The 222,325-nt window shown below is 73.1% G+C and carries 224 protein-coding genes, 5 tRNA genes, 1 other RNA gene and 1 riboswitch (2 of these 231 only partly in view); of the genes, 114 read left to right on the top strand and 116 right to left on the bottom strand.

From position 1 onward, the window contains the following. On the bottom strand, positions 1-1,150 hold the 5' portion of the coding sequence (locus BMY04_RS02755) for an ABC transporter substrate-binding protein (RefSeq protein WP_091177902.1). It extends 134 nt beyond the left edge of the window; only the first 1,150 of its 1,284 coding nucleotides appear in the window; its start codon is at positions 1,148-1,150; its stop codon lies beyond the left edge, outside the window. A gap of 164 nt (positions 1,151-1,314) precedes the next feature. Between BMY04_RS02755 and BMY04_RS02750 the strand changes: the two genes are divergently transcribed. Beyond that, positions 1,315-2,331, top strand: a complete 1,017-nt coding sequence (locus tag BMY04_RS02750) for a LacI family DNA-binding transcriptional regulator (RefSeq protein WP_091177556.1) — start codon at positions 1,315-1,317, stop codon at positions 2,329-2,331. 27 nt (positions 2,332-2,358) lie between these two features. Further along, entirely contained in the window at positions 2,359-2,871 is a 513-nt protein-coding gene (locus BMY04_RS02745) for a gluconokinase (RefSeq protein ID WP_232506057.1), read from the top strand. A 142-nt stretch (positions 2,872-3,013) separates the two neighbouring features. Here BMY04_RS02745 and BMY04_RS02740 read toward each other — a convergent pair whose 3' ends face one another. Beyond that, positions 3,014-3,991, bottom strand: a complete 978-nt coding sequence (locus BMY04_RS02740; RefSeq protein ID WP_091177555.1) for an NAD(P)H-quinone oxidoreductase — start codon at positions 3,989-3,991, stop codon at positions 3,014-3,016. Positions 3,992-4,076: 85 nt separating this feature from the next. On the opposite strand from BMY04_RS02740, the gene BMY04_RS02735 reads away from it, so the two are divergent. Both BMY04_RS02735 and BMY04_RS02730 read left to right on the top strand, forming a co-directional pair. Continuing rightward, positions 4,077-4,163, top strand: a tRNA-Ser gene (locus BMY04_RS02735). Positions 4,164-4,329: 166 nt separating this feature from the next. Continuing rightward, on the top strand, positions 4,330-4,779 hold the full coding sequence (locus BMY04_RS02730; protein ID WP_139209719.1) for a hypothetical protein: 450 nt from the start codon (positions 4,330-4,332) through the stop codon (positions 4,777-4,779). Positions 4,780-4,883: 104 nt separating this feature from the next. Here BMY04_RS02730 and BMY04_RS02725 read toward each other — a convergent pair whose 3' ends face one another. From BMY04_RS02725 to BMY04_RS02715, 3 genes are all read right to left on the bottom strand, one after another. After that, a complete protein-coding gene (locus tag BMY04_RS02725) occupies positions 4,884-5,795 on the bottom strand; it encodes a PRC-barrel domain-containing protein (protein ID WP_091177553.1) in 912 nt (303 codons plus the stop codon). A 16-nt stretch (positions 5,796-5,811) separates the two neighbouring features. Next, on the bottom strand, positions 5,812-6,006 hold the full coding sequence (locus tag BMY04_RS02720) for an antitoxin (protein WP_091177552.1): 195 nt from the start codon (positions 6,004-6,006) through the stop codon (positions 5,812-5,814). A gap of 144 nt (positions 6,007-6,150) precedes the next feature. Further along, positions 6,151-6,912, bottom strand: coding sequence for a DeoR/GlpR family DNA-binding transcription regulator (locus BMY04_RS02715; protein ID WP_198409935.1), 762 nt, complete (start codon positions 6,910-6,912; stop codon positions 6,151-6,153). Between the two features lie 171 nt (positions 6,913-7,083). Here BMY04_RS02715 and melA point away from each other — a divergent pair, with 171 nt between their 5' ends. Then, complete coding sequence (gene melA / locus BMY04_RS02710; RefSeq protein ID WP_091177550.1) at positions 7,084-8,415, top strand: alpha-galactosidase; 1,332 nt, start codon at positions 7,084-7,086, stop codon at positions 8,413-8,415. Between the two features lie 86 nt (positions 8,416-8,501). Here the strand turns inward: melA and BMY04_RS02705 are convergent, their stop codons facing one another. Further along, positions 8,502-9,587: an amidohydrolase family protein gene (locus BMY04_RS02705; RefSeq protein ID WP_198409897.1), complete on the bottom strand. Its 1,086-nt coding sequence runs from the start codon at positions 9,585-9,587 to the stop codon at positions 8,502-8,504. 176 nt (positions 9,588-9,763) lie between these two features. On the opposite strand from BMY04_RS02705, the gene BMY04_RS02700 reads away from it, so the two are divergent. Then, positions 9,764-10,684, top strand: a complete 921-nt coding sequence (locus BMY04_RS02700; protein ID WP_170853958.1) for a 1-phosphofructokinase family hexose kinase — start codon at positions 9,764-9,766, stop codon at positions 10,682-10,684. Positions 10,685-10,878: 194 nt separating this feature from the next. Then, a complete protein-coding gene (locus BMY04_RS02695; protein ID WP_091177548.1) occupies positions 10,879-11,349 on the top strand; it encodes a YqeB family protein in 471 nt (156 codons plus the stop codon). 22 nt (positions 11,350-11,371) lie between these two features. On the opposite strand, the gene BMY04_RS02690 is transcribed toward BMY04_RS02695, so the two are convergent. Continuing rightward, positions 11,372-12,964 (bottom strand): LCP family protein, encoded by a 1,593-nt coding sequence (locus BMY04_RS02690; RefSeq protein WP_139209718.1) that lies wholly within the window; start codon positions 12,962-12,964, stop codon positions 11,372-11,374. A 210-nt stretch (positions 12,965-13,174) separates the two neighbouring features. Here BMY04_RS02690 and BMY04_RS02685 point away from each other — a divergent pair, with 210 nt between their 5' ends. Next, positions 13,175-13,879 carry an ANTAR domain-containing protein gene (locus tag BMY04_RS02685; RefSeq protein ID WP_139209717.1) on the top strand — a complete coding sequence of 235 codons (705 nt, stop codon included), beginning with the start codon at positions 13,175-13,177 and terminating at the stop codon, positions 13,877-13,879. A 21-nt stretch (positions 13,880-13,900) separates the two neighbouring features. On the opposite strand, the gene BMY04_RS02680 is transcribed toward BMY04_RS02685, so the two are convergent. Then, positions 13,901-14,287, bottom strand: coding sequence for an MmcQ/YjbR family DNA-binding protein (locus BMY04_RS02680; RefSeq protein ID WP_091177546.1), 387 nt, complete (start codon positions 14,285-14,287; stop codon positions 13,901-13,903). A gap of 115 nt (positions 14,288-14,402) precedes the next feature. Here BMY04_RS02680 and BMY04_RS02675 point away from each other — a divergent pair. The 3 genes from BMY04_RS02675 (at position 14,403) to BMY04_RS02665 (ending at position 15,976) form a co-directional block, all read left to right on the top strand. Continuing rightward, positions 14,403-14,493 (top strand) — tRNA-Ser (locus BMY04_RS02675). Positions 14,494-14,680: 187 nt separating this feature from the next. Next, on the top strand, positions 14,681-15,403 hold the full coding sequence (locus tag BMY04_RS02670; RefSeq protein WP_091177545.1) for an acyl-CoA thioesterase/BAAT N-terminal domain-containing protein: 723 nt from the start codon (positions 14,681-14,683) through the stop codon (positions 15,401-15,403). Beyond that, positions 15,404-15,976, top strand: a complete 573-nt coding sequence (locus BMY04_RS02665) for an acyl-CoA thioester hydrolase/BAAT C-terminal domain-containing protein (RefSeq protein WP_091177544.1) — start codon at positions 15,404-15,406, stop codon at positions 15,974-15,976. Between the two features lie 46 nt (positions 15,977-16,022). Here BMY04_RS02665 and BMY04_RS02660 read toward each other — a convergent pair whose 3' ends face one another. From BMY04_RS02660 to BMY04_RS02645, 4 genes are all read right to left on the bottom strand, one after another. Further along, positions 16,023-18,026 carry an APC family permease gene (locus tag BMY04_RS02660; protein ID WP_232506056.1) on the bottom strand — a complete coding sequence of 668 codons (2,004 nt, stop codon included), beginning with the start codon at positions 18,024-18,026 and terminating at the stop codon, positions 16,023-16,025. A 109-nt stretch (positions 18,027-18,135) separates the two neighbouring features. Next, positions 18,136-18,366 carry a hypothetical protein gene (locus tag BMY04_RS02655; RefSeq protein WP_091177543.1) on the bottom strand — a complete coding sequence of 77 codons (231 nt, stop codon included), beginning with the start codon at positions 18,364-18,366 and terminating at the stop codon, positions 18,136-18,138. 9 nt (positions 18,367-18,375) lie between these two features. Next, positions 18,376-19,605 (bottom strand): inorganic phosphate transporter, encoded by a 1,230-nt coding sequence (locus tag BMY04_RS02650; RefSeq protein ID WP_091177542.1) that lies wholly within the window; start codon positions 19,603-19,605, stop codon positions 18,376-18,378. A 163-nt stretch (positions 19,606-19,768) separates the two neighbouring features. Further along, complete coding sequence (locus tag BMY04_RS02645; protein ID WP_091177541.1) at positions 19,769-21,022, bottom strand: arylsulfotransferase family protein; 1,254 nt, start codon at positions 21,020-21,022, stop codon at positions 19,769-19,771. Between the two features lie 65 nt (positions 21,023-21,087). On the opposite strand from BMY04_RS02645, the gene BMY04_RS02640 reads away from it, so the two are divergent. Beyond that, on the top strand, positions 21,088-22,173 hold the full coding sequence (locus tag BMY04_RS02640) for an alcohol dehydrogenase catalytic domain-containing protein (RefSeq protein ID WP_091177540.1): 1,086 nt from the start codon (positions 21,088-21,090) through the stop codon (positions 22,171-22,173). A gap of 136 nt (positions 22,174-22,309) precedes the next feature. Continuing rightward, a tRNA-Arg gene (locus tag BMY04_RS02635) sits at positions 22,310-22,382 on the top strand. A 239-nt stretch (positions 22,383-22,621) separates the two neighbouring features. Here BMY04_RS02635 and BMY04_RS02630 read toward each other — a convergent pair. After that, positions 22,622-23,092 carry a MarR family winged helix-turn-helix transcriptional regulator gene (locus BMY04_RS02630; protein WP_091177539.1) on the bottom strand — a complete coding sequence of 157 codons (471 nt, stop codon included), beginning with the start codon at positions 23,090-23,092 and terminating at the stop codon, positions 22,622-22,624. Positions 23,093-23,154: 62 nt separating this feature from the next. On the opposite strand from BMY04_RS02630, the gene BMY04_RS02625 reads away from it, so the two are divergent. Continuing rightward, positions 23,155-24,057, top strand: coding sequence for an alpha/beta hydrolase (locus tag BMY04_RS02625; RefSeq protein ID WP_091177538.1), 903 nt, complete (start codon positions 23,155-23,157; stop codon positions 24,055-24,057). 329 nt (positions 24,058-24,386) lie between these two features. On the opposite strand, the gene BMY04_RS02620 is transcribed toward BMY04_RS02625, so the two are convergent. Next, on the bottom strand, positions 24,387-26,210 hold the full coding sequence (locus tag BMY04_RS02620; RefSeq protein ID WP_091177537.1) for a hypothetical protein: 1,824 nt from the start codon (positions 26,208-26,210) through the stop codon (positions 24,387-24,389). A 509-nt stretch (positions 26,211-26,719) separates the two neighbouring features. Between BMY04_RS02620 and BMY04_RS23500 the strand changes: the two genes are divergently transcribed. Then, positions 26,720-26,848 (top strand): hypothetical protein, encoded by a 129-nt coding sequence (locus BMY04_RS23500; protein ID WP_269766185.1) that lies wholly within the window; start codon positions 26,720-26,722, stop codon positions 26,846-26,848. 159 nt (positions 26,849-27,007) lie between these two features. Here the strand turns inward: BMY04_RS23500 and BMY04_RS02615 are convergent, their stop codons facing one another. Further along, on the bottom strand, positions 27,008-27,775 hold the full coding sequence (locus BMY04_RS02615; protein WP_232506055.1) for a GntR family transcriptional regulator: 768 nt from the start codon (positions 27,773-27,775) through the stop codon (positions 27,008-27,010). Between the two features lie 290 nt (positions 27,776-28,065). Between BMY04_RS02615 and BMY04_RS02610 the strand changes: the two genes are divergently transcribed. The 5 genes from BMY04_RS02610 (at position 28,066) to BMY04_RS02590 (ending at position 35,175) form a co-directional block, all read left to right on the top strand. Next, positions 28,066-29,190 carry a TolB-like translocation protein gene (locus BMY04_RS02610; RefSeq protein WP_139209716.1) on the top strand — a complete coding sequence of 375 codons (1,125 nt, stop codon included), beginning with the start codon at positions 28,066-28,068 and terminating at the stop codon, positions 29,188-29,190. A gap of 1 nt (position 29,191) precedes the next feature. Next, positions 29,192-30,196, top strand: a complete 1,005-nt coding sequence (locus BMY04_RS02605; protein WP_232506054.1) for a carbohydrate ABC transporter permease — start codon at positions 29,192-29,194, stop codon at positions 30,194-30,196. A gap of 5 nt (positions 30,197-30,201) precedes the next feature. After that, positions 30,202-31,092, top strand: a complete 891-nt coding sequence (locus tag BMY04_RS02600; RefSeq protein ID WP_091177896.1) for a carbohydrate ABC transporter permease — start codon at positions 30,202-30,204, stop codon at positions 31,090-31,092. A 109-nt stretch (positions 31,093-31,201) separates the two neighbouring features. Beyond that, complete coding sequence (locus BMY04_RS02595; RefSeq protein ID WP_091177534.1) at positions 31,202-32,515, top strand: ABC transporter substrate-binding protein; 1,314 nt, start codon at positions 31,202-31,204, stop codon at positions 32,513-32,515. Positions 32,516-32,586: 71 nt separating this feature from the next. Then, positions 32,587-35,175 (top strand): hypothetical protein, encoded by a 2,589-nt coding sequence (locus BMY04_RS02590; protein ID WP_091177533.1) that lies wholly within the window; start codon positions 32,587-32,589, stop codon positions 35,173-35,175. A gap of 109 nt (positions 35,176-35,284) precedes the next feature. On the opposite strand, the gene BMY04_RS02585 is transcribed toward BMY04_RS02590, so the two are convergent. Genes BMY04_RS02585 through BMY04_RS02575 form a run of 3 tightly spaced genes read right to left on the bottom strand, consistent with a single transcriptional unit; the run spans position 35,285 to position 39,031 of the window. Beyond that, the gene (locus BMY04_RS02585) at positions 35,285-36,391 is read right to left on the bottom strand and encodes a zinc-binding dehydrogenase (RefSeq protein WP_091177532.1); all 1,107 of its coding nucleotides are present in this window, start codon (positions 36,389-36,391) and stop codon (positions 35,285-35,287) included. Between the two features lie 34 nt (positions 36,392-36,425). Next, entirely contained in the window at positions 36,426-36,875 is a 450-nt protein-coding gene (locus BMY04_RS02580) for a GlcG/HbpS family heme-binding protein (protein WP_091177531.1), read from the bottom strand. Next, a complete protein-coding gene (locus BMY04_RS02575) occupies positions 36,872-39,031 on the bottom strand; it encodes a malate synthase G (protein ID WP_232506053.1) in 2,160 nt (719 codons plus the stop codon). The genes BMY04_RS02580 and BMY04_RS02575 overlap by 4 nt, the downstream gene beginning before the upstream one ends. 217 nt (positions 39,032-39,248) lie before the next feature. Between BMY04_RS02575 and BMY04_RS02570 the strand changes: the two genes are divergently transcribed. The 9 genes from BMY04_RS02570 (at position 39,249) to BMY04_RS02530 (ending at position 51,231) form a co-directional block, all read left to right on the top strand. Continuing rightward, positions 39,249-40,349: a mandelate racemase/muconate lactonizing enzyme family protein gene (locus tag BMY04_RS02570; protein WP_091177529.1), complete on the top strand. Its 1,101-nt coding sequence runs from the start codon at positions 39,249-39,251 to the stop codon at positions 40,347-40,349. A 73-nt stretch (positions 40,350-40,422) separates the two neighbouring features. Continuing rightward, on the top strand, positions 40,423-42,999 hold the full coding sequence (locus BMY04_RS02565; protein ID WP_091177528.1) for a hypothetical protein: 2,577 nt from the start codon (positions 40,423-40,425) through the stop codon (positions 42,997-42,999). Positions 43,000-43,089: 90 nt separating this feature from the next. Further along, positions 43,090-44,427 carry an ABC transporter substrate-binding protein gene (locus BMY04_RS02560; protein ID WP_091177527.1) on the top strand — a complete coding sequence of 446 codons (1,338 nt, stop codon included), beginning with the start codon at positions 43,090-43,092 and terminating at the stop codon, positions 44,425-44,427. A 31-nt stretch (positions 44,428-44,458) separates the two neighbouring features. Then, complete coding sequence (locus BMY04_RS02555) at positions 44,459-45,376, top strand: carbohydrate ABC transporter permease (protein WP_091177526.1); 918 nt, start codon at positions 44,459-44,461, stop codon at positions 45,374-45,376. Beyond that, the gene (locus tag BMY04_RS02550) at positions 45,376-46,200 is read left to right on the top strand and encodes a carbohydrate ABC transporter permease (RefSeq protein WP_091177525.1); all 825 of its coding nucleotides are present in this window, start codon (positions 45,376-45,378) and stop codon (positions 46,198-46,200) included. Before BMY04_RS02555 ends, BMY04_RS02550 begins: the two co-directional genes overlap by 1 nt. 53 nt (positions 46,201-46,253) lie before the next feature. Then, the gene (locus BMY04_RS02545; RefSeq protein ID WP_198409895.1) at positions 46,254-47,048 is read left to right on the top strand and encodes an IclR family transcriptional regulator; all 795 of its coding nucleotides are present in this window, start codon (positions 46,254-46,256) and stop codon (positions 47,046-47,048) included. Positions 47,049-47,053: 5 nt separating this feature from the next. Next, positions 47,054-48,541, top strand: a complete 1,488-nt coding sequence (locus BMY04_RS02540) for an FAD-binding oxidoreductase (protein ID WP_232506052.1) — start codon at positions 47,054-47,056, stop codon at positions 48,539-48,541. A 28-nt stretch (positions 48,542-48,569) separates the two neighbouring features. Further along, positions 48,570-49,778 (top strand): FAD-binding oxidoreductase, encoded by a 1,209-nt coding sequence (locus BMY04_RS02535; protein WP_091177524.1) that lies wholly within the window; start codon positions 48,570-48,572, stop codon positions 49,776-49,778. A gap of 25 nt (positions 49,779-49,803) precedes the next feature. Further along, on the top strand, positions 49,804-51,231 hold the full coding sequence (locus BMY04_RS02530; RefSeq protein WP_232506051.1) for a (Fe-S)-binding protein: 1,428 nt from the start codon (positions 49,804-49,806) through the stop codon (positions 51,229-51,231). Here the strand turns inward: BMY04_RS02530 and BMY04_RS02525 are convergent. Continuing rightward, complete coding sequence (locus BMY04_RS02525; RefSeq protein WP_091177523.1) at positions 51,219-52,214, bottom strand: D-2-hydroxyacid dehydrogenase; 996 nt, start codon at positions 52,212-52,214, stop codon at positions 51,219-51,221. The genes BMY04_RS02530 and BMY04_RS02525 overlap by 13 nt on opposite strands. Positions 52,215-52,556: 342 nt before the next feature. Here BMY04_RS02525 and BMY04_RS02520 point away from each other — a divergent pair, with 342 nt between their 5' ends. The 9 genes from BMY04_RS02520 to BMY04_RS02485 all read left to right on the top strand — a co-directional run bounded on the left by BMY04_RS02520 (position 52,557) and on the right by BMY04_RS02485 (position 61,820). Continuing rightward, entirely contained in the window at positions 52,557-54,074 is a 1,518-nt protein-coding gene (locus BMY04_RS02520) for an ABC transporter substrate-binding protein (protein WP_170853957.1), read from the top strand. 15 nt (positions 54,075-54,089) lie between these two features. After that, complete coding sequence (locus BMY04_RS02515; protein WP_091177521.1) at positions 54,090-55,031, top strand: ABC transporter permease; 942 nt, start codon at positions 54,090-54,092, stop codon at positions 55,029-55,031. Next, complete coding sequence (locus BMY04_RS23000; RefSeq protein ID WP_198409894.1) at positions 55,028-55,363, top strand: hypothetical protein; 336 nt, start codon at positions 55,028-55,030, stop codon at positions 55,361-55,363. Before BMY04_RS02515 ends, BMY04_RS23000 begins: the two co-directional genes overlap by 4 nt. After that, a complete protein-coding gene (locus tag BMY04_RS02510; protein ID WP_198409893.1) occupies positions 55,342-56,847 on the top strand; it encodes a dipeptide/oligopeptide/nickel ABC transporter permease/ATP-binding protein in 1,506 nt (501 codons plus the stop codon). Before BMY04_RS23000 ends, BMY04_RS02510 begins: the two co-directional genes overlap by 22 nt. Then, entirely contained in the window at positions 56,844-57,689 is an 846-nt protein-coding gene (locus BMY04_RS02505) for an ATP-binding cassette domain-containing protein (RefSeq protein WP_091177520.1), read from the top strand. The genes BMY04_RS02510 and BMY04_RS02505 overlap by 4 nt, the downstream gene beginning before the upstream one ends. Before the next feature lie 2 nt (positions 57,690-57,691). Next, positions 57,692-58,684: a lactonase family protein gene (locus BMY04_RS02500; protein ID WP_170853956.1), complete on the top strand. Its 993-nt coding sequence runs from the start codon at positions 57,692-57,694 to the stop codon at positions 58,682-58,684. A gap of 95 nt (positions 58,685-58,779) precedes the next feature. Further along, positions 58,780-59,820 carry an aldo/keto reductase gene (locus tag BMY04_RS02495; RefSeq protein ID WP_091177518.1) on the top strand — a complete coding sequence of 347 codons (1,041 nt, stop codon included), beginning with the start codon at positions 58,780-58,782 and terminating at the stop codon, positions 59,818-59,820. A gap of 4 nt (positions 59,821-59,824) precedes the next feature. Then, on the top strand, positions 59,825-60,706 hold the full coding sequence (locus BMY04_RS02490) for an aldose epimerase family protein (RefSeq protein ID WP_091177517.1): 882 nt from the start codon (positions 59,825-59,827) through the stop codon (positions 60,704-60,706). Positions 60,707-60,779: 73 nt separating this feature from the next. Next, positions 60,780-61,820: an aldo/keto reductase gene (locus BMY04_RS02485; RefSeq protein WP_091177516.1), complete on the top strand. Its 1,041-nt coding sequence runs from the start codon at positions 60,780-60,782 to the stop codon at positions 61,818-61,820. 194 nt (positions 61,821-62,014) lie between these two features. Here BMY04_RS02485 and BMY04_RS02480 read toward each other — a convergent pair whose 3' ends face one another. Beyond that, entirely contained in the window at positions 62,015-62,527 is a 513-nt protein-coding gene (locus BMY04_RS02480) for a TetR/AcrR family transcriptional regulator (RefSeq protein ID WP_198409892.1), read from the bottom strand. A gap of 156 nt (positions 62,528-62,683) precedes the next feature. Between BMY04_RS02480 and BMY04_RS02475 the strand changes: the two genes are divergently transcribed. Further along, entirely contained in the window at positions 62,684-63,586 is a 903-nt protein-coding gene (locus BMY04_RS02475; protein ID WP_091177514.1) for an aldo/keto reductase, read from the top strand. 98 nt (positions 63,587-63,684) lie between these two features. Here BMY04_RS02475 and BMY04_RS02470 read toward each other — a convergent pair whose 3' ends face one another. Genes BMY04_RS02470 through BMY04_RS02460 form a run of 3 tightly spaced genes read right to left on the bottom strand, consistent with a single transcriptional unit; the run spans position 63,685 to position 65,107 of the window. Further along, positions 63,685-64,122 (bottom strand): DUF4259 domain-containing protein, encoded by a 438-nt coding sequence (locus BMY04_RS02470; RefSeq protein ID WP_091177513.1) that lies wholly within the window; start codon positions 64,120-64,122, stop codon positions 63,685-63,687. Next, the gene (locus BMY04_RS02465) at positions 64,122-64,520 is read right to left on the bottom strand and encodes a cupin domain-containing protein (protein ID WP_091177512.1); all 399 of its coding nucleotides are present in this window, start codon (positions 64,518-64,520) and stop codon (positions 64,122-64,124) included. The genes BMY04_RS02470 and BMY04_RS02465 overlap by 1 nt, the downstream gene beginning before the upstream one ends. Continuing rightward, positions 64,517-65,107: a TetR/AcrR family transcriptional regulator gene (locus BMY04_RS02460; RefSeq protein ID WP_091177511.1), complete on the bottom strand. Its 591-nt coding sequence runs from the start codon at positions 65,105-65,107 to the stop codon at positions 64,517-64,519. Before BMY04_RS02460 ends, BMY04_RS02465 begins: the two co-directional genes overlap by 4 nt. Positions 65,108-65,217: 110 nt before the next feature. Here BMY04_RS02460 and BMY04_RS02455 point away from each other — a divergent pair, with 110 nt between their 5' ends. The 6 genes from BMY04_RS02455 to BMY04_RS02430 all read left to right on the top strand — a co-directional run bounded on the left by BMY04_RS02455 (position 65,218) and on the right by BMY04_RS02430 (position 69,900). Beyond that, on the top strand, positions 65,218-66,105 hold the full coding sequence (locus BMY04_RS02455) for an aldo/keto reductase (RefSeq protein WP_091177510.1): 888 nt from the start codon (positions 65,218-65,220) through the stop codon (positions 66,103-66,105). Positions 66,106-66,113: 8 nt separating this feature from the next. Next, positions 66,114-66,566, top strand: coding sequence for a DUF6196 family protein (locus BMY04_RS02450; RefSeq protein WP_091177509.1), 453 nt, complete (start codon positions 66,114-66,116; stop codon positions 66,564-66,566). A gap of 35 nt (positions 66,567-66,601) precedes the next feature. Further along, positions 66,602-66,784 carry a hypothetical protein gene (locus BMY04_RS02445; protein ID WP_091177508.1) on the top strand — a complete coding sequence of 61 codons (183 nt, stop codon included), beginning with the start codon at positions 66,602-66,604 and terminating at the stop codon, positions 66,782-66,784. Between the two features lie 2 nt (positions 66,785-66,786). After that, the gene (locus tag BMY04_RS02440; protein ID WP_139209715.1) at positions 66,787-67,857 is read left to right on the top strand and encodes a Gfo/Idh/MocA family protein; all 1,071 of its coding nucleotides are present in this window, start codon (positions 66,787-66,789) and stop codon (positions 67,855-67,857) included. Between the two features lie 374 nt (positions 67,858-68,231). Then, entirely contained in the window at positions 68,232-68,885 is a 654-nt protein-coding gene (locus BMY04_RS02435; protein ID WP_091177506.1) for a hypothetical protein, read from the top strand. Between the two features lie 247 nt (positions 68,886-69,132). Then, entirely contained in the window at positions 69,133-69,900 is a 768-nt protein-coding gene (locus BMY04_RS02430) for an SDR family oxidoreductase (protein WP_091177505.1), read from the top strand. A 10-nt stretch (positions 69,901-69,910) separates the two neighbouring features. On the opposite strand, the gene BMY04_RS02425 is transcribed toward BMY04_RS02430, so the two are convergent. Both BMY04_RS02425 and BMY04_RS02420 read right to left on the bottom strand, forming a co-directional pair. Further along, positions 69,911-71,392 (bottom strand): glycoside hydrolase family 32 protein, encoded by a 1,482-nt coding sequence (locus BMY04_RS02425; RefSeq protein ID WP_091177504.1) that lies wholly within the window; start codon positions 71,390-71,392, stop codon positions 69,911-69,913. Next, complete coding sequence (locus BMY04_RS02420; RefSeq protein WP_091177503.1) at positions 71,389-72,468, bottom strand: LacI family DNA-binding transcriptional regulator; 1,080 nt, start codon at positions 72,466-72,468, stop codon at positions 71,389-71,391. Before BMY04_RS02420 ends, BMY04_RS02425 begins: the two co-directional genes overlap by 4 nt. A gap of 167 nt (positions 72,469-72,635) precedes the next feature. On the opposite strand from BMY04_RS02420, the gene BMY04_RS02415 reads away from it, so the two are divergent. From BMY04_RS02415 to BMY04_RS02400, 4 genes are read left to right on the top strand one after another with little or no spacing between them, the layout of a single operon-like run. Next, entirely contained in the window at positions 72,636-74,039 is a 1,404-nt protein-coding gene (locus BMY04_RS02415; RefSeq protein ID WP_091177502.1) for an ABC transporter substrate-binding protein, read from the top strand. Then, positions 74,040-74,984 carry a carbohydrate ABC transporter permease gene (locus BMY04_RS02410; RefSeq protein ID WP_232506050.1) on the top strand — a complete coding sequence of 315 codons (945 nt, stop codon included), beginning with the start codon at positions 74,040-74,042 and terminating at the stop codon, positions 74,982-74,984. Then, positions 74,981-75,904, top strand: a complete 924-nt coding sequence (locus tag BMY04_RS02405; protein ID WP_232506049.1) for a carbohydrate ABC transporter permease — start codon at positions 74,981-74,983, stop codon at positions 75,902-75,904. The genes BMY04_RS02410 and BMY04_RS02405 overlap by 4 nt, the downstream gene beginning before the upstream one ends. After that, positions 75,901-77,265, top strand: a complete 1,365-nt coding sequence (locus BMY04_RS02400) for a glycoside hydrolase family 32 protein (RefSeq protein WP_091177501.1) — start codon at positions 75,901-75,903, stop codon at positions 77,263-77,265. Before BMY04_RS02405 ends, BMY04_RS02400 begins: the two co-directional genes overlap by 4 nt. Positions 77,266-77,299: 34 nt before the next feature. Here the strand turns inward: BMY04_RS02400 and BMY04_RS02395 are convergent, their stop codons facing one another. From BMY04_RS02395 to BMY04_RS02385, 3 genes are read right to left on the bottom strand one after another with little or no spacing between them, the layout of a single operon-like run. Then, positions 77,300-78,061: a DUF5995 family protein gene (locus BMY04_RS02395; protein WP_091177500.1), complete on the bottom strand. Its 762-nt coding sequence runs from the start codon at positions 78,059-78,061 to the stop codon at positions 77,300-77,302. After that, positions 78,058-80,688 (bottom strand): DUF4062 domain-containing protein, encoded by a 2,631-nt coding sequence (locus BMY04_RS02390; protein WP_091177499.1) that lies wholly within the window; start codon positions 80,686-80,688, stop codon positions 78,058-78,060. Before BMY04_RS02390 ends, BMY04_RS02395 begins: the two co-directional genes overlap by 4 nt. Further along, positions 80,685-81,563 (bottom strand): hypothetical protein, encoded by an 879-nt coding sequence (locus BMY04_RS02385; protein WP_139209714.1) that lies wholly within the window; start codon positions 81,561-81,563, stop codon positions 80,685-80,687. Before BMY04_RS02385 ends, BMY04_RS02390 begins: the two co-directional genes overlap by 4 nt. A gap of 236 nt (positions 81,564-81,799) precedes the next feature. On the opposite strand from BMY04_RS02385, the gene BMY04_RS02380 reads away from it, so the two are divergent. Continuing rightward, positions 81,800-82,750: an alpha/beta hydrolase gene (locus tag BMY04_RS02380; protein ID WP_091177497.1), complete on the top strand. Its 951-nt coding sequence runs from the start codon at positions 81,800-81,802 to the stop codon at positions 82,748-82,750. A gap of 154 nt (positions 82,751-82,904) precedes the next feature. Here the strand turns inward: BMY04_RS02380 and BMY04_RS02375 are convergent, their stop codons facing one another. Then, a complete protein-coding gene (locus tag BMY04_RS02375; RefSeq protein ID WP_091177496.1) occupies positions 82,905-83,426 on the bottom strand; it encodes an Lrp/AsnC family transcriptional regulator in 522 nt (173 codons plus the stop codon). A gap of 69 nt (positions 83,427-83,495) precedes the next feature. Here BMY04_RS02375 and BMY04_RS02370 point away from each other — a divergent pair, with 69 nt between their 5' ends. After that, complete coding sequence (locus BMY04_RS02370) at positions 83,496-83,972, top strand: DUF2000 domain-containing protein (protein ID WP_170853955.1); 477 nt, start codon at positions 83,496-83,498, stop codon at positions 83,970-83,972. 11 nt (positions 83,973-83,983) lie between these two features. Here the strand turns inward: BMY04_RS02370 and BMY04_RS02365 are convergent, their stop codons facing one another. From BMY04_RS02365 to BMY04_RS02320, 10 genes are all read right to left on the bottom strand, one after another. Continuing rightward, positions 83,984-84,748, bottom strand: coding sequence for an energy-coupling factor transporter transmembrane component T family protein (locus BMY04_RS02365; RefSeq protein WP_091177495.1), 765 nt, complete (start codon positions 84,746-84,748; stop codon positions 83,984-83,986). Next, a complete protein-coding gene (locus tag BMY04_RS02360) occupies positions 84,745-86,415 on the bottom strand; it encodes an ABC transporter ATP-binding protein (protein ID WP_170853954.1) in 1,671 nt (556 codons plus the stop codon). Before BMY04_RS02360 ends, BMY04_RS02365 begins: the two co-directional genes overlap by 4 nt. Further along, complete coding sequence (locus tag BMY04_RS02355) at positions 86,405-87,064, bottom strand: ECF transporter S component (protein WP_198409891.1); 660 nt, start codon at positions 87,062-87,064, stop codon at positions 86,405-86,407. The genes BMY04_RS02360 and BMY04_RS02355 overlap by 11 nt, the downstream gene beginning before the upstream one ends. Beyond that, positions 87,061-87,732: a YkoF family thiamine/hydroxymethylpyrimidine-binding protein gene (locus BMY04_RS02350; protein ID WP_198409890.1), complete on the bottom strand. Its 672-nt coding sequence runs from the start codon at positions 87,730-87,732 to the stop codon at positions 87,061-87,063. The genes BMY04_RS02355 and BMY04_RS02350 overlap by 4 nt, the downstream gene beginning before the upstream one ends. 39 nt (positions 87,733-87,771) lie before the next feature. After that, a riboswitch (TPP riboswitch) is annotated at positions 87,772-87,880 on the bottom strand. A gap of 82 nt (positions 87,881-87,962) precedes the next feature. Next, the gene (locus BMY04_RS02345) at positions 87,963-88,631 is read right to left on the bottom strand and encodes a hypothetical protein (RefSeq protein ID WP_198409889.1); all 669 of its coding nucleotides are present in this window, start codon (positions 88,629-88,631) and stop codon (positions 87,963-87,965) included. A gap of 118 nt (positions 88,632-88,749) precedes the next feature. Continuing rightward, positions 88,750-89,412 (bottom strand): DUF3618 domain-containing protein, encoded by a 663-nt coding sequence (locus tag BMY04_RS02340; RefSeq protein ID WP_091177493.1) that lies wholly within the window; start codon positions 89,410-89,412, stop codon positions 88,750-88,752. Beyond that, positions 89,409-89,813, bottom strand: coding sequence for a phage holin family protein (locus tag BMY04_RS02335; protein ID WP_198409888.1), 405 nt, complete (start codon positions 89,811-89,813; stop codon positions 89,409-89,411). The genes BMY04_RS02340 and BMY04_RS02335 overlap by 4 nt, the downstream gene beginning before the upstream one ends. Positions 89,814-89,824: 11 nt before the next feature. Next, positions 89,825-90,745 (bottom strand): hypothetical protein, encoded by a 921-nt coding sequence (locus BMY04_RS02330; RefSeq protein ID WP_091177491.1) that lies wholly within the window; start codon positions 90,743-90,745, stop codon positions 89,825-89,827. Continuing rightward, positions 90,742-91,257 carry a DUF2382 domain-containing protein gene (locus tag BMY04_RS02325; RefSeq protein ID WP_170853953.1) on the bottom strand — a complete coding sequence of 172 codons (516 nt, stop codon included), beginning with the start codon at positions 91,255-91,257 and terminating at the stop codon, positions 90,742-90,744. Before BMY04_RS02325 ends, BMY04_RS02330 begins: the two co-directional genes overlap by 4 nt. Positions 91,258-91,262: 5 nt before the next feature. Next, the gene (locus BMY04_RS02320) at positions 91,263-92,162 is read right to left on the bottom strand and encodes a DUF2382 domain-containing protein (RefSeq protein ID WP_091177489.1); all 900 of its coding nucleotides are present in this window, start codon (positions 92,160-92,162) and stop codon (positions 91,263-91,265) included. On the opposite strand from BMY04_RS02320, the gene BMY04_RS02315 reads away from it, so the two are divergent. Continuing rightward, entirely contained in the window at positions 92,155-93,084 is a 930-nt protein-coding gene (locus BMY04_RS02315; RefSeq protein WP_332452305.1) for a TetR/AcrR family transcriptional regulator C-terminal domain-containing protein, read from the top strand. The genes BMY04_RS02320 and BMY04_RS02315 overlap by 8 nt on opposite strands. Positions 93,085-93,291: 207 nt before the next feature. Continuing rightward, positions 93,292-93,693, top strand: a complete 402-nt coding sequence (locus BMY04_RS02310) for a YybH family protein (protein ID WP_091177487.1) — start codon at positions 93,292-93,294, stop codon at positions 93,691-93,693. Positions 93,694-93,703: 10 nt separating this feature from the next. On the opposite strand, the gene BMY04_RS02305 is transcribed toward BMY04_RS02310, so the two are convergent. Both BMY04_RS02305 and BMY04_RS02300 read right to left on the bottom strand, forming a co-directional pair. Then, a complete protein-coding gene (locus tag BMY04_RS02305; RefSeq protein WP_091177486.1) occupies positions 93,704-94,174 on the bottom strand; it encodes a hypothetical protein in 471 nt (156 codons plus the stop codon). 15 nt (positions 94,175-94,189) lie between these two features. Further along, positions 94,190-94,411, bottom strand: coding sequence for a hypothetical protein (locus BMY04_RS02300; protein WP_091177485.1), 222 nt, complete (start codon positions 94,409-94,411; stop codon positions 94,190-94,192). Positions 94,412-94,620: 209 nt separating this feature from the next. On the opposite strand from BMY04_RS02300, the gene BMY04_RS02295 reads away from it, so the two are divergent. From BMY04_RS02295 to BMY04_RS02285, 3 genes are all read left to right on the top strand, one after another. Further along, positions 94,621-95,388 carry a DUF805 domain-containing protein gene (locus BMY04_RS02295; RefSeq protein ID WP_232506047.1) on the top strand — a complete coding sequence of 256 codons (768 nt, stop codon included), beginning with the start codon at positions 94,621-94,623 and terminating at the stop codon, positions 95,386-95,388. 86 nt (positions 95,389-95,474) lie between these two features. Next, entirely contained in the window at positions 95,475-95,693 is a 219-nt protein-coding gene (locus tag BMY04_RS02290) for a DUF2630 family protein (protein ID WP_091177483.1), read from the top strand. A 20-nt stretch (positions 95,694-95,713) separates the two neighbouring features. Next, positions 95,714-96,922, top strand: coding sequence for a cysteine desulfurase-like protein (locus BMY04_RS02285; RefSeq protein WP_091177482.1), 1,209 nt, complete (start codon positions 95,714-95,716; stop codon positions 96,920-96,922). Here the strand turns inward: BMY04_RS02285 and BMY04_RS02280 are convergent. Continuing rightward, on the bottom strand, positions 96,862-98,538 hold the full coding sequence (locus BMY04_RS02280) for an FAD-dependent oxidoreductase (RefSeq protein ID WP_091177481.1): 1,677 nt from the start codon (positions 98,536-98,538) through the stop codon (positions 96,862-96,864). The genes BMY04_RS02285 and BMY04_RS02280 overlap by 61 nt on opposite strands. Before the next feature lie 66 nt (positions 98,539-98,604). On the opposite strand from BMY04_RS02280, the gene BMY04_RS02275 reads away from it, so the two are divergent. After that, positions 98,605-99,222, top strand: a complete 618-nt coding sequence (locus tag BMY04_RS02275; RefSeq protein WP_170853952.1) for a helix-turn-helix domain-containing protein — start codon at positions 98,605-98,607, stop codon at positions 99,220-99,222. 135 nt (positions 99,223-99,357) lie between these two features. Here BMY04_RS02275 and BMY04_RS02270 read toward each other — a convergent pair whose 3' ends face one another. Beyond that, positions 99,358-99,936, bottom strand: coding sequence for a TetR/AcrR family transcriptional regulator (locus BMY04_RS02270; protein WP_170853951.1), 579 nt, complete (start codon positions 99,934-99,936; stop codon positions 99,358-99,360). 67 nt (positions 99,937-100,003) lie between these two features. Here BMY04_RS02270 and BMY04_RS02265 point away from each other — a divergent pair, with 67 nt between their 5' ends. The 3 genes from BMY04_RS02265 to BMY04_RS02255 all read left to right on the top strand — a co-directional run bounded on the left by BMY04_RS02265 (position 100,004) and on the right by BMY04_RS02255 (position 104,141). After that, positions 100,004-101,626, top strand: a complete 1,623-nt coding sequence (locus BMY04_RS02265) for an HlyD family efflux transporter periplasmic adaptor subunit (RefSeq protein WP_170853950.1) — start codon at positions 100,004-100,006, stop codon at positions 101,624-101,626. Between the two features lie 99 nt (positions 101,627-101,725). Beyond that, the gene (locus BMY04_RS02260; protein WP_232506046.1) at positions 101,726-102,505 is read left to right on the top strand and encodes an HlyD family secretion protein; all 780 of its coding nucleotides are present in this window, start codon (positions 101,726-101,728) and stop codon (positions 102,503-102,505) included. Positions 102,506-102,524: 19 nt separating this feature from the next. Continuing rightward, positions 102,525-104,141 (top strand): DHA2 family efflux MFS transporter permease subunit, encoded by a 1,617-nt coding sequence (locus BMY04_RS02255; RefSeq protein ID WP_091177478.1) that lies wholly within the window; start codon positions 102,525-102,527, stop codon positions 104,139-104,141. A 16-nt stretch (positions 104,142-104,157) separates the two neighbouring features. Here BMY04_RS02255 and BMY04_RS02250 read toward each other — a convergent pair whose 3' ends face one another. Continuing rightward, positions 104,158-104,808 (bottom strand): SDR family oxidoreductase, encoded by a 651-nt coding sequence (locus BMY04_RS02250; RefSeq protein WP_091177477.1) that lies wholly within the window; start codon positions 104,806-104,808, stop codon positions 104,158-104,160. A 180-nt stretch (positions 104,809-104,988) separates the two neighbouring features. Here BMY04_RS02250 and BMY04_RS02245 point away from each other — a divergent pair, with 180 nt between their 5' ends. The 5 genes from BMY04_RS02245 to BMY04_RS02225 all read left to right on the top strand — a co-directional run bounded on the left by BMY04_RS02245 (position 104,989) and on the right by BMY04_RS02225 (position 109,275). Further along, on the top strand, positions 104,989-105,726 hold the full coding sequence (locus BMY04_RS02245; protein ID WP_232506045.1) for a dienelactone hydrolase family protein: 738 nt from the start codon (positions 104,989-104,991) through the stop codon (positions 105,724-105,726). A gap of 55 nt (positions 105,727-105,781) precedes the next feature. After that, complete coding sequence (locus BMY04_RS02240; protein WP_091177475.1) at positions 105,782-106,885, top strand: NADH:flavin oxidoreductase/NADH oxidase; 1,104 nt, start codon at positions 105,782-105,784, stop codon at positions 106,883-106,885. Positions 106,886-106,997: 112 nt separating this feature from the next. Then, entirely contained in the window at positions 106,998-108,296 is a 1,299-nt protein-coding gene (locus BMY04_RS02235; RefSeq protein ID WP_139209713.1) for a hypothetical protein, read from the top strand. Further along, on the top strand, positions 108,293-108,835 hold the full coding sequence (locus BMY04_RS02230; RefSeq protein WP_139209712.1) for a hypothetical protein: 543 nt from the start codon (positions 108,293-108,295) through the stop codon (positions 108,833-108,835). Before BMY04_RS02235 ends, BMY04_RS02230 begins: the two co-directional genes overlap by 4 nt. Further along, on the top strand, positions 108,832-109,275 hold the full coding sequence (locus BMY04_RS02225) for a hypothetical protein (protein ID WP_139209711.1): 444 nt from the start codon (positions 108,832-108,834) through the stop codon (positions 109,273-109,275). The genes BMY04_RS02230 and BMY04_RS02225 overlap by 4 nt, the downstream gene beginning before the upstream one ends. Here the strand turns inward: BMY04_RS02225 and BMY04_RS02220 are convergent. From BMY04_RS02220 to BMY04_RS02160, 13 genes are all read right to left on the bottom strand, one after another. Next, on the bottom strand, positions 109,265-109,942 hold the full coding sequence (locus BMY04_RS02220; RefSeq protein WP_091177471.1) for a hypothetical protein: 678 nt from the start codon (positions 109,940-109,942) through the stop codon (positions 109,265-109,267). The genes BMY04_RS02225 and BMY04_RS02220 overlap by 11 nt on opposite strands. A 117-nt stretch (positions 109,943-110,059) precedes the next feature. After that, positions 110,060-110,284: a hypothetical protein gene (locus tag BMY04_RS02215; RefSeq protein WP_091177470.1), complete on the bottom strand. Its 225-nt coding sequence runs from the start codon at positions 110,282-110,284 to the stop codon at positions 110,060-110,062. A 198-nt stretch (positions 110,285-110,482) separates the two neighbouring features. Beyond that, positions 110,483-111,133, bottom strand: coding sequence for a response regulator (locus BMY04_RS02210; RefSeq protein ID WP_232506044.1), 651 nt, complete (start codon positions 111,131-111,133; stop codon positions 110,483-110,485). After that, positions 111,130-112,386 (bottom strand): sensor histidine kinase, encoded by a 1,257-nt coding sequence (locus BMY04_RS02205; RefSeq protein ID WP_091177468.1) that lies wholly within the window; start codon positions 112,384-112,386, stop codon positions 111,130-111,132. The genes BMY04_RS02210 and BMY04_RS02205 overlap by 4 nt, the downstream gene beginning before the upstream one ends. Continuing rightward, positions 112,383-113,297: a type II secretion system F family protein gene (locus BMY04_RS02200; protein WP_091177467.1), complete on the bottom strand. Its 915-nt coding sequence runs from the start codon at positions 113,295-113,297 to the stop codon at positions 112,383-112,385. Before BMY04_RS02200 ends, BMY04_RS02205 begins: the two co-directional genes overlap by 4 nt. Beyond that, positions 113,297-114,220 carry a type II secretion system F family protein gene (locus tag BMY04_RS02195; protein WP_139209710.1) on the bottom strand — a complete coding sequence of 308 codons (924 nt, stop codon included), beginning with the start codon at positions 114,218-114,220 and terminating at the stop codon, positions 113,297-113,299. Before BMY04_RS02195 ends, BMY04_RS02200 begins: the two co-directional genes overlap by 1 nt. Beyond that, complete coding sequence (locus BMY04_RS02190; RefSeq protein ID WP_232506043.1) at positions 114,217-115,527, bottom strand: TadA family conjugal transfer-associated ATPase; 1,311 nt, start codon at positions 115,525-115,527, stop codon at positions 114,217-114,219. The genes BMY04_RS02195 and BMY04_RS02190 overlap by 4 nt, the downstream gene beginning before the upstream one ends. Beyond that, on the bottom strand, positions 115,524-115,889 hold the full coding sequence (locus BMY04_RS02185; protein ID WP_139209709.1) for a TadE/TadG family type IV pilus assembly protein: 366 nt from the start codon (positions 115,887-115,889) through the stop codon (positions 115,524-115,526). Before BMY04_RS02185 ends, BMY04_RS02190 begins: the two co-directional genes overlap by 4 nt. After that, positions 115,886-117,487: a CpaE/TadZ family protein gene (locus BMY04_RS02180; protein ID WP_091177465.1), complete on the bottom strand. Its 1,602-nt coding sequence runs from the start codon at positions 117,485-117,487 to the stop codon at positions 115,886-115,888. Before BMY04_RS02180 ends, BMY04_RS02185 begins: the two co-directional genes overlap by 4 nt. Beyond that, positions 117,484-118,206: a Flp pilus assembly protein CpaB gene (gene cpaB, locus BMY04_RS02175; RefSeq protein WP_091177464.1), complete on the bottom strand. Its 723-nt coding sequence runs from the start codon at positions 118,204-118,206 to the stop codon at positions 117,484-117,486. The genes BMY04_RS02180 and cpaB overlap by 4 nt, the downstream gene beginning before the upstream one ends. Then, positions 118,203-119,099, bottom strand: coding sequence for a hypothetical protein (locus tag BMY04_RS02170; RefSeq protein WP_232506042.1), 897 nt, complete (start codon positions 119,097-119,099; stop codon positions 118,203-118,205). The genes cpaB and BMY04_RS02170 overlap by 4 nt, the downstream gene beginning before the upstream one ends. A gap of 128 nt (positions 119,100-119,227) precedes the next feature. Continuing rightward, positions 119,228-121,147 (bottom strand): vWA domain-containing protein, encoded by a 1,920-nt coding sequence (locus BMY04_RS02165; RefSeq protein ID WP_139209708.1) that lies wholly within the window; start codon positions 121,145-121,147, stop codon positions 119,228-119,230. A gap of 88 nt (positions 121,148-121,235) precedes the next feature. After that, positions 121,236-121,892 (bottom strand): prepilin peptidase, encoded by a 657-nt coding sequence (locus tag BMY04_RS02160; RefSeq protein WP_091177461.1) that lies wholly within the window; start codon positions 121,890-121,892, stop codon positions 121,236-121,238. Positions 121,893-122,126: 234 nt separating this feature from the next. Between BMY04_RS02160 and BMY04_RS02155 the strand changes: the two genes are divergently transcribed. From BMY04_RS02155 to BMY04_RS02135, 5 genes are all read left to right on the top strand, one after another. Further along, a complete protein-coding gene (locus tag BMY04_RS02155) occupies positions 122,127-123,614 on the top strand; it encodes a hypothetical protein (RefSeq protein ID WP_091177460.1) in 1,488 nt (495 codons plus the stop codon). A gap of 19 nt (positions 123,615-123,633) precedes the next feature. Beyond that, positions 123,634-124,107, top strand: coding sequence for a hypothetical protein (locus tag BMY04_RS02150; RefSeq protein ID WP_091177459.1), 474 nt, complete (start codon positions 123,634-123,636; stop codon positions 124,105-124,107). Then, complete coding sequence (locus tag BMY04_RS02145; protein WP_139209707.1) at positions 124,104-124,634, top strand: hypothetical protein; 531 nt, start codon at positions 124,104-124,106, stop codon at positions 124,632-124,634. Before BMY04_RS02150 ends, BMY04_RS02145 begins: the two co-directional genes overlap by 4 nt. Before the next feature lie 123 nt (positions 124,635-124,757). Next, entirely contained in the window at positions 124,758-126,230 is a 1,473-nt protein-coding gene (locus BMY04_RS02140; protein WP_091177457.1) for a hypothetical protein, read from the top strand. Positions 126,231-126,237: 7 nt separating this feature from the next. Then, positions 126,238-126,633 (top strand): DUF192 domain-containing protein, encoded by a 396-nt coding sequence (locus BMY04_RS02135; RefSeq protein WP_091177456.1) that lies wholly within the window; start codon positions 126,238-126,240, stop codon positions 126,631-126,633. On the opposite strand, the gene BMY04_RS02130 is transcribed toward BMY04_RS02135, so the two are convergent. After that, positions 126,630-127,574: an NAD(P)/FAD-dependent oxidoreductase gene (locus BMY04_RS02130; RefSeq protein WP_091177455.1), complete on the bottom strand. Its 945-nt coding sequence runs from the start codon at positions 127,572-127,574 to the stop codon at positions 126,630-126,632. The two genes, BMY04_RS02135 and BMY04_RS02130, sit on opposite strands and share 4 nt — an antisense overlap. Positions 127,575-127,656: 82 nt before the next feature. Beyond that, on the bottom strand, positions 127,657-128,457 hold the full coding sequence (locus BMY04_RS02125; protein WP_091177454.1) for an SDR family NAD(P)-dependent oxidoreductase: 801 nt from the start codon (positions 128,455-128,457) through the stop codon (positions 127,657-127,659). A 101-nt stretch (positions 128,458-128,558) separates the two neighbouring features. Here BMY04_RS02125 and BMY04_RS02120 point away from each other — a divergent pair, with 101 nt between their 5' ends. After that, positions 128,559-129,407, top strand: coding sequence for a helix-turn-helix transcriptional regulator (locus BMY04_RS02120; RefSeq protein WP_091177453.1), 849 nt, complete (start codon positions 128,559-128,561; stop codon positions 129,405-129,407). Positions 129,408-129,433: 26 nt separating this feature from the next. Continuing rightward, complete coding sequence (locus tag BMY04_RS02115; RefSeq protein ID WP_198409886.1) at positions 129,434-130,207, top strand: meso-2,3-butanediol dehydrogenase; 774 nt, start codon at positions 129,434-129,436, stop codon at positions 130,205-130,207. A 20-nt stretch (positions 130,208-130,227) separates the two neighbouring features. Here BMY04_RS02115 and BMY04_RS02110 read toward each other — a convergent pair whose 3' ends face one another. The 13 genes from BMY04_RS02110 to BMY04_RS02055 form a co-directional block, all read right to left on the bottom strand. Next, positions 130,228-132,102: a vWA domain-containing protein gene (locus tag BMY04_RS02110; protein ID WP_232506099.1), complete on the bottom strand. Its 1,875-nt coding sequence runs from the start codon at positions 132,100-132,102 to the stop codon at positions 130,228-130,230. A gap of 51 nt (positions 132,103-132,153) precedes the next feature. Beyond that, on the bottom strand, positions 132,154-132,606 hold the full coding sequence (locus tag BMY04_RS02105; RefSeq protein ID WP_091177451.1) for a nucleoside deaminase: 453 nt from the start codon (positions 132,604-132,606) through the stop codon (positions 132,154-132,156). Beyond that, positions 132,603-133,994 (bottom strand): purine-cytosine permease family protein, encoded by a 1,392-nt coding sequence (locus BMY04_RS02100; protein WP_091177881.1) that lies wholly within the window; start codon positions 133,992-133,994, stop codon positions 132,603-132,605. The genes BMY04_RS02105 and BMY04_RS02100 overlap by 4 nt, the downstream gene beginning before the upstream one ends. A 79-nt stretch (positions 133,995-134,073) precedes the next feature. Beyond that, positions 134,074-134,823, bottom strand: a complete 750-nt coding sequence (locus tag BMY04_RS02095; protein ID WP_091177450.1) for an SDR family NAD(P)-dependent oxidoreductase — start codon at positions 134,821-134,823, stop codon at positions 134,074-134,076. 14 nt (positions 134,824-134,837) lie between these two features. Beyond that, a complete protein-coding gene (locus tag BMY04_RS02090; RefSeq protein WP_091177449.1) occupies positions 134,838-135,485 on the bottom strand; it encodes a uracil-DNA glycosylase in 648 nt (215 codons plus the stop codon). A 76-nt stretch (positions 135,486-135,561) separates the two neighbouring features. Further along, positions 135,562-136,737: an ABC transporter substrate-binding protein gene (locus BMY04_RS02085; RefSeq protein WP_232506041.1), complete on the bottom strand. Its 1,176-nt coding sequence runs from the start codon at positions 136,735-136,737 to the stop codon at positions 135,562-135,564. Positions 136,738-136,785: 48 nt separating this feature from the next. Beyond that, a complete protein-coding gene (locus tag BMY04_RS02080) occupies positions 136,786-137,634 on the bottom strand; it encodes an ABC transporter permease (protein WP_091177448.1) in 849 nt (282 codons plus the stop codon). Continuing rightward, positions 137,631-138,482, bottom strand: a complete 852-nt coding sequence (locus tag BMY04_RS02075) for an ABC transporter ATP-binding protein (RefSeq protein ID WP_091177447.1) — start codon at positions 138,480-138,482, stop codon at positions 137,631-137,633. The genes BMY04_RS02080 and BMY04_RS02075 overlap by 4 nt, the downstream gene beginning before the upstream one ends. Further along, positions 138,479-139,345 carry an ABC transporter permease gene (locus BMY04_RS02070; RefSeq protein ID WP_091177446.1) on the bottom strand — a complete coding sequence of 289 codons (867 nt, stop codon included), beginning with the start codon at positions 139,343-139,345 and terminating at the stop codon, positions 138,479-138,481. The genes BMY04_RS02075 and BMY04_RS02070 overlap by 4 nt, the downstream gene beginning before the upstream one ends. Positions 139,346-139,352: 7 nt before the next feature. Further along, on the bottom strand, positions 139,353-140,357 hold the full coding sequence (locus tag BMY04_RS02065) for a TIGR03842 family LLM class F420-dependent oxidoreductase (RefSeq protein WP_232506040.1): 1,005 nt from the start codon (positions 140,355-140,357) through the stop codon (positions 139,353-139,355). Between the two features lie 283 nt (positions 140,358-140,640). Continuing rightward, entirely contained in the window at positions 140,641-142,077 is a 1,437-nt protein-coding gene (hydA, locus tag BMY04_RS02060; protein WP_091177444.1) for a dihydropyrimidinase, read from the bottom strand. After that, positions 142,074-142,322 carry a hypothetical protein gene (locus tag BMY04_RS22225; RefSeq protein ID WP_139209705.1) on the bottom strand — a complete coding sequence of 83 codons (249 nt, stop codon included), beginning with the start codon at positions 142,320-142,322 and terminating at the stop codon, positions 142,074-142,076. The genes hydA and BMY04_RS22225 overlap by 4 nt, the downstream gene beginning before the upstream one ends. Next, positions 142,319-143,167, bottom strand: a complete 849-nt coding sequence (locus BMY04_RS02055) for a nitrilase-related carbon-nitrogen hydrolase (protein ID WP_091177443.1) — start codon at positions 143,165-143,167, stop codon at positions 142,319-142,321. Before BMY04_RS02055 ends, BMY04_RS22225 begins: the two co-directional genes overlap by 4 nt. 140 nt (positions 143,168-143,307) lie before the next feature. Between BMY04_RS02055 and BMY04_RS02050 the strand changes: the two genes are divergently transcribed. After that, positions 143,308-144,147 (top strand): phosphotransferase, encoded by an 840-nt coding sequence (locus BMY04_RS02050; RefSeq protein WP_091177442.1) that lies wholly within the window; start codon positions 143,308-143,310, stop codon positions 144,145-144,147. A gap of 74 nt (positions 144,148-144,221) precedes the next feature. Here the strand turns inward: BMY04_RS02050 and iolG are convergent, their stop codons facing one another. Beyond that, positions 144,222-145,220, bottom strand: a complete 999-nt coding sequence (iolG, locus tag BMY04_RS02045; protein WP_091177441.1) for an inositol 2-dehydrogenase — start codon at positions 145,218-145,220, stop codon at positions 144,222-144,224. Positions 145,221-145,304: 84 nt separating this feature from the next. On the opposite strand from iolG, the gene BMY04_RS02040 reads away from it, so the two are divergent. Next, positions 145,305-145,625 carry a hypothetical protein gene (locus BMY04_RS02040; RefSeq protein ID WP_091177440.1) on the top strand — a complete coding sequence of 107 codons (321 nt, stop codon included), beginning with the start codon at positions 145,305-145,307 and terminating at the stop codon, positions 145,623-145,625. A gap of 39 nt (positions 145,626-145,664) precedes the next feature. On the opposite strand, the gene BMY04_RS02035 is transcribed toward BMY04_RS02040, so the two are convergent. From BMY04_RS02035 to ilvA, 4 genes are all read right to left on the bottom strand, one after another. Then, positions 145,665-146,564 (bottom strand): carbohydrate ABC transporter permease, encoded by a 900-nt coding sequence (locus BMY04_RS02035; protein ID WP_198409885.1) that lies wholly within the window; start codon positions 146,562-146,564, stop codon positions 145,665-145,667. Positions 146,565-146,622: 58 nt separating this feature from the next. Then, positions 146,623-147,579: a carbohydrate ABC transporter permease gene (locus BMY04_RS02030; RefSeq protein WP_091177439.1), complete on the bottom strand. Its 957-nt coding sequence runs from the start codon at positions 147,577-147,579 to the stop codon at positions 146,623-146,625. Further along, entirely contained in the window at positions 147,576-148,895 is a 1,320-nt protein-coding gene (locus tag BMY04_RS02025) for an ABC transporter substrate-binding protein (RefSeq protein ID WP_091177438.1), read from the bottom strand. The genes BMY04_RS02030 and BMY04_RS02025 overlap by 4 nt, the downstream gene beginning before the upstream one ends. 136 nt (positions 148,896-149,031) lie before the next feature. Then, entirely contained in the window at positions 149,032-150,342 is a 1,311-nt protein-coding gene (gene ilvA / locus BMY04_RS02020; RefSeq protein WP_232506098.1) for a threonine ammonia-lyase IlvA, read from the bottom strand. Positions 150,343-150,535: 193 nt separating this feature from the next. Between ilvA and BMY04_RS02015 the strand changes: the two genes are divergently transcribed. Then, positions 150,536-151,534, top strand: coding sequence for a GH25 family lysozyme (locus tag BMY04_RS02015; RefSeq protein WP_198409884.1), 999 nt, complete (start codon positions 150,536-150,538; stop codon positions 151,532-151,534). Between the two features lie 36 nt (positions 151,535-151,570). On the opposite strand, the gene BMY04_RS22615 is transcribed toward BMY04_RS02015, so the two are convergent. Further along, entirely contained in the window at positions 151,571-151,747 is a 177-nt protein-coding gene (locus BMY04_RS22615) for a hypothetical protein (RefSeq protein WP_170853947.1), read from the bottom strand. Between the two features lie 204 nt (positions 151,748-151,951). Here BMY04_RS22615 and BMY04_RS02010 point away from each other — a divergent pair, with 204 nt between their 5' ends. Next, a complete protein-coding gene (locus BMY04_RS02010) occupies positions 151,952-153,274 on the top strand; it encodes an alpha-amylase family glycosyl hydrolase (RefSeq protein ID WP_091177437.1) in 1,323 nt (440 codons plus the stop codon). Positions 153,275-153,358: 84 nt separating this feature from the next. On the opposite strand, the gene BMY04_RS02005 is transcribed toward BMY04_RS02010, so the two are convergent. From BMY04_RS02005 to BMY04_RS01995, 3 genes are all read right to left on the bottom strand, one after another. Next, positions 153,359-154,345 carry a sugar-binding transcriptional regulator gene (locus tag BMY04_RS02005; protein ID WP_091177436.1) on the bottom strand — a complete coding sequence of 329 codons (987 nt, stop codon included), beginning with the start codon at positions 154,343-154,345 and terminating at the stop codon, positions 153,359-153,361. A 75-nt stretch (positions 154,346-154,420) separates the two neighbouring features. Then, positions 154,421-155,989 carry a glycoside hydrolase family 140 protein gene (locus BMY04_RS02000; protein ID WP_091177435.1) on the bottom strand — a complete coding sequence of 523 codons (1,569 nt, stop codon included), beginning with the start codon at positions 155,987-155,989 and terminating at the stop codon, positions 154,421-154,423. Continuing rightward, positions 155,986-157,473: an FGGY family carbohydrate kinase gene (locus tag BMY04_RS01995; protein ID WP_170853946.1), complete on the bottom strand. Its 1,488-nt coding sequence runs from the start codon at positions 157,471-157,473 to the stop codon at positions 155,986-155,988. Before BMY04_RS01995 ends, BMY04_RS02000 begins: the two co-directional genes overlap by 4 nt. A gap of 130 nt (positions 157,474-157,603) precedes the next feature. Between BMY04_RS01995 and BMY04_RS01990 the strand changes: the two genes are divergently transcribed. The 7 genes from BMY04_RS01990 to BMY04_RS01960 all read left to right on the top strand — a co-directional run bounded on the left by BMY04_RS01990 (position 157,604) and on the right by BMY04_RS01960 (position 164,768). Next, complete coding sequence (locus BMY04_RS01990; RefSeq protein WP_091177433.1) at positions 157,604-158,500, top strand: nucleoside hydrolase; 897 nt, start codon at positions 157,604-157,606, stop codon at positions 158,498-158,500. Positions 158,501-158,578: 78 nt separating this feature from the next. Next, on the top strand, positions 158,579-159,883 hold the full coding sequence (locus BMY04_RS01985; RefSeq protein ID WP_091177432.1) for an ABC transporter substrate-binding protein: 1,305 nt from the start codon (positions 158,579-158,581) through the stop codon (positions 159,881-159,883). A 4-nt stretch (positions 159,884-159,887) separates the two neighbouring features. Further along, positions 159,888-160,820, top strand: a complete 933-nt coding sequence (locus BMY04_RS01980) for a carbohydrate ABC transporter permease (protein WP_091177431.1) — start codon at positions 159,888-159,890, stop codon at positions 160,818-160,820. After that, positions 160,817-161,725, top strand: coding sequence for a carbohydrate ABC transporter permease (locus BMY04_RS01975; RefSeq protein WP_091177430.1), 909 nt, complete (start codon positions 160,817-160,819; stop codon positions 161,723-161,725). The genes BMY04_RS01980 and BMY04_RS01975 overlap by 4 nt, the downstream gene beginning before the upstream one ends. Before the next feature lie 114 nt (positions 161,726-161,839). Continuing rightward, positions 161,840-162,853, top strand: a complete 1,014-nt coding sequence (locus BMY04_RS01970; RefSeq protein WP_091177429.1) for a sugar phosphate isomerase/epimerase family protein — start codon at positions 161,840-161,842, stop codon at positions 162,851-162,853. Further along, complete coding sequence (locus BMY04_RS01965; RefSeq protein WP_198409883.1) at positions 162,850-163,794, top strand: transketolase; 945 nt, start codon at positions 162,850-162,852, stop codon at positions 163,792-163,794. The genes BMY04_RS01970 and BMY04_RS01965 overlap by 4 nt, the downstream gene beginning before the upstream one ends. After that, the gene (locus BMY04_RS01960) at positions 163,791-164,768 is read left to right on the top strand and encodes a transketolase family protein (protein WP_091177428.1); all 978 of its coding nucleotides are present in this window, start codon (positions 163,791-163,793) and stop codon (positions 164,766-164,768) included. Before BMY04_RS01965 ends, BMY04_RS01960 begins: the two co-directional genes overlap by 4 nt. Positions 164,769-164,849: 81 nt before the next feature. Here the strand turns inward: BMY04_RS01960 and BMY04_RS01955 are convergent, their stop codons facing one another. Continuing rightward, the gene (locus BMY04_RS01955; protein ID WP_091177427.1) at positions 164,850-165,950 is read right to left on the bottom strand and encodes an alpha/beta hydrolase family protein; all 1,101 of its coding nucleotides are present in this window, start codon (positions 165,948-165,950) and stop codon (positions 164,850-164,852) included. Further along, positions 165,947-166,405 (bottom strand): NUDIX domain-containing protein, encoded by a 459-nt coding sequence (locus tag BMY04_RS01950; RefSeq protein WP_198409882.1) that lies wholly within the window; start codon positions 166,403-166,405, stop codon positions 165,947-165,949. The genes BMY04_RS01955 and BMY04_RS01950 overlap by 4 nt, the downstream gene beginning before the upstream one ends. A gap of 297 nt (positions 166,406-166,702) precedes the next feature. Between BMY04_RS01950 and BMY04_RS01945 the strand changes: the two genes are divergently transcribed. From BMY04_RS01945 to BMY04_RS01930, 4 genes are all read left to right on the top strand, one after another. Next, positions 166,703-168,190, top strand: coding sequence for an MDR family MFS transporter (locus tag BMY04_RS01945; RefSeq protein WP_232506039.1), 1,488 nt, complete (start codon positions 166,703-166,705; stop codon positions 168,188-168,190). Positions 168,191-168,255: 65 nt separating this feature from the next. Next, a complete protein-coding gene (locus tag BMY04_RS01940) occupies positions 168,256-169,011 on the top strand; it encodes an SDR family oxidoreductase (protein WP_232506038.1) in 756 nt (251 codons plus the stop codon). Positions 169,012-169,047: 36 nt separating this feature from the next. Continuing rightward, positions 169,048-169,557, top strand: coding sequence for a pyridoxamine 5'-phosphate oxidase family protein (locus BMY04_RS01935; protein ID WP_091177424.1), 510 nt, complete (start codon positions 169,048-169,050; stop codon positions 169,555-169,557). A 115-nt stretch (positions 169,558-169,672) separates the two neighbouring features. Continuing rightward, on the top strand, positions 169,673-170,227 hold the full coding sequence (locus tag BMY04_RS01930; protein WP_091177423.1) for a CAP domain-containing protein: 555 nt from the start codon (positions 169,673-169,675) through the stop codon (positions 170,225-170,227). Positions 170,228-170,246: 19 nt separating this feature from the next. On the opposite strand, the gene BMY04_RS01925 is transcribed toward BMY04_RS01930, so the two are convergent. Next, complete coding sequence (locus BMY04_RS01925; protein WP_139209704.1) at positions 170,247-170,849, bottom strand: hypothetical protein; 603 nt, start codon at positions 170,847-170,849, stop codon at positions 170,247-170,249. Positions 170,850-170,917: 68 nt separating this feature from the next. Here BMY04_RS01925 and BMY04_RS01920 point away from each other — a divergent pair, with 68 nt between their 5' ends. The 3 genes from BMY04_RS01920 to BMY04_RS01910 all read left to right on the top strand — a co-directional run bounded on the left by BMY04_RS01920 (position 170,918) and on the right by BMY04_RS01910 (position 173,777). Further along, on the top strand, positions 170,918-171,838 hold the full coding sequence (locus tag BMY04_RS01920; protein ID WP_091177421.1) for a 1,4-dihydroxy-2-naphthoyl-CoA synthase: 921 nt from the start codon (positions 170,918-170,920) through the stop codon (positions 171,836-171,838). Positions 171,839-172,003: 165 nt separating this feature from the next. Continuing rightward, positions 172,004-172,822 carry a hypothetical protein gene (locus tag BMY04_RS01915; RefSeq protein ID WP_091177420.1) on the top strand — a complete coding sequence of 273 codons (819 nt, stop codon included), beginning with the start codon at positions 172,004-172,006 and terminating at the stop codon, positions 172,820-172,822. 79 nt (positions 172,823-172,901) lie between these two features. After that, positions 172,902-173,777, top strand: a complete 876-nt coding sequence (locus BMY04_RS01910; protein ID WP_091177874.1) for a DNA/RNA non-specific endonuclease — start codon at positions 172,902-172,904, stop codon at positions 173,775-173,777. 10 nt (positions 173,778-173,787) lie between these two features. Here the strand turns inward: BMY04_RS01910 and upp are convergent, their stop codons facing one another. Continuing rightward, complete coding sequence (upp, locus tag BMY04_RS01905) at positions 173,788-174,426, bottom strand: uracil phosphoribosyltransferase (protein ID WP_091177419.1); 639 nt, start codon at positions 174,424-174,426, stop codon at positions 173,788-173,790. Positions 174,427-174,579: 153 nt separating this feature from the next. Here upp and BMY04_RS01900 point away from each other — a divergent pair, with 153 nt between their 5' ends. The 3 genes from BMY04_RS01900 to BMY04_RS01890 all read left to right on the top strand — a co-directional run bounded on the left by BMY04_RS01900 (position 174,580) and on the right by BMY04_RS01890 (position 175,820). Continuing rightward, positions 174,580-175,188 carry a tRNA adenosine deaminase-associated protein gene (locus BMY04_RS01900; protein WP_091177418.1) on the top strand — a complete coding sequence of 203 codons (609 nt, stop codon included), beginning with the start codon at positions 174,580-174,582 and terminating at the stop codon, positions 175,186-175,188. 52 nt (positions 175,189-175,240) lie between these two features. After that, positions 175,241-175,699 (top strand): tRNA adenosine(34) deaminase TadA, encoded by a 459-nt coding sequence (gene tadA, locus BMY04_RS01895; protein ID WP_091177873.1) that lies wholly within the window; start codon positions 175,241-175,243, stop codon positions 175,697-175,699. 33 nt (positions 175,700-175,732) lie between these two features. After that, a tRNA-Ser gene (locus tag BMY04_RS01890) sits at positions 175,733-175,820 on the top strand. A 92-nt stretch (positions 175,821-175,912) separates the two neighbouring features. On the opposite strand, the gene BMY04_RS01885 is transcribed toward BMY04_RS01890, so the two are convergent. The 5 genes from BMY04_RS01885 to BMY04_RS01865 all read right to left on the bottom strand — a co-directional run bounded on the left by BMY04_RS01885 (position 175,913) and on the right by BMY04_RS01865 (position 181,480). Then, positions 175,913-176,929: a zinc-dependent alcohol dehydrogenase gene (locus tag BMY04_RS01885; protein ID WP_091177417.1), complete on the bottom strand. Its 1,017-nt coding sequence runs from the start codon at positions 176,927-176,929 to the stop codon at positions 175,913-175,915. A gap of 36 nt (positions 176,930-176,965) precedes the next feature. Further along, entirely contained in the window at positions 176,966-178,015 is a 1,050-nt protein-coding gene (gene pdxA, locus BMY04_RS01880; RefSeq protein WP_091177416.1) for a 4-hydroxythreonine-4-phosphate dehydrogenase PdxA, read from the bottom strand. After that, positions 178,012-179,205, bottom strand: coding sequence for a four-carbon acid sugar kinase family protein (locus tag BMY04_RS01875; protein ID WP_198409881.1), 1,194 nt, complete (start codon positions 179,203-179,205; stop codon positions 178,012-178,014). The genes pdxA and BMY04_RS01875 overlap by 4 nt, the downstream gene beginning before the upstream one ends. 131 nt (positions 179,206-179,336) lie before the next feature. After that, a complete protein-coding gene (locus tag BMY04_RS01870; RefSeq protein WP_091177414.1) occupies positions 179,337-180,242 on the bottom strand; it encodes a serine hydrolase in 906 nt (301 codons plus the stop codon). A 56-nt stretch (positions 180,243-180,298) separates the two neighbouring features. Then, positions 180,299-181,480, bottom strand: coding sequence for an ATP-binding protein (locus tag BMY04_RS01865; protein WP_091177413.1), 1,182 nt, complete (start codon positions 181,478-181,480; stop codon positions 180,299-180,301). Positions 181,481-181,618: 138 nt separating this feature from the next. Here BMY04_RS01865 and BMY04_RS01860 point away from each other — a divergent pair, with 138 nt between their 5' ends. Beyond that, positions 181,619-183,121, top strand: a complete 1,503-nt coding sequence (locus BMY04_RS01860) for a potassium/proton antiporter (protein ID WP_091177412.1) — start codon at positions 181,619-181,621, stop codon at positions 183,119-183,121. A gap of 114 nt (positions 183,122-183,235) precedes the next feature. Here the strand turns inward: BMY04_RS01860 and BMY04_RS01855 are convergent, their stop codons facing one another. Both BMY04_RS01855 and BMY04_RS01850 read right to left on the bottom strand, forming a co-directional pair. After that, positions 183,236-183,766: a LytR C-terminal domain-containing protein gene (locus tag BMY04_RS01855; RefSeq protein WP_170853945.1), complete on the bottom strand. Its 531-nt coding sequence runs from the start codon at positions 183,764-183,766 to the stop codon at positions 183,236-183,238. Between the two features lie 159 nt (positions 183,767-183,925). Then, positions 183,926-184,219 carry a type II toxin-antitoxin system VapB family antitoxin gene (locus BMY04_RS01850; RefSeq protein ID WP_091078065.1) on the bottom strand — a complete coding sequence of 98 codons (294 nt, stop codon included), beginning with the start codon at positions 184,217-184,219 and terminating at the stop codon, positions 183,926-183,928. 60 nt (positions 184,220-184,279) lie between these two features. Between BMY04_RS01850 and BMY04_RS01845 the strand changes: the two genes are divergently transcribed. Then, complete coding sequence (locus tag BMY04_RS01845; RefSeq protein WP_091177410.1) at positions 184,280-185,998, top strand: helicase HerA-like domain-containing protein; 1,719 nt, start codon at positions 184,280-184,282, stop codon at positions 185,996-185,998. Between the two features lie 66 nt (positions 185,999-186,064). Here BMY04_RS01845 and BMY04_RS01840 read toward each other — a convergent pair whose 3' ends face one another. The 6 genes from BMY04_RS01840 to BMY04_RS01815 all read right to left on the bottom strand — a co-directional run bounded on the left by BMY04_RS01840 (position 186,065) and on the right by BMY04_RS01815 (position 191,593). Beyond that, the gene (locus BMY04_RS01840) at positions 186,065-186,259 is read right to left on the bottom strand and encodes a hypothetical protein (protein ID WP_091177409.1); all 195 of its coding nucleotides are present in this window, start codon (positions 186,257-186,259) and stop codon (positions 186,065-186,067) included. 431 nt (positions 186,260-186,690) lie between these two features. Next, the gene (locus BMY04_RS01835) at positions 186,691-187,434 is read right to left on the bottom strand and encodes a vitamin K epoxide reductase family protein (protein WP_198409880.1); all 744 of its coding nucleotides are present in this window, start codon (positions 187,432-187,434) and stop codon (positions 186,691-186,693) included. Continuing rightward, complete coding sequence (locus BMY04_RS01830) at positions 187,427-188,251, bottom strand: DsbA family protein (RefSeq protein ID WP_091177408.1); 825 nt, start codon at positions 188,249-188,251, stop codon at positions 187,427-187,429. The genes BMY04_RS01835 and BMY04_RS01830 overlap by 8 nt, the downstream gene beginning before the upstream one ends. A gap of 3 nt (positions 188,252-188,254) precedes the next feature. After that, entirely contained in the window at positions 188,255-188,851 is a 597-nt protein-coding gene (locus BMY04_RS01825) for a copper resistance CopC family protein (protein WP_091177407.1), read from the bottom strand. Between the two features lie 82 nt (positions 188,852-188,933). Beyond that, positions 188,934-189,548 (bottom strand): hypothetical protein, encoded by a 615-nt coding sequence (locus BMY04_RS01820; protein WP_091177406.1) that lies wholly within the window; start codon positions 189,546-189,548, stop codon positions 188,934-188,936. Then, complete coding sequence (locus BMY04_RS01815; protein ID WP_091177405.1) at positions 189,545-191,593, bottom strand: bifunctional copper resistance protein CopD/cytochrome c oxidase assembly protein; 2,049 nt, start codon at positions 191,591-191,593, stop codon at positions 189,545-189,547. Before BMY04_RS01815 ends, BMY04_RS01820 begins: the two co-directional genes overlap by 4 nt. 170 nt (positions 191,594-191,763) lie before the next feature. Here BMY04_RS01815 and BMY04_RS23495 point away from each other — a divergent pair, with 170 nt between their 5' ends. Both BMY04_RS23495 and BMY04_RS01805 read left to right on the top strand, forming a co-directional pair. After that, on the top strand, positions 191,764-192,261 hold the full coding sequence (locus tag BMY04_RS23495) for an OsmC family protein (protein WP_091177404.1): 498 nt from the start codon (positions 191,764-191,766) through the stop codon (positions 192,259-192,261). Next, a complete protein-coding gene (locus BMY04_RS01805; protein WP_091177403.1) occupies positions 192,258-192,881 on the top strand; it encodes a maleylpyruvate isomerase N-terminal domain-containing protein in 624 nt (207 codons plus the stop codon). The genes BMY04_RS23495 and BMY04_RS01805 overlap by 4 nt, the downstream gene beginning before the upstream one ends. Before the next feature lie 70 nt (positions 192,882-192,951). Here BMY04_RS01805 and BMY04_RS01800 read toward each other — a convergent pair whose 3' ends face one another. The 6 genes from BMY04_RS01800 to trpS all read right to left on the bottom strand — a co-directional run bounded on the left by BMY04_RS01800 (position 192,952) and on the right by trpS (position 197,512). Beyond that, positions 192,952-194,397 (bottom strand): deoxyribodipyrimidine photo-lyase, encoded by a 1,446-nt coding sequence (locus BMY04_RS01800; protein WP_198409879.1) that lies wholly within the window; start codon positions 194,395-194,397, stop codon positions 192,952-192,954. A gap of 33 nt (positions 194,398-194,430) precedes the next feature. Next, complete coding sequence (locus BMY04_RS01795; protein ID WP_091177402.1) at positions 194,431-194,766, bottom strand: winged helix-turn-helix domain-containing protein; 336 nt, start codon at positions 194,764-194,766, stop codon at positions 194,431-194,433. After that, positions 194,759-195,322, bottom strand: a complete 564-nt coding sequence (locus BMY04_RS01790) for a hypothetical protein (protein WP_139209703.1) — start codon at positions 195,320-195,322, stop codon at positions 194,759-194,761. The genes BMY04_RS01795 and BMY04_RS01790 overlap by 8 nt, the downstream gene beginning before the upstream one ends. Positions 195,323-195,480: 158 nt before the next feature. Continuing rightward, positions 195,481-195,717, bottom strand: a complete 237-nt coding sequence (locus BMY04_RS01785; protein WP_091177400.1) for a TraR/DksA family transcriptional regulator — start codon at positions 195,715-195,717, stop codon at positions 195,481-195,483. 107 nt (positions 195,718-195,824) lie between these two features. Continuing rightward, positions 195,825-196,259, bottom strand: a complete 435-nt coding sequence (locus tag BMY04_RS01780) for a hypothetical protein (protein WP_139209702.1) — start codon at positions 196,257-196,259, stop codon at positions 195,825-195,827. Between the two features lie 155 nt (positions 196,260-196,414). Next, a complete protein-coding gene (gene trpS / locus BMY04_RS01775; protein WP_232506097.1) occupies positions 196,415-197,512 on the bottom strand; it encodes a tryptophan--tRNA ligase in 1,098 nt (365 codons plus the stop codon). Between the two features lie 167 nt (positions 197,513-197,679). Here trpS and BMY04_RS01770 point away from each other — a divergent pair, with 167 nt between their 5' ends. Next, positions 197,680-198,447: a dienelactone hydrolase family protein gene (locus BMY04_RS01770; protein ID WP_091177398.1), complete on the top strand. Its 768-nt coding sequence runs from the start codon at positions 197,680-197,682 to the stop codon at positions 198,445-198,447. A 111-nt stretch (positions 198,448-198,558) separates the two neighbouring features. Here the strand turns inward: BMY04_RS01770 and BMY04_RS01765 are convergent, their stop codons facing one another. After that, a complete protein-coding gene (locus tag BMY04_RS01765) occupies positions 198,559-199,473 on the bottom strand; it encodes a sigma-70 family RNA polymerase sigma factor (protein WP_091177397.1) in 915 nt (304 codons plus the stop codon). A gap of 154 nt (positions 199,474-199,627) precedes the next feature. On the opposite strand from BMY04_RS01765, the gene BMY04_RS01760 reads away from it, so the two are divergent. Beyond that, positions 199,628-200,275 carry a response regulator transcription factor gene (locus tag BMY04_RS01760; protein WP_091177396.1) on the top strand — a complete coding sequence of 216 codons (648 nt, stop codon included), beginning with the start codon at positions 199,628-199,630 and terminating at the stop codon, positions 200,273-200,275. 39 nt (positions 200,276-200,314) lie between these two features. Here BMY04_RS01760 and cls read toward each other — a convergent pair whose 3' ends face one another. Next, positions 200,315-201,778, bottom strand: coding sequence for a cardiolipin synthase (cls, locus tag BMY04_RS01755; protein WP_091177395.1), 1,464 nt, complete (start codon positions 201,776-201,778; stop codon positions 200,315-200,317). Between the two features lie 347 nt (positions 201,779-202,125). On the opposite strand from cls, the gene BMY04_RS01750 reads away from it, so the two are divergent. From BMY04_RS01750 to BMY04_RS01735, 4 genes are all read left to right on the top strand, one after another. Further along, a complete protein-coding gene (locus BMY04_RS01750; protein ID WP_232506037.1) occupies positions 202,126-203,031 on the top strand; it encodes a fatty acid desaturase family protein in 906 nt (301 codons plus the stop codon). 111 nt (positions 203,032-203,142) lie between these two features. After that, positions 203,143-203,724: a DUF1349 domain-containing protein gene (locus BMY04_RS01745; RefSeq protein WP_091177393.1), complete on the top strand. Its 582-nt coding sequence runs from the start codon at positions 203,143-203,145 to the stop codon at positions 203,722-203,724. Positions 203,725-203,805: 81 nt separating this feature from the next. Next, positions 203,806-204,342: a mismatch-specific DNA-glycosylase gene (locus tag BMY04_RS01740; protein ID WP_091177392.1), complete on the top strand. Its 537-nt coding sequence runs from the start codon at positions 203,806-203,808 to the stop codon at positions 204,340-204,342. A gap of 115 nt (positions 204,343-204,457) precedes the next feature. Then, entirely contained in the window at positions 204,458-204,814 is a 357-nt protein-coding gene (locus BMY04_RS01735; RefSeq protein ID WP_091177391.1) for a hypothetical protein, read from the top strand. Here BMY04_RS01735 and BMY04_RS01730 read toward each other — a convergent pair. Beyond that, positions 204,785-204,872, bottom strand: a tRNA-Ser gene (locus BMY04_RS01730). The genes BMY04_RS01735 and BMY04_RS01730 overlap by 30 nt on opposite strands. Before the next feature lie 105 nt (positions 204,873-204,977). Here BMY04_RS01730 and ffs point away from each other — a divergent pair. After that, an RNA gene (gene ffs / locus BMY04_RS01725) (signal recognition particle sRNA small type) lies at positions 204,978-205,074 on the top strand. A 208-nt stretch (positions 205,075-205,282) separates the two neighbouring features. Here ffs and BMY04_RS01720 read toward each other — a convergent pair. Both BMY04_RS01720 and BMY04_RS01715 read right to left on the bottom strand, forming a co-directional pair. Further along, positions 205,283-205,915 (bottom strand): HAD family hydrolase, encoded by a 633-nt coding sequence (locus tag BMY04_RS01720; protein ID WP_170853944.1) that lies wholly within the window; start codon positions 205,913-205,915, stop codon positions 205,283-205,285. 54 nt (positions 205,916-205,969) lie between these two features. Continuing rightward, positions 205,970-206,809: a DUF72 domain-containing protein gene (locus BMY04_RS01715; RefSeq protein WP_091177389.1), complete on the bottom strand. Its 840-nt coding sequence runs from the start codon at positions 206,807-206,809 to the stop codon at positions 205,970-205,972. Between the two features lie 119 nt (positions 206,810-206,928). Between BMY04_RS01715 and BMY04_RS01710 the strand changes: the two genes are divergently transcribed. From BMY04_RS01710 to recR, 6 genes are all read left to right on the top strand, one after another. Continuing rightward, complete coding sequence (locus tag BMY04_RS01710) at positions 206,929-207,456, top strand: hypothetical protein (protein ID WP_139209701.1); 528 nt, start codon at positions 206,929-206,931, stop codon at positions 207,454-207,456. A 4-nt stretch (positions 207,457-207,460) separates the two neighbouring features. Then, positions 207,461-208,636, top strand: a complete 1,176-nt coding sequence (locus BMY04_RS01705; protein WP_091177387.1) for a sensor histidine kinase — start codon at positions 207,461-207,463, stop codon at positions 208,634-208,636. Beyond that, the gene (locus BMY04_RS01700) at positions 208,629-209,288 is read left to right on the top strand and encodes a response regulator (protein ID WP_198409878.1); all 660 of its coding nucleotides are present in this window, start codon (positions 208,629-208,631) and stop codon (positions 209,286-209,288) included. Before BMY04_RS01705 ends, BMY04_RS01700 begins: the two co-directional genes overlap by 8 nt. Positions 209,289-209,450: 162 nt before the next feature. Then, complete coding sequence (locus BMY04_RS01695) at positions 209,451-211,793, top strand: DNA polymerase III subunit gamma and tau (RefSeq protein WP_408630430.1); 2,343 nt, start codon at positions 209,451-209,453, stop codon at positions 211,791-211,793. 210 nt (positions 211,794-212,003) lie between these two features. Next, positions 212,004-212,327: a YbaB/EbfC family nucleoid-associated protein gene (locus BMY04_RS01690; protein WP_091177385.1), complete on the top strand. Its 324-nt coding sequence runs from the start codon at positions 212,004-212,006 to the stop codon at positions 212,325-212,327. 10 nt (positions 212,328-212,337) lie between these two features. After that, a complete protein-coding gene (gene recR / locus BMY04_RS01685; protein ID WP_091177384.1) occupies positions 212,338-212,940 on the top strand; it encodes a recombination mediator RecR in 603 nt (200 codons plus the stop codon). 171 nt (positions 212,941-213,111) lie between these two features. Here recR and BMY04_RS01680 read toward each other — a convergent pair whose 3' ends face one another. The 3 genes from BMY04_RS01680 to BMY04_RS22220 are packed head-to-tail and all read right to left on the bottom strand — an operon-like array spanning position 213,112 to position 215,258. Further along, entirely contained in the window at positions 213,112-213,669 is a 558-nt protein-coding gene (locus BMY04_RS01680) for a hypothetical protein (RefSeq protein ID WP_091177383.1), read from the bottom strand. Then, on the bottom strand, positions 213,669-214,682 hold the full coding sequence (locus BMY04_RS01675) for a Gfo/Idh/MocA family protein (RefSeq protein ID WP_091177869.1): 1,014 nt from the start codon (positions 214,680-214,682) through the stop codon (positions 213,669-213,671). The genes BMY04_RS01680 and BMY04_RS01675 overlap by 1 nt, the downstream gene beginning before the upstream one ends. Positions 214,683-214,715: 33 nt before the next feature. After that, positions 214,716-215,258, bottom strand: coding sequence for a DUF1707 SHOCT-like domain-containing protein (locus tag BMY04_RS22220; protein ID WP_198409877.1), 543 nt, complete (start codon positions 215,256-215,258; stop codon positions 214,716-214,718). Between the two features lie 196 nt (positions 215,259-215,454). Here BMY04_RS22220 and BMY04_RS01665 point away from each other — a divergent pair, with 196 nt between their 5' ends. The 3 genes from BMY04_RS01665 to BMY04_RS01655 all read left to right on the top strand — a co-directional run bounded on the left by BMY04_RS01665 (position 215,455) and on the right by BMY04_RS01655 (position 218,221). Next, positions 215,455-215,745 carry a hypothetical protein gene (locus BMY04_RS01665; protein ID WP_091177382.1) on the top strand — a complete coding sequence of 97 codons (291 nt, stop codon included), beginning with the start codon at positions 215,455-215,457 and terminating at the stop codon, positions 215,743-215,745. 99 nt (positions 215,746-215,844) lie between these two features. Then, entirely contained in the window at positions 215,845-217,140 is a 1,296-nt protein-coding gene (locus BMY04_RS01660) for an aspartate kinase (protein WP_091177381.1), read from the top strand. Positions 217,141-217,168: 28 nt separating this feature from the next. Next, entirely contained in the window at positions 217,169-218,221 is a 1,053-nt protein-coding gene (locus BMY04_RS01655) for an N-acetylmuramoyl-L-alanine amidase (protein ID WP_091177380.1), read from the top strand. Here the strand turns inward: BMY04_RS01655 and BMY04_RS01650 are convergent. The 3 genes from BMY04_RS01650 to BMY04_RS01640 are packed head-to-tail and all read right to left on the bottom strand — an operon-like array spanning position 218,200 to position 220,794. Next, entirely contained in the window at positions 218,200-218,994 is a 795-nt protein-coding gene (locus BMY04_RS01650) for an amino acid ABC transporter ATP-binding protein (RefSeq protein ID WP_170853943.1), read from the bottom strand. The genes BMY04_RS01655 and BMY04_RS01650 overlap by 22 nt on opposite strands. Further along, positions 218,991-219,884 carry an amino acid ABC transporter permease gene (locus tag BMY04_RS01645; RefSeq protein ID WP_091177379.1) on the bottom strand — a complete coding sequence of 298 codons (894 nt, stop codon included), beginning with the start codon at positions 219,882-219,884 and terminating at the stop codon, positions 218,991-218,993. Before BMY04_RS01645 ends, BMY04_RS01650 begins: the two co-directional genes overlap by 4 nt. Positions 219,885-219,912: 28 nt before the next feature. Beyond that, positions 219,913-220,794 (bottom strand): ABC transporter substrate-binding protein, encoded by an 882-nt coding sequence (locus tag BMY04_RS01640; RefSeq protein WP_091177378.1) that lies wholly within the window; start codon positions 220,792-220,794, stop codon positions 219,913-219,915. A 189-nt stretch (positions 220,795-220,983) separates the two neighbouring features. Here BMY04_RS01640 and BMY04_RS01635 point away from each other — a divergent pair, with 189 nt between their 5' ends. Beyond that, entirely contained in the window at positions 220,984-221,814 is an 831-nt protein-coding gene (locus tag BMY04_RS01635; RefSeq protein ID WP_091177377.1) for a PHP domain-containing protein, read from the top strand. Between the two features lie 6 nt (positions 221,815-221,820). Here BMY04_RS01635 and BMY04_RS01630 read toward each other — a convergent pair whose 3' ends face one another. Next, positions 221,821-222,325 carry the 3' portion of a glycoside hydrolase family 16 protein gene (locus tag BMY04_RS01630; protein WP_091177376.1) on the bottom strand. It continues 302 nt past the right edge of the window, so only the last 505 of its 807 coding nucleotides appear in the window; its start codon lies off the right edge, out of view; the stop codon is at positions 221,821-221,823.

Here is a 222,325-nt window from a genome sequence, read left to right as displayed (position 1 = left end):
CCGTGCTGTACGGGGTCTTGCCCTCGCCCATCAGCTTCCCGAACACCGCGTACGCCGGACCCTGGGTGGCGTAGATCTTGGGCACGAGGTCGGTGCGGACCGGCACGCTGCCGTTCTTGGCCAGGAAGGTCTGGGCCTGCTCGTCGGTCGCCCACTTCACGAAGTCCTCGGCGCCCGCCTCGTTCTTCGTGCCGCTGATCACCGAGATGACGTCGCCGCCGGCGAAGGAGGCGGTGCCGCCGTCCTTGCCCGGGATCGGCGTCACGCCGTAGTTGATCTTGGCCTTCTCGACCGTCGGGATGGCGAACGCGCCGAGCGTGATCATGCCGACCTTGCCGCTGTCGAAGAGCGGGAGCTGCTGGGTGCCGGCGTCGTTCTTCGACGCGCTGGAGACCGAGCCGTCCTCCCACATGTCGCGGTAGAGCTGCAGCGCGTCGCTGACCTGCGGGCTGTCCAGGGTGGCCTGCTTGCCGTCCTCGCTCAGCACGTCGCCGCCGCTGGCCCAGATGTGCGGGGCGAACTCGAAGACGTTGCAGCCGCCGCAGGCCCCGGCGAAGGTGAAGCCGTAGTAGTCGCTGCCGAGCGCCCGGATCTTCTTGGCGTCGGCGCGCATCTCCGCGTACGTCGTGGGCGGGCCGTCGATCCCGGCCTTCTTGAACAGGTCCTTGTTGTAGTAGATCGCCGACGCCTCCGCGGTGAACGGCAGCGCGTACGTCTTGCCCTCGAAGGTCGCGAGGCGCTGGTGCGAGGGGCTCAGCGAACCCTTGTAGGGCAGCGAGTCCGCCATCTCCGTGATGTCCTCGAGCGCGCCCGCCGAGGCGAAGTACGGCGCGTAGACGAGGTCGATCGACGACACGTCGGGGCCGGAGCCGGCCGCGGCGGCGGTGCCGAGCTTCTGCACGAAGTTCGCCGCCGGGATGATCGTCACCTTGGCCTTGACCGCGTGGCTGGAGTTGTAGAGGTCGACCAGCTGGGGCATGAAGCCCTGCTCCGAGTCGCGGGCCCAGATCGTGATCTCGCCGCTGGGTGCTCCGCCGCTGCTGCCACTCCCACCGTCGGAGCCGCCGCCGCTGTCACCCCCGCCGCCGCAGGCGGTCGCCAGCAGGCTGACGGTGGCCACCGTCACGGCCAGCCCTCGTGCTCGTCTCATGGTCATCGGGTCTCCTGGCGTCGTCGTCGTCGCGGCCCGCGCGGGCACTGCGGAAACAAAGGAAATCGGTTTCCGCGGACGCTAGCCGTTTCTGGCCTTGCCGGTCAAGGGTGTGGTAGGCATTGCCTCTCCCGGCGTGTCGCCGGCGGCGGACGGAGGACCGGGTGGCCAGCGCGCGCAACGAGTCGGCGGTGACCGTGCGCGACGTGGCGCAGCTGGCGGGGGTCTCGCCCGGGACGGTGTCCAAGGCGCTCAACGGCCAGGGCCAGCTGCGCGAGGAGACGCGCCAGCGCGTGCAGGAGGCGGCCGACAAACTGCGTTTCCGGCCGAACCAGGTGGCCCGCAGCCTGGCCGAGGGGCGGACGTACACGGTCGGGATGCTGACGTCCGACAGCTTCGGTCGGTTCACGCTGCCGCTGATGGAGGGCATCGAGGACAGCCTCGGCGCGGGCAAGGTGTCGACGCTGCTCTGCGACGGCCGCGGCGACCCGCTGCGCGAGCGCCACTACCTCGCCGAGCTGCTGAACCGGCGCGTCGACGGCATCGTCGTGACGGGCCGGCGCCCGGACGCGCGGCGCAGCGTCGGCCAGCTGCCCATCCCCGTGGTCTACGTCCTCGGCCGCTCCGACGACCCCGGCGACCTGAGCGTGACGAACGACGACGAGCAGGGCGCCCGGCTGGCGGTCGAGCACCTCGTCGCCCACGGGCGTACGCGGCTCGCCTACGTCAGCGGTCCGGCGCACCACCTGTCGACGCAACTGCGGCAGCAGGGCTTCGAGGCGGCGGCCGCGGCGGCCGGCGTGGAGGTCGCCGATGTGTTGCTCGGGCGCTGGAGCGAGGCCTGGGGCCGCACGGCCGCGCAGATGCTGGCCCGGCGGACGGGTGGCGCGGTCGACGCGGTGTTCTGCGGCAGCGACCAGATCGCGCGCGGGCTCACCGACGGGCTGCGGGAGGCGGGGGTGAGGGTTCCGGTGGAGGTGTCGGTCGTCGGGTTCGACAACTGGGACGTGATGGCGGAGGCCGCCCGGCCGCCGCTGACCACCATCGACCCCCGGCTCGTCCGCCTCGGACGCGAGTCCGCGAGCCGGCTGCTGGCCGCGATCGACGGGGCCGAGCTGGGCCAGGGCGTGGTCGCGCAGCCCTGCGAGCTCGTCATCCGGGAGTCCTCCGTCCCGACCTGACCGGGTCGGCCCCGTAGGGTCCGACCCGTGGAGCACACCGACGCCAGCGCCCCGCCGACCGTGCTCGTCGTGATGGGGGTTTCCGGCACCGGCAAGTCGACCGTCGCCGGGCTGCTGTCCGAGCGCCTGGGCTGGCCGATGGAGGAGGGCGACGACCTGCACCCCGCCGCGAACGTGGCGAAGATGGAGCAGGGCGTCCCGCTGACCGACGAGGACCGCTGGCCCTGGCTCGACCGGGTCGCGGCCTGGATCGACGACCGGAGCCGGACGGGCGAGCCCGGCATCATCACCTGCTCGGCGCTGCGGCGGGCCTACCGCGACCGGCTGCGGCGCCCGAACGTCACGTTCGTCTTCCTGTCCGGCACCCGCGAGGTCATCTCGCGCCGCATGGCCGCCCGGTCCGGCCACTTCATGCCGCTGAGCCTGCTCGACTCCCAGCTCGCCACGCTCGAGCCGCCGGGCCCCGACGAGCAGGTCATCACCGTCCACCTCGGCGCCACCCCGGACGAGGAGGTCGCCCAGGTCCTCCGCGCCCTCTGAAGTTCCCCCGCCTGTGTCGTGAGGGGTCCGTGCATTTCACGTTGTCGTGAAATGCACGTGCTCAGCCACACCTGCAGGGTGGGAAGAGGTCCTGGAACCTGGGACAAGCGGAGCAGGTGGTGGCGTTCGCCGGGGTCCTCGGCTACCCCTGGACCGTCAGGACGATCTTGCCCACGTTGTCGCCCGACTCGAGGCGGCGGTGGGCCTCGACGACGTCGTCGAGGGCGTACGTGGTCAGCGGCGACGGCTTGATCGTGCCGTCGGCCAGCAGCGGCCAGACCTCGTCGGCGACGTGCCGGCAGATGTCGGCCTTCTGCTCGACCGGGCGGCCGCGCAGCGAGATCGCCGCGATCGACGCGCGCTTGGGCAGGAGCGCACCGAGGTCCACGGTCGCGCGGCGCCCGCCCTGGAAGCCGATGACGACCAGCCGCCCGTCCGGCGCGAGCAGGTCGACGTGCGCCTCGAGGTACTTCGCGCCCATGTTGTCGAGCACGACGTCCACCCCGCGCCCGCCGGTCGCCTCGCGGGTCTGGCCCGCCCAGTCGCCGGTGTAGGAGAAGGCGTGGTCCGCGCCGAGGTCGCGGCAGTGCTGCAGCTTGGCCTCGCTACCGGCCGTCGCGACGACCGTGGCGCCGAGCGCCTTGGCGTACTGGATCGCGAACGACCCGATGCCCCCGGCGCCGCCGTGCACCAGGTAGGTCTCGCCCGCCGACAGGTGCGCGTACGCCGCGGTCGACCAGACCGTCGCGGCCACCTCGATCACCCCGGCGGCGTCGACGAGGTCGTAGCCGGGTGGGGGCGGGACGACCTGGCCCGCCGGCACGACCACGCGCTCGGCGTAGCCGCCGCCGGCCAGCAGGGCCACGCAGGGCTGCCCGACGTCCCAGCCCTCGACCCCGGCCCCGAGGCCCGCGACGTGACCGGACACCTCGAGCCCGATGGTCTCGCTCGCGCCGGGGGGCGGCGGGTAGTGGCCCTCGCGCTGCATGAGGTCGGCCCGGTTCACGCCGGCCGCGACGACCTCGACCAGCACCTCGCCGGGACCCGGGTCCGGGTCGGCGACCTCGGCCACCCGCAGGACCTCGGGACCGCCCGGCTCGTCCACCACCACTGCACGCACGAGGTCAGCGTGCCACGGTCGCCGAAGCCCGCCTCGGCTAGGCTCGGCCCGCTCCCGCGGCGCCTGAAGGTGCGCGGCGGGGCCGGGCGGGGTCGCATAGTGGACTAGTGCAGACGCCTTGAAAGCGTCCGAGCGGGAGACCGTTCCGTGGGTTCGAATCCCACCCTCGCCGCTCGCTCGGGGGCTCCGACAGAATTGCGCTTCGTCGATCGGTTGATCCCCTAACCGGGGTGAGCGGAGCCCGGAGCCGAACCGTCCTCGGCAGGACGGCGCCGTCGCTGTGACGCGGAGCAGCGCCCACCGGTGGCGAGGTGTCCTCCCGTACCTTCGAGGTCGCCATGCCTGACCTGTTGCCCCTCGCGGCCGAGGGTTTCCTCGACCGCCTGCAGTCGGACTGGTGGCGCCTGGCCATCGTCGCTGCCGTCGCCGTGACCGTGCTCGTCGTCATGGTCCAGGCCGTGAGGTCGAAGCTCGCCGTCGCCGTCGCGACGTTCGGTGCCGCCTGGGTGACCTGGCAGCTCTGGAACCTCGTCTCCGGGAGCCGTACGCCCCTCATCAGCGGCGAACCGAGCCTCGGCCAGCTGCCGGAGGTCTACCGGGGCCAGGGGTGGCCGCTGGTCTGCGCCGTGGTCGCCATCCCGGTCTCGATCGGGATCTACGTGGCCACCGCGAAGACCCGGGAGAACGAGGCCGTCCCGGTGTGGATGCGCATCGTGGCCACGCTCAGCGTCTGGTTCGGGCTCCTGCTCGTCCTCAGCTTCGTCGTCGGCGCCACCCGCTCCTTCTGAGCCGGTCGGCCCGACACGGTGGGTCGCAGGACGGTGCGGACCGGGCGAGAGGTGCTCAGCTGCTGGGGAGTGGCGCGACCCCTCCCCAGCAGCTGGAACAGCGCTCAGCGCGACGAGTCGTCCTCGTCGGGCAGCTCCTCGACCGTCTGGACCACGCGCTCGGTGACCACGTAGCGGCGCAGGCGCGTCGTGCGCTCGCCCGGCCGTACGGCCTCCTGGTCGCCCTGCCCGGTGCCGGTGCCGGTGCCCGTCCCGGACGTGTCCGCGTGCTCCGGACCGTTCTCCGCCGCGACGCTCCGGTCGTCGGTGTCGAGGTCGGTCCCGGCCGTGCCCGAGGTGTCCGCGTGCCGCGGGGTCACGTCGGTGTCGTCGTCCGTACGGTCCCGGCCGACACCCCCGCCGAGGGCAGCACCCGCCGCCCCGCCGGCGCCGGCCGCGGCGGCACCGTGGCCCTGGTCGTGGCCCTGGTCCCGGTCAGGGTCGTGCCCGAGGTCGTCGTCCCCCGCGCGAGCCGTCCGGTCGTCGTCGGTGGCGTCGAACTCCCCGGCCCGGTCGTCCCGGTCGTGGTGCCCGACGGCGCCCAGGCCTGCGCCCGCGGCGCCCGCCGTACCGGCAGCGGCCGCGTCGTGACCGCGGTCGTCCCGGTCCGTCCCGAACCGGTCGCCGTCCTGGTCGTTCCCCACGCCGCCTCGGTCGGGGTTGTGGAGGCCGTAGTGCCGGTAGAGCTCGTCCTCCTCCTCGGGGGTCAGGTGCCCGTCGGTGTCCACCCGCGGCGCGCCGTGCACGGCGTCCTTGGTGACGCCGACCCGGATGTCGTCGCCGTCGAAGGCGGCGTCGCCCAGGGGCACGAAGGACTCCTGCGTGCCGAAGAGACCGGTCTTCACCGTCACCCACGCCGGGTCGCCCGTGGTGTCGGACGTGTAGACCTGGTGGACCGACCCGAGCCTGTCGCCGTCGGCCGTGCGCACGTCGGTCTGCTCCGTGATGCGGCCGAGATCGTCGGTGCTGATGCTCATCGCCCGACCTGCTGGGTCAGGCCGGAGGCTGCTGGTCGCCGCCGGCGAGGCGGTCGCGCACGGCGTCCTGGGCCTTGTCGACCTGCTCGGCGTGCTGCGCGCCGGTGCGCTGGTCGACGGCGTCGCCCGCCTTCTCGATGCCCTGGTCGACCTGGTCCGGGTGCTGCCCCGCGAGGTCCTTGGCCTTGTCCACGAAGTCGCCGATGCCCATGCTCGTCCTTTCGCCACGGGCCGCTCCGCGCACCGACGGGTGTCGTGCCGGACGGCCCTGTCCTTCGACGTCCGGTCTACCACCGGGGAGGACGAGGTCGACGGGCGGATCCGGCCGTTCACCGGAAGCTCGTCGGCGGCCGCCTCAGCCGCGCGCGCCCGCCTCGGCGACGACGACCTCGACGCCGGCCGCGCGGATCCGCTCCACCTCCTCGGGGTCGGCGCCGTCGTCGGTGATCAGGGTGGAGACGCGGTCGAGCCCGGCCATCTGGGCGAGGGCCACGCGCCCGACCTTGGAGGAGTCGGCGACGACGACCGTGCGCTGCGCCGCGCCGACCATGGCGCGGTTGGTGCGCGCCTCGGTCTCGTCGTGGGTGGTCACGCCGGCGCCCGCGCTGATCCCGTCGGCCCCGAGCACCGCTGTGCCGACGTTGACGGCAGTGAACGTGTTCTCGGCCAGCGCGCCGACCAGCTCCCACGACTCGGGGCGTACGAACCCGCCCGTCATCACCACCCGTACGCGACCGCGCGCGGTCAGCAGCGTGGCGATGGAGAGCGAGTTCGTCACCACCGTGAGGTCCTGGCGCCACTCGAGCGCCCGGGCCACCTCGCCGGTCGTCGTCCCGCCGCTGAGCGCGACGACGTGGCGCCCGGACGGCAGCCGGGCCGCCATGGCCCGGGCGATCGCCCGTTTGGCCTCGGCGTACTGGGTGCCGCGCAGGGCGACCGGCAGCTCCGTACGCCCCTCCGCGAGCGTCGCCCCGCCGTGGGTGCGGGTCACCAGGCGCTGGTCGGCGAGCTCGGTCAGGTCGCGCCGCGCGGTGGCCGGGGAGATTCCGAGGCCCTCGGTCAGCTCGGCCAGCGTGACCGTGTGCTGGTGGGCCAGCAGGTCGAGGATCGCGGTCAGGCGGCGGGCCCGCTGGGTCGAGGACGCCCGCAGCCGTGACTCCACCGCCGACGTGCCCACGGCACCTCCCGCGCCCGCGTCGAGCCGGATCGCTCGCCCAGGATGAGCACTTTAGCGTCCGGAACGCTCAGCTCGTTGCACGAAGCGCTCGCCCGCCGCAGGATCGACGGCATGAGCCCCACCGTCGTGTTCCTCGGAGCGGGAAGCGTCGTCTTCACGCGCCAGCTGCTCGCCGACCTCTTCCGCTTCGACGACCTGCCGCCGCTGCGCGTCGTCCTGCACGACATCGACCCGGAGCGGCTCGCCGTCGCCCGCGGCACGGCCGAGCAGGTCGCCGAGCGCTTCGACCGGCACCCGGAGCTGGTCGCGACGCTCGACCGTCGCGAGGCGCTCGACGGGGCGGACTTCGTGGTCAACATGGTGCAGATCGGCGGGATCGACGGGACGCGCGTCGACCTGCAGCTGCCGGCGGAGGTCGGGCTGCGCCAGACGATCGGCGACACCACGGGCGTCGGGGGCGTGTTCCGCGCGCTGCGGACCTTTCCGTTCCTGAGCGCCGTGGCGAAGGACATGACCGAGCTCTGCCCGGACGCGCTGTTCCTCAACTACACCAACCCGATGGCCATGAACGTCTGGTGGATGTCGGTCGTGGCCCCGAAGATCACCACGGTCGGGCTCTGCCACAGCGTGCACTGGACGGTCCACGGGCTGTGCGCGCTCGTCGGCGTACCCATGGAGGGGACCCACTTCCGCGCCGCCGGGGTCAACCACCAGGCGTGGCTGACCGAGTGGAGCCGCGACGGCCAGGACCTCTACCCGCGCCTGCGCGAGGTCATCGCCGCCGACCCCGAGCTGGACCGCCGGGTGCGCGTCGAGATCTTCAAGCGGATCGGCTACTACCCGACCGAGACCAGCGAGCACTCCGCCGAGTACCTGTCGTGGTTCCTGCGCTCCGACGCGCAGGTCGAGCGCTACCGCCTGCAGCCGCTGGAGTACCTCGGCATCTCCGAGGCCAACGTCGCCGAGTTCGAGGACGCGCGGGCGGCCCTGGCCGAGGGGCGGGCGCTGGAGCTCGAGGAGGGGGCCGCCGAGTACGCGCCGCAGGTCATCCACTCCGTCCTCACCGGCACCGAGCGCGAGATCCACGCGAACGTCGTCAACCCGGTCGGCGCCCCGCTGATCGACAACCTCCCCGAGGGCGCGGCCGTCGAGGTGCCGACGCGCCTCGACGCCGACGGCGTGCACCCGGTCGCGTACGGGTCGGTGCCGGAGGCCGGGGCCGCGCTCAACCGCGACTACCTCTCGGTCGCCGCGCTGACCGTGCAGGCCGCTCGCACGGGCGACCCCGAGCTCGTCCGCCGCGCCGTCCTGGTCGACCCCAACGCCAGCTCGACCCTGACGCCCGAGCAGATCTGGGCCCTCTGCGACCGCATGACGCAGGCCCACGCCGACCTCCTGCCGCGCACCCTCGGCGGGCGGCTGGACGTCGACCTGTCGGCCTGAGCGGTACGCGACCGCGCCGAGCGGCACCTCCTCCCGCCCCGGGCACGTCATGGTGCGGGAAGGGGTACCGCTCGTCGGTACGTGCGCTAGTCCAGCCCGAGGAACCGTCGCGCGTTGTCGCGGTAGAGGGCGGGCAGCAGCGCGGGGTCGAGGTCGAGGCCGCTGACCGTCCAGCGGCCCTGGCTGGGAACGGCGCCGGCCGGGTCGTACGCGAACGCCTCGTCCGCGGTCTCGAGGAACCGCACGTGCAGCCGGAACGCCGCGGCGCTCGTCGGGAAGATGTCGGTGCCGAAGAGCACCTGGTCGGGGTGCTCGTGCACGAAGCGGGCCGTGCGGCGCGGCTGGCGCCCGAGCTCGGCCATGCGTCCCGCGATGTCGACCGCGTAGTGCGGTGCCGCGTCGAGCAGCCGTCCGACGCGGTCGAGGTCCTCGGCCGCCCCGCCGACGTGCGCCCCGACGAACCGCGTCTGCGGGCAGGCGAGCACGAGGGCGGCGTGGGCGTCGAGCAGCGCATCGAAGGTGGGGAAGCGGGCGGGGTCGCCGAACCACCAGTCCCGGTGCTGCGCGAGCTCCTCGACGCGCTCGTTGTGCTCGTCGACGGGGGTGAAGAAGGCGACCGGGTCGGCGGTGTGGATGAGCACGGGCAGGCCCAGGTCGCCCGCGTGCCGCAGCACCTCGACGACGCGGGCGTCGTCCGGGCTGATCAGCGAACCGTCGGCGTCCCGCACGCCGAGGCCGAGGTCCTTCCACACCTTGACCCCGCGGGCGCCGCGCTCACGGCTCTCCTCCAGCGAGCGCCGCAGGACCGCGACGCCGTCCGGCTCGGCGAGACGGTTCCAGTCGAGCTGGCAGAAGGTGAGGAACCGGCCCGGGTACGCGGCGTCGTAGCGCTCGACGTTCGCCGTGACCTCCTCGCCCCACATCCCGTCGAGGTTGACCACCGTGTCGATGCCGCAGGCGTCCAGGTCGGCGACGAGCGCCCCGGGGTCGGGGACCATCCAGGGCCCGTCCGGCCACCGGCCCTCGGTCAGCCAGCGGCCCAGGTGGTTGTGGACGTCGATCGCGGGGACGGCGGTCCGCTCCACCGGCGTCCGGGGCGCGCGCAGCTGCGAGCGCGGGTGCCACGCGGTCAGCGGCATCCGCTGCAGCGCGTCCCAGTCGGGCTCCTCCACGGGTCCTCCGTCCTGGACCGCTCATGCGAGGTGAGCGAATCGAGCGAGATGGTTGGCGAGCGCTCAGCCGGAACCAATCATGCTGCCATGGCGAGCGGAATGCGGCAGGGGGTGCGGCGGGCGTCGCGGCGCAGGTCGCGCAAGGGCCGGGGCCCGCGCGTGGTAGGTGTCTCGTCGTGATCCACGCGCTCGGCCTCGCCCCGTCCCTCGACGTCGTGCACACCGTCGACAAGGTCGTGCCGGGGGCGATCCACCGCCCGCGGCAGGTGGTCCGGCTGGCCGGCGGCAAGTCGCTGAACGTCGCCCGGGCCCTCGACCGGCTCGGCCACCGCGTCCGGGCGGTGGCTCCACTGGGCGGCCCCCTGGGCGACCTCGTCGCCGAGCTCCTCGAACCCACCGGCGTACGCCTCGTCCGGCTCACGACGCGCGCAAAGACCCGGCTCTGCCTGACGGTGGCCGACGAGTCGGCGGGCGCGCTGACCGAGTTCTACGAGCGCGCGCCGCAGGCCGACGGCGGCGAGCTGGACCAGCTGGAGCAGGCGCTCGACGCCGTCGAGACGGGCGACTGGCTGGCGCTGTCCGGGAGCGTCCCGGAGGGCACGGACCTCGACCGGCTCGTGGGCCTGCTCGCCGGCCTCCGCGGCCGGGGCGCGCGGCTCGCGGTCGACACGCACGGTGCCGTCCTGCCGCTGCTCGTGGAGCGCGCGACGCCCGACGTCGTCAAGATCAACCGGGCCGAGGCGGCCGAGCTGGTCGGTGGGGAACCGGAGGACCTGCTCGAGCTCGGGGCCGCGGTCCGCGACCTCGGGGTCGGGGTCCTCGTCCTCACCGACGGGGCCGACGGCGCGGTCGGCTGGGACGGCAGCGGCCGCTGGCGGGTGCGCACCGGCGCCGCCCCCGGCGGCTACCCGGTGGGCAGCGGCGACTGCTTCCTCGCCGGGCTGGTGGGCGACCTCTCCTCCGGCGCGTCCCTGCCCGACGCGCTCGTCACCGCGGCCGCCGTCGGCGCCGCGAACGCGGCCGTCCCCGGCGGCGCCCTCTTCGACGACGACACCCTCGCCCGCCTGCGCGCGGCCACCCGCGCCGTCGCGGTCTGACGCGTCCGCCCAGCCCGCGCGCCCTGACCGAGGCAGATCGGCCACGGCCACGGGTGGTCCGCCACGTCGACGTGGCCACCCGACGGCAACCCTGACGCGGCCGTCAGGACGGCGCGGGGCGGTGGGGGAGCGGGCCGTTAGGGTGCAGCCGTGACGTGCACCGGGGGAACCTTCGACTTGGCGCCGGCGGCCCGGTGAGCACCCCGTTGCCGGCGCGCGAGGCGCGCTTCGTCCTGTCCGCGCCGCCCCCGGTGCGGGCGCTGGCCATCGCGGCCGGTCTGGTCGTGGTGGGCGTCGGGCTGCTCGTGCTGACGAGCGCGTACGGCTGGCCCGTCGGGGTGCTCGTGCTCGCCGTGGTCCTGGCCGTCCTCGGCGTCGCGCTCGGGCTCACCGCCCTGCTGCTGACCCGCCGCATCCGCAGCACGGTGCTCACCACGGCCGAGCGCATCAGCGTGGAGCACCAGGGCACGACGCGGACCCTGCCGTGGTCGGAGGTCGGCGGTGTCCGCGTGGTCGGGCACCGGCTCGTGCTCGACGCCCGCGAGGGTGAGGGCAGCGTCAGCGTCCTCAACCCGCGCCGCCGGGCCAACCCGACGTTCCTCGCGCTCATGACCGAGGTGCAGCAGCGCCTCGACGCCGACCGGGGCTACTCGCCCTTCTCGTGAGCCGAGGTCCCGCCCTGCGGACCTAGCCGGTGTAGGGGCGGGCGGTCGCCGCGATCTTCGGGTCGTACTTGCAGCTGCTGTCGACGTCCTCGCTGGTCGGCGCCTTGCCGGAGCCGCTGCTCGACGTCGTCTTCTTCGGGGTGCTGTCGTCCTTCGCCTCACCGATCGCCTTCTTGACGCGCGAGCGCATCTGGGAGAAGTCCGGGTTGGCGGAGACGAAGCCGTTGACGCCGTTCTTGAACACGACGCTGCGGACGTTGCCGTCCTTGACCCGCAGGCTCAGGTCGACCATGGCCGGCAGGACCTCCTGCGGCAGGTCGGTCTTGACCAGCGACTTGCTGGCGTTGGCGACGTCCTCGTAGCGGGTCAGCACGTTGGCCGGGTTGGCCTGCTTGATCATCGCGTTGATGACGCAGCGCTGCCGGTCCATGCGCGCGAAGTCGTCGGAACCGTAGCGGCCGCGGGCGTACCAGAGGGCGCTGCGGCCGTCCATCTTCTGGTTCGGGCCCGGCTTGATGAACTCCTTCGGCGGGATGTGCAGGTCGGTGTTCCCGCCGATCGGGATGTAGGTGTTGACGTTGAGCCGGATGCCGCCGAGGGCGTCGATCATGGTCGAGAAACCCTGCAGGTTGATCAGGACGTAGTAGTCGACCTTGAGCCCGAGCGCCTGCCCGACGCTCAGCTTCATGACGTCGGCGCCGAGGTTGTCGGTATCGCCGATGACGTTCTTCGGCACGTTCGCCGGTACGTCGCGGTACATCGCGTTGAGGAAGAACTCGGCGTTCTCGCCGTTGCCGTCGGTGAAGCCGTTCGGGTAGTACTTCTTCAGCGGCGAGTCCGACGGGAAGGGCATCCGGGCCGTGTTGCGCGGCAGGCTGAAGAGCGTCGTGTCGCCGGTCTTGGTGTCGATGCTCGCCAGGATCACCGTGTCCGTACGGGTGCCGACGCGGCCCTTGCCGTCGTCGCCGCCGAGCAGCAGCACGTTGAGCCGCGGCTTGTCCGCCCACGGGTCGGACTGCTTCTCCTTGTCGCCCGGGTGGGTGGCGCCCGGCTCGTCGGTCGGCCGCGTCGCGCTCTTGGTCTGGTCCGAGCTCTTGAACAGCGTGCCCACGAGCCCGGCCTGCACGTACGCGGTCCGCGCGGCGACCGCCATGGGTGCGGCGACGGCGAAGGCCAGCACGCCGACCAGCACGCCGCCCACGATGCGCTGCGGACGGGTCGGGCGGCTCCGCAGCGCGAGGTGCGTGGCGACGACCACGACGACCCAGAGGGCGGCGACGACGGCCAGCACGATCGCGATCCGGCGCAGCGAGGTGGGGTCGACGCCCATCGAGATCAGGGCGTCGCGGTCGACGGCCGCGGCGACGCCGAGGGCGGCGAGGACGAGCACGAAGACGGCCAGCACGATCGATCCGACGACCTTGCGGCCGGCGGCGATGAGGCCCACGCCCGGCACGACGGTGCCGAGGACGGTGAAGCCGACGGTCCGGCGGAAGTCCTCGCCCCGGGGCAGCGCACGGCGCGCGCCGGTTGTGTCGTCACCGCGGTCGGGTCGCGACCACGACCAGTCGGAGGAGCCCTCGCCGGGCTCGGCGGGAGGTTGGTCCTCCGGCATGCACACGTCCTTCAGGGATCGGCGGGCGGGGCTGCCCGTCGCGTTCAGGTCCACGTCAGGGTACGTGGCAACCGGCCACCATGCCATTTCACGCGCTGTTCGCGCAGGGGACGCGCCGTGGACACCTTCTCCAGGGGTACCCGTCCCGGACGGCGTCACGTGGTTAGCCTGTCGAGCCAGATCAGCAGGGCGGCAGGGCGGGAGGTGCACATGGACGTGTCCGACGTCCTCGGGCTCGTCGAGGGGATGAGCCGCCTCGACGACCAGCACCGCGTGGCCGCGTACGCCGTGGACCACGTGCGTGACGCCACCGGCGCGCGGTACGCGGAGGTCGTGACGGCCGAGGGGCCGGGCCGGGCGCTGACGGTGCTCGCGACGTCCGACGCCGGGCTGACCGGCGAGCTCATGCGCACCCGTGCCGAGACCGCGGGCTCGTCGGCCCCGCCGGACCCGGAGCGGGGGCTGGCCGGTTCGGTCGTCGTCATCGAGGACCTCGCGCTGGCCTCGCTCTGGGACGAGTTCGCCGCGCTGGCGGTGGAGCGGACGCCGGTGCACAGCGCCGTCCTGCCCTACCTGGTGGCCGACGAACGGACAGCCGTGGTCATGCCGGTGTCGGACGACCGGCCCGGCTGGTTCACCGCCGAGCACGAGGCCTACCTGCGCCTCGCCGGCGGTCTCACCGCGCAGGCACTGCGCGGGCTGGCCGACGCCCGGTCCCTGGCGAACCTGCGTAGCGGGCTCGAGAGCCGGGCCCGCGTCGGCACCGCCGTCGGTGTGCTCGTCAGCCGGCGCGGCCTGTCGCCGGACGCGGCCTTCGAGCTGCTGCGGCGGCGCAGCATGCGGTCGGGGGAGAAGGTGAGCGTCCTCGCCGAGCAGGTCCTCGCCGACGGCGACCTTCCCGACGACGCGGGCTGACCCCGTGGTCGGCCGCTCGGGTCAGCGCCCGTCCAGGAACGCCTGGCGCAGCGCCCTGGGTGCCCGGTCGAGCCAGGCGTCGGTGATCACCTCGGTCAGCTCGTCGAGCCCGATCGCCTCCAGCCGGACGAGGACGGCCGGCCAGCCGTCGAGGTGGGGGATCGTGAAGAACACGTCGGGCTCGGCCGCGACCAGGCTCTCCTTCTCCTCCAGGTCGGCCACGCGGACGCCGAGGATCTCGCCCGTCGGCGCGTCGTCGCCGAGCGCCGCGAGATCGGTCTTGCGCAGCGGCCGCTCCCAGGCGAACCCCTTGTCGCGCACCCGCCAGTGCAGCGACCCCCACGACACCTTCTCGCTCGTCGCGGGCAGCCCCAGCGCGATCCGGCGGGCGTCCTCGAGCGTGGCCACCCGCTGACTGTCCCACGGCGACGGGACGACTTGGACGCGAACCGGCGGCACGTTAGGGTGACCGGGCGCTTCGAGGGGCCCTGTGCGGTCGGCAGGTCTCCGAGCCGCGCACCTTGGAGGTGTCGCCTAGTCCGGTCTATGGCGCCCGCCTGCTAAGCGGGTTTGGGGCAAAAACCCCATCGCGAGTTCAAATCTCGCCACCTCCGCCGTCACGGGCCGACGGTCCTCGGCCCAGCCGCCGACGTCGGCCCCGGCGCACGCCGGTTCGAGCGGCCCTCACCGTCACGGTGGGGGCCGCTCGTGCGTCCTGGCGCAACCGTGTTCACCGGCTCCCGGCCTGCGCGTCGGGGAACCTGCTGGCCGCCTCCGGGGACCCCGACGTACCGTGCGGCCATGGGTCCTGCGGCGCGCCTGAGGGGGCGCGCCCGGCTGCTGACCCTCGCGCTGGTGTCCCTCCTGGTCGCGGTCGGCGGGTGCGATGGTGCCTCGTCCGACGTGCGGCTCGTGGTGTCGCCCGCGGCGACCCGGATGGACGAGCCGGTCGAGCTGGTGGTGACCGGCCTCGCACCGGGCTCGGCCACCGAGGTCTCCGTCCGCTCGGTCGACGCCGGCGGCACCGTCTGGACCTCGTCGGCGACCTTCGCGGCCGACGCCTCGGGGAGGGTCGACCCGAGCACCATGGCCCCGACCTCGGGCGGCTACGCGGGGGCGTGGGCCATGGGCCTGTTCGGCCTCATGACGACCTCGGCGCCCGGTCCGAGCTACCGGTGGCCGACGACGGGACCGGCGACGTTCGACGTCGAGGCGGTGCAGAACGGCCGGACGGTGGCCTCCACCTCCGTGGCGCGGACCTTCTGGACGGCACCGCCGAAGATCACGTCCTTCACCAGGGCGGCGGACGGCTTCGTCGGCACCTCCGTCGTCCCGGCCGGCGCCCAGCGGGGCCCCGCGGCCCTCCTGCTCGGAGGTTCCGAGGGCGGTGATCCCGCCATCGGCGCGTACCTGCTCGCGGCCCGCGGCATCCCGACGCTGTCGGTGGCCTACTTCGAGGCGCCGGGACTGCCCTCCGCCCTGCGCAACATACCGCTGGAGTACTTCGACACCCCGCTGCGCTGATTGAGCCGCCAGCCCGAGGTCGACCCGGGCCGCGTGTGGATCGTCGGCGCGTCGCGCGGCAGCGAGGCGGCAGCCCTCGTCGCCGTCCGGCGTCACGACCTCGTCCACGGCCTGGTCGACCTGTCGCCCTCGGCGACCGTCGGCTGCGCGTACGTCCCCGCGGGCGGGGGCGGCTGCGCGGACTCGGCCTGGAGCGCCGGCGGGAAGCCGCTCCCGTTCACCGTGATGTTCGACGACCCCGTGCCCACCGACGAACCTCGCGCGATCATCCCCGTGGAGGAGGTCGACGGACCGGTGCTGACGCTCTGCGGCGGCTCCGACCTCGTGTGGGCCTCGTGCGCCTCGAGCGACGCGATCCAGCAGCGGCTGCGTCGGCACGGGTCGCGCTTCGCGCACCTCGCGCTCGCCTACCCCGACGCCGGGCACGGCATCGACCTGCCCATGCCCTACCTGCCCGCGGCTCCGGCCGCGCTCGGGGCGCTCCCCACCTACGGCAGCACACCGGGAGCGAACGACGTCGCCCGCGCCGACGCCTGGCCGAAGGTCCTCGACTTCATCCGCCAGGCCCGCTGACGCCCGCCGTCCTCCAGCGGCTCCCGGCCCGACCGGGCCCGGCCGCTCAGGCCGTGTGCACGTACGGCCGCTGGCTGCGGTCCGGCTCGGCCCGGCGCAGCACCTCGCGTGTGGTCGGCGCGACCTCCCCGACGCCCAGGAACAGGAAGCGCGCCAGGTTGGCCACCGGGTTGCCCTCGGTCCACTCGACGTAGAGGTGCGGGCGCCGCTTGGTCACGTCGCGCACGTGCAGCAGCAGCGCGCCGAGGGCGTTCGGGACGTTCGTGCCCTCCATGGTCAGCACCCGGTAGTGGCCGTGCATGACGTGGCCCTGCACGTCGAGGCGGCTGGCGAAGCCCGACGGGTCGGTGACGGTGATCTCGACGAAGATGATGTCGTCGGTCTCGTCGAGGCCGTAGTCGCGGATCGAGTCGCGCCGCTTCTCCTGGTACTCGGCGGCGTCGCGCTCGTTCGGCTCGTTGGCCACGAGCCGGATGGTGCGGCGCGCGGCGTCGCGCAGGAACAGCTGGGCGGTGCGGTCGAGGACCACCTCCGTCGCGCGCAGCTCGAAGGAGCGCCGGACCCGGCTGACCACCGACACCGCGACGATGCCGAGGATGAAGAGCCCGGAGATGACGATGCCGTCGGGCTTCTCCACGACGTTCGCGACCAGGGCGTAGAGCAGGACGACGGTCAGCACCGCGAAGCCCACGGTCGCCTTCCGGGCCCGGCGCCGCCGTGCGCTGATGGTCACCGCGAACGCGCCGGAGAACATCATCACGAGGATCCCCGTCGCGTACGCGCCCGCCTGCGCGTTGACGTCGGCCCGGAACGCGAGCGTGACGATGATCGACACCGTCGTGTAGACGATGACGACCGGCCGCACCGCCCGGCCCCACTCCGGCGCCATGCCGTACGCGGGCAGGTAGCGCGGCACGATGTTGATCAACCCGGCCATCGCCGAGGCGCCGGCGAACCACAGGATGAGCACGCTGCTGAGGTCGTAGACGGTGCCGAAGCCCTCGCCCAGCAGGCCGTGCGCGAGGTAGGCCAGCGCACGCCCGTTGGCCTGCCCGCCCTCGGCGAAGGCGTCCGGCGGGATGAGCAGCGTGGTGATGAGGCTGGTCGCGACGAGGTAGACCGACATGATCGCGGCAGCGGTGGTGAGGAGCAGCCGGGTGTTGCGTACCCGGTGGCGCAGGCGCTGCTCCTTGGTCGCGCCGTCGGCCCTGATCAACGGCATCATGCTCACGCCGGTCTCGAAGCCCGACAGGCCCAGCACCAGCAGCGGGAAGGCGATCACCGCCGTGGTGAGGATCCCGCCGGCGCCGGACGTCTGCGCCGTGAGCGCGTTCTCCCAGCTCCCGACCACCTCGGGCTGCTGGGCGATCCGGATGACGCCGGCGACGACGACCGCCGCGTTGAGCGCGAGGAAGATCCCGACCAGGGGGATGGCCACGACGACGGCCTCGTTGAAGCCGAGCAGGAAGACGAAGCCGAGGATCAGCAGCAGGACGACCGTGATCAGGACGTTCTTGCCGTGGAACGCCTCCGGCGTGTACGGGTTCTCGATCAGGTGCACCGAGGCGTCGGCCGCCGACAGGGTGATGGTGACCAGCCACGACGTGACCACGAAGCCGAGCAGGACCAGCACGAAGACCTTGCCGCGCCAGAAGGGCAGCAGCCGCTCGAGCATGGCCACCGAACCCTGCCCGTGCGGGCTCTCGGCGGCGACGCGGCGGTACATCGGCAGCATCCCCAGCAGGGTCAGCGCCACGATCAGCAGCGTCGCCACCGGCGACAGGGCGCCCGCGGCCAGGGCCGCGATGCCCGGCAGGTAGGACAGCGTGGAGAAGTAGTCGACGCCCGTGAGGCACATGACCTTCCACCACGACTGGGTGGCGTGCTCCTTGGTCTCCGGTGCCCCGGGTCCCGCCGGCTGCACCTGGTTGGCCATCAGCCAGCGCGCGAGGCCGCTGCGCAGCAGCGGACCCAGCGGCGGCTGGTCCTCGGCGGTGGGGGCGGCGCTCGAGCCCGTCGGCGGACGGCCCGGAGTCCGGGTCTCACTCATCGAGGTGCTGCCTCCGCGCTCGTCGTCACGCTCGGTCCGGCGGCGGCCGACCCGCAGGCAGCATACGAGCCGTGCGGCTCCGCTCCGGGCCGCTCGGAGGCGACGCGGATCAGTGGAACTGCGGGACGATCAGCCAGAGGCCGAACAGCACGAGCAGCCCGGCCAGACCGAGCAGGGAGTAGCCGCCGGCGAGCACGGCGGTGGCGCTGCCGCCCTGGTTCTGGCGCACGCGAGCTGCCGAGACGGCGCGGATGCCGGCGGCCAGCAGCACGGTGAAGACCACCGACATGGCGATGGAGACGACGGCGACGATGCCGAGGGCGGCCCAGTCGATCTTCATGGTCGCTCCTCAGACCCCGCTCTTGATCTTCTTCTTCTTCTTGCTCTTCTTCCCCCCGGCGCGGCCGGCCGGCTTGCTCGGCGTCAGCCGCGGGTCCTGGGGGTAGGTGCTCGGCGTCGCGCTGGCCAGCACCATCACCTCGCGGCTGTCGGTCACGTTGGTGCTGGTCACCTGGTTGCGGCGCGACACGACCCAGATGACCACGCACACCGCCGCCAGGACGACCAGGAGCACGACGGAACCGACCACGCCGGTGCCGCTGAGGAGGGCGGCGAGGCCCCCGATGACGGCGGCACCGGGCAGCGTCAGGAGCCAGGCGACGACGAGCTTGCGGGCCAGGCCCCAGCGGACCTCGGCCCCGTCGCGCCCGACGCCCGAACCGAGGATCGCGCCCGTCGCCACGTGGGTGGTCGACAGGCCGAAGCCGAGGTGGGAGGAGGCGAGGATGGTCGCGGCCGTCGCGGCTCCGGACGTGGCGCCCTGCGGGGTGTCGATGTCGACGATGCCCTTGCCGAGCGTGCGCATGATCCGCCACCCGCCGGAGTACGTGCCGAGCCCGATCGCCAGGCCGGCCGCCAGGATCACCCACAGGTGCGGCCCGGTCCCGGCGGCCTGGAAGCCGGCCGCGATCAGCACGAGGGTGATCACGCCCATCGTCTTCTGGCCGTCGGAGGTGCCGTGCGCCAGGGCGACCAGGGAGGCCGTGAAGGCCTGCGCGTACTTGAACCCGGTGCTCGTGCGCCCGCTGGGCGTACGCCGTGTGATGCGGTAGGCGATCTTGGTCGACAGTGCGGCGGCGAGGCCGGCCACGAGCGGCGCGACGACGGCCGGCAGCAGCACCTTCGAGACGACGACCCAGCCGTGCACCGAGGTCAGGCCGGCCCCGACCACGACCGCGCCGATCAGGCCGCCGAAGAGGGCGTGCGACGAGCTGGAGGGGATGCCGAGGAGCCAGGTGAGCAGGTTCCACACGATGGCGCCGACCAGGCCGGCGAGGACCATGCTCGGGTTGACGAGCTTCTCGTCGAAGAAGCCGCCGGAGATCGTCTTGGCCACCTCGGTCGACAGGCAGGCGCCCACGACGTTGAGGACGGCGGCCAGGACCACGGCCTTCCGCGCGGTCAGCGCGCCGGTGGCGATCGGGCCGGCCATGGCGTTGGCGCTGTCGTGGAAGCCGTTGGTGAAGTCGAAGATCAACGCCACGAGGACGACGGCGATCACGATGAACAGCAGCGACACGTCGCTCCTCGTGGGCAGGGCCAGGTGAGGTGCGGTGGCCACCCCGTGCCGGCGACCCGCAGGAGGCGGATGCCGTCACGTGAACGATAGGTGAACGCCAGGTGTTGTCAATGAGCGCGGCGTGTCGCGGGACGGCCCGCCGAACCTGAGAATCAGGTGAAGATCATTTCCAGACCTGGCGGAACGCCCGGTAGCTGACGTCGGGCAGCGTCGCGTCGAAGAGCAGCGTCCCGTCGTCGGAGAACTCCGAGATCCGCTGCGCGGTGCCCCAGCCGACGAAGAGGTTGCCGTTGTCGAGACGCTGGACGTTGCCCATCGCGTGCGCGCTGATCTTGGCCGGGTGGACGAGGCGGCGCTTCAGGCGGGCCTTCCGTCCGGCCTCGTCGATCGAGAACCAGAGCACCTGGCTCTCGTCGGTCACCGTCACCTCGCCGTCGCTGCCGTTGTCGAACATCCGCAGCGTCCTCGGGTCCTCGAACTGCGCGTCGTGCTGCCACGCGAAGGTCGCCGACCCCGGCAGCTCGAAGTCGCTCTTCTTGCCGCCGAAGCGCCAGCGGACGTCGCCGGTGGCGAGGTCGACCTTGTAGACCGCCCAGGTGTGCCGCGCGGAGATGATCACGTTCCCGTCGGGGGTCGGCGCCACCGAGTTGATGTGGAAGTAGTCGTACGGCTCGGTGGGGTCCTTGGGGACGCCGGCGTGGCTCTCGGTGATGGCGACGTGGTCGAGGGACTCCCAGTGGTGCAGCACCTTGCCGGTGGCGATGTCCACCTCCTCGAAGATCCCGTTCATGATCAGACCGTCCTTCGGGCCCTTGACGGGACGCAGGTCCGCCCGGGTCCGCACGTAGCTGACGATGTAGGCCGTCCCGCGCGGGGTGATCACGAACTCGTGCTCGTCGGGGCTCACGTCGCCGTGCTTCTGCACGCGGGCGACCACGTTGTGCGCGACGTCCTCGATGACGGTCTGGCCGTCGGCGTACGCGGCCAGGCCGGTGGAGTGCGACTCCCACCAGGTGATCACGGGCCGGCCCTGGTAGGTCTGCAGCCGCATGTTCGCGTACGACTTCGCGCCGGCCGAGGTCCACAGCGCGGTGCCCCGGTTGTCGGCGATCAGGGTGGCGGCCGTGTCACCCATGTCGGTGAGGAAGACGTCGCCGGCCGCCTGCCCGGGCTGGTCGACGACGACGCTGAAGACCGGCGGCGTGCTCGGGGCCGAGGTCGCCGACGCCGCGACGGCCTGCACCCGGCGCCGCTCGTGCGTGCGTCCCACGGCGTAGCCCGCCGTGCTGCTGCCCGCCACGACGGCGACCGCGCCGGCCCCGGCCAGGCCGAGGGCGCGCCGTCGGCTCACCCGCCCTCGCGCCGCGTGGGGCTGCTCCTCGGCCGTGCCGAGGTCGGTCTGCTGGTCGCTGCTCATCGTCGTCCACCCTGGTGCGTGCCTCTGTGCGCGGCCTGTGCTCAGGCCGTGCGTAGGTTCCTCGTGTGAGCACTGGATACCCCGATCGCCCGAGCGGCACCGCGAGCGTCCGGGCGGTGGTCTACGACGCCGTCGGCGGACCGCTCGAGGTGCGCACGGTCCCCGCGCCGGTGTGCCCGCCGGCCGGGGTCGTCGTCGACGTCGCCGCGACCGGCGTGTGCCGCTCCGACTGGCACGCCTGGCGCGGCCACGACCCCGTGCCGCTCCCGCACACCCCGGGTCACGAGTGGGCCGGCGTGATCGCCGAGGTCGGCGCTGACGTTCCCCGAGGCGTCACCGGCTTCGCCGTGGGGGACCGGGTGACGGCCCCCTTCGTGCTCGGGTGCGGGCGGTGCGAGTGGTGCCGCGCCGGAGCCGCGAACGTCTGCCCCGACCAGGAGCAGCCCGGCTTCACGTACGCGGGGTCGTTCGCCGAGCAGGTCGTCGTCCACGCCGCGGCCACCAACCTCGTACGCCTGCCCGAGTCCGTGGACCTCGTCGCCGCGGCGGCCCTCGGCTGCCGCTTCGCGACCGCCTTCCGCGCGCTGACCGGCGTGGCCGGTGTGCAGCCGGGGGAGTGGGTGGCGGTGGTCGGCTGCGGCGGCGTCGGGCTGTCGGCGGTGATGATCGCCGCCGCCCTCGGCGCACGGGTCGTCGCGGTCGACGTCTCGCCGGTCGCGCGCGACCGGGCGCTCGAGCTCGGCGCCACGGAGGCCGTGCCCGCCGAGGGCGCCGCCGAGGCGATCCAGGCGCTGACCAGGGGCGGCGCCCACGTCGGCCTCGATGCGCTCGGCGCGCCCTCCACCCTCGACACCTCGGTCCGGAGCCTGCGCCGGCACGGCCGCCACGTCCAGGTCGGGCTGCTCCTCGGCGAGGCTGCCGGAGCACCCGTTCCGTGGGACCTGGTCGTCGGGCGCGAGCTGCGGCTGCTGGGCTCGCACGGCATGGCGGCGGTCGACTACCCGGCGATGCTCGCCATGGTCGCCGACGGGCGCCTCGACCCGGCCCGTCTCGTCGGCGACCGGATCGGGCTCGACGAGGCCGGCGCCGCGCTCGCCGCCATGGACGACCCCACCGTCGCGCGCGGGGGCATGACGATCGTCGTGCCCTGAGGTCCGGTCCCGGCTCGGTCTGCTCCAGCGGTCGTCGCGGTCGCCTCCCGAGGTCGGGCGCGGCTGCCCGTGGTCACGGTTTCGGTGTGGTGCCGGTGGTCCTGTACGATCTTCCAGTTCCCTTTCGAGGGGACCGGCACCCGTAGCTCAACGGATAGAGCATCTGACTACGGATCAGAAGGTTGGGAGTTCGAGTCTCTCCGGGTGCGCATCAGAAGGCCGGGTCTCGGGTGGCGGTCTTCCTCATTCGCCGCCGGACCGATCCATGTGACAGCAACGCGGTCTGGTTGCTTCGCATGGTCCTGGACGTCCAAGGACGCTGAACCTCGCCACACCTCGACCGGTACACGGCAGGTCAGGTGTGGGGGCGGGACCACGACGACGTTCGGCCCGACCTGATCGGACTTCTTCGACGCTCGCTCTTGGTCGTCCTCGTCCGCCGTCCGGTTCAGCCGACGGGCACCCCGAGCCGGTTCTCCTCCAGGCTGACCCGGAGAGCCTGCAACGCCTCGCCCACCTCTTTCACGCGATCGCTCGCGAGCGAGGGCGACACGAGCTCGGCCAGTCGACGTCGGAAGGTGTCCTCGGCCGCCTTCAGGAGCGCCTCCCCCGCTGCGGTGAGGGTGACCAGCGACGAACGTCCGTCAGTCGGGTTCGGGCGCCGCTTCACCCACCCGCGAGCCTCGAGCCGATCCGTGCCTTTGCTGATCGCCCCGACTCCCGCAGCGAAGTTCGTCGCCACCTCCGCGACGCGCGAGCCCGGGTGGTCGCGGAGGTAGCGCAGAAACTCGTACTGCGTGGTGACGATGCCGTGCTCCTCGCGGAGGGTGTCGCCGATCGCGTTGTAGAGCCGCGTCTCGCACCGGACGAGATCGTCGAAGAGCTTCACCAGGTCGCCACTTGCCCGATTGGTTGCCACGGCATACAGTCTGCGATATATGCCACGGCAAGTAACGGCCGGGCGAGAGGGGCGAGAGCACGATGACCTGGAACCAGCGACGGGCGCTGCACGCCGAGCTGCAGGCGGCACCAACCCCGAGCGGGCCGGTGCCGGTCGAGATGATGCGCAAGGGGTTCGCGCACTTCATGAGCCGCTTTCCGGTTCCCGACGGCGTCCGGCGGACGCCGACCGAGCTCGGCTCGCGACGGGCTGTACGGGTCGATCCCCCGAGAGGCGCACGAGATGGCGTGCTGCTCTACTTCCACGGAGGGTCGTTCTCGCTCGGCTCGCCGGAGACCGCGATGGCGCTCACTGCTCACCTCGTGGAGCGGACCAGGGTGCCGGCGCTGTCGCTCGACTACCGGCTCGCGCCCGAGCACCCGTTCCCGGCGGCCATCGACGACTGCCTGGCCGCGTACCGCGACCTGCTCGACCGCGGGGTCGATCCCGCGAGCGTGGTGCTCGCGGGTGACTCCGCCGGCGGCGGGCTCGCGGTCACGACGACGCTGGCGGCTAGAGACGCGGGGCTGCCCCTGCCGGCGGCGATCGTGGCGTTCTCACCGGGGCTGGACCACACCCGCTCCGGGGCGTCGATGGTCTCGAAGGAGGGCGTCGACCCGCTCTTCACGCGGGCGGGGATGGGACGCACCGGCGAGCTCTACCTCGCCGGCCAGGACCCGGCCCAGCCGCTCCTGGCTCCGGCGGTGCTCGCCGACCTGACGGGGTTCCCACCGATGCTCCTGCAGGTCGGCACGGACGAGCTGCTGCTCGACGACGCCGTGCGACTTGCCGACCGGGCACGCGAGGCTGACGTCGACGTGATCCTCGATGTCGTCGCCGGAGTTCCGCACGTGTTCCCGGCCTTCGTCGGGTTGATCGACGAAGCTGACGAAGCCATCGATCGAGCCGCCCTGTTCATCACCCAACGGCTCCGGGCACGCTGAGGCAGCCCGGACCCGCGCTCACCGAGGTGCACGAGCAGGTGTCGCGCGCGGATGAGATGACTTTCGTGTTCGAGACGCCTTCCGGAAGCGGCCCTTGCTCGCACAGGACCGCAGCCGGCTGTACTGCCGAGCGACAGTCCCCGATCCTCCAGCACGGGCGTCCAGGTCTACGCCGACGGCGGGATCGCACGCCTCGTCCAGGCCAAGGTCTCCACCAGAGGTGACAGCGACGCTGACCGCCGGCGGTGAGCACCCCGTTCAGGCAGGGCACGAAGGGCGTCATCGGCTCTCGGCGAACCCAGCCAGCCGCGACCGCCGCGCCGCGGGGCTCAGCGCCGTGCGGCCCTGGGGGCCGGCTTCGTCTCCAGCCGGTAGCTGCGGGTGTCGGTCTGCGCGCCGGTCGCGGAGTTGGTGGCGCTGAGGTCCAGGAACCGGACGGCGGTGTGGTCCTTGGGCGGGGCGAACGTGCAGTCCGAGACGGTCGCGCCGGCGGCGAGGCGGCGACGCTCGCACGACCATCCGCGTGGCGGCGACTTGACCGGGGTGCCGTCGGCGGTGCGCCAGCGGAAGTACGGGTTCACCGGGGTGCCCTGCAGGTCGAAGGCCTGGAGGACGACGTGGACCTGCTGGCCCACCTCGACGGTGAACGCCGTGCCCGTCGAGGGTGCGGCGGAGCTCCAGCGCGGCTTGTCGTCGACGTCCGGCACGGGCGTGGGGTCGACCAGCAGCAGCTCGTCGACCCCCGCGGACGTCGGCTGGCGGATCGCCAGGAGCTCGGAGCCGGCGGGCGCGAAGTCCTCGCCGTGCCCCTTGACCGGGCCGAGCAGGACGTGCCGGCGCAGGTCGGCGACGTACTCGGTCGACGCGCTGTTCCGGGGGCCCTTGTAGACGACTCCGAAGCGCCCCGACGCCGAGGACGGCAGCGGGTCGTGCTCGAACCTCTGCGGGACGTAGTAGCAGGCCTCCGGGCTGGGCGGCCCGAACAGGCTCACCGTGTTGGTCGCGGGCGACCACTGGCGCAGCGAGGAGCACCCGCCCGGTCCGATGCCGAGGTGGGACGAGCCGTCCTTGGTCCAGTAGCCGTCGATCGCGCCGGGGTCGCGGGTGCCGCGGTAGGTGGCGAGCGCGTCGGCCCCGGTCGCGACGTCGCGGTAGTGGTAGTCGTACGGCGCGCTGCGGTAGAGCAGGTACTTCCCGTCGGGGGAGGCCCAGACCGCGTCCAGGGCGGGGATCCTGACCGCCTTGCCGGTCCGGCGGTCCCACAGCACGGAAGCGAGCGGATTCAGGTTCAGGTAACCCACCACCCGCCGGGCATCCCTGCCCACGAAGAAGGTGAAGAAGGGGAAGCCGTAGGTGGTCGGGATGGGGACCACGGAGTCGTCACCGAAGTCGTACACCGCGGGCGTGGAGTCCGACGAGGCGCTCACGACCGCGGCGGTGCCGTCGTCCGACCACGCGCTGAGGCCGTCGACGTGCGGGTCGGGCACGACCTGGCAGGACGTGCCGGTGCCGAAGCAGTCCTCCGCGTCGTACTCGGGGGCGCCGTGGCGGACCTCGCCGACGAAGTGGTGACCCGCGGGGCTCCAGGAGAGGAACCTGACGTCCTCGCCGGTGGTCGACAGGGGAAGGCTCCTGCGCGCCCCGCGGTCGTAGGTGAACGCCGCCGACTGCGTGGAGGACCCGGGCGGCGCCGGGTGGAGGTCGGACCGACCGACGAACGACAGGTACGCACCGTCGGCGGAGAGACCGGTGACGCGTTCGACGTGGGCGTCGGGCGCCAGCACCGACACCTGGCGGTCGGCGGCATCCCAGGCGTAGGCGGTGACCTCCCCGACGCCGGCGTCCACCTGCCACTGCAACGTGTCGCTCTGCGCGGCCCAGCGGATCACGTACCTGTCGCACACGACGTGCGCGTGGACGAGGCCGACGTCCTGCCGGGCCGCGACGTCGTAGAGGTGCAGGTCGCACCGGTCGCCCGACGGAACGAGGTGGCTGAAGTAGGCCCCGTCGTGGCTGAAGCCCGGTCCGCCGTCCTGGCTGTCCGGACCCAGGTCGGCAACGACGGTGCCGATGCCGGCGTCCGTCTTGGGCGCGGCCGCAGCCGTCGGGACCGGGCCCAGCCCTGCAGCGGCCCCGCAAAGCAGCAGAGCCACCGACCAACTCCGCCATCGGGTCAAGGTCAGCCGCCTCGGGGGAGATCACGGACACGGACGCGTACGCGTGCGGTGGCCACATCCTGCGCCCGGACTCCGACAGCGTCAACGGGCCGGGGCAGCTGCCGCTCCGCGCGGTACAGGAGATGCGAGAGGGGCCGGAGGTCAGACCTGGCCGCGCACAACCCCAGAGGCGAACGGCCCGGAGTCGGGCCGCGCTGGCCCCTGCACACTCGGCCATCATCGGGCCGCCAGGTCCCGTACGACGGTCGGCTTGCGGAACCCCCGTGCGAGAACCTCAGGTCGGAACCATCCCGGCTGTGCAGACCTCAGCTCCACCGTTCCAGGGAGTCCCGTGCTCCCGTGCCCGACGCGGAGTTGCTCGATCTGACTGGATCTATCGCGGTCAGGCGCAGGTTGGCTGGGAGACCGCATTCGGCCCTCGACGGCGCCGCGATCGCATCGGGCTCGCGGCCGAAGCGCTGAGCGGTCCATGCACGGGGGCGACGGTGGTGGACTGCACCCTGGCCCCGCCGAAGGACTACACCGCCGTACGGTTCCTCGACGTCAGTGTCACGAACTGCGTGACGGGCGCGCAGAGCGACACCCGCAGCTACCGCGTCGGCACGGGCAGCTGAGCGGCTACCCGACGGCTCCGGCCCGGTGACGTCCACGGCGTGGTCGGCCTCCGGCGATGGCCGGTACGCGAAGGACGGGTGGTCGGCGTGCCCCGTACGAGGGTCAGGCTGGCGCCGGCTCGTCGTCGTCCGGTGACGCCGATGCCGTCTGATGGCTGCTCAGGCCAGAGGGGCGGCCGGACCCACGCTCGTGACTGGTGAAGACCCAGCCGGACCGACGGAGGCAGCGGAGAGGCGTCCGGCTCCAGGTGTGCGCTCGTCGAGAGACGCGAAGCGCGCGAGCAGGCGGTTGCGGGCGCTGAGGATGTGCGCCCGGACAAGGGCGGCGGTGAGCTCGACGTCGCCGATCGCGACCGCGTCCAGGATGCCCTGGTGCTCGTCGGCCACCGTTCTGGCCGACATCAGGTGATGGTGCTGGAGCTGCCCCATGCACAGCTCGATCTCTCCCATGATCAGCTCGTGCATCCTGCGGAGGCGGGAGCTGCCGCTGGCCACGACCAGCGCGCGGTGGAACGCGATGTCGTCCTTGACGAACGGTGCCTGGTCGACGCTGAAGGCGGACGAGCTGAACCGGGCGTGGATCTCCAGCGCCTGCGCGTGCGGGGCGCCGCTCGACGCGATCGCTCGTAGCGCGGCCTCCTCGATGCCGACCCGGACGCCGTAGAGGTCGTGGACGTCGACGCTCGTGAGCTCCGGCACGCGCGCCGACCGGTGCGCGTCGCGCCGCAGGAGCCCGTCGTCGACCAGGCGCTGGATCGCGACGCGAGCCGTTGGGCGCGCCACCTGGTACGTGCTGCAGACGGAGAGCTCCGTGAGCGTGGACCCCGGCAGGTGGTGGAGACCGATGATCGCCTCGCGGAGAGCGGCGTACACCGCGTCGGGCCGGAGCGCAGGGCGTTCGTCAGTCGTGCTGCCGAGGATTGTCACACAACCATGATCCCCGAGGGCTTGAGGGCGGTGAGAGTTTTCCGATTCATGATGCTGAAGCCGGCTCGTTGAACGCTCGAGGGGCCGAATGGTGGCTCGCGAAGGCGTATACGTGGAAACTGACATCCGCACAGAGGAAAAAAGTGTCAGACAAGTTCTTGACAGTCGCCGCCGGCGGGGCGAAAACTGTGAGCCAGAGCACGAGGGGTTCGGGCGCACGGACCCGCCGGCTCCGGACCGGCCGACGACCTGGCCGGCCCGCTCGGACGGGCTCCTGCGAGCCCGCGCTCATGACCACGCGACTCGCTCTCGAGCCCGCGCCACCGCACTCGTCACCGGAGCACTTCTTGATCAACGACGTCGTTGAAGAGCCGCTCGAGCAGGCCCACGTGCTGGACCGGCCGCCCGCCCACCATCGCAAGCTGCTCGACCATGGCGAACGGCCCTACTGGACGCGCGACGGCAAGCGCCTCGCCTTCATCGCCTCGAACTACGGCGACGCCGCCGAGCTCGACCTGGAGACGGGGGTCGTCCGGCCACTGACCGAAGGGCTCGGGGAGCACCACTCGTTCCTGCGGGTCCTCGTGCTGTCCAACGACGACTACCTGCTCATCGGTCCGGCGGAGTTCAAGGACCGGGACGTGAGCCGGCACGTCGAGTCGGAGCTCTGGGTCCTGCCCGCCGATCTGAGCACGCCGCCGAAGCCGCTGGGTCGACGCGTCTTCGAGGGCTGCGGCGTCTCGACGTCGACGCCCCGGATCACGTACGCCGTGAGCGGCCGCAACGACCCCTCGATCGGGGACCCGGACGTCTTCGAGTGCCACGTGACCGACATCGAGTACGGCCCGGACGGACCTCGGCTCGGGCGTGACGAGGTCTTCTACCGCACGAGGGGGACCGCACCCGAGCCGCAGGACTTCCGCCACAGCGACACGGAGGTGATCTTCGCGGAGTACCACCCCGGCGTCTCGATCGAGGCCGCGACCGAACCCCTGTGCACGGTGCGGGGCTACGACCTCACGACCGGTGAGTTCCGGACCTACGTCGAGGAGGCCGGGGTCCACAACGAGTGCGAGGGCGTCTTCCCCGACGGGGCGGCGACCTGCCTCGAGTCGGCCTGCGACGCCGAGGGCTACCCGCCGCGCAACCTGTGGAAGCTCAAGCTCGACGGCAGCCAGCAGCGGGCCCGGATGACCGCGATCCCGCCCGAGAGCGGCTGGAAGGCCACCAACTCCAACGTCAGCCCGGACGGACGGTGGCTCGCGTACATGGTGGCCCACAAGGACGACGAGGCGGGCAGCGGACGGGGCCTCGGGCTGCTCGACCTGGACGCCTGGGCCGCCGACGGCGTCGAGTGGGAGACGCCGACGAGCCGGCGCCTCGACGGGCTGCCGTTCTACCCCTACCCGGGCTGACGTGACGACGCAGGCGCGCAGCGGGCAGCCCTACACCGCCCGCAGCCGCCGGGCCGCGGGCGTCCCCGGCGGGGCCGACGGCTCGGCGGCGACGACGGGTGGCGGTTCCCCGCTGCGCAAGCCCCGACGGTTCGCCGACAACAAGGTCGCCTACCTCTTCATGGCGCCGTGGTTCGTGGGCCTGGTCGTGCTGACGGCCGGACCCCTCATGGGCTCGCTCTACCTCTCGTTCACCCGCTTCAACCTGCTGCAGCCGCCGCGCTGGGTGGGCCTCGCGAACTACGTCTCGCTGCTGACCGACGACCCGCGCTTCTGGCAGTCCCTCAAGGTGACGCTGATCTACGTCGCCCTCACCGTCCCGCTGCAGCTCTCCTTCGCCCTCGGCGTGGCCGTCCTCCTGAACCGCAGGGTCCGGGGCATCGCCTGGTACCGGTCTGTCTACTACCTGCCCTCGCTGCTCGGCGGCAGCGTCGCGATCGCGGTGGTGTGGAGCCAGCTCTTCGGCGGCGACGGGGTGGTCAACACGCTCCTCGGGCTGGTCGGCATCGACGGCATCAGCTGGATCTCCAACCCGAGCACCGCTCTCTACACGCTCGTGCTGCTGAACATCTGGCAGTTCGGCTCGCCGATGGTGATCTTCCTGGCCGGGCTCAAGCAGATCCCGCAGGACCTGTACGACGCGGCCGCGGTCGACGGCGCGAGCCCCTGGCGCCGATTCACCTCGGTGACGCTGCCGATGCTGACGCCGATCATCTTCTTCAACGTCGTCCTGCAGATCATCCAAGCCTTCCAGGCCTTCACCCCGGCGTACGTGATCAGCAACGGCACGGGTGGCCCGTCGGACTCCACCCTCTTCTACACGCTCTACCTCTACCAGCAGGGCTTCTCGAACCTGAGCATGGGTTACGCGTCCGCGATGGCGTGGATCCTGCTGATCATCATCGGGTTCTTCACCCTGGCGAACTTCGTCCTGGCCCGGCGCTGGGTCTACTACGAGGACCGGTGACGCAGATGGCTGTGCCGATTCAGAACCAGACCCTGCCCGGCGCGAGCGAGGCGCCCACCCATCTGGTCCGCGGCAAGCGCCGCTGGGTGATCCACCTGGTGCTGCTGCTGGGCTCGATCGTGATGGTCTATCCGTTGATCTGGATGGTCGGCGGCTCCTTCAAGGAGGACCGCTCGATCTTCTCCGAGCTGAACCCGTTCCCCTCCAGCCTCGACCTGCGCAACTACGTCAGCGGGTGGAACGCCACGACGCCGACCTTCACGCAGTTCTACCTGAACTCGACGATCATCGCGCTCTTCGCGGTGATCGGGAACGTCGTCGCCTGCACCCTGACCGCGTACGCGTTCGCCCGGCTCGACTTCCGCCTGAAGAGGCTCTGGTTCGCCCTCATGCTCGGGTCGATCATGCTGCCGGCGCACGCGCTGCTCATCCCGCAGTACGTCGTCTACTTCAACCTCGGCTGGGTCAACACCTACCTGCCGCTGATCGTGCCGAAGTTCCTCGCGACCGACGCGTTCTTCATCTTCCTGATGGTCCAGTTCATCCGCACCATCCCGCGGACGCTGGACGAGGCGGCCATGATCGACGGCTGCGGCAAGATCAGGATCTTCACCAAGATCCTGCTGCCGCTGATGGGCCCGGCTCTCGTGACGACGGTGATCTTCACCTTCATCTGGACCTACAACGACTTCTTCAGCCAGCTGATCTACCTCACCTCGCCCTACGCCGAGACCGTGCCCGTGGCGCTGCGTCGCTTCGTCGACGCCACCGGCACCTCCTCCTACGGCCAGCTGCTCGCCATGTCGGCGCTCTCGCTCGTCCCCACCTTCGTCGTCTTCCTCGTCGCGCAGAAGCGGATCGTCGACGGCATCGCCACCACCGGCCTCAAGGGCTGAACGGTACGTGCGGCGGGCTCCCCGGCGACCGCACCCACCCCCACCACACCGCTCCGTCCCCACCCGCTCCATCCCCACCCGCTCGCCCGCAGACAAAGGAGTTCTCACCATGGGCCGACCGATCAGCCGCCGCACCCTCCTCGGGGCCGGTCTCGCCGCCGCCGTCTCGGCGCCGTTCGTCAGCGCCTGCTCCGCCATCCGACCTGGTGGGGCGGAGGCCGACGCCATCCGCTTCAGCAGCTACGGCGACCCGACCAAGCTCAAGATCCGCGGAAGCCTGGCGGACACCTACATGAAGCTGAACCCCGACGCCAAGATCGCGTTCGAGGGCACGGCGACCGCCGGCTACTGGGACAAGCTCGCCACCCAGATGGCCGGCGGCAACGCCCCCGACGTGATCAACATCGACTCCCCCCGGATGGCGCAGTACGGCCGGGCCGGCGCGCTGCAGGCGCTCGACGGCTACGTGCCGGGCACCGTGCAGAGCGACCAGTTCGACCAGAGCCTCCTCGTGCAGGGCCAGGTCGACGGCAAGCAGCTGGGCCTGCCCGTCGCCACCGCGACGAACGGCATCGGCTACGACCAGACGGTGCTCGAGGAGATCGGGCTCAAGGCGCCGGACGGCACCTGGACCTGGGACGACTACGCCGACTACGCCACCGAGGTGCACGACGCGTCGAAGGGCAAGTACTTCGGCGCCGAGGACCCCAGCGGCGACCCGGCCTTCCTCGAGCTCTTCGTCCGGTCCCGGGGCGAGCAGCTCTACTCGGGCGCGACCGACTTCGGCTTCAGCCGCGACACCCTGCAGGACTGGTTCGCCTACTGGAGCAAGCTGCGCGCCGCGGGCGGCTGCGTCACAGCGGAGATCGCAGCCCAGGCCGAGTACGGCGACTGGCCGAACTCGCCCCTGGTCACCAAGAAGGCGCCGCTCGGCCGGATCTCGACGCCGAACCTCTCCGGCGGCTTCCAGAGCCTGACCGACGACGTCGTCCAGATCACGCTCGTCCCGCGAGCGTCCAAGAGCGGTGACTACCCGCACTACCCGGCCGCCAGCAGCTACCTCTCGCTCAACGCCCGCAGCGCCAAGGCCGACGAGGCAGCCAAGTTCCTCAACTGGTTCGTCAACAGCAAGGAGGCCGCGCTCACGCTGCGGCTGATCAGCGGGCCGCCCGCGTCCACGGCCGGTCGCGAGGCGCTCGCCGGTTCCGGCGACCTGACGCCCGACGAGAAGAAGGTCCTTGACTTCACCGAGATGGCGCTGACGAAGTCGACGCCGGCACCCGGCACCGCGCCCGCCGCCAACACCGCGGTCGCCGACCTGCTGCTCAAGGCGAGCCAGGACATCGCCTTCGAGCGGGCGTCCGCCGCCAAGGCGATCGACACCTTCCTCGCCGACGGCAAGAAGGCTCTCGCCAGCTCCTGACCGGCGAGCCCGACCGCTCGTCCTCCACCCGCTCCACGACCGCTCCTCCTCCTCCTACCGAAGGACCACCCATGCCTGCCCCGACCTCGTCGGACCACCTCCACCTCCCCGCGCCGCTCGCCGCCGACCCCGTCGTCGCCTGGGCCGCGGGGCAGCTCACCGACGCCGTCGCCGCCCGCGGCGGACGGCTCGGGTCCGGGACCGAGCCGGGGCCCGAGGACCTGCTCCGCCTCGAGCTCGACGAGAGCCCGGACGAGGCGTACCGGGTCGAGGCCGACGGGGGAGCGGCGGTCCTGCGAGCGGGCGGCGGGCGCGGCTTCGCCTACGCCCTGACCGAGCTCGCCGCCCAGGTGCGGGCGGGCGCCGACCTCCGCACGGCCGTCCGCGACACGGTCGGCACGGCGGAGGAACCCGCGGTTCCCGTTCGCGGCATCGTCCGGTCGTTCTCGAGCGTCGACGAGGACCTCGGATGGTTCCACGACCGGGGCTTCTGGGCCGAGTACCTCGACTGGCTGGCCGTGTCGCGCTTCAACCGCTTCCACCTCGCGCTCGGGATGCAGTACAACTACGGCGCCGACCCGCACGGGGCCACCGACAACTACCTCTGCTTCGCCTACCCCTTCCTGCTGGAGGTGCCGGGCTGGGACGTCCGGGCCGAGGGGGTGGACGCGGGCGAGCGGGCGCGCAACCTGGCGTCGTTGCAGCACATCGCCGCCGAGACGCGGCGTCGAGGCATGAGCTTCCAACTCGGCCTGTGGAACCACGCGTACGACTACGGCCGCGACTCCGTCCACCGCTACCCGATCACGGGCCTGACGCCCGAGACCCACGCCGACTACTCCGCGGCGGCGCTCGGACAGCTGCTGGAGGCCGTTCCCGAGGTCGAGGGCCTGACCTTCCGCGTGCACTACGAGGGCGGCATCCACGACTTCCAGCACGAGGTGTTCTGGGACAAGGTCTTCGCCGCCGCGTCGTCCTCGGGCCGGCCGCTGGAGATCGACATGCACGCGAAGGGTGTCGACCAGGCGCTGCTGGACGCGGTCGCCAAGCCCGGCCTGCGCCCCGTGCTGTCGGCCAAGTACTGGGCGGAGCACATGGGCCTGCCCTACCACCAGACCTCGATCCGGCCGCAGGAGGCCGCGAAGCCCATCCCGCCGGGGCACGAGATGCGCGGCATCACCGAGTTCTCGCGCCGCTTCACCCGCTACGGCTACGGCGACTTCCTCGCCGAGGACCGCAGCGTCGACCTCATGTTCCGGGTGTGGCCCGGGACCCAGAAGCTGCTGCTGTGGGGAGACCCGGCCATCGCGTCGGGCTACGGGCGGCTCTCCACCTTCGCCGGCTCGCGCGGCGTCGACTTCTGCGAGCCGCTCTTCTTCAAGGGCCGCAAGGGCAGCGGGCGCAAGGGCGGCCGGGACCCGTACGCCGACCCGGCCCTGCAGCTCGGCGGCCGGGAGTGGCGCAAGCACGCCTACACGTACCTGCTGTGGGGTCGGATGCTGCACAACCCGGACACGCGTCCCGAGGTGTGGCAGCGCTTCCTGCGCGCGGAGTACGGCGACCTGGCCACCTCGGTCGAGGAGGCGCTGTCGCCGCTGAGCCGCGTGCTGCCGCTCGTCACCGTGGTCCACGGCGTCGGCGGTTCCAACAACGGCAACTGGCCCGAGATGTACGTGAACCTGCCGCTGTCGCAGGACGTCGACCCCGCGCACTACGCCCACGACACCGTCGCGCCGCCGGTCTGGGGCACCGTCAGCCCCTTCGACCCGACGATGTTCTACGGCATCGACGAGTTCGTGGCCGACCTCGCCGGCGGCACGCAGTCCGGCCGGTACACCCCGCTCGAGGTGGCTGGCTGGCTGCAGCGGATGGTCGACGACGCCGCACCGGCGCTCGGCGCGGTCCGCACCGCCGCCGAGGGCTCGCCGGACGACGTGACGCTGCGGCGCACGCTCGTCGACCTCGAGGTGCTCAGCCGCCTGGGCGCGTTCTTCGCCGGCAAGTTCCGCGCGGCCACCGCGTACGCGGCGTGGCAGGAGAGCCGCGATCCCGGCCACCTCGTGCAGGCCCTCGACGACTACGCGCTGGCGCGCGAGGCGTACGCCGGGATCCCGACCGTGGTCGCCGGCGTCTACGTCGACGACCTGCGCTTCGGTCCGGAGAGCAGCGAGCACGGCCACTGGTCCACGCGCGTCGCCGGCATCGACGCGGACGTCGCGGCGCTGCGGGCCGAGCTCGAGGCCGCGGGCGGCGGCGACGTCGACGCCCGGCCGGTCGCCGCACCCGCCCGCTTCGTGGGCGGGTCGCTGCGCCACGAGGCTCCCGCCGCCTTCGTGCGCGGGGAGGACCTGGTGCTCCGGCTCGACGCCGCGGCGGAGGAGGGGCTCGCCGACGTGACGCTGCACTACCGTCACGTCGACCAGTCGCAGGCCTTCCGCTCGGCCAAGGCGAGCCAGGACGAGCGGGGCTTCTCGGCCAGCGTCCCGGCGGACTACACGGCCACGACCTACCCGCTCATGTACTTCTTCGAGACCGTCCACCGCGACGGGCGCCGCGGCGTCCACCCAGGCTTCGGGCCCGAGCTGTCCGAGCAGCCGTACGTGGTGGTGCACAGCACCGCGCACGGCGACCGGGGGATCCCGGACGCACCGGCGGCCTGAGCGCCAGCGGGAGCGCGTCGCACCGAGTGGTGCGGCGCGCTCCTGACGGATGCGTCCCCTCCTCCGCGCCGCATCGTGCGGCATCTCGAGAAGGAGGGAGGGCCGGCTCTCAGCCGGGTCGATCCATCTCGACCAACGCCCGACCGACGATCCGACCCTCCGCGAGGAGGCGGTACGCCTCGTCGGCCTCGCCCAGGGCGAAGCGCCGGCTGATGAGCGCGCCCGGGTCGAGCCGGCCGTCGGCCACGAGCCGCCCGAGGTGCGCGAGATCCGTCCGCGGCCTGCCGCCGAAGGAGCCGCAGACCTGGATCTTGCGGCGCACGAGACGCGTGATCTCGACCTCGGCCGTCCGGCCGACCGGAGCGATGCCGATCATCACGCAGCGCCCGCCGTCGGCGACCACCTCGGTCGCCTGACGGAACGTCGCCGGCTGGCCGATGGCCTCGACCACGACGTCCGCGCCACCCCCGGTGAGGTCGCGGACGGTCGCGACCACGTCCTGCGTACGCCCGTTGACGGTGGCGGTCGCCCCCAGCTCGGTCGCGGCCCGCAGCCGGTCGTCGGCCAGGTCGACGGCGACCACCTGCGCGGCGCCCAGCGCCTTCGCGACGGCGACCAGGCTCAGCCCCACGCCGCCCGCGCCGATGACGGCGACCGAGGCACCCGGCTGGACGTCGCCGACGTGGACCAGCGCGCCGTACGCGGTCAGGAAGGCGCAGCCGAGGATGGCCGAGTCGGCGAGGGGTGCCCCCGCTGGGATCGGTGCGGCGGCGAGCGCCGGCATCACCGCGTGCTCGGCGAGGCCGCCCATCGAGTACATCGCCACGGGTGCGCCGTCGGCGTCGAAGAGCCGCGTCGTCCCGTCGTACAGGGTCCCGTTGAGCCGGTTCTGCGCGAAGAACGGCTCGCACAGCTCCTCGCGCCCGCGCGTGCACATGCGGCAGCGGCCGCACGGCATGATGAACGCGCCCACGACGGCGTCGCCCTCGGACAGGTGCTCGACCCCGCGCCCCACCGCCCGCACGGTCCCGGACACCTCGTGGCCGAGGACGGCGGGCAGCGGGAAGGCGACCGAGCCGTCGTGGACGTGGAGATCGGTGTGGCAGACCCCGCACGCCGCGACCTCGACGAGGACCTCGCCGTCCCGCGGCTCGGGCCGGCGCAGCTCCTCGACCCGGAAGGGGCCGGACCGCTCGCGCACGACGGCTGCTCTCACGGTGCTGTCCCCGTGCTCGACGGGCGGAAGGGCCTCACGACGCGCGCCGAGCCGGCCCGGGCTCGGCCAGGCCGACGGCGGCCAGGGCGGTGCGGGCGATGTTCGCGTCGACCGCCGGGGCGCCGCCCGCGACCCCGAAGCCCCCCAGGAACCGTTCCCCCACGACGAGCGGGAACCCGCCGAGGACGTTGGTCAGCAGGTTGCCGGAGGCCGGCGGCAGCGCCAGCGCCAGGTCACCCTCCATCCAGCCGGTGGGCCGGCGGGTCGACGCCGCGGTCTGGGCCTTGCGCCGGCAGGTCTCGGCGCTGTGCGGCGTGGTGCCGTCCGCGCGGCCGTAGGCGACCAGGGCCATCGCGGGGTCGACGACGGCGACGGCCACGGGCAGCCCCGCAGCGGCGCCGGCCTCGATCCCGGCCTGCACGAGCTGCAGGGCGAGCTCGTGGCTGACCGCGGCGAGCTCGACGAAGAAGTGGTCGGTGCTCATGCGGCCACCGCCGTCCGCGCGGCCTTGGCCTCGCGCCGCCGCCGGTGCAGGATCGGTTCGGTGTAGCCGTTGGGCTGCCGCGCACCCTCGAAGACCAGGTCGCAGGCCGCCCGGAAGGCGATGCTCCCGTCGAGGTCGGTGGCCATGGGGCGGTAGTCCGGGTCCGCGGCGTTCTGCCCGTCCACGACGGCGGCCATCCTCTGCAGCGAGGCCCGGACGACCGCCTCGTCGACGACCCCGTGGTGGAGCCAGTTCGCGAGGAGCTGGCTCGAGATGCGCAGCGTCGCCCGGTCCTCCATCAGCGCGACGTCGTGCACGTCGGGGACCTTCGAGCAGCCCACGCCGGCGTCGACCCAGCGCACGACGTAGCCGAGGAGCGACTGGACGTTCTCGTCGACCTCCTCGAGCCGGGCCCGCTCGTCCCACGCCGACGGGTCGGCGAGCGGCGGGGTCAGGAGCTCCTCGAGCGGGGCCGGCGCGCGCCCGGCGAGCTCACGCTGCCGCGCGTGGACGTCGACCCGGGCGTAGTGCAGGGCGTGGAGCACCGCCGCCGTGGGCGACGGGACCCAGGCGGTCGACGCACCGGCCAGGGGCTGGGCGACCTTCTGCTCGAGCATCTCGGCCATCCGGTCGGGCATGGCCCACATGCCCTTGCCGATCTGGCCGTGGCCGGCCAGGCCCGCCCGGAGGCCGAGGTCGACGTTGCGGTCCTCGTACGCCGCCATCCACGGCCGGCGGCGCAGCTCGGCCTTGCGGACGACCGGGCCGGCCTCCAGCGCGGTGTGGATCTCGTCGCCGGAGCGGTCGAGGAAGCCGGTGTTGATGAACACGAGCCGCGTCGACGCCTCGGCGATGCAGGCGCCCAGGTTCGCCGACGTGCGCCGCTCCTCGTCCATGAGGCCGAGCTTGATCGTCTCCGGCGCCAGCCCGAGCAGCCGCTCGACCCGCTCGAAGAGCCTGACCGTGTACGCCACCTCGGCCGGCCCGTGCATCTTCGGCTTGACGACGTAGAGCGAGCCGGCGGAGCCGTTGCGCGTCGTGGACGCCGGGTCGAGGCCGGGCACCGCGCAGAGGGCGGTCACGACGGCGTCGAGGATCCCCTCGCCGATCTCGTCGCCGTCGGCGTCGAGCACGGCGTCGCTCGTCATCAGGTGCCCGACGTTCCTCACGAGCAGCACGGCCCGCCCGGGCAGGACGAGCTCGCCGTCCGGGGTGCGGTACGTCCGGTCCGGCTCGAGCCGACGCACCACCTGCCGGCCCCTCTTGTCGAAGGTGGCCTGCAGGTCGCCGCGATTCAGTCCGAGCCAGTTGCGGTAGGCGGCAACCTTGTCGGCGGCGTCGACCACGGCGACGGAGTCCTCGAAGTCGACGATCGCCGTGGTCGCCGCCTCGACGACCACGTCGCTGACCCCAGCCGGGTCGTCGGCCCCGACCGTCGAGGACGGGTCCAGCCGGATCTCCCAGTGCAGGCCGTGACGGCGCAGCAGCACGACCTCCGGCTGGGAGGGGTCGCCCTGCCAGCCGCGGAAGGCGTCGGGGTCGGCCAGGGTCGTCGTGCCGGAGGCCGTCGACACCACCAGGGCACCGTCCTCCACGGTGTAGCCACGGGCGGCGCGGTGACTGTCCTCGGCGAGCGGGAAGAGCTCGTCGAGGAGGCCGCGCACGGCGTCCACCACCTGCGCCCCCCGCGCCCGGTCGTACCCGCCCGGCCGGGCCGCACCTGGCAGGGCGTCGGTGCCGTAGAGCGCGTCGTAGAGCGATCCCCACCGGGCGTTCGCCGCGTTCAGCAGGTAGCGCGCGTTGGTGACGGGGACGACGAGCTGCGGGCCGGCCACGCTCGCGAGCTCCGGGTCGACGTCGCGCGTCGTGACCTCCGCGTCGGACGTCTCGGGCACGAGGTAGCCGATCTGCTCGAGGTGCGCCCGGTAGGCCGCAGCGTCCCAGGGCGCGCCGCGGTGCTCCGCGTGCCAGACGTCGAGCGCGGTCTGCAGCCGGTCCCGCTCGGCCAGCAGCGCCCGGCCGGGGCCGCGGAGGTCGGCGACGAGCTCGGCGAAGCCCGCCCAGAAGGTGCGGGGGTCGAGGTCGACGCCGGCCAGGGCCTCGGTCTCCACGAAGTCGTGCAGCTCGCGGGCGACGCTCAGTCCTCCGACGTCCACGTGGTCATGTCCTGGTCGCATCTCGCCTCTCGGGGGTGTGCGTCGATCCGGCGAGCCGGTGGTTTCGCTCTACGGAAGAGTAGTTCCGTTCTTAGCGGAGACTAGGACCGGGGCGGGCGGAGGTCAACCGTCGACAGCCCCGAGACGCTCTCTCGTATGGTGGAGAGGTGATTCCACGAACTATGCATCCCGACCTCTCCGACCCGAGGTCTGGGCGATGATCGTCGACCGGATCGAGACGTTCCGGCGCGGCCCCCTGCTGGTCGTGCGCGTCACCACCGAGGACGGCGACGTGGGCGTCGGGCAGGCCGCCCCGTACGAGGCCGGGCTGACCGCAGCGGTGCTGCACGGCTTCGTCGCCCGCGGGTTCCTGGGTCGGGAGGCCTGGGACGCGGAGGCGCTGGTCGACGCGTTCCTGCTCCAGAGCTACAAGTTCCCCTCGAGCTTCGTGCTGCGGGCGGTGGGCGGCATCGAGACCGCGCTGTGGGACCTGATGGCGCGCCGGGCGGGCCAGCCGGTCTGGCGCCTCCTCGGCGGGGCGGCCCGCGACCGGGTGCCCGTGTACGCGTCGAGCATGCTGCGCTCGATCACGCCGGAGGCCGAGGCCGAGCGGATCGCGGCGCTCGCCGCGGAGCAGGGCTTCCGCGCGGCGAAGATCCGGGTCGGCGAGGCGATGGGCCGCGACACCGACGCCGCTCCGGGGCGCACGGCGGCGATCATCCCGCTGATGCGCCGCGAGCTCGGCGACGACTTCGCCCTCTCCGCGGACGCCAACGGCGGGTACACGGCCGCCGAGGCCATCCGGGTCGGCCGTCGGCTGGAGGAGCACGGGTACTTCCACTTCGAAGAACCCTGCCCGTTCCCCGACCTGGACGCGACGGCCGCCGTCGCCCACGCGCTCGACATCCCCGTGTCGGGCGGCGAGCAGGACACGGTGCTGCCGCAGTTCGTGCGCATGGTCACCACCCGGGCCGTCGACATCGTGCAGCCCGACATCGGCTACCTGGGCGGTGTGTCCCGCGCGCGCAAGGTCGCCGTGCTCGCCGAGGCGGCGGGCATCCCCTGCACGCCGCACTGCGCGAACGCCTCGCTGCTGCGCGTCTTCACCCTGCACCTCGCGCTCGCCATGCCGGCCTGCTTCCAGCCCCAGGAGTGGAGCATCGAGGACGAGCCGTGGGCCCGCGGCGTGTGCTCGACGATGCCTCAGGTGGTCGACGGCGAGGTGGCCGCGCCCCTGGAGCCGGGCTGGGGCATCGAGCTGGAGCCTGCCTTCCTCGCCGCGGCGGAGCGCGAGGAGTCGCGTCGCCGAGTTGCTTGACGAGGCTAAGCAACCGGGGTTAGCGTCGAGAACGAGTGGAAGAACACTTCCGTCAATCGGAAAAAGGAGTCGCATGGTCGACACGGTCGTCCTCCGCACCACCCAGGCCGAGAGCGCGGGCGCACCGGTGCCCTGGGCCGTCGACCAGCTCGAGCGGGCGCTCGCCGGTCGCGGTGTCGCCGTGGTCCGCGACGGAGGTGCGACCGAGGACCTCGCGGTCGAGGCGACCCTCTCCGACGCGGCCGGGTCGGTGGCCGAGGAGACCGACCCCGAGTCGTTCGAGCTCGTCAGCACGGGCTCCGGAGTCCGCGTCCGCGCCGCTCACCCGCGGGGGCTGGCGTACGGCCTGACCGAGCTGGCCGACCGCGTGCGCCTCGCGGCTGCGACCGACGACGTCCTCTCCGGGTCGTGGAGCACCAGCGGCACCCCGGCGACGCCGGTCCGCAGCGTGCTGCGGTCGTTCTCCAGCGACGTGCTCGACCTGTCCTGGTTCCGCGACCCGGACTTCTGGACGGGCTACCTGGACGAGCTCGCGACGCAGCGCGTCAACCGCGTCCAGCTGGCGCTGGGGATGCAGTACAACTACTCCCACGACCCCGGGGTGGTGGACAACTACCTCTGCTTCGCGTACCCCTTCCTCGTCGACGTCCCCGGCTGGGACGTCGAGGTGGAGGGTGTCGACGCGACCGAGCGCGCGGCCAACCTCGCGGCCCTCCGGCTGGCCAGCGACGAGGCGACCCGCCGCGGGATCCACTTCCAGCTCGGCCTGTGGAACCACGCCGTGCACCCCGAGCTCGGCGAGAGCCCGGACCTGCGCTACCCGGTCCGTGGCCTCACCGACCCGGAGGTGGCCGCGTACTCGGCGGCGGGCCTCGAGATCCTCCTGCGCGAGTGCCCGGGCATCGCCGGCCTGACGTTCCGCGTGCACTACGAGGGCGGTGTGCCGGAGAACGGGCGCAACGAGTTCTGGGCGGGCGTCCTCGCCGGCGTCGCCGCCGCCGACCGCCCGCTCGACATCGACCTCCACGCCAAGGGCGTCGACGCCGCGCTGATGGACGCCGCGGCCGGGGCCAGCGGGCGGCGCATCACGCTGTCCGCGAAGTACTGGGCCGAGCACCAGGGGCTGCCTTACCACCAGGCACGGGTCCGCGACCTCGAGCGTGCGCGTCCCGACAACGGTGACGACCTCGCCGGCGTCACGACCAACGCGCGGCGCTTCACGCGCTACGGCTACGGCGACTTCCTCGCGACCGACCGCGACCACGACCTGCTCTTCCGCGTGTGGCCCGGGTCCCAGCGGTTCCTGCTCTGGGCCGACCCGCAGGTGTTCGCGGGCTACGGGCGCCTGGGGACGCTCGGCGGCGCGGTCGGGGTGGAGCTGTGCGAACCGCTCACGTTCCGCGGCCGCAAGGGGACCGGTGAGGGCCCACGCGACCTCTACCGCGACGAGCGGCTGCACCTCTCGGCCAGCGACGACTGGCAGAAGTACCGCTACGAGTACCGGCTCTGGGGCCGTCTGCTCTACGACCCCGAGGCGGACCCGGCCGACTGGCGACGGTTCCTCGTCGCCGAGCACGGCCCGGCCGCGGACGCCGTCGAGCGGGCGCTCGCCGCGGCGGGCCGGGTGCTGCCCCTGGTGACGGTGGCCGAGGGGCTCAGCGCCTCGAACAACTTCTACTGGCCCGAGGTCGTCACCTACCTGCCGATGTTCCACGGGCCCGAGGAGCTCGCGTCCGACTTCGACACCCCCGAGCCGCACACCTGGCCGGCGGCGAGCCCGTTCGACCCCGAGACCTTCGACACCACCGACGGCTTCGTCGACGACCTCCTGCAGGGCCGGGCCTCGGGGCGCCGCACCCCGATCGAGAACGCGCGGACGCTCGAGCAGCTGTCCGCGCAGGTCGGCGAGGCCGTCGCCGCGGCCCGTGCCGGTGGGGAGGGGACGCCGCAGCTGGAGCGGGCGCTCGTCGACGCCGAGATCCTGGCCGCGCTCGCGACGATGTACTCCCAGCGGATCCGGGCCGGCGTGGAGGTCTCGCTCTTCACCCGGACGTCCGACGCCGCCCGGCTCGGGCTCGCCCGGACACGGCTCCAGGCGTCACGCACTGCGCTCCAGGCCGTGATCGACCTGGCCGCCCCCGTCTACGTCGACGACCTCGCCTTCGGCGACCGTCCGACCGAGCGCGGGCACTGGACGAACCGGCTGACGATGCTCGACGCGGAGCTCGAGGACCTCGACGCCCGGATCGCGGCAGCGGGCGAGCCGGGCCCCGCCCCCGACCCGGTGCCCGAGCCGGTCGACCCCGTCGCCCTCGAGCTCCAGCGTGACGACGCCGGCCGCGCCGAGCTGGTCGGCGTGCCCGAGGGCGCGACGCTGCGCCTGCACGCGCGCCCCCTGGACCAGTCCGAGTCCTGGTCGGTCGTCGACCTCCCGGTCGGCGAGGGGGGTCGGGCGGTCGTCGACCTGCCGGAGGACCCCACCGCCCGGTATCCGCTCCAGTGGTACCTGACGCTGCACCTCCCCTCGGGGGCGGCGCAGAGCTTCCCGGGCCTCGGACCCGACCTCGTCGGCCAGCCCTACTTCGTGGAGCCCGCCGACGCCCGGCCCAGCTGGGCCGCGGAGGCCGTCACCCCCGCGCTCGCGCACTGATCCCGCACCACCCCGTTCGCCACCACCCGCCCTGCACCACCCGCTCGCTACCACCCGCTCCGACCCGCACCCCACCTGAGGACCACAACGATGTCTCGTCCCGAACCCCACCCCGTCCAGCGGCGTCACACGCGCCGGTGGCTCGCCGTCTCCTGCGGGGCGGCCGCCCTCGCGCTCGCCGCCTGCAGCACCACGCCTCCGAGCTCCGGTGCGTCGAGCGGTTCCGTCGCCGAGGGGCCGAAGGTGAGCGGCAACCTCACCGTCAGCTACCTGAGCGGCACCGCGTACATCCCGGGCGCCATCCAGTCGTTCACCGGGCAGAACCCCGGGCTGAAGATCACGACGACGCAGGCGCAGTCGAACACCTACCAGCCGCAGATCCGGGCCCAGCTCGACGCCAAGCACGGGCCGGACGTCATGTTCGTCTGGGGCGGCTCGGGCAACGCGATGGCCACGAAGGTGCTCGCCCAGGCCGACGAGCTGGCCGACCTCAGCCAGAGCCCCTGGGTCGGCGAGATCGGCCCCACCGCGAACAGCCTGGTCTCGGACCCCTCGGGCAAGGTGTTCGCGCTGAACTCGTACCAGAACCCCACCGGCGTCGTCTACGACACCGAGGCCGCCGCCAAGCTCGGCGTGAAGCCGCCGACGACGTACTCCGGGATGCTCGACTACTGCAAGACCGTGAGCGCGAAGGGCGTCGTGCCGATCGCGCTCGGGGCGCAGACGGGCTACCTGGCCACCGAGGTGCCGCTCGAGCTGGCGAACACGCTGGTCTACTCCAAGGACCCGAAGTTCGCCGAGCACCTGGCCGACGGCAGCGTGAAGTGGAGCACCTCCGAGCTGTGGAAGAGCTCGCTGACCAAGGCGCTGCAGCAGTACAAGGAGATGCAGGGCGCCGGCTGCTTCGCCGACGACGTCACCGGCTACTCCGACACCGCCGCGATCCAGCAGGTCGCCTCGGGCAAGGCGCTCGGCGTCGACGTCATCTCCGCGGCGATCCCGCAGATCAAGCAGTACGCCCCGAACCTGAAGATGGACATGTGGTCGCTCCCGGCCACGGAGAACCCGGACGACACGGTCCTCACGCTCAACACCGGTGCGGCCTACGGCGTCGCCGCCGCCTCGCCGAACAAGGACGCGGCGACCGCGTTCCTCAACTACATGGGTCAGCCGGCCGAGCTGGCCGCCGCCGCGGCCGCGAACTACGGCCTGCCCTACACCCCGAAGGCGGACACGCCGGTCCCGGACGAGGTCAAGGGCGTGACGGAGAAGTACAAGGCCGGCAAGACCGCCCTGTGGCAGACGAACTTCTGGCCCGGCTACCAGGTCAAGCAGACGATGATCGCCGAGTGCCAGAACCTGCTGGTCGACAAGCAGACGGTGCAGGGAGCGGTGGACGCCGTGCAGAAGTCGCTGGGGGACTCGTGACCGGGCCGGCCGGCCCGTGCCAGGGGGTCCCATGAGCAGCGAGACGCTGACCGCCGCCCCACCGGTCGCGCTGCCGCAGCGCCGACGCAGGGCCCTGTACGGCGTCCCGATCTGGTTCGCCGTGCCCGGGCTGTTCTTCTTCCTGGCGATCGTGGCCTACCCGACCGTCCTGGGCGTCTACTACGCCTTCACAGACTGGAGCGGGCTCGGCAGCGCGATCAACTTCATCGGGCTGGACAACTTCGTGGCGCTGTTCTCCTCGGCGGAGACCCTCGCCGCGCTGGGCAACACGGTGCTCATGGCCGCGTCCATCACGATCCTGCAGAACGTCATCGGGCTGGCCCTGGCGCTCGGGGTCAGCTCGCGGATCAAGAGCCGCAACATCCTGCGGACGCTGCTCTTCGCTCCGGTCGTCATGACGCCGATCATCGTCGGCTACCTCTGGCAGTTCCTTTACGTGCCGGACGGACCCGTCTCCACCATCGCCGCGGCACTCGGCTTCTCCGGGGTCAACGTGCTCGGGGACCCGTCGACCGCGCTGTGGGGCGTGGTGTCGGTGGTCGTGTGGCAGTACTCCGGCTACTCGATGGTGATCTTCGTGGCGGGGATCCAGAACATCCCCGAGGAGGTCGGCGAGGCCGCCGAGCTCGACGGGGCGGGGCCGTTCAAGCGGTTCGCCTACGTCACCTGGCCCTTGATCAGGACGGCCACGGGCATCAACCTGACGCTCTCGCTGATCACGTCGCTCAAGCTGTTCGACCAGGTCATCGCGACGACGCAGGGTGGCCCGGGCTACGCGACCCAGACGCTCTCCACGCTGCTCTACAACCAGGCCTTCCTCTACAACCGCTACGGCTACGGCATCGCGCTCGGCCTGATCGTGTTCATCCTCATCGCGGTCGTCGCCTTCGCGCAGATGTGGCTGCTGCGCGACAGGAGCGAGTCCTGATGCGGCGCTACAGCTCCCGGACGTTCCTGCTCGAGATCGTCATGGTCGCCGCGGCGCTCGTGTTCGTCTTCCCGCTGTGGATGCTGATCTCGGTCGGCTTCCGGTCGTCGGCCGACGTCGCCCGCAACCCGCTCGGTGCCCCCACCAGCCTCTACCTCGACAACTTCGTCGAAGGATGGCGGAGCGGCGCGCTCGGCCCCGCGATGGTCAACAGCGTGATCATCGTCGTGTCGGCCGTGGTGATCCTCGTCGTCGTGGGCGCCGCGGCGAGCTACTACTTCGCGCGGTCCAGCGGGCGGACCGGGGGCCGGCTCTACCTGGTCGTCGCCGCGGGCCTGATGGTGCCGTTCCAGATCGGGGTGCTCCCGCTCTACCGGCTCTTCACCCAGGTCGGGCTCGCCGGGAACCCGCTGTCGGTGATCCTCTTCAACGCCGGCATCCAGCTCCCTCTGACCGTGCTGCTCTACACCGGCTTCATGCGCCAGCTGCCGGTCGAGTACGAGGAGGCCGCCCGGGTCGACGGCGCGACGTCCTGGCAGGTCTTCCGGCGCGTGATCGTGCCGTTGCTGCTGCCGGTGACGGGGACGGTCGTCATCCTCGACGGCATCGCCATCTGGAACGAGTTCTTCACGCCGCTGCTCTACCTGGGAGGCACCGGGAACGTGACGCTGCCCGTGCAGATCTACAACTTCGCGGGGGAGTACGGCGCCGACTGGGGACGGATCTTCGCCGGCCTGCTGCTGGCCAGCATCCCGGTGCTGATCGTCTTCTTCGTGTTCCAGCGCTACATCATCCGCAGCTTCGGGAGCGGGTTGAAGGGGTGACCGGGATCACGCAGCCCGGGGTGCGTCTCGGGCCTGGTGAGAAGATCACCGTCGTGACCAGCGACGCAACCAGCAGCGACGAGCAGCCCGTGACGCGCGCGTCAGGGGTGCAGTCCGTGGAGCGGGCGTTCGAGATCCTCGAGCGCATCGCGGCGGCCGGGGGCGAGGCCAGCCTGAGCGACCTCGCGTCCCAGACCTCGCTGCCGCTGCCGACGATCCACCGCATGCTGCGGACGCTGAGCGGCACCGGCTACGTGATCCAGAGCTCCAACCGTCGCTACATGCTCGGCCCCGGGCTCATCCGTCTGGGCGAGGTGGCGCACGAGCGGCTGGGCCTGCTCGCCCGCCCCGAGCTGGCGCGACTCGTCGACGTGCTCGGCGAGACCGCGAACATGGCGGTGCTCGACTCCGACATGGTCGTCTACGTGGCCCAGGTGCCCTCCCCGCACACCGTGCGCATGTTCACCGTGGTCGGACGGCGGGTGCACGTGCACGACACCGGGGTGGGCAAGGCGATCCTCGCCGGTCTCCCGCACGAGCGGGTCCGCGCGATCGTCGACCGGCGCGGCCTGCCGCCCGCGACCCCGCGCAGCATCGCGACGATGGCCGCCCTGGAGGACGACCTCGAGCGGATCCGTGCGGTGGGCTACGCGGTCGACGACGAGGAGCAGGAGATCGGGGTGCGCTGCTACGCGATGGCGGTCCCGGGCACCCCGTTGCCCACCGCCATCTCCGTGTCGGGCCCCGGAGGACGCGTCGACGCCGCGTTCGGCGAGCGCGCGGTGCCGGAGCTGCGGCGCGCGGTCGAGCGGCTCTCCTCGGTGCTCACCCGGGGAGTCGTGGGGTGACCGCGGTGACCGCAACGAGGGAGGTGCTGGGCGGGCCGGCGGCCACCGAGGCGCTCGCCGCTCGGCTGCGTACCGCGCTGGGGTCTGGCCGGGTGATCACCGACCTGACCCGGCTCCGCACGTACGAGTGCGACGGGATCACCGGCTACCGGGTCGTGCCCGCGCTGGTGGTGCTCCCGGAGTCGACCGAGGAGGTCGCTCTCGTCGTGGCCGCCTGCGCCGAGGCCGGGGTGCCGTTCGTCGCCCGCGGCGCGGGGACGGGGCTGTCGGGGGGCGCGCTCCCGGTCGCGGGAGGCGCGGTGATCAGCCTGGCGCGAATGCGCCGCGTGCTCGAGATCGACCTCGAGAACCAGCGCATGACCGTCGAGCCGGGCGTGACCAACGCCGACATCAGCAAGGCCGTGGCCGCCCGGAACCTCTACTTCGCCCCCGACCCCTCCAGCCAGACCGTCTGCACGATCGGCGGCAACATCGCCGAGAACTCGGGCGGCGCGCACTGCCTCAAGTACGGGTTCACGACCAACCACGTGCACGCGATGACGCTCGTGCTGCCGGACGGGTCCGTCGTGACCGTCGGCGGGAACGGCGTCGAGCAGGTGGGACCCGACCTCCGGGGGGCGGTCATCGGCTCCGAGGGCACCCTCGCGATCGCGACGTCGATCACGGTCCGGCTGCTACGCACGCCGGAAGCGGTGCGCACGCTGGTGGCCGACTTCCCCAGCGCCGACACCGCCGCCGAGGCCGTCAGCCGAATCATCGCGGCCGGCATCATCCCGGCCGCCGTCGAGATGCTGGACGCGCTCGCCATCGAGGCCTGCGAGGCGGCGGTCCACGCGGGCTACTCGCTCGGCACGGCGGCGGCCTTGGTCGTCGAGCTGGACGGGCCGGAGGCGTCGTGCGCCGAGGACTTCGCGCGGGTCGAGCAGATCTGCCGCGACGCCGGGACGACCCACATCCGGGTCCCGGGCAGCCCCGCCGAACGGACGCTCATCTGGAAGGGCCGCAAGGCCGCCTTCGCCGCGATGGGCCGGATCAGCCCGGACTACTACGTCCAGGACGGGGTCATCCCGCGCACGCGCCTGAGCGAGGTGCTCGACCGAATCCGGCAGATGGCCGAGGAGGCCGACCTGCGGGTGGCCAACGTCTTCCACGCCGGCGATGGCAACCTGCACCCGCTGGTGCTCTACGACGCGGCGGTTCCGGGGGAGTCCGAGCGGGGCGAGCACCTCTCCACCGCCATCGCCGAGCTCTGCGTCGAGATGGGCGGCTCCATCACCGGGGAGCACGGCGTGGGGACGGACAAGGCGTGCTCGATGCCGGCGATGTTCGGCGACGACGACCTCGCCGTGATGCTGCGGCTGCGCGCGGCCTTCGACCCGGCCGGCGTCTGCAACCCCGGCAAGATCTTCCCCACTCCGCGGCTCTGCGGCGAGCGTCCCGGCCGGTACCGGCCGCACCCGCTCGAGGCCGCCGGCCTGATCGACCGGGGCTGAGTCTCATGACGCGTACGAGGAGCCCGCGGTGAGCGAGCTGCGGCAGGAGACCGCCTCGTCGCCCGGCCGCCTGGAGCGGCCGTCGACGACGACCGAGGCGGCGCAGCTGCTGTCGGGAACCCGCGGGACGCTCGAGTTCCGCGGGGCCGGCACCAAGCTCGACTGGGCCGGCCGGGTCGCGGACCCCGACCTGGTCGTCGACACCCGCGACCTGCGGGGGCTGCTCACCCACAACCCGGCCGACATGACGGCCTCCGTGCGCGCGGGCACGCCGCTGACCGAGCTGCAGTCCCACCTGCGGTCGAGCGGGCAGTGGCTGGCGCTCGACCCGCCCAGCGCCGCCGAGGGAGCCACGCTCGGCGGCCTTCTCGCCAGCGGGGACTCGGGGCCGTCGCGGTTCCGGTACGGCGGCCTGCGCGACCTCGTCATCGGCGTCGTGCTGGTGCTCGCCGACGGCACGACCGCGCGTTCCGGGGGTCACGTGATCAAGAACGTGGCCGGCTACGACCTGGCGAAGCTGGTCTACGGCTCGCTGGGCTCGCTGGCCCTGGTCACCGAGGTCGTGCTGCGGCTGCACCCGCTGCCGGCGGCCACGACCACGGTGGCCGCCGACGTCGACCCGGCCATCGCCAGCCGCGTGGCGTCGGCGGTCATGGCCAGCGTCCTCGAGCCCGCCGCGCTCGAGCTGGTCCCGGGCCCCGGTACGAGCCGCCTGCTGCTCCGCGTGGACGGGTCGCCCGGGTACGTGGACGCCGCCGCCGAGGCGTCCCGCCAGCTGCTCGGAGGGCTCGGTGTCGTCGCGGAGCGGCTGGACACCGACGCGGCCGACGTCGCGTGGCAGGAGCAGCGGCGGGCGGTGCGGGGTTCCGACGGCGACACGGTCGTCCGCGTCTCGGGCCTGCCCACCGGGCTGCCGGGGCTCGCCAGCGCGGTCGACGCCACGGCCGACGCCCTCGGGCTCGACGCCCAGGTCAGCTCGAGCGTCGCCCTGGGCCTGCACACCGTCTCGTTCCGCGGCGGCGCCCCGCAGGACCACGTCGAGGCGGTGGGAGCGCTGCGCGCGGCGGCGACCGGGCAGCGGGCCAGCGTCCTGCTGCAGCGCCGGCCGGCGGCCGTCGACGCACTCGTCGACAGCCTCGGACCGCCGCCGTCGAGCCTCGAGCTCCTGCGCCGCGTGAAGGAGGCCTTCGACCCCGACGGTCGCTGCGCCCCCGGCCGCTTCCGGCCCTGGTACTGATCCGTCCCCTCCTCAGGAGCCCCTCGTGACGCAGACGCCCGGCTTGGACGACCTCCCCCGTGGAACCACGGCGGGAGGTGACGGCAGCGGTGCCGTGACCGCCGGCATGCACGTGGCCGAGCCGACGGCGAGCATCTTCGACAGCCTCCGCGCACCCAGCGGGGACCTGATCGACGACTGCGTGCACTGCGGCTTCTGCCTGCCGACCTGCCCCACCTACCTGCTGGAGGGCAACGAGACCAACTCCCCGCGCGGGCGCATCTACCTGATGAAGATGGGCTCGGCCGGCGAAGTCGGCATGGACGAGGAGTTCGTGGGGAACTTCGACGCCTGCCTCGGGTGCATGGCCTGCGTCACCGCCTGCCCGTCGGGGGTGCAGTACGACCACCTCATCGAGGCCGTCCGCCCGCAGATCGAGCGCCACTGGGAGCGGACGCCCGCCGACCGGGCCTTCCGGGCCCTGGTCTTCGGGCTGTTCCCCTACCCGAGCCGGCTGCGACCGGCCGCGTTCTTCGGCACGCTCTACCAGAAGCTGGGGGTGCGGAGGCTGCTCGCGGCGTCCGGCCTGATCGGGCGGCTGCCGGCCCGCCTCCGCGCCATGGAGGCCCTGCTGCCGCAGATCCCGCTGCGCAGCGTCGTCGCCCGCCAGCCGTCGTTCACCCCGGCGGTCGGTACCACCCGGCACCGCGTCGGGCTGCTGTCCGGCTGCGTCCAGCGGGTCTTCTTCGGCGACGTCAACGCTGCGGCGACCCGGGTGCTGGCCGCCGAGGGCTGCGACGTGGTCGCCCCGCCCCGGCAGCAGTGCTGCGGGGCGCTGTCCAGCCACGCCGGGCGGGACGAGGAGGCCCGCGACCGGGCCCGCCGGCTCATCGACGTGTTCACGGAGGCGGAGGTGGAGACGGTCGTCGTCACGGTCGCCGGCTGCGGCTCCTCGATGAAGGAGTACGCCGAGCTGCTGCGCGACGACCCGGCGTACGCCGACCGGGCAGCCGCCTTCGCGGCCAAGGTCCGCGACATCTCCGAGCTCCTGGTCCAGCTGGGACCGGTCGCCGTCCGGCACCCGATCGACGCGACGGTGGCCTACCACGACGCCTGCCACCTGCGGCACGCCCAGGGGATCGTCGCCGAGCCCCGTACGGCGCTGGGCACGATCCCGTCGATGACGGTCGTCGACATCCCCGAGGCCGACATCTGCTGCGGATCCGCGGGTATCTACAACCTGGTGCAGCCCGAGCCGGCGGAGGAGCTCGGCCGCCGCAAGGTCGCCCACATCGAGAGCACCCGGCCGGACGCCGTCGCGACCTCCAACGCCGGGTGCCTGCTGCAGATCCGCCGCTACCTCGACGCTGGCGTCCCGCTGTTCCACCCCGTCGAGCTCATCGACGCGTCGCTGCGCGGGGTCGACCCGGTCGCCGCGCAGGCGTTGGCCCGAGGAGGCCCTCAGCGGCTGTAGACGTCCGACCTGGTGAGCACGTTCACCAGCGGTCGGCCGTCGCGGTAGCGCTCGTGGTTGTCCCTGATGATCGCCAGGGTGCGGTCGATCATGTCCCGCATGCGCAGCGTCGTGTGCGGCGTGATCAGCACGTTCGGCGCGTCCCAGACGGCCGCGTCGGCGGGCAGCGGCTCCTGCTCGAACACGTCGAGGCCGGCGCCCCTGATCGTCCCGGCCACGAGCGCGTCCACGAGGGCCGCCTCGTCGACGACGCTGCCCCGCGCGACGTTGATGAGGTGCGCCGTGGGCTTCATCAGCGCGAGCTCGTCCGGCCCGATGAGATGGTGGGTCTCGTCGCTCAGGCGGATCGTCAGCACGACGAAGTCGCTCTGGGTCAGGAGCTCGGACAGCGAGCCGGCCTCCGCCGCACTGAGGAACGTGTCGACGTGGGCGCCCGCGTCCGCGCCCGACCTCCCGTAGGCGAGGGTGCGCATCCCGAAGGCGCGGGCCATCTGCGCGACGTCCTTGCCCGTCTCGCCCAGACCGACGATCCCCATCGTCTTGCCCCAGAGCGCCCACGGGTCCCGGTAGTCGGCGAACCCGGTCCAGCGGTGCGCCTGCTGCGCCTCGAGCAGCCGCGGCGCCTCGTAGGCGAGCGCGAGCGCGAAGTAGAAGACGTGCTGCGCCAGCGCGGGGGCGTTGCGCCCCGCCGAGCTGGTCACGACCAGGTCGGTCCGCTCGAACAGCTCGGGGGCCGCGCTCCTGTCGAGCCCGGACTGGTCGCAGTGCACCCACCTCAGCCTCGGCGCAGCCAGGAAGCGTGGGTCGAGGTCCTTCGCCAGTACCGCCGCGTCCGCGTGCTGCAGCGCAGCCGCGATGCCGTCGTCGTCGTCACGGGCGACCAGCGCCACCGGTGCCGGGGCGAAGATGCGGATGAGCTCGGCCATGGCGTCGTCCGGGTAGTCGACCGTCGCGAGAACGCTGCGCAGCGGGGTCCTGGTCATCGTCTGCTCCCTGTCGGGTCGGTGCCGCCCTCGCCGCCGGGCGTCGTCGGAGCCGCCGGCTCGAGACGGTCTGCTGCCGCAGGAGCCCGGGCGTACGAGCCTCGCCCAGCACAGCGATGCTGCGTGGTCGTCTCCTCTCGTGACGCGGAAGCCGTTGTCGGCCGTCACGTGCACTCGGGCTCAGCGGTTCGAGCGTGATTCCACAATATGGATTTCACGCTTCGTCTTGCGGAATACAGAGCCTAACAGTTAGTGTCCAAAAGCAGTACGGGCCGGCAAACGAGGGAGTTTGAGATGTCACGTCCACGCGTTCTGCCCAGGAGGCGGAGCCTCGCGGCGGCGGTGGGCGCCATCGCCCTCGCCGCGACGTCCCTCGCGGCCTGCTCGTCCTCCGACGCCGGGTCCGGCTCGTCGGGGAGCACGAGCGGCGGCGACGCGCTCGTCCTCGCGATCCAGCAGGCCCCGACCTCGTTCGACCCGTCGCAGGTCGAGCCGGCGGCCGCCGGCATCCTGTGGAACTCGGTCTACGAGAGCCTCGCCTACCGCGACCCCGTCGACGGCGTGGTCAAGCCGTGGGCCGCGACCGGCTGGAAGTACTCGAAGGACGGGCTGCACCTCACGGTCACCCTCCGCGACGGTCTGAAGTTCAGCGACGGGAACCCGGTGAAGGCCTCCGACGTGGCGGCCACGATGAACCGCAACATCGAGACGCCCGGCTACATCCAGACCCAGATCACCGCGCTCAAGTCCGTCGACGCGCCCGACGACAAGACCGTGGTGCTCAACTTCAAGTACTTCGACCCCAAGTTCCTGCCGCTCCTGGGACGCGAGCTCGGCACCTTCACCGAGGCGTCCGCGCTCAAGAACCCGAACATCGCGACCGACCCGCTGGGCTCGGGGCCGTACACGCTGGACAAGGCCAAGACCGTGCCGGGATCGAGCTACGTCCTCAGCCGGCGCGACGACTACTGGGACGTCGCCTCGTTCCCCTTCAAGACGGTCACCGTGCGCCTGATGAACGACCCCACCGCCTCGCTGAACGCCTTCAAGGCCGGTGAGGTGAACGCGGTGGCGATCACCCCCGAGCAGGAGGCCGCCGCGAAGGCGACGTCCGGGGCGGTGATCACCCCGACCGCGGCGACGGCCATCCGGACGATGCTGATCATCGACAAGGGCGGCAAGATCATCCCGCAGTTCAAAGACGTGCGCGTCCGGCAGGCGCTCAACTACGCGATCGACCGCAAGGGCATCGCCGACAAGCTCCTCCTGGGCTTCGCCAAGCCGACGGAGCAGGTGTTCAGCACGGGCGGCACCGTGCACGACGACGCGCTCGACGACACCTACCCGTACGACCCGGCCAAGGCCAAGGCGCTCCTGGCCGAGGCGGGCTACCCCGACGGCTTCTCCGTGCAGATCCCCAGCACCAACGTCAGCACCAAGCTCGAGCCGACGTTGTCCCAGCAGCTGGGTGCGGTGGGCATCAAGGTCCAGTGGGTCGCGATCCCGGACTCCCAGGCCACGACCGTGCTCTCCTCGGGCAAGTTCCCGCTCAGCCTGAAGGACTCGGCCTTCGCGTCGGACGCCTACACCGCCATCAACTTCCTCGGCGCAGGCACCAACAACCCGGAGAAGTTCACCACCCCGGAGCTCACCAAGCTGATGGACACCCTCAACTCGACGGTCGACCCGGAGGCGGCGAAGCCCACGCTCGCCAAGATCAACGAGTACTCCGTGAAGGAGGCGCTCGAGGTCCCGCTGTACAACCCGATCAACCTGTGGGCGACCTCCCAAGGCGTGCAGTTCGTCGACAAGGCGGGCACCACCTCGTCCGTGCGTCAGTTCGGCGTGGCCGCGAAGTAGTCGGGAGCTCCTGCGGTGGTCCTCTACTCCTTGCGACGGGTGCTCGCCGGCCTCGCCCTGACCGTCCTCGTCACGCTCATCACGTTCCTCCTGCTCAGCAGGTCGTTCGAGGACATGATCGCGACGATCCTCGGGCCGGACGCGACGCCGGAGAAGATCGCGGAGACCATGCACGCGCGGGGGTACGACAGGCCGCTGCTGCTGCAGTACGGCGAGTGGCTCGGCCACGTCATCCGTGGCGACCTCGGGGTCTCGGCCTACACGAGCCTCGGCGTCGGCCCGATCGTCCTGCAGCGGATGTCGGTGACGCTGTCCGTGATCGTCCCCGCGCTCGTCGTCTCGGTCGTGCTGAGCATCCTCCTCGGCGTGTGGTCGGCCTCCAGGGGCGGAGTCGTGGACCGCGTGGCCCAGGGGATCTCCCTGATCGGCCACCTGATCCCCGAGCTGCTGATCGCGATCATCCTGGTCTTCGTGGTGGCCGTGACGCTCCACGTCCTCCCGGCGACGGGCTTCACCTCCCTGGTCGACAGCCGTTCCGCGTGGTTGCGCAGCATCACCCTCCCCGCGATCGCGCTGATCGTCGGCGGCATGGCCAACATCACCGCCCAGATCCGCGGAGCGATGATCGTCGAGCTGCGGAAGGACTACGTCCGCACGCTGCGGACGAGCGGGCTGTCCCCCCGCTCGATCGTCATCAAGCACGCCCTGCGCAACGCCGGCAGCCCCGCGCTGACGGTGATGTCGCTGGAGTTCCTCGCGCTACTGAGCCACTCGGTGATCATCGAGAACGTCTTCGCCCTGCCGGGGTACGGATCGTTCGCGTTCTCCGCGTCCCTGCAGATCGACGTGCCCGTGATCATGGGCGTCACGCTCGTCAGCGTGCTGCTGGTGACGGTCGTCAACCTCGCCGCCGACTTGGCGAACGGGTGGCTGAACCCGAAGGCGAGACTGCATTGAGCGAGATCCTGGGCGACCTGCCTGCTCCGGACGAGGTGGCGGCCGGCGCGCGGCGGTCCGTGCTCCCGCGCCTCCTGCGGGACCCGCAGGCGATCATCAGCGGTTCCGTGCTGCTCGTCGTGTTCGCGCTGGGAGCGCTGAGCCCGCTCATCGCGCCGGCCGACCCCAACGGCGCGGACCTCAACCTGATCAACGCCCCGTTCGGGACGCCGGGCCGGCTGCTGGGCGGCGACGAGAGCGGCCGCGACATCGTGTCCCGCCTGCTCTACTCCATCAGGACGAGCGGCATCTCGCGCTCATCGGCGCCAGCGTGGCGCTGGCGATCGGGGTGACCGCGGGCCTCGTCGGCGGCTACTTCGGCAACGTCACCCGCAACGCCACCGAGTGGCTCTTCAACCTGGTCATGACCTTCCCCGGGCTGATCACGCTCATCGTCCTGATGCCGCTGACCCGCGGCGACTACCGCTGGACGATGTTGATCTACGGGGTCCTCCTCGCGCCCGGGACGTACCGGATCGTGCGGAACCTGGTCGTCGCGGTCAAGAACGAGCTCTACGTCGACGCCGCCCGGGTGTCCGGGCTGAGCGACCTGCGCATCCTCGGTCGGCACGTGCTGTTCGTGATCCGCGGACCGGTCATCACCAACACCGCCTTCCTCATGGGAACGGCCATCGGCGTCCAGTCGGGGCTGGCGTTCCTCGGCGTCGGCTCGAAGGAGGTGCCGAGCTTCGGCCTCATGATCGCCTCCGGGTTCGGCAACCTCTACCTCGTCCCCCTCCAGTTCGTCTGGCCGAGCATCCTGCTCGGCCTCCTGACCGGGAGCATGGTGCTGCTGGGGAACTCGGTGCGCGACGCCTTCGAGCTCGGGCGGCCCAAGCCGCAGAAGCTGGCCGCCCCGCCCGTCGCCGTCGGTGCGCAGCTGAGCGACGGGGTCGCGTCGTCGACGGCGCCCTCCACGGACGGCGGCGCAGGTGGTGGCACGGCTGGCCCGCTGCTGTCGGTGCACGACCTGGGTGTCGCCTTCCCGGCCGGGGACGACCTGCGCGAGGTGGTCAAGGGGGTGTCGTTGACCGTCGGCCCTGGCGAGGTCGTGGGGCTCGTGGGGGAGTCCGGGTCCGGGAAGTCCCAGACCGCCTTCTCCGTGCTGGGGGTCCTGGCGCCCGAGGCGAGGATCACCCGAGGCTCGATTCGGCTCGACGGGCGCGAGCTGATCGGCCTCAGCGACGCCGAGCTGCGGCCCCTCCGGGGTCGCGTCGTCTCCTACATCCCCCAGGAGCCGATGTCGAACCTGGACCCGTGCTTCACCGTGGGCTCGCAGCTGACCGAACGGGTCCGCCGCACCCTCGGCGCCGCGCGGGGCGACGAGCGCCGGACCGTGCTCGAGCTGCTGGAGCGGGTGGAGATCCCAGACCCGGCGCGGGTCTTCGCCTCCTATCCCCACCAGATCTCGGGCGGGATGGCGCAGCGTGTGCTGATCGCGGGCGCCGTCGCCTGCCGACCCCGTCTGCTCATCGCCGACGAGCCGACGACGGCGCTCGACGTGACCGTCCAGGCCGAGATCCTCGACCTGCTGCGTGGTCTGCAGAAGGACTTCGACATGGCGATCCTGCTGGTGACGCACAACTTCGGCGTCGTCGCCGACCTGTGCGACCGGCTGGTGGTCATGCGCGACGGCGAGGTGGTCGAGTCCGGGTCGACCCGCGAGGTCTTCGCCGCACCCCGGCACGCCTACACGCGCTCGCTCCTGGGCTCGATCCTCGACGAGGACTACTTCGACGTGGACGTCCTGGCGAAGTCGGTCGGAGCCGGACGGTGACAGCGCTGCTGGAGGTCGAGGACCTCAGGGTGCGTTTCGGCCGGAAAGGCCTCCGGTCCCGGCCGGTAGAGGTGCTGCACGGCGTCTCCCTGAGCGTGGGGGTCGGCGAGACCCTCGGTCTGGTCGGGGAGTCCGGCTCGGGGAAGACGACCATCGGCCGTACGGTCCTCGGCCTCGTCACGCCGTCGTCGGGGTCCGTGCGCTTCGCGGGGGAGGACGTGACGGCGGCGTCGCGCAGGACGCGACGGCGCCTGGCCAAGGACATCCAGGTCGTCTTCCAGGACCCCTACACGTCGTTGAACCCGGCGCTCAGCGTCGGTGACATCCTCTCCGAGCCGCTCGTCGTGCAGGGCCTGAGCAGGCGCGACGCGCAGGCGCGCGTCAGGGGACTGCTGGAACAGGTGAACCTTCCCGCCGGCGCCGCCGAGCGGCTGCCCCGGGAGTTCTCCGGCGGGCAGCGACAGCGCGTCGCGATCGCCCGTGCGCTCGCCCCGTCGCCCAAGCTCATCGTCTGCGACGAGCCCGTCTCCGCGCTCGACCTGACCACCCAGGCGAAGGTCCTGGACCTCCTCGCCGAGATCCAGACGCGGACGCAGGTGTCGTACCTCTTCATCTCCCACGACCTCGCGGTCGTCCGGCACATCAGCGTCCGCGTCAGCGTGCTCTACCGCGGCGACGTGGTGGAGACCGGACCCGTGCGGGACGTCATCTCCTCGCCGTCGCACGACTACACGCGGCGGCTGCTGCTGGCGGCACCCGTCGCCGATCCGGACAAGCAGGCGGTCCGCAGGCGGGCGCGCCGGGCGCTCATCGAGTCGCAGCCCCTCGAGAAGGCGGGCTGACGGTGGGACCAGCACTGCTGGCCGTCGGCGGCGACCCGACGCCGGACGGGCGCGGGGGCCTGAGGGTCCTCGCGGTACGTGCGCCGGATCGCGGGGTCGAGGACGCCACCCTCGAGGAGCTCGGGACCGCCGACACAGGAACCGTCTCGTACCTGGCGGTGTCGCGGTCGTCGCACACCCTCTACGTCGCGTCGCAGCTCGACGACGAGCCCCACCTCACCGCGTTCCGCTGGTCGGACCACGGGGCCCTCGAGCTGCTGCGCCGGGAACGGGTCGCCGCGGGTGCGGCGCACCTGTGCGTGACGGGCGACGGGAGGCACCTGCTGTCCGCCGAGTACGGCTCGGGGTCGGTCAGCGTCTTCCGGGTGGCTGGCGGCGACCTGAAGCAGACCGACGAGGTCCGCTTCGACGGGTCGGGGCCCCACCCCCGCCAGGAGTCGCCCCACCCGCACCAGGTCCTGGACGTCGGGGGCGCCTACGTGGTCCCCGACCTGGGCACCGACCTCGTCCACCGGTTCGTCGTCTCCGACGAGGGCCGGCTCGAGCACCGGCACGCCTGGAACGTGCCGGCCGGCTCCGGCCCCCGCCACGCCGTCGTCGTGCACGGCACGCTGTTCGTCGCGTGCGAGCTGTCCGGCGAGGTGCGCTGGGGCCCGCTCGACGGCGGTGCACCGTTGGACGGGGTCGTCCGGTCCTCGTCCAGCACGGCCGGCGAGGTCATGCCGTCCGCGATCGGCGTCCACCAGGGGCGCATCCTCGTGGCGAACCGTGGGCCCGGGACGATCCTGTCGGTGCTCGCCTCGCCCGAGGGGCTGACCGACCCGCGCGAGCTCGCGTCGGGCGGCACCTGGCCCCGCGACTTCACGCTCGTGGGGGACCACCTCGCCGTCGCCGACCCCCGCGACGACCGGCTGCGGCTGGTCGGTCTCCGCGACCCGCACCCGATCGTCGCGGAGACCTCCGTCCCCGCGCCGACCTGCGTCGTCGCGCTGTGAGAGCGGGCCACCGTCCCGCCGGCTGCCTCGCGGCCCGTCGGCGCGCACCGGCGTCGCCCCGTCCGCCCGTCCTGTACGACCTCTGAGGAGAACGCATGAAGTACGGCCCGCTCGGCAGCACGAACGTGCTCGTCAGCAAGCTCTGCCTGGGGACCGGGAACTTCGGGGTCGGCGCGGACTTCGTCGGGGCTTTCGGTTCCACCGACGAGGCCGAGGCGTTCCGGATCATGGACGCCGCCCTGGACGCGGGGATCACCTTCTTCGACACCGCGAACGCGTACGGGAACTACCCCCACGGCTCCAGCGGCTCGACCGAACGCATCGTCGGACGGTGGCTCGCGCAGGGCGGCGGCCGGCGCGAGCGCGTGTTCCTCGCGACGAAGGTCGGGCGCACGATGTTCGACAACGACCACGACGGGCCGAACACCCGCGACAGCCTCTCGCTGTGGAAGATCCGGCGCCACGTCGAGGGCTCGCTGCAGCGGCTCGGCACCGACCACGTCGAGCTCGTCCAGATGCACCAGGTCGACCAGCACGGTCAGTGGGACCAGCTCTGGGAGGCGTTCGAGGGGCTCGTCCGCTCCGGCAAGGTCGACTACGTGGGCGCCAGCCGGTTCTACGGGTGGGAGCTGATGAAGGCGCAGGAGGCCGCGCGCCGACGCCAGTTCATGGGGCTGGTGAGCACGCAGCACCGCTACGACCTGGTGACGCGCCAGGCCGAGCTCGAGGCCTTCCCGTGCGCGACGGACCAGGGCATCGGCGTCCTGCTCTACAGCCCGCTGCGGCGCGGGCTCCTCGCCCTCGACCTGCTCGAGCCCGACGACCGCCCGCTCGACAAGACCGCGTCCGACCTGGTCGAGCGGTACCGCCCCCAGCTCACGGAGTACGCGAAGTTCTGCCACGACCTCGGGCACAAGGTCGCGGCGGTCACGCTCGCCTGGGAGCTGGCCCATCCCGCCGTCACCGCACCCGTCATCGGCCCGGCCACGGTCCAGGACCTCGAGGAGCTCCTGGTGAGCGTGGACATCGTCCTCAGCGACGCCGAGCTGGCCGAGCTGAACCGGATCTTCCCCGCGCCCACCAGCGAGTTCTACGGCGAGGCGCCCTCGCACCCCCGCCCGCAGTCTTGGGTGTGAGGTCGTGCGACACACGCTCACGAGCCCGTCGCTCGCCTTCACGTTCGACACGGTCGGCGCCGAGCAGCTCACGCTGGGCTTCCGGGACGAGGACGTCGACTACTTCGGGCGGTGGCGCTCGCCCGAGACGTCGCACGCGGTCGTGTGCTTCCCGCTGCTCGGCAACGTCCCCGGAGGTCGCTACCTCCACGGGGGCGCCGAGTTCGCGATGGGTCAGCACGGGTTCGCCCAGGCGTCGGACTTCGACGTCGTCGACCTCGACGAGTCCCACGCGGTCCTGGAGCTCACGGACACCGAGGAGACCCGGCAGGGCTACCCCTTCGCGTTCCGGTTCCGCGTGCGCTACTCGATCGAGGGCTCGACCCTCGTGACGGAGTACGAGGTGGCGAACCCCGGTACCGACGACCTGCTCTACTCGGTCGGGGCGCACCCCTTCTTCTCCTGCCCGGTCGACGACGAGGGGCCCGCGCTCGGCGACCACTGGCTGGAGCTCGACGCCCCTGCGGGACCGGACAGCATCGCCCGGACCTTCGGGCCGCCCGACGCGCTCGTCGCCGCCTTCTCCGAGGACGGCCGACGGCTCGCCCTTGCCCACCCGCTCTTCGCCGACGGCGCCTTCTGCCTGACGTCACCGCCGGGCCAGCGGGTCCGCCTTCGAGGCAGGGGCAGCGTGCGCAGCGTGGAGATGGATCTCGGCTCGGCGCCGTACCTCCAGGTCTGGACCAGGCCGGGCGAGCCGTTCGTCTGCCTGGAGCCCTTCTACGGCGCCATCACCAGCCACCCGGTGTCGGACGTCGACCACGTCTGGGCGGAGCGGCCGGGCACGAACGTCGTCGCGCCCGGCGACGCGCGCACCCACCGGTTCGAGATCACCCTCCACCGCTGATGCACGACCGCACCACCACCGAGAACCTGACGCGCACCACAGCGCTCTCACCCGACAGATCGCGGAGGACACCATGAAGTACAGCCCCCTGGGAAGCTCGAACGTCCTGCTCAGCCAGCTGTGCCTGGGCACCGCCAACTTCGGGCCCGGGGACAGGTTCGCCGGGGCGTTCGGCTCGACCAGCGAGGCCGAGGCCTTCCGGATCATGGACGCCGCCGTCGATGCCGGCATCAACTTCTTCGACACCGCGAACGTCTACGGCAACGACGGAACCGGCACCACCGGCGAGACCGAGAACATCATCGGGCGCTGGTTCGCGCAGGGAGGCGGACGGCGCGAGAAGGTCTTCCTCGGCACGAAGGTCGGCCGGACCATGCTCGACAACGACCTCGACGGACCGAACACCCGGGACGGCCTGTCCCTGTGGAAGATCCGGCGCCACGTCGAGGACTCCCTGAAGCGGCTCGGCACCGACCACATCGAGCTGATCCAGATGCACTACGTCGACCACTTCGCGCAGTGGGACCAGGTCTGGGAGGCCTTCGAGGACCTCGTTCGCGCAGGCAAGGTCGACTACGTCGGCAGCAGCCAGTTCTACGCCTGGGAGATGATGAAGGGGCAGGAGGCGGCGCGGCGCCGGAACTTCATGGGTCTCGTGAGCACGCAGCACCGCTACGACCCGGTCTCGCGCGAGGCGGAGATCGAGGCCTTCCCCTGCGCGACGGACCAGGGGATCGGTGTCCTGCTGTTCAGCCCGCTGCGACGGGGCGTCTTCGCCGTCGACCTGCTGGATCCCACAGATCGAACCTTCGACGAGGAGGCCGAAGAGCTCGTCGAGAGGTACCGCCCGCAGCTGCTCGAGTACGCGAAGTTCTGCCACGACCTCGGGCACAAGGTGCCGGCCGTCACCCTCGCCTGGCAGCTCGCGAACCCGGCCGTGACCGCGCCCATCATCGGGCCGGCGACGGTGCAGGACCTCGAGGAGCTGCTGGTCGGTGTCGAGATCAAGCTCGGCTCGGCCGAGCTGGCGGAGGTCGACCGGATCTTCCCGCCCGCCGCGAGCCACTTCTACGCCAAGCTGCCAGATCCTGTCCGCCCGCAGTCCTGGGTGTAGCGGCCCTCGAGCGCTGCTGGCGACCGTGATCCGACGGTCGCGTCGAATCGGCTTCCTGCTCGACCCTCCTCGGAGTGGTGGTCGTGCTCTGGTGTCGGAGGACGTCGCGGTGGTTGCGGTCGCGTCGCTGATGCTGCGTGCGGGTGGGGTCCGGCCCGATCTCCGCGGAGGGTCGGCTCGTGTCTCAGGAATCTTCAGCGCGCGCGGAGCCCGGTGACGACGAGGTCGAGCAGGCGTCGGAGCTGATCGGGATCGGTGGCGTCGCGCGTCGCGAGGAACACCCCCACCAGGGCCGTGGTCACGTCGTCGGCGTCGAGGTCGGGGCGCAGGGACCCGTCGGCCTGCCCGGCGTCGAGGAAGCGGCGTACGACGCTCCTCACCCGACCGCGCGTCCCGCCCTCGGCGGCGGCTCCCGCCAGGACGCCGGGCCGGAGCGTCTCCGCCATCCCGCGCTTGGTGGCGACGAAGTCGGCGTAGCGGTCGGTCCAGCCGCGGAACGCCTCGGCGGCGGTGGCGTCGCCGGCGAGGAGCGCGTCGGCTGCCTGGGCGACCCCTTCGAGCTCACCGGCGTAGACCGCGGCGATCAGGTCCTCGCGGCGCGGGAAGTTCCGGTAGAGCGTGCCGATCCCGACCCCGGCCGTCCGGGCGATGCCCTCGAGCGAGGCGTCCTCGCCGACGTCGACGAACGCTGCGCGGGCTGCCTCCACGAGCGCGGCGCGGTTCCGCAGCGCATCCGCACGAGGGGCACGGGCCTCCCGCGCGGGTCGAGGAGCACCGGGCGTGGACGACAAAGCGGAGGTTCCTCCGTATAGTGGCTGAAGCGGAGGGTCCTCCGCACTCGTCGATCATACGAACGGACACGCATGGCGAACACCACCTACGACCTCGCCGGTCGCACCGTCTCCCGGGTCGGGTACGGCGCGATGGCCCTCGAGCACTACGCGGACGACCGCGGCGCGGGGGAGAAGCTGGTCCGTCGCGCGGTCGAGCTCGGGGTCGACCACTTCGACACGGCGGACTTCTACGGCGACTCGGTCGCCAACGAGATCCTCCGTGACGCGCTCGACGGCGACGACCGCGTGGTCGTGGTCACCAAGGTCGGCGCGGTGCGGACCACCGGGGGCGACCGGCCGCTCCGGCTCGCGCAGAAGCCCCACGAGCTGCGCGTCGCGGTCGAGGACAACCTCCGCTCGCTCGGCCGTGACCGGATCGACGTCGTGAACCTGCGGCGCGCCGACACCGGACCCGGTCTCGTCGCGTCCGGGGACCAGGTCGTCGACCTCGACGACCAGCTCGCGGAGATGACGGCCCTGCGCGACCAGGGGCTCATCGGCGCGATCGGGATCAGCGCGGTCACCGAAGCGGTGCTCCGGCGCGCACTGCCCGCAGGGATCGTCTGCGTCCAGAACGCGTACGGACTCGTCGCCCGGCAGTTCGAGACCATGCTCGACCTCTGCGTGGCGGCGGGGGTCGCGTGGGTGCCGTACTTCCCGCTCGGATCCGGTTTCCCGGGAATGCCGAAGGTCGCCGAGCAGCCCGAGGTGGTCGCCGCCGCCTCGCGCCTCGGCGTGACCCCGGCGCAGGTCGGGCTCGCCTGGTTGCTCGGGCACGCGCCGAACACCCTCCTCATCCCCGGCACGGCGAGCGTGGAGCACCTCGAGGAGAACCTGGAGGTCGGGAGCATCGAGCTCGACGCCGCGACGTCGGCCGAGCTCGACGCGGTCTGGGGCGCGCGGTTCGCCGACCAGGAGCACCAGCCAGGCTGATCCGGACGAGCGGCTCTCGGCGTGTGGTGGCGCCGTGCGCCCGGCTGCGGCACCCGCGGTCGGCGCCTCCGTGTGTGCGCCGCTCTCGCCCGGATCCCTCAGAGCAGCCGGCGGACCCGGTCGACCTCGGCCTGCGTCCGGTCGAGCTCACCCGACTCCTGCCACAGCTCGAACCACTCGCTCTCCGGGCCGGTGGCCCGGGCGAGGGCCGCCCTGGCGCTGGACCGGGGCTCGGCGCCCACCCGGAGGGGCTTGTTCGCCAGCAGCTCGCGGACCTGGTCCTCCCCGGTGTCGAGCCCGAGCCCGGCGGCGACGACCGCGGCCGCGGCGACGACGGTGAAGTCGTTCATCTCGTCGCTGCTGTCCTGCTCGGACGGGCGCCTCAGCAGCCGTGCCCAGAAGCGGGGCCGTCGGCCGCCGGTCGGGTCGAGGACGTTCCTCAGCTCGTCAGCCAGCGGACGGTCGCTGTCCCCGAGCTCACCGAGCAGGTCGAGGGCGTCGTCGTTGTCGAAGGGTCCGTTGCCCCACGCGCCCATCAGGCGAGCTCGCGCAGGACCGAGGTCATCGGCCCGCCGGCGTCGCCGGTGTTGAGCGTGCCGCGCGGCTCGATGAGCAGCGCGTGCACCTCGTCCTCGGCCTCGGGGCAGTGCTCGACCCCGCGGGGGACGACGAAGACGTCCTGCTCCTCGAGCACCACGTCGCGGTCCCGCAGCCGGATCGTCAGCCGGCCGCGCAGGACCAGGAAGAGCTCGTCGGTGTCGGGGTGCGTGTGCCACACGAACTCGCCCTTGATCTTGACGACCTTGACGTCGTAGTCGTTGACGCTCGTGAGCCGGTGCGGCTGCCAGTGCTCGCCGATGCGCTCGAGCGCGCGCCGGACGTTGCGGACCTCGGTCTCCACCCCGAGGGCGTCCGGGGTGGGATCTGCCGTCATCTCCGGCTCTCCAGACCCTCGAGCAGGGTCAGGGCGCCCTCGATCACCCGCTCGTACGAGGCCTGGCTGCGGTCGGCGCGAGCCAGGACGTGGGCTCCCTGCAGCATCGCGATGACCGTCGCCCCGACGGCCTCGGCCGAGAAGTCCGGACGCAGCTCGCCGCTCGCCTGCCCCTCCCGCAGGAGCGCTTCCATGCGCTGCCGGTACCAGGTGAGCGTCTCCGACACCGGCCTCCGCAGACGTTCGTCCTCGAGCACGGCGTCGTCGAGCGTCAGGCGTCCGAAGCGGCAGCCCTTCTCGCCGTCCCTCGGCTTGCTGAGGTAGCGCGCCACGGCCGCGCCGGGGGAGGGCGCCTCGTCCAGGTAGGCGTCGATGGACCGCTCGGCCTCCGCGCTGCTCACCCGCAGGGCCTCGGCCGCGAGGTCGACCTTGGTCGGGAAGTGGTGGTACATGCTGCCCTGGCCGACGTCCGAGCGTGCCCGGATCGCCGCGGGTGTGGTCCCCGAGTAGCCGTGCTGCCACAGGAGCTCCCGCGTCGCCTCCACGAGGCGCTCACGCGAGCCCGTGCGCGCCCGCTCCTGCGCCATCGTCGCCTCCTTCGCGTCCGGTCCTGCCCGTCAAGCGTCCTCCGGTGCCTGGACGGGCGCGGGGATGGTCTCACTTCTCAATGTACCTACTCGTAGGTACAGTGCGAGGTATGGAACTGATCTCGCTGAACAACGGCGTCGTGATGCCGGCGCTCGGGCTGGGCGTCTACCAGAGCCAGCCCGAGGAGACGGCCGCCGCTGTGGCGACCGCGCTGGACCTGGGCTACCGCCACGTCGACACGGCCGCGGCGTACTTCAACGAGAAGGAGGTGGGGGAGGGCCTGAAGCGCGCGGGTCTGGCGCGCGACGAGGTCTTCGTCGAGACCAAGGTGTTCCCCAGCGACTACGGCTTCGACGAGACGCTGCACGCGTTCGAGAAGTCGGCCCGCAAGCTCGACCTGGACCGGCTCGACCTGCTGCTCCTCCACCAGCCGCGGCCGAGCCAGTTCGCGCGGACGGTCGGCGCCTACCGCGCTCTCGAGCGGCTGCTCGCGGACGGGCTCGTCCGGGCCATCGGGGTCAGCAACTTCATGCCCCACCACCTCGACCGGCTGCTCGCCGAGGTCGACGTCGTCCCGGCCGTGAACCAGGTCGAGCTGCACCCCTACTTCCAGCAGCCCGGCGTGCAGGCCAAGGACGCGGCGCTCGGCGTCCTCACCCAGGCGTGGTCCCCGATCGGTGGTATCACCTTCTACCCCGGGCCCTGGCGCGAGGACCGCCAGAACGTCATGCAGGACCCGACGATCCGCTCGATCGCCGAGCAGCACGCGAAGTCGCCAGCCCAGGTGATGCTGCGCTGGGGGCTCCAGCAGGGCCGCTCGGTCATCCCCAAGTCGACGAACCCGGGACGCATCGCGGAGAACCTCGACGTCTTCGACTTCACCCTCGACGACGACGAGATGGCCCGGATCGACGCCCTCGACGCCGACCGGCGAACCGGCCCGGACCCCGACGAGGCGCGCGGCGACTTCTACGACCGACCGATCCCCGAGGCCTGAGGCCCGCCGTGGTCAGCATCAGCCGGGAGACGGCCGAGGAGACGCACGAACGCCTGCGCGGCGTCCTCGCCCAGGCCGAGCTGGACGTGCTCGGCGGCGTCTGGTCCTTCGTGGAGTCGCCGCTCGACCAGCCTCCGTCCCTCGGGGCCGAGACCCTGGCCGTGGTCCGCGACGACGAGACCTGGAGCGCCCTGCGTCCGGACGACGGCGGGCCCGAGGACCGGGAACGCTTCGGCCTGGTGTCGTTCCACTTCCCGCCCGGCCTCGACAACAGCGGCTTCGTCGGCTGGCTGGCCGGCGAGCTCAAGGCGCGCCTCGGGACGGGCGTCTTCGTCGTGTGCGGAAGCAACCGCGGCCGCGGCGGCATCTACGACTACTGGGGATGCCCGGTCGAGCTGCTCGACGAGGTCGTCGCGATCGTCCGAGCGCTCGTCGAACCCTCGACAGCGGTGCAGGCCTGACGAGAAGTCCTGCGCCACGGAACAAGGAGAAGCTCATGGTCCTGCTCGTCATCGGCGTGGTGCTGGTCCTCGCCGCCCTCGTCAACCTCCTCCTCGGCCACGTCACCGCGGCCGTCGTGACCGGCGTCGTCGGCCTCGTCCTCGTGCTGGTGTGGCTCTTCCGACGCTTCGGCAGGCCGGGCGACTTCAACCGCAGCGGCACCACCGGGATCCAGTGACCGTGCCGTCGACGCGAACCCCGCTCGCCGTGGGCATGGTCGGGCTGAACGTCCGCGGCAACGGCTGGGCCGCCGAGGGCCACGCGCCCGCCGTGCAGGCCGTCGACGGCCTGGTCCTCGCCGGCGTCGCCACCACGCGGCCCGAGACCGCGGCGGAGGCGGCCGCACGGTTCGGCGTCGCCCGCTCGTACGGCGACCCGCTCGCGATGATCGACGACCCCGCCATCGACGTGGTCGCGGTGGTCTCCCCGGTGCCGACCCACCGTGAGCTGGTCCTCGCCGCGCTCGACCGGGGCAAGCCGGTGCTCACCGAGTGGCCGGTCGCCGCCGGCGGGGAGGCGATGGCCGAGATCGCCGCCATCGAGGCGCGGGCCGCGGTGCCCCACGCGGTGAACCTGCAGGCCCGCCGCAGCCCCGCGGCCGTACGCCTCGCCGACCTGGTCGCCGACGGCGCGCTCGGGCGCACCCTCTCGGTCAGGGTCCTGTCGACGACGGCCGGCTTCGGGTCGTCGATCGTCCCCGCGTACGTGCCCCTGGAGGAGCCGGCCACCTGGACCAGCCTGGGCACCATCCAGACGGCGCACACGCTCGACCTGGTGACCCACGTCTTCGGCGCGCTCGGCGACGCCCACGCGCTGCTCGACGTGCAGCACCCGGTCGTCGAGGTCGAGGGCCGGGAACCGGTCGTCCGGCACCTCCCCGACCACGTCCTCGTGCACGGCCGGCTGGCCGGCGGGGGAACCCTGGACCTCGAGGTGCAGGGAGGCCGGGCGCCCGACGACGCACCGTTCCGGCTGGAGGTCGTCGGCGAGCGCGCGAGCGCCGCGCTGCTGGGCGGGGCACCGCGCGGCTTCCAGGCCGGCACGCTGCGCCTGCTGCTGGACGGGGCGCCCGTCGACCTGCCGCCGAGCGCGCTGGACGCCCTGCCGGCGTCGGTGGTCAACGTCGCGCACACGTACGCCGCGCTCCGCGACGACATCGAGGCCGGCACGCGCACGGCGCCGAGCTTCGGCGACGCCGCCGACCTGGCCGCCTCGCTCGCCTCGCTGGGCCTCGGGCTGGTCGAGGGCTAGCTAGCCGCCGCACCGCGAGGGTCGGCGTGCCGGGCCCGGGCGGGCCGTGCTGTGCTGAACGCTCCGCGGAGGGTCGCGGCGTCGGGGCAAGGCGCTCGAGCCTGTCGGGGACGACTCGGTGCAGGCCTGGGCGCCACCCTCAAGAGCGTCGGCAGGGGGCTGCCGCGCTCGTCCTGAGGTTCCCTTGAGCCGTCGAAAGTTGATGGTTCAATCTTGCGGTTGTCCTTGGACACCGTTGTCACTCGTACGCGCTGGCCTTGAGGTGGTCTCGGCAGAGTTCTTCTCACCGGGCCACCAGGGTTCGGGGAGCAAGCGGGGGCTGGCTCGCAGGACACCTCACTCGAGCACGACCACCACCTCAAGGAGCCCCCGAAATGACCGCCGTCGCCACCGCCACCGCCGTTCGTACCGCCGGCCGCCGCCCGTCGCGCAAGGTCGCCACGATCGTGTCCCTGGTCGCGGTGCCGACCGCGCTGGCCGTGTCCGGCCTCGTCGTGGCCCAGTCGTCGTACTCGGCCTACTCGGCGACCACGGTCAACCCGACGAGCAACTGGGCCACCGGCACCGTCGCCCTGACCGACGACGACGCGAACACCGCCGCCTTCACCGCCGCGAACCTGAAGCCCGGCTCCACCGGCAGCCGCTGCATCGTCGTCTCCTCCACCGGCACCCTGCCCGCCAACGTCAAGCTCTACGGCACGGCTGCGGCGTCGACGAAGGCGCTGGCCGACAACATCGACCTCACCGTCACCCAGGGCACCGGCGGCTCCACCGCGGGTGGCTGCGCGAACTTCACCGCCCTCCCGTCGGGGTCGAGCGTCTACACCGGCACCCTCGCGAACTTCGGCGCCACCGCCACCGGGTACGGCAGCGGGGTGGGCAGCTGGGCCACCGCGGGCGTCGCGGCCGGCGCACCGGCGGAGGCGCGGACCTACCAGCTCACCTACACGGTGAAGACCGACGCGCCGAACACGACCCAGGGCGGCACCGCCGCGATCGGCTTCACCTGGGAGGCCCAGAACAGCTGAGCCGGACCCGCCTGACGGCGCCGCTCCTCGGGGGACGGCCCGCCGCCAGGCACCGGCCAGCCGAGAGGACCGGTCGAGCGTGCGCGTCGGGGGACGCGCCGACCGGGCACCACCCCGGACCCGCTGCTCCTCGGGGGACAGCGGGTCCGAGGCACGCCCGCTCGTCCCGACCGGCTCGTCCCGGGCCGACCCGTCCGTGGAACCATGCGGCCACGTGCGACACGCGCACCGTGAGGAGGCGTCCGCCATGACCGTCCCGAACTTCCGCCTCGACGACCGGGTCGCCCTGGTCACGGGGGCCGCGAGCGGCATCGGCCGGGGCATCGCGCTCGGTCTGGCGGGATCTGGCGCCGACGTCGCCTGCCTGGACCGGCCCGGCGCCGCCCTGGACGCCGTCGTCGCCGAGATCCAGGAGCAGGGACGCGGGGCGCTCGCCCTGGGCGCGGACGTCACCGACCCGGGCAGCCTCGCCGACGCGGTACGCGCGACGGAGGCCGACCTCGGCCCCCTCACCCTGGCCGTGAACAGCGCCGGCGTCGCCGACGCCGCCCCGGCCGAGGAGATGGCGCTGGAGCAGTGGCAGCGCGTGGTCGACGTCGACTACACCGGCGTGTTCCTGTCCTGCCAGGCCGAGGCGCGCGTGATGCTGCCGCGGCGGCGCGGCTCCATCGTCAACATCGCCTCGATGTCGGGGACGATCGTCAACCGGGGGCTGCTGCAGGCGCACTACAACTCGGCCAAGGCCGCGGTCGCCCACCTCTCGCGCAGCCTGGCCATGGAGTGGGCCGACCGCGGCGTCCGCGTCAACGCCCTCAGCCCCGGCTACACCGCCACCCCCATGAACTCGCGCCCCGAGGTCGCCGAGCAGGTCACGCGGTTCGAGGCCGACACCCCGCTCGGGCGGATGGCGCAGGTCGACGAGCTCGTCGGACCGGCGGTGTTCCTGCTGAGCGACGCCGCCAGCTTCTGCACCGGGGTCGACCTGCTCGTCGACGGCGGGTTCACCTGCTGGTGACCCGCCGGCCTCACCCTCCGGTCGGTCGCGTACGCACGGCCACCTCGGAGAAGGTGACCGCTCCCTCGCCCACGAAGACGCCGAGGCGCCCGAAGCGGTGGTCGTAGATCCTGGTGCTCAGGGCGGTCCTGCCGTCGAGGACCGCGACGCAGGTGGTGCGGTCGACCAGGAGCTCGAGGACGTGCGGGCCGGGTTCGATCGAGCAGGGGCGCTCCAGCTCGACCACCTGCGGCTGGTCCCCGGAGACCTCCCACTGGCCGGGGCCCGTGGTCCGCCGCGGCCACCGGTCGAACGTCATCCGGCCGCGGTGCGGCTCGAGCCGGACCACGAAGGAGGTGTCGCCGTCGACGGAGCTGCGCAGCAGGACCCCGCACTCGCGGGTGCCGGCCTCGACGTCCAGGCCCACCCGGACGTAGCAGGGCTCCGGCAGGTCCGTTCGGCTCACCACCGCGCGGTAGCCGTCCGGGGTGGCCAGCCGCTCGGGCGCCGACGACGAGCCGAGCGCCCCGGGGCCGCCGAGGTCCGTCGGTCGCGTGAAGGACGCGACGAGCTCGGCGGGCAGCGCGAAGGCCAGGGTGCCGTCCCGCTGCTGCACCACCTCGAGGACCGACATGCTCCCCGCCCACTGCCACGGACCGTCGTCGACGTCGCCCTCACGCGTGGCGATCCACCCCACGAGGTAGCGGCGCCCCTCGCGCTCGACCGACTTCGCGGCGTAGAAGGCCCGGCCGTCAACCGTGTCGTGCTCGGGTGGCAGCCACGGGCCGTCGGGGCTGCGGGCCATGCGGTACCGCGTGCAGAAGCTCTCCGAGAACTCGGAGAAGACGAGGTACCACCACCCGCCCAGCTCGAACACGTCCGGGCACTCGTGCGCGACGTAGCGGCGCGGGTCCCAGAACGGCGCGGCGACGGTCCACCGCTCGAGGTCGTCCGAGACGAGCTGGGCGACCAGCCCACGGCGGCGCGGGGGACCCTCGCGGTGCCGGGCAGCGAGAAGCATCCGCCACGGCTGGTCGGGCGCGGGCCGGAAGACGAACGGGTCGCGCCAGTCGCCGGGCTCGTAGCCCGGGGTCGCCCCGAACGTGTGCTCCGGGTGCCGCCGCCACACCTCGAGCCCGTCGGTGCTGCTGGCGTGCATGACGACCTGCAGTTCGGTGACGCCGTCGGCGGCGCGCCGGCGAGGGTTGTGGCCCGTGTAGAAGAGGTGGAACGTTCCGCGGTCCTCGACGACGCTGCCGGTGTAGCAGTCGAAGTCGTCGGCGTCCGCCCCGCCCGACGGCAGCACGACACCGTGGTCGGTGTACTCGACGAAGTCGGTGGTGCTGGTCAGCGCCCAGCCCGTGCCCGACGCGGGGTCGTCACGGATCTCGAGCAGGTAGAACAACCAGATCCGGCCCGCGTGGGCGAAGGGGATGACGTCGCCGACCCACCCTCGCTGCGGCAGGAAGTGGACCGGCCGCGAGGTGCTCCTCGTCGTGGGCAGCGGGCTCATGCCGGCGACCTCCGGCTCGCGCGTCGTGCCGGGCGCCGGGCGCCACGTACGGGCGGGGGCCCGAGCGACTCCCGACGGATCAGCGTGCAGTCCACGACCATCCGTTCGACCGGCGCGACCGGGTCCTGGAGCACCAGCTCTCCGGCCCGCCGCCCCATCAGCAGGTGCGGGAGCTCCACCGTCGTGAGGCCGGGGCGCACCTGGTCGGCGACGTCGGGCTGGTTGTCGAACCCGACGACGCTGACGTCGCCGGGGCAGTCGAGGCCGAGGCTGTGCAGAGCGAGCAGGCACCCGATCGCCATGCGGTCGTTGCCGCAGACGACCGCCGTCGGCGACCGCTCGGCCATGGTCGCCACCGTCAGGTCGTAGCCGGCACCGATCGAGTAGTCGCCGAACCGCTGCACCAGTCCGGCGGGGTCGACCCCGGCCACCCGAGCGGCGTCGGCGAAACCCCGGAGGCGCTCGACGCACGCGTACTCGCCGTCGTGCCCGCCGAGGAAGGCGACGTCGCGGTGCCCGAGGTCGAACGCGGCGCTCGCCGCCGCCAGGCCGCCGTGGTACTCGTCGGCCAGGATCACCGTGCTCACGTGGTCGTCGTCGGGCCAGCAGTTCACGAACAGCGTGCGTGTCGTGTCCAGCCGGCGGCTGCGGTGCATGGGGATCGGGGCCGGCGAGGCGTAGACGATGCTGTCGACCCCGGAGCCGAGCAGGTTGGCGACGGCCTTGTCGCCGCGTTCTGGGTCGTCGGTGGTGTCGACGACGATGCACACATAGTCGGCCGGCTGGACGACCTGCTGGATGCCGAGCACCACCCGCCCGGCGTACGGCTGCGAGACGATCCCGTTCGTGATGATGCCGACCGTGTAGGACCGGCTGGAGCGCAGCAGCTGGGCGGCGCGGTTCGGGACGAAGTCGAGCTCCGCCGCGGCGAGGAGCACGCGCCGACGCGTGTCCTCGGCGACGGCGACGTCGCGCCGGTCGTTCAGCACGAACGAGACCGTCGGCTGCGACACCCCCGCCCGCCGGGCCACGTCGGTCATCGTGACGCGCCGCGGCTTCGCTGGTCTTCCTGCCATCGCTCCCCCTCGAGCCTCGTCCGACGTCTGCCCCAGGCATCGGAACCGCAGCGTACGACACTTTGCCAATACGTATTGCGCGTCTTCCGACGGTGATGCTAGCGTCCCGGTCAATACGTATTGAGTGCACCCCGGAGGTGCACCCCAGGAGCTCGAGGAGGAGCACGATGACGGGGACTCCATTCAGCCGCCGGACCCTGCTGAAGGGGGGCGCCGCGGGCCTGAGCCTGGCTGCGCTGGGGACGAGCGCGGCCTGCGGGAGCGGCAGCGGCAGTGGTTCGGGGTCGAAGACCCTGAAGATGCTCTACTTCGGCGAGCAGTCGCAGGCCACCGAGCTGCAGAACCGGCTGCAGCCGGAGATCACCAAGCTCGACCCCGGGGTGACCTTCGAGATCGCAGCCATCAACGGCACCGACTGGAACGACTTCCTCGCCAAGGTGCTGACCCAGATCGCCGCGGGCACCCCGCCGGACATCATCAGCGTCGCCACCGAGGGCCTGCAGCTGATGGCCCAGAAGGAGCTGGCGATCCCGCTCGACGACTACGTCACCAAGGACATGGCGAACCTGAAGGAGTACTTCGCCGACGTCCACCCGGCGCTGATCGAGTCGATGATGTACCAGGGGCACCTCTGGGAGCTGCCGGACAGCTTCAACGCCGGGAACATGTTCTACGACACCAACCTCTTCCAGGCCGCCGGTCTCGACGCGCCGCCGCAGGACTGGACGATCGACGACTTCGAGAAGGCCGCGACCAAGATCGCCGGCACGAAGGGCGTGGACGCGTACGGCTGGGTGGTCCGGCTGTGGGGCAGCTGGACCTCGTTCATGTACGCCAACGACGCCAACCTGCTCGAGGAGGGCAAGTTCGACGGCGGCGACTGGTTGTGGAACTCCGAGGCCTACGCCGGCAACGCGGCCGCGCAGGGCCGCAAGGGCGGCTACCAGTGGGGGGCGCCGACGGCGAACTCGGCCGGCACGGTCGAGGCGTTGGACTACCTGATCCAGCTCACCAAGCGTGGCCTGTCCTCCTCGCCCGACGTCGGCGGTGGCGGCACCCTCCAGGGCCGCTTCGCCACCGGCAACATCGGCATGTCGATCGGTGGCGGCTTCTGGGCGGGCGGCTTGATCAACGCCGGCATGAAGAAGGGCTCCTTCGACGTCACCATGTTCCCGAAGTGGAAGAGCCAGCGGCACCTGTTCGGCGCCGGCGGCTACGCGATCTTCAAGTCCTCCAAGCAGAAGGACCTCTCCTGGGAGGTCCTCAAGCTGCTGGTCAAGCCGTCGAGCTTCGACCTCGTCTTCCCCGGCAACGTCACCACGCCCGGTCGCAAGTCGCTGATGACGGCCGAGCGCTACGCCACCACCGGTCCCAAGAACTGGAAGGTCTTCTACGACACCCTGACCGAGCACCCCGAGACCGCGCCCATCCCGGCGCCGCCGTACTACAACGCCATGGCGACGGCGCTCAACCAGCGCACGACGCAGGCGGTCTCCTCGGGCGACGCCAAGGCCGCGCTCGACGGACTGCAGGCCGACCTGGAGAAGGCCGCCGCGGCGGCGGGGAAGTAGATGGCGACCGTCACGGCGCCGGTCGCGGCCGGAGCCCGGACGCCGGAACGCCCGCGGCGCAGCAACCCGATCAAGCAGGGGGAGGGCCGGTTCGGCTTCGCCATGATCGGCCTGGCGGTCCTGTTCGTGACCGTCTTCACCGCGATCCCGATCGTCGCGTCGCTCGTGCTGTCGTTCTTCTCCTGGGACGTCATCTCCCCGCCGGAGTTCATCGGGATGGAGAACTACCGGCGGCTCCTCGACGACGGGCCGGTGCTCCGGTCGTTCGGCGTCACGATCGGCATGGCGATCGCGATCGTGGTGCTGCAGCTGAGCGTCGGGCTCGGGCTCGCGGTGCTGGTCAACGCCCGGGCCCAGGTCTGGCTGCGGACCTTCTTCCGCACCGCGTTCTACCTGCCGCTGCTCGCCTCGTCGGCCTCGGTGTCGATCTTCATGGGCTACCTGTTCGACTACAAGTTCGGCGTCGTCAACTACTACCTCGGGCTGGTCGGCATCTCGAACGTCCCCTGGCTGACCTCGGGCTTCGGAGCGGCCACGACGATCGTGCTGATCACGGTCTGGCAGCAGACCGGCTTCACCTTCGTGCTGTTCGTCGCGGCCCTGATGGCGGTCCCCACCGACGTCCTCGAGGCGTCGCAGATCGACGGGGCCGGCGGGTGGCGGACGTTCGTCGGCATCAAGGTGCCGCTGATCAGCCCGACCATCCTCTTCGCCGCGGTCGTCGCGCTGATCAACGCGATGCAGCTGTTCGACCAGCCCTACATCATGACCAAGGGCGGGCCCGGCACCTCCACCACCACGGTCACGATCTCGATGTACCAGCAGGGCTTCCAGAACCTGCAGTTCGGGTACGGATCGGCGATCGCCATCATCCTGCTCCTGCTGATCCTCGCGATCACCGGGCTGCAGTTCCTCGCGGCCAGGAAGTTGGTGTTCTACCAGTGAGCAGCCTCGTCCCCACGGGCGGTGCGGTCGTCGTCGAGACGCCGCCACCGACCCTCCAGGAGCACCGCGTCCCCGTCGTCCCCCGGGCGCAGCGTTCCACGCTCGCCCAGGTCGGCCGGGTCGTCGGGCTCCTGATCCTGATCATCGCCGCGATGACGGCCCTCGGGCCGCTGCTGTGGACGCTGACGACCTCGATGCGCACGCCGGCGGAGGCCTTCACCAACCCGCCGCAGTGGCTCCCGCTGCACCCCGACTTCTCCAACTACGCGGCGGTGTTCGACAAGATCCCGATCGAGCGGTTCTTCGTCAACAGCGTCGTCGTCACCGGCCTCATCGTGCTCGGCCAGACGGTCACCTGCACGTTGTCCGGCTACGCCTTCGCGATGGTCGACTTCCCGGGCCGCTCGGCGATCTTCGCGGCGTTCCTCGCCACGCTGATGGTCCCGCTGCAGACGATCATCATCCCGGTGTTCGTGATCGTGCGCTACCTCGGGCTGGCGGACACCACGATGTCGTTGGTGGTGTCGGCGCTCGGCAACGCCTTCGGCACCTTCCTGATGCGCCAGTACTTCATGCAGATGCCCCGGGAGCTCGGCGAGGCGGCGCGGATCGACGGCGCCGGCCACTTCCAGGTCTTCTCGCGGGTGTATGCGCGGATGGCCGGGCCGGCGATCGCCACGCTCGCGATCTTGAACTTCTCCGGCTTCTGGGCGGAGTTCTACCGCCCGCTGATCTTCTTGCAGACGCAGGACAACTTCACGCTGCCGCTCGGGCTCGTGGGGCTGCAGGGCAACCTGGGGACCGGCTCGATCTCGGTGGTCCTGGCCGGCGTCGTGCTCGCCATGCTGCCGAGCGTGGTGCTCTTCGTCGTCGCCCAGCGCTACTTCATCGCCGGCGTCACGGCGGGGTCGTCGCGGTGAGCGAGCTCGACCGCCTGCAGCGGGTGCAGGTCGCCGCGGCGTACCACCAGCCGCGCTACCACGTGCGTCCGCCGCGGGGGTTCCTCAACGACCCGAACGGTCCGGTCGTCCTCGACGGGGTCGTGCACCTCTACTTCCAGTCCCGGCCAGTCGCCGACCTGACGGTCCCGGTCGAGTGGGGTCACGCGACGAGCCCCGACTTCGTCCACTGGCAGCTGCACCGGCCGGCGATGGCCCCCCTTCCCGACGGCCTCGACCGTGACGGGTGCTGGTCGGGCAACACCGTCGTCGACGAGGGACGGATCCGGGCCTTCTACTCGGGCCGGATCCACGAGCTGCCGTACCAGTCGGTCCTGTCGGCCGTCTCGGACGACGGCGGGCGCACCTTCGGGCCGCCCGAGGTCGTGGTCGCCGATCCCGCACCCGAGGAGGGCGTCACCGTCTTCCGCGACCCGTTCGTGTGGCGGGCCGGGGACGGGTGGCGGATGGCCGTGGGGTGCGGCTACCCCGACGACGTGCCGGCGGTACGGCAGTACGCCTCCGACGACCTGCGCACGTGGAGGCGGGTCGACGACCTCGCGTCGATGACGCGCCACCAGCACGACGGCCTCGACCTGGGGTCCGCCTGGGAGTGCCCGCAGGTCCTGGAGCTCGACGGGCGCACCGTCGTGGTCGTGTCGACCTGGACCCCGCACGGGGGACCGATGGAGGTGCTCGCCCTGGCGACCGACGACCCGGGGCGTCCCGCGCTCGTCGACCACGGGTCCAGCTTCTACGCCTCGTCCGCGCTGCGGGAGAGCGAGCACGGGCCGCTGCTCTTCGGCTGGGTGCGGGAGGACCGCGACCAGCAGCAGTGGGCCCAGGCCGGCTGGGCGGGCGCGCTGTCGCTGCCGCGGCAGGTCTGGTGGGCTCCCGACGACACGGTCCGGTCGGCGCCCGTACCGAGCGTCGACGGGCTGCGACGGGGGCCGGTCCGGGCGGCCGACGGTGCCCAGGTGGGCGCCCAGACCGAGATCGTCGTCCACGACGCTCCGGCCACCGTGCGGCTGCGGTTCGGCCAGGACGACCCGGCCGAGGTCGTCGAGCTCGTCCTGGACGCCGGCGCGGGCACCCTCGTCCTCGACCGGACCCGCGCGAGCGCGAGCCTGGCCTCCGGCGGCGCGCCGATGACGGTGGACGATGCCTTCGACCCCGGCTCCGGCCGGCCGGCCGCGCGCGTGTTCGTCGACGGGTCGGTGATCGAGGTGTTCACGAGCGGCGGGCGGGTGCTGACCACGCGCGTCTACCCCTCCAGCCCGCCCCCGTGGACGGTCGAGGTCGACGGCACCGGCGAGGTTTGGGACCTCGGGGACGCGTCCTGACCCGAGCCGCCCGCCGCTCCGAGCGGCGGGCGGCTCAGGCCGGCGGAACCGTCACGCCGAAGCCGCGGACGGTGACGCGGGGCAGCGCCCAGCGCGGTTCGAGGAGCTCGGTGACCTTGGCCGAGGCGAGGGTGTCGAGGTCGCGCAGCCGGGCCGCGTACGCCTCCGGCCCCTGCCGCCGCCCCTCGGCGAGGGCGAGGACGTTGTGCCAGGCCTGCTCGCGGGCGCGGGGGAGGAAGCGGTGGGTGAGCCAGGTGTTGACCGGGATCATGACCGTCCCGCCGAGTCCGCCGTTGAGCAGCCGGCCCTCGGCGACGGTCCGTCCGGCGAGGACCGCGTTGATGCGGTCGTGGTCGCGCACCCGTGAGGCGACGAGCGGTTCCGAGGCCAGGTCGGCGTCGTCGATCACGGCGAGGATGGCCTGCGGCAGGTCCCAGTTCACGTGGGCGTTGAGCTCGACGAGGACGTGGACGAGCGGCGGCAGCGCCGGGTCGGCGGCGAAGGCGAGCCGCCACGGCCGCGGAACCGTCGTCCCGGACTCGTCGGCGTCGTGGGCGGCGAGGAAGAGCCCCGCGAACGTCACGTCCCAGCGCCGCACCCAGTCCGGGTCCTCGAACCCGCCCGCCGCGACCGCGCGGCCCACGGCCTCGGTGGTGCGGAGGTAGACCTCGAGGAACGTGCGCCGGTACGCCGACCGTGCGGGCAGCGCCTCGACCCGCTGCCGGAGCGCGTCGACGACCTCCGCGACGTCGGGGTCGACCGGGCCCTCCGCGCGGGACGCCGCGGGACCGCTCACGCCGGCGCGACCGGGCTCACGGCGGGCGCGGTGGCCTCGACCGCGTACGCCAGGCCCTGCAGCATCGGCATCGCGCGGCCGCGGGCCAGCGCGTCCTCCCGCTCGGCGTCACCGAGCGAGGCGCGGACCGCCGCGTCCAGCTGGGCGGCTGCCGGGCGCAGCGCCGGCCACACGGTCACCCCCACGAGCTCGCGGGTGCGCTCGGCCACCCCCATCAGCTCGGCGGCGACCGACGGGCGACCCTGCAGGAGGGCCACCGCGGCGAAGCCGTCGAGGCAGTTCGCGGAACCCTCCGAGTCGGCCAGGCGCTGGTGCGCCTCGGCCGCCGGCACGAGGCGGGCGCGGGCTCCGTCGACGTCGCCCGCCACGAGGGCGTCCACGCCGAGCAGGTCAAGCAGCTGGACCTCCAGGTAGTCCGACGCGATGCGCCGCGCCACGCCGAGCGCCTCCGTGTGGATGGCGACGGCCGCGTCGGGCTCGCCGCCGGCGAGCGCGAGCTGGCCCTGCACCGAGAGGGCGAAGGTCAGGCCCCACCCGTCGCGGAGCCGGCGGAACGCGGCCACGGCCTCCCCGATCAGCGCCCCGCGCTCCTGTGGCGTCGAGGTGGCGCGGGCCAGCGCGAGCCCGGCGAGGGCGAAGGCCCGGAGCCGCTCGACCCCGGGTCCCTCGAGGCAGGCCAGCAGCTCCTCGAGCAGCGGCTCGGCCGCGTCCAGCTGCCCCTGGCTGATCCGGAACATCCCCCGCGCCCACAGCAGCGAGGCCCGCGGGATCGTGCCCATCACCCGCGCGGACGGCAGCGCGGCGGCGGTCTCCGCGAGCTCGCTCATCTGCAGCAGCAGACCGCGGCCCCACCAGTAGGGGAAGAGCGGCGCCGAGAGGCTGATCACCGTCTCCGCGTCGTCGCCCGCCACGGCCCGGTCGGCCGCGGCGAGCAGGTCCTCCAGCTGGGTGTCGACGAGGTCGGCCGCGACCCGGTTGTCCGGGCCGAGCAGCGCGGGCCCGGTCTCCTGCGCGAAGGCCACCAGGTGGTGGGTCAGACGGGCGTACGTGGCGTCGCGCTCGTCGCCCTCCGCGAGGCGTTCGGCGGCGAAGCTGCGCACCGGCGACAGCATCCGGAACAGCAGCTGCTCGGGGTCGCTGTCGTCCAGCACCACGAGGCTCTCCGCGACCAGGGCCGACAGCGTCTCCTCGACCTCGAGGTCCCCGTCCGCCGCGCCGACGGCCTCGGCCGCCTCGAGCGTCCAGCGGCCCGTGAACACCGACAGCCGGGCGAGCAGGGTCCGCTGCGCGTCGCTGAGGAGGCTGTGGCTCCACTCCAGGGTCGCCCGCAGCGTGCGCTGGCGCGAGGGGGTGTCCACGGTCCCGACGCTGAGGTCGAGCGAGCGGTCCAGGCGCTGCCGCAGCCGCGCGAGCAGCGAGGCCGGCGAGAGGACCCGCAGCTGCGCGGCGGCCAGCTCGAGCGCGAGCGGGATGCCGTCGAGCAGGCGGCAGAGGTCGGCCACGGCGGCGGCGTTCGCCGGGGTGAGACGGAAGCCGGGACGGACCTGACGGGCGCGCGCCACGAGCAGCTCGACGGCCGCGGAGCCTGCGACCGCCTCCATCGTCTGCCCGTGACCCGTCGGCACGTCGAGCGGCGCGACGTTGAGGACGTGCTCCCCGCGCAGCCCCAGCACCGTGCGGCTGGTGACGAGGATCGACAGGCCGGGGCAGGCGTCGAGCAGCTGCGCGAGCTGCGGGGCGGCGTCGACGACCTGCTCGAAGTTGTCGAGGACGAGCAGCACCTCGCGGTCGCCGACGCGGTCGACCAGCACGTCGAGGAGGGCGCGGGTGCCCTCGCGGCGCACGCCGAACGCGGCCGCCACCGCGTCGACCACCCCGACGGCGTCCCGCACGGTCGCGAGGTCGACGAACCAGACGGCGTCCTCGTGGATGCTCGGGGCCAGCAGCGCGGTCTGCAGGGCGAGGCGGGTCTTGCCGATGCCGCCCGGCCCGATCAGGGAGACGAGCCGGACCCCGGGGTCGCCGAGCAGGCCGAGGACCTGCTGGACCTCGGCGTCGCGGCCGACGAGCGGCGTCGGGGGGACCGGGACGCGGCCGGGACGCAACGGTTCGGCGCCGACCGCGGACGGGGTCGGCCGGCTGGCCGCGAACCGTTCCGTGAGGAGCACGGCGAGGTCGTCGGCGAGCAGCTCGGCCAGCTCGTCGGCCGTGCGGAAGCGCTTGTACGCGGCCTGGTCGTCCTCGCGGATGCGGTTCAGCAGCTCCTTGAGGCGCGGCTGCTGCTCGACGCCGGCCTTGACGTAGATCAGCTTGGGCAGGTCGCCGGACAGGTTGTACTCGTCCTCGAGGCCCGACACCTCCTCGTCGGGCGCCACCCAGCCGTAGCTGCCGGCGTACACGCCGACGAAGACGTCGCTCTGCGCCAGGTACGCGCGGTAGAGGTCGCGCGGCGGGTGCGGCCGCGCCCCCAGCTCGAACATGACCGGGGTCAGGCGCAGCTGCGTGACGACGGCCTGGATGGCGCGGCGCTCGTCGGCCAGCTCCTGCAGCGTGGAGGAGACGAACACCCGCAGGCGCCGGTCGGGGGTGCTGATGGGGGCGACGGTGTCCGGCGACGCGGTGGTCATCGGGTCCTCCTGGTGGTCGAGCGGCGGGCGAGCGCGAGCCCGGCCACCCCGGTGGCGAGCGACACGACGAGCGCGCCGAGGTAGACGACGGACGCGGCCGAGCCCCAGGCGAAGACCTCGCCGTAGAGGACGAGCGCGAGCAGCTGGAGCAGGGCGAAGGCCACGTACGCGACGGCCGGGACGGTGACCCCGGCGACGTCGGCCCGCAGCGACAGCAGCGCGGCCACCGCCAGCGCGACCAGCCACGCGGCGATCATCCGGGCGGTGAGCGGCGTCAGGGTCCAGGGCCACCACCGCGCGGCGACGCCCGGGACGACCAGCAGGGCGACGCCGACGACGCCGAGGACCGCGCCCTGGAGGACCAGCAGGCCGACCAGCCAGCGGGGGAGCGGCCGACCCGGGGCCCGGTCGGCACGGGCGCTGCGGGAGGCGCGTGCCTGCCGCAGCACGACGACGAGCAGCGCCACCGGCACGACCAGGTAGACGGTCAGCCAGATCCACGCGGCGGCCCGGGCCACGAGGCCGGGTGCGGCGAAGTGGAAGCGGTCGAGGTGCAGCAGCGTCGCGAGCAGCGTCAGCACGGCGAACACGAGGACGGTGACGAGGGGGACGCGGGCGGTGCGCCAGGAGCGGGACCGCAGCGCGAGCACCGACAGCACGCACCCGGCCGCGTAGCTGGCGCCCAGGAACGCGGCCGACAGCGGCGGCTGGACCGTCCAGGAGAACAGGGTGGCGGTGCGGCGGGCCAGCACGAAGAGCTGGTTCGTCGCGACCAGGGTCAGCACGACGAACGCGACCAGCAGGACGCGGGTCGGGGCCTGGAGCCCCTGGCGCGTCTCGTCTCGGTCGACGGCGTGCTCGCGCACAGTCGTCACTGGTCCTCCGTCGGAGCTGGATCCGGCAACGTCGTCGTGGGTGCGGAACAAGGGGGCCGTCCGAGCATAGGACGCGCGGGACCGCTTCCCGCAGGCGGCTGACGGGCGCGCGCAGGGGCGGGCGCGCGAGGCCCGTACCGGGATGCGGACGGCGTGGGCGACGATGGGCCCGGCACGACCGGCGAGTGCCGGCACGTGCGTCCGTGCTCGCCCTCCCCCTTCCTCCCAGGAGCGACGTGTCCAGCCGTGAGCTGATCGACCCCGAGTCCTTGCCCGCGCTCGACGCGATGCTGGCGGCCGTGCCCGGCGGGCTGCACGCGATCCCCGACATCGTCCAGCGCCGCGCCACCTCGCGGGCCGTACGGGTCCGCCCGGAGGTGCCCGCCGACGCCCGGGTGGACAAGGAGGACCGGACCGTTCCCGGCCCCGAGGGGGAGCCGGACATCACCGTCCGGGTCTACCGCCCGAAGGGGGCGACCGGGCCGCTGCCCGGGGTGTACGTCATCCACGGCGGCGGGATGATCATGGGCGACGTCGAGGGGGAGGACCCGACCGCCACCTGGCTCTGCGACGCGCTCCCGGCCGTCGTGGTCTCGGTGGAGTACCGGCTGGCGCCCGAGCACCCCTACCCGGCCGGGCCCGAGGACTGCTACGCCGGCCTGGTGTGGACGGCTGCGCACGCCGACGAGCTGGGCCTCGACGCCGACCGGCTCGCGGTCTACGGCGGCAGCGCCGGGGGCGGCCTCGCGATCGCCACCGCCCTGCTCGCCCGCGACCGTGGCGGCGCCGCGATCCGCTTCCTGATGCCGCTCTACCCCATGCTCGACGACCGCAACGAGACGCCGTCGAGCCACGCGGTCACCGACGTCGGGGCCTGGGACCGCTCGGTCAACGTCGAGGCGTGGGCCTGGTACCTCGGCGGCCGGGAGGCCGACGGGTACGCGGCGCCGGCCCGGGCGGAGGACCTCAGCGGCCTCCCGCCGACCTACATCGACGTCGGCACCGTGGACCTCTTCCTCGACGAGGACGTCGACTTCGCGCAGCGCCTCGTCGCCGCGGGCGTCCCGACGGAGCTGCACGTGCTGCCGGGCAGCTACCACGCCTCGGAGAAGGTCGCCCCGGACGCCGCGCTCAGCCGACGGTTCTGGGCGCTGCGCCTGGACGCCCTGCGCCGCGCGCTCGCCTGACCAGCAGGACCCCCTGGGCTTGTCGAAGGGCCACGAAGAGGTCGGCTACTCCTTCAGCCGGGGAGGACGCTGACCCGTTCCGGGCCCTTCGACGAGCTCAGGGAGCGTCGACGAGCTCCGGGAGCGCCGACGAGGTCAGGGAGGGTCGACGAGGTCAGGGAGTCCTTCTCCGCCGACCGCCCCCGCGTGCTCGACCGCCCTTCGGGCCAGGGTCGGGAGCGGGCAGCACGACCTGCGCGCGGAGGTGCTCGTAGACGACGGAGGTGCGCACGTCGGCGACCTCGGGACGTTCGGTGAGCCGGTCGATGACGAACGCGTACAGGTGGTCGAGGTCGGGCACGGCGAGGTGCAGCAGGAAGTCCTCCGACCCGCTGGTGACGAAGACGCCCACCACCTCGGGCAGCGCGGCGGCCCAGGTGCGGAACCCCTCGATGTTCGCGCGCGACGGCGGGCGCACGCGCACCGCGACGAGGGCCTGCACCCCGCGCCCGAGCGCCGCGAGGTCGACGTCGAGGGTCGCGCCGCGGATGACGCCGCGGTCGCGCAGCGCCCGCGTCCGGTCCAGCGCGGTCGTCGGCGCGACCCCCACGGCGGCGGCCACGTCCCGGTTGGTCCGCCGTGCGTCGACCTGCAGCTCGCGCAGGATCGCCGTATCAAGGTCGTCGAACTGCGCCATCGGTGCACCCTAGCCGTACGACGTACGGCCTGTCTGGACGAGTACCGTCGGTACGACAAGACTCCTGGTGTGACGACGTACGAGCAGGAGACGGGGTTCGCCCAGGACGAGATCAGGATCGACGAGCCGACGCGTGCGGCTCGGCTCAAGTGGGTCGTCCTCGTCGACGCCACGCTCCCGGCCGGCCTCGCCGTGAACGCCGCGGTCTGCGTGGCCAGCGCCACGACCGCCGGGGTGGGCGGGCTGCTGGGTCCGGGGGCGACCGACGCCGCGGGTTCCGACCACCCGGGGCTGCCCTGGGCCGGCTGCTCGGTCCTCGGCGCCAAGCCCGAGCAGCTCGCGACGGTCCGGCGCAAGGCGGCCGCGGCCGAGGGCGTGTTCGTCGCCGACATGCCCGAGGCGGCGCAGAGCACCCGCGTCTACGCCGAGTACCTCGACCAGGTCGGTACGACCGCGGCCGAGGACCTGCGCTACCTGGCCGTCAGCGTCGTCGGGCCCCGCAACCGCGTCGACAAGCTGGTCGGCCGGCTGCCGCTGCTCGGCTGAGACCCCGCGCGTCAGGCGAGGACGCCGACCGCGAGGACCAGCGCGACCGCGGCGACGACGGCGAGGACGCACCACGCGTCCTGCCGGTCGAGGGCGACCGGGCGCCACGTGGTGCGCGGTCCGGTGCCCAGCCCCCGGGACTCGAGCGCCAGGGCGATCCGCTCGCCGGCGCGGATCGAGACGACCAGCAACGTGAACGCCGAGCGGACGAAGACGCGGGGCCCGAGGGCAGGGCGACCCCGTCGGTCGAGCGGCGCCCGGACCGCGTGGGCGTCGCGGATCGTCTGCCAGTGCTGGGGGAGCAGGTGCAGCAGCCGGTAGCCCGCGAGCACGGCGTACGCCGCCCGGGCGCTCAGCCGGGCCTGCTGGACGAGGCTGGTGAGCAGCCGCTGCGGAGTCGTGCTGACGACGAAGCCGGTCGACAGCACCCCGATCACGAGGGTGCGCAGGGCGAGCGCGACCCCGACCGTGACGCCCTCGACCGTCACCCGCAACGGGAGCCCGGGCGCCAGGAGGGTGCCGGGCCGGCTGAACGCGTTGACCAGGACGAGGCCCGCGCCGAAGGCCACGAACGGCACCTGCGCGGCCAGCAATCGCCGCACCCCCAGGTCGGTCGTCGCCAGGACCGCGGCGGCACCCAGGGCGTAGAGCGCGGCCAGGGTCACCGGGTCGAGCAGGAACAGGGTGACCACCGAGCAGCCGAAGAGCAGCGCGAGCTTGACGGTCGGGTTGCGCCGGGCGAGCCAGCCGTGGGGGTCGCCCACCGGGGCCCTCACGCCGCGACCGGCCGCTGCGGGTCCGGGGCCTGCGCCCGCAGCACCTGGGCGTCGAGTCCCTGCAGCACGGCACGGAGGTCGCCGTCGGTGCCGACCTCGTCCCGCAGCCACCGCAGCAGCGGCGGCAGCCGGAGGCCCGCAGCCGTCAGGGCGGTCTCGTCCCGCAGCAGGGCGAGCGGCGTGGTGTCGGCGACGAGGCGGCCCTCGCCGACCACCAGCACACGGTCGGCGTACGCGCAGAGGGTCCGCAGGTCGTGGCTGGAGAAGCACACCCCCTGCCCCTCGCCGACCAGGTCGGAGAGCGAGCGCATGACCGTCACGGTCGCCCGCCGGTCCAGGCCGTAGCCGGGTTCGTCGGCCAGCAGAAAGGGTCGGCGGTGCACGAGCATGGCGGCGAGACCGAGACGGCGCTGCTGCCCGCCCGAGAGCCGGAACGGGTCGTGGTCGGCGAACGCGTCGAGGCCGAAGCGTTCCAGCCAGGCCGTGACCTCCGGCTCGCGCTCCGCGGGCAGGCCGTACGCGACCTCGCGCCGCACCGACGACTGGGTGAGCTGGTGCTCCGGGTGCTGGAAGACCAGGCCCGCGCGCGGACCACGCAGCCGCCCGGCGGCCGGACGGGCCAGGCCTGCGAGGCAGCGCAGCAGGGTGGTCTTGCCGCTGCCGTTGCGGCCCACCAGGGCCACGAGCTCGCCCCGGTGCAGCCGCACGGAGACGTCGCGCAGGACGGGACGGGTCGACCGGGACGCGGTGACGGTCGCGCCCTCGAGGTCGAGCGGCTCGCCGCCCGGACGGGCGCGCGACCGGGGTGCGTCCAGGGCGAGGGCGAGGACCGCGGCGCGCACCCCCGCGGAGGCGAGACCGCCCGCCCGGCCGGTGACCGCGGCGAGCTCGGCGTCGAGGGGGAGCCAGCAGCCCATCGCCAGCAGGTCCGTGGCGTGGCGGGCGAAGACGTCGGCGCTGGCCCCGTCGGCGACGACCCGCCCGCCGCGGTCGAGGACCAGCGTCCGGCCGGGCAGCCCGTCGACGCCGGCGTCACCCGCGTACTCGTCCAGGCGGTGCTCGACGAGCACGACCGCCGCCGACGTGGTCCGGCGGCCCGACTCGACCGCCTCCCGCACGGCGGTCAGGCCGGGCCCGTCGAGCATCGAGGTCGGCTCGTCGAGGACCAGCAGCGCCGGTCGCCCCACCAGCGCGGCCGCCAGGGCGACCCGCTGGAGCTCGCCGCCGGACAGCTCCGTGGTGCTGCGCCCGCCCAGGTCGGAGGCCCCGACCACGGCCAGGGCCTGCGCGACGGCCGGCCCGATCGACGCGGGGTCGGCGCACCGGTTCTCGAGCGGGAAGGCCACCTCGTCGTCGACGTCGGGCAGGCACACGCCCGTCTGCGGGTCCTGGGCCACGGCGCCCACCGCGTGGGCGAGGGCGGCGACGCTGCTCGTGGCGACGTCGACGCCGCCGACGACCACGGAGCCGCGGACGCTCGCGTCGACAGCATGCGGGACCGCGCCCGTCAGGCAGCGCAGCAGCGTGGACTTCCCGCACCCCGACGGGCCGAGGACGAGCAGGTCCTCCCCGGCCGCGAGGTCGAGGTCGACCGGGCCGACCCCGTCGCCGCTCGCGTAGACCGCCTCCAGGTCACGCGCACGGACCAGGAGCGGATCAGCGGGCACGACGGACCGGGGGCGCCTGGCCGGCACGCCGGTCGCGCACGATCGCGAAGTTGTCGAGGACCCCGGTCCGCACCAGGGCGTCGACGAGGACCTTGGCCAGCAGCCCTCCGAGCACCACGCCGGACGCGAGCTGGACGGCGAGACGGAACCAGAACAGGTCCTGGCCGTACCAGCCGAACCGGAAGGCCGACCAGAAGAAGACCAGCCCCGCCCCGAGGAGCCCGGAGACCGCGAAGCGCGCCCAGCCGAACCGTCGGTAGCGCCCGAGCGCGAACGGCAGCTCGCTGCCGAGGCCCTGGATGGCGGCGGCGACGAAGAGCAGCGGCCCGACCGGGGAGCCGAGGAACACCACCTCGACGACCGACGCGATGACCTCGGCGAGGATGCCCACGAAGGGACGGCGGATGATCGCCACGGCCAGCGGGGCGACGAGCAGCCAGCCGCCGAGCAGGAAGTGCTGCGCCAGGTCGCCGGCCGGGCCCATGGCGACCGACAGCGCCGTCCAGCCCTGGACCAGGGCCCAGTAGAGGAAGCCGAAGACCGTGCCGAGCACGACCATCAGGACCAGGTCGCGCAGCGGCAGGGGAGCGCGGCGGGCCGGAGCGGTGCCGGTCTCGCGGGTCCCGGGGGTCTCGCGTGCGGTGCTCACCGGACCTCCCCGGCGGTGTGGCTCGGGCTGTTGAGCGAGACGGTGAGGTGGCTCGTCACGTGCTGGACGCTGCGGCCGACGCCGGTCCAGCCGGCGACGACGGTGCCCAGGACGTCGCCGAGGTCGCCGGCGAGGCGGGTGACGAAGTGCTCGGACGCGACGAACGTGCCGTTGTCGCGGGCGCGGGCGATGGCCGTGTAGATGTCGCGCATGTGGTCGGGCTCGACGTCGCCGGTCACCTCGTCGGCCAGCGGGTAGAGCGCCCACTCCGCCGTGGCGAAGTGCCCGGTGCGCACGCCGCCGGGCGTCTCGACGGCCCGCGGCCCGGCACCGCCGGGCAGGGCGCAGACGACCTCGCCCGGGCAGCCGCGCGAGAGGTGGACGACCATCGCGGCGTGCACGCCGCTGGCGGCGACCGCGGCGCCGAGCTGGGTCAGCCAGCGCAGCAGGTCGTGCTCGGTCCCGCCCGCGTACGTGCTGACGTCGCCGGTCTCGAGGACGAGGCCGCCGGCATCGGCGGACGCCAGGGCGTCGGTGATCAGCTCGACGTAGCGGTCGGCCATGACCGCGAGCGTCACGCGGGCGCCGACGCCGAAGGCGAGCGGGTCGTCGACCAGCGCCCTCGGGTCGTCCGCGGGGAGCAGGGTGGGGGTGGTCGTGCTGGGCACAGGGGAGACCTTCCGTCGACGGACGGCACGGAAGGCGGTGGTGAAGACCTTCAAGCTCCCTGCGCTGGCATGATCCAGATCAGGTTCTACGGTCGGAGTTCGAGTACTCCCTCTCAGCCCGGCTCACCGGACTCCCGTGCACTGCGGGAGACCCTAGTCCGTCGCCGACCGGGCCCCGGGGAGGGGCGGCCGGTCGACGACCCGGCGGCAGAGCCGCCTCGAGACGAGGCTCAGACCTCGTCGTCGAACGTCGCGTGGTCGATGCGGCGGTGGTAGCGCATCCCGGCCAGCCCGCCGAGGATGGCGCCGACCAGGGCGACCACGGCGACGGCGACGATGCTGATCACGGCGCCGACGGTGGCCGACTGGCCGCTGACGGGCAGGCTCGGCAGGCCGCTCAGGCGGCTGAGGACGTTGAACTGGTCGCCGGCGATGAAGCCGAGCACACCGAGCACGATGGCGACGATGATCGCCCACAGCCAGACGCCGACGCCCTGCTTGACGCCGTTGAAGCGCGCCATCCGGCCGGCCACGTACCCGCCGGCGAGGTAGGCGACCAGCACGACGACCAGCAGCACGATCGCCGCGGTCAGGCCGATGGCCGGGGCGTTGGCGCCGGCCTGCTGCGGGGTGAGCCCGGTGTTGACGCCGATGCCCACGCTCGCGGCGGCGAGCAGCCCGGTGAGGATCACGGCGGTGCCCGTGGCGGCGAGCCAGCCGAAGAAGCACGCGCCGAACTTCATGCCGCCGAAGCGGTCGCGCTGCTGGCGCACGAGCTCGCGGTTGTCCGTGGAGCCGGGGGCGGGGGTCGCCGGGGCGGGCCGGTAGCCCCCGGTGCCGCCGGACGGGTTGGTCCCGGTGCCGCGGTCGTCCCGCGGCGGGTTCACTGCACTGCTCATGGCTGCTCCGAACGTCGGTGGTGCACCGCGACCCGAAAGGTATCGCGGTCGGCAGAGACGGACCGGCCACCACGCCCGTACGGGTCGTGGTGGCCGGTTCGTCGTGCGGCAGGTGGTGCTACGAGCGGGACTCCTGCACGGCGTCCTTGGACGACGCGGCCTGGTCCTTGACGTCGCCGGCGGCCGACTGGCCCTCCGACTTGACGGTCTGCACGCCCTCCTGGGCGGTGTCCTTGACCGCGGCCGCGGCCTCCTGGGCCGGCTGCTTGAGGTTGTCGGCAGCCTCCTTGGCGACCTCGGTCAGCTGCTGCTTGGCCGGCTCCGCCTTCTCCTTGAGCGCCGAGACCGCGTCCTGCTCGCGCTCGGTGGACGGGATGACGGCCGAGATCAGCATGCCGAGGCCGAAGGCCACGACGCCGGCGGCGAGGGGGTTGCCCCGGGTCCGCGCCTTGACGTTGCCGGGGGCGTTGCTGACGGCGTCCTTGGCCGAGCCGGTGGCGTCGGAGAGCGAGTCGCGGGCCGAGCCCGTGGTGCCGCCCACGTGGTCGCGGGCGGAGCCCACCTTGTCCTGCACGGCGCCCTTGGCGTCCTCTGCTGTTCCCATGATCGAATCCTTCAGGCCGGTGACACGGTCGCGCACGGACTCCTTGACGTCGTCCGCCTTGCGTCGCGCGATGTTCTTGGGGTTGGCCTCGTCGGCCAGGGTGTCCACGTCGGCGCTCAGGCGGGCGCGGGTGGCTTCGATGTCGGCGCGGATCTGCTCCGGGTCGTTGCTGGTCATCGGTTTCGCTCCTCTTGCCCCTTCAGGGCGTTCGGTATCTTGCCGACGGTGTCGGCGGTCTGCGGCAGGCCCTTGACCCGGGCCAGCTCCTTCTTGCCGGCGAGCGCGAGCACGACGGCGACGATCAGCCACACCAGGGCGACGACGAGCGCCGACCACTGGTTGCCGATGAACTGGCCGAGGCCCCACCAGGCCGAGACCGACACGAAGACCAGCAGCAGCAGGCCGGCCACGGCGGCGCCGGCGAACATGCCGACGCCCTTCCCGGCCCGGCTCGCGGACTGGCTGGCCTCGGCCTTGGCGAGCGTCAGCTCCTGGCGGACCAGCGTGGACAGGTCCTTGCTGACGTCACCGAGCACCTGGCCGAGCGACCGGCGCTCCTCCTCCGACTCCTGAGGCACGTACGGGCTGCTCACCGGACGTCGCCGGGATTCGTGCCGTAGGTCGAGCCCTGGCTGCCGTACGGGTCGGCGAGGCCGCCGCCCTCGACGTAGCCCTGGTCGCCGTAGCCCGGCTGGGTGGCCGGCGGCTGGTCGCCGTAGGTGCCGCCGCTCGGGTAGCCGGTCGGGCCGGTCTGGCCCTGGTAGCTGGTCGCCGGGGCGTCGGCGTAGCCGAGCTGGCCGGTCGTGTACGCGGGCTCCGCGTACGTCGAGGGCTGGCCGGTGGTGAGCTCGGGGGTGCTGGTGCCCGTCACGCCCGACTCGGCGCGGTGCTCGTCGACGGCGCCACGGGTCAGGCGACCCACGACGACACCAGCGGCGAGCGCGGAGAGCAGGAAGGCGCCCGGACGGCGGCGCGCGAAGCGGCGCACCTCCTCGAGGACGTCGGCCGGCTCGTGGTTCTCGATCCAGTGCCCGGCCCCGCCGATGCGGCGCGAGAGGTCCTGCACGAGGTCCTTGACGGGCCCGTCCTCCGGGGAGCCGGAGGCCAGCGAGCCGAGCTCCTTGGCGTACGAGTGCGCCAGGTTCGAGATGCGGTCCTTCTGGTTGCCGACCTGCGAGCCGGCCTCGCCGCGGACCTGGTCGAGCAAGTTCGACGCCTGGGCCTTGGCCTCGCCGACCACGTTGGACGCCTGCTCCTTGGCGGTGCCGGCGACCTGCTGGGCGGCGCCCGCCGCGGTGTCCTTGACCTGGCCGGCCTCGGCCTTGGCGGTCTCCTTCGTGGAGCCGCTGCCGGAGCCGCTGCCGAGGCCGCTGCCGGCCGCGGTCGCGCCGGTGTCGTCGCCGTAGGTGGCGGGAGCGGGGTCGCTGATGCCGTAGCCGGGGGCGACCGGAGCCTGCCCGCCCGGGCCGAACGTGGCGGATCCTGCGTCGCCGTAGGGATCTGTCGTCATGGGTGTTCCTCCTTGGTTGTCCGGGTGCCTCCGTCGTCGGCACCCGCCTCGTCGTGCTGCGCGCCCGCCGCGCCTGGTGTTGCGGTCGTGGGCGTGCGGGCGTCCGTGCTCGTCGTGCTGACCTCGACCTGCTCGCGCAGGAGGTCGGCGGAGACGATGACGTCCGTGGCCACCACCCGGGTGCGTACCCGGATGCGCTCGACCGGAACAACTTCGATCGTCGGCACCACCTGCTCGGCGTGCAGCACGATGTCGAAGCCGTCGTCGTCCGGGTCGGTCGAGACGATCTGCGACTCCCGGGACGGTTCGGTGCCCGGCTCGTCGCCGGGCAGCTCCTCCACCTCCAGCACCTCGCGGCGCACGGTGAAGGTCTGGGTCACCTCCTCGGTGACCACCCGCTTGCGGAGCCGCACGCGGCCGCGGACCCGGACCGGGAAGGCCACCCGGGCCCGCTCCTCGGAGCGCACCACCGAACCGGCGGTGCGCCCCGAGGTCTCGTCGTCGTCGGTCACGACGTTCAGCGGCGGTCGGCGTCCGTGCCGCGCGTGGTCGTCGCGTCGTCGTCCTCGAGCTCGATGTGCTCCTTGCGGGCGTCGGTGGAGACGGTCGTCTCGTCGGTCACCGTCTCGGTGCCGAGCTTGACGCGCTCGACCGCGACGGCCTCCTTCTCGACCACGGGGACCTCCTCGTGGAGGACGACCTCGTGCTCCTCCTCGCTGATGGCCGGGCCGTCGTACGCCTCGCCCGCGTTCGCGTCGGTGATCGGCTCACGCTCGAGGGTGACCTCCTCGTGGCTCACCGGAACCGTCTGGGAGACGGTCTCGGTGGTCACGTACTTGCGCAGCCGGGCACGACCCGCCTCGCGGCTCTGCGTGCCGACGGCGACCCGCTCCTCCGAGCGCGTCATGGCGTCGTCGGTCGTGGGGCCCGAGGTGTCGTGGCCCTGCGTGCCGTGCTCGTTCACGCCGCGGTCGGCACCCGCACGGCCGGCCGAGGTCGTGTCCACGTCGTCGCGCAGGTCCGCACCGGCGACGCCAGTGCCCGTCGTGGTGCCCGTCGTGGTGCCCGTCGTGGTGCCGGTCGTGGTGCCGGTGGTCCCGGTGGAGGAGAGGCCGTAGTACTCGTAGAGCCGGTCCTCGTCCTCGGGGCTGATCGAGCCGTCGTCGTCGACGCGCGGGGCGCCCTTGATCTGGTCCTCGCCGTAGGTGACGACGATGTCGTCGCCACGGACGTCGGCGCCGTGCAGCGGCACGAAGGACTGCGAGGTCCCGAAGAGGCCGGTCTTGACCGTGACCCAGCTCGGCTCGCCCGTGCTGTCGTCGAGGTAGACCTGGCCGATCCCGCCGACCTTCTCCGAGCCCGCGTACACGTGGCCCCGTCCGGACAGCTTCTGCAGCTGATCGGTGGTGATGCTCATCCCTGCTCCTCCTCGTCGTGCCCCGTGCCGGCTCGTCCCCTGGTGGGACTGCTCGGCGCTGGGCGCTCGTCCGGCCTGCGCCGCCCCCGGGGCGGCACCCGTGGGGGCCGCTCGCTGGGGCTTACGGTGTAAGCCTTCTCGGAACTTACAGCGTAAGCCGGGACCGGGGCGGGGCCGGTACACCCCTACGGGGGAGGATGGGGCGATGCCCGACAGCGCAGGTCTCAGTGGCCCGGTACCCCAGGGGCGCGGGCTGAATCGTGAGAAGATCGTGAACGCCGCCTTGCGGTTCATCGACGCGCGAGGGACCCAGGGCCTTTCGATGCGCAACCTCGCCCAGGTGCTCGGCGTCGAGGCCATGTCGCTCTACCGCTACGTCAAGGGACGCGAGGACCTGCTCGAGGGCGTGGTCGCCAGCCTGCTGGCCGACGTGACGAGCGGGCTCGACGGCAAGCTCAGCGAGCACTGGCAGGGCTTCCTGCAGACCGTGGCGCACGAGATCCGCCGCATCGCGATCGAGCACCCGAACGCCTTCCCCCTCGTGGCCACCCGCCACCCGGCCGCGCCGTGGCTGCGCCCCCCGCTGCGCAGCATCGAGCTCGTCGAGACCTTCCTGCGGACCCTGCGGGCGCACGGGATGAGCGACGAGCAGGCGGTGGGGGCGTACCGGGCCTTCAGCAGCTTCCTGCTCGGGCAGCTGCTCCTCGAGGCCGCCGTCCGGGGGGCCGCCACGTCACCGGCGGAGGAGCCGGTGGACGAGGGCGGCGCGGCGCTGCCGCACGAGGACGGCACGCTCGACCTCAGCGGGACCCCGGAGGTGCTGCGGCTCCGGCCGCTGCTGAGCGAGGACCGCAGCCAGGAGGAGTTCGAGGTGTCCCTCGAGACGCTGCTCGACCGGCTGGACGCAGAGCTGTCGCAGTAGCCGGCGCTCCGGTCGAGGCTCCCTGAGCCTGTCGAAGGGCCCCGGAGGGGTTGGCGTCCTGCGCTGCGGTCGCGGCGCCCCGGCGGACGCTCCGTGAGCCTGTCGAAGGGCCCCGAAGGGGTTGGCGTCCTTCGCTCCGGTCGCTGCACTTCCGCAGGGGGTCAGGCGCCCTCAGGAACTGTCGGCGGGCCGCCCTAGCGTGACCCCATGGAGAGCTTCGACGACTTCCTGAGGCGCCGCGAGGCGGCGTCGAACGCCTACATCGCCGGTGACCCGGAGGCCCTGAGGGCGATGCTGACGACCGCCGAGCCGGCCACGTTCCTCCCGCCGTCCGGCGCGGTGGTCGAGGGGGCGGGCCCCGTCGCCGAGGCCCAGGTGGCGGGCGCGGCGGCCTTCGGGCCGGGCAGCACCGGCCGGTTCGAGGTGCTGGGCTCGGGCTCGAGCGGCGACCTCGCCTACTGGACGGGGCGGCAGGTGGCGTCGATGGACGTCCGCGGCCGCGCCGAGCCGGTGGAGATGGTGCTGCGCACCACCGAGGTGTTCCGCCGCGAGGACGGGGAGTGGCGGCTGGTCCACCGGCACGCGGACCTGGCGCCGCCGGCGGGTTGAGCGCCCGGCGTCAGCGGCGGCGGTCGGTGACCCGGCGCAGCGCCTGGCGGGCGACGGCGAACGCGCGGCGACGCCGGGACAGCCGGAGCGCGCCGGGCTGGGCGAGCAGCGGCGGCAGGGCGGCCGCGAAGAGCCGGGGCCCGCGCAGCGAGCGCAGGGCCAGCGGCACGGAGGCCACCGCGATCCGCCGGCTGCTCGTCGCCGGGACCTGCCACCAGGGCGTGCGCACCCCGTGGCCGAGCGTGAGCAGCGTGCCGGACGGGCCGGTGAGCCGGACCGTCACGCCGTGCTCGTCGAGGGTGCGGGCGAGCGGCCGGACGAGCGGGCGCGTGCCCGACCCGGCCAACGACGGGGTGGTCGAGAACTCGACGGTGACCTCGGAACCGTCGGCCCGCACCCGTCCCGTGACCGGGGTCGGGTGCGGGCCGCGCGCGGTCCCGTCGGGGACGACCTGGAAGGCCAGGTCGGCGACGATCTTCACGGGCGAGGACTCAGCTCAGTGCTGGTCGTCGCTGGTCGTGATCTGCAGCGTCCCGTCGAACTTCCACACGGCACGCGGCGCGTCCGCGCCGGTGTCGCGGGGGACCTCGACGGTCATGTCGATCAGCTTGTAGTTGATGACGGCGCCGCGGCCGGTCAGGTAGGTCCACATCTCCTTGCCCAGCTGGGTCCAGGACTGCGGCTCGGTGGACTGGCTCTCGACGGGCTGCTCGCTCATGCGGCTCCTCCTCGTGGGGTTGGTCGCAAAGCCCTTCTGACCCGCGGCCTCCCTGGTTGCACCCGACCGTAGGGCGAGACGCGCCGAGCGCTCACACCGCCCGGCAGGTCGCCGCCCGGAACCGCCCGACGCGGCCCCGGGTGACCGTAGGGTGTCGCCCGTCCGCGCCTCCTCCGAGGATGCGCATCCCCCGCGAAGGACCGGTGACCGTGCCCGACGACTACCCGCCCCGCCCCGAGGGCCAGCAGCCTTACGGCGACCAGCCCCAGCAGCCCTCCGGCCAGCAGCAGCCCTACGGCGACCAGCAGCAGCCGTACGGGCAGCAGCCCCAGCAGCCGTACGGGCAGCAGCCCTACGGCGAGCAGGCGCCGCAGTCCTACGGCCAGCAGCCGTACGGCGAGCAGGCGCCGCAGTCCTACGGCCAGCAGCCGTACGGCGAGCAGGCCCCTCAGCCCTACGGCCAGCAGCCGTACGGGCAGCCGGATCCCTACGGGCCGGGGCAGCAGCCGTACGGCCAGGTCGGCGAGGTCCCGCTGTCGCAGCCGCTCTACGGCGCCACCATCGGCCAGGCGGTGAAGCGCTTCTGGAAGAAGTACGCGACGTTCAGCGGGCGCGCGAGCCGGAGCGAGTTCTGGTGGTGGATCCTCGTGTCGTCGCTCGTGTCGATCGTGCTCAACATCATCAGCCAGGCCACCGCCGGGCCGCAGCCGCTGCCGCCGACCGACCAGTCCCAGTTCGGCACCTACTTCGGCGAGGTCCTCGGCTGGTCGTTCCGGGCGTCGCTCGGCTCGATCATCTGGGGCCTGGCCACCTTCGTCGGTCTCCTCGCGCTGTCGGCCCGCCGCCTCCACGACACGAACCGGTCGGGCTGGTGGTACCTCCTCTCCCTGATCCCCGTCGTCGGCTCGATCATCCTGATCGTGTTCTGGGCCTCCGCGCCCGTGCCGCAGGGGCAGCGCTACGACCGTCAGCCCTAGGTCCTGACCCTCGGCCGGCACCGGCGCGCACCGGTTGCGCGACGGTGCCTGCCGACGGAGGAGGGCGTGGTGTGAGGATCAGGGGCGTGAACGACGACGAGATCCTCGCCAAGATCCACGACCTGGTCTCCCAGGAGCGCGACGCGACGAACCACGGTGACCCGGAACGGCGCCGGCGCATCGAGGTCGCGCTCGACCAGTGCTGGGACCTGCTGCGCCAGCGCGAGGGCCTGCGCGACGCGGGCAAGAACCCCGACGAGGCGCAGGTGAGGCCCGAGGGCGAGGTCGAGGGCTACCTGCAGTAGCGCCGGCCGGACCCACACCCGTGACCCTCGACGTCGCGCGGCTGCGTGCCGCCTTCCCCGCCCTCGACGGGCCCACCGCCTACTTCGACGGACCCGGGGGGACCCAGACCCCGGCCGTCGTGGGGGAGGCGGTCGCCCGCGCCCTCACCGGACCGCTCTCCAACCGCGGCTCCGGCTCGCTCTCCCAGCGCAACGCCGACGACGCCGTCCGGGCGTTCCGGCAGGCGTACGCCGACCTGCTCGCCGCCGCGCCCGACGGCATCGTCCACGGCCGCAGCGCGACGCAGCTGACGTACGACCTCTCCCGCGCCCTCGCCAGGACCTGGTCGGCGGGCGACAACGTCGTGGTGAGCCGCCTCGACCACGACGCGAACGTCCGTCCGTGGGTGCAGGCCGCCGCGCTGCGCGACGTCGAGGTCCGCTGGCTCGAGCTCGACCCGGCGACGGCCGAGCTCGACCTCGCCTCGCTCGCCGTGGTCGACGAGCGCACCCGGCTGGTGGCGCTGACGGGCGCGTCGAACCTGGTCGGCACCATCCCGCCGCACCGGACCGTCGCCGACCGGGCCCACGCGGTCGGTGCGCTCCTCTACGTCGACGGCGTGCACCTGACGGCGCACCGCCTGCCCGACCCCGGCGCGCTCGGGGCCGACCTCTACGTGTGCTCGCCCTACAAGTTCTTCGGGCCGCACTGCGGCGTCCTGGCCGCGGACCCCGCGCTGCTGAAGACGATCCACCCCGACAAGCTCGCCCCGTCGACCGACCGCGTCCCGGAACGCTTCGAGCTCGGCACGCTGCCGTACGAGGTGCTGGCCGGGGCGACCGCGGCGGTGGACTTCCTCGCGGACCTGCCGGGCGCGCCCGCGGCGAGCGGGACCCGCCGCGAGCGGCTCGCGGCCAACCAGGCCGAGGTCCACGCCCACGAGCAGCAGCTGCGCGAGCGGCTCGAGGCGGGCCTGGCCGGCCTGGGCGAGCGAGTGGTCGTGCACTCCCGTGCCGCCGACCGGACGCCGACGCTGTTCCTCACGTTCCCGGGCCGGCGCAGCGCCGACGTGGCCGAGGGGCTGCTGGGCCACGACGTGCTGGCGCCGGCCGGGTCCTTCTACGCGGTCGAGCCGTTCCGGGCGCTCGCGCTGGACGACGACGCGGGCGTCCGGGTCGGGCTCGCCGCCTACACCGACGCCGAGGAGGTCGACCGGCTGCTGGCCGGGCTCGACGCGCTGCTCGCCTGACCCGTGCCGGTCCGCCCGGCGGGGGCGAGCCGGCGGGCGACCAGGACGCTGTCGTCCATCGTCCCGTGCTCGTCGCCGTGGCTCACCGCGCGCGGTGCGGTGTCGAGACGGACCAGCTGCCACGCCTCGTCCTGGGCGAGCCCGAGGGACTCCCAGACCTCCTGCGCCGACGGCAGCTCGCGGGCCGCGGCGTCGAGGTCGCGCCAGGCCCACGGCGGCAGCGTCGCGTGGCCGACGACGATCAGCGTGCCGCCCGGGGCGACCGCCCGGGTCGCGCGGCGCAGCACCTCGGTGCGCGGCAGCCCGTGCGTCGAGTGCAGGTAGTGCGTCGTGACGAGGTCGTACTCGCCCGCCGGGAACGACCCGGCGAGGTCGTGCTGCTCGACCCGTACGCGGTCGGCCAGACCCTCCTGCGCCGCGGCGTCCTGCGCCTGCGCGACCGCGACGCCCGAGGCGTCGACGCCCAGGACCCGCCAGCCCTGCCGGGCCAGCCAGAGCACGTCCTCGCCGCGGCCGCACCCGAGGTCGAGCGCGGTACCGGGCTCGAGCCCCTCGGCCGTGGAGACCAGCGTCGGGTTCGGCGTGCCGCCGTGCCCGTGGTGGTGGGCGTAGCGCTCGTCCCACAGCGCGGCCGTCGCGCGGCGCTCCTGGACGGCGTACGCCGCCTCCTCCTCGATGAGCTGGCCGTTGACGAAGGCGCCCGTCATCAGGCCGGCGGCGGCCGAGGTGGAGACCTGGGCCTGCACGGTCGCGACGTTGCCCGCGGCGTAGAGGCCGGGGACCGAGGTCGCGCCGGTGGGTTCGGTGACGGCGTACGCGCCGAGGACCTGCTCGCCCATGACCAGGTCGGCGACCTCGACGCCGAGGGCGGCCAGCAGGCTCGAGCGGGCGACCGCGGGAGCCGCGACGGCGAGGTTCCGCAGGGCCACGACGTCGCCGGAGGCGAGCCGGACGCCGGACAGCGCGTCGTCGATGACGAGCACCTCGACGACCTCGCCCTCGACGATCCGCACACCGCGGGCCTCGAGGCGCTCGCGCGTCTCGTCGGGCAGCGCCGGGCCGGTGTGCGTCAGCAGGGTCACGTCCTCGCTCAGCTGGCGGAACATCAGCGCCTGGTGCGCCGTCAGCGTCGTCGTGGACAGGATGCCGATCGCCGTCCCGCGGGCCTCGTAGCCGTGGCAGTAGGGGCAGTGCAGGACGTCGCGGCCCCAGCGCTCGCGCAGTCCGGGGACGTCGGGCAGCTCGTCGACCAGGCCGGTGCTGACCACGACGCGGCGGGCCTCGACCTGCCGGCCGTCGGCCAGCGTCGCGCGGAACCAGGGCTGCAGCGGGTCGGTGCCGAGCCGCTCCAGCGCGGTGACCTCGCCGGCGGTGAAGGCGCCGCCGTACGACTCGAGCGTGCGGCGCCCGTCGGCGTAGAGGTCGGCGGGGGCGACGCCCTCGCGGCCGAGGTAGTTGTGCACGCCGGCCGCCGGGGCGTTCCGCGGCTGCCCGGAGTCGACGACGAGGACCGAGCGCAGGGAGCGGGCGAGGGCGACCGCGGCGGCGAGGCCGGCGGCGCCGCCGCCGACGACGAGGACGTCCGGGGTGGAGGGGTCAGGTGCGGGCGTGGTCATGCTCCGATGGTGCTCGCGGCGTCGCCGGATTGACAAGTGCTGTTGCCGGAGCGGCAAACTGGTGCCGTGCCCCACGACCACCCGGCCCACCCCGGCCAGCCCTTCGACCTGGGCCCCGTGCTCGACGCCGTCGGCCCGCGCCTGCGCGAGCTGCGCCTGGAGCGGGGGACGACGCTGGCTCAGCTCTCGGAGGCCACCGGCATCTCGGTGAGCACGCTGTCGCGGCTCGAGTCCGGCGGCCGCAAGCCGACCCTGGAGCTGCTGCTCCCGCTCGCCCGGGCCCACCAGGTGGCGCTCGACGAGCTCGTCGACGCGCCGGACACCGGTGACCCGCGCGTGCGGCCGAAGCCGATCCAGCGCTACGGCATGACCCTGCTGCCGCTCACGCCGCGCTCGGAGGGGCTGCAGGCGTACAAGATGATCATGCCGCCGAACCCGCCGGAGCGGCAGCCCGAGCAGCGCACGCACGAGGGCTACGAGTGGATCTACGTGCTGTCGGGCCGGATCCGGCTGCTCCTCGGCCCGCACGACCTCCTGCTCGGGCCCGGCGAGGTGGTCGAGTTCGACACGCGGACGCCGCACTGGTTCGGCAACCCCGGCCCGGAGCCGGCCGAGCTGCTCTCGCTGCTCGGCCCGCAGGGCGAGCGCATGCACGTCCGGGCCCGTCCCAAGCAGACCACCTGACCCCGCGCCTGCGTCCCCTCGGTTCCCAGACCTCCGCCGAGCGGTAGGTTGCGGCGCCCGATCGGGCCGAGAACGCGCGGCAACCTACCTCTCGACGGGGTGGGGGAGGGCTGGGTGCGGCGGGGCGGGGGCGGGTCAGCCGCGGAACGCGCGCTCAGCGCCGTCGAGGAACTCCTCGCCGCCGAGCCAGCCGAAGAGGGCCGTGTTCGCGAACCAGCCCTGGACCATCGCGAGGCACACCTCGGCGCTGCGCAGCGCGAGCGCCTCGGCACCTCCGTCGGCCGCCTCGGGCTGGACCTCGGCCCACGGGCGCAGCGCCCGCGCGATCGCGTCGCGGAACTCGCCGGCCCGTTGCGTCATGATCGCGTGCAGGTCGGGGTCGACGGTCGACTCGCCCCAGAACTGCAGCAGCACCGACAGGTCGCCCGGCTTGCGGCGCAGCGACATGAAGAGGCGCAGCACCTCGGCCGGAGTCCGTACGGCGCCGTCGCTCACCGCGTCGTCAAGGATGCCGATCTTGCGGTGCAGCAGCTGGCCCGCGATGTAGCGCGCGAGGTCGGCCTTGTTCTCGAAGTTGCCGTAGATCGCGCCGGCGGAGAGCCCGCACTCGGCCACGATCTCGGCGATCGAGGCGTCCGACCCCTTCCGGGCGAGCACCTGCAGCGCTGCCTCGGCGATCTGCTCGCGCCGGGCAGCGCGATGTGCGTCACTCACGCGCGGCATGGAAAAAAGAATAGCCGTTCGCTATGGTTCCAGAGGTTTCGCTTCCTATAGGAGTGTCGTGCACCTCGACCCCACCTCCCTGCGCCCGTCCATCCGGGCCCTCCGTCCCGCCGCCGCCGTCGCGGCGGCTGTCGCGCTCACCGCGACCCTCACCTCGTGCTCGGGCGGCCAGCCCGCCGCGCCCGCCTTCGACACCGTCACCCGCGCGGACGTCTCGACCGGCGTGTCCGCCAGCGGCGCGCTCGCCGCGAAGACGAGCGAGCAGCTCGGCTTCGCGCAGGGCGGCAAGCTCACCTCGGTCAAGGTCGAGGTCGGCCAGAAGGTCTCGAAGGGCGACGTCCTCGCCACGATCGACGACAAGGCCGCACGGCACGCGCTCGAGCAGGCCGAGGCGAACGCCGACGCCCAGGCCGCCGGCCTGGCCGGCGCGGACGCCAACCCGGCCGTGCAGAGCGCCGCCGCCTCGCTGGCCCAGGCGCGCACGGTCGCCGACCGGACGAACCGGCAGGCCGACGCCACCGCGTCCGCCGACTCCACCGCGATCAGCCGCGCCAGGAAGCAGCGTTCGGTCGACCACGACGCCAAGGAGGACGCCGAGGACGCCGTCGACGACGCGAACGACGCGTGCGACTCGGCGCAGTCCACAGCGACGGAGGCCGCCAAGGCCGCGCAGAAGGCTGGTGCGCTGATCCCGCCCAATCCTGCTGCCGCCACCGTGGCCGCCGCGGCCGCCTCGTCTGCGGCTCAGGCCGCAGCCAGCGCGTGCGGTGCGGTCGGCTCCGCCGAGGCGGGCGTCACCGCCGCCAAGCAGCGCCTCGCGGCCGACGACACGGCCGTCGCGACGGCCGAGGAGCGCAAGCGCGTCGACGAGTCCGCCGGCCGGCTGGCCAGCGCCAACGCCGAGCAGGGCGTGGTCTCCGCGCGCAACGCGTACAACGCCGCCGTCGCCGCCCGCCCGCACACGCTCGACCAGCAGCAGGCCGGCGTCGACGCGGCCCAGGCCCAGGTCGAGACCGCGCAGAAGGCGGTCGACGACACCGTCCTCAAGGCCCCGAGCGACGGGACCGTCTCGGCCGTGAACGGCGCCAAGGGCGAGTACACGAGCCCGAGCACCGGGACGAGCGCGCTCGCCCCGGGCAGCAAGGCCGCGATCCCGGGCGCCTCGGGCGCCGGCGGTGCGGCGGCCGGAGCGGCGAGCCCGACCCGGCCGGGCGGCACCCAGCTCATCGTCCTGTCCGGGCTCGACCAGCTCCAGCTCGTGCTGCCCTTCGAGGAGTCCGACGCGGCGCAGGTCAAGGCCGGCGACGCGGTGGACCTCTCGCTGGACGCCGTGCCCGACCTGCGCCCGCACGGGCACGTGGTCTCGGTCAGCCCCACGGCGACCCCGATCGCGGGCGTCGTCAGCTACTACGTCACGGTGGCGCTCGACGAGCGCGACCCGCGCGAGCGCGACGGCCAGACGGCCCGGGTGACCGTGCTGACGCAGGAGCACGACGGCGTCCTCACCGTGCCCAACACCGCGGTCCGCCAGCAGGGCGGCTCGAGCACGGTCACCGTGTACGAGCCGAGCGGCGACCAGCGCACGGTCAGCTTCGAGGCCGGCCTCGTCGGCACCGACCGCACCGAGGTGCTGTCCGGGCTCAACGAGGGCGACCGCGTCGTGGTCCCGAGCCACCCGTGAGCCCGCACCTGAACCACCGCGGCGGCGCCCATAGGGCGCCTACGCTTCTGCACGAGCACGATGAGCGCGGCACCGCCCGCGCTCGGGACGGACGAGAGCATGTCTGACACGGCGACCACCACCCCGGCCGACCAGCCGGTGGGAGCGCCCGGCGCCGAGCCCGGCGCCCCGGGCGAGCAGCCCGCCGCGGACGCGGGACCCGCGGAGGCGGCGCCCAAGAAGGGCATGTCGCGCAAGGCGCGGGTCCGGCTGTTCGTGATCGTGGGCCTGGCCCTGCTGGTGGCGATCGCCTTCGGCATCCGCTACCTCGTCGACACCTCCAACTACGTCACCACCGACAACGCGCAGGTCGACGGCAACCAGATCTCCATCAACGCCCCGACCTCGGGGACGCTGCTGGACTGGCACGGCCAGGTCGGCGCGCAGCTGCACCAGTACGGCGCGGTCGGCCGCATCGAGATGCAGGGCGGCTACGTCCAGCCGCAGATGGTCGTGCGGGCCCCGGCCGACGGAACCGTCGCGGTCGACAACGGCGTGCCCGGGACCTTCGTCCAGCAGGGCACGCAGCTCGCGGTCGCGTACGACGCCCAGGGCGTGTTCGTGACGGCGCGGGTCGACGAGACCGACGTCGACGAGGTGCGGGTCGGTGCGCCGGTCAAGCTGGACGTCGACGCCTTCCCCGACGCCGACCTCACCGGGCACGTGTCCGAGATCCAGACGGGGTCGGCCGGCGTCTTCTCCGCCTTCCCGCAGTCGAACTCCTCGGGCAACTTCCAGAAGGTCACGCAGGTCATCCCGGTGCGGATCACCTTCGACGACACGCAGGGCCTGGCGCTCGCGCCGGGCATGAACGTCACGGTCAAGATCCACCGGCCGTGAGCCGGAGGGGAGCGGGCAGATGAGCACGGACACCGCGGCGCCGGGCACGGCCGTCGACCTCGACGAGGCGCCGGCCGCGCGTCGCGCCGCTCCCGAGGCGCCGACGCGCCCACTGGCCCCGGCGGCCACCCCGGCCGCGCCCGAGGCCTCCTCGCCCGCGGGCGGGCGCGAGCACTGGGTGGTGCCGCTCGCCGTCCTGATCGTCGGCATGTTCATGTCGGTCCTCGACACGAGCATCGTCAACGTCGCGATCTCGGCCATCCAGACCGACTTCGGCGGCAGCACCGCCGACGTCGCCTGGATCTCGACCGCGTACAGCCTCGTGCTCGGCGTCGTCGTGCCGGCCAGCGCCTGGCTCGGCGACCGGATCGGCCTCGGCCGGGTCTACATGTGGTCGCTGGTCGCGTTCTCCGCCGGGTCCGCGCTGTGCGGCCTGGCCTGGAACCTCGACAGCCTCATCGCGTTCCGCGTCGTCCAGGCGGTCCCCGGCGGCCTGCTGCCGGCCGTCTGCCTGACGATGGTCTACCGGCTCGTCCCGCCGGCGAAGATCGGCGCGGCCATGGGCATGTACGGGCTCGGGATCATCGTGGCCCCGGCCATCGGCCCGGCGCTCGGCGGCTACCTCGTCGAGTACGTCAACTGGCGCCTCGTCTTCTACATCAACGTGCCCGTCGGGATCCTCGGGCTGATCGCCGCCGTCATCTGGCTGCCGAAGTTCGCCCAGGCGCCGACCCGGCGCTTCGACGTCGCCGGCTTCCTCACGATCGCGACCGGGCTCGTCTCGCTCCTGCTCGCCTTCTCCGAGGGCCCGTCGTGGGGCTGGACCGGCTACCGCGTGCTCGGCCTGATCGCGCTCAGCGTGCTCAGCCTCGCGGCGTTCGTCGTCATCGAGCTCGAGGTCGAGCACCCGCTGCTGAACCTGCGGGTGTTCCGCAACCGGCTCTACACGACCTCGCTGCTGGCGATGAGCGTGATGATGACCGGCCTGTTCGCGACGCTGTTCTACATCCCGCTCTTCCTGCAGGAGGGCCTCGGCTACCCGGCGCTCCGGGCCGGGTTCCTGCTGCTGCCGCAGGCGCTGGTGATGGCCGTGCTCATGCCCGTCGCCGGCCGCCTGTACGACAAGATCGGCCCGCGCTACCTCGCGTTCTTCGGCCTGCTGATCGCCGCCACCGGCACCTTCCTGCTGACCGGCATCAACCCCGACATGACCCGTAGCGAGCTGGTGTTCTGGATGTGCGTCCGGGCCGCCGGCACCGGCCTGGCCATGATGCCGATCATGACCGGGGGGCTCTCGGCCCTGCCCGGCGACCTGACCACCAGCGGCAGCGCGATCAACACCGTCGCCCAGCGCGTCAGCGCCGCCCTCGGCCTGGCCGGGCTGACGGCGGTGGTGACCAACCAGCAGGGCGGGCTGATGGCCGCCCGGGCGGCGCTCGTCCCCGCGGGCCGCATGCCGCAGCAGGAGGTGCTGGCCGTCTACCAGCGCACCCAGCTCGACGTGCTCGCCCAGTCGTACTCGAACGTCTTCCTGCTGACCGGCTTCCTCACGCTGGTCGCGGCGCTGCTCACGCTGATGCTGCGCACGGGCGCCAACCCGCACGCGGGTGGCGGCGGCGCCGCGATGATGGAGTGAGCCAGACCGACACGGCCTAGGGGAGCAGGGCGCGGACGGCCTCGTCGACCGGGGTGCCGCCACCGGTGAGCTCGACGACGACGTGGTGCAGGCGCTGCTCGCGCACCACGGCGGCGAGGAACAGGGCCACGTCGTCGCGGGGCACGTCGCCGTACGGGACCGCCCAGCCCGCGCGCACGGTTCCGGTGCCGGGGGCGTCGGTGAGGGTGCCGGGGCGCACGACCACCCAGTCCAGGTCGCTCCCGGTCAGGTAGACGTCGGCGGCCTTCTTGACCCGCACGTAGTGCTCGAAGCCGGCGTTCGTCTCGACGTCGCGGCCCGCCTCGGGGAACACCGACACGACGACGAAGCGCCGGACGCCGGCCGCGCGCGCCGCGTCGACCGCGTGCTCCAGCCCCCGCCCGTCGATGAGCGTCGTCTGGTCCCGGCCCGTGCCGTGCGCCCCGGCGGAGAACACGACGGCGTCCTGCCCCCGCAGCAGCCCGGCCAGCTCCTCGACCGAGCCCTCGACCAGGTCGAAGAGCGCCGACCGGCCGCCGGCCTGCTCGACCACCGCGGCCTGGTCCGCCCGCCGGTGCAGCACCGTCACCTCGTCCCCGGCCTCCGCGAGCAGGGCGGTCAGCCGCCGCCCCACGCCGCCGGCCCCGCCGATCACGCCCACCCGCACGCTCGTCCTCCTCCGCTGGTCGCGCCGACCCGAGGCGCGTCGTGTGCCGGGGCAGGCCGGTGCGCGTGCCGGTTTCCCATGATCTCTTGGGAGACCTGCACCCACCTCGGAGAATCTGCCACGAGGTGTGCCGGTTCCCCAAGAGATCATGGGAAACCGGCGACCGCCTACGCTCCGCGGGTGGACGTCCTCGACGGCTGGGCCCTGGGTCAGCACACCGAACCGACCGCCCCGGTGCCGACGCACCCGACCTACCGCAAGGGCACCGGACCCGGCGTCGTCGTCGTCGCCGAGATCCCGGGCATCACGTCCGAGGTGGTGGCCTTCGCCGAGGAGGTCGTCGGCGCCGGCTTCACCGTCGTCCTGCCGCACCTGTTCGGGGAGGTCCCCAGCCCGTCCGGGGCGGGCGCCGCCGTACGGACGCTCGCGAAGGTCTGCGTGAACCGCGAGTTCAACAAGCTCCGCGTCGGCGAGACCTCGCCCGTCGCGACCTGGCTCCGCTCGCTCGCCCGGTCGCTGCACGCCGAGCTCGGCGGGCCCGGCGTCGGCGCGCTCGGCATGTGCTTCACCGGCGGCTTCGCCCTGGCGATGATGGTGGACGACGCGGTCGCCGCTCCCGTGCTCGCGCAGCCCTCGCTGCCCTTCGCCATCGGGCGCGCCCGCGCCGCCGACCTGAACCTCTCGCCCGCCGACCTCGACGTCGTCAGGCGACGAGCGGCAGCGGGCTGCCAGGTCCTCGGTGTCCGGTACGCCGACGACCCGGCCGTGGGCACGCGGTTCGAGACCCTGACCTCCGAGATCGGCGACGCCTTCGTCCGGGTCGAGCTGCGGGGCCGGAAGCACTCCACGCTCACCGCGCACCGCCAGCAGGTCGCGGTGGACCGGGTCCTCGAGTTCCTGCGCGACCGCCTCCTGTGACGCACCCGACCCGGCCGTGCGGAAGGCCCTGCGGCCCGTTCGGGTTGATCACTCCGTGACCAAGCTCTTCGAACCCCTGACCCTGCGCGGCCTGACCGTCCGCAACCGCATCTGGCTGGCGCCGATGTGCCAGTACTCCGTCGAGCGCCAGGACGGCGTGCCGACGGACTGGCACCTGGTCAACCTGGGGTCGCGTGCGCAGGGCGGGTTCGGCCTGCTGCTGACCGAGGCGACCGCGGTCGTGCCGGAGGGGCGGATCAGCCCGCAGGACACCGGCCTGTGGAACGACGAGCAGCGCGACGCCTGGGCCCGCATCGTCGACTTCGCGCACGCGCAGGGCGCGGCGATCGGCGTCCAGCTGGCGCACGCCGGCCGCAAGGCGTCGACGTACCGCGGCTTCGCCGGCGAGCCCCAGAACGGGACCGTGCCCGAGCGCGACGGCGGCTGGGAGCCCCTGGCGCCCTCTGCCGAGGCCTTCCCGGGCTACGACGCCCCGCGCGAGATGACGGTCGAGGACATCCAGGGCGTCGTCGAGGCCTTCGGCGTGGCCGCCCGCCGCTCCGTCGAGGCCGGTTTCGACACCGTCGAGGTGCACGGCGCCCACGGCTACCTGGTCCACCAGTTCCTCAGCCCGCTGACCAACCACCGCACCGACGGCTACGGCGGCGACTTCGAGGGGCGTACGCGCCTCGTCGTCGAGATCGTCGACGCCGTCCGGGCCAACGTCCCCGAGACCATGCCGGTCCTCGTGCGCCTCTCCGCGACCGACTGGACCGAGGGCGGCTGGGACCCCGAGCAGACCGTCGCCGTCTCCACCGTGCTCCGTGAGCACGGCGCCGACCTCGTCGACGTCTCGTCCGGCGGCGCGGTGCACGCCGACATCCCGGTCGGCCCCGGCTACCAGGTGCCCTTCGCCCGCGCGGTCCGCGAGGGCGCAGGCCTGCCGTCCGGCGCCGTCGGCCTCATCACCTCCCCGGAGCAGGCCGAGCGCGTGCTCGAGTCCGGCGACGCCGACGTGGTCCTGCTGGCCCGCGCGGCCCTGCGCGAGCCGGCCTGGCCGCAGCGCGCCGCCGCCGAGCTCGGCGTCGACTGGCACGAGGCGTCCTACCCCGCCCAGTACGCCCGCGCGCACTGGACGAGCGACCTGCTGGCGGGCTGACGCCCGGGCTGATGATCACGGACCGGAGGCTCTCGCGGAACGGCCCGCTCGACCTCCTGCCTGCCTAGACTGACGCAGGCCTTGGCCGGTCGATCGAAGGGTGGGTGGCGCCGTGGCGAACAGGCGCCGCGCCGTCGAGCGGGCCACGTTCCGACGCAAGGCCACCGACCGGGTCGTGGCGGGCGTCCTCGTGCTCGTCGGCCTGTCGGGGCTGATGAGCGTGCTGCCGGGCCACAGCCAGCGGGCCGTGTCGTACGCGGGCTGCCGCGTCGTGACGCTCGGGCTCGGGACCTGCGGGGCCCCCGGTCTCGACCTCAGCGACACCAGCCTCGCGCCCGCGCGCTGCCCGACGCTCGCGACCCTCGACGCCGCGCTGCCCGAGGTGCGGGTCCGGCAGCTGTCGACCGCGCGCGGGCTGCCGGTCGTCATCAGCACCGCCCGTTCCGGGGACGTCGTCGTGCAGCTCGGCGACGCACCCCAGCCGGCGCCGCCCACGCTGCTCGACGGCGCGACGCGGCCCCGGCGCCCGATCGTGCCCGGGGTGGACGTGCCCGCGCAGGCGGAGTGGTACCTGCCCCGCGGACAGGGCCTCGACGAGCTCGTCGGGGCGGTCCAGGACGGCGAGCACGAGGTTGCCCAGAACCGCTCCGCGCTCGCCCTGCTCGCCGGAGGGCTCGACCGCGACGAGCGGACCGTCCCCCCACCGACCCTCCTGACCAGCACCGTCGACCTGCGCGAGCAGCTGCTGCCCCAGGTCCCGGCGCGCACCGACCCGGTCCCGCCGCGGACGACGACCACGCCCACCCGCCCCCGGGGGCCCGTCCGGTCCGGCGGCGTGCTGACCGTGCGCCCGGACGTGCCCGCGCGGCTCGTGTTCAACCGGGTCTCGCGCACGTCGACGCTCGTCGCCACGCTCGGCGGGACGATCGGCGGCCGGCCGGCGACCGGCACCCTGCGGGTCGAGCGCGACCCCTCCGGCAACGTCCTCGAGGTGCTGCTGGCGGTGGTCACGCAGGGCCAGGTCGTCCCCGGCGAGCCCCGGACGTCGCTGCCCGGCCCGGCCGTCGCGTACGTCCGGGTGCCGGTCCGCACGCCGGCCGAGCGTGAGCTCGTGGGCACCTGGCTGGCGGGTCCTTCTGCCGCGACGGTTCCGCTCGACGAGCTCCTCGGGCTCGCGACGCCCTCCGCCGACGACCAGCTCGCGTCGTTCCTGAGCCGCGCGGCGACGGTGACCGTCCTGCGGTACGCCTTCGTGGACCCGGCCGCCCTGCAGGACCGCGTCACGACGGAGCTGGTCGAGGGACGCCGCCAGGAGTGGGACGGCATCCGCCTGGTGGAGGTCGTGGGCGTCGCCCCCACGCCCACCGGTGCCGGGCGCGTGGCGGTCTCCGACCCTCCGTGCCGCACATGACGCGCACCACGCGGCGCGGGTTCCTCGCGCTCGGGCTCGTCTCCGCAGCGGGGCTGGCGCTCGCCGGCTCGGCCGAACCCGCCCTGGCCGCCGCCGTGACCGTGGGCGGCCTGCAGTTCGACGTCCCCGACGACCTGCGCCCGGCAGCGGCCGGCGCGGAGCTGGGCGGCGGCACGTGGCAGTGGCGCGGGGTGCGGGGGACGCCCGCCGGCGCCGCCGGGTTCATGGTGGTGCTCGCGCGGGCCGACCTCGACAGCACCGACGGCGGCGAGGTGGTCGGCCTGATGCTCGCCGACGGCCTGGACGGGCACCTCCCCGGCCTCGTCGTGGGCTCGCGCCGCAGCCGTTCGATGCCCGGCGGCGGGGAGCAGCTCCGCCTCGACCTCACGTACGGGTCCGCTCCGCGCACCCTCCGCGGCACCCTGCTGGTGGCCACCCGCGAGGATCGGCCCGCCGCCGTGCTCGCCGTGCTCGGCGACGACACCCTCACGGCGGGGGACCTCGCCACGGTGCTGGACTCGGCGCGGTGGGCCTCGTGAGCGCGGACGCGCCCGACGGCCGCGGCCGGGTCCGGGCGACGGTGCTGCCCTGGGCGGCGTCAGCGGTGGCGCTGCTGCTCGGGGGCGCGGGCCTGTTCGCCGTCACCTCGACGAGCACCACGACCTCGCTGACGCGGATGGGGGTCGCCGCCGGGGTGCTGGCCCTGCTGTCCGCCGTGGTCGGCGTGGTCGGCCTCCCGGCCGGCCGCCGGAGCGCCGCGCGGACCTGGGCGGCCGCGCTGGGGGTGCCCCTGGTCGTGGGGGTCGCCACCGGCGCCCTGGTCTGGAGCGCTGCGGGGTCCACCGCCGGTCTGCTCGCCGCCGCCCCGTGGTTCGTCGGCGCGGCCGTCGGCGGCGCCCTGGGGCCGGTGCTTCCCGACCTCAGCCTCGGCGCGCTGCGGGAGCGGCGTCAGGCCCGGAAGAGCCGCATCACCTGGTGAGCCGCGGGTCGACGTCGGCCAGGATCGCCTCGAGCCCCACGAAGTGGAACCGGTTGTCGGCCGGGGTGAACACGACCGGGAACTTCAGGCCGCAGTCGAGGACCGTGCGCTGCGGGGCCGGCGGAGGGGTGTCGCCGGGCTCGTCGCCGTCGTCGCCCTCGCCCGGGTCCGCGGGGTCGGGACCGTCGGTGCTGAAGTCGGTCGGCAGGCTGCAGGAGCCCGCGTCGAACGTGGTGGCCGCCGTGGCCGCGGCGCGCGCAGCGTTGTCCCTGGTCGTCACCTCGACCCTCACCTCGTCGCGGAAGGCGTCGTAGCAGTAGGAGTCGAGCGTGTCGCCGTTCTCCTGCGCCAGGCGCGTGGCGTCGACGATGCCCTTCTGCAGGCACCGTCCCCCGCCGAGCAGGACGGGGATGTCGCTCGGCAGGAGGAACCCCGGCGCCACGTCGGCCGGGACCCCGTCGAGCACCCCGCGGGCCCCGGCCAGGGCCGCGGCGTCGGCGCCGTGCTGCGCCCCGGCGCCCTCGGAGGTCGCGACCGCGAGCTGGCCGGTGAGGACGATGCCCCCGGCCAGGGCGATCAGGCCGAAGATCAGCAGGGCGCCCACGACGGTCAGCCCGTCCTCGCGGCGCGGACGTCGGCGCGGACGTCGGCTGGGGCCTGCGGTCATCGGACGGACCTTCCTGGGCGGGACCTGCGGTGGAGGAGGGCTGGACGTACGCGTCGGGCGGAGGGCTGCTGCCCCCCGCCCGACGTCGTCGTGCTGCTGCTGGACGGATCGCCCAGGTCAGCCGCCGATGCTCGTGACCTTCTCGACGACGGCCTGGACCTTCTGCGCCAGGGCGGTGCCGGCGGAGGTGAAGGCGGTGATCAGGGCGACGATGACGATCAGCGCCAGGGCGATGGCGGCGACGTACTCGAGGGTGCCCTGGCCGGCCTCGCGGCGGGTGCGGATCTTGTCGGTGACCGTGTTCTGCAGGAGGAAGAACGAGATCATCAGCTTGTCCATCATGGGAGTGCTCCTTGGGGTGACGAGAGGTGGACCCGATCGGGTCGAGGTCTGGTGTCGATGAGCCCCAGCGCGCTTCCGTGGCCTTCCGACGAGCACCAAACTACGGTCGGGGCGGTTCACCGAGCATGGGTCCAGGGGCCCAACCGCAGGCCCAAATCACGGGCCGGATCGAGGGCGCGGACGGCACGGCCACGGGCGTCAGCGGACCGACAACCAGAGCGCGACGGCCTGGCCGCGGCTGGTGACGCCGAGCTTGGCGAAGAGGCGGTTGATGTGGTTCTTGACCGTCTTCTCGGCGATGAAGAGCTCGGCCGCGATCTCGCGGTTGGCCGCGCCGCGGGCGACGAGCTCCATGATGTCGGCCTCCCGCTCGGACAGGCCGTGGCGCTGGGCGAGCGCGGCCCGGCCAGGGGCCGGGTTGGACAGGGCGCGGACGGCGAGGGCGCTGAAGGTGCCCAGGCCACCGGCGGCGAGCCGTACGGCCTGCAGCAGCTCGTCCTCGTCGAAGTGCCCGTGCACCAGGTAGCCGCGCGCACCCGCCCGGACCGCCGCCGAGATCACCTCGGGCGACTCGGAGTAGGTGAGCATCACCACGGCGGTGAGGTCGGCGATCTCGGTCGCGGCGTTGACCCCGTCCTGCTTCGGCATGCGCACGTCGAGCAGCACCACGTCGGGCCGCTCGCGCCGCACCAGGGCGACGGCCTCGAGGCCGTTGCTGGCCTCGCCGACGACCTCGATGTCCGGGGCGGTCATGAGCAGGCTGCGCACGCCCATGCGGACGACGGCGTTGTCGTCGGCGAGGGCGACCCGGACGCGCGGCCTGGTCTCGCGCGCGTCGTCGTCGGTCACGCCTCGAGTGGCTGTCGCCGAGCGGTCCATGTGACCGTGGTTCCTCTCCTGGGTGCGGGTGCCGGGACGATCTCCGCGGTGCCGCCGAGCGCCTCTGCGCGCTCGCGGAGGCCGCGGAGACCGAAGTGGCCCGCGCGCTCGCGGGCCCTGAGCTGGGCGGGGTCGACCCCGCGGCCGTCGTCGGAGACGCGCAGCACGATGAGCGGTCCGCGGGCGGTGAGCCCGACGGCGACCTCGCTGGCCTGCGCGTGCTTCTCGACGTTGTGGAGGATCTCGCCGAGGGCGGTCGCGAGCTCGGCGGTGACCCGGGGGTCGGCGTCCACGACCTCCACGTCGTCCAGGCGGGCCGTGATCCCGGTGCTCTCCTGCCACTCGGACAGCGCCTCGGTGACGACGTCGACCGCGGGCCGGTCGGTCTGGCCCTCGCGGAGCGTCAGGAGCAGCGTCCGTGCCTCGCGGGCGGCCTGGTCGGCGGCCGCGGCGAGCGAGCCGGCCAGCACCCGGGCGGTGGCGGGGTCGCGTTCCACCACCCGGCGCAGCGCCTTGGCCGCCAGCGAGATGCCGTGGATCGACTTGCCCACCGAGTCGTGCATGTCGCGCGCGAGCCGGGCTCGTTCGTCGGCCGCGCCGACCGCGGCGACCGCCTCGGCCACCTCGTGGCGGGCACGGACGAGGGCGAGGGTGCTGCGGCGCACGACCGACCCCACGACGCTGACGCCGACGACCAGCACCGGCAGGCCGGAGAGCATCGCGAGCACGCCCTGCCAGGTGTGCAGGGCGTCTCCCATGCGGCCGCTCGGCGCGCCGAGGCAGGCCACGAGGAGGGGACCGAGGACGACGAGCAGGATCGGCGCCGGGTAGACCAGTCCGGCGAGCAGGGCGGTGCAGACGACGGTGAGCGTAGCGGGCTGCCCCACCGGCAGGCCCACCAGCAGCACGATGCTGCACAGGGTGTCGAGCAGGGCGAGCAGCGGGTGGGCGATGAGCCAGCGGATGAGGCGCGGGCTCCGGCTCAGGGCGAGACTGACCAGGCCGAGCAGCACCAGGCTGACGGCGGTCACCGGGCTCGTCGCCGGCGAGACGAGCACCGCCGGGGCGGCGAGCACCAGGCCGGCCAGCCGGGCCCCGGCGACCGCGCGCAGCAGCAGGACGTAGCCAGGGTCGGAGAGCGGCAGCTGGGCCGGTCCGGTCGCCGGGCGGAGCTGCCACCGGCGCAGGTCCTTCGGCCCGGGCGCGAGCTCGAGGGTGGTCATCCGAACGACTTCAGCATCGCGCCGAGGTCGAGCCCGGAGGCGACGTAGAAGCCGACGAACATCAGCACGAGGGTCGCGGGCACGAAGATGAAGGAGGTCGCGAGCGTCACCCGCGGCGCCGTCTGCTGCGCCTTGCGCCGGACGCGCTGGGCGTTGTCCCGGCGCATGTCGAGCGCGATCTGGTTGAGCGTCTCGGCCAGCGGCGCGCCGAGCTCCTCGGCCTGGAGGAACGCCGAGACGAAGCTGTGCACGGCGCTCGAGCCCGAGCGGGTGTCGAAGTTCGTGAACGCGACGCGGACGCTCGCGCCGTGGGCGAGCTGGTCCAGCGTCAGCCGCACCTCCTCCTGGAGGGGACCGCCGAAGCGGTCGGTGACCCGGACCATCGCCGCACGGAACGTGATGCCGGCGGTCACCGTCACGGCCAGGATGTCGAGGAAGTCGGGGAGGTCGCGGTCGATGCTCTCCCGACGGCGACGCGCGGTCCCGGTGATGCGGGCCAGCGGCAGCAGGACGGCGCAGACGGGCAGCAGGGGGATGGCCAGCCAGACCCCCCGGACGACGAAGAGCACCAGCACCGGGACCAGGATCAGCAGCCACCAGCAGATGCGGCGCAGCAGGCCGTCGACCGTGACCCCCACCGGGCGGCCCGCGTGGTCGATCTGGCGCTGGAGGTAGCGCACCGCGGTCGGACCGATCCGCCGCCGCAGCGCCGGCACGAAGCGCCCGGCCAGCCGCTCGAGCGCCGTCAACCGCCCGGACGCCTCCCGCCGGCGCTCCTCCTTGAGCAGCACGAGGTCGGCGGCGTCGAGGTACTCGCTGGGCTTGCCGCGCATCATGCGGTAGCCGAGCAGGAACATCACCAGCGCGGCCGTCGCGCCCACCGCCGGCCACCACGTCGAGAAGCTCGTCATCAGCGCTCCACCGCCGTCAGCCGGTGCACGACCACGTGCCCGATGACGTAGAGGGCGAGGGCGAAGACCAGGGCCGCCTGGCCGATGAGCCGATGGGTCATCTTGTCGACCAGCCCCGGCTGCACGACGTTCAGCACCAGCAGGATCCCGATGCCCATGACGCTGACGATCCACGCCGTGCTGCGGGCCTGCGCGAGGATCGTGCGCACCTCGCGGCGCACCTCCTTGCGGTCGTCGAGCGTCCGCGAGATGTCGCGCAGCGCCTTGATCAGCGAACCACCCGCCCGGGCACTGACGACCAGGGTCGACATCAGGACCCGGACCTCGCGGGAGGGCAGGCGGTCGTTCAGCGCGAGCATCGCGTCCTCGAGGGAGGCGCCGAACCGCACGGCCGCGTTCAGCCGCTTGACCTCGGTCTTGGCCGGCTCCTCCATCTCGGCCTCGGCCACCACCCACGCCGTCGTGATGCTCAGGCCGGCGTTCGTGGCGTTGGCGAGCACCCGCGCCAGCTCGGGGATCTGCTGGATGAAGCGCTCCTTGCGGCGCGCGCGGGCCCAGCCCGTCCACAGCCGCAGCAGGACGATGCCGCTGATCACCCCGAGCACGCCGAAGGCGGGCGCCAGCACCCGGCCCAGCGCGTAGGGGACCACGATGCTCACGGCGACCACGACGAGGAGCACCGCCAGGGGCGGCTGCGTGATGCCGGCGGAGTCGAGGCTCTGCGTCAGCGAGCGCCCGAGCCGGGTGCGGCTGAAGGACAGGTTGGCTGCGGCGAACCGGCCGCGCGGCGTCTCCTCCTTCGAGGTGCCGGCGAGCGTGCCGACGTAGACGAGCCGCCGGGAGCGGGCGTCCGCCCCAAACTGGTACGCCGCCCCGAGGGCGAGCGTGACGAAGGCCAGCAGGCCCGCGAAGATCCAGATCACGCGGCCGCCTCCCAGCCGTCCGGCACCTGCTCGCCGCGCGCCAGGAGGATCCCGGCCAGCCGGGCCGGCAGCGGGTGCCGGCGGAAGGTGTGACCCGTCTGGTCGAACTCGGCGAGCGTCTGCACGTGGTAGTCCTCGCGCCGGGCCGAGTCGAGGAAGCCGAGCTCGACGATGCGCCGGGTGCCGTCGGAGTGCCGGTTCAGCTGGACGACGAGGTCGATCGCCGAGTTCACCTGGTCGCGCACGGCGGCGAAGGGGATGTCGACGTCGCTCATGCTGGCGAGCGTCTCGAGGCGCGACAGCGCGTCGTAGACGTTGTTCGCGTGCACGGTGGCGAGGGACCCCTCGTGGCCGGTGTTCATGGCCTGGAGCATGTCCAGCGCCTCGCCGCCACGGACCTCGCCGACGATGATGCGGTCGGGTCGCATGCGCAGCGAGTTGCGCACCAGGTCGCGGATCGTGACCATGCCGCGCCCGTCGACGTTCGCCGGACGGGTCTCCAGCCGGATCACGTGGTCCTGGTTGAGCGACAGCTCGGCGGCGTCCTCGACGGTGACGATGCGCTCGCGCGCCGGGACGAACTGCGAGAGGGCGTTGAGCATCGTCGTCTTGCCGGACGCCGTGCCCCCGCTGACGATGATGTTGAGCCGGGCCCGGACGCAGGTGGACAGCAGGTCGGCGGTCGGGGCGTCGAGCGTGCCGCGCTGCAGCAGCTCGGGCAGCCCGTACGCCTTGGGGAACAGCCGGATGGTGACCGACGGGCCGTCGACGGCGAGCGGGGGGAGGACCACGTTGACGCGGGCGCCACGCGGCAGCCGCGCGTCCGCGGGGAGGCGGGCGTCCACCATCGGGCTGGCCTCGTCGACGCGGCGGTTGACCGCCGAGACGATCCGGTCGATGGTCTGCAGCAGCTGCGCCTCCGAGGTGAAGCCGGAGGGGATCCGCTCGACCCGGCCGAAGCGCTCGACGTACACGGTCTCGTGGCCGTTGATCATGATCTCGGAGATCGTGTCGTCGGCCAGCAGCGGCTCGAGCACGCCGAGCCCGACCGCCTCGTCGACGACGCGGCGCACCAGGGCCGAACGCTCCCGGCTGGAGAGGATCACGCCCTCGCGGGAGATGAGGTGGGCCAGCACCCGCTCGAGGCGGGCCCGGCGCTCGTCGTTCGAGAGCCGCGAGAGCTCCTGGAGGTCGACCTCCTCGAGCAGGATCTGCTTGAACCGGCGGACCTGGCTGTCGTCGGCCTCGACCGAGGAGGTGGCACGGGTGGTGGCGGGCAGGAAGCCGTCGCTGAAGCCGCGCCTCACGGCATGACCACCCTTCTCGAGACGCGCCCGTCACCGATGAGGAACCCGGTCGGTGCCTGCACGACCACCTTGACCCCGTGGTCGGGCCCGAAGGTCGAGACCTCGACCACGGACACGCCGCCGGGAGCGGCCGCCCGGGCCGCCGCGCCGTAGTCGTCCCCGAGCGAGTAGGCGCGGGCGCCCTCGCGGGCGGCCTGCGCGGCGCCGTGGGCCGTGTAGACGAACACGACGAGCTGCAGCACGAGCACGACGACCCCGAGCAGCATGGCGGTCAGCGCCACCATCTCCAGCGTCGCCTGGCCGCGCTCGCGCCCCGGCTCGGCCGGCGTACGCGCCACCGTCGCTCCTGCCTCACTGGTCACCGGGGCTCCTTCACGACCGTGTGGTCCACGCCCACCGGGAGCTCGCGCTCCACGCCCGGCGCGATCTGGAGGGGGGTCCGGACGACGACGCGGACGCTCGTCGCGGTCGAGGTGATCGTGGTCGAGCGCTGCATCCCGTCGGGGATGACGGAGCGGGCCGCTGCGGCGGGGTCCTGGCCGAGGGACACGGCGCGAGCCGCCTCCTGCGCGGCCGCGCCGGCGACCGCGGTCGAGATCCCGAGCAGCAGCAGCTGGCCGCAGAGGAGGAGCACCAGGAGCGCGAAGGGCAGCATCGCCACCGTCTCGATGGTCGCCTGGCCCGCCTCCCGGACCCGGGCGGAGCGTCGGCCGCGCCGGCCCGCACCCGCCGCGTCGCCGCGCGGGCTCACCGCGTCGGCCGCCTCCGCGTTCTGGGCCGAGCGCAGCTCCTCGGCGAAGCGTCGCCCGACCTCGAGCTCCTGGCCGATGGCCCGCAGGCTCTTCCACCAGGTCTGGTTGCGGACCTCGGACGGGGTCCGGCTGTTGCCCGCCCGCTCCAGGCCTCGCTCGAGGTCGGGCACGAGGACCTGGGAGCGCTGCGCCAGCAGCAGCGCGTCGATGGTGTCCTGCTGGATCTCGCTGCGGCGCTGGAACCGGTTGACGACCGCGTGCACCGACTCCGCGCCGGCCACGCCCAACGACTCCCAGGCCAGGACCTGGCGCCGGGCGGAGCGCAGCGCGGGCACGTCGGCGGTGACGACCTGCAGCGTGACGTCGGCCGACTCGACCGCGGCCGCCTGCGTCGTCGTGACAGCGGAACCGACGTCGAGCACGACGAGGTGGTAGAGGTTCCGCAGCTCGGCGACGATGCGGCGGACGGCCTGCGGGGTGACGAACTCGGTGTCGCGGATCTCGTTGGGCGCGAGCAGCAGGTGCAGCCCGCTGGAGTGGACCACGACGGTGTCGTTGACCGCGCGCGAGGTGATGTCCTCGCTGATCTTGGCCAGGTCGGCGATGGAGACCCGGTGGCTGACGTCGATGTAGCTCGGCACGTCCCCGTTCTCGACGTCGAGGTCGACGAGGCACACCCGCATCCGGCGGTCGCTGGTCGCGGCGTCCCAGGCGAGGTGCGAGGCCATCACCGTGGTCCCGACGCCGCCCTTGGCCCCGGCGATGGCGACGACGCGGCCACCCCGCTGCTGCTGCTCGCCGTCGTCGGACTTGCGCGACAGCACCTCGCGGACGGTCGCGTTCCACTGCGTCATGGTGGCGAGCAGCCGGTCGAGGTCCTCCAGGCCGAAGGGCTGGACGAGCACCCCGCGGGCACCGGCCTCGAGGGCGTCGGCGTACGCGTCGGTCTCCGAGCGGGTCGACACGATGGCCACGGCCAGCGCCGGGTTGCGCAGGGTCAGGTCGCGCACCAGCTGCATGACCGGCCCCGGGCCGAGCTGGTCGTGGACGAAGAGCAGCGCCGGGCGGTGGCTCAGCACCGCGGCCGTCATCTCCTGGGTGGACTCGGCCACGAAGGCGACCTCGACGGCCACCTCGCTCTGGTCCAGCCGCGAACGGAGCTCCTGCACGATGACCTGGTCGGCCACGGCGATCACGGCGCGGTTCACCGGGCACGCTCCGCGACGGCCTTGCCACCGAGCTGGCGGGCGTCGAAGGTCCGCTGCTCCTTGCTGCGGTCCTGCGCGACGCCCGGCGGGAGGCCGATGAGGCGGACCTCCGCGGCCATCTGCGCGGCGTAGGTGAGCTCGAGGGCCGACTCCGGCGAGACGGCGAGGGTGACCGGGATGACGTTCTGCAGCGACTTCGCGTCCGGCGTCTGCACCTGCAGCTGCCCGGCGACGGAGACGACCCGGACGTTCTCGACGAGGATGCGGGACTGCTTGGTCAGCCCGGGCACGTCGGTGAACACCGCGTACACGTCCACCTGGTCCCCGGGACGGATCCGGCCGGCGAGCCCGGTCACGGCGTCGACGTTCACCGCGACCTCGCGCTCGTCGGGGCTGAGGTTGTTCGGCGGCACCAGGACGTCCAGGCTGATGGTGGCGCCCGAGGTCATGGGCGTCGAGACGACCCGGCCGTCGATGTCGGCGCTCTTGAGCACCGTGTTGTCCGCGGCCCAGCGCTGCGGGACCTGCACGGGCTCGGTGTTGTCGGCCGAGAGCGTGGTGAAGGCCGGGAGGTCCTTGGTCACCTGGTAGACGGTGACCATCGGGCCGACCTTGCTGTTGACGGAGGCGACGTAGCTCGACACCCCGACGAACACGAGGACGGCCGCGAGCGCGGACAGGACCATCAGCAGGACGCCTCGTCGCTGACGTGGGTTCATGAGGGCTCACCTGGGACTAGGTCGGCGCCGTCGGCGCCTGCGGGACCGGCAGCGCCGGCGGTGGCGTGGGCGAAGGGTCGTTCGTCGGCCGCGGGCTCCGTCGCCCGCGCGGGCGCGGCGGACGCGAGGTAGCCGGCCGGTGGCCGGACCTCGGGGGGCGGCACCGGCCCCTGCCCGCAGAAGGGGCACTGCCCGTCGAGCATCCCGGCCCCGCAGTCGCGGCAGGGTCGCAGCGCCTCCGTCGGGCGCGGGGCGACGCGCAGGACCGTGAGCTCGGTGGTCGAGCGCGCCCAGTACGGCGCCCGCTCGACCTCCACCGGGACCTCGATCGAGCGGGCGGCGCCGAGCTGCTCGGTCATCAGGGCCGGCGCGCCGGCCAGGTGGTGCACGGTGTCGGTCGCGTCGAAGGGGGAGCCGGTGCGGCCGGAGGTGACGACCGCGTCCGCGGCGTCGCCGCCCAGCTCGCGGAACCATCCGTTGCGGCGCACCAGGTCCGTCAGGCCCTGCCGCAGGGTCGGCTGGGGCTCGTCCAGGCCGCGCAGCCGGGGGTACCAGAGCACGCTGCGCGACGCCTCCGCGGAACGGCGCACCTGCAGCAGCAGCGCGGTCGGGTCGCCGTCGGTCCCCGGCCCGCTCAGCAGCTCGTACGCGATGAGGGTGAGGGTCAGCGCGTGGTGCGGCAGCGGCAGCACGCACACCTTGACCTGCGGGTGGGCCGCGACGAGGACGTGCGCCTGCTCGCGGGCGGCGACCAGCCCGTGCGTCGGCGTGAGGACCAGGACGTGGCCGGGCACGGGGCCCTGGCCGACCACCCGCAGCAGGGCGGTGTCGTCGCCGGCGGGCAACCCGGGCAGCTCACCCAGGTGCGACGCACCAAGAACTGTGACGATCACGCGTGTTCCCCCGAGCGATGGCGTGTGGAGCCGGTACCCTGCTGCGTTTCCTCGGGTGACCCGGCCGCGAGAAACTAACACGCGGGCGGGTCGTGATCAGCCGTTCCGGGAGACCTCTCAGGACCCCTTCACGCACGCGGTCGGCGACGCCGGACCACGAGCGCCGCCGCCGTCGCCACGATCCCCAGCAGCACGACGATCCCGACGCCGGTGAGCACCAGCGCGAGCGCGGACGGGCCCGGACGGGCGCCCGGGTCGTCGGCGGGAGCCGCGGTGGTGCCCGGCGTCGGCGACACCGAGGGGTCGGCCGACGCGCTCGGGCTCGGCACCGTCGCGAACACCGGCTGCCCGGACGGCGTCCCGTCGACCTTGACGTCCAGCTGCAGGGGCAGCACGACACCTCTGAGGCCCTCGGTCACCGGCTGCAGCTCGACCACGACGAAGTAGTCCCCGGCGGCCGAGGCGGTGCTCGCGTCCGGCTGGAAGTTCTGCGTGCTCGGCAGCGGCAGCTCGTCGTTGCGCACCCGCACCTGCGGCGAGGTGGCACTGACGTGAGCGGCGGCGCTGCCGGTGCGCGTGTCGCTCACAGCGGCCAGCTGCGCGCGGTCGGGGCTGATCAGGCGAAGTCGGACGATGTAGCCGTCGTAGAGGTTGAGCGGCAGCTTGCCCTTGCCGCCGGGGAGCGACGCGGTGACCTTGAGGGTCTGGCCGTAGTCCACCGGCACCCGGTAGAGCGCCGTGTCGCCGAACGCGATGGAGTCCGACCAGGAGCCGGGCTCGATCTGCGGCGCGTTCGAGAACCCGGACCCGCCCACGACCGCCGTGACCGGCTTGGTGGACGCGACCCGGAAGCCGGTGCCCTTGTAGTCCTCCACGGGACCGGGGAGGTCGGCCCGGTTCGACACGGCGGGCTGCTCGGCGATGCCGAGCTCGACCGCGGACGACGCGTCGGAGGTGCTCGCGGGCGTCGTCCTCGTCACCTTCAGGCGCAGCTGCGGGTCGGTGGCGCAGCCGGCCGGCGCGGAGGACGGGGACTGGGAGTGCTCGGAGCGGACCACGACGGAGTACACGCTCGCGGACTTCAGGGCCTGCGTCAGGCTGCTGCCCGAGGAGCAGATCTCGCCCTGCGCCGTCTGGAGCTCCAGGTCGAACTTGTCGGCGTTGACGTAGCCGTACGGCTTCACCACGGTCGAGAGGTGGGCGGTCACCAGCGAACCCGGCGTCCGCGGGATCGTGTAGTACCGCGCGGTGCCGCCGGTGTCGTAGGTGTCGCGGTACTGCCCGGGGGCGACCTGCGGTGCGCTCTCCGGGTCCGGGGTGCCGGTGACCGGGGTGCCCGCGACCTCGAAGGGCCGCAGCGCCCGCTGGGTGAGCTTGCGCAGCGCCTGGTTGAGCGAGTCGGTGTCGTTGGCGTCGTAGTACGCGCCCCCGCCGGCCTTGGCGATGCACTGCAGCTGGGAGCGCGCCTTGCTGTTCACGGCGAGGCCGATGGCGTTGAACTGCAGGTCCACGCCGCTGCCGGCGAGCTTGCGGACGATCGGGCAGGGGTCCTTGGCGCACGTCTCCTGGCCGTCGGAGACGAGGATGAGCACCCGCTTCCCGGAGTCGCCGAGGTCGTCGACGCCCTTGCCCATCGAGTAGGCGATCGGCGTCGAGCCCTGCGCCTTGAACGAGTCGACGGCGGCGTTCATCTTCTTGGCGTCGAGCGGGCCGATGGGCAGCACGAGCCGGGTGTCCTTGCACGCCGCGGGATTCTTGTCCTGGTCCTCCTCGACGTCGGACCCGTACACCCGCAGTCCCACCTGGGTGCCCGCCGGCAGCGAGGCGGCGACCTGCTTCAGCGCCTTCTTGGCGGCCGCGAACTTGGTCTGGCCGCCGTCGAGCTTGGCGTTCATCGAGCCCGAGACGTCGAGCAGCAGCAGCACCTTCGGCGCCTCGTCGGCCCGGGCGGGCACCGTCGCCGCCAGCAGGCCGCCGGCTGCGAGCAGCAGGCTGACCAGGCACAGCAGCGCTCCGCGCGGCCAGACCAGCACCGTCTTCGGCGTCATCGGCTTCCCCCGTCTCGCGATCGGCACCCCGCCGACGATCGACGGACGCCAAGGTAGAGGGTCGTCGCGCGAGGGCCAAACTCCTTGATCAGCCGGTGACCACGGGGGCGAGCGTGCCGACCAGGTAGGCACCGGCGACCATCGCCGGGCCGAAGGCGATCGCCGTGCGCCGGCTCGCGCGCCGGGCGACGAGCAGGACGACGGCCACGAGACCGCCGACCAGGAAGCCCGCGACCAGCCCGTACGCGGCGGTGCGCCAGGAGAACCAGCCCAGCAGGGCGCCCAGCACGCCGGCCAGCTTGACGTCGCCCTCCCCGAGGCCGCCGCGGCCGGGGGAGAAGATCACGAGCAGCGCGAAGACCACGACCGCTCCGCCGCTGCACGCCGCCGCCACGGCCAGCGCGTCCCAGCGGCCGGTGGCGGCCGCGGCCCAGGTGAGCAGGAGCGCGACCACCGGGTAGGCCGGCAGCGTGAGCACGTCGGGCAGCCGGTGCACCTCGAGGTCGATCACCGTCAGCACCGCCAGCCAGACGAGGGCGAGCACCCCGGTCAGCACGAGCGGCAGTGGTTCGGCGCTCCAGAACGGTCCGGCGAGCACCGCGCCAAGGCCGGCCGCGACGGGCACCCACCAGGGGCTGACGTCGCGGCGCACCTCGTCGTCGGCGTAGCGGTAGCGCCGCGGGCGCAGCACGAGCGCCGCCGCCACCCCGAGGGCCACGGCGAGCACGACCCACCACCAGCCCATCGACGCTCCGCTCTCGCGCTGCTCCCGGCGCCGGCGCGCCGCGGGCTGACGCTAGCCGCCCGGCGGGCCGTACGCGTCCGGCGCGGGTCCGCGCCCGACGCGGCATCCCACATTTGGGTCCGGGGCTGGGTCCCTGGACCCAGGCGCCGCGACCCCTGCGGCTCTTACGCTCGGCCGGCAGCCGCAGCTCCGGCGCGTGCTGCTCCAGCTGTCGCACCCGTGAGGAACCGTCCCGTGCCGCTCCCCGCCCTCCTCGCGTCCTCGGCGCGCGGGCGTCGTCGTGACGCGGGCTCGGCGACCACGGAGTACGTCGGGGCGCTGGCCCTGCTGGTCCTGCTCGTCCTCGCGCTCGTGATGACCATGGGCTCGGCCGGGGCCTCGCTCGCGACCAAGGTCTGCCAGGTCTACGCGACCGCCACGGGGATCGGCGGCGGCAGCGGCGCCTGCGGCGCGACGGCGCCCTCGGGACCGGCGCCCGCGCCCGTCGCTCCGCCCTTCGACCCGAAGCCGGTGAAGTGCAAGGTCGGCGAGCACGGCGAGAAGCTGAGCGTCGAGGTCACCGTGCTGGTCCTCAAGCTCGGGGAGAACGCGGCGCTGGTCCAGACGACCTACTCGAACGGCACGGTCTCCTACACCGCGACGAACGGCGGCCAGGTCGGCGTCGTCGTGTCGGCGCCCGGTGCGGAGGTCAACGCCGGGCCCGGCGAGGTGGGGGAGAAGGTCGACCTCGGGGGCGACCTCAAGGTCGACGCCGGCTCGACGTGGAACTTCGCCAACCAGGCCGAGGCCGACGCGATGCGCTCGCAGCTCGACGCGTACCGCCGGGACCAGACGTTGCAGACGGCCTCGCCGGCGTACCGGCTCTGGGCGGCCCTGCACGGCGGCAAGAAGCCGCCGCGGCCGCCGGACCAGTCGGTCGTCACCCTCGACCTCGGGGGTTACCTCGACGCGAAGGCCGGCGTGAAGCTGCCGTGGCAGAAGAGCGGCTCCACCGTGCCGACGCCCCCGATCCCCGGCGTCGGCGGGAGCGCCGCCGTCCAGCCGCCCCAGGCGGGTCTCAAGTTCGGGGCCAACCAGAAGTGGACGATGATCACGGACTCGACGAAGCAGACGAAGACCTACACGACGACCGGGGAGGGCTACGGCCAGGGCAACCTCACGGTGGGCCCGCTCAAGGGCGAGCTGAAGGGGCTGCTGGGCTCGAGCATGTCGGTGACGCGGGACAAGGACAACCAGGTCACCAACGTCACCCTGGTGACCACCACGGACACCAAGGCCACGCTGAGCGGCAGCAGCGGCACGTCGTCCACCCCCGCCAAGGGCACGGCGACCGCCGGCGGCAACGGGGTGCACGTCACCACCGCGTCGCTCGACGTCAAGGACCCGCAGCAGCGGGCCCTCGTCGACGCCTGGCTGGAGCGCCAGGCCACCGACCCGAACGCGTCGGTGCCCGCGGCGACCGCGTTCCCCGACACCCTCGTCCCCGGCGACGACTTCCAGAACCTCATGTACACCGGCGCCACGGTGAGCGACGTGCACTACGCCAACGTCACCGACAAGGTCGGCTTCGCCGCCAAGGTCAAGGCCGGGGTCTCGATCGGGGTCGACCTCAGCTCGGAGACCAACGACTCCAAGGCGACCAGCGCCTCGTACCTCGGGGCCCCAGGAAGCGGCGCCCCCACCCGGCAGCCGGTCGACTTCCCCGGCTGCACCGGGCAGTAGGAACGGTAGGTTCTCACCGGTGAGCGCACCGCAGGGGCAGGGCTCGAGCCCGTACGTCGTCGGCCCGTCGTCCAGCCCGTCGTCCTCCGAGCCCTCCTGGGGCCGGGTGGTGGCGCGGGTGCTGCTCGTCGTCGTGCCCAGCCAGCTCGTCGGGGTCCTCCTGGCGGGGATCGTCATCCCGTTCCGCGTGCTGTCCGACCACCCGGGGCTCGGCTGGCTGACCTACCTGTTCGTCGCCGTCGTCGCCGGCGTCGCCCTCGGGCTGCTGCTGCACCCCTCGCGGGCGCGGCTTGTCGGCCATGCCGTCGTGTCCTTCGTCGTCAGCGCCGCCGTCCTCGTCCTGCTGATGGTGGTGGGTTCCGCGCGGGCCGGCGGTGGCGGCGACTACCCGCTCGCCCGCGTCGGGCTGGGGGTCCTGGGGACGGCGCTGCTGCAGACGGCCCTGGCCGTGCTGCTGTGGCGCCGCCGTACGGGTCGCGCGACCCGGGCGTGACCGTCCTGCGTCGCCCGCGGGTCGTGCTCCGCGCCCTGGCCGTGCTGAGCCTGCTGGCGTGCGGCGTGGCCTGCTCCGGCACGACGGACCCCGACTACGTGACCGTGACGAACGGCCGGCTCACGGTGGTGCGCCCCGCCGCCTGGCGCACCGACGTGCCGGTCGAGAAGCCGTGGGCGGCCGGCTTCGGGCTGGCCCCGTCCTCGGTCGAGCAGATCCAGGTCTCGGGCGACTTCGGCGACTTCACGACCGCCGCCGAGGCCGCGGGCAGCCTCGTCGGGGTCGGCCAGGTCGGCCTGGCCGACTTCACGGTGGTGCAGACCCGCGACCTCGAGGTGAAGAACGCCACCAGCGCCCAGGCCGTGCGCTACACGATCACCGACAACCAGGGCTCCCAGGTCAGCGGCGAGTGGATCGTCGCAGTCCGCTGGCCGGAGCAGCAGTCGGTCGCCGTCTCGCTGCTGACCCCGCGCTTCGACCCCGACCTCGAGCGCCACGTGATCGACTCCCTGCGCTTCGCCCGCTGACCCCGATTTGGGCCCGCGGTTGGGCCTGCGGGCCCAGGCGGGGCGGCCCCCGCGCCCCTTAGGTTCGCTGCAGAGCCCGGAGTGACCCCGGCCCTGCCCCGCCCACCACGCCGAGGAGCCCGCGTGCCCCAGCCCGACCGCCGGCCGCGCCGGCTCGGCGCCCGCCCCGGCGAGGCCGGTTCGGCGACGCTGGAGTACATCGCGGCCCTGGCGCTGCTCGGGCTGCTGGTCGGTGCGCTGACGCTGCCGATGCTGTCGGCCGGCACCTCGCTCAAGACCAAGGTCTGCGAGATCTACGCGACCGTCGCGGCGGCCGGCTCGGGGGCGGGCGCGGCGTCCTGCGGCACGACCGGCCCGACGGGCCCGACCGATCCCGGCCAGCCGACCCAGCCGCCCTTCGACCCGAAGCCCGCGAAGTGCAAGGTGGGCGAGCACGGCGAGAAGGTCAACTCCGAGATCAAGATCGCCTTCGTCAAGCTCGGCGAGAACGCCGGGTTCGTCGAGACGACCTACTCCGACGGCACCGTCACCTACACCGCCACCGACGGCGCCTCGATCGGCCTCACGGGCGGGTTCGGCGGCAAGCTGGACATCGGCAAGGTCGAGCGCGGCGCGAAGGTCGACTTCGGCGGCGACTTCAAGGTCGACTACGGCTCGACCTGGGTGTTCAAGAACGCCGACGAGGCCGCGAAGATGCGCAAGCAGCTCGACGACTACCTGGCCGAGCAGGAGATCATCAAGCACGACCCGATGTACGCGATCAAGTTCCTGTGGAGCGATCCCAAGGAGCCGCCGAAGCCGCCGCAGCAGACGGTGAGCACGATCGAGGTCGCCGGCAGCGTCGAGGGCAAGGTGGGCCTCAGCCTGCCCTGGAAGCAGGACCCCGGCTCCACGTCCGGCGTCCCGAACCTCGCCCTGGCCGACTTCGGCCTCAAGTTCGGCGGCAGCGAGAAGTGGACGCAGATCACCGACAACGTGGCGGGCACGAAGACGTACACGACCACCGGCGAGGGCTACGGCCAGGTCAACGGGACCGTCGGCCCGTACGCCGGAGAGCTCAAGGGCGTGCTCGGCTCGAGCATGTCGGTGACGCGCGACAAGGACAACCAGGTCACGAAGATCACGCTGACGACCACCCGCGAGGGCAAGGCGACGAGCACGGTGAACTTCGGGCAGAAGGACCTCGGCGGCAAGGGCTCGGACGCGGACAGCGCCAGCCACGTGACGGTCTCCACCGCCTCGCTCGACGTGTCGACGCCGGAGCAGCGCGCGCTGGCCGACGCCTGGCTGGCCGAGCAGGCGAGCGACCCGGACGCGTACGTCTCGCCCGAGACCTTCTACCCCGACAAGCTCGTCGACTCCGACCCCTTCCAGAACCTCATGTACACGAACGCGACCGTGAGCAACGTCCAGTACGACAACGTCTCTGACAAGCAGGGCTTCGCGGCCGAGGTCAAGGTGGGGATCGCGCTCGGCGTCGACTTCAGCCTCGAGACCAGCGACTCCAAGGCCGTCGACGCGACCTACCTGGGGGCGCCCGCCGAGGGCGGCACGACCCGGGCGCCGGTCGACTTCCCCGAGTGCCTGGCGAAGTGAGCCCGGCGTGAGCAGGGCCGAGCGGGTCTTCGGCCCGGGTCCCCACACGCTCACCTGCGACGGTCGGGCCGTGGCCCCGGTCGCGGTGGCGGAGACCAGCGCAACGCGGGGCAAGGGCCTGTCCGGGACCGACCGCGTCGAGGGGGCGCTCTGGATCACCCGCTGCCCCTCGGTGCACATGGTCGGCATGCGCTACCCGATCGACGTCGCGGTCGTCGACCGCGACGGCGTCGTGCTGCTGGTGAAGACGATCAAGCCGTGGACGGGCGGGACCTGGTTCCGCCGGCACGCGTCGGCGACGGTCGAGGCTCCGGCCGGAGCGATGGCGAGCTGGGGCGTGGTGCCGGGCAGCCGGCTCGCGGTGGACCGGAGCCGCGCCCACGCCTCGGGCGAGGACCGCTAGGGCTTCAGCCGGTCGGCCAGGGCCTCGCCGAGCGCGGTGCCCGACAGGTAGGCGGCCTCGACCCGCGGACGGTCGGAGAACGCGTCGCCGCACACCCCGACGAGGGCGTCGTCGAGGGCGAACGGCTCCTCGCGGCTGCCGGACGGCTTGCCGAACGTCCAGCGGTGCACGTGGGTCGACTCCGGCTCGGTCTCGATGCCGAGCGCGTCGCGCACCGCGACCGCCATCGGTCCGGCGGCCTCGTCCGGCGCGTCGAGGTGCTCGGCCGCGAACTCCGGGGTCGAGTGCGCCACGAGCACAGGCGCACCGTCACCGCGGCGACGGCCGTCATCGGCGACCCAGCTGATCACCGGGTCGCCCGCGACGAAGGCGCCCTGGACGTCGGGCCACGAGCGCTCGGCCCACCGGGCCGTCAGCGCGAGCACCGGCTCGAACGGGTCGTGCAGCGTCTGGCGCAGGTCCTCGTACGCGGGGTCGAGGAGCCGGACCGCCTGCGGGTCGGGCATCGCGAGCACCACGGCGGAGGCCGGCAGGCCGTCGACCTCCGGACCGGGGCCGACGTGCTCGACGGTGGTGTGGCGGACGTCGAGGCCCTTGGCCAAGTCCTCGACGAGGCTCCGCAGGCCGCCCGGGGCCGCCCAGCGGACCGGACCCGGCTTGGGCTCGAGGTCGCCCTCGTGCGACACGACCAGCGTGTCGGTCCAGGGACGGGCGAGCCCGCGCGTCCGCCAGCCCTCGACGACCTTGCCGAACCCGTCGTCGGACACCGTGAAGTAGGAGGCCCCGGTGTCGACGACCCGCCCGTCGACCCGACGGCTGGCCATCCGGCCACCCAGGCGGTGACCGCGGTCGAGGACGACGACCCGCGCACCGCGGGAGGTCAGGGCACGAGCAGCTGCGATCCCGGAGATGCCGGCACCGACGACGACGACTGGTTCCACCCCGTCATGATCGCTCACGCCGGACCGAACGTTTCCGCCGCCGCCGGTGAGCCCGCGACGAGCCGGAGGACGAGCTCCCGGGCTAGAGCCGCTGGCCGCCCGACAGCTCGATGGCCGCGCCGTCGGCCCAGCGGAGGTCGTCGGACAGGATCGCCGCGACCCCCGCGCCGATCTCGTCGGCCTCGCCCGGCCGGCCGAGCGCGATCATCGCCGACACCGCCGCGTTGTACTGGGCGTTGTCGCGCACCGCGCCGCCGTTGAAGTCGGTGGCGATGGCGCCAGGACGCAGGACGTTCACGCGGATGCGGCGGGCGCCGAGCTCCTGGGCCTGGTAGCGCGTCAGCACCTCGACCGCCCCCTTGGCGGCCGCGTACGCCGAGCTCCCCGGCCCGGCGAAGCGGGTCAGGCCGGACGACACGTTGAGGACCTGGCCGCCGTCGACGAGCAGCGCCAGCAGCTGCTGGGTCAGCAGGTACGGCGTCTTGACGTGGATGGCCAGCAGCCGGTCGAGGTCCTCCTCGGTCGTCTCCACGAACGGCTTGCTGAGGCCGACGCCGGCGTTGTTCACGAGGGCGTCGAAGGTGTCGCGGCCGAACGTCTCCTGCAGGCGGGCACGCAGCGCGTCGGCGAAGGCCGGCGCCGACGACGGGTCGCCGGCGTCGAGCGGCAGGAAGGTGGCCGTCCCGCCTGCGGCGCGGACGGCCTCGACGACCTCGTCGGCGGCGTCGGGCCGGCTCTGGTAGGTCCCGACGACGCCCCAGCCGCGGGCGGCGAGGTGCAGGGCCATGCTGCGGCCGAGGCCCCGGCTGGCCCCGGTGACGACGGCGATCCGGCTGGGCTGCTCGGTGGAGGAGGTGGCGGTGGTGGTGCTCGTGGTGGTCATGCCTCGAGCGTGCGCCGGGCAGCGCGACGGGACCACGCCCGGCGTATCCCCGGACCGGCAGGGCGGGGATCCGCGGCGGCCGACGAGGCAGGCTTGACCCCGTGGACCGTGAGGCGCTGGGCGACTTCCTGAGATCCCGCCGCGAGCGGCTGCGCCCGGAGGACGTCGGCCTGGTGCCGGGGCCGCGCCGGCGTACGCCCGGCCTGCGGCGCGACGAGGTGGCCCTGCTCGCCGCGATGTCGACCGACTACTACGAGCGCATCGAGCAGGCCCGCGGCCCGCAGCCCTCGCCGGCGATGCTCGGCGCCATCGCCCGAGCGCTGCGCCTGACCCGCGACGAGCGCGACCACGTCTACCTGCTCGCCGGCCACCAGCCGCCGCCGGCGCACGTCGCGCTCGGCTACGCCGACCCCGGGCTGATGACGATCCTCGACGCGCTCGCCCCGACCGTCCCGGCCATGGTCACCGACGACCTCGAGGGGGTCGTCGCGCAGAACGCGCTCGGTGTCGCCCTCCTCGGCCGCCTGACCGGGCACGGCGAGCAGAGTTCGAGCTTCCTGTGGCACTGGTTCACCGACGACCGGTACCGCCGGCTCTACGCCGAGAACGACCGCGACGAGCTGAGCCGCGGCTACGTCGCCGACCTGCGCGCGGCCGTCGCCCGGCGCGGTTCCGACGCGGAGTCGCTCGCGCTCGTCGCCGCGCTGAGCGAGGCCAGCGAGGAGTTCCGCGCCGTCTGGGCCCTGCAGGAGGTCCGGACCAAGCGGGTGACGCGCAAGGTCCTCGACCACGAGCAGGTCGGCCGCCTCGAGCTGGAGTGCGACGTCGTCGTCAGCCCGCCGTCGGGGCAGCACCTCGTCCTGTTCCGGCCGCAACCCGGCACCGGCACGGCGGAGCGGCTCGCCCTCCTCGCCGTCCTCGGGACCCAGGAGCTGGCCCCGGCGGAGTGACGCGGCGCGCGACTAGCGTTGGCCAGGTGATCAGCACCCTCACCTACCCCTACGACGACCTCGTCGTCCTCGTCGCCGGAGCCGGCGACGGCATCGGCCGCGCGATCGCGCGGGCCTTCGCCGAGCAGGGCGCCCGCGTCGTCGGGCTCGGGCGGCACCCCGAGACCGTGGCCGACGCGCTGACCGACGTCCCCGACGAGCGCAAGCTCGTGATCCGGGCCGACGTGTCGCAGCGGGCTGACGTCGAGGCGGCGGTGACGCAGACGATCGAGACGTTCGGCCAGCTCGACGTCGTGGTGCCCAACGCCGCGGTGTACGAGAACGGTGGGATCCTCGACCTCACCCAGGAGCAGTGGCGCCAGCTGCAGGCGGTCAACGTCGACGGGCTGTTCCACGTGCTGCAGGTGACGGTGCCGCACCTGAAGCGTTCCCGCGGGAACGTCGTCGCCGTCTCCTCGGTGTCGGCGCTGCGCGGCGACTGGGGCCAGTTCGCGTACAACGCCACCAAGGGCGCCGGCAAGACGATGCTGCAGTCCCTGGCCCTCGACCTCGGCCCGGACGGCGTCCGCGTGAACATGGTCGCCCCGGCCTTCACCGTCACCCGGATCACCGAGGGCGCGCTCGAGAGCCCCGGCTTCGAGGAGGCGTTCGCCAACCGGGTCACCCTCGGCCGTCCCGGTCAGCCGGAGGACGTGGCGCGCGCGGTGCTGTTCCTCGCCAGCGACGACGCGGCGTACATCACCGGCGCTGTCCTGCCCGTCGACGGCGGCACGACCGCGGCGACGGGCCAGTCGCACTAGGTCCTGTCGAGAGGCCCGGTCTAGCTCCGGCGGCGCCGTCGGAGGAGCACCACGGCGCCGGCCACCGCGGCCGCGACGACCAGGCCGAGGCCGATGCCGAGCAGCAGCGTGGTGGTCGTGGAGCCCGAATCGGCGCCGGCAGCGGGAGGAGCGCTCGGCGACGGGGTGGCGGACGAGCTCGGGGGAGAGGCGAACTCGGGCTTCCCCTCGGCGACGCCGTCGATCGCGACGTCGAGGCGTACGGGGACGTCGACGCCCTTGAGCGTGTCGCCCTGCGGCTGCAGCTGCACCGCGACGTAGTAGTCGCCCGCGACCGAGGCGGTGCTCGCGTCGGGGGTCGTCCCGTCCTGGAAGCCCGGGACCGCGATCTCGTCGTTGTTCACCCGGACCTCGGGCCCGGCGACGGTCATGGGCTCGACGGGCTGGTCACCGGTGGTCTTCTGCTGCACGCCCACCGCGCTCAGCCGCGCCGGGGTGTAGATCTTCAGCCGTGCGATCCAGAGGTCGTACTTGTCGAGGGCGACGCGGTTCGACGCCGGCAGCGTCGCGGTCACCCGGACGCGCTGCCCCTCGTCGAGGTGGGTGCGGTAGAGCACCGTCTCGCCGAAGGCGACGGAGTCGGCCCAGGACCCCGGGCCGATCTCGGCGGCGTTCGAGAAGCCCGATCCGCCGATCACGTCGCGCACGGGGGACGTCCGGGCGACCGCGTCGGCCTTGCCGTCGTACCCCGCGACGTCCGGGGGCAGCTGGGCGCGGTTGGTCACCTCGGGCTGCTCGCTGACGAGCAGCTCGACGGGGATGGTGCCGCCGGTGCCGTCGAAGCTGTTCCGGACGACCTCGAGGAGCAGCTGCGGGTCGTCGGCGCAGCCGGGCGGCGGCTCGGGCACCCCCTCCGAGCGCGCGGACCTGGCCACCGCGCTGACGACGACGTCCGCGTTCTCCACGACGGTGTAGAGCGACGGCGAGGAGCACTCCTCGCCCGACGTCGTGGACAGCACCATGTCCAGCTTCTCGGTCCGGACGCCCAGGATCCCGACGTTGCGGACGACGCTGTCGACCGACGCGGTGACGGTCGAGCCCGGCGTGCGGTTGATCGTGTAGTAGTGCGGTGCGGTGCCCGCGTCGTAGCGGTCGAGGTACTGCCCGGGACCGACCTGCGGGGCGCTCGCCGGGTCGGAGGTGCCCCGCACGGGCGTGCCGCTCGCCTCGAAGGGCCGCAGCGCCCGCTGGGTGAGCTTGCGGAGCGAGCGGTCGAGGGAGGTCGTGTCGTCCGCGTCGTAGTAGGCGCCGCGACCGGCCCCGGCGATGCACTGCAGCTGCTTGCGGGCTGTGGCGTCCACCGCGAGGCCGACGGCGTTGAACTGCAGGTCGACGCCGCGGTCGGCGAGCTTCCGGGCGACCGGGCAGGGGTCGCCGGCGCAGTTCTCGCGCCCGTCGGAGATGAGGATCAGCACCCGCTTGCCGCTGTCGCCGAGGTCGTCGACGGCCTGGCCCATCGAGTAGGCGATCGGGGTCTCGCCGTTGGGAGAGAACGAGTCGACGGCACGGTTCATCGTGGCCTCGTCCAGCGGCCCGATCGGCAGCACCAGCTTGCTGTCCTTGCAGGCGGCCGGGTTCTTCGCCTGCGGCTCGGTGACCTCGGACCCGTAGACCCGCAGGCCCACCTGGGTGCCGGGCGGGAGCGAGGCCGCGACCGACTTGAGCGCCTTCTTGGCGGCGGCGAACTTCGTCCCGCCCGACGGCAGCTTGTCGCCCATCGAGCCGGAGGTGTCGAGCAGCAGGAGGATCTTCGGAGCCTCGTCGGCCGCGGCGGGACCGGCGGCGAGCAGGCCGGAGCCGAGGAGGACGAGGCCGACCAGGCCGAGCACGAGCCGCCGCGCACCGCCGGTGATCATCACCGGCGACACCCTAGGGGCAGCGAGGTGCACGGGCGGTCGGTCCGCGCGCTACTCCTCGCCGATGTCCTCGTTCCACAGCGCGGGGTTGGCGGCGATGAAGTCGGTCATCATCGCCACGCAGGTGGGGTCGTCGAGGACGACGACCTCGACTCCGTGCTCGGCGAGCCAGTCGTGGCCGCCGTGGAACGTCTGCGCCTCGCCCACGACGAGGCGGCTGATGCCGAACTGCCGCACCAGGCCGCTGCAGAACCAGCACGGTGACAGCGTGGTGACCATGGTGGAGCCGCGGTAGCTGCGCTGGCGCCCGGCCCGGCGGAACGCGTCGGTCTCGCCGTGCACCGAGGGATCGTCGTCCTGCACGCGCCGGTTGTGGCCGCGGCCGAGCAGCGTCCCCTCGGCGTCGAACAGGGCGGCACCGATCGGGATGCCGCCCTCGGCGAGCCCCGCGCGGGCCTCCTCGAGGGCGACGGCGAGCAGCTGGCGGTCGTCGGGACGCGTCACGCGGCGACCTTACGGCGGCCGAGCGCCCGGAACAGCAGCACGTACGCCACCGCGGCCACGACGAACCCGACGAGGGCGGTGAGGTCGCCGGCGTTCCCGTTGGCCTTGGGCACGGGGCCGGTGTAGAGCTCCTGGTTGGAGAACAGCGGGATGGAGACGACGAGGCCGAGGACCATCGCGACGACGCCGGCCAGGTTGCGGTGCGCCGTGTCCTGGGCGACGACGGCGATCTCCTGGCCGCGCCGCAGCAGCCGGTCGGCGTACACGACCCCGAGCCACGGGGCGATCCAGTACGCGATCACGAGCAGGAACGCCTCGTAGCTGGCGCCGGCGTTGCGCAGGCCGAAGCTGGCGACGACCAGGCCGAGGATCCCGAACACCACGGCGACGACCGCGCGCGCCTGCTTGAGCCCGAGCCTGACGCCGAGGGCCATGAAGGACATGGCGCCGGAGTAGACGTTCAGCACGTTGGCCGCGACGGCGCCGAGGCAGACGGCGAGCAGCGTGAGCTTGCCGAGGAACGAGGGCAGCAGGGCCGTGAACGACGACGGGTTGACCTCGGTCTGCCCGGCGGTGACGACCGCGGCGCCGGCGATCTCGAGCAGGCAGCAGGACAGGAAGCAGCCGAGCCCGGCGAACAGCGCGATCGGGAGCCGCTTCGTCGCCTTGGGCAGGTAGCGCGTGTAGTCGGAGGAGTACGGGTTCCAGCCGGCGGCGTAGCCGAACGCGGCGCCGGCGGTGATGAGGAACCCGCCGAGCGGCGGCGGGCCGTCCATCGCCGGTGCGCCGGGGTTGGCGTGCGACAGGACGATGACCGAGCCGATGACGAAGATGATCGCCAGCACGGGGAAGGCGTAGCGCTCGAAGGCGTGCACGAGGTTGTGGCCGAAGAAGGCGACGACCAGCTGGGCGGCGACGACGATCACGAGGGAGACGAAGGCCGGCAGGCCGGTCAGCGCGTTCAGGGCGAGCGCGCCGCTGATGCTGTTGACCGCGAACCAGCCGATGCCGGCGGTGAGCGCGTTGAGGCCGGCGGGGAGGACGTTGCCGCGGTAGCCGAACGCGGTCCGGCTCAGCACCATCTGCGCCAGGCCCTCGCGCGGGCCCCACGTCGACAGCACGCCGAGCGACACCGAGCCCAGCAGGGTGCCGAGCACGATCGCCCCGACCGCCTGCCAGAACGTCAGCCCGAACGCGAGCACGCTGAGGATGCCGACGGCGATGGTCGCGAACTCGAAGTTCGGCGAGGCCCAGGTCCACAGCAGCTGCACCGGCCGCCCGTGCCGCTCCCCCTCGGGGATCGGCTCGACGCCGCCGGGCTCGACGGCCACGACCTTCGTGCCGTACGCCAGCTGCGCCTGCGTGATGTCCGGGTCGGTGACCGTCATGCTGCGCATTCTCGCCCTATGGACAGCCGTCGGACAGCCACGTCCCGTTACGGGTCGTTTACGGCTGACGCCGGACGGTTCACGCCCCGGCCAGCCGGTCGCACGTCGCCGCGAGGGCGTCGGCGTACGCGTCGTCGCGCAGGTGCTTCGGAACCGTGATCGTGCGGCGCCCGCGCCAGTAGAGGCCCTGGTCGAGGTCGGCCTCCGTGCACAGGTAGGTGAGCGAGTCGGCCGAGGTGTCGACGGTTCCGGGGGCGCCGGCGGAGGCGAGCTTGGTCTTGACCCAGCCCGGGTCGACGACGGCGGAACCGATCGTGGGGAGGCGACGGCTCCAGGCGTTCGCCAGCAGGACGTCGGCGGCCTTGCTGTCGGCGTACGCCCGGCTCGGGTCGGTCTTCGCGCCTGGGTCGGCCGGGTCCGGGTGACCGCTGCCGGCCATGCCGGAGCCGAGGAAGAGCACCCGGCCGGTCAGGTGCTCGGCCAGGCGGGCGGTGAGCAGGTGCGGCGCGAGGACGTTGACGGCGAACGTCGTCTCGAAGCCGTCGACACTGGTGGGTGGCGTGCTGCCCCGCACCCAGACGCCGGCGTTGTTCACGAGTACGTCGAGCGGGCCCTGCTCACGGACCTGCGTCGCCAGCCCCTCGACCTCGGCGAGCGAGGCGAGGTCTCCGGTGACGAGGACGGCGTCGCCCTCCAGCCGGTCGACGACGGCGGCGCCGCGCTCCTCGCTCCGGGCGTGGACGAGGACGCGGTGCCCGGCCGCGAGGAGGCGTTCCGTGGTCGCGAGACCGATGCCGTCGGTCGCGCCGGTGATGCAGATGGTGGCCATGCGCCCATCCTGCGTCAGCGGCCCTGACCCCCGGGTGGGCGCAGGACGCCGGCGGCCTCGGCGAGCGCGGCGTGCACGCGCTCCCGGCCCTCGTACCCCGGCCGGTTGTAGACGCGCTGGCTCGGGTGCGGGGCGAGCAGCACCGTGAACCGTCGCCCGCCCAGCGCCGGGGTCGCCGTGGAGAGGTGGGTGACCGCCGCCTGGGCGCTGCGCCCCAGGGCCACGACGACCTCGAGCCGGGGCAGCAGGGTGAGGAAGGGGACCAGCCAGGTCTGGCCCAGCCGCAGCTCGCCGGCGCTCGGTGCGACGCCGCGCTCCGCCGTCCCGACGAACCACGGCACCGCGTTCCAGACGACGAGGTCGGTGCGGGCGAGCCCGGACGCCTCGACCGCGCGGAGGAGGTTCGCGGCGGTCGCGTCGTCGTTGTCGAGCGAGATGAGCCCGGAGCCGTACGTGCCGGCGACCGACGGCGTCTCGAGCAGCAGCAGGACGCGCGCGCCCGTGCCGCCCGAGTCGGGGTCGACCCGCGGCGCGGGCCGGCGGGTGGTGCGCTCGATCTGCTCAGCGAGGGCGTTCAGGCCGGCGACGTGCGGTTCCTCGAGGCGGGCGAGCCTGGCCGCGAGGAAGGCAGGGTCGGCGTGCGCGCGAGGGCCTGCCGTCACCTCACCGACGCTACGAAACTTCTGTGCGGTTGACCACCTATGAGGTGGTCAACCGCACAGAAGTTCAGCGGAACCCTCAGGCGCCGCCCTTCTCCAGCGTCACGGTGACGGGGGTGAAGCCCTTGCCCTCGACGTCGACGCCCTCGGACTTCAGCTCGGTGAGCGCCTTCTCGACGTAGGTCATGTTCTTGGCGGTCTCGGGCGGGTCGGCGCTGATGATCGTCGCGCCCGTCTCGTTCTTGGTGCCCTTGGCGATGCCGACCGTCCGGCTCCAGGCGACGTCGCTGATCATGCCGATGCCGCCGCTCGTGGACGGCCAGATCAGCTTGTTGACCTCGTTCGTCTGCCACAGCTGGTGGCTCTTGCCGAGCTGGGAGCCGGCGTTCGTGACGACGTCGGCGGCGGCCTGGGCGTTGTCGCGGGCGTACACCCAGCCCTTGATCGACGCCTTGATGAACTTGGTCGTCTGGTCCTGGTAGGCGGTGTCGCTGCTCAGCTTCTCCGAGTTGGCCCAGATCGCGTCCTGCAGCATGTTCGTGCCGACGTCGTTCCAGCTGATCACGTTGAGGTCGGCCGGCGTGTAGAGCTGCCCCGTGTCCGGGTTCTCCGACTCCAGCACCTGCGCGTACTCGTTGTAGGTCATCGCCTGCGCCGCGTCGATGTCGCCGGCGAGGAAGCCGTTCATGTCGAAGGCCTGCTGCACGAGCTTGATGTCGCCGACGGCCACGCCCGCCTTCTGCATGCCGGCGAAGAGCTCCCACTCGTTCCCGTAGCCCCAGCTGCCGACGTTCTTGCCCTTGAGGTCGGCGGGTGAGGTGATGCCCTTGCTCTTGAACGAGATCTGCGTCGTCCCGCTGCGCTCGAAGATCTGGGCGACGTTGGTGATCTTGGCGCCCTTCTCGATCGAGCCGAGCACCTTGGGCACCCACGAGATCGCGTAGTCCACGTCGCCGGCCGACAGCACGTCCTGCGGGACGATGTCGGGCCCGCCCTCGACGATCGACACGTCGAGGCCCTGCTCCTTGTAGTAACCCTGGTCGAGCGCGGCGTAGTAGCCGGCGAACTGCGCCTGCGCGACCCACTGCAGCTGCAGCTTGACCGGGGTGAGCGACGCCTCGCCGCTGCCGGACGCGCTCGCGCCCGGCGCGGCGTCGCCCGAGGAGCCGCAGCCGGCGAGCGTGAGCCCGACGGCGGCCGCCGCGAGCCCGGTTCGGCCGAGCATCGTCCGGCGGGTGATCTTCGGTGAGCCCATCGGCTCCTCCATCCTCGTGGTGGTGTGGGTGCTGCCTGGGTCAGGGCGCTACGTCGTCGCCCCGGGCTGGTGGCGCGTCGCGACCCTCTCGACGAGGAGCGCGACGCAGTAGAAGACGAGGCCGAGCACGATCGCGCCGAGCACGTACGCCCAGGCGAGCGGGTAGTTGCTCGACGACGCGGCGGAGGTGATCGACTTGCCGAGCCCGCCGATGGGACCGCCGAAGTACTCCGCCACGAGCGCGGAGATGACGGCGAGCGAGGACGCGATGCGCAGGCCGGTGAACAGGTACGGCGCCGCCGTCGGCAGGGTGACGGCCCACTGCTGCTGGGCCGGGGTCGCCGCGTACGCGCGCATCAGGTCGCGGTGCACGGCGCGGGTCTGGCGCAGGCCGCGGAGCGTGTTGACGTAGACGGGGATGAGCACGGCGAGGGCGGCGACGAGCACGCGCGCGGTCTCGACGCTGGCGCCGTAGAGCGTGTAGAGCACCGGCGCGAGAGCGACGATGGGCATCACCGACAGGGCGGCGACGACGGGCGCGGCGAGGGAGTCCAGGACCTTGACCACGCTGGCCAGCACCGCCGCGACGACGGCCACGACGGTGCCGATCACGAGGCCGAGCAGCGCGTTCGCCCCCGTGTGCAGGGCGCCGGAGGTGACGGAGCCGAGGTTGTCGCCCAGCTCGGCCAGGATCGCCGAGGGCGCGGGGACGACGTACGGGTCGATGTCGAGGGCGGTGACCAGCAGCTGCCAGAGCCCGACGAGCACGACGCCGAGGGCGATCGGCGCGGCGACGGTCAACGCCGAGCGGCCGGGCGCGAGCACCCGGCTGGGGACCGTGGGCGTGCCGGCCGGCACGCCGTCGACGGGCGCCGGGGCCTCCGCCGTGGCGGTCACCGGTTCTCCACGCCACGAGCGGCGGGCGGCGGAGCGCCGTGCAGGGCCTCGCGGACGGCGGCGACCGCGTCGAAGAACGCCTGGTCCTCGCGCAGCGCGTCGTCGCGGCCGGTGCCGGGCAGCCGGACGTCCACGACGTCGACGATCCGCCCGGGCCGCGGGGACATGACGACCACCCGGTCGGACAGGAACACCGCCTCCGGGATCGAGTGGGTGACGAAGACGACGGCGGCGCCGGTCTCGGCGCTGATGCGGACCAGCTCGTTCTGCATGCGCTCGCGCGTCATCTCGTCCAGCGCGCCGAACGGCTCGTCCATGAGCAGCAGCCGCGGACGTTCGGCGAGCGCGCGGGCGATCGCGACCCGCTGCTGCATGCCGCCGGAGAGCTGGTCGGGGTAGGAGCCGGCGAAGTCGCCCAGCCCGATGAGCTCGACGAGCTCGCGCACCCGCGCCTCGCGGTCGGCCTTGCCCACCTTGTGCAGGGCGAGCGGCAGCTCGATGTTCTTGGCGACGGTCCGCCAGGGGAGCAGCCCCGCCTGCTGGAACGCGATGCCGTAGTCCTGGTCGAGCCGGGCCTGGCGGGCCCTCTTGCCGAACACCTCCAACGTGCCGGACGTCGCCTGGTCGAGGTCGCCGATCAGGCGCAGCAGCGTGCTCTTGCCGCAGCCGCTGGGCCCGATGAGCGAGACGAACTCGCCCGGCGCCACGTCGAGGTCGACCCCGCTCAGCGCCGTCACGCTGCCCTGCTTGCTCGTGAACACCCGGTCGAGCCCGGCGACGTGCACGGCCGGCGTCGGCGCCGATGCGTGGGTAGCAGTGGTGCTCGTGCGGGTCTCGGCCGCGGTCACGCGCCCACCTCTCCTCGTCGGTACGTCTTCAGGCTCAGCCCGAGCAGCGCCACGAACCCGGCCGCCACGAGGCCGACGACGATCGCGCCGAGGATCGGGGCCCACGGCTTGGCCGGGTCGCCGCCGGCGGCCTGGGCGTACTCGATGACGAGCCGCCCGATGCCGCCGCGCAGGCCGATCGACACCTCCGCGACCACCGTGCCGATGACGGCCGCGGCCGCCGCGAGCCGGAGCGCCGGCAGCAGGAACGGCACGCTGGCGGGGAGCCGCAGGCGCAGCAGGGTGGTCCGCCAGCCGACGCCGTACGTCCGCATCAGGTCGAGGTGCGTCGCGTCGGGCGCCTTGAGCCCGCGCAGCATGCCGACGGCGACGGGGAAGAAGGCCAGGTAGGCCGCGATGACCGCGACCGAGTCCTGGCTGTCCCAGGCCCAGCTGCCGATCCGCAGCTGCGAGCCCCAGCGCCGCACGAGCGGGGCGATCGCGATCAGCGGGACGGTCTGGCTCAGCACGACCCAGGGCAGCACCGCGGCCTCGGCCAGGCGGAACCGCTGCATCAGCAGGGCGAGCAGCAGCCCGACGACCACGCCGACGACCCACCCGATCGCGGCGATCTTGAGCGTGAACAGGCACGCCTGCCCGACGACCTCCCACAGCGGGGCGCCGGAGCGGCCGAGGGCGGGTTCGGTGAGGCGCGACGCGATGTCCCACAGGTGCGGCATCGCCCGGTCGCTCGTGCGCGGCAGCACGAGGCGGTCGCCGAGCTTGACCCCGGCGTCCGGGCCGACCGCCTTGTAGACCTCCCACACCACGCCCAGGACCACGAGACCGAGCAGGCCGAGCCCCCAGGAACGGACGCGCGTCACCCGCGGCTCATGATCTCGCCGTGACGGCGTCGCGCAGCGCCGGGATGATCGTCTCGCCGTACGCGCGCAGCGTCTCCTCCTTGTTGTCGTGCTGGAGGTAGACCGAGAACTGGTCGACGCCGAGCGCCTTGAGCTCGTGCAGCTTGGCGATGTGCTCGTCGGGCGTGCCGAGCAGGCAGAAGCGGTCGACGATCTCGTCCGGCACGAAGGCCGTGTGCGTGTTCCCCGCGCGGCCGTGCTCGTTGTAGTCGTAGCCCTCGCGCGCCTTGATGTAGTCGGTCAGGGCGTGCGGCACCGACGAGTCGGCCCCGTACTTCGCGACGATGTCGGCCACGTGGTTGCCGACCATCCCGCCGAACCAGCGGCTCTGGTCGCGCATGTGCGCCACGTCGGTGCCGACGTACGCGGGCGCGGCGACGCAGAAGGTGAGCGTGTCGGGGTCGCGCCCCGCGTTGCTCGCCGCCGTGCGGACGGCCTCGATCATCCAGCGGGCGATGTCGACGTCGGCCAGCTGCAGGATGAAGCCGTCGCCGACCTCGCCGGCCGCCTTGAGCGCGAGCGGGCCGTACGCGGCGATCCACACCTCGAGCTCCGACGTGCTCGCCCACGGGAAGCGGATCGTCGAGCCGTGGTACTCGACCGCGCGGCAGTTCGCGAGCTCGCGGATGACGTGCGTCGCCTCGCGCATGTCGCGCACCGTCGTCGGCTTGCCGTTGGTGACGCGGACCGCCGAGTCGCCGCGGCCGATGCCGCAGACGGTCCGGTTGCCGAACATCTCGTTCAGCGTCGCGAAGACCGACGCGGTCACCGTCCAGTCCCGGGTCGCCGGGTTGGTCACCATCGGGCCGACGACGACGCGGTTCGTCCGGCTGAGGATCTGGCTGTAGATGACGTACGGCTCCTGCCACAGCAGGTGGGAGTCGAACGTCCACACGTACTCGAACCCGTGCGCCTCCGCCAGCTCCGCGAGCTGGACCGTCCGCCACGCGGGTGGATTCGTCTGCAAGACCACGCCGAACTTCATTGCACTCGCTCCGCTCGCGCGCAGGTTCCGCTCCGACCCGCCGGCATCGTCGTCGACTCGCGACGCCGCGCCCATGGCTCGCTCCGCTCGCGGCGCGACGTCACTCGCTCCTCCTCCGCTCGGCAGCGCGCCGCGTGGCGTGGGCTGCTCACAAGCGCCACCACTCGATCACTTGGCCGAGGTTCCACATGCTTGTCCCGTCCTGCAGAGGTGGCTGAGCATGTGCATTTCACGTTGTCGTGAAATGCAAGGCCCCCGTACGCCGCGCCCCTCATACGAGGTACTGCGTCAGGTCGCGCTTGAGGAACTTGCCGTGGGTCTTCGACCCCACGTAGCCGCTCTCGTCGACGAGGACCGAGCCGCGCGACATGACCCAGTCGACGTGGCCGTCGATCTCGTAGCCCTCCCAGGCGGAGTAGTCCATGTTCATGTGGTGGCTCTTGCCGAGCCCGATGGACGTGTGGCCGGCGGGGTCGTAGACGACGAGGTCGGCGTCCGCGCCCGGCTGGACGACGCCCTTGCGCCCGTACAGGCCGAACATGCGCGCCGGGGTCGTCGAGATCAGCTCCACCCACCGCGACAGGGTGATCTCGCCGGTGACGACGCCCTGGTAGAGCAGGTCGACGCGGTGCTCGATCGAGCCGATGCCGTTGGGGATGGCGCGGAAGTCACCCGCGCCCATGTCCTTCTGGCCCTTCATGCAGAAGGGGCAGTGGTCGGTCGACACCGTCTGCAGGTCGTTGGTCCGCAGCGCGCGCCACATCGCGTCCTGGTGGCCGTCGGCCCGCGAGCGCAGCGGCGTCGAGCAGACCCACTTGGCCCCCTCGAGGTCGCCCCACTCCTCGCTCGTGGCCCCGAGCTGGTCCTCCAGGGACAGGTAGAGGTACTGCGGGCAGGTCTCGCCGAACACGTTCTGGCCGCGGTCACGGGCGGCGGCGAGCTGCTCGACCGCCTGCTTGGCGCTGACGTGCACGACGTAGAGCGGGGCCCCGGTGAGGTCGGCCAGCATGATCGCCCGGTGCGTGGCCTCCTCCTCCAGCTGCCAGGCGCGGGCGATGCCGTGGAAGAACGGCGTCGTCTTGCCGGCGTTGTAGAGCTGCTCGGCGAGGACGTCGATCGCCGGGCCGTTCTCGGCGTGCATCATCGTCAGCAGACCGGTCTCGCGCGACTTCTGCATCGCGCGGAGGATCTGGGCGTCGTCGGAGTAGAAGACGCCGGGGTAGGCCATGAAGAGCTTGAAGCTCGTGATGCCCTCGTCGACCAGCGAATCCATCGCCTTGAGTGAGAACTCGTCGACGCCGCCGACGATCTGGTGGAAGCCGTAGTCGACCGCGCACTGCCCGGCCGCCTTCTCGTGCCAGGCGGCGAGCCCGTCCTCGACCCGCTCGCCGTAGCGCTGGATGGCGAAGTCGATGATGCTCGTCGTCCCGCCCCAGGCCGCGGCGCGCGTCCCGGTCTCGAACGTGTCCGACGCCTCGGTCCCGCCGAACGGCATCTGCATGTGCGTGTGCGCGTCGATGCCGCCGGGGATGACGTACCGGCCGGTCGCGTCGACCACCTGGTCGACCGTGGCCTTGAGGTCGGTCCCGAGGAGCCGGGAGCCGGGCGCCAGAACGGCCGCGATCGTCTCGCCGTCGACGAGCACGTCCGCCTGCGCGGTCCCGGTCGCGTTGACGACGGTTCCGCCGGTGACCAGCGTGGTGCTCATGCGGCCACCGCCGCGCAACGCTCCCTGAGCTTGTCGAAGGGCCCGGGACGGGTTGGCGTCGAACTGGTGATCGAGATCGAGGAAAGACGCTGACCTCTTCGATGCCCTTCGACGAGCTCAGGGAGCGTCTTCGGCCCTTCGACGAGCTCAGGGAGCGTCTTCGGCCCTTCGACGAGCTCAGGGAGCGTCTTCGGCCCTTCGACGAGCTCAGGGAGGGTCTGCGGCGACGTCATCACGGCGCTCACGGCTTCGGGATACTCGTGTAGGAGTCCGGGCGGCGGTCGCGGTAGAACTGCCAGGCGTTGCGGACCTCGCGGATCAGGTCGAGGTCGAGGTCGCGGATCACGACCTCCTCCTTCTCGTCGCTGCCCATCGGGCCGACGAGGTTGCCGCGCGGGTCGACGAACTGGCTCGAGCCGTAGAACGTGACCGCCTCGTCGCCGTACTCGTTGTCCTCGCGCCCGACCCGGTTGGGCGCGGCGACGAAGTAGCCGTTCGCGGCCGCTGCCGCGGGCTGCTCGATCTCCCACAGGCGGTTCGACAGGCCGGGCTTGGTGGCGTTCGGGTTGAAGACGATCTGCGCGCCGTTGAGGCCGAGCTCGCGCCAGCCCTCCGGGAAGTGCCGGTCGTAGCAGATGTAGACCCCGACCGGGCCGACCTTGGTCTGGAAGACGGGGTAGCCGAGGTTGCCGGGGCGGAAGTAGAACTTCTCCCAGAACTTCTCGAGGTTCGGGATGTGGTGCTTGCGGTACTTGCCGAGGACCGTCCCGTCGGCGTCGACCACCACGGCGGTGTTGTAGTACACGCCGGGCTGCTCCTCCTCGTAGATCGGGAGGACCATGACGATCCCGAGCTCGCGGGCCAGCGCCGCGAACCGCTGGACGATCGGCCCGTCCGCCGGCTCGGCGTAGTCGTAGTACTTCGCGTCCTCGGTGATGCCGAAGTAGGGCCCGTAGAAGAGCTCCTGGAAGCAGATGATCTGGGCGCCGTCGGCGGCCGCGTCGCGGGCGAACTGCTCGTGCTTGTCCAGCATCGAGTCCTTGTCGCCCGTCCAGGTCGTCTGCGTGATCGCTGCCCGAACGATGGTCACTGCTGATCTCTCCGTCCCGCCGGTGGGTGCCCCTCTCGGGGTGAGGAAGTGAACATGACCGGAGTTCCGGGGCTGTGTCAACGGATGACGCTCAGATGACAGAACAACGTGACCTTGGGCCGTCCTCTACGCTGCCGCGCGTGTCAGTCGCCGTGACCGCGGAGCCGGGGGACGTCGTCCTCCAGGCGCGGGAGGACCGTCCCGTCGTCCGCCACGGCGACCAGGTCCGCCATCCCCGCAACCCGTGGTCGGAGTCCGTCCAGGCGCTGCTCGCCCACCTGGCCGAGTCCGGCTTCGACGCCGCGCCCCGGCCGGGCGGCGTGGTCGGTGAGCACGACGACGTCAGCTACATCGAGGGCATCTCCGGCGACGAGGCCTGCACCCTGGTGCAGAGCGACGAGGCGGTGGCCGAGGTCGCCCAGCTGCTGCGCCGCTACCACGACGTCGTCGAGGCGTGGCAGCCCGAGGTGGAGCCGGTGTGGTTCGACGGCCAGCGCGGTACGGGCGGCATGCCCGGCCAGCTCGTCTGCCACGGCGACCCCGGGCCCTGGAACCTCGTCTGGGACCTCTGCCGCCCGGTCGGGCAGCAGCTCGTGGGGCTCATCGACTGGGAGTACGCGTCGGTCGGCACGCGCCTGACCGACATCGGCTACGCGCTGCACTACCTCGCGCCGCTGCGCGACCGCAGCTACTGGCACGGCGTGCTCGGCATGCCCCGCAAGCCGCGCCGCCGGCACCGGATGGCGGTCTTCGCCGAGGCGTACGGCGTCCGGCTCGACGAGGACCTCGTGGACGCGGTCGTCGCCTCGCAGCAGGCCGGCGTGCAGATGATGATCGACCTCGCCGCCCTCGGCCGGCCCCGCCAGGTCCAGCTCATCGCCGCCGGCGAGCTCGAGCGCGAGCAGCGCGCCGTGGACTGGACGGCCCGGCGCCGCCACAAGTTCAGCCTCGCCGGCACGACGGTTCCGCCGGACGCCTGAGCTCCCCGACGCCCCCTAGGTCGATCCAGCCCGGGCCTGACCTCAGGTGAACCGGTGACTCGACGGTCGGTCCGTCAGGCGGGAACCTTGACCGTGCGGCCGGTGCGGAGGCTCTCGAGGGCGGCGTCGGCGAGGACGAGGGCGGCGCGGCCGTCGGCGAAGGCGGGGGAGGGGGCCGCGCCGTCGTCCATGCGGTCGAGCAGGTGGTCGAGCTCGGCGGCGTACGCGGCGGCGTAGCGGTCGAGGAAGAAGTTCAGGTAGGGCGCGGCCACGTCGGTCACGCCGGCGTCGGAGTAGAGCACGCTCGTCGGGCGCTGGTTGACCACGCTGAGCGTCGCGTCGGAGCCGAACGCCTCGACGCGCTGGTCGTAGCCGTAGGTGGCGCGGCGGCTGTTGGTGATGCTCGCGAGGGCGCCCTCGCGGCCGCGCAGGACGACCACGGCCGAGTCGATGTCGCCCGCCTCGCCGATGGCCGGGTCGACGAGGTTGGCGCCGGTCGCGGTGACCTCGACGACCTCGCCGAGGAAGAAGCGCGCCAGGTCGAAGTCGTGGATCGTCATGTCGCGGAACAGCCCGCCGGACTCGCGGACGTACGACAGCGGCGGCGGCGCGGGGTCGCGGCTGATGATGGTCAGCTGCTCGAGCCGGCCGATCTCGCCCGCGGCGACCCGCTCCTGCACCTGACGGATCGACGGGTCGAAGCGGCGGTTGAAGCCGATCATCACGCCCGCCTCGGCCCCGGCGAGCTCAGCCGCGCAGGCGTCGACGCGCGCGAGGTCGAGGTCGATCGGCTTCTCGCAGAGGACCGCCTTGCCCGCCCGCACCGCCTGCGTCAGCAGCTCGACGTGGGTGGGCGTCGGCGAGGCGATGACGACCGCGTCGATCGAGTCGTCGTCGAGGACCACCCGCGCGTCGGTGGCGGCGACGCCCCCGTGCTGCGCGGCGACCTCGCCGGCCGCCGCCTCGAAGGGGTCGTACGCCACCGCGAGCTCCGCCCGGGGGTTGGCGGCGATCGAGGCCGCGTGCACCCGGCCGATCCGTCCGCAGCCGAGCAGTCCGATCCGTCGCGCCACGAGGCTCCTTCGTCGTCGAGGAGGACGCCGGCCGACGCCCTCGGGCCCTGACGCTAGTGCTCGAACACATGTTCTAATAAGGGCATGTCGCGCCACGGTCCGGACCCGGAACGCCTCTTCTTCGGCCAGCTCGTCGGGACGGCCCGGCGGCTGGCGGCCGACCAGGGTTCCATCGCCGACGCGATCACGGCGATCCGCCGGACCGCGGGCCCGCACGACGACCTGCTCGTGCAGGGGGCGGGGCTCGGCGTCGGCGCCTGGTCGGTCAACCCGGGACTGCCGACCGACATCCTCGCCGCCGGGCTGCTCGTGGGCAGCGTCCCCCGCCTCGACCTCGACGTCCTCCTGCACTGGATCACGGTCGGCCAGCAGCGCGGCCTCAGCGGGGCGCGCTACCGCGCCTGACTCGGCACCTCACGCCAGGACGGGCTCGGGGCGCGGAGGTCAGCGGATGCCGGAGGTCGCGAACCCCTGCACGAACCAGCGCTGGAAGACCAGGAACAGCACGACGAGCGGGCCGACGGTGATCAGCGTCATCGCCATCAGGGCGCCGTAGTCGGTCTGGTACTGGCCCTGCAGGAACTGCAGCCCGATCGGCAGCGTGTAGAGGCTCGGGTCGCGCAGCACGATGAGGGGCCAGAGGAAGTCGTTCCACTGGTACATGAGGCTGAGCAGGGTCAGCACCGCGAGCAGCGGCTTCGACAGCGGCAGCACGATGCTCCAGAAGATCCGCACCGGCCCGGCACCGTCGATCTTCGCGGCCTCGATCAGCTCGTTGGGGATGGCCAGCATGAACTGGCGGGCGAGGAAGATCCCGAAGGTCGCGGCCGCGCCCGGGATGATCACGGCCCAGAAGGTGCCGACCAGGCCCATGGCGTTCACGAGCCGGAACTGCGGCACGAGGATCGCCTGCGTCGGGATCATCATCGTCGACAGGAGCAGCAGGAACAGCGGCGTCTTCAGCGGGAAGCGGAGCTTGGCGAAGCCGTAGCCCGCCATGACGCTGACGACCACGGAGATGATCGTCGTCAGCGCGGTGACGGTGACCGAGTTGGAGAACCAGGCGGTGACCGGCCAGGCCTGGAAGACCCGCGCGAAGTTGGACAGCGTGAAGCTCCCCGGCCAGAGGTCCAGCTGGGAGGAGAACACCGACTGGCCCGACACGGCGGTCACGACCATGACCCACAGGGGGAACGCCATGATCACCGACACGACGACCGACACGACGACGCGGACGACGACCGCGACCCTGGAGCGCGAACGCCGCGACATCGGACCCCGCGCGGTGGTCGAGCGCTCTGTCGGACGCCCGATCGCCCGGGCCTGGCTCGTGGTGACGGCCATCAACGGCTCCTGGTCTGGTCGGTGCCGCTGGTGCTCTGACCGGCGGTCCTGGTCCCCGTCATGCGACGACGTCCCGGTTGCGGTTCGCGCGCCACTGCACGATGGTGAAGATCAACGTCAGGACGAAGATCACGACGCCGATCGCGGCGCCGTAGCCCTGGTCGCGGGTGGGCCCGAAGGCGACCTTGTACGCCCAGGTGCCGAGCACCTCGGTGCTGTTGCCGGGGCCGCCGTTGGTCAGCACGAAGATCGTGTCGAAGACCTGGAAGCTGTAGATCACGTTCATGATGATGAGGAAGAACGTCGCCGGGCCGACGAGCGGGAACGTGATGTGGCGGAACTGCTGCCAGCCGTTCGCGCCCTCGAGCGAGGCCGCCTCGTACAGGTCGCCGGGCACCGCCTGCAGCGCCGCGAGGTAGATGATCATGCTGAACCCGACGCGGATCCAGATGGTCACCAGCACGACCGAGGTGAAGGCCCAGAAGCCGTTCGACTGCCAGGGGATGCCGCCGTTCGCGCCGAGCGCGAGCAGCAGCTTGTTCACCACGCCGATGACCTCGTTGTAGAGGAAGGTGCCGATCAGCCCGACCGAGACGCCGGAGATCACCAGGGGCAGGTAGACGACGGTGCGCCAGACCTTGCGCCAGGGCAGCACCGAGTTCATGAGCACCGCGAGCGCGAGCCCGAGGCCCATGCTCAGCGGCACTGTGATCACCGTGAACAGCGCGGTGTTGAGCAGGGCCCGCAGGAACGTCGGGTCCGACAGCATGGTCGTGTAGTTGTCGAGCCCGCGCGGGGTGCTCGTCCCCGACAGCGGCGAGACTTTGCGGGTCGAGTAGTAGAACGACCCGAGCATCGGCAGGATCAGGAACGCGACCGCGAGCAGCACCGACGGCCCGACGAACAACAGCGCCGAGGGCTCCCAGATCGCCCCCCGACGACGTCGGCGCGAGGCGGAGCCTCCCGCCGGGGCGACGGGAGACTCACCGGCGGCCAGCGCGGCCGCCGAGCTCACTGCAGGGCCTTCTGCACCGCCGCGGCCAGCGCGGTGGCGGTGTCGGCCGACGACCTTCCACCGAGGAAGGCCTTCTCCAGCTCGTTCTGCAGCGCCAGGTTGAGGTCGGCGAACTGCGGCACCGTGACCTGCGAGACCTGCTCCGGGGTGAGCGTCTTGGCCTGCAGCACGAAGGGCGCCATCAGGTCGGGACGGATGTCGAAGTCGAGCTGCGCGGAGGTCAGGCTCTTCAGCGTCGGCAGCTCGTTGGTGGCCTGGCAGTAGGTCCGCATGGACTCCTCGCTGACGAGGAACTGCAGGAACTTGGCCGCGGCCTCGGTGTTCTTGCCGTCCTTCGGCGCCACGACCGCGTTGCCGCCGAGGTCGGTGGAGGCGGCGACGTCACGCGGCTGCGGCATCGCGCCGTACTCGAACTTCTTCTTCACCCCGACGTCGACGGCCGGCACGAGGAAGCTGCCCGCGAAGGCCATCGCGACCGTGCCCGAGATGAACGCGCTGTCGGGGTAGGTCGTGCTCTTGACCGAGGTGTTCTTGGCGACCCAGCCCTTGTCGAAGAAGCCCTTGGTGAAGTCGAGCGCCTTGCGGCCCGCGTCGGAGTCGATCGCCGCCGACTTGAGGTCGGGGGTCAGCAGCGCGCCGCCGGCCTCGAAGAGCCAGGAGAGCCAGCGGTACGCACCCGCGCTCTGCCAGTCGTAGATGAAGGCCGACTGACCCTTCTTGGTGACCTTGGCCAGCTTGTCCGCCGCCTCGCTGAACTGCTCCCAGGTCCAGGCCTCCTCCAGCGTCGTCGGCACGTCGGTGATGCCGGCGGCCTCGAAGGCGTCCTTGCGGTAGAGGATCGCGGTGGTGTCGATCTGGTGCGGCGCGCCGTACGGCTTGCCGTTGGCGACGACGGCCTGGAACAGGCCCGGCTCGAAGGCGTTCGCGTCGAGGCTGTCGGACAGGTCGAGCAGGACGTCCTGGCTCGTGTACTGCCCCATGTCGATGTAGGAGACGCGGAACAGGTCCGGCGGGTTGCCCGCCTGGAAGCGGGTGTCCAGGTTGGTCTGGACGCTCGCGTACGGGACCGTGTCGGTCTTGATCGTGATGCCGGGGTTGGCCTGCTGGAACTTCGCGATGACGGCGTCGAACGCCGCCTTCTCCGCGTCGCCGGACCAGTTGACGAAGGTCAGCTCGACGGGGCCCGAGCCACCGCTGGCGCCGGAGGACGGGGCGGTGCTGCCCGCCTTGCTGGTGAGCCCGGAGCACGCGCCGAGCCCGACGGCGGCGCCGAGACCGAGGCCGCCTGCCAGGACCTGTCGACGGTTCAAAGACATGGGCCGTTCCTCTCCCTCGAGTGCTGCCGATAATGACAGGCACCCTGCCTTCCCGGCTCCAGGTGGGGTCGGATGCACCTCCCCCGGTGACGAACATCGCCCTGACTAGGACGAACGCGCGAGGTGGCGTTGTTCTTTACCCCGACAGCAGGAAGCGGAACATCGGGCTGTCGCTGGGGATCGGCTCGACCTGCACGGGAGCGGCGGCCATCCTCTCCAGCAGCGGCGGCAGGTCCTCGCGGCGCGTCAGCTCCACGCCCACGAGCGCCGGCCCGGTCTCGCGGTTGCTGCGCTTGACGTACTCGAACAGCGTGATGTCGTCGTCGGGGCCGAGGACCTCGTCGAGGAAGTGGCGCAGCGCGCCCGGCTGCTGCGGGAACTCCACGAGGAAGTAGTGCTTGCGGCCCTCGTGGACGGCGGCGCGCTCGGCGATGTCGTCGTAGCGGCTGACGTCGTTGTTGCCCCCGGAGAGGACGCAGACCACGCGCTGGCCCGGCTCGACGCGGACGACGCCGGTGGTCAGCGCGGTCGAGGCGAGGGCGCCGGCTGGCTCGGCGACGATGCCGTCGGCCGCGTACATGGCGAGCAGCTCGACGCAGACGGCGCCCTCGGGCACCTGCACGAGCTCGGCCCCGGCGGCGGCGACGACCGGTGTCGTCAGCGCGCCCGCGCGGCGCACGGACGCCCCGTCGACGAAGGTGTCCAGGTCGAGCAGGTCGACCGGGTGCCCCGCGGCGAGGGCGGCGGCGACGCTGGCCGCACCCTGCGGCTCGACGCCCACGACGCGCACCCCGGGGTGCCGCTGGCGAAGCCAGGCGAGGCAGCCGGCCAGCAGCCCGCCGCCGCCGACCGGGACCACGAGCACGTCGGGGAGGTGGCCGGTCTGCTCGCGCAGCTGCTCGACCACCTCGAGCGCGACCGTGCCCTGCCCGGCGATCGTCCGCAGGTCGTCGAAGGCCGGGACGACCGTCGCGCCGGTGCGCACCGCGTCCGCCGCCGCGGCGACGGCGGCCTCGTCGTAGGTCGCGCCGGTCACGACCACCTGCACGTGGTCGCCGCCGATGGCGTCGATGCGCTCGCGCTTCTGCCGCGGCGTGTTGCGCGGCAGGAACACCCGGCCCTGCACGCCCAGCGCGGCGCACGCGTACGCCAGCCCCTGCCCGTGGTTGCCCGCGCTCGCGCAGACGACGCCGCGAGCCCTCTCGGTCTCGCCGAGCTGGGCGATGACGTTGTAGGCGCCGCGCACCTTGTAGGAGCGGACGACCTGCAGGTCCTCGCGCTTGAGCCAGACCTCGGCGCCGCCGGCCGAGAGCCGGGCGTTGCGCTGCAGCGGCGTCCGGTCGACCACTCCGGCCAGGCGCGCCGCGGCCTCCTCGACCTGCTCGGCGCCGGGTGGCGGCGCCACCCGGCGGAGGTCCGCCGCCGCGTCCTCGAGCCCTGCTGACACCCGCACGCCCACCCTCCGATCATGACGCACGGCAACTCTCAAGTGTGACGAGAGGGACGAGAGTTTTGCCTGTCAACTCGGCCCGACCCCTTCCCGAGGTCCTCAGGCGGTGCTTAAGGTTCCCGGGTCCGCGGGACGAGCCGGGGGGAAGGCCGGCGGGCACCGGAGCCGCCGTCGACCACGAGGACCTCACATGCTCGTCCGCCACCCGATCTCCCGCAGCCCGCGGCGCACCGCGCGCAGGGCGGTCCCCGCCCTGCTGCTCGGCGTGAGCGCCCTCGCGCTTGCCGTGCCGACCACCCTCCCCGCGAGCGCGGCGCCCGGCGGTCCGGCGGACGCCCCGACCTCCGGCGCCACCGCGTCGGCGAAGAGCGGCGCGGCCAAGGCCGGCGGCGCCAAGGGGCGCCACCTGACCGCCGAGGCGCGCGAGGCCGGCCTCGAGGTCGGCAACGCGACCATGGGCTGGCGCCAGCGGGGCACCGCGCGGCCGGAGCTCGCCGAGCCGGGCTCGGGCCTGCTGCGCTACGGGCTCGCCGCGCGGGCGTCCTCCTCGGACTCGTTCACCCCGAAGGGCGTGCTGGGCGTGGACGTCTCCAGCTACCAGGGCAAGCTGAAGTGGTCGACCTGGACGAAGAAGGACCGTGACTTCGCCTACGTCAAGGCGACGGAGGGGTCCTCGTACAAGAACCCCTACTTCAAGAACCAGTACGGCGGCGCGAAGAAGGCGGGCATGGTCCGCGGCGCCTACCACTTCGCGAACCCCGCGGGGAAGGCCGGCTACAAGCAGGCCCGCTACTTCGTGAAGAACGGCGGCGGCTGGAGCGCGGACGGCCACACCCTGCCGGGCGTGCTCGACATCGAGTACAACCCGTACGGCAAGACCTGCTACGGCGTCAGCAAGAAGAAGATGGTCAAGTGGATCAGCTCCTTCACCCGTGAGTACAAGAAGCTGACCAAGAAGGACGCCGTCATCTACACCACCACGGACTGGTGGACGCAGTGCACGGGCAACAGCGGCAAGTTCGCGACGACCAACCCGCTGTGGATCGCGCGCTACGGCACCAAGGACCCGGGCGAGCTCCCGAAGGGCTGGAAGGTCGCGACCTTCTGGCAGTACAGCTCCAACCCGATCGACCAGGACGTCTTCCCGAGCAAGCGCAAGCGCCTCAAGGTGCTGGCGACCGAGATCTGAGCGTCCCCGGACCGGACTCCAGAGGGCGGCCGAGGACTAGCTGACGTCCTCGTCGTCCTCGCTGGCCGTGCCGGCGAGCTCGGACGGGTCGACGGTGCCCTCGGGGTCGTCCTCGACGGTCAGGTTGCCGATCGTCGACGCGGGGTCCACGGCCTCCTGGCTCTGCTCGGTCTCGGTCGCGGGGACGTCGGGCTCCTGGGCCTGGGACGACATGGCGGTCTCCTCGATCTACGGCTTGACGACGGCGTCGGCCGCGCGGTTGCGCCACCGGGAACCCACTCTAGGACGAGGGGCCGACGAGGCGCTCAGCGTGGCTCGATACCCTTGACCCCCAGGACGTCGGCGATCGGCTGGGGGGTTGGGCGCCGACGTCCCCACACCCGCAGGACCCGTCGGCGCGTCTGCCAGGGTGGGGTGATGGAACGCCACGAGAGTCCGGACTGGGTCGAGCACGTCGTCTGGTGGCAGGTCTACCCGTTGGGCTTCGTCGGTGCGGAGCGCGCGCTGGCCGACCTCGAGGGGGCCGCGGACGGCCACGTCGAGCACCGGCTCGGCCGCCTGACCGGCTGGCTCGACCACCTGGTCTCGCTGGGCTGCAACGGCCTGCTGCTGGGCCCGGTCTTCGCCTCGGCGAGCCACGGCTACGACACCGTCGACCACTTCCGCATCGACCCGCGCCTGGGCGACGACGCCGACTTCGACGCCCTCGTCGCCGCCTGCCACGAGCGGGGGATCCGGGTGCTGCTCGACGGCGTCTTCAACCACGTCGGCCGCGACTTCGCGCCGGTCGCGCAGGCGCTCGCCGAGGGTCCCGGGTCCCCGGGCGCGGAGTGGGTGCAGCAGCTCTACGACAACGACGGGATGATCACCGCCGACTACTTCGAGGGCCACGACACCCTCGTCACGCTGAACCACGACGCGCCGGTCGTGCGCGACCACGTGCGCGACGTGATGCTGCACTGGCTCCGGCGCGGCGCCGACGGCTGGCGGCTCGACGCCGCGTACGCCGTCCCGGCCTCGTTCTGGGCGGCGGTGCTCCCGGCCGTGCGGGCGGAGTTCGGCGAGGCGTGGTTCGTGGGGGAGATGATCCACGGCGACTACGTGACGTACGTGGACGAGTCGGGCCTCGACTCGGTCACCGCGTACGAGCTGTGGAAGGCGGTCTGGTCCTCCCTCGACACCGTGAACCTCCACGAGCTGGAGTGGACGCTGGGCCGGCACGCGGGCTTCGTCGAGCACTTCACGCCGACGACGTTCCTGTCCAACCACGACGTCACCCGCATCGCCAGCCAGGTCCACGACGAGCGGCACCGCTCGCACGCCGTCGCGCTGCTCGGCTTCGCGCCCGGCGTCCCGTGCGTCTACTACGGCGACGAGTTCGGGCTGGAGGGGGTCAAGGAGGACCGCGTGGACGGCGACGACGCCGTGCGGCCGGAGATGCCGGCCGAGCGCGGGCTGTTCGAGGACCGGCACCCCGAGGTCGAGGAGGTCTACCGCCGCGTGCTGTCGCTGCGCCGTCGGCACCCCTGGCTCGTCGACGGGGTGGTCTCGACCGAGCAGGTGACCAACGACCACCTGCTCGTGCGGTCGCGCGCGCGCCAGGGCGACGGTTCGCTGGTGCTGGCGCTCAACCTCGGCGACGCCCCGTACGCGCTGCCCCCGGGCGAGGTGCTCACCGCCGAGCCCGCCCCGGTGCAGGGCCAGGTCGCTCCGCACGGCTGGGCCGTCGTCGCGGGCTGAACGCGGGGGAGGAGGCTCGGCGACGTCTTCGCCAGCTGACCACCTCCACGGTGGTCGAAGGGCGAGAAGTTCGTGGGGCCGCGGTCAGGGCGCGGGGTCGAGCAGGGCGTGGGCCGTCCCGATGTCGGTGACGAGGACGTTGACCCAGCCGCCGACCACGGCGGCGCGCACGGCGTCCCGCTTGGCCGGCCCGCCGGCGATGCCGATGCGGCGCGGCACGGCCCGCAGGGTGTCGGCGTCGATGCCGACCACCCGGTCGTCGAGCTCGGTGACGACGGGGGCGCCGGACGCGTCGAAGAAGCGGTGGCAGACGTCGCCGACGGCGCCGGCCGCGGTGAGGCGCGCCTGGTCCTGCGGGTCCACGGCGTTGCCGCTCGCGCGCAGGAACTCCGACGGCGGCAGCCGGCCGATGCCGACCAGGCACATGGTGAGCGCGGCCCACTGGTCGCGGATGGCCCGCATGCCCGGCTCGCCGAACAGGGAGTCGCGCACGGCGGCGTTGGCCACCAGGCCCGGCGCGGCGACGAACGTCGCGTTCGCGCCCAGCAGCCCGGCGAGGTCGCCGAGCAGGCGGTTGGCCTGCGCCTGCGCGGAGTGCTGGCCGATGCCGCCGATCAGCTGGACGACGTTGTCCGCGCCCGCCAGGCGCAGCGGGCGCATCCGCTCGACGATGGAGAGCAGCGTCTGGCTCCACGGGGCGATGCCGATCCGCTCGCCGCCGGTGAGGGTCGCCTCGAGGTAGGTGGCGCCGGCCGAGCCGAGCCCGGCCAGGATGTCGGCCTCGCTGCCCTCGACGTCGACCACCAGGGCCTCGGCTAGCCCGTAGCGCTCCTCGAGCGCCTCCTCCAGCTCGGTGTGCACGCCCTGCGCGACCACCACGACGGTCCGGACGATCCCCAGCTCGGCTGCGCGCTTGAGCAGCCGGGAGACCCGCGCCTGGGACAGGTGCAGGGTCTCGGCGATCTCGACCTGGCGGATGCCGCGCTCGTGGTACATCCGGGCGACCTTCGTGATCAGCCGCAGCTGCCCGTCGGGGACGGCGCGGGGCGCCGGACGCGCGGAGGCGGTCATGCCGTGCGCCTCCTCGAGGTCGGGCTCTGGCCGCCGGCGTCCGGGCCGCGGATGAGCGTCGTCAGGTGCGGGTGGTCATTCTGCTGCACGCCGGGCGATCGCGGGCTCCTCGGCGACGCAGATGAGCACCGCGGGCTGGTCGTACGCGTGCTCGATCGGCGTCCCGTCCGGCGGCGTGGCGCCGCTGCCGAGCACCGAGCCGTCGCGCGGGTCGACCAGCCACCAGCGGCCGGGCACCCGGCCCTCGCCGTCCAGCAGGACGAAGGGACCGCCGTGCTCGGCGTACGCGAGGTAGAGCACGCCGGGGTCGAGGAGGCCCCGGGCGGTCAGGCCGACGTCCCAGCACGGCGCGGCGCCGCGCAGCGGCAGCCCCTCGAGGATGCGCCCGACCAGCCCGACGTAGCGGCTGCCCTCGAAGTCGAGCGCCTCGCGCCAGCCGGCGTCGGCGGCGAGGAAGAAGGGCGCGTGGCCCGGCTCGCCCGGGTGGAGGCGCCACTGCCACAGGCTCGCCGCCCCGTACGCGACCCCGAGCAGCGCACCCGCGCAGAGGTTGCTCCACGCCTCGTGGCCCTGCCACCAGCCCTCCGCCACGCCGGGGCGGCCGGTGTGCTCGTAGGTCGGCTCGAGGTTCATGACCGCCTTGACCGGACGGGCGGCCCACATCGTCGCGACCCGGTCGGGGACGTGGTCCCCGCCGTGGCCGGTCTGGCACGCCTGGAAGTCGAGCCACGGCGCGTCCTGGTGGACGTCGTTGCGGTGGTGCGGGCGGTAGTGGATGCCGGTCGGGTGCTCGTAGGCGTCCCAGGCCTCGATCTCGCGCCCGGCCGCCTCGATCCCCGGCTCGTCGCCGGCGCCGTCGGCGCCCGGCAGCCAGACCACCGGCTGCGCGCCGTAGCGCGCGACGAGGTAGCGGGCGTAGCGCGCAAGCTCGTCCGGGGGGACGACGGGGCCGGCGACGTCGAGGCCCTTCCAGCCGAAGCCGAAGAACAGCGGCTGCAGGACCGGGGTGATGCCGTGGCGCAGGAGGACCTCGACGAGGAGGTCGAGGTGCGCGAAGTAGTCGGGGACCAGGTCGGTCAGGCGGCCGTCGGGCAGGTCGCGGAACCCGACGGCGAACCCCTCGTCGACGCCGCGCGCGTCGGGCCCGACCGCGCGCATGTCGGGCTGGACGCTCATCAGCAGGACGGCGTCGAAGCCCTTGGCCGCCCGGTCGCGCGCGTACGCCTCCACGTCCTCGACGCCCGCCCGCCAGGGCATCGCCCACGCGGTGTCGACGACCATGAACCAGTCCCGGCCGTCCGGGTGCACCAGCGAGCGGCCCTCCGGCGACAGGCGCGGGAAGCCGTGGACCAGGCCCGGGTGGGCGTGCCCGGTCTGGGCGGGCGCGGCGTCGAAGGTTCCGGCGGTCGGGGTGAGCCGGTCGGCGTCCGGCCCCGCGACCGTCCAGGTCCAGCGACCGTGCGGCAGCGGAGAGCTGAACCGCAGCCGCCAGGTGGTGGCGCCGTCCCAGAACAGCGGCCGTACGAGACGGGTGCCGTCGTCGTGCACGAGCTCGACCCAGGCCTCGACCTCGACGTACGGGCGGTCGACCGCCGGACCGGAGAACGCGACCTCGACCTGGCGCCACTGCGCCGCCGTGCTCACCGCGACGTCCCGCCGGGGCGGAACCGGGCCCGTTCGACCTCGCCGGCCCAGCGCGCGCGGCGCTCCGCCCGGTCGGGCCGCGTCTCCTGCGGGGTGAGCCGGCGCCGGACCCGGGGCGGCAGCCAGGCGTCGGCCTCGCCGAGCGAGCGCCAGGCCAGCTTGGCCGCCCCGAGCGCGGAGACCTCGGCGACGTCGGTCACCTCGACGGTGCGCCCGGTCAGGTCGGCCTGGTCCTGCATCAGCGCGTCGGCGGCGGTCGCGCCCCCGTCGGCGCGGAACGTGCGCAGCGGACCGGTCGTGGCCTCGACGACGTCGACGACGTCGGCGATCTGGTGGGCCACCGACTCGACCGCGGCGCGCGCGACGTGGGCCGGCGACGTCGCGGGGGTCATGCCGGACAGCACGGCGGTCGCCTCCCGGTCCCAGTGCGGCGCACCCAGGCCCGAGAAGGCCGGCACGAGGCTCACGCCGCCCGCGTCCGCGACGGTGCCGGCGAGGGCGACGAGGCGCTCGACGTCGCCCGCCGTGAGGAGCCCGGCCGCCCAGGCCAGCGTCGCGCCGGAGGAGAGGATGTTGCCCTCGAGCGCGTACGTGGGCGTCGCGTCGAGCAGCCAGGCCAGGGTCGTCGGGACGGACGACCCGCGGCCGGGCAGCGCGGCGACCGGCGTCATGACCGACGAGCCGGTCCCGTAGGTCGCCTTCGCCATGCCGGGCTCCGTGCAGCCGTGGCCGAACAGGGCCGCGTGCGAGTCGGCCAGGACCGCGGCGACCGGGGTGCCGTCCACGACGAGCCCGACGCCCGCGCAGGTGCCGAAGCCGGCGTCGGACGCCCGGGGGTCGGCCAGGACGTGACGGGGCACGCCGAAGACGTCGAGCAGCGGCTCCGACCACCCCAGCCCGGTGACGTCGTACAGCAGGGTGCGCGACGCGTTCCCGGCCTCGGTCAGGTGCTCCCGACCGCCGGTGAGGCGCCAGACCAGCCAGGAGTCGACCGTGCCGACGCGGACGTCGTCACGCGGAACTCCGTCGGGCACGTGGTCGAGCAGCCAGCGCAGCTTGGGGGCCGAGAACATCGCGTCGACGCGCAGGCCCGTCCGGACGCGGACCTCCGTACGGGCGGCCTCGTCGACGTGGGCGGCGCACCAGGCGGCCGTCCGGCTGTCCTGCCATCCGAGCACCGGGCCGAGGGGCTCGCCGGTGCTCGCGCGCCAGGCCACCACCGACTCACGTTGGGTGGAGAGCGCCACCGCGGCGACCGGTCCGCCGTCGACCCCGCCGGCGGCGGCCAGCGCGCCGCCGGTGGCGTCGAGCACGCTCCGCCAGATCCGCTCGGCGTCCTGCTCCACCCAGCCCGGCCAGGGGGAGGTGACGCCGACCGGCGCCGAGCCGACGCCGGCGACGTGGCCGGTCGCGTCGACGAGCACGGCCTTGGTGTTCGTGGTGCCCTGGTCGACGGCCAGGACCACGGGAGGTCGACGGTCCACGGGCGCTCCTCGGCGATGAGGTGACAGGTTCTCAGAGACGTCTCGGGGGGCCTTGACCCCTCGCACTGCAAGACTATACGGTACTGCAAGAAGTGGCACCGACGAAGGTGCCCGGAGCCCGAGGAGACCGATGACGGCCACCCGTCGCCGCCTGATCGTCGACACCGACGCCAAGAACGAGGCCGACGACCAGTACGCGATCGTCCACGCGCTGCTCTCCCCGACGCTCGACGTGCGGGGCATCGTGCCCGCGCACTTCGGCGCCGAGCGCAGCCAGACGTCGATGCTCGACTCCCGGGCCGAGGTGGACCTGCTGCTGCGGCTGCTCGGGCGCGACGACGTGACCGTGGCCAACGGGGCGGAGCGCGGCATCGCCGACGAGTCGACGCCGGCGCCGTCGCCCGGCGCGGACCTGATCGTGGCCGAGAGCAAGCTCGCCTCGGCCGACGACCCGCTGTTCGTGACCTTCCTCGGCCCGCTCACCGACATGGCGACGGCGATCCTCACCGATCCCGCGATCGTCGACCGCGACGTCGTCGTGGTCTGGATCGGAGGGATGGGCTACGACGTCGACTGGTCCTACCCGGCCGTCGAGTTCAACCTGCGCAACGACATCGCCGCGGCCAACGTCGTCTTCGACTCCGGCATCACCCTCTGGCAGGTGCCCGCGCCCATCTACTCGATGGTGTCGGTCGGCTACGCCGAGCTCGAGGAGAAGATCGCCGGCACCAGCGAGCTGGCCGACTACCTGATCGCCCAGCTGGTCGAGTTCAACGAGGCCCACCACGGCGAGCCGATCGAGTCGCGCTCGCTGGGTGACTCGCCCGCGATCTCGCTCGTCCTCAACCCGCGCGGCAGCGTCTCGCGCACCATCCCGTCGCGCCGCTTCGGCGTCGACGGCGGCTACCTGCCCGGCGCCGGCCACCCGGTCAAGGTCTTCGAGCAGGTCGACATCCGCTACCTGCTCGAGGACATGTTCGCCAAGATCCGCCGCTTCGGCCGCGAGCACCCCGCCCGCACCTCCTGACCCCGCCGGGCCCCGTACCCCGCTCGACCCGCTCAGCCCCACCCGCTCCGCCCCGCACCGCGATCAAAGGAGATTGGCATGACCCGCTCGACCTGGACCCGCCGTGGATTCCTCGGACTGTCCGCCGCCGCGGCCGTCGCCGGGACCGCCGCCTGCACGGGCACCGGCACCGCGCCCAGCGGCGGGACCGCCGCCAGCAGCGGCCCCGCCTCGAACAACCTGCGCCTCTTCACCTACGAGGACGACACGACCATCGGCCTGCTCAAGGACCTGGTCGCGAAGTTCGACAGCCAGAACGGCACGACCACGCGCGTCGACAGCCTTCCCGGCTCGGGCGCGGCGGTCTACCCCGACAAGCTCCGCGCCGAGCTGCTCGGCGGCTCCGGCCCCGACATCTGGCGCATCTGGGGCGGCCAGATCGGCGCCCCCTTCGCCAAGGCGAAGCAGGCGATGGACCTGAGCCCGTACTACTCGAAGTTCGGCTGGGACTCCCGGCTCAACAGCAACGCCATCGACGGCATGACCTTCGACGGCGTCAAGGCCGGGGCGCCCTTCGTCGCCAACGCGATCGGCGGCTGGTACTCCAAGGCCGCCTTCTCCAAGGCCGGCATCAGCGCGCCGCCGAAGACCTACGCCGAGCTGGAGGAGGCCAACACCAAGCTGGTCGCGGCCGGCATCACGCCCTGCACCCTCGGCGGCAAGTACGGCTGGGACATCATGCGCCTCTTCGAGTACCTGCTCGAGACCTCCGCCGGCCCGGACCTGCACGACAAGCTCCTGACCGGCGCCGAGTCGTGGGACCGGCCGGAGGTCGTGACCGCGTTCACGAACTTCAAGAAGTGGCAGGACAGCAAGTGGCTGCCCAACGGCGCCCTCGGTCTGGACCCCAGCGACGTCGAGACCGACTACGTCTCGGGCAAGGCCGCCTACACCCTGACCGGCACCTGGACCGAGGCGGCCGGCATCCAGGCGGCGAAGAAGAGCTCGAGCGACTTCGGGACGTTCCTGCTGCCGACCGACCAGACCCCGGCGCGGCACTCCGGCTTCGTCGAGGGCTACATGATCAGTTCCAAGTCCGGCAACCCCGACAAGGCGGCGGCGCTGATCGACCACATCCTGCAGCCCGACTCGCAGAAGGCGCTGTCGATCACCGCCTCGACCGTGACGGGCGCGGAGCCCGACAAGTCCAAGCTGCCGCTGTCGTACGAGTGGTCCGAGATCAGCAAGACGAGCCCGTTCTACACGATCCAGGACCAGGCGTTCCCGAAGAAGCAGGCCGACCAGTACTTCTCGGTCCAGAGCGACGTCCTGCAGGGCAAGATGTCGCCGGCCGACGCGGCCAAGCAGATGCAGACCGTCGCGGCCGGGCTCCCGAAGTCCTGACCTGATGGCGACCGCGACCGCTGTCGCCCCGGCCACCTCACGGGTGGCCGGGGTCCGGCAGAACAAGAAGAGGTACGGCGGCCTGCGCCCGTGGCTGTTCGCGCTCCCGGCCCTCGCCGTGTACGCGACCTTCCTCGTCTACCCGGCCGCCACGTCGCTGTTCTTCAGCTTCACCGACTGGGACGGCCTGAGCCCCACGTACAACATCGTCGGGCTGGCGAACTACACGGCGATGGCCCAGGACCCGGTGGTCATCCAGGCCCTGCTCAACAACCTGATCTGGACCGTCGTCACCATCGTCGTGCCGGTCCTGATCGGGCTGACGCTGGCGATCCTGTTGAACGGCAAGGTGCGCGGCAAGACGCCGCTGCGGCTGCTCTTCTACACCCCCTGCGTCCTGCCGCTGGTGTCCATCGCCTCGATCTGGGGCTGGCTCTACAACCCCGACTCCGGCGTGATCAACGAGACGCTGCGTGCCGTCGGCCTCGGCGACCTGGCCCAGCCGTGGCTGGGGCAGGACTCGACGGCCCTGTGGGCCGTGATGGTCCCGGCGATCTGGCTCCGCGTCGGCTTCCCGATGCTGCTCTACCTCGCGGCTCTGCAGGGCATCCCCGCCGAGCTGTACGAGGCGGCCACGGTCGACGGCGCCTCGCGGTCCCAGCAGCTGTGGTTCATCACGCTGCCGAGCCTGCGCCAGGCGCACTACATCGTCATCGCGCTGTCCCTGATCGACTCGTTCAAGGTCTTCGACATGATCTACGCGATGACCTACGGCGGGCCGGGCACGGCGACGCAGGTCATGGGGACCTGGATGTACGCCAACGTCTTCCAGTACTACCAAGCGGGTTACGGCACGGCCATCGCCGTGGTGATCACGGTGATCGCGATCGCCGTCAGCATCCCGTACGTCCTCTCCCAGACCAAGGAGCACGCATGAGCGCCTCGGCCTCCGGGCTCGCCGCCGCCGCGGCCCTGCCCGACGCCGTCGTCAGCGGTCACGACCCGCTCGCCGAGCGGCCCCGCAGGCGTGGGGGCGTCGTCGTCACGATCATCCTCTCCGTCGTCGCGCTCTTCTGGATCTCGCCGCTGCTGCTCCTGGTCACCACCGGGCTGCGGCCGCTGTCGGACTTCGTCGCGCACGGACCGCTGTCGTGGCCCACCGAGTGGACCTGGGACAACTTCCGCCAGGCGTGGGGGATCGGCAAGTTCGCCGACACCTACCGCAACTCCGCGACCCTGCTGCTGGTCAAGGTGCCGCTCGGGGTGCTGATCTCGGCGCTGCTGGCCTTCGCGCTGGCCAAGCTGAACATGCGCTTCCGCCGGACGGTGATGTTCGCGGTGTTCCTCGGGCTCACGATCCCGATCTACATCACGATCGTGCCGGTCTTCATCATGCTGCGCAGCGCGGGGCTGACCGACAACATCTTCGGCCTCGTCGGCCCCTACCTGGCCTTCGGGATCCCGCTGGAGACCCTGATCCTGCAGTCCTTCTTCCGCCAGATCCCGGACTCGATCATCGAGTCGGCCCGCATCGACGGGGCGTCGGAGTGGCGGATCTTCTTCACCCTCGTGCTGCCCCTGTCCCTGCCGGCACTCATCACCGTGGCGATCCTCGACGCGGTGGCGACCTGGAACGAGTTCCTCTTCGCCCTGATCATCCTGAGCTCGGACACGAACAAGACCATCCCCGTGGGGCTGCTCAGCTTCCAGGGACAGTTCTCCAACAACAACACCGGGCTCGCCGCCGGCATCCTCATCGCCGTCGTGCCGATCCTGATCGCCTACGCGCTGCTGCAGCGCTGGATCGTCGGCGGCCTCACCGCGGGCGCCGAGAAGGGCTGACCTCACCGGCTCCGCAGCCCGTACGCCCCTGGCCCCTGACGGGCCCACCCCTGGACCGGCTCCTCGCCGGTCGGCAGGCTCAGCACACGCACTTCCACAGAAGGAGCACACCCGATGAGCGACCTCCCGGTCTTCGGTGCCGGCATCTGGCACTTCGCGACCTACGTCGACCGCTACGCGACCGAGGGCTACGGCGAGCCGGTCGGGCTGCTGGAGCAGATCGACCTCGCCGGCTCGGTCGGCGACCTGTCCGTGGTCGACCTCAACTGGCCGTTCGCGGGCTTCGACGGCACGACCGACGACGTCAAGGCGGCGCTGGCGCGCAACGGCCTGCGCGCCGTCGCGATCACGCCGGAGATCTACAACAAGGACTACATCCGCGGCTCGATCACCAACCCCGACCCGGCGGTCCGGGCGAAGGCGATCGCGCTGCTGCACGAGGCGACCGAGCTGGCGCTCGAGCTGGGCTGCGACTACGTCAAGCTCTGGTTCGGCCAGGACGGCTGGGACTACCCGTTCCAGGTCGACTACCGCTCGGTGTGGAAGAACGCGGTCGACGCGCTGCGCGAGCTGTGCAGCGCGCACCCGGAGATCAAGTTCGTGATCGAGTACAAGCCGCGCGAGCCGCGCAACAAGATCATCTTCCCGAACGCGGCCCGCACGCTGCTGGCGATCCAGCAGACCGGCTGCGACAACCTCGGCGTGCTGCTCGACTTCGGCCACTCGCTGTACGGGCTGGAGACACCGGCCGACGCCGCACAGCTCTGCATCGACGCCGGCAAGCTCTTCGCGATCGACGTCAACGACAACTTCCGCGGCTGGGACGACGACATGGTCGTCGGATCGGTGCACCTCGTGGAGACCTTCGAGTTCTTCCACACCCTCCGCGCGAACGGCTGGGACGGCGTCTGGCAGCTCGACCAGTTCCCCTTCCGCGAGGACCGGGTGCAGGCGGCCAAGCAGGCCATCACGTTCCTCAAGGCGATCCACCGCGCGCTCGACGCCCTCGACGAGGACGCGCTCGCCGAGGCGCAGTCGCGTCACGACGCGCTCGCCGCGCAGAAGCTCGTCCAGAAGGTCCTGCTCAGCTCGATGGCCGACTCCGTGTCCCAGGCGGACGAGCAGTGACCGCCCTCGCCCCCGAGCACGTGACGATGCCGGTGCTCGGCCGGCTCTCGCCGCACGCGAGCCGGGCCGAGCAGGTCGCGCACATCGCCGAGGCGGCCCGCCAGATCCGCCTCCAGGACCTCAAGCTGGTCCACCACGCGGGCGCCGGCCACATCGGCGGCGACTTCTCCGCGATCGACGTGCTCGCCACGCTCTACGGCGCGGTGCTGAACGTCGACCCGGACCACCCCGACGACCCGGAGCGCGACCGGTTCATCCTGTCGAAGGGCCACGTGGCCGGCGCGCTCTACACGACGCTCGCCGCCTTCGGCTTCCTCCCGGTCGAGGAGCTCGCGACGTTCCTCAAGCCGCTGTCGAAGCTCAACGGCCACCCGAACCGCAACTACGTCCGCGGCGTCGAGGCGAACACCGGCCCGCTCGGCCACGGCCTGCCGATCGCCGTCGGGCACGCGCTCTCGGCCAAGCTCGACGTGTCGCGGCGTCGCACGTACGTCCTCACCGGCGACGGCGAGCTGCAGGAGGGCAGCAACTGGGAGGCCATGATGGCCGCCTCGCACCACGAGCTCGACTCGCTGACGGTGATCGTCGACCGCAACCGGCTGCAGCAGGGCGCGACGACGAGGGAGACCAACGACCTCGACCCACTCGACGCGAAGGCCGCGGCGTTCGGGTTCGCGGTCGTGGAGGTGAACGGGCACGACCACGGCGAGCTGCTCGACGTGCTGTCGGCGGTGCCGTTCAGGCCGGGCAAGCCGACCTTCGTCATCGCGCACACCCACAAGGGCCACCCGATCTCCTACATGAGCAACAACGTGGCCTGGCACCACAAGGTCCCCGACGAGGCCCAGCTGGAGCAGGCGCTGGCCGAGCTGGACCGGCTCCAGGCCGAGCAGAAGCACGAGGAGGTCGCGCGCGCGACCGGCGACGAGAGGCAGCGATGACCACCACGACGGCACCCCCGGTGCTCGCGGAGCGGGGCCCCATCGCCGACCAGCCGCGCTTCGACTGCCGCAACGCCTACGTCGACACGCTGGCGGACCTGGCCCGGAGCGACCACCGGATCGTCGGGGTCGTCAACGACTCGGTCGGCTCGAGCAAGCTCGACGCGTTCAAGAAGGCCTTCCCGGACCGGCTCATCAACGTCGGCATCGCCGAGCAGGACATGGTCGGCGTCGCGGCGGGCCTGGCCAACGGCGGGCGCATCCCGTTCGTCTCGGCCGCGTCGTGCTTCCTCACGGCGCGCGCGCTGGAGCAGATCAAGGCCGACGTCTCCTACTCCGACCGCAACGTCAAGCTCTGCGGGATGAGCCCCGGCGTCGCGTACGGCGAGCTCGGCCCGACCCACCAGTCGATCGAGGACATCGCCTGGCTCCGGGCGATCGACAACATGACGATCGTCGTGCCGGCCGACCCGGTCGAGACCGCCGCGGCGATGCGCTGGGCCGCGGCGACCGAGGGTCCCGCCTTCATCCGGGTGAGCCGGATGTCGGTGCCGGCGATCTTCGACGAGTCGTACACGTTCGTCCCCGGTCGGGCGACCACCGTGCGCGAGGGCGACGACGTGACGATCATCAGCAACGGCACGGTGCTGTGGCGGGCGCTGGCCGCGGCCGAGCAGCTCGAGGCGGGGGGCGTCTCCGCCCGGGTCGTCTCGATGCCGACGGTCAAGCCGCTCGACGTCGACGCGGTCCTGGCCGCGGCCCGCGAGACGCGGGGCATCGTGACCGCGGAGGAGTCCACGACGGCCGGCGGCCTGGGCGGCGCGGTCGCCGAGACCGTCGTCGCGCACCACCCGACGCGGGTGCGGATCCTCGGGTTCGACGCGTTCCAGCCGACCGGTTCGGCCGGCTTCCTGCTCGACCGGGCCGGCATGTCGCCCGACGGCATCGCCGAGGCGGCGCGTTCGCTGCTCTGACCGGGCGCCGGCGTCCGGGCCGATCACGACCCCTGCGCCTGTCGGAGGGCTGCCCTTCGACAGGCGCAGGACGGTCCGCGCTCAGCGCAGGTGGTCGTCGAAGAAGTCGGCGGTGCGCTCCATCGCGGTGGTGAACGTGCGGCCCTCGAAGGTGTGGTCGGCGCCGTGGTAGACGTTCGAGCGCACGTCCACGTCCGCGTCCTCGAGGGCGTCGACGGTGGCGCGGGCCCAGCGCGGCGGGCAGGTGCGGTCGGCGCCGCCGTGCTGCACGAGCACGGGCTCGGTGATCCGGTCGAAGTAGGGGCGGGCCGAGGCGGCGCGCCAGAACCCCGGCGACTCGTCGGGCAGCCCGTGGGTCTTCTCGATGCGGCGGTTGGTGGCCCGGCGCGCCGGGTCGTCGGCGAACCAGCGCTCCCAGTTGTCGGCCTCGAGGGAGCTGACCGACGCCCAGACGGCCGCGGCGTCGACGAGGCCGGGCTGCGCGACCAGGGCGCGCAGGGTCACGCCCCCGCCCATCGAGCGGCCGAACCAGCCCACGTGCTCGCGGTCGAGGACCTTCCAGGCCGACCCGGTCGCCCCCTTGACCGCCTTGACGGCGTTGATCGTGTCGACGACGTAGGGCAGGCGGAGCTCGAGGTCGACGTCGGGGTCGTTGCTGGAGCCGGCGTGGTTGCGGTAGTCGACGTGCAGCACCACGAAGCCGCGCCGGGCCAGCACGTCCTGCTCCCGCGGCATCCCCTGACCCGACCAGTAGGTGTCCGGGTCGATGTAGCCGTGGTTGAGGACGACGACCGGGAAGGGCCCCTTGCCGTCGGGGACGTTCATGATCCCGGTGATCTTCTCGCCGTCGCCGCGGTAGGTCACCGCGTAGCGCTTGTACGAGCCCTGGTCGGCCAGCAGCCGGCCCCGGGTCAGGTCACGGCCGTCGTAGCGCTTCTCCATCAGCGCCTGCATCGAGACCGGGTCGGGCTTCGTGCGCGGGCTCGGGGTAGGGCTGGGCGTCGGGCTGCTGGTCGCGCGCGTGGGGGTGGGCGCGGGCGTCGCCGAGGGGCTGGCCGCGACGGACGTGGACGCCGACGAGGTCGCGGTGGATGCCTGCGGCGCCTCGGGCTCGCCGCTGCACCCCGCGAGCAGGCCGATCAGGCCGAGCAGGACGGTCGGGGCGAGCGGGCGCCGCGTCATGACCCCAGTGTCCCCGGAGGGGGCGGCGGCGCCACCGGGGCGAGTCGGGCGACGACGGCGTCGACGAGGGGCAGGTCGGGCGTGAGCCACGCGAGGTCGTTGATCGAGGAGGCGTCGACCCAGGCGAGCGCGTCATGGGCCTCCCCGACGTGAGCCTCGCCGGAGCTGATCGCGCACCACCAGACCCGCATCACCAGCCCGGCCGTGAGGGGCCAGCCGACGAGCGCCTCGCCGGGAGAGACCAGCTCCTCGCCGACCTCGACCTCGACGGCGAGTTCCTCGGCGAGCTCGCGCCGCAGCGCGTCGACGGGGTCCTCGCCCGGCTCGACCTTGCCGCCGGGGAGCTCCCACCGGCCCGCGAGCTCGGGAGGCCGCGTGCGGCGGGCGGCGAGGGCGCGGGTGGGGCGTACGAGGTCGTCGACGAGGACGGCCGCGACGACGAGCTGGTCGGGCACGAGGCGAGTGTGGCAGGACACCTCGTCCGAGGGCGCGGCCCGTGCGGTGCCGGACGCGGTCCGCGCAGAAGGAAGCGCCAGCCGGTGTCTCGACCCCCGTACGGGGCACGAGATCTCGACTGGCGCTTCCTTCTGAGCGCGAGCGCCGGGAGAAAGTCGGTGGAACGTTCCCGGAGGCTGGAATAGCGTCGGCGGGCGATGAGTTCACGGCCTTGGCAGGGTCGGAACGACGACCGCCGCGGCAAGGGCGCCGGCGCCTCACCAGATCCAGCACAGCAGCACGACGAACGGACACCCGTGACCGCCACGAGCACCCCGACGACCACCACCGGCGCGGCCTCCGCGCCGCCCGCCGACGTCAGCACCAGGGCCGTCATCGCGATCCTGCTGGTGGCGACCTTCGTCGTGATCCTCAACGAGACGATCATGAACGTCGCCCTCCCGCGGCTCATGGAGGACCTCGACGTCAACGCCCGTACGGGTCAGTGGCTCGCGACGGTCTTCATGCTGACGCTGGCCGTGGTCATCCCGACGACCGGCTTCCTGCTGCAGCGCCTCACGACGCGCCAGGTCTTCGTGACGGCGATGATCCTGTTCAGCACCGGCACCCTGCTCGCCGCCGTGTCGCCCGCCTTCTGGCTGCTGCTGCCGGCCCGCGTCGTGCAGGCCAGCGGCACCGCGATGATGCTGCCGCTGCTCATCACCACGATCCTGACCCTGGTCCCCGTCGAGCGCCGCGGCGTCGTCATGGGCAACGTCACGGTGGTGATCTCGGTGGCCCCGGCCATCGGCCCGACGGTCTCCGGCGTCGTCCTGCACTTCTTCCCGTGGCGCTTCATGTTCATCCTGGTGCTGCCGATCGCGCTCGGCGCCCTGTTCTTCGGGGTCAAGAGGCTCGTGAACGTCGGCACCCCGGGCGCCGCCAAGCTCGACGTGCTGTCGGTGGTCCTGACCGTCCCCGCCTTCGGCGGCATCGTCTACGGCCTCAGCCAGCTCGGCGCCGAGGGCCCGGGCGGCATCCCGCCGCTGGCCTTCGTCGGGGTGGGCGCGCTCGCTCTGCTCGTCTTCGGGTGGCGCCAGTCGCGGCTCTACCGCAGCGACAACCCGCTGCTCGACCTGCGCTCGTTCAAGTTCCCGGCCTTCAGCATCAGCGTCGCGCTGCTCTGCGCCGCCATGCTGGCCCTCTTCGGCATGGTGATCCTGCTGCCGATCTACCTCCAGCAGGTGCGGGGGATCGGGGCGCTCGAGACCGGTCTGATGCTGCTGCCCGGTGGCCTGGTGATGGGTCTGCTCGGCCCGCAGGTCGGCAAGCTCTACGACCGGTACGGCCCGCGCGGCCTGACGCTGTTCGGCTCGGTCGTGCTGGTCATCTCGATGTGGCGGCTCAGCACCATCGACCTCAGCACGCCGATCTGGATGCTCATCGCGATCCACGTGCTGCTCTCGATCGGCTTGGCCTTCCTCTTCACGCCGGGCTTCACGACCGGCCTCAACCCGCTGCCGCCCAGGCTGTACTCCCACGGCAGCGCGATCCTCAGCACCCTCCAGCAGGTCGCCGGCGCCGCCGGGACCGCGCTGCTGGTCGCGGTCTACTCCGGCCACGCCGCAGCCCAGCAGGCGTCCGGGGTCGGCGCGGTCGACGCCGAGCTGAGCGGGATCCGGACCGCGTTCGGCGTCGCCGCGCTGATCTCGATCTCGACGGTCGTCCTCGCCGCCTTCATGCACAACGCCAAGCGGCCCGAGGGTGCCGAGGCGCCCGAGGGCTCGGCGGTCGCGCACCACTGAGCAGCGCCCTCGTCCGGCGCGGGCCCGCGGCCCGCGCCGGACGACGCGGCGGCAGACTGTCGCCGGTGGACGTGAGGCGGGTCGCGGTGGTTACCGGTGCGGGCAGCGGGATCGGACGTGCGGTCGCGCTCGCGCTGGCCGCCGAGGGCTGGTGGGTGGTGCTGGCCGCACGGCGGACCGACCTCCTCGAGGAGGTCGCGGGGTCGCCGACCGGCGAGGGCGGCGGCTTCGACATCGTGCCCACCGACGTCACCGACCCGGAGGCCGTCCGGGCGCTGTTCGACGGCGCGGTCGAGCGGCACGGCCGGGTCGACCTGCTGGTGAACAACGCCGGCCGGGGCGCGCCGGCCGTCGAGATCGACGAGCTGTCGCTGGCGGACTGGCAGGCGGTCGTCGACGTGAACCTCACCGGCATGTTCCTGTGCCTGCGCGAGGCCTTCCGCGTGATGCGCCGGCAGGAGCCGCAGGGCGGCCGGATCATCAACAACGGCTCCATCGCCGCCTACGCGCCGCGGCCGCGCTCGATCGCGTACACCGCCACCAAGCACGCCGTCAGCGGGCTGACCAAGCAGGTGCAGCTCGACGGCCGACCGTACGGCATCTCCTGCGGTCAGATCGACATCGGGAACGCCGAGACGTCGATGGCGGCCGCCCAGGCCGCCGGCGTGGTTCAGGCCGACGGCAGCGTCCGGGCCGAGCCCACCATGCCGGTCGACGACGTGGCCCGGGCCGTGCTGCTCATGGCCGACCTGCCGCCCGGCAGCAACGTCGCGACCATGACGGTGATGGCCACGACCATGCCGTACGTGGGTCGCGGCTAGGGCGGCCGCTCAGCCCCCGTGGGTAGGGTCCGCAGCATGAGCACCCCGGAGCACACCGAGCAGCCCGCCACCGACGAGGACGTCGAGACGATCGCGAAGCTCGTCGAGAAGGCCTCGATCGCGCTGGTGACGACGGTCGCGCCCGACGGGTCGCTGGTGAGCCGCCCGCTGGCCGTGCAGCAGCGCGAGTTCGACGGCGACCTGTGGTTCTTCACCGAGGACCCGTCGCCCAAGACCGACCAGGTCCGGGCCAACGACCAGGTCAACGTCGCGCTGCAGGCCGGCCACGGCTGGCTGTCGATCAGCGGCCGCGGGAGCGTCAGCAAGGACCCGGCGAAGATCGAGGCGCTGTGGAACGCCGGGGCGGAGGCGTGGTTCGAGCAGGGTCGCGACGACCCGGCGGTCGCGCTGCTGCGCGTCGAGGCGCAGACGGCGGAGTACTGGACCTCGAAGGCGCCGATGGTCGTCACCCTCGCCAAGTACGCCAAGGCCGCCGTCACCGGTGGCCGCCCGGACGTGGGCGAGAGCAAGGTCGTCGAGCTGTAACGGGTGGCGCGCGGGGGTCGATCCGGGGCTTGGGAGACGGCTGCGTCGTGTGGTTGTCTCTGCCGAGCGTCCTTGAGGACGTGACCCCAGACCCCGAACCCCCACGAGGTGCCCCGTGCCCACGCACTCCCGCTCCCGCCTGGTCGCCGGCGTCGCCGGTCTCGGACTGGCCGCCGCCGCACTGGTCGCCCCCGCTGCCCAGGCCGCGCCCGCGCCGGCTGTCGCTCCCGCGCTGGCCTCCGCCACCACGGTCAACCACAAGGACTGGGCGACGGCGGTGTTCACCCAGCTCAACGGCGAGCGCGCCCGCAACGGGCTCAAGCCGCTGCGCTGGAGCGACAAGCTCTTCTACTCGGCGCACCGGCACAACCTGGCCATGGCGCAGCAGGACTCCCTGAGTCACCAGCTGCCGGGCGAGGCCTCCCTCGGCGACCGGGTCGGCGTCTTCTACGCCTCGTCGGCGTGCGGGGAGAACATTGGCTGGAACAGCAACCGCACCCAGGCCGGCGCGCTGGCGCTGGAGACGTCGATGGTGAACGAGACGCCCCCGAACGACGGGCACCGCCGCAACATCCTCAGCACCACCTACGTCGACGTCGGCGTGGACGTCGTCGACGACACCACGCACGGCAAGCTCTGGCTGACCACCGACTTCGGCAAGCCGCGCTGAGCGGTTCCGACGAGAGCGCTCAGGCGTGCTGGGCGAGCCAGCGGCCGGAGCGGTGCGACCACACCAGGGCCCGCACCAGGCGCACCGTCATCCACACCATGAGCACGGTGAAGGCGAGCACGGTCGACGGCAGGGGCAGCCCCACGAGCATGCCGACGTAGAAGCAGAGCGTCCCGACGTAGGCGAGCGCCTGGACGCCTTCGCCGCGCATCCGGTCGGCCAGGGCGATGACGACGTAGCGCCTGTCCGCGGGGACGGCCCGTCCGTGGGTGATCTGCTCGCGGAACCAGGTGCGTTCGCTCTTCGGCAGGTAGGCGTCGGGTCCGACGAGGGTCCGGTCGTGGCCCTTGGTGGACGACCGCACGTTGCCCGCCAGGATCAGCAGGAGGCCGACGACCATCAGCGCCAGGCTCGCGTGCCGCAGGCTGGGCGAGACGTCCCACAGGAACTCGCCGGGCGGCAGCCAGAGGGACACGACGAGCACGACCGCGCACCCGACGACCAGGACCAGGACCTCGCGCATCCAGACCGCACGACGCACCCGAGCGAGATGCGGTGCGAGCACGGGCTGGGTCACTGCTTCCCAGGCGTCGGTCCAGGGGTCCCGCTCAGCCGTCGTCACGGGAGCAGCATGCCGTTGCACCGGCTCGCGCGGGAAGACTTGTCACTCCTCCGCACTACGGTGAGCCCGTGGGCGATCGTCAGGACGAGGCAGCAGAGCAGCCCTTCGACCCCGAGCTGTGGGAGCCGGTCCCCGGCTTCGCGCTGACCGACGTCACCTACCACCGCGCGCGGCGCTCGCCCGTGGTGCGCGTCGCGTTCGACCGGCCCGAGGTGCGCAACGCCTTCCGCCCGCACACCGTCGACGAGCTGGTCGCCGTCCTCGACCACGCCCGGCAGTCCTCCGACGTCGGCTGCGTGCTCCTCACCGGCAACGGTCCGTCGCCCAGGGACGGCGGCTGGGCGTTCTGCAGCGGGGGAGACCAGCGGATCCGCGGCCGCTCGGGCTACACGTACGCCGAGGACGAGGCGCCCGAGCGGGTGGACCCGGCCAAGCAGGGGCGGCTGCACATCCTCGAGGTGCAGCGGCTGGTGCGGTTCATGCCCAAGGTCGTCATCGCCCTCGTCGGGGGCTGGGCGGCCGGCGGCGGGCACAGCCTGCACGTGGTCTGCGACCTGACGATCGCCAGCGCCGAGCACGCACGGTTCAAGCAGACCGACGCCGACGTCGGTTCGTTCGACGGCGGGTTCGGCTCGGCGTACCTCGCCCGCCAGGTCGGGCAGAAGTTCGCGCGCGAGATCTTCTTCCTCGGCGACACCTACGACGCCGAGGCGGCCCACCGCATGGGCATGGTGAACGCCGTCGTCCCGCACGCCGACCTCGAGCGCGTCGGCCTGGAGTGGGGCGAGAAGGTCTGCGGCAAGAGCCCGACCGCGCAGCGGATGCTCAAGTACGCGTTCAACGCGGTCGACGACGGCCTGGTCGGCCAGCAGCTCTTCGCCGGCGAGGCGACCCGCCTGGCGTACATGACCGACGAGGCCGTGGAGGGCCGCGACGCGTTCCTCGAGAAGCGCGCGCCCGACTGGTCCGACTTCCCCTACTACTACTGAGGGCCCCGCCGTGACCTCGAGCGCCGCGCCCGCCGCTCGCCGCTGAACGGCTGCTTGGGTCAGCGGTGCTTGACCGAGAATTCGGCGAGGTCGAGTCTCCGCAGCGGTCGCATCCGATGATCAAGCAAGCAGCGGCGGCCTGCATCCCCGGCTACAGTTCCCGACATGGCCGAGCCTTCCCAGGACAAACTTTATTCGACCACGCTGAGGACCATCGGTGTCGTGGCAAAGCTGCCGGTGGTGAGAGTTGACCGGGAGGCCTTCCTGCGCAAGCAGTTCAGTGACTTCGAGCACCTCGACGTGATCTTGGAGCGCGGGCCGCAAGCCGTGTACTCGGTTGAGTCGCTGCGCAAGAAGGCGAACAGCCTCATCAGGAATAGCACGGCAAAGACCTCGGCCGTTTCTTTCGCCGCGGGTCTCCCCGGGAACCCCGCGGTGATGGTGGCGGCCGGAGGGGCAGACGTTGTTCAGTACTTCGGCTTCGCCATCAACCTCGCGCAACAGATTGCCTACCTCTTCGGCGAGGACGAGCTCTTCGAGGGCGGGGGCGAGCTGTCCGAAGCGGCTCAGGTGCGAGTGATCGCATTTCTCGGCGCGATGTTCGGCGCCGCCGGGGCAGCGTCCCTGGTTGCGAAGACCTCGAAGGTCGCCGGGGCCAACATAGGCAAGAAGGTGGCAGCTCAAGCCTTGACGAAGACTGCTTGGTACCCGCTGGTGAAGAAGGTGGGAGCCATCATCGGGATGAAGATCACGAAGAAGACCGTGGAGAAGGCGATCACCAAGGCCGTGCCAGTCGTCGGCGGTGTCGTTTCAGCGGGACTGACCTTCGTGACCTTCCGGCCCATGGGTCACCGCCTGGCGGACACGCTCGTTCGGAACTTGAATGGGGAGTTCGACGACGTGCTCGACCTCAACTCGGAATTCGCTGCACGCGCGGAAAGCGTGGTCATCGTGCCCGAAACAGCCGAGGACGCGAAGCCCTGACGAGTCGGCGCCGAGGCGCGCCTCGGCCATCAGGCTTGGGTGCTGAGGTCGTGGGAGTGCCAGCATGCTTGGCGTGGTCATGACCTCGAGCACCGCGCCCGCCGCACCGTACGACCCCTGGTTCCTGGGCACGCCGCTCCCGTTGCCGGGCACCCCGGACGGGGTGGAGACGGCGACGCTGCCGTTCACGCACTTCACCGTCGTCCTTGCGCCCGAGCGGCGCCTGGCGATCGTCACCGCCGCGAACCTCGACGGCGCGAGCCTGGTCGAGATCGACCGCGGCGACGACTGGCACCTCGACCCGCGCGTGCCCGTCGAGGCCCAGACGGGCCCGGAGGTGTACGCGCGCAACGACCTCGACCGCGGCCACCTGACGCGGCGGCGCGACCCGGTCTGGGGCGAGCGCGCCGTCGCCGAGCAGGCGAACGTCGACACGTTCAGCTACGTCAACGCGGCACCGCAGGCGGCGCTGTTCAACCAGGGCGAGCTGCTGTGGTCGGGGCTGGAGGACTACGTCCTGGAGCACGCCCGCACGTACGCCCAGCGGCTGACGGTGCTGACGGCTCCGGTGTTCGGCGACGACGACCCGCCCTACCGCGGGACCCGGATCCCGCGCCGCTTCTGGAAGATCGCGGCCTGGAACGACGGCGATCCGACCGACCCGGTGCTGGCTGCGACCGGCTACGTGCTCGACCAGTCCGCGCAGCTCGACGCCATCGACCTGTCCGACCCGCCGGGCGCCACGACGGCCGCGCCGACGCTGGGTGCCTACCTCACCTACCAGGTGCCCGTCGTCGACATCGCCACGCTGACCGGGCTCGACCTCGCCCCGCTGGTCGCGGCGGACCGGCTGCCCGTGCCGACGACGGCGACGCCGGCCGACCTGCGCCGCGGGGCGCCGGGGCTGGAGACGCGCTGGACCCGGCTCACCCGCGCGTCGGACGTGCGCCTGTAGGCGAGCCCGCTCAGACCACGCCGTAGAGCCGGTCGCCCGCGTCGCCGAGGCCGGGGACGATGTAGCCCTTCTCGTTGAGGCGCTCGTCGAGGCCGGCGAGGACGAGCGTGCAGGGCACGTGCAGGTCGTCGAGCAGCGTGGTGAGGCGCTCGATGCCCTCCGGCGCGGCGAGCAGGCAGATGCAGGTGATGTGGTCGGCGCCGCGGTCGACGAGGAACCGCACGGCGGCCGCGAGCGTGCCCCCGGTGGCGAGCATGGGGTCGAGGACGTAGCACTGGCGACCGCTCAGGTCGTCGGGCAGCCGCTCGGCGTACGTCGAGGGTTCGAGGGTCTCCTCGTTGCGCACCATGCCGACGAAGCCGACCTCGGCGGTCGGCACCAGCCGGGTCATGCCCTCGAGCATCCCCAGCCCCGCCCGCAGGATCGGCACCACGAGCGGCTTCGGCAGCGCCAGGCGCACGCCGTCGGCCGGGGCGACCGGGGTCTGCACCTGCGTCGGGGTGACGCGGACCTCGCGGGTCGCCTCGTACGCCAGCAGCGTCACGAGCTCCTCGGTGAGGCGCCGGAACGTGGGCGAGTCGGTCTCGACGTCGCGCAGGGCGGTGAGCTTGTGCGCGACGAGCGGGTGGTCGATGACCGTGACATCCACGACCGTGAGGCTATCGGCAGGCCCCGCTGGCGGCGTGACCGGACAGAAGAAGCCGGGCGATGTCTGACACCATGGCCCACCGGAGCCGGACGTTGGGACGGCCCGGGCCACTGCCGCGTCGGCGACGGCCCGGAGGTACGGGGAGGACAGATCATGGCGGGGTTCGACGACGAGGAGTACGTGTCGTTCGAGGAGGCCGACAAGGCACCGGCCGCAGCCATGGAGGCGGACGACCCGGACGACTCCGACCCCGACGACGACCTCGAGGACGCGGCGGAGGACGAGATCGACTACGTGCTCGCGGCTTACCGTGAGGACGGGCAGATCCACGTCCAGGCGCTCGACGACGAGCTCGCCAACGACCTCGACGGGCTCATCGAGCAGCTGCGCCGCCTGCCCGGCGACGCCGGTTCGCTCGGCTTCGTCAGCCTGGTGGACGAGGTGTTCGTGATCCTGCGGGTCCGGGGGCAGCGCGTGCAGGCGATCCTGTCCGACTCGGCCGCGGCCGCGGACTTCCCGATCGCGCACGACGTCCTCGACTTCCTCGGCGAGGACATCGACGTCGACGACCTCGACGACGAGGAGGGCGAGCCGGTCGGCGACCTCGACATGCTGACCGACCTGGGGCTCAGCGAGTTCGAGCTCGGCACGATCGTCGACGACCTCGACCTGGGCAGCGACCAGATGCTCGGCGCCATCGCCGACCGCATCAACATCAACCCCGACTTCTCGCGGGCGACCGAGGCGGCGTTCAGGGACTGACGCGGTGACGACGGGCCCGTCGCGCGCGGCCGGGGGGCGCTGGGGCGAGGCCATGCGCCTCGCGCTGGCCGAGGCGCGCCGGGTCGGCGCGGCCGGCGACGTCCCCGTGGGCGCGGTCGTGCTCGGCCCCGACGGCGCGGTCGTGGCCGTGGCGGGCAACGAGCGCGAGGCGACGCAGGACCCGACGGCGCACGCCGAGGTCCTCGCGCTGCGCCGAGCGGCCGCCGCGGCCGGCACCTGGCGCCTCGACGGCCACACGCTGGTCGTCACCCTCGAGCCCTGCACGATGTGCGCGGGTGCCGTGGTCCTGTCCCGCGTCGAACGCTGCGTGTTCGGCGCGTACGACCCCAAGGCCGGGGCGGTGGCGTCGCTGTTCGACGTGCTGCGCGACCCCCGGCTCAACCACCGCGTCGACGTGCGCGGGGGCATCCTCGAGGCGGACTGCGGGCAGGTGCTGCTCGACTTCTTCACCACGCACCGGGGCCCGGGGCCGGGCGCTGGTACGGATTAGCGTCGCCCTCCCGCTCCCGGTAATCTCTCCCGCGGTGGCGTGTCTGAGCGGCCTAAAGAGCGCGCCTCGAAAGCGCGTGAAGTGAAAACTTCCGAGGGTTCAAATCCCTCCGCCACCGCCATGCCCGTCCGGGCGAGACGCCGACGCAGCCCTCGGGGCGGCGTCGGCGTCGTGCTTCCCGAGGTCGTGGCGCTCGACGTGGTCCGGGACAGCTCAGCGGCGCGGGTCGACGTGCACCTTCGGGCCCGGTCCGGCACCGGCCGGCCGGGTGCCGGCGAGCACCGCGGCCACCTCGTCCAGGCCCACGGTCGCGGCGACGAGCGGACGCGGGTCGACCCGGCCCGACGCGTACAGGTCCGCGGCTCCCGTCAGACCGCCCGACGCGCTCAGCACGCCGACCGCGGTCACGTCCTTGAGGACCAGGGCGCGCGAGTCGACGGGGCTCGGCTCACCGGAGAGGCCGATCAGGACGACGCGTCCGCCCGGCTCGACCAGCTCGACGGCCAGGGCGGGGAGGCGGCGGTCGTTCGAGGCGTCCACGACCGCGTCGAAGGTCAGGGAGCGGTCGAGGGTCTCCGCCGTGGAGAAGCGGTCGAGTCCGAGCGTGGCGGCGAAGGCCCCGGAGCCGTCGTCCTTGCCGAGCAGGTGGACCTCGGCGCCGTGGGCGCGGGCGACCTGAGCGACCAGCAGCCCGATGGTCCCGGGTCCGAGGACGAGGACGCGCGAGCCGGGCCCGACGTCGGCGGCCCGGACGCTGCGCAGGGCGTTGCCGCCCGGCTCGACGAGCGCCCCGAGCGCGGCGTCGACCCCGTCCGGCAGCGCGACGAGCGCCGACGCGGGCACCGGCAGCTGCTCGGCCAGGGCGCCCGGCCAGCCGTTGCGGACGCCGATCTCGTAGCGGTCCGCGCACAGGTGCTGACGCCCCGACGTGCAGCGCCGGCAGTGCCCGCAGCCGAGCATCGTGTCGCCGGTGACCCGGCGCCCGAGCCAGCCGGGGTCGACGCCGTCGCCCACCGCGCTGACGCGCCCGCACCACTCGTGCCCGAGCCGCAGCGGGTAGCGCGCCTCCCCGGAGTCGAGGTAGGCCATCTGCCCGGAGAACAGCTCGGCGTCGGTGCCGCACACACCCGCGCGCTCGACGTCGACGACGACCAGCCCCGCGGTCGCCTCGGGCGGGGCGACGTCCCGGACCTCCGCGTGGCCCGGTGCGGTGACGACGAAGGCGCGCATGGACGGTCCCTGCTCCTCCTCGGCCCCGCGGGTCGCTCAGGCCGAGACGGCCTGGCTCTGCCGCGCAGCCTCCCACACGTCGCCCCAGCCCAGCGCCAGCTCCGCCGCCCGTCGGCAGGACAGCACGAGGCTCGACTCGCGGGCGACGCCCTGGCCGGCGATGTCGAACGCCGTGCCGTGGTCGACCGACACCCGGACCACCGGCAGGCCGATGGTGATGTTGACGCCGTCGTCGCCGTACACCGCCTTGAAGGGGGCGTGGCCCTGGTCGTGGTAGCAGGCGATCACCACGTTCCACTTCCCGCGCACCGCGGCGGGGATGAGCGCGTCCGCCGGGATCGGGCCGTGGGCGTTGATGCCGCGGGCGACCGCGCGCCGCACGGCCGGCTCCAGGACGTCGGCGTCCTCGTCGCCGAAGATCCGGTTCTCGCCCGCGTGCGGGTTGAGCCCGCACAGGCCGATGGCCTCGTCCGGCCGCCCGAGGGCACGGGTGAAGGCGGACGCCAGCGTGAAGATGGCGTCGGTCCGCTCGGGCGTGGTGCCGGCGACGGCCTGGGCGAGCGAGACGTGCGCGGTGAGGTGGAAGACGTAGAGGTCGCCGGCGGACAGGACGAGGCTGAAGTTCTCGACCCCGAACTCGTGCGCCAGCAGCTCGGTGTGGCCGGGCCACCGGTGCCCGGCGGCGTGCATCGCCGCCTTGTTCAGGGGCGCGGTCACGATGCCGTCGACCACGCCGTCGCGGGCGAGGCGGCAGGCTTCGACGACGAACCGGTACGCCCCGTCGCCCGCGACCGGGCTGAGCTCGCCGACCGCGACCTCGGCCAGCGACGGGCCCGTCTGCCAGAGCTCGATGAGCGCGGGGTCGTTCGTCGTGGCGCGCGGGTCGGTGACCACGCGGACGGTGCCCGGGTCCAGCCCGGCCCGCTCGGCGCCGGCGCGCATCGCGTCCGCGTCCCCGACCACCACCGGGACGCAGACCTCGCGCAGCTCGGGGTGCAGCAGCAGCGTCTTGGCGGTGATCTCGGGGCCGATCCCGGCGACGTCGCCGAGGGTGAGGGCGAGCACGGGCAGGGGTGCGGTGGTCATCGGGCTTCCTTCGGGGTCGGCCGGGGTGCGGCGTCGGGGTGGCGGAGCGGGTGGGGCCGGTCGGAGCCGGCCGGGGCCGGCGGCGCGGCCGGGTCGCGCAGGCCCCGGACGATCGCGTCGAGGGCGGACGTGTCGCCGAAGCCGCCCGACTTCGTCACGAGCCGGAGCCCGTGGGCGGGGCCGCCGGTGACCGTGCCCGTGGGGCAGCCGGGGACGACGGCGCCGTCGACGTCCACGCCGTCGGCCTCGAGGCGGTCGAGCACGGCGGCGGCGCCGTCCCCGCCGACGAGGACCAGCGCGTCGTACGCCCTCGTGGCCAGGGCGTCGCCGACCCGCCCGGCCAGGTCGCGGGCGGCGGCTTGGGGGCTGACGACCTCGGGAGGCGTGGTGAGGACGTCCACGCCGGCCGCTGCAAGGTTCCGCAGCCACCCGACCTGGTCCAGCGCCGCCGGGTGGAGCGAGCTCACGGCCACCAGCACACGGCCCGCGAACGGTGGGGTCGTCGGACGGGCCAGGGGAGAGGACCACACCCGGCCCAGCGCCGCGGCCAGACCACCGGAGCCGACGAGGACGAGGTCGGCCCCGGCGGCGTCGGCCGTGCGGGCGATGCGGTCGAGTTCGTCCTCGTCGCGCGCGTCGACGACCAGCCGCGTCCCGGGTGCCGCCGCACCGAGGTCGCCGACCGGACGCCGCACGGCTCCGGGCACGACGCGCCCGAGGTCGCCGTCGAGCCGCGGTGTCACGGGGTCCAGGGCGGCCGCCGACTCGGCCAGCGGACGCCCGGCGACGAGGACCTCCCCATCGACGACGGTCCGACGCTGCGCGGGGAACGCCGGGCACACCAGGGCGTGGGCCCCGGGCTGGTGCCTTGACCAGGCGCTGAGCGCGCCGTCGACCTGCCCGGCCACCGAACCCCGGACGGTCGAGTCGATCTTGACGTACAGGCGTTCGGCGCCGGCCGCGACCAGGGCGTCGACCGCGGCGGCCGTACGGGCGGCCGCCTCGTCGTCCGGGGCGGCCCGGGCGCCGGTGCTCACGGCCAGGACGACGGGACCGGTCGCGGCAGGGAGGCGCAGGCGGGTGGCGCGCAGGGCGAGGACCGCGGTCCAGCCCGCCGCCGCGAACCCGACGGCCGAGTCCCCGGCCCCGGTCAGGTCGTCGGCGACGAGCCCGAGCACGGAGGGTCTCACCGCGACCCGCCCCGAGGGACGAGGCGAGTGCGAAAGACCGGTGGGGCCCCTGCAGCCGTCAGCATCGCGAGGTCGGCTCCACCGCCCCCATTCTCGACCCGGGCGTGCGGGAGCGCGGTGGGGGCCGGTCGTCAGGCCCCGACGAGGTCCTTCGCGGCGTTCTGGGCGACGAGCTCGACGACGGCGACGCCCTCCTTCTGCGTGGACCCCCCGTCGGACAGCGCGGCGACGAGCAGGGGGTGCCCCTCGTGCTCGACCTTGCCGACGCTGGTCACGGCCCAGCCGCCGGTGCGCGGGAGCCAGCCGTTCTTGACGAACGCGTGGGTGTCGCCGCGCGAGTCCGCGGCGGTGACCCCCCAGTTCTGGTCGCGCGCCACCCCGCCCATCAGGGACTGCAGGTAGGCGCGGGAGTCGGGCGTCAGGGGCGAGTCGTCGGTGAAGACGACCTGCAGCAGCCGCAGCTGGTCGGCCGTCGTCGTGGTCGTCGCTCCCCAGCGGCCCTTGGTGCCGCCCTTGGTCTGCGTCAGCCCGAACGTCGCATTGGCGGCCGCCAGCCCCTTCTCCCGGCCGATCGCCTTCCACAGCGTGGTGGCCGCGCCGTTGCTGCTCTGCCGGATCATCCGCGCCGCGACCTCCTTCTGGGCGCTGCTCAGCTTGCCCTGCTCCTGCAGGAGGAGCGTGGCGAGGATGTCGACCTTGACGATGCTGGCGGTCGCGAACGCCTTCCCGGTGTCGCCGTACGTGTGGGACCTCCCGGTCGAGAGGTCCTGGACGACGACGGCCAGGTGGCCCGACTCGTCGTCGTGCCAGCGGGAGACGGCGCTGGCGACGACCGCCGCCGGCGTCGGGGGCGGGGCCGCCTGCGCGGGGGCCGCCGCAGTCACCGGCGCCGCGGCCTGCGTCACGAGGGCGTCCGGGCGGTCGAGCAGGTGCACGACGGTGTTCACCAGGGCGACGGCGAGCATGAGGATCGTGAAGGCGCGCATCCGCCGGAACCCCAGCGAGGGGTACGGGCGCGGCGCGGTCCGGACGGACATGAGCGCACGGTAGGGCCGGGAACCGACAGTTCCGCGGATTGCCGCGCGGGTGTCGCCTAAGCCCCGTTCTCCGCCGACTGGCGCGTCACGAAGGCCGCCATGCCCGGAACGGTGAAGGCGACGACGCCGTGCTCGGGCGCGTACACCAGTCCCTTCGCGATCAAGCTGGCCCGCACAGGTCCGAGCGCGGTGACCTTCCGGCCGAGACGCTCGGCGACCGTCCCCGACTGGCTCCCTGCGTCACCGTCCTGGGCCATGGCGCGCAGGTAGCGCTGCTCCGCCCGGGTCGCACGGTCCCACCGCGCGCGGAAGAACCCCGTGTCGAGCGCTGCTCGTCCCCGCTCGGCTCCGGCCCGGGCATCGGCCAGGGTGATCGGGGAGCCCTCGGCCAGGTTCCAGGTGTCCTGACCCAGCTGCTGCAGGAAGTAGGGGTAGCCCGACGTCTCGCGGATGACCAGCGCGAGCGCGTCGGGCTCCCAGGCCACGTCCTCGGCCTCCGCCGGCTCGACGACGGCGCTGCGGGCCAGGTCCTCGTCGAGCTCCCTGATGTGCTCGAACTCGAACAGTCTCTCGGAGTACGACTTCGCCTCGGCCAGGATGCGGGGGAGGCTCGGCAGCCCGGCCAGCCCGACGAGCAGCGGCCACCCGTCCTGCCCGGCGAGGTGGATCGCCGCGCACAGGGCCGTCAGCTCCTCGCTGGTGAGGTCCTGCGCCTCGTCCACCAGCAGTGCGAGCCCGACCCCCTCCTCGCCGGCCGCAGCCGACACGTCCCTCATCAGCTTGGACACGTCCGCCTCGATGCTGCCCGTATCGGCGCCTCCGCTGGGTTGCCCCGTGAGGTCGAGGCCGAAGTTCCAGGTGCCGGCCGTGTCGTACGACGCCTTGAAGCTCAGGGCCGTCTTGAGGGCCCGGAGCACCCGCGTCCCCACGCCCGGTCGAGCCAGGTCGGAGAGCGGACCGTGCAGCGCCTCTCCGAGCGAGGGCCGCAGGGCCTTCCCGCTGCCCGCCTCGAACTTCGCCGTGACCCAGGCCCGATCGCGCGCCTGCTTGGCCAGCTCGGCGAGGAGCACGGTCTTCCCGACGCCGCGAAGCCCGTAGAGCACCATCGAGCGGGCACCACGACCAGCTTCCGTCCGCCGGAGCGCGACGTCCCAGCCGTCGCGTTGGCCGTCCCGACCGACCAGCGCAGCCGGACGGCGCCCAGCACCCGGCGAATAGGGGTTGAGGACAGGATCCACAGCGCGATCGTAGCGATCTATGTGCACCTGTAGGGCACTATAGGGGTTCGCTATACGGATCAATAGATCGTCATCATCGGTCTGCCGCCAAGGTCGCTCCGTAGCACGCCCGTAGCCCGGGTCCGGAAGGATGGCGCCATGATCGACCTCGACGTCATCCTCCTCGTGGGTGCCGTCGTGCTGATCGTGGCCATCCTCGCCGCCCGACTGGGGTCCGGCTTCGGGCTGCCGTCCCTGCTGCTGTTCCTCGGCCTGGGGATGCTGCTGGGCCAGGACGGGCCCGGAGGGCTGGCCTTCGACGACGCCGACCTCGCGCACGCGCTGGGCTTCGCCGCCCTCGTGCTGATCCTCGCCGAGGGCGGGCTCACCACGAAGTGGTCCGAGATCAGACCGGTGGTCGGACCTGCGCTGCTCCTCGCCACCGTGGGGATCGTGGTCAGCGTCGCCGCGGTGACCGCGTTCGGCTACTACGTGCTCGGGCTCGACCTCTGGGTCGCGGTGCTGCTCGGCGCGGTCATCTCGCCGACCGACGCGGCCGCGGTCTTCTCGGTGCTGCGGCGGGTGCCGATCCCGCACCGGCTGCGGGGCATGCTCGAGGCCGAGTCCGGCCTGAACGACGCGCCGACGGTCCTGCTCGTCACGCTGGCCAGCGGGCTCGCCGCCGGGCACGAGGCCGACGGCGGGCCGCTGCTGGTCGGCACGCTCGTGGTCCTGGAGCTGGTCGGCGGCGTCGTCATCGGGGCCGTGCTCGGGTGGCTGGGCGTGCAGATCCTTCGCCGGGTCGCGTTGCCGTCGTCCGGCCTCTACCCGCTCGCCACGCTGGGCTGGGCCGTCCTCGCTTACGGGATCACGTCGACCGCGCACGCGAGCGGGTTCGCCGCCGTCTACGTCTGCGCCGTCCTGCTCGGGAACGCCCAGCTGCCGCACCGGGCCGCGATGCGCTCGTTCGTGGAGGGCATCGGCTGGATCGCGCAGATCGGGCTGTTCGTGATGCTGGGCCTGCTCGCCACGCCGAGCCGGGTCACGCTCGAGGCCGCGCTCGTGGGGGTCGCGGCCGGGTTGTTCCTGACCTTCGTGGCCCGGCCGCTGTCGGTCTGGGCCAGCCTCGCCTGGTTCAAGGTGCCGCTGCGGGAGCAGGCCTTCCTGTCCTGGGCCGGGCTCCGCGGCGCCGTGCCGATCGTGCTGGCGACGGTCCCGCTGGCCGACGGCATCGAGGGCGCGCTGTTCTTCTTCGACGTCGTGCTCGTCTTCGTCGTCGTGTTCACCTGCCTCCAGGCGCCGACGCTGCCGTTCCTGGCCCGGCGCCTCGGCCTCGTCGACGAGCGGGCGGCCCGCGACGTCGACGTCGAGGCGGCGCCGCTCGACCAGATCGCCGCGGACCTGCTCCAGGTCCGCGTGCCGCCGCGGTCGCGCCTCGCCGGGCTGGAGGTGAGCGAGCTCCGGCTGCCGCCGAACACGGTCGTCTCGCTCATCATCCGCGGCACGTCGCCCTTCAACCCGGCGCCGGGCGAGCGCATCAAGGTCGGGGACGAGCTGCTGATCGTGACGCCCACGGTGACCCGCTCGCTGGCCGAGCAGCGTCTCCACGACCTCGCGCAGGGCGGGCGCCTCGCCCGCTGGAGGCGGGCCGGCGCGACCTGAGTCCGCCCTCCGCTCCCCGCGAGCGGTGGGTTGCCGCGACGACACGCCGAGCCGGACCCGCGGCGGCCTACCGCTCGGCGGGAGCCCGGACCGCACGACCCCCGGGGCCGCGGGTCAGGCCGGGGTCGGTGAGGCGGAGGCGCTCTCGGGCGCGGGCAGGCAGAGGGTGTCGGCGTCCACCGTGATCGTGGTCTTGGCGCTCTTGTTGAACCCGCCGTAGCGGTTGCCCACGAGCACGTCGACCGAGTGGTCGGCCCGGCCGTCGGCGCGTACGGTCGCACCCTTGAAGAAGCGCTTCGCCAGCTGCACCTCGGGGTCGCCCTCGCCGGAGCCGACGATCACGGTCTGGTCGATCTTCTCGATCGTGTTCGACGTCCCGGTGACCTTGAAGCCCTTGCTGCGCAGCGACCGGCTCACGTTGGCCGCGAGCCCGCGGCTGTCGCCGCCGTTGAAGACCTTCACGTAGACCTGCTTGGTGCTGAGCTGGCGCTTGGGCAGCGACTGCTCCACGCACGGGGTGGGCGGCGGCGGGGGCACGGGCGCGATCACGTTCGTGTAGCCCCAGTACGCCGCGTACACCAGCGCCGCCAGCAGGATGATCAGCGTGACCGGCGTCCGGATGACCCGGAAGATGCGTCCGATCAACGCAGCGAGCTCCTTGCCGTGTCGCGACGAGGGTGCGCCGATGCACCCCGTCGTGCCGCGGCGCCGGTCCGGTCGGCGTGACCGAGGACCCCCGAGCGCCTGCGCGCGAAGCCTAACCCGACGTGGCGGGCGTCCAGCCCATCCGGAAGGGTGCCGGCGTCACCGCAGCTCAAGGACCCGGGCGTGCATCGTCTGGCGCTGCTGCAGCGCGGCACGGAGCGCGCGGTGCAGCCCGTCCTCGAGGTAGTACTCGCCGCGCCAGGACACGACGTGGGCGAAGAGGTCGCCGTAGAAGGTGGAGTCCTCCTCGAGGAGGGCCTCGAGGTCGAGCGTGCGCTTGGTGGTCACGAGCTGGTCCAGACGCACCTGGTGCGGCGCGATGGCCGCCCACTGCTTCTGGACGTAGCTGTGGTCGGGGTAGGGGCGGCTGTCCCCGACGCGCTTGAAAATCACCGGGTCAGACTAGTCAACGATCCTCCGGGGGCGTCGGACCGCATCGTTACGATTCGGTCTATGACCTCGGGTCCCGGCTACGTGCCGCCCACCGCCGCCGCCGCGCCGGCCGCTCCCGCCCCTGCAGCGAGCGACGCGCCCGCGCCACCGCCGCCGCCCCCGCTGAGCGAGGCGGGCCAGGCGATCGCCAAGGGCTACACCTTCGACGAGCCCTCCATCCAGCTCGGCGTGCTCATGGAGGACGACACCCCCGAGCCGGACGCGCAGATCCGGATCCCGCTGAGCATGCTGAACCGCCACGGCCTGGTCGCCGGGGCGACCGGCACCGGCAAGACCAAGACGCTGCAGCTCATGGCCGAGCAGATCTCCGCGGCCGGCGTGCCGGTCTTCGCGGCCGACATCAAGGGCGACCTGTCGGGCATCGCCTCGCCGGGCCAGTCGAGCGACAAGCTCGCCGCGCGCACGGCCAGGCTGGGCCAGGACTGGCACGCGCAGGGCTGCCCGACCGAGTTCTTCTCCCTCGGTGGCCAGGGGGTCGGCGTCCCGCTGCGGGCCACCATGAGCTCGTTCGGGCCGACGCTGCTGTCGAAGGTCCTCGGCCTCAACGACGTGCAGGAGTCCTCGCTCGGGCTCGTCTTCCACTACGCCGACACGGCCGGCCTGCCGCTGCTCGACCTCGAGGACCTGCGGGCGGTGCTCACCCACCTGACCAGCGACGAGGGCAAGGCCGAGCTGAAGAGCATCGGCGGCCTGAGCGCGGCGACGGTCGGGGTGATCCTGCGCTCGCTGATCACCTTCTCCGACCAGGGGGCGGACGCGTTCTTCGGCGAGCCCGAGTTCGACACCGCCGACCTGCTGCGCGTCACCGGCGACGGGCGCGGCGTCGTGTCGCTGCTCGAGCTGCCCAACCTGCAGGACCGCCCAGCGGTCTTCTCCACCTTCCTGATGTGGCTGCTGGCCGACCTCTTCCACGACCTGCCCGAGGTGGGCGACGTGGACAAGCCCAAGCTCGTCTTCTTCTTCGACGAGGCGCACCTGCTGTTCGCCGACGCGTCCAAGGCGTTCCTCACCGCGATCGCGCAGACCGTACGGCTCATCCGGTCCAAGGGCGTCGGCATCTTCTTCGTCACCCAGACGCCGAAGGACGTCCCCGACGACGTGCTCGCCCAGCTCGGGTCACGCGTCCAGCACCAGCTGCGCGCCCACACCCCGAACGACGCCAAGGCGCTCAAGCAGACCGTGGCCACCTTCCCGAGGTCGGGCTACGACCTCGCCGAGGTGCTGCAGCAGCTGGGGATCGGCGAGGCGATCGTCACGGTGATGGACCCCGACGGCGCACCGACGCCGGTCGCCTGGACCCGGATGATCGCCCCGCAGTCCCTGATGGCCCCGACCCCGGAGGACGTGCTGCGCCCCGGCGTGGCGCAGTCGTCGCTGATGGCCAAGTACGGCCAGGCCGTCGACCGCGACTCGGCGCAGGAGATGCTCGCCCGCAAGCTCGAGGCGGGCGCGGCCGCGGCCGAGCAGGAGCGGCAGCGGGCCGACGAGGCGCAGCGTGCGCAGCAGGCGGCGGAGCAGCAGGCCAAGGACGACGCCCGCGCGCAGCCCGAGGCCGAGCGGGCCGCCCGGACGCCGTCGTCCAGCCGTTCGCGGACCTCGAGCCGGCAGCAGAAGGGGATGGTCGAGCAGATCGCGTCCTCGACGGTGTTCCGCCAGTTCGCGCGGTCGGCGGGACGCGAGATCGTGCGCGGCCTGTTCGGCGCCGCCCGCAAGCGCTGAGACGACGACGGCCCGGACCGTCGGCGCGAGGCCGAGCGGTCCGGGCCGTCTTCCCGAGGTAGCGGGTCAGCGGGCCCCGACGACGAGCCGGGGCAGGCGGCCGACGCGGCGCAGGAGGCCGCGACGGGGGGTCGGGCCCGGACGCGGCGGTCGCTCCGCCGGCCAGGGCAGGTTGGTGCGGCTCGGGGACACGAGCTGCTCGTACGAGCTCAGCGGCAGGCCGGGGGTGCCCAGGCTGCCGAGAGGGACATGCGGGTTCATCTGAGGTTCCTTCGTGGAGGCGCGCAGGAGCGGCTCCGGGCGCGCGGGGTCGACCGGGCTCAGGGCGTGCGCCCGCCAGGTCAGCGGTGTGACGAGTCGTCGCGAGGACGAGGGCGACCGTTGCGGTCGCCGGTGCGCGCGGCCGTCAGCCGCGCGGGTGGCGCCGGATCAGTCTCGGCGGCAGCCGAGGAACGGTGCCCGGGTCACGAGGGCGGCGTGGTCTCCACGCACGATGGTCATCGGCATCCCGGGGCTCACCTCCTCGACGTCTGGGTGACGCCGCGGTCCGGCGTCAGGAAGGACGTTAGGCGAGCGCCGTACGGCCTCGCAAAGGGTTTTCCGCGCCGTCCGGACGGGGGCAGCCGACAGCCGCACACCCTGCCGGGTGTGCGGCTGTCCATGAGCTGCACGGCTGGTCGTCGGGTGCGCGGCTAGAGCGCGACCCCGAACCAGTAGAGGGCGAACTCGCGGTAGAAGCGCAGCCCGATCGCGGCGAGCACCACCAGGTACCAGACCGCGACGACCGTCACCGTCCAGGGCCGCAGCCGGGTGCCGAGGCGCTGCAGGCCGGTCCCGAGCCGGCCGGTCGCCGCGTTCTCGAGGGTCACGGCCACGGCGAGCGGGATGGTCACCGACCAGACGAGCATGCACCACAGGCACAGGGCGCCGATCACGTAGAGCGACTGCGTCTGCAGCCACGTGATGAAGACGGCCGCCAGCAGCACCCCGACCTGCATCCCGCGGTGGAACCACCGCGGCAGCGCCACCCCGGCCGCGCGCAGCACCCCGGTCGTCAGGACGACCGAGAAGCCGATGATGCCGAGCAGCGGGTTGGGGAAGCCGAACAGCGCACCGGCCCGGGACTGCATGACCGGGCCGCAGGCGATGAACGGGCTGAGGTTGCACGCCAGCTGCGTGTTCGGGTCCTCCAGGAGCTTGAACCGGTCGATGGTGAGCACCATCGCCGCCAGCAGCCCGAGGGCCCCGGCCACGACCATGAGCACGCCGACGCCGCGTCCCGCCGCGGGGACGGGGCCGACGGAGCCGGCCGGTCCGACGCCCTCGTCCTCGTCGTCGGGCTCGACCGGGAGCTCCGGCTCGACCGCGGGCTCCGGCTCGACGACGCGCGCGGCCTCCCGGTCGACCAGGGTCGAGCGGGTCTCGGGCTCAGGCACTGGCCAGCGAGTTCACGCGGTCGACGAGGGCCTGGCCGGAGAGGGTGTCGGTCTTGGCGCCGTCGATGAACATCGTCGGCGTCCCCGTCACGCCGGCCTTCACCGAGGCCGCCGTGTTCTGGCTGATCCAGTCCTTGTACGGAGCGTCGGTGATGCACTTCTGCGTCGCGTCGCCGGCGCCGTTCGAGGCGGCGAACGAGGCGAAGTCGCTCGGCCCCCAACCGTCGGTCCCGGCGGTGTGGTTGGCGTACAGCGCCGCGTTGAAGGCCGGCCACGCGCCCGGGTCGTGCACCGCCATGCAGGCCGAGGCGCTGCCGGCCTCGGTGCCGTAGTCGGTGACGATCTGGATGTTGTGGTAGGTCACCGCGAGCTTGCCGGAGGCGACGAGGTCGGTGATCGTGGCGTTGTTCTGCCCCTCGAACTCCTGGCAGTGCGGGCAGGAGTAGTCGACCCAGAGGTCCATGGTGACCTTGGCGTCCGTCTTGCCGACGCGGACGCCGTTCGGGACGTCGCTGCCCCCGATGGCGAGCGGCACGGAGGCGCCGGAGCCGACGTTCGTCGTGCCGCTGAAGGACGGTGCACCGCCGGCCGTGCCGTCGGCGGCCGGGGTCGAGCCCCGCCGGCCGAGCAGGACCGCCGTGGCGACGATGGCGATGACGACGACGGCGACGCCGCCGATGATGGCCACCTGGGTGAGGGTGCGGCGCCGCTTGGCCCGGGCCAGGGCGGCCTGCTGGGCGGCCCGGGCCTGGCGACGGCGGTCGGAGGCGGCGGGGTCGTTCCGGCCGCCCGGCTTGGTGCTGGCGGTCTTCGCCATCTCTCAGTCCTCCTGCTGCTTGTTCGCGGCGGCGGAGCGCCGGTTGAGCCGGACCGCGGCCACGATGACGATCACGCCGCCGATGATCCACGCCCACGACGGGATGAGCGGCTCGCGACGAGGGGCCTCGGCGGGTGCCGGGGTCGCGGCCGAGGTCGGCGCTGCCGTGGCCCCCGGCGTCGCACCGGTGCCGGCGGCCTGCGCGCTGAAGCCGAACCGCCCGGACACGGGGTGCCCGTCGTCCGACGTCACGCGCCACTCCACGGTGTAACGACCGGCGGGGGCCGAGGGTTGCACGTCCTGCACGACGGTCGTGCCCTCGATGCGCGGGGCGCCGGCGGAGACGGGGCCGTCGGGGCCGGTCACGACGACCTGCAGGCCGAGGTCGACGGGCGCCTCCTCGAAGGTCAGCACGACCTGCGCGGGCGGGTGGCCGAGCGAGTCGCCGTCGGTCGGGTTGCTGGCGGTGAGCTCGTCGTGCGCGTACGCGGGCGCGCCGAGGGCGAGGGCGAGGGCGAGGCCGGCGCCCAGGGTGGCGAGGACGCGGCGGGCCGGCCGCGGCCGGCCGGGAGGTGCGGTGGAGCTCGTGGAGCGAGGCATGCGGATCCTTCGTCGAAGCGGTCGGCGCCCACGGCAGGGCCGGAGGGGCGTGGGTGCCCGCCGTCGGGACGGCGGACGTCGGCTACGCGAAGGACAGGGGTGGGGCCCGTGAGCCGTGGGGGCCCGGCGTACGCCGGGGCAGGGCGCCCACGAGGGCCTCGACGACCGGTCGGGCGCGGCGCCGGCTCGGACGGGCGCCCGGCTGGACGAGGGCGGCCCGGGTGACGCGCTCGGCCAGGCGCCAGCACCAGGCCTCGCCGCGGGCGAGCAGCCAGGCGGTCCCCAGCGTGGCGACGACGTGACCGACGAACATGGGCCACGCGTAGCCCATCGGGCCCATGCCGTGGGTCGGCATGCAGGTCAGGGTGGCCATCGCGTGGTGCGCGGCCTGGACCGGGGTGCAGCCCCCGGCGGCCGAGGCCGCGGCGTCCAGCAGCACGTGCAGGGCGACCTGCTGGGGCACGAGCGTGGCCAGGACGACCGGGAGGCGTACGCGGCGCCGCGTCAGCAGCAGCGCCACCAGCCCGAGCACGAAGCCCGCGACGACGAGCACCCCCGGTCCGGGCAGCGACCCCCCGCCGGAGACGTGGGCGGCCGTGGCGAGCAGCAACGAACCGCCGCCGAGCAGCCCGACCCGGGCAGCACGGCCCGCGCCCGTCAGCGCCGTGGAGGCCGACGCGGCCCGGGAGCCGCTCACTCCGCCGGCTCCGAGGGGCGGCGGCTCTCGCGCGCCGTCGACAGCGCGCTCAGCCGGGCGTTGTAGGCCTTGAGCTCGGCGTCGTCGTCGCGGTCGGCCTGGCGGTCGAGCCGCCTGCTGGTCTGCCGGTCGCTGCGGAGCCACCCGGCGAGCAGGGCCACGCCCAGCGCGAGCGAGGGGAGGTCGCCCGCGCCCCAGGCGATCGCACCGCCGCGCTGCTGGTCGGCGACCAGCGCCGCGGTGTCGGTGTGGCCGAGCGCCGACCACCAGTCGGGCGCCAGCAGCGCGGAGCCGGACATCAGGGCGATGCCGAAGAACGCGTGGAAGGCCAGCGTGACGAGCAGGATCAGCAGCCGGAACGCGTACGGCGGCCGCTCCGGGCCCGGGTCGAGGCCCACCAGCGACCAGACGAACAGGTAGCCGGTGAGCAGGAAGTGCGCCGTCATCAGCACGTGGCCCGTGTGCGTCGCCAGGGCCAGGCCGAACAGGGGCGTGTAGTAGAAGACGGTCAGGCCGCCGGTGAAGAGCGCGGCGGTGACGACGGGGTTGCCCAGGAACTTGAGCACCGGTGCGTGGATGAGGCGCAGCAGCGTCTCGCGCGGGCCGAAGCTGCGGTCGCGCCGCGCGTCCAGGGCGCGCAGGGCCAGCGTGATCGGCGCGCCGAAGACGAGCAGGAAGGGCACCAGCACCATCAGCGCCATGTGCTGGACCATGTGCAGGCTGAAGCCCAGCCGTCCGTACACGCCCGGCCCGCCGCTGGTCACGTAGACCAGCGCCAGGCAGCCGAGGGTCCAGAAGAGGGTCCGCTGCAGGGGCCAGCGGTCGCCGCGGCGGTGCAGCTTGAGCGCGCCGGCGAGGTAGAGGCCGAGCATCACGAGCGCGACGACCAGCCAGAGGAGCTCGGGGTAGAACGCGGTCAGGTAGCGCCCGACGGTGAAGGGCGCCGGCGCGGGGTAGCCGAGCAGCGACGCCACCCGGTCCGCGGTGTCCGGCGTCTCGGGCACCGGCGGTGCGGAGCGCGACAGGGCGACGGCCAGGCCGAGCGTCGCGCCCATGACCAGCAGCTCGACCGCGGCCAGACGCGCGAACGCGGAACGGTCGGTGCCCAGGCGCGGGATGGTCCGGCGCCGGTGCGCGAGGCCGGCGACGAAGAGCAGCGCGAGCGCGGCCACCTTGCCGACGACGAGGAGGCCGTACGGGGTGGCGAGGCCGGCGAACGAGCCGACCCGGAGCGCGGCGTTCACGAGGCCCGAGACGGTGACCAGGGCGAAGCAGGCGGCCGCCAGGCCCGAGTAGCGGCGTACGACCGCCGCCCGCTGGTCGCCGAGCCGGCCGCCGGTGAGGACGAGCGCGCCGAGCCCTCCCACCCAGACCACGACGCCGACCAGGTGCAGCGCGAGGCTGTCGACGGCCGTCATGTGGTTGTCCGTGCCGCCGGCGTGGCCGGCGAGCGAGAGCGGCAGGACCGCGAGGACGGCGACGACGGCGGCCCAGGCGACCGCGACGACGCGCGTGGCCAGGGTGCAGAGCACGGCCACCAGCAGGACGAGCAGCAGGCTCACCAGCAGCGCCCGACCGAGCTCCAGCTGGGAGGTGAAGGAGAAGAAGACCAGGCTGAAGCCGGGCTGCGACGGCGAGAACCCGGCGACGTCGGCGGCGGTGAGGACGAGCACGACCACGGCGGCCCCGGCCCAGACCAGCGCCGACACGGTCGCGGCCCGGACCATCGAGCGGCGGGGGCCGGCGAGGCTGTCGACGCTCTTCCCGGGCGCCGGGGCGACGGTCCAGGCGGCCAGCACGAGCAGGCCGACGGTCAGCGAGGCGGCCGTGTCGTGCACGGCGCGCGCGGCCGGCAGTCCGTAGCGGGTCAGCGGGCCCGGGTCGAGCAGCCCGGCGCTCGGCGCGGCCAGCGCGCCGGTCGTGCCGAGGAGCACGAGGGCCACGACGACCGCGACGGCACCCGCGGTGACGAGGACGAGCCGCCCGGAGCCGGTCGGTTCCTCGGTGCTGCGCGCGGCCGGCCGCGTGGCCGTGGTGCTCGCCATCAGCGCAGACCGGCGCAGACGTACGGGCGCGCGCGACCCTGCCCCGTCCCTGCCGTCGCGCCCACCCGCCCAGTGTAGGAACCCCTGCCGGCGGGCGGCGCGTCGCGGCGGAACGCTCCCTGACGGGCTCAGCGAGCGTTCGGGGGACGGGCCTCGCTACTGTCGGCCCCGTGGCCGAGCACCGCTACGCGACGCAGCTGACCTGGGCCGACCCGGGCGGCACGCGCGACTACCGCACGTACGCGCGCCGCCACGAGGTCGTCGCGCCGGGCCGGCCGGTGCTGGTGGGGTCGGCGGACCGGCCGTTCCGCGGCGACCCGGCCCTGTGGAACCCCGAGCTGCTCCTGCTGGCCGCCCTCTCGGAGTGCCACCTGCTGTCGTACCTGTCCTTCTGCGCCCGGGCGGGCGTGGTCGTGACGTCCTACACCGACCACGCCGCGGCCACGATGAGCCAGGAGGGGATGGGCGGGCACTTCACCGAGGCCGTGCTGCGGCCCGAGGTGGTGGTCGCCGACGCGTCGATGGTCGAGCAGGCGGAGGCGCTGCACGGTCCCGCCCACGACGCGTGCTTCATCGCGTCGTCGGTGAGCTTTCCGGTGCGGCACGAGGCGACGGTGACGGTGCAGGGCACGGTCCAGGGCACGGCAGAGAGGGAGGTGGCGCGATGAGCGGCTGGGAGGGTCCGGCGGCGCCGGTGCTGGAGGCCTTCGAGGCGGCGACCGGGGCGTTCGTCGATCTGGTCGGGCGCGTCGACGGCGGCTGGGACCGGCCGGGGCTCGGTCGCTGGGACCTGCGTGCGCTGGTCGGGCACACGGCGCGTGCGCTCGTGACCGTGACCACCTACCTCGACCGGCCCGCGCAGCAGGAGGACCTGCCGACGGCCGCGGCCTACCTGCGCGGCGCCGGGAAGTCCGACGGCGACGCGGTCTTCGCCCGCGGCGTGAGCGCCGGGCAGGAGCTCGGCGACGACCCGTACGCGTGGGTGTCGACCACCGCGGACCGCGCGGTCACGCGGGTGCGGGCCGCCGACCCGTCGACGCTGGTGGAGACGATCGGCGGCGGCATGCGGCTGGTCTCCTACCTGCCCACCCGGACCTTCGAGCTGGTCGTCCACAGCCTCGATGTCGCCGGAGCCCTCGGCCTCGACCCCGACGTCCCCGCGGCCGCGCTGCGCGAGACCGCCACCCTGGCGACCGCCGCCGTCCTCGACCAGGGGCGCGGGACGGACCTGCTGCTCACCCTCACCGGGCGCGCCGACTGGCCGGCGGACCTGGTCGTGGTGCGCTGACGGCGGTGCACACGCACGTCCGCTGAGCTCGTCGTCGGGCTCGGGCCCGCCCTGGCGGCCCTCGACAGGCTCAGGGAGCGTGGCCTGGCCTGCCCTCGGACTTCTCCGCGACCTCGCGCTCGAGCTCGTCGACCTTGGCGACGTACTCCTTCGGCTTCGCCTTGCGCTCGAGGCCGGCGGCGTTCATGTAGCGGACCTTGCCGAAGACCTCCCGCTCGGTCCAGCCGCGGTCGTGCTGGCCGTAGACCCAGGCGACGTTGGAGAAGGAGTTCGCGTCGCGGCCGTCGAGGAAGTACTTGTTGTTGAGGTAGAGCGTGGTGGCGTGGCCGTGCTGCGGCGTGCTCGACCACTCGAGGATCTTCTTGCCCCAGTACATGCGCATGTAGTTGTGCATGTAGCCGGTGGCCCTCATCTCCCGCATCGCGGCGTTCCAGTACTCGTCGTGCGTCTCGGCGTCCTCGAGCTGGGCGCGGGTGTAGACGTGCTCGCGCTCGTCGTCCTCGTGCTCGCTCAGCGTCGTGCGCGCGAAGTCGGGGATCGCGGCGTACGCGTCGTAGCGCGGCTCGTAGTAGACGAAGTTCATCGGCAGCTCGCGCCGGACGATCAGCTCCTCGAGGAAGTCGTCGCGGTTCTCGCTCGCCGGCATCTCCTGCGCCTCGAGGGCGATGTAGACCGGCGACAGCTGGCCGAAGTGCAGGTACTTGCTCATGTGCGACACGTCCGAGGTCTGCGGCTGGTTGCGGTGCTCGGCGTAGACGTCGAAGTGGTCGCGCAGGAAGTCGCGGAGCACCTTCTTGCCGGCGCTCGTCCCACCGGTGAACAGGGGCACGACGGGGACGTCGTCGTCGAGCCCCAGCCGGTCGAGCAGCGCGTCGACGTCCGAGAGGTCCTCGCCGTCGGCCTTCGGGGACCCGGTGTCCTTGAGCGTCGCCTTCGGCAGCGGCACCAGGAAGCGGTCGAGATGCCGGGTGATCTTGGGCCGAATGGTCCGGGCGGCGGACTCCTTCTTGTCCGAGACGAGCTCCACGGGGACGACCACGTCGCTCTCGACCTGCACCACCGAGCGGCCGGCCTGCTCCGCCACCTTCTCGCGCCACTCGCGCTGCGGGCGGAGGTAGCCGCGGTCGCAGACGACGACGCTCGCGTCCTTGGCGAGCCGCAGCGCGACGTCGGCGGGGTTGCCGCGCTGGACGACGAAGGTGATGTGCCGCTTCGCCAGGGCCTGCTCCACGTCGACCAGGCCCTGGACCATGAAGTGGTAGTGGCGCCGGTTGGCCTCGGGGTAGTCGTCCATCAGGCCGAAGGCCACCAGCAGCGGCTGCCCTAGGTCGTTCGCGCGCCGGACCGCGTACTCGAGGGCGTGGTTCAGCTCGGTGCGCTGGGCCTGCTGCATCCAGTAGAGGACGTACGCGCCGTCCTCGGCTACCGCGTCGTCGTTCAGGCTCTGCACCCGCTCCGCCTGGATGCCGGGGTAGACGTCGTCCGGGACCGCGTTCTTGGTCTGCTTCGGGCTCACGGCACTACCTTCGCCTCCCGGCGCCGGCGCGGATCACGCGCCCGGTCCGCCAAGGCCGCGCAGGTGGTCGAGCTGGCGCCAGTAGCGGCCGATCGCCTCCAACCCCGCCGGGGTCAGCGCAGCGCTCGTCTGCGGCTTCTTCCCGACGAACTTCTTGGTGATCTCGACCAGGCCGCCCTGCTCCAGCTTGCCGAGGTGGCTCGACAGGTTGCCCTTGCTCAGGCCCAGCGTGCTCTGCAGGAACAGGAACTCCGCGCTCCGCACCGACGACAGCACCGTGAGGATGCCGAGCCGGGCGGGTTCGTGGACGAGGCGGTCGACGTCGAAGTCGGGGGCCGGCGGGGCCTGGTCGCGCTCCGCCTCAGTCACGCGGCACCGGCTTCATCGACGCCACGAGACGGGCGTGGTCGACGAGTCCTACGACGACCAGCGCGAGCCCGAGCGAGAACAGGCCGACCCGCTCGCGGAGGCCGTCGAGCCCGACCAGCGGGGCGAACGCGCTGAGCACCACGACCGCCAGGGCCACCCAGTGGGCCGGGCCGACGCCGACGTGGCGGTAGCCCCACCGGTAGCCCACGGCCAGGAGGGCGCCTGCGGCGAGGGGGAGCACCAGCACCGGCAGGCCGAGCGCGCGGTCGATCGAGTAGGCCGTCCCGCAGACCACGACGGCGACCAGCGCGTACGCGATGGTGAGGAGTGCGGAGTGCCGGCTGACGGCCTTGCCGAAGCGCTTCTGGTAGTAGCCGACCCCGACCGCCACACCGAGGGCGATCACGATGGTCGCCCAGGTCGAGGAGCCGAACGCCCAGACCACCAGACCGACGCCGGTGCTCGCGGTGATCAGGCCCTGCAGCACCTCGTAGTCGGCCGCGACGGCGGCGGTGCGCCGGAGGTCCTCCGTGCTCTGCTGCATCTGGTTTGTCATGCAGACCAGTCTGCTCCTTCTTCACGGAATGTCAAACCGGTCTGCGACGCAAACCTCGCACGTACTCGATCCGGGCCACGCTCTCCAACGTTCCCGGAGCAGCCCGGACGGGCTGCGGAGGGGGAGCCGGGCGACCTTCCGCGCGGAAGGGACGGCGATCAGCGCCGGGCGGCGCAGGCGACGCACGTCCGCGCCCCGGGGCGGGCCTCCAACCGCTCGGGCGCGATCGGGCGGCCGCACGACTCGCACACCCCGTACGCCCCGGCGTCGAGACGCTCGCGGGCCGCGAGCAGCTCGGCGAGCGTTCGTCGGACGGTCGCCAGCAGGGCGGTGTCGCGGACCTGGTCCATCGAGGCGGTCGACCCCTCCGGGTCGTGCTCGTCGTCGCTGAACATGAGCAGCCGCGCGTCGCGCGTCTGCTCGATCGCCGCCGCGAGCGCGGCCTCCTGCGCCCGGGCGGCGGCGACCCGTTCGTCGAGGAGCCGCGCGGGGTCGGTGCCGCTCAGCGCCCGATGAGGCGGCGCAGCCCGCCCCGGACCGACGGGGCAGGTTCGGGACGACCGGACGCAGGCTCGGAGCGGCCCGGGGTGGGGGCCGTGGCGGCCGCCGGCGCGGTGTCGAGCTCCGCCGGCGTCTCGATCTTGCTGACCAGGCCGGGGATGTCGAGCAGCGAACCCTTGGCGTCGGCCTCGCGCGGCGCGATCTCGCCCTCCACGCTGTAGAGGGTCAGCGTCATGACGGCCGTGCAGCGCGTCCCGTAGCCGTGCTCCATGACCTCGCAGCCGTAGCACTTGACCTGGCCCTGCGTCACCACCAGGTCGGGGTTGGCGGCGGCGAGCCGTTCCTCGCGCTCGCTCGCCTTGCCGGCGAAGGCGCGCACCGCGTCGCCGTTCCAGCAGGCGACACCGTCGCCGCCACTTCGGATATCCACCCGCATGGGCACCTCTTCGTCGAGTCTTCGTCGAATCGCCGAACTTCACTGCCGAGCTCGCTGCACGTCAGGTCGAGAACGACCCGCGAGGACCGATGGTGCCACCCCGTCCTGACGACGACGGCCCCGCCTGGCGCGGAGGGGTGCTCCGGGCGGGCCGGTCAGGCCAGGTCGTACGCCATCCCCATCGCCTCGCGGACCTCGTCGAGGGTGGCCTCGGCGACCGCGTTCGCGCGCGCGTTGCCCTCCGCCAGCACCCGCAGCAGGTGGCCGGGGTCGGCCTCGAGCTCGGCCCGCCGCTCGCGGATCGGCGCGAACGTGGAGTTCACGGCCTCGGTCACGACCGCCTTGAGCCGGCCGGCGCCGCCGTCGCCGATCTCGTCGGCCCAGCTCTGCGGCGTGCGGCCGGTGCAGAGCGCCGCCAGCAGCAGCAGGTTGGCGACCTCGGGACGGCCCTGCGGGTCGTAGGTGATGTTCCGGTCGGAGTCGGTCACCGCGCGCTTGATGATCTTGGCCGTCGCGTCGGCGGTCATGCCGATCTCGATGGTGTTGCCGCGCGACTTGCTCATCTTGGTGCCGTCGGTGCCGAGGATGTTCGGGGCCTCCGACAGCAGCGCGTCCGGCTGCGGGAAGACCGGTGCCTTCAGCGAACCGCGGCCGTACGTCTCGTCGAACCGCCGCGCCACGACCCGCGTCTGCTCCAGGTGGGGGAGCTGGTCCTTGCCGACCGGCACGACGTTGGCCTTGCAGAAGAGGATGTCGGCCGCCTGGTGGACCGGGTAGGTGAGCATCAGCCCCGACATCGGGCGCTGGCTGGCGGCGAGCTCGGACTTCACGGTCGGGTTGCGGCGCAGCTCGGAGTCGGTGACGAGCGAGAGGAAGGGCAGCATCAGCTGGTTCAGCGCCGGGACCGCCGAGTGGGTGAAGATCGTGCTGCGGGCGGGGTCGAGGCCCACGGCGAGGTAGTCCACGAGCAGCGAGAGGACGCGCTCGCGGATGGGGCCGACGCCGTCGCGGTCGGTGATCACCTGGTAGTCGGCGATGACGATCCACGAGTCGACGCCGAGCTCCTGGAGCCGGACCCGGTTGGCCAGCGAACCGAAGTAGTGCCCGATGTGCAGCCGACCGGTCGGCCGGTCGCCGGTGAGCATCCGGTAGCGCCCGGCGTCGCCGGCCAGGTCGGCCTCGATCTGTCGGGAGCGGCGCTGCGCGGCGTCGTACGAGCTCGACTCCGACTCCGAGGCCGTCTCGACGTCCACCTGGGTCTCGTCGCTCGTGCTGACGTCCGTCACCGGGAGTGCTCCTCGCTCGCTCGTGCCGCGCGCCGACCGCTCACGACGGGTTCCCACCCTAATGCTGAGATGGGCGACGGCCGTTCGCGTTCCTCCGGCGAGGCCACCCCTCCACCGCACCTCAAGGAGCACCTGTGCCCTACACCCCAGAGCAGACCGCCATCCTCGACCGCGAGCCCGTGCCCGCGCAGGGCACCACCTCCGCCGAGGTGGCGTACGACGTCGACGGCACCGCCTGTTCCGGCTACGTCGCCCGTCCCGACGACGACGCGACGCACCCCGCCGTGCTCGTGGTCCACGACTGGCTCGGCGTCACCGACGCCGCACGGTTCCGGGCCGACATGCTGGCCCGGCTGGGCTACGTGGCCTTCGCCGCCGACATCTTCGGCGCCGACACCCGCCCGAGCGACGAGGAGGCGCCGCAGGTCGCCGGTCGCTTCTACGGCGACCAGGAGCTCTTCCGGTCCCGGCTCGCGGCGGGCCTGGAGCAGCTGCTCGCCCAGCCCGGCGTCGACACGTCCCGCGTCGCCGCGATCGGCTACTGCTTCGGCGGTTCCGGGGTCCTGCAGCTGGCCCGGACGGGCGCCGACCTCAAGGGCGTCGTGACCTTCCACGGCGGCCTCTCGACGGGGCCCGAGGGTGAGGCCGAGCAGATCCGCGCCAAGATCCTCGTGCTCACCGGCGCGGTCGACCCGGTGGTGCCGCCCGAGGCCGTCGACGCGTTCACCGACGAGCTGCGCCGCGTGCCGTCGCTGGACTGGCAGGTCGTCACGTACTCCGGCGCCATGCACGCCTTCACCATCCCGGGTGCGAATGCGCCGGACCACGGCGCGCAGTTCCAGGCGGTCGCCGAGGCGCGCAGCTGGCAGGCGATGAAGAACTTCTTCGCCGAGGTCCTCTAGGACCCACCCGCGGCCGTCGCACCGAGCGGTGCGGCGGCCGCCGGGCGGTAGCCGGTCCCGGCGTGCGCGCGCCGGCGACCGGCAGCGCGTGCTGGGCGCGGAGGAGCGGCCTCAGGCCCCCGCGGGGTCGAGCTCGTCGACGTCGCCGTCGCCGTCCAGCTCGCCGATCAGCCCGCGCATCTTGGTCATCAGCCGCGAGAGCAGACGCGACACCTGCATCTGCGTCACGCCGACGACGGCGGCGATCTGCGACTGCGTCATCTCCTCGAGGAACCGCATCCGCAGCAGGTCGCGCTCGGCGTCGGTGAGGCTCCGCAGCGCGTGGTGCAGCAGCACGCGGGTCTCGACGACGTTCCACTCCGGCGGGTGCTCCGGCATCCAGGCGTCGCCGACGAGGGCGTCGATGCTCGTCGCGTGCAGCCCGAGCTCCGCGGTCTTCGCGTCCTCCACGGCCTGCGTGGTCCAGCCGAGGTGGGCGGCGAGGTCGGCCGTCGTGGGTGGCCGGCCGATCTCCTGGGAGAGGTCGGGGACGGCCCCGCGCAGCACGTTCGCCGCCTCCTGGACCGAGCGCGGCGGCCGAACCGACCAGCCGTGGTCGCGCAGGTAGCGCCGCAGCAGACCCGTCATCGTCACCCAGGCGAAGTAGGCGTACGTGGTCTGGCTCGGGTCGTAGCGGTCGAACGCCTCGACCAGCCCGCCCCGCGCGACCTGGACCAGGTCGTCGTACTCGCTGCGGGGGCCGTAGCGGCGCGCAGCGCTCGTCGCGAGCCACAGGTGCAGCGTCACTACCTCGTCGCGGATCATCCGCCGCTCGTCCGGGGTCGCCCCGCCGAGCAGACCGATGAGGTCCGCGGTCCGTTCGCGCTCGGCCTCGCGCTCGCGACCGCGCGGGGGAGTGTTCAGGTCGCGCGCGGGCCGCTGGCCGAGGTCGTGGCCGATGAGCTCGTCGACGCGCTTCGTGCCGCGGGGTGCGACCTCCAGCAGGCTGTCGAGCGGCAGCTCGACGCCCTCGCCCTCAGCCCGCACGCCGCGGACCTCTGGCTCTGACACCCCCGGCGAGCAGTGCCGGGCCCCCGCGCAGGACCATCAGCACAGGCTGGTCACAACAACTCATCATGTCCTCGAGTCAAGCCCCCCTCAGGGGCGGTTGGGTACACCCCAAGGTGGGTAGGGTGCCGATATGTCCCGACCGATCAGCGTGGCCGTGGTGGACGACTACGACGTGGTCGTGCTCGGCGTGGCCCGGATGCTCGAGCAGTACCCCGACCGCGTGCAGGTCGCGGAGCTCTCGACCGACTCCACCGTCGACCGACCCGTCGACATCGTTCTGTACGACGCCTTCGCCCAACCCGAGAGCGACACGGCCGACCTGAGGTTGTTCCTCGACAACCCCCTCGCCGGACGCACCGTCGTCTACACCTGGAACTTCCACCCCCGGCTGGTCGAGCAGGCGCAGGAGATCGGGGTCCACGGCTACCTGTCGAAGGCCCTGCCGGCGCGCGACCTGGTCGCCAGCCTGGAGCGGGTGGCCGCGGGAGAGTCGGTGGTCAGCGAGCCGCCCGGCCGGGCCCGCAGCGCGACCGGGCTGGACTGGCCCGGGCGGGCCGAGGGCCTGAGCGACCGGGAGTCGGAGATCCTGGCGCTGATCACGCAGGGCAGGAGCAACGCCGAGGTCGCCTCGATCACGTTCCTCAGCCCCAACACGATCAAGTCCTACGTGCGCACGATCTACCGCAAGATCGGCGTCTCGAGCCGTACGCAGGCCGTGCTGTGGGGTGTCCGGCACGGCTTCGTGCCGGGGGAGAGCCGGCACGGGATGTGGCGCTGACGAGTCGCGCGACCGCCTGAGCGGCGGTCGGCGGACCGGCTACTGGACGGCTGAGGTCAGCCGCATCAGGTTGTCGATCACGCTGCGCCAGAAGCCGCGCTGCTCCCAGGCGCCCTGGTCGAGGCGGCGCGAGAGGCGGCGGTACTCGTCCTCGACGGCCTTGACCTGGTCGACGAACGTGCGCCCGCAGACCATCAGCATCACCTCGAGGTCGAGCTGGAAGCTGCGGATGTCCATGTTCGACGAGCCGATCACGGCGACCTGGTCGTCGATGGAGACGTGCTTGGAGTGGAGGATGTGCGGCTTCGGGTAGAGGTAGATCTTCACGCCCGCCGCCAGCAGCTCGGAGTAGTACGAGTGCTGCGCGTGGAAGACCATGAACTGGTCGCCGATCTCGCCCACGAACAGCTCGAGGTCCACCCCGCGACGGGCGGCGGTGGTGATCGAGGCGAGCAGGGACTCGTCGGGCACGAAGTACGGGCTCGTGATGCTGATCCGCCGCTCCGCGTGGTAGAGCAGGCTGTTGAACAGCGCCAGGTTGTTCTCCTGGTCGTACGCCGGGCCGCTCGGCGCGACCTGGGCCAGCAGCTCGCCGGAGCGCTGGGCGTCGGAGGCCTGCTCGCGCGAGCTGTCCAGCAGCTCGTCGGTCTCGCAGTACCAGTCGGTGACGAAGAGCGCGTCGACCTCGTGCACGACCGGGCCGTGCACCTCGCAGAGCTCGTCGACCCACTGCAGGCCCCGCCGCTTGTTGCCGCGCTTGTCGTAGCTGGGGTCGATCATGTTCAGCGAGCCGACGTAGGCGACGTCGCCGTCGACGACCATGAGCTTGCGGTGGTTGCGCAGGTCGGGCCGTTGCCAGCGGCCCTTGAGGGGCTGCACCGGCAGCATCAGGTGCCAGACGACGCCCATCGCGGTCAGCGCCTTGAGCGTCTTGCGGTAGCCGGGGTAGGGCCGGGTGCCCATGTGGTCGAGCAGCAGCCGTACGGTCACGCCGCGGGCGACGGCCTTCTCCAGCGCCGCGAAGAACGGTTCGGTGGTCGCGTCGCGGATGGTGATGTAGAACTCCGAGTGCACGTAGCGCTCGGCGCCGTCGACGGCCGCGACCAGCGTGCGCAGCTGCTCCTCGAAGCCCATGACCATGCGCGCGTCGTTGTCCTGCAGCAGCGGCATCGCCCCGACCCGGTCCACGAGCGTCGAGACCGACGGGAACCACGCCGGCGCGTCCTCGCCCGGCCGCACCGGTCCCACCGCACGGGCGGCCTCCTCGATCAGGGTGTCCATGTTCTGCTGCTTCTCGCGCCGGCTCTGCGGGAGCCGGGGGCTGCCGATCAGGAAGAAGAGCACGATGCCGAGCAGCGGGATCAGGGCCATCAGCAGCACCCACGCGAGGGCGGAGCTCGGCGGGCGGTTGCGCGGGGTGATGACGAGTGCCACGAGGATCAGCGCGATCTCCAGGCCCACCAGCAGCCCGGTGCCGCTGAAGCCGCTCAGGAGGTCGAACACGGGCGCAACCTATCGGGGGCGAGCCAGGGTCGGCGCCCAGCCTGGGCACAGGTGTCCCCGCTAACCTCGAATCATCTGGTGAGCATCGGTCGCGTCACGACTCCTCGATTTCTGCTTGCGTCCCGGCTGAGAAGCCCCGACCGAACTCAGGAGACGTCATCGCCACCACCATCCCTGCCGTCGCGCCCGCACGAGCGACGGCGCGGCTCGCGAACCAGGCCCACACGCGGAGCTTCACCACGCTGATCGCCGACGTCCGCGACGCAGGTCTGCTCGGTCGGACCCGGTGGTTCTACGGTCTGGTCTTCACGGGTCTGCTGCTCGCCCTGGTCGGGATCGCCACCGGCATGGCGCTGCTCGACCACTCCTGGCTGCAGCTGCTGATGGCCGGGGCGCTCGGGCTCGTGCTGACGCAGTTCGCCTTCCTCGGCCACGAGGCCTCGCACCGGCAGATCTTCGCCTCCAACCGCGCCAACGACCACGGCGGCCGGCTGCTCGCGGTCGGCTTCGCGGGCATCAGCTACAGCTGGTGGATGAGCAAGCACACGCGCCACCACGGCAACCCGAACCGCGTCGGCAAGGACCCGGACATCGCCGTCGACGCCGTGTCCTTCACCGCGGAGGACGCGGCGACGAAGCGCGGCCTGGTCGGCTGGTTCACCCGGCGCCAGGCGTGGTTCTTCTTCCCGCTGCTGCTCCTCGAGGGCGTCAACCTGCACCTGCACTCGGTGCGCTCGCTCGTCCGCGGCGGGCCGCGCCCCGGCCGCCGTCGCGAGCTCGTGGCCCTGGTGCTGCGCCTCGCCCTCTGGGTGGCGCTGCTCCTGTGGATCTTCCCGGTCGGCCTCGCGGCCGCGTTCCTGGGCGTGCAGCTCGCCGTGTTCGGCCTCTACATGGGCGGCACCTTCGCCCCGAACCACATGGGCATGCCGATCGTCCCGGCCGACGCCAAGCTCGACTTCCTCTCCAAGCAGGTCCGCACCTCGCGCAACATCCGCGGCGGCATCTGGATGAGCGCCCTCATGGGCGGGCTCAACCACCAGGTCGAGCACCACCTCTTCCCGAGCATGCCGCGGCCGCACCTGCGGGCCGCCCGCAAGATGGTGCGCGAGCACTGCCGCGTGCTCGACGTGCCGTACACCGAGACCAACCTGGCCGTCGCCTACCGCTCGGTCCTCGGTCACCTGCGCACGGTCGGCCTGGCCGCGCGCGACCCGTTCGACTGCCCGGCCGCACGGAGCATGCGCTTCGGCTGATCGGCGTCGGGCTCACGGTCTCGGCTGCTCGCCCCTCACCCCGCGACGGGTGAGGGGCGAGGGCGTCTCGGCGGTTTGTAGCGTGGGTCTCCGGCCGACGGAGGGACGCGCATGAGCCTGCAGGAGCTGGTCGGGCGCGGGACCTGGACGCACGAGCCCGAGGCGGTCCGCCTCGACGGCGCCGAGCTCCGGGTGACCGCGGTCGAGGGGAGCGACGCCTGGCGGACGACGTCGTACGGGTTCGTCCACGACTCCGAGCACGCGCTCGTGGAGGAGCTGCCGGGTGAGTTCGGGCTGGAGGTCTCGTTCCGGCTCGACTACGCCGAGCAGTTCGACCAGGCCGGGCTGTTCCTGCGCGCGGGCGCGGACGAGTGGATCAAGGCGGGCGTCGAGTTCTCCGACGGCGTGCCCTGGGTCGGTGCCGTCGTGACGCACCAGACGTCCGACTGGTCGGTCGCGCCCGTCCCCGAGTGGGCCGGCCAGGTGGTCACGGTGCGCGCGAGCCGTTCCGGTGATGCCGTGACGATCCGCGCCCGGGTCGACGACGAGCCGTACCGGCTGGTTCGTCTGGCCCACCTCGACCCCGACGCGTCAGTCGCGGGCGGTCTGCTGATGGCGGCGCCGACGCGCGCGGGCCTGACGGTGACGTTCACCGGGCACGCCGTGGGCGAGCCGGACTCTTCGCTGCACTGACGCCGAGACATCGGAGGCGATCGGGTCGGGGAGACGCGGTCAGATTCCCTCCGGTCCGGCGTCTGGTGGGATGGACAGGCCATGGCCTCCTCCAGCACCACGCCCGACCGTTCGCTCCTGCGCCCCGGCCTCCGCGTGGTGGTGGTCGGCACGGTGGGCCGGCACACGCGACCCGCGCAGTACTACGCCGGTCCCGGCAACCGCTTCTACGAGCTGCTGCAGGGCAGCGGGCTCGTCGACGAGCGGCTCGGACCGGACTCGGTGGACCGGCTGCCCGCGCTCGGCGTCGGGCTCACCGATCTCGTGATCGAGCGCGTCCAGCACGCCGGGCAGGAGCCGGAGGTGCTGGTGCACCGCCACGAGCTCGACCGCGTGCTCCGTGCGGCAGCTCCGCGCGCGGTCGCGTTCGTGAGCAAGACGGCGGCGACCTGGTACGCCCGCGGGGCGGGGGAGCGGCTGCCGCAGGGCTACGGCGAGCTGGGGTGGACGGTCGCAGGGATCCCGGCCTTCGTGCTGCCCGGTCCCTCCGGCGCCAACAACGGGATGCCGCTCGCGCTCCGGCTGGCGCTGTGGACCGACCTGGCGGACTTCCTCGAGCACCTCGAGGCGCGCGGCTGACCTTCTGCTGCGAAGTCCACCTCTGGTGTGGTCAACCGTGCAGAAGTTCTCGGGCGAGGCTCCCGGTCGGCCTCCGGCCTGGCAGGGTGGTCGGCACCGCGAGCCGGAGGGGGCCATGGACGAACGACCGCCCACGGACTGGGAGGCGCGCGTGGCCAAGGCCAAGCGCGAGGGCACCTGGTACGGCCCCGACGAGGAGCCGAGCCCGTACCCGCCGCGGGTGAGGCTCGTGCGCTTCCTCGTCGGTACCGGGGTGGGCCTGGCGCTCGCGGTCGTGCTGGGCAGCGTGGTCCACCTGGTCACCGGTCGCCCGGGGTCGCCGTTCACCGTGGACGCGCTGCTGCACAGCCTCGTGAGCAGCGTGTTCCTGGCGCTCTGGGTCGGCTGGTCCTGGACCCGGCCGCCGAGGCCGAGGCGGCCGTCGGACGGGCGGCCCCGGTGGTGGCGGAGGATACGAGATTCGAACTCGTGAGGGCGTGAACCCAACCCGCTTTCCAAGCGAGCGCCATAGGCCTCTAGGCGAATCCTCCGCGCGGAACCTTACCTGCTGGCGCGACCACGTCCGAACGCGTTCGTCCCGACCGTCCCGGCCCGGCCGGTGGCGGCGGGTGCCGTCGGGCTCGCGTACAGTGGTGGCCGGTCCCCCGCGTGGCGGCACCTCACCCAACTCCCCCAGGGCTTGACGGCAGCAAGGGTCAGTGAGCTCTGCCGGGTGCGCGGGGGGCTCTTTCTTCTCCCGGACCTGGTTGATGCGCGATGGAAGCGCTCCCTGAGCTTGTCGAAGAACCCGGGAAGCGATCCCTGAGCTTGTCGAAGGGCCTCGAAGAGGTCGGCGTCGTCGGCACAAGAGGCGACGTCAACCCGTCCCGGGCCCTTCGACAGGCTCAGGGAACGTCCCCGGGCCAGGGAACGCCGCCAGGCTCAGCGAACCTCGACAGCCTCAGGCCGCGAGGCGGTCCGCGAGCCCGTGCAGGGCGAGGATGCGGTCGAGCTCGGGGCGCCCGGCGTCCTTGGCGAACTGCTCGGCGACCAGCCCCACGGAACGTGCGCTCTCCACGTTGGCCCGCACGTCGTCGACGAACAGCACCTGCCCGGCCGGCAGGCCGATCTGCGCCACGGCGGTGCGGAAGAACTCCGGGTCGGGCTTCGCCGCACCGATCTCCGCCGAGATGATCATCGGGTCGAAGACCGCGGCGTAGCCGAGCTCGCGGCGCATGTACGCGGCCCGCTCGCGGTGCTGGTTGGTCCCGAGCGCGCAGCGGATCCCGCTGTCCTGCAGCTCGCGGGCGGCCTCGAGCATGAAGGGGTCGACGAAGAGGTGCTGCCAGACGTCGAGCAGCTCGGTGGCGCCGACCTCGAGGCTGTGGTCGCGCAGGACCTCGGCGAGGACGTCGGCGTACGGGCGCGAACCGTCGAGCACCGGCTGCTCGGCCGTGCTGATGGCGTCGAGGAAGTCGTCGAGGTCGTCACCGAACAGGCCGGTGAGGCGGCCGATCTCCCCGGCCCAGTCGTTGGCGGGGCGCTGCAGCACCCCGTCGCAGTCGAACAGGACGGCTCGGACGGGTGCACTCACACGCCCCATCCTCCCAGCGCCACGGAACGGTGTCCGGCGAGCGACGCGGTCCGTTCAGCGGACGTTCGCGTCACGCACCTTGGCGAGCAGGTTCATCGCGTCGAAGGGGGCGCGCACCTTGGCGTCGTTGTCGCAGTAGACGTAGACGTCCAGCCCGGCCGCGTCCCACCCGCGCACCTTCGCCGCCCAGGCGTCCAGCTGGTCGTCGTCGTAGCCGCTGGCGTAGAGCTCGTCGTGGCCGTGCAGGCGCACGTACGCGAAGCGCGCGGTCACCTCGTCGAACACCGGCCACTGGCCCGGGTTGTCCGACAGCACCATCGCGGCGTCGTGCTCGCGCAGCAGCCGGCTGAACGCGGGCACCCGGAAGCTCTCGTGGCGCACCTCGAACGCGTGCCGCAGCGGCAGGTCGGGCGTGCTCGTCGTGGTCAGCGCGCGGTCGCCGGCGACCCGCTGGTCGTGCTGCTCGGCCAGGGCGGCCGCCTCGGCGGCGGTGCGGGGGAGCGCGTCGAGGAACGCGGCCAGCCGGGCCTCCTCGAAGCGGAAGGTGGCCGGCAGCTGCCACAGGAACGGTCCGGTGCGCGGGCCCAGCGCGAGCACCCCGGAGGCGTAGAAGTTCGCCAGCGCGGTGGTCGGCTCCGCCAGCTTGCGCATGTGGGTGATGAAGCGGCTGCCCTTGACCGCGAACACGAAGTGCTCGTCGGCGACCGGTGCCACCTCGTTCACCCAGCTGGCGTAGCTCGACGGCCGCAGCAGCCCGTAGAAGCTGCCGTTCACCTCGACGCTGGTCATCCGCTCGGCGACGTACGCGAGCTGGCGCCGCTGCACGAGGCCCTGCGGGTAGAACGTGCCGCGCCACGGCTGGTAGGTCCAGCCCGAGATGCCCACGCGGATCACGGACCCATCCTCGTACGCGGTGAGGCTCCGGCCGGCGGACGGGCAGCGCGGGTGATCTCCACCCGGGCTCCACCCTCGGGTCGATGTGCCGCGGGCCCGTGCCGAGGAGCGTGGAGGCCATGACGCACTCCCTGCTCCCCGCCGTGGCCGGACTGGCCGTGTTCGCCCTGATCCTCTACCGCCAGCTTCGCAGCCAGCCCGTCGGCGGTGCGGCGGGCTACCGGCGCCCGGTGGTCTTCGGGGCCATCGGTGCGGTGCTCGGTCTCGAGTACGCCGGCGCCCACCGGGTCGACGCCCTCGCCGTGACCGGCCTCGCGGTCAGCCTCGTCCTGGCCGCCGGGCTGGCGTGGCTGCGGGCCCGGTCGGTCCGGCTGTGGGTCCAGGACGGCACCTGGTGGCGGCGCGGGACCGCGCTGACCGTCGTGCTGTGGTTCTGCTCGATCGGCACCCACCTCGGCCTCGACGCCCTGCTCGGGCTCGTCGACCCGGGCGAGGGGATCGGTCGAGGGCTCGGCAACGCGACGCTGCTCGTCTACCTCGGCGTCTCGCTCGGCCTGCAGCACCTGGTCCTGACCCGGCGGGTCGCCGCGCTGTCGGGTCCCTCGGCGCGGACGACGCCGCGGCAGCCGGTCCGCACGGCAGGCTGAGGCCATGCCCCACCGGCTCGTGCTCGCCTCCCGGGTGCTGCTGACCGCCGGCCTGGCGGTCGCGCTCCTCGGCACGGGCACGGTCCGGCACGGCGACGGCGCGTCCCGGGGGGTCCTCGTCGGCCTCACCGTGCTGGCCTGCGTCGCGCTGCTGCTCAGCGCCACGGAGCGGGGCCGGCCCGCCCTGCCGGTCCCCCCGACGGTCTCGACCGCGGCGCTCGTCGTGCTCGCGGCCTGCGGCGTCGCCCTGTGCTGGTTGCTGCCGGACTCGAGCGGGCCGGCCGTCCCGCTGGTGCTGGCGCGGCTCTCGGCCCAGGCCCGCCTGCCCGCCTGGGGCCGGTACACCGCCCTGGTCGTCGCCACGGCCTCGCTGGCGGTCTACACCGTCGTGAGCGACGGCCCCTGGTGGGCCTACGTCGGCTGGGCGGTGGCCGTCGGTGTCCTCCACCAGTCCGGGCTGCGGGTCCAGTCCCGGCGGCAGCAGCTCGAGGACGCCGAGCTGCTGCTGGCCCAGGAGCAGGCGCTGCGCGAGGAGCAGGTCCGCAGCGCGGCCGCGGTCGAACGCACGAGGATCGCGCGCGAGCTGCACGACGTGCTCGCGCACACCCTCTCCGGCCTGACCGTGACGCTGCAGGCGACCGCGGCGCTGCTCGAGGCGGAGGGCGCGTCCCCCGCGGCGCGCGAGCAGGTCGGGCGTGCGCGGGCGCTGGCCGTGGACGGGCTGGCCGAGGCGCGGACAGCGGTGGCCAGCCTCGCGAGCGGCGACGAGGGGCGTACGCGGCTGGACCTCCGCGCGGTCGTCGAGCGCCAGGTGCGGGAGCACCGCATCACCACGCAGGCCGAGATCGCGCTGCGGACGACGGGTGCGCTGGACCGGGTGCCGGCACCGGTCGTCGGCGCCGCGTCGGGCATCCTGCGCGAGGCCCTCACGAACGCCGTGCGGCACGCCCCGGGACGCCCGGTCCGCGTCACCCTGGCGCAGGGCGACGCGCTCGTGCTGACGGTCGAGGTGGACGAGGGGTCCGCGGCGCCGGCCGCCGCGGACGGCGGGATGGGCCTGGCCGGCATGCGGCAGCGCGCGATCGAGGTGGGCGGCGACCTGGCGGCGGGGCCGTCGGACCACGGCTGGCGGGTCGAGGCCCGACTGCCCGTGGGGGAGGAGGCTGAGGAGCGTGGCTGAGCCGGAGCGACCCGTACGGGTGGTGGTCGCCGACGACCAGACGGTCGTGCGCGACGGGGTCTGCCTGATGCTGCGGCTCGCCGAGGGCGTCGAGGTGGTCGGCACCGCGGCGGACGGCGCCGAGGCGGTCGAGGTCGTGGCCGCGACCGTTCCGGACGTGCTGCTGGTGGACCTGCGCATGCCGGGCGTCGACGGGGTCGAGGCGACGCGGCGCGTCCGGGCGCTCGAGCGGCCCCCGGCCGTGGTCGTCCTCACGACCTTCGACGACGAGACCTCGGTGCTCGCCGCGCTCCGGGCGGGCGCGCTCGGCTACCTCACCAAGGACGCGGACGCGCCCGCCATCGCCGACGCCATTCGCTCCGCGGCCGCGGGACGCTCGCTGCTCGACGCGGGCGTGCAGGCCCGCCTGGTGGCGGCCGCGGGGAGCCCGGGCGGGGCGCCCGCGCCCGGTCCGGCCGTCGAAGGACTGACCCCCCGCGAGGTGGAGGTGCTCCGGCTGGTCGCCCGCGGCGCCGCCAACCGGGAGGTCGCACGCGAGCTCGTGCTCTCCGAGGCCACGGTCAAGACCCACGTGAACCACCTGCTGGCCAAGCTCGCCGTCCGCGACCGCGCCCAGCTGGTCGCCTGGGCGTACCAGCACGGCGTGGTCTGAGCGCCCTTCCCCCTCCGTCTCCATAGAAAGTGGTCGGTCCCGACCCGGTCAACGGCGTGTCGCCGACCGGCGGTGACCACTTCCGCGACGGGGGCGGGAGGCGTACGGCGGCCGGTCGGCGCCCGACGAGAACTGTCGGTCGGCGGGCATAAGGTCGTCGTCGTGGACGAGGTGCTCGAGGGGTCGACGACGGGCGGCCTGCGGGCCGAGCCGGATCCCTGGGACGAGCGTGAGGACGAGCCCGCCGCGTACGAGCTGACGACCCAGGACGAGGCGCTGTTCGGCGAGCCCGAGGGCGGTTCGGGGCCGTCCGGCACGCCGCCGCTGGCGCTCTACCGGCGCTACCGCCCGGACACCTTCGCCGACGTCATCGGCCAGGACCACGTGACGCAGCCGCTGCAGCGCGCGCTGGCCAACAACCGGGTCAACCACGCCTACCTGTTCTCGGGCCCGCGCGGCTGCGGCAAGACGACGTCGGCGCGGATCCTGGCGCGCGCGCTCAACTGCGAGTACGGCCCGCGCGCCGAGCCGTGCGGCCACTGCCGCTCCTGCCGCGACCTGGCAACGGGCGCCTCCGGCAGCATCGACGTGATCGAGATCGACGCGGCCAGCCACGGCGGCGTCGACGACGCCCGCGACCTGCGCGAGCGGGCGTTCTTCGCCCCGGTCGCCAGCCGCTACAAGATCTACATCGTCGACGAGGCGCACATGGTGACCACGGCGGGGTTCAACGCCCTGCTCAAGCTGGTCGAGGAGCCGCCGCCGCACGTCAAGTTCATCTTCGCCACGACCGAGCCGGACAAGGTCATCGGGACGATCCGCTCGCGGACGCACCACTACCCCTTCCGGCTGGTGCCGCCCAGGATCCTCACCGACTACCTCGGCAAGCTCTGCGCGGCCGAGGGCATCACCGTCGAGCCGGCGGTCCTGCCGCTCGTCGTCCGGGCCGGTGCCGGTTCGGTGCGCGACACCCTGTCGGTGCTCGACCAGCTGCTCGGCGGGGCCGAGGAGAGCGGGGTGTCCTACCGCCAGGCCACGGCGCTGCTCGGCTACACCCCGGACTCGCTGCTCGACGAGTTCGTCGACTCCTTCGCCGCGGGCGACGCCGGCGGCGTGTTCGCCTCGGTGGACAAGGTCATCGAGGTCGGCCAGGACCCGCGACGGTTCGCGGAGGACCTGCTGCGCCGGCTGCGCGACCTCGTGATCGTGGCCGCGGTGCCGGACGCGCTGTCCTCGGGCCTGGTCGACGTCGCGCCCGACCAGGCCGACCGGCTCTCCACGCAGGCCGCGTCGCTCGGGCCGGGCGAGCTGACGCGGGCCGCCGAGGTCATCTCGACCGGCCTGACCGAGATGCGCGGCACCACGGCCCCGCGGCTGCACCTCGAGCTGATGTGCGCCCGGGTGCTGCTGCCCGGGGCCGACGTCGACGACCGCGGCCTGCACGCCCGCCTCGACCGCATCGAGCGGCGCCTGGACATGGTCAGCGGCACCGACGCGCCCGCGCGCCCGGCCGCGGCCGCGCGCCCCGAACCCTCGCCCCGCGCCGAACGGGCCCCGCAGGACGAGGCCGACGACGAGCCGGGCGACACGTCGACGCCGACGCCGCGCGACGAGCAGGCTGCCCGTACGGCCGAGCCGGGCGCCGGGGACGAGCGGGACCGGGAGCCGGCCGCACCGGCTCCCGCGCAACGGCCCGAGCCCCGTGCGCCGGTCACTCGGAGCGAGGCCGCCCCGGCCGTGTCCCGTGGCCCGGCCCGACCGACCACGCCCAAGCCGGTCCGTCCCGAGCTCGCCGCCCTGCAGCGCGACCACGACGCGCAGCCGGAGCCGGCTCCCGAGCAGGGCGACGCCCGCGGTCCCTCCGGTGGCGACACGGACGACACGATGCTGGGCGCGACCCGTACGGAGGAGCCTCCCGCCGCGCCGTCGGCGCCCTCCGGCTCCCGCCTCACGGTCACCGACGTCCGCCGCCTGTGGCCGGAGGTGCTGGAGGAGGTCAAGAGCAAGCGGCGCTTCACCTGGATCCTGCTGAGCCAGAACGCTCAGGTCGCCGAGGTGCACGACGGCAGCCTGCTGCTGGCCATGGCCAACACGGGGGCCCGGGACAGCTTCGGGCGCGGCGGCAGCGAGGACGTGCTGCGCGAAGCGCTCGTCGTCGTGCTGGGCACCGACTTCCGCATCGAGACGATGGTCGACGCGGGCGCCCCGGGTTCCGGCACGACCGCACGGGTTGCCGAGAGCCGGTCCGCGGCGCCCGTCGCCCCGCCGGCGGCGGAGGTTCCCGAGGCACCGGCCGGCCAGGCCCCCGTCCGGGCGCCGACCCCCTCGGCGAGAGAGCGCGCCGTCGCGAGCGTCCAGGCCGCGGGCCCGGCCGAGACGCGCGACCCGGACGACGCCGCGGACCGCGACGACGTCGACGTCGACGACGGGGTCGAGTCGCACACCGAGCTGCTCGCCCGCCACCTCGGGGCCCAGATCATCGCCGAGGACGAGCCGGGCGTCTGACGCCGGCCGCGGCCGTTCCGGGGGGCAAGGGAGCGCGTACGCAACGAGACGCTCCCTGAGCTCGTCGAAGGGCCTCGAAGAGGTCGGCGCTCCGAGGCCGACGGGCACGCCGACCCGTTCTGGGCTCTTCGACGGCTCGGGGAGCGTCCGGGGGTGCGGGCCGCGTCGCGCCGCACGGCGGTGTCGGCCCCGCCGACTAGGGTGGGCGCCATGATCCCCGACGGTGGCGACATGTCTGGTCTGCTGGCCCAGGCGCAGGCGATGCAGGCCCAGCTGGTGGCCGCGCAGCAGGAGCTCGCGGAGGCCACGGTCCAGGGCAGCGCGGGGGGTGACATGGTCACCGCGACCGTCACCGGCGCCGGTGAGCTCGTCGGCCTGGTGATCAAGCCCGAGGCCGTCGACCCCGAGGACACCGAGACCCTGGCCGACCTGGTGCTCGCCGCGGTCCGCGACGCCAACCACCAGGCCCAGACGCTCGCCGCCACCAAGCTCGGGCCGCTGGCCGGTGGGCTCGGCGGCGGGCTCGGCTTCTAGGACCCAGGCGGTGTACGAGGGTCCGGTCCAGGACCTCATCGACGAGCTCGGCCGGCTGCCGGGCATCGGCCCGAAGAGCGCCCAGCGGCTCGCGTTCCACATCCTCGCCGCCGACGCGGAGGACGTGATGCGCCTTGCGGCGACGCTGCAGCTGGTCAAGGAGACCGTCAAGTTCTGCGAGGTGTGCTTCAACGTCTCGGAGGACACCCGCTGCCGCATCTGCCGCGACCCGCGGCGCGACGCCACCACCATCTGCGTGGTCGAGGAGTCCAAGGACGTCGTGGCCGTCGAGCGGACCCGGGAGTTCCGCGGGCGCTACCACGTGCTCGGCGGGGCGATCAGCCCCATCGACGGCATCGGGCCCGCCGACCTCAAGATCCGCGAGCTCTGCCTGCGCCTCGCCGACGGGACCGTCACCGAGGTGATCCTCGCGACCGACCCCAACCTCGAGGGGGAGGCCACCGCGACGTACCTCTCGCGGCTCCTGCTGCCCATGGGCGTCCGCGTCAGCCGGCTCGCCAGCGGCCTGCCGGTCGGCGGCGACCTCGAGTACGCCGACGAGGTCACCCTGGGCCGCGCGTTCGAGGGCCGTCGCTTCGTCGAAGCCAGCTGACCGCTCGGCTCCACTCCCCACGCCCTACCGACGCCTCGCCCCACCCTGCGTCGAACGGTAGGTTGCCGCGCCGTCTACTCGTGTGGATGCCGCGGCAACCTACCGCTCGCCGGGAGATGGGGGCGGGCTTGCGAGACGGGCGTACGAGGCGGGCGTACGAGGGCGGGGCCGTCAGAGGCGCGTGCGCAGGTCGACCGTCGTGGGGGCTGCCGCCTGGCGGGCGCGGTTGACGTAGAGCGACGCCCCGACGCCGGCGAACACCAGCACGAAGAGCACCGAGGGGTAGCCGATCAGGTGCGACCAGCGCGTGTACGTCAGCGGGGCCGTCCGGTGCCGGCCGAGCACGGTCGCGTTGATGACGAGCGCGACGACGAAGGTCGCCAGCGCGCCGGTGAGCGCCGCACGCAGCGGTCCCTGGCGGTCCCAGGTCTGGGTGATGATCAGCCCGGTCAGCCCGCCGAGGAGCGCGCCGGCGAGCAGCGCCGGCCCGAGGCTGATGAGCGAGGGGAGCAGCTCGCGGCCGATGAAGGCGGAGCCGCTGGGCAGGCCGACCGTGGCCGTCTGCCCCGCGTGGAGGGTCATCCGGTCGGCCGCCCAGAAGCCGAGGCGGACGAGCTGGAACACGACCGTCGCGGCCAGCGCGGCTCCGGCGCCGGTGACGACCCCGGGCAGCACCGCGGTCGGGACCGGGGTGGACGCGACGAGGTCGCGCGACTCGAGGTCGCTCATCAGACCGCCACCCGCTCGTCCTCGCGGTGGAAGACGCCAAGCTGCTCGCAGGCGCCGTTGAGGATCCGCTGCACCGTCAGCGTGTCGGCCAGCGGCATGACCGCGCTCTCGGTGCGCCCCGCCCGCAGGCACTCGTTCACCTCGATCAGCTCGTGGCTGTAGCCGACGCCGAGCGGCGGCAGCCGGAACGTCTCCGGCTCCGCACCCGTCCGGCCCAGGGTGAAGGACTTCGGGTGGTGGAAGCGGGGGTGGATCTCGATCCAGCCCTTCGTCCCGTGCAGCCGGGCGGCGCCCGGCGTCGGGTTGCGCAGCGACATCAGCAGCGCGGCCGCCCGCCCGTCCTCGTAGCCGAGGAGCAGGCCCGCCTCCCGGTCCGCGCCGGTCGGGGCCAGCGAACCGCTCACGCTCACCGAGGTCGGCTCGCCGAGGAAGTGCTGGGCGATCGAGACGACGTAGACGCCGAGGTCGAGCATCGCCCCGCCGCCCTGCGCGAGGTCGAAGAGCCGGTCGGAGGGGTCGTACGGCCGGTCGACGCCGAGGTCGGCCTGCACCTGGCGCACCTCGCCGATCGCCCCCTCGGCGACCAGCTCGCGGATCTTGACGAGCACCGGCTGGAACCGGGTCCACATCGCCTCCATGGCGAAGACCTGCTCCTGGCGCGCGAGGTCCACGACCCGCTGCGCGCCGGCGAGCGTCGCCGTGAACGTCTTCTCGACCAGCACGGCCTTGCCGGCCGCGATCGAGGCCAGGGCGATCGCCTCGTGCTGCGGGTGCGGCGTCGCGATGTAGAGGGCGTCGACCTCGTCGTCGCCGAGGATGCCGCCGTAACCGCCGTACGCGCGGGCGATGCCGTGCCGGTCGGCGAAGGCCTGCGCCCGCTGCTGCGAGCGGCTGGCGACGGCGACGAGCTCGGCCCCGTCGACGTGCGCGAAGTCGGGGGCCACGGACTCCGCGATCCGGCCCGGTCCGACGATGCCCCAGCGGACGGGGCGCTCAGCGATCGGCGTGCTCACGCCCGCCACTGTAGTGACGGGTCCGGCGCCCGCTCAGTCGCCGATCGCGCGCCGGCGCTGGTCGAGCTTCTCCTGCTCGCGGGCGATCCGCTTGCGCTCCTTGTCGCGCTCCGACTCGTTCTTGCCGACCATCCCGGAGATGACCATCGGCAGGAAGATCAGCCACCAGAAGTGCGGCCAGCCGAGGCCGGGCACGAAGGTGATCACGAGCGGCACGACGACCCACAGGACCCCGGTGAGGCTGTTCAGCGCGGTCGCGCCGGGGCCGCGCGGCTGCAGCATCGGCGGGGCCGGGGGGAAGGCGGGCCGGGCCGGCGCCGGGGTGGCGGCGCGCTCCCAGGGCGGCGCCTCGTACGGCTGGGTGGTCGCCAGGCCCTGACCCGGTCGCGGCCCGGGCAGGTCGGAGAAGAGCGGGTCGAGGTCGCTCGCCACCTTGGCCTTGAGCGCCGCGTCGATCCGCTCGTCGAACTCCTCGGCCGTCAGCCGGCCCTCCGCCATGTGATCGCGCAGCAGCGCGGCGGCGCGGTCACGCTCTGCGTCCCCGATGCGCTGCGGGGTGGGGCCCTGCTCGCTCACGGTGCCACTATTTCACCGAGCGGGGTCGGACGCACCCGCCAGCCCTCCGAAAGGCCGGGGTCCGCAGGAACCCGTGCCCGGGTCCGTACGCGGTGCGCGGGACTCCGAGCGGTCGGACCCGGGGCCGACGGCGCGCCGCACGCCGGGGCCCGAGGTCTGATGTGCACGGCGGCCCGGTTCGAGCAGGCTCGGAGCCATGCCTGACGTCACCTGCCCTTCGTGCGGCCACCACCTCACGCCGGACGAGCCCTCGTCGACCGCGTCGGCGAACCCCTCGTCGGCGGGCCACCCGGATCCGTCGGTCGTCCGCTGGTTCCGCAGCGACCCGAGCTGGCTGGGCGAGCTGTCGACCGACGAGGTCTACGGCGGCTACCTGCGCGCGACGACCGGCAGGCCGGTCTCGCGGGCGCGCTTCGTCGCCGACCTGGCCCATCTCGGGGTGGAGAAGGTCCTCGACGACGACACGCCGGTGCTGGTCCGCGCCTAGACGCGGACGTCGTCGTGCGGCTGCGCCCGACGACGGCGGGGCGCTCCCGGTTCGGACGCCGGGCCGGCCGCACAGCACGTCCAACTAGGGTTGGCCGGCGTGAGAGTGGTGCAGAAGTACGGCGGCTCGTCCGTCGCCGACGCCGAGAGCATCAAGCGCGTCGCGAAGCGGATCGTGGCCACCAAGCAGCAGGGGCACGACGTCGTCGTCGTGATCTCCGCGATGGGCGACACGACGGACGACCTGATGGACCTCGCGCTGCGGGTCTCCCCGCAGCCGCCGCCGCGTGAGCTCGACATGCTGCTGACGGCCGGCGAGCGGATGAGCGCGGCGCTGCTGGCCATGGCCATCGCCGACCAGGGCATGCACGCCCGGTCCCTGACCGGGTCGCAGGCCGGCATCATCACGACCGGCACCCACGGCAACGCGCGGATCATCGACATCACGCCGGGCCGCATCACCAAGGCCCTCGACGAGGACCACATCGTCATCGTCGCCGGCTTCCAGGGCGTCGCGCAGGACACCAAGGACGTCACGACGCTGGGGCGCGGGGCCTCGGACACGACCGCCGTGGCCCTGGCGGCGTCGCTGGGCGCCGACTTCTGCGAGATCTACACCGACGTCGACGGCGTCTACACCGCCGACCCGCGCATCGTGCCCAGCGCGCGGCGCATCCCCGAGATCTCCTACGAGGAGATGCTCGAGATGGCGGCCTGCGGGGCCAAGATCCTGCACCTGCGCTGCGTGGAGTACGCGCGGCGCGAGAGCGTGCCGGTGCACGTGCGCTCGTCGTTCTCCGACCGACCCGGCACCTGGGTGCGCGACCTCGCGGACCTGACCCCGGCCGACCCGTCCCAGCAGCAGGAAGGCAGCCTCGTGGAGCAGGCGATCATCTCCGGCGTCGCGCACGACCGCGGCGAGGCCAAGATCACCATCGTCGGCGTGCCCGACAAGGTGGGCGAGGCGGCCCGGATCTTCGAGGCCGTCGCGTCGACCGAGATCAACATCGACATGATCGTCCAGAACGTCTCCGCCGTGCAGACCGGTCGGACCGACATCTCGTTCACGCTGCCCAAGGCGGACGGCGCCCGCGCCGTCGCCACGCTCAACGCGCTGCAGGACGAGGTCGGCTTCGCCGACGTCCTCTACGACGACCAGATCGGCAAGGTCTCCGTCGTCGGCGTCGGGATGCGCTCGCACCCGGGCGTCACCGCGAAGTTCTTCTCCGCGCTCGCGGCCGCCGACGTCAACATCGAGATGATCTCCACCTCCGAGATCCGCATCTCGGTCGTGGTCAGCCAGGACGACGTCGACCGGGCTGTGGCGGCGGCGCACACCGCCTTCGGGCTCGACGCCACCGAGCAGGCCGTGGTGTACGCCGGGACGGGTCGCTAGGCCCTCGGCAGGCTCGAGGGGCGATCGGGTGCGCGGGCGGCTGCGGGCGCTCGGCCCGGTCGTCCCGCTCGCGCTCGGCGTGCTCCTCGCCGGGTGCGGCGCCGGTGAGCCGCAGGCCCGGCCACCGCTGCCGGCCCCGCCGCAGACGGTCTTCTCACCCGAGCCGGTCACGCCCTCGCCGACCCCGGCTCCGACGCCGTCCGAGGTGAGCGTCCCAGCCCCGACCCCCACCACCAGCCCCACCCCGGTCGCCCCGACCCCGACGCCGACGAGCACGCCGCGGACGACGGCACCGCTGATCGTCGTCGACCCGGGCCACAGCGGGCGCTCGATCCGCAGCACCGACCGCACGACCGGGCTGCGGGACGTCGACTACCCGAACTACCCGGAGATCTACGAGACCTTCGACGTCAGCGCCTGCGTCGCGAAGGGCCTGCGCGCGGACGGCTACCGGGTCACGCTGACCAAGCGCACGGCGCTCGACAGCGTCAGCCTGGCCGCCCGGGCCCGGGTCGCGAACGAGGGCCGGGCCGCGCTGGCGATCAGCGTGCACGACGACCACTCCCAGGGCCCGGGCTTCCAGGCCACCTACTCCCAGCGCGGCGTGCAGCGCGGCGGCGCGTACCACCCCATGTACCGGGGGACCGGCAGCAGGCGCACGGTCTTCCGCGACGCCGACGTGGCCCGGGCGAGCGAGAGGGCCGCGGCCACGATCGCGCGCGAGCGGACCCGCGTCCAGGGCCGGACGGTGTCGGTGCGCGAGAACTCCTTCACCGGGCGGCCGCCGCTGGAGCCGGGCAACCTGGCGCTCGTGCAGCTGCTCGCGAAGGTCCCGTGGGTCTACAACGAGGTGGGCGCGAAGGCGGGCGGCAGCACCACCCGGGCGATGAGCATCGCGACCGAGGAGGCGTACGCGAAGGGGCTCCTGGTCGGCGTGGAGGCGGCCGTCCCGCTGCCCGCCGGCCGGGTCGCCCAGCCCAGCGCCGGGGCGACGCTGCTCCGCGGCTGCCTCGTGACCGCCGCGAAGCCCGGCGACGGACGGGCCACCCGCCCCGCCCGCTACCGGCCCGCGGGGTCCTGACCGGCCCCCTCGGCGAGACCGCCCCCGCCGTCGAGCGCGGCGAGGAACGCCCGGAGCCGGGCGCTGCGCGGGCTGGTGAAGATCTGCTCGGGCGGACCCGCCTCGAGGACGCGGCCCTCGGAGAGGAAGCAGACACGGTCGGCGACCTGGCGGGCGAACGACATCTCGTGCGTCGCGATGACCATCGTCATGCCCTCGGACCGCAGCTCGCGCAGCAGCGCCAGCACCTCGCCGACGAGCTCCGGGTCGAGGGCGGAGGTCACCTCGTCGAGCAGCAGCAGCGCCGGCCGGTTGACCAGCGCGCGGGCGATGGCCACCCGCTGCTGCTGCCCGCCGGAGAGCTGGTCGGGCAGCGCGGCCGCGCGGTCGCCGAGCCCGACCCGGTCGAGCATCGCCCGGGCCCGTTCCTCCGCCTCCGCGCGCGGGACCCGGTGGACGCGGCGCGGGGCGAGGGTGATGTTGTCGAGCACGCTGAGGTGCGGGAAGAGGTTGAAGGCCTGGAAGACGATCCCGATGCGGGCCCGGACCGCGTCGTGGCGGACGCGCGGGTCGCTGATGTCGTCGCCCTCGAGCAGGATCTGGCCGTCGTCGACGACCTCGAGCAGGTTGAGGCAGCGCAGCAGCGTCGACTTGCCCGACCCGGAACCGCCGATGAGCACGACGCACTCGCCGGGGCCGACGTGCAGGTCGAGCCGGTCGAGCACGACCTGCGTGCCGAAGGTCTTGCGCAGGCCGCGCGCCTCGAGCAGCGCGGGCCCCGTCGGCAGGCTCACCGGACCGCACCCGTCGCGCCGGCCCAGCCCTGCCGCCGCGCGACCCAGTCGGTGAGGCGGGCCAGCGGCACGGTGAGGACCACGAACAGCAGCCCCGCCACGACGTACGGGGTGAAGTTGAAGTCGGTCGCGGTTTCGATCTGCGCCGCCCGGATCGCGTCGATGACGCCGAGCACGGCGATCAGGCCGGAGTCCTTCTGCAGGCTGACCAGGTCGTTCAGCAGGGCGGGCACGACCCGGCGGACGGCCTGCGGCACGACGACGAACCGCAGCGTCTGCGCGTACGACAGCCCGAGCGAGCGGGCCGCCCCCCACTGCGAGGGGTGGATCGACTCGATGCCGGCGCGGAAGACCTCGGCGACGTAGGCGGTGTAGGTCAGCACCAGCGCGGCGCCGCCCCAGACCACCGCGTCCTTGGGCACCCCCTGCAGCCGCAGGGCGGGCACGCCGAAGCCGAGCAGGAAGATCACCAGCAGCAGCGGCAGCCCGCGGAACAGGTCGGTGTACGCCGTCGCGACCAGCCGGACCGGGAAGAAGACCGGCCCGCGGAGCGTCCGCAGCACGGCGACGGTCAGGCCGAGCACGGCGATGAGGACGCCGCAGACGAGCATGACGCGGACGTTCAGCCACAGGCCGGTGGCGACGGCGGGCAGCGCCTGCCACGCCCGTCCGGGGGAGAAGAACGTCTCCTGCACCCGCGGCCAGCCCGGCGTCGCGGTGATCCCGAGGACCAGGACCGCGCCGAGCACGAGCGTGCTCAGCAGGGCGACCAGGCTCGAGCGTCGCGCGCGCCGCTGCCGGTACGCCGTGCGCTCCCGCTCGAGGGACGACGGCTCCCACCCCGGCGGCCGCTCGGGCGACGCCCCGGGGGCGACCGAGGGGGACGTCACCGTTCCCGACCTGTCCCCGGGCCTCGCGTCAGGACAGCTGCGGTGCGCCGTCGGTGCCCGACAGCCACGTCTTCTCCAGCCTCGCCAGCGTCCCGTCGGCGCGCAGCGCCTCGACCGCCTGGGACACGCAGGTCGTCAGCGCGCTGCCCTTGGCCAGCACCATCCCGAACTGGTCGGCCTGGCCAGCGCCCGCCGGCAGCTGACCGACGATCACGCCGTCGTCGAGCTGCGCCGCGACCATGAAGAAGGCCGTGGGGAGGTCGACGACGATCCCGTCGATCTGCTTGTTCTTCAGGGCCTGGACGGCGAGGTCGTTGGTGTCGTAGACCGCGGCGGCCTTCGTCGGCTCGATCTGGCCGCCGATGTCGCTGTAGGAGGTGGTCCCCACCTGCGCGCCGAGCTTGGCGTCCTTGAGCGCGGCGACGGTGGTCGCGCCGTCGATCGGCGAGCCCTTGTAGGTCACGACGGTCTGCGTGACCGCGTAGTACGGCGCGGAGAAGTCGACCGCCTTGCGGCGCGCGTCGGTGATGGAGACCTGGTTGATGTCGACGTCGAAGCTCTTGTCGCCCGGCGCGTACGCGCTCGTGAACGGCACGACCGCCCAGGTGACGGAGGCCTGGTCGAAGCCGAGCTTGCCGGCGACCGCGTACGCGACCGCCGACTCGAAGCCCTTGCCGTTCTTGGGGTCGTCGTCGCTGAACCAGGGGGAGTAGGCCGGCTTGTCGGTCCCGACCGTGAACGTCCCGGGCTTGACGGTGGCCAGCTGGTCCCTGGTGCAGCCGGCCGGGCTGGCCGAGCCGGCCGCCGACCCGGACGCGGCGGGCGCGGCCTGGTCCTCGGGGGCGCAGGCCAGCAGGGACCCGAGCAGCGCGGCGGTCGAGACGAGGGCGAGCGCGGGGCGCCGGAGCATGGAGGGTCCCTTCGGTGCGGGTGGTGGGTCGATGGTGGCACCTCGCAGCCTCCCTGGTTCCCGTGTCCGCCGCCAGGGTTCGTGGGGCCGCAGCGCAGCAGGCCCGGGGTGCCGGGCCCCGAGCTCGAGACCGCCGGCCGCGTGGTTCGCTGGGCCCTCGGCAGCGCGAACCGGTGCGGAAGGGGTCGGATGCTCCCTCTCGACGGGCACGTGCACAGCGAGTGGTCCTGGGACGCCTTCGCCGGCGACATGGAGGCGACCTGCGCCCGGGCAGTCGAGCTGGGGCTGCCGGCCGTCGCCTTCACCGAGCACGTCGACCACACCCGCTGGCTGGTCTCCGAGGGCGCCCTCGACCCGAGGGCGCGCGGCGACCACAAGGGCGACACCTTCGTCCCCGGTCCGCTCGCCGTCGAGAGCTACCTGGGGACGGTCGAGCGCTGCCGCGACCGCTTCCCGGGGCTGACGGTCCTCAGCGGCGTGGAGCTGGGCGAGCCGCACTGGCACGCGGAGGCCGTCGCCCGGGTCCTCGCCGCCGGGCCGCTGGACCGGGTGCTCGGCTCGCTGCACTCGCTCCCGGAGGGCGCGTACGCCGCCGAGCCGCCGGAGCTCTACCGGCGCCGCGACGCCGCCGAGGTCGTGCGCTCCTACCTCGCCGAGCTGGCCGTGATGGTCGCGCAGACCGAGACGTTCGAGGTGCTGGCCCACCTCGACTACCCGCTGCGGCACTGGCCGACGGCGGCCGGACCGTTCGAGGTCGGGGCCTTCGAGGACGCGTTCCGCCACGCGCTGCGGACCCTGGCCGGGACCGGCCGCGTCCTCGAGGTCAACACCAAGGGCCCGATGCTCCCCGAGCTGGTGGGGTGGTGGCGCGAGGAGGGCGGTCGCGTCGTCACCTTCGGCAGCGACGCCCACGAACCCGCGGCGCTCGGCCACCGGCTCGGCGAGGCGGTCGCGATGGTCGAGTCCTTCGGGTTCCGGCCCGGTCGGCACCCGTACGACCGCTGGACGCTGCCCGGCTGAGGTGGCTCAGGCGCCCGGGGCCCGCCCCGTCACGCGGCGGACGACCAGCTCGGGCACCAGGGCGGGGTCCGGGTCCTCGTCGGGGAAGTCGAAGACGCCGAGGATCAGCTGCACCGGGTAGTCCGGCGCCTGCTCGACGACCCGGGTGGTCGTGCCGTCGACGGAGAAGACGCAGCGCCCGGGCGACCAGTCGACGGCGTACGTGTGGAAGGCCGCCACGTCGAGCGGAGTGGTCGGGGCGACGAAGTCCTCGTGCAGCGCCGGGTCGCGGAACGCGTGCACGCCCGACCCGACGTCGGCCACGAGCCGGCCGTCCTCGCGCCGCACGGTCTCACCGAACACCTCGACCAGGCAGATCTCGCCGGAGCGTCGCGGCACGTCCTCGAGGCCGACCATCCAGGCGGAGAACATCGACCCCGGGCCCACGTTCGCCCGGCACTCGACCTCGACGCGCCCGAGGAACGGGGTGAAGCCCCACGTCGTGGGCTGGGCCTCGCGCACCCGCAGGCCC

It is taken from the genome of Microlunatus flavus (genome assembly GCF_900110855.1).
Lineage (GTDB): Bacteria > Actinomycetota > Actinomycetes > Propionibacteriales > Propionibacteriaceae > Microlunatus > Microlunatus flavus.
Note: the sequence above shows the minus strand (reverse complement) of the source record. Positions and strands in the feature narration are given on the sequence as shown.

What these genes read in the sequence shown, in the direction of transcription:
- BMY04_RS02390 (WP_091177499.1), bottom strand. Translation starts at nt 80,688, where the DNA reads ATGACCACCGCGTCGCCGGACACCGTCGCCCCCATCAGCACCCCCGAC.
- BMY04_RS02330 (WP_091177491.1), bottom strand. Translation starts at nt 90,745, where the DNA reads ATGACGACAGATCCCTACGGCGACGCAGGATCCGCCACGTTCGGCCCG.
- BMY04_RS02205 (WP_091177468.1), bottom strand. Translation starts at nt 112,386, where the DNA reads ATGACCACCCTCGAGCTCGCGCCCGGGCCGAAGGACCTGCGCCGGTGG.
- BMY04_RS22615 (WP_170853947.1), bottom strand. Translation starts at nt 151,747, where the DNA reads ATGTCGTCCCAGGCCCAGGAGCCCGACGTCCCCGCGACCGAGACCGAG.
- BMY04_RS02415 (WP_091177502.1), top strand. Translation starts at nt 72,636, where the DNA reads ATGACGGGGACTCCATTCAGCCGCCGGACCCTGCTGAAGGGGGGCGCC.
- BMY04_RS02040 (WP_091177440.1), top strand. Translation starts at nt 145,305, where the DNA reads ATGTCGCGCCACGGTCCGGACCCGGAACGCCTCTTCTTCGGCCAGCTC.
- BMY04_RS01750 (WP_232506037.1), top strand. Translation starts at nt 202,126, where the DNA reads ATGGCGCTGCTCGACCACTCCTGGCTGCAGCTGCTGATGGCCGGGGCG.
- BMY04_RS01825 (WP_091177407.1), bottom strand. Translation starts at nt 188,851, where the DNA reads ATGCCTCGCTCCACGAGCTCCACCGCACCTCCCGGCCGGCCGCGGCCG.
- BMY04_RS02460 (WP_091177511.1), bottom strand. Translation starts at nt 65,107, where the DNA reads ATGGCGCAGGAGCGGGCGCGCACGGGCTCGCGTGAGCGCCTCGTGGAG.
- BMY04_RS01690 (WP_091177385.1), top strand. Translation starts at nt 212,004, where the DNA reads ATGATCCCCGACGGTGGCGACATGTCTGGTCTGCTGGCCCAGGCGCAG.
- BMY04_RS02035 (WP_198409885.1), bottom strand. Translation starts at nt 146,564, where the DNA reads ATGGCCGTCACCACGAGCCAGGCCCGGGCGATCGGGCGTCCGACAGAG.
- BMY04_RS01710 (WP_139209701.1), top strand. Translation starts at nt 206,929, where the DNA reads ATGACGCACTCCCTGCTCCCCGCCGTGGCCGGACTGGCCGTGTTCGCC.
- BMY04_RS02580 (WP_091177531.1), bottom strand. Translation starts at nt 36,875, where the DNA reads ATGAGCACCGACCACTTCTTCGTCGAGCTCGCCGCGGTCAGCCACGAG.
- BMY04_RS02220 (WP_091177471.1), bottom strand. Translation starts at nt 109,942, where the DNA reads ATGACCGCAGGCCCCAGCCGACGTCCGCGCCGACGTCCGCGCCGCGAG.
- BMY04_RS01980 (WP_091177431.1), top strand. Translation starts at nt 159,888, where the DNA reads ATGGCGACCGCGACCGCTGTCGCCCCGGCCACCTCACGGGTGGCCGGG.
- BMY04_RS01705 (WP_091177387.1), top strand. Translation starts at nt 207,461, where the DNA reads ATGCCCCACCGGCTCGTGCTCGCCTCCCGGGTGCTGCTGACCGCCGGC.
- BMY04_RS01860 (WP_091177412.1), top strand. Translation starts at nt 181,619, where the DNA reads ATGATCGACCTCGACGTCATCCTCCTCGTGGGTGCCGTCGTGCTGATC.
- BMY04_RS01985 (WP_091177432.1), top strand. Translation starts at nt 158,579, where the DNA reads ATGACCCGCTCGACCTGGACCCGCCGTGGATTCCTCGGACTGTCCGCC.
- BMY04_RS01935 (WP_091177424.1), top strand. Translation starts at nt 169,048, where the DNA reads ATGAGCACCCCGGAGCACACCGAGCAGCCCGCCACCGACGAGGACGTC.
- BMY04_RS01815 (WP_091177405.1), bottom strand. Translation starts at nt 191,593, where the DNA reads ATGGCGAGCACCACGGCCACGCGGCCGGCCGCGCGCAGCACCGAGGAA.
- BMY04_RS02600 (WP_091177896.1), top strand. Translation starts at nt 30,202, where the DNA reads ATGGCTGTGCCGATTCAGAACCAGACCCTGCCCGGCGCGAGCGAGGCG.
- BMY04_RS02435 (WP_091177506.1), top strand. Translation starts at nt 68,232, where the DNA reads ATGACCGCCGTCGCCACCGCCACCGCCGTTCGTACCGCCGGCCGCCGC.
- BMY04_RS02655 (WP_091177543.1), bottom strand. Translation starts at nt 18,366, where the DNA reads ATGAAGATCGACTGGGCCGCCCTCGGCATCGTCGCCGTCGTCTCCATC.
- BMY04_RS02005 (WP_091177436.1), bottom strand. Translation starts at nt 154,345, where the DNA reads ATGACCGCCTCCGCGCGTCCGGCGCCCCGCGCCGTCCCCGACGGGCAG.
- BMY04_RS01845 (WP_091177410.1), top strand. Translation starts at nt 184,280, where the DNA reads ATGACCTCGGGTCCCGGCTACGTGCCGCCCACCGCCGCCGCCGCGCCG.
- BMY04_RS02320 (WP_091177489.1), bottom strand. Translation starts at nt 92,162, where the DNA reads ATGAGCATCACCACCGATCAGCTGCAGAAGCTGTCCGGACGGGGCCAC.
- BMY04_RS01910 (WP_091177874.1), top strand. Translation starts at nt 172,902, where the DNA reads ATGACCTCGAGCACCGCGCCCGCCGCACCGTACGACCCCTGGTTCCTG.
- BMY04_RS01635 (WP_091177377.1), top strand. Translation starts at nt 220,984, where the DNA reads ATGCTCCCTCTCGACGGGCACGTGCACAGCGAGTGGTCCTGGGACGCC.
- BMY04_RS01955 (WP_091177427.1), bottom strand. Translation starts at nt 165,950, where the DNA reads ATGACGCGGCGCCCGCTCGCCCCGACCGTCCTGCTCGGCCTGATCGGC.
- BMY04_RS02685 (WP_139209717.1), top strand. Translation starts at nt 13,175, where the DNA reads ATGGACGTGTCCGACGTCCTCGGGCTCGTCGAGGGGATGAGCCGCCTC.
- BMY04_RS02670 (WP_091177545.1), top strand. Translation starts at nt 14,681, where the DNA reads ATGGGTCCTGCGGCGCGCCTGAGGGGGCGCGCCCGGCTGCTGACCCTC.
- BMY04_RS02255 (WP_091177478.1), top strand. Translation starts at nt 102,525, where the DNA reads ATGAGCACGGACACCGCGGCGCCGGGCACGGCCGTCGACCTCGACGAG.
- BMY04_RS02375 (WP_091177496.1), bottom strand. Translation starts at nt 83,426, where the DNA reads ATGGCGCAGTTCGACGACCTTGATACGGCGATCCTGCGCGAGCTGCAG.
- BMY04_RS02725 (WP_091177553.1), bottom strand. Translation starts at nt 5,795, where the DNA reads ATGAGCATCAGCACCGACGATCTCGGCCGCATCACGGAGCAGACCGAC.
- BMY04_RS02565 (WP_091177528.1), top strand. Translation starts at nt 40,423, where the DNA reads ATGGTCGACACGGTCGTCCTCCGCACCACCCAGGCCGAGAGCGCGGGC.
- BMY04_RS02430 (WP_091177505.1), top strand. Translation starts at nt 69,133, where the DNA reads ATGACCGTCCCGAACTTCCGCCTCGACGACCGGGTCGCCCTGGTCACG.
- BMY04_RS02690 (WP_139209718.1), bottom strand. Translation starts at nt 12,964, where the DNA reads ATGCCGGAGGACCAACCTCCCGCCGAGCCCGGCGAGGGCTCCTCCGAC.
- BMY04_RS01785 (WP_091177400.1), bottom strand. Translation starts at nt 195,717, where the DNA reads ATGTTCAGCGACGACGAGCACGACCCGGAGGGGTCGACCGCCTCGATG.
- BMY04_RS02475 (WP_091177514.1), top strand. Translation starts at nt 62,684, where the DNA reads ATGGCGAACACCACCTACGACCTCGCCGGTCGCACCGTCTCCCGGGTC.
- BMY04_RS02110 (WP_232506099.1), bottom strand. Translation starts at nt 132,102, where the DNA reads ATGATCACCGGCGGTGCGCGGCGGCTCGTGCTCGGCCTGGTCGGCCTC.
- BMY04_RS01740 (WP_091177392.1), top strand. Translation starts at nt 203,806, where the DNA reads ATGGCCTCCTCCAGCACCACGCCCGACCGTTCGCTCCTGCGCCCCGGC.
- hydA (WP_091177444.1), bottom strand. Translation starts at nt 142,077, where the DNA reads ATGAGCACCACGCTGGTCACCGGCGGAACCGTCGTCAACGCGACCGGG.
- BMY04_RS01830 (WP_091177408.1), bottom strand. Translation starts at nt 188,251, where the DNA reads ATGGCGAAGACCGCCAGCACCAAGCCGGGCGGCCGGAACGACCCCGCC.
- BMY04_RS02215 (WP_091177470.1), bottom strand. Translation starts at nt 110,284, where the DNA reads ATGATGGACAAGCTGATGATCTCGTTCTTCCTCCTGCAGAACACGGTC.
- BMY04_RS01915 (WP_091177420.1), top strand. Translation starts at nt 172,004, where the DNA reads ATGGCCGAGCCTTCCCAGGACAAACTTTATTCGACCACGCTGAGGACC.
- BMY04_RS02425 (WP_091177504.1), bottom strand. Translation starts at nt 71,392, where the DNA reads ATGAGCCCGCTGCCCACGACGAGGAGCACCTCGCGGCCGGTCCACTTC.
- BMY04_RS01990 (WP_091177433.1), top strand. Translation starts at nt 157,604, where the DNA reads ATGACGGCCACCCGTCGCCGCCTGATCGTCGACACCGACGCCAAGAAC.
- BMY04_RS02485 (WP_091177516.1), top strand. Translation starts at nt 60,780, where the DNA reads ATGAAGTACAGCCCCCTGGGAAGCTCGAACGTCCTGCTCAGCCAGCTG.
- BMY04_RS02010 (WP_091177437.1), top strand. Translation starts at nt 151,952, where the DNA reads ATGGAACGCCACGAGAGTCCGGACTGGGTCGAGCACGTCGTCTGGTGG.
- BMY04_RS02095 (WP_091177450.1), bottom strand. Translation starts at nt 134,823, where the DNA reads ATGGCCACCATCTGCATCACCGGCGCGACCGACGGCATCGGTCTCGCG.
- cpaB (WP_091177464.1), bottom strand. Translation starts at nt 118,206, where the DNA reads ATGAACCCACGTCAGCGACGAGGCGTCCTGCTGATGGTCCTGTCCGCG.
- BMY04_RS02165 (WP_139209708.1), bottom strand. Translation starts at nt 121,147, where the DNA reads ATGACGCCGAAGACGGTGCTGGTCTGGCCGCGCGGAGCGCTGCTGTGC.
- BMY04_RS02465 (WP_091177512.1), bottom strand. Translation starts at nt 64,520, where the DNA reads ATGACGGCAGATCCCACCCCGGACGCCCTCGGGGTGGAGACCGAGGTC.
- BMY04_RS02455 (WP_091177510.1), top strand. Translation starts at nt 65,218, where the DNA reads ATGGAACTGATCTCGCTGAACAACGGCGTCGTGATGCCGGCGCTCGGG.
- BMY04_RS02495 (WP_091177518.1), top strand. Translation starts at nt 58,780, where the DNA reads ATGAAGTACGGCCCGCTCGGCAGCACGAACGTGCTCGTCAGCAAGCTC.
- BMY04_RS02260 (WP_232506046.1), top strand. Translation starts at nt 101,726, where the DNA reads ATGTCTGACACGGCGACCACCACCCCGGCCGACCAGCCGGTGGGAGCG.
- BMY04_RS02590 (WP_091177533.1), top strand. Translation starts at nt 32,587, where the DNA reads ATGCCTGCCCCGACCTCGTCGGACCACCTCCACCTCCCCGCGCCGCTC.
- BMY04_RS01885 (WP_091177417.1), bottom strand. Translation starts at nt 176,929, where the DNA reads ATGCGCGCCTTCGTCGTCACCGCACCGGGCCACGCGGAGGTCCGGGAC.
- BMY04_RS02200 (WP_091177467.1), bottom strand. Translation starts at nt 113,297, where the DNA reads ATGACGAGCTTCTCGACGTGGTGGCCGGCGGTGGGCGCGACGGCCGCG.
- BMY04_RS02300 (WP_091177485.1), bottom strand. Translation starts at nt 94,411, where the DNA reads ATGAGCGAGCAGCCCGTCGAGAGCCAGTCCACCGAGCCGCAGTCCTGG.
- BMY04_RS02730 (WP_139209719.1), top strand. Translation starts at nt 4,330, where the DNA reads ATGCCTGACCTGTTGCCCCTCGCGGCCGAGGGTTTCCTCGACCGCCTG.
- BMY04_RS02085 (WP_232506041.1), bottom strand. Translation starts at nt 136,737, where the DNA reads ATGGGCTCACCGAAGATCACCCGCCGGACGATGCTCGGCCGAACCGGG.
- BMY04_RS02315 (WP_332452305.1), top strand. Translation starts at nt 92,155, where the DNA reads ATGCTCATCCCTGCTCCTCCTCGTCGTGCCCCGTGCCGGCTCGTCCCC.
- BMY04_RS01680 (WP_091177383.1), bottom strand. Translation starts at nt 213,669, where the DNA reads ATGAGCGACCTCGAGTCGCGCGACCTCGTCGCGTCCACCCCGGTCCCG.
- tadA (WP_091177873.1), top strand. Translation starts at nt 175,241, where the DNA reads ATGCGCCTCGCGCTGGCCGAGGCGCGCCGGGTCGGCGCGGCCGGCGAC.
- BMY04_RS01760 (WP_091177396.1), top strand. Translation starts at nt 199,628, where the DNA reads ATGTCCCGACCGATCAGCGTGGCCGTGGTGGACGACTACGACGTGGTC.
- BMY04_RS01735 (WP_091177391.1), top strand. Translation starts at nt 204,458, where the DNA reads ATGGACGAACGACCGCCCACGGACTGGGAGGCGCGCGTGGCCAAGGCC.
- BMY04_RS02345 (WP_198409889.1), bottom strand. Translation starts at nt 88,631, where the DNA reads ATGAGCAGTGCAGTGAACCCGCCGCGGGACGACCGCGGCACCGGGACC.
- BMY04_RS02660 (WP_232506056.1), bottom strand. Translation starts at nt 18,026, where the DNA reads ATGAGTGAGACCCGGACTCCGGGCCGTCCGCCGACGGGCTCGAGCGCC.
- BMY04_RS02410 (WP_232506050.1), top strand. Translation starts at nt 74,040, where the DNA reads ATGGCGACCGTCACGGCGCCGGTCGCGGCCGGAGCCCGGACGCCGGAA.
- BMY04_RS02445 (WP_091177508.1), top strand. Translation starts at nt 66,602, where the DNA reads ATGGTCCTGCTCGTCATCGGCGTGGTGCTGGTCCTCGCCGCCCTCGTC.
- BMY04_RS01960 (WP_091177428.1), top strand. Translation starts at nt 163,791, where the DNA reads ATGACCACCACGACGGCACCCCCGGTGCTCGCGGAGCGGGGCCCCATC.
- BMY04_RS02230 (WP_139209712.1), top strand. Translation starts at nt 108,293, where the DNA reads ATGACGCGCACCACGCGGCGCGGGTTCCTCGCGCTCGGGCTCGTCTCC.
- BMY04_RS02595 (WP_091177534.1), top strand. Translation starts at nt 31,202, where the DNA reads ATGGGCCGACCGATCAGCCGCCGCACCCTCCTCGGGGCCGGTCTCGCC.
- BMY04_RS02525 (WP_091177523.1), bottom strand. Translation starts at nt 52,214, where the DNA reads ATGACCAGGACCCCGCTGCGCAGCGTTCTCGCGACGGTCGACTACCCG.
- BMY04_RS02570 (WP_091177529.1), top strand. Translation starts at nt 39,249, where the DNA reads ATGATCGTCGACCGGATCGAGACGTTCCGGCGCGGCCCCCTGCTGGTC.
- BMY04_RS02015 (WP_198409884.1), top strand. Translation starts at nt 150,536, where the DNA reads ATGCTCGTCCGCCACCCGATCTCCCGCAGCCCGCGGCGCACCGCGCGC.
- BMY04_RS02555 (WP_091177526.1), top strand. Translation starts at nt 44,459, where the DNA reads ATGAGCAGCGAGACGCTGACCGCCGCCCCACCGGTCGCGCTGCCGCAG.
- BMY04_RS02645 (WP_091177541.1), bottom strand. Translation starts at nt 21,022, where the DNA reads ATGAGCAGCGACCAGCAGACCGACCTCGGCACGGCCGAGGAGCAGCCC.
- BMY04_RS01640 (WP_091177378.1), bottom strand. Translation starts at nt 220,794, where the DNA reads ATGCTCCGGCGCCCCGCGCTCGCCCTCGTCTCGACCGCCGCGCTGCTC.
- BMY04_RS02420 (WP_091177503.1), bottom strand. Translation starts at nt 72,468, where the DNA reads ATGGCAGGAAGACCAGCGAAGCCGCGGCGCGTCACGATGACCGACGTG.
- BMY04_RS02470 (WP_091177513.1), bottom strand. Translation starts at nt 64,122, where the DNA reads ATGGGCGCGTGGGGCAACGGACCCTTCGACAACGACGACGCCCTCGAC.
- BMY04_RS02280 (WP_091177481.1), bottom strand. Translation starts at nt 98,538, where the DNA reads ATGACCACGCCCGCACCTGACCCCTCCACCCCGGACGTCCTCGTCGTC.
- BMY04_RS01665 (WP_091177382.1), top strand. Translation starts at nt 215,455, where the DNA reads ATGCCTGACGTCACCTGCCCTTCGTGCGGCCACCACCTCACGCCGGAC.
- pdxA (WP_091177416.1), bottom strand. Translation starts at nt 178,015, where the DNA reads ATGACCACCGCACCCCTGCCCGTGCTCGCCCTCACCCTCGGCGACGTC.
- BMY04_RS01805 (WP_091177403.1), top strand. Translation starts at nt 192,258, where the DNA reads ATGAGCGGCTGGGAGGGTCCGGCGGCGCCGGTGCTGGAGGCCTTCGAG.
- BMY04_RS02625 (WP_091177538.1), top strand. Translation starts at nt 23,155, where the DNA reads ATGACCTGGAACCAGCGACGGGCGCTGCACGCCGAGCTGCAGGCGGCA.
- BMY04_RS02025 (WP_091177438.1), bottom strand. Translation starts at nt 148,895, where the DNA reads ATGTCTTTGAACCGTCGACAGGTCCTGGCAGGCGGCCTCGGTCTCGGC.
- BMY04_RS02340 (WP_091177493.1), bottom strand. Translation starts at nt 89,412, where the DNA reads ATGACCAGCAACGACCCGGAGCAGATCCGCGCCGACATCGAAGCCACC.
- BMY04_RS02125 (WP_091177454.1), bottom strand. Translation starts at nt 128,457, where the DNA reads ATGACCACCACGAGCACCACCACCGCCACCTCCTCCACCGAGCAGCCC.
- BMY04_RS01975 (WP_091177430.1), top strand. Translation starts at nt 160,817, where the DNA reads ATGAGCGCCTCGGCCTCCGGGCTCGCCGCCGCCGCGGCCCTGCCCGAC.
- BMY04_RS01870 (WP_091177414.1), bottom strand. Translation starts at nt 180,242, where the DNA reads ATGTCCGTCCGGACCGCGCCGCGCCCGTACCCCTCGCTGGGGTTCCGG.
- BMY04_RS02720 (WP_091177552.1), bottom strand. Translation starts at nt 6,006, where the DNA reads ATGGGCATCGGCGACTTCGTGGACAAGGCCAAGGACCTCGCGGGGCAG.
- BMY04_RS01745 (WP_091177393.1), top strand. Translation starts at nt 203,143, where the DNA reads ATGAGCCTGCAGGAGCTGGTCGGGCGCGGGACCTGGACGCACGAGCCC.
- BMY04_RS02610 (WP_139209716.1), top strand. Translation starts at nt 28,066, where the DNA reads ATGACCACGCGACTCGCTCTCGAGCCCGCGCCACCGCACTCGTCACCG.
- BMY04_RS01780 (WP_139209702.1), bottom strand. Translation starts at nt 196,259, where the DNA reads ATGCGGGTGGATATCCGAAGTGGCGGCGACGGTGTCGCCTGCTGGAAC.
- BMY04_RS01970 (WP_091177429.1), top strand. Translation starts at nt 161,840, where the DNA reads ATGAGCGACCTCCCGGTCTTCGGTGCCGGCATCTGGCACTTCGCGACC.
- BMY04_RS01840 (WP_091177409.1), bottom strand. Translation starts at nt 186,259, where the DNA reads ATGAACCCGCATGTCCCTCTCGGCAGCCTGGGCACCCCCGGCCTGCCG.
- BMY04_RS02310 (WP_091177487.1), top strand. Translation starts at nt 93,292, where the DNA reads ATGGAGAGCTTCGACGACTTCCTGAGGCGCCGCGAGGCGGCGTCGAAC.
- BMY04_RS02160 (WP_091177461.1), bottom strand. Translation starts at nt 121,892, where the DNA reads ATGGGCTGGTGGTGGGTCGTGCTCGCCGTGGCCCTCGGGGTGGCGGCG.
- BMY04_RS01900 (WP_091177418.1), top strand. Translation starts at nt 174,580, where the DNA reads ATGGCGGGGTTCGACGACGAGGAGTACGTGTCGTTCGAGGAGGCCGAC.
- BMY04_RS02560 (WP_091177527.1), top strand. Translation starts at nt 43,090, where the DNA reads ATGTCTCGTCCCGAACCCCACCCCGTCCAGCGGCGTCACACGCGCCGG.
- BMY04_RS01790 (WP_139209703.1), bottom strand. Translation starts at nt 195,322, where the DNA reads ATGACAAACCAGATGCAGCAGAGCACGGAGGACCTCCGGCGCACCGCC.
- BMY04_RS02550 (WP_091177525.1), top strand. Translation starts at nt 45,376, where the DNA reads ATGCGGCGCTACAGCTCCCGGACGTTCCTGCTCGAGATCGTCATGGTC.
- BMY04_RS02100 (WP_091177881.1), bottom strand. Translation starts at nt 133,994, where the DNA reads ATGACGGTCACCGACCCGGACATCACGCAGGCGCAGCTGGCGTACGGC.
- melA (WP_091177550.1), top strand. Translation starts at nt 7,084, where the DNA reads ATGAGCCCCACCGTCGTGTTCCTCGGAGCGGGAAGCGTCGTCTTCACG.